The organism is Staphylococcus equorum (genome assembly GCF_029531845.1).
Classification (GTDB): Bacteria; Bacillota; Bacilli; order Staphylococcales; family Staphylococcaceae; genus Staphylococcus; species Staphylococcus equorum_C.
The window spans coordinates 230686-461371 of record NZ_JAMBPV010000001.1; the positions used below are offsets into that span (position 1 = coordinate 230686).

At 33.6% G+C, this 230686-nt stretch carries 195 protein-coding genes, 2 tRNA genes, 2 pseudogenes, 2 riboswitches and 2 other annotated features (2 of these 203 running past the window's edge); of the genes and pseudogenes, 110 read left to right on the forward strand and 89 right to left on the reverse strand.

Annotation, left to right across the window (positions count from 1 at the left end):
* The 11 genes from M4L39_RS01055 to M4L39_RS01105 all read right to left on the reverse strand — a co-directional run.
* Nucleotides 1-764: the start of an MrcB family domain-containing protein gene (locus tag M4L39_RS01055; protein ID WP_277580332.1), read on the reverse strand. 1273 nt of this gene lie to the left of the window's left edge; the window shows 764 of its 2037 coding nt (coding positions 1-764); the start codon lies at nt 762-764; the stop codon falls past the left edge of the window.
* A 406-nt stretch (nt 765-1170) separates the two neighbouring features.
* Entirely contained in the window at nt 1171-1650 is a 480-nt protein-coding gene (rlmH, locus tag M4L39_RS01060; protein WP_021339332.1) for a 23S rRNA (pseudouridine(1915)-N(3))-methyltransferase RlmH, read from the reverse strand.
* Between the two features lie 600 nt (nt 1651-2250).
* Entirely contained in the window at nt 2251-3051 is an 801-nt protein-coding gene (locus tag M4L39_RS01065) for an MBL fold metallo-hydrolase (RefSeq protein ID WP_277580333.1), read from the reverse strand.
* A gap of 520 nt (nt 3052-3571) precedes the next feature.
* On the reverse strand, nt 3572-4351 hold the full coding sequence (locus M4L39_RS01070) for a two-component system regulatory protein YycI (RefSeq protein ID WP_277580334.1): 780 nt from the start codon (nt 4349-4351) through the stop codon (nt 3572-3574).
* Complete coding sequence (locus M4L39_RS01075; RefSeq protein ID WP_277580335.1) at nt 4352-5692, reverse strand: YycH family regulatory protein; 1341 nt, start codon at nt 5690-5692, stop codon at nt 4352-4354.
* On the reverse strand, nt 5682-7514 hold the full coding sequence (gene walK, locus M4L39_RS01080; RefSeq protein WP_277580336.1) for a cell wall metabolism sensor histidine kinase WalK: 1833 nt from the start codon (nt 7512-7514) through the stop codon (nt 5682-5684). Before walK ends, M4L39_RS01075 begins: the two co-directional genes overlap by 11 nt.
* Nucleotides 7515-7527: 13 nt before the next feature.
* A complete protein-coding gene (gene yycF, locus M4L39_RS01085) occupies nt 7528-8229 on the reverse strand; it encodes a response regulator YycF (protein WP_002506236.1) in 702 nt (233 codons plus the stop codon).
* Nucleotides 8230-8651: 422 nt separating this feature from the next.
* Complete coding sequence (locus tag M4L39_RS01090; protein ID WP_277580337.1) at nt 8652-10058, reverse strand: DHA2 family efflux MFS transporter permease subunit; 1407 nt, start codon at nt 10056-10058, stop codon at nt 8652-8654.
* Between the two features lie 364 nt (nt 10059-10422).
* A complete protein-coding gene (locus M4L39_RS01095) occupies nt 10423-10884 on the reverse strand; it encodes a MarR family winged helix-turn-helix transcriptional regulator (RefSeq protein WP_277580338.1) in 462 nt (153 codons plus the stop codon).
* Between the two features lie 473 nt (nt 10885-11357).
* Nucleotides 11358-11430: transfer RNA gene (locus M4L39_RS01100), tRNA-Asp, on the reverse strand.
* Nucleotides 11431-11437: 7 nt separating this feature from the next.
* A tRNA-Glu gene (locus M4L39_RS01105) sits at nt 11438-11512 on the reverse strand.
* A 286-nt stretch (nt 11513-11798) separates the two neighbouring features.
* On the opposite strand from M4L39_RS01105, the gene M4L39_RS01110 reads away from it, so the two are divergent.
* Complete coding sequence (locus M4L39_RS01110; protein ID WP_277580339.1) at nt 11799-13013, forward strand: macrolide family glycosyltransferase; 1215 nt, start codon at nt 11799-11801, stop codon at nt 13011-13013.
* Nucleotides 13014-13120: 107 nt separating this feature from the next.
* Here the strand turns inward: M4L39_RS01110 and M4L39_RS01115 are convergent, their stop codons facing one another.
* The 10 genes from M4L39_RS01115 to hutH form a co-directional block, all read right to left on the reverse strand.
* Complete coding sequence (locus M4L39_RS01115; RefSeq protein ID WP_277580340.1) at nt 13121-14404, reverse strand: adenylosuccinate synthase; 1284 nt, start codon at nt 14402-14404, stop codon at nt 13121-13123.
* Between the two features lie 289 nt (nt 14405-14693).
* Complete coding sequence (dnaB, locus tag M4L39_RS01120) at nt 14694-16097, reverse strand: replicative DNA helicase (RefSeq protein WP_277580341.1); 1404 nt, start codon at nt 16095-16097, stop codon at nt 14694-14696.
* Nucleotides 16098-16127: 30 nt separating this feature from the next.
* Nucleotides 16128-16574 carry a 50S ribosomal protein L9 gene (gene rplI / locus M4L39_RS01125; RefSeq protein WP_002506229.1) on the reverse strand — a complete coding sequence of 149 codons (447 nt, stop codon included), beginning with the start codon at nt 16572-16574 and terminating at the stop codon, nt 16128-16130.
* Nucleotides 16571-18538, reverse strand: coding sequence for a DHH family phosphoesterase (locus tag M4L39_RS01130; RefSeq protein WP_277580342.1), 1968 nt, complete (start codon nt 18536-18538; stop codon nt 16571-16573). The genes rplI and M4L39_RS01130 overlap by 4 nt, the downstream gene beginning before the upstream one ends.
* 14 nt (nt 18539-18552) lie before the next feature.
* A complete protein-coding gene (locus M4L39_RS01135; RefSeq protein ID WP_277580343.1) occupies nt 18553-19479 on the reverse strand; it encodes a DUF2232 domain-containing protein in 927 nt (308 codons plus the stop codon).
* 309 nt (nt 19480-19788) lie between these two features.
* Nucleotides 19789-20757, reverse strand: coding sequence for a homoserine O-acetyltransferase MetX (gene metX / locus M4L39_RS01140; protein ID WP_277580344.1), 969 nt, complete (start codon nt 20755-20757; stop codon nt 19789-19791).
* Between the two features lie 60 nt (nt 20758-20817).
* Nucleotides 20818-20918, reverse strand: a riboswitch (SAM riboswitch).
* 127 nt (nt 20919-21045) lie between these two features.
* On the reverse strand, nt 21046-21375 hold the full coding sequence (locus M4L39_RS01145; RefSeq protein WP_277580345.1) for an AzlD domain-containing protein: 330 nt from the start codon (nt 21373-21375) through the stop codon (nt 21046-21048).
* Nucleotides 21372-22067 carry an AzlC family ABC transporter permease gene (locus tag M4L39_RS01150; protein ID WP_277580346.1) on the reverse strand — a complete coding sequence of 232 codons (696 nt, stop codon included), beginning with the start codon at nt 22065-22067 and terminating at the stop codon, nt 21372-21374. Before M4L39_RS01150 ends, M4L39_RS01145 begins: the two co-directional genes overlap by 4 nt.
* 327 nt (nt 22068-22394) lie before the next feature.
* Nucleotides 22395-23678 carry a serine--tRNA ligase gene (serS, locus tag M4L39_RS01155; RefSeq protein WP_277580347.1) on the reverse strand — a complete coding sequence of 428 codons (1284 nt, stop codon included), beginning with the start codon at nt 23676-23678 and terminating at the stop codon, nt 22395-22397.
* A gap of 67 nt (nt 23679-23745) precedes the next feature.
* Nucleotides 23746-23940 (reverse strand) — a binding site (T-box leader).
* 63 nt (nt 23941-24003) lie between these two features.
* Nucleotides 24004-25512 carry a histidine ammonia-lyase gene (gene hutH, locus M4L39_RS01160; RefSeq protein ID WP_277580348.1) on the reverse strand — a complete coding sequence of 503 codons (1509 nt, stop codon included), beginning with the start codon at nt 25510-25512 and terminating at the stop codon, nt 24004-24006.
* A 404-nt stretch (nt 25513-25916) separates the two neighbouring features.
* On the opposite strand from hutH, the gene M4L39_RS01165 reads away from it, so the two are divergent.
* Entirely contained in the window at nt 25917-26729 is an 813-nt protein-coding gene (locus M4L39_RS01165) for an NAD(P)H-hydrate dehydratase (RefSeq protein WP_277580349.1), read from the forward strand.
* A gap of 64 nt (nt 26730-26793) precedes the next feature.
* On the opposite strand, the gene gyrA is transcribed toward M4L39_RS01165, so the two are convergent.
* The 6 genes from gyrA to dnaA form a co-directional block, all read right to left on the reverse strand.
* The gene (gene gyrA / locus M4L39_RS01170) at nt 26794-29499 is read right to left on the reverse strand and encodes a DNA gyrase subunit A (protein ID WP_277580350.1); all 2706 of its coding nucleotides are present in this window, start codon (nt 29497-29499) and stop codon (nt 26794-26796) included.
* A gap of 35 nt (nt 29500-29534) precedes the next feature.
* Complete coding sequence (gene gyrB / locus M4L39_RS01175; RefSeq protein ID WP_277580553.1) at nt 29535-31466, reverse strand: DNA topoisomerase (ATP-hydrolyzing) subunit B; 1932 nt, start codon at nt 31464-31466, stop codon at nt 29535-29537.
* Between the two features lie 12 nt (nt 31467-31478).
* The gene (gene recF / locus M4L39_RS01180) at nt 31479-32594 is read right to left on the reverse strand and encodes a DNA replication/repair protein RecF (protein ID WP_277580351.1); all 1116 of its coding nucleotides are present in this window, start codon (nt 32592-32594) and stop codon (nt 31479-31481) included.
* Nucleotides 32591-32824, reverse strand: a complete 234-nt coding sequence (yaaA, locus tag M4L39_RS01185; RefSeq protein WP_277580352.1) for a S4 domain-containing protein YaaA — start codon at nt 32822-32824, stop codon at nt 32591-32593. Before yaaA ends, recF begins: the two co-directional genes overlap by 4 nt.
* 521 nt (nt 32825-33345) lie before the next feature.
* The gene (gene dnaN, locus M4L39_RS01190) at nt 33346-34476 is read right to left on the reverse strand and encodes a DNA polymerase III subunit beta (protein WP_277580353.1); all 1131 of its coding nucleotides are present in this window, start codon (nt 34474-34476) and stop codon (nt 33346-33348) included.
* A gap of 247 nt (nt 34477-34723) precedes the next feature.
* On the reverse strand, nt 34724-36091 hold the full coding sequence (gene dnaA / locus M4L39_RS01195) for a chromosomal replication initiator protein DnaA (protein WP_277580354.1): 1368 nt from the start codon (nt 36089-36091) through the stop codon (nt 34724-34726).
* Nucleotides 36092-36826: 735 nt separating this feature from the next.
* On the opposite strand from dnaA, the gene rpmH reads away from it, so the two are divergent.
* The 8 genes from rpmH (at nt 36827) to M4L39_RS01235 (ending at nt 44955) form a co-directional block, all read left to right on the forward strand.
* Nucleotides 36827-36964, forward strand: a complete 138-nt coding sequence (gene rpmH, locus M4L39_RS01200; RefSeq protein ID WP_000240855.1) for a 50S ribosomal protein L34 — start codon at nt 36827-36829, stop codon at nt 36962-36964.
* Nucleotides 36965-37124: 160 nt separating this feature from the next.
* On the forward strand, nt 37125-37469 hold the full coding sequence (rnpA, locus tag M4L39_RS01205) for a ribonuclease P protein component (RefSeq protein WP_277580355.1): 345 nt from the start codon (nt 37125-37127) through the stop codon (nt 37467-37469).
* A gap of 162 nt (nt 37470-37631) precedes the next feature.
* The gene (gene mnmE / locus M4L39_RS01210; protein WP_277580554.1) at nt 37632-39011 is read left to right on the forward strand and encodes a tRNA uridine-5-carboxymethylaminomethyl(34) synthesis GTPase MnmE; all 1380 of its coding nucleotides are present in this window, start codon (nt 37632-37634) and stop codon (nt 39009-39011) included.
* A gap of 16 nt (nt 39012-39027) precedes the next feature.
* Nucleotides 39028-40905: a tRNA uridine-5-carboxymethylaminomethyl(34) synthesis enzyme MnmG gene (gene mnmG / locus M4L39_RS01215; protein ID WP_277580356.1), complete on the forward strand. Its 1878-nt coding sequence runs from the start codon at nt 39028-39030 to the stop codon at nt 40903-40905.
* Between the two features lies 1 nt (nt 40906).
* Nucleotides 40907-41626 (forward strand): 16S rRNA (guanine(527)-N(7))-methyltransferase RsmG, encoded by a 720-nt coding sequence (rsmG, locus tag M4L39_RS01220; RefSeq protein WP_277580357.1) that lies wholly within the window; start codon nt 40907-40909, stop codon nt 41624-41626.
* A gap of 41 nt (nt 41627-41667) precedes the next feature.
* Nucleotides 41668-42507 carry a ParB/RepB/Spo0J family partition protein gene (locus M4L39_RS01225; RefSeq protein ID WP_277580358.1) on the forward strand — a complete coding sequence of 280 codons (840 nt, stop codon included), beginning with the start codon at nt 41668-41670 and terminating at the stop codon, nt 42505-42507.
* Between the two features lie 202 nt (nt 42508-42709).
* The gene (locus tag M4L39_RS01230) at nt 42710-44164 is read left to right on the forward strand and encodes a carbon starvation CstA family protein (protein WP_277580359.1); all 1455 of its coding nucleotides are present in this window, start codon (nt 42710-42712) and stop codon (nt 44162-44164) included.
* 230 nt (nt 44165-44394) lie between these two features.
* Nucleotides 44395-44955 (forward strand): helix-turn-helix transcriptional regulator, encoded by a 561-nt coding sequence (locus tag M4L39_RS01235; protein WP_277580360.1) that lies wholly within the window; start codon nt 44395-44397, stop codon nt 44953-44955.
* Nucleotides 44956-45045: 90 nt separating this feature from the next.
* On the opposite strand, the gene M4L39_RS01240 is transcribed toward M4L39_RS01235, so the two are convergent.
* The 4 genes from M4L39_RS01240 to M4L39_RS01255 form a co-directional block, all read right to left on the reverse strand.
* A complete protein-coding gene (locus M4L39_RS01240; RefSeq protein WP_277580361.1) occupies nt 45046-45825 on the reverse strand; it encodes a cytochrome c oxidase assembly protein in 780 nt (259 codons plus the stop codon).
* A 6-nt stretch (nt 45826-45831) separates the two neighbouring features.
* Entirely contained in the window at nt 45832-46302 is a 471-nt protein-coding gene (locus M4L39_RS01245) for a DUF2243 domain-containing protein (protein WP_277580362.1), read from the reverse strand.
* A gap of 265 nt (nt 46303-46567) precedes the next feature.
* Nucleotides 46568-47461 carry a 2-hydroxy-3-oxopropionate reductase gene (locus tag M4L39_RS01250; RefSeq protein WP_346816758.1) on the reverse strand — a complete coding sequence of 298 codons (894 nt, stop codon included), beginning with the start codon at nt 47459-47461 and terminating at the stop codon, nt 46568-46570.
* A 102-nt stretch (nt 47462-47563) separates the two neighbouring features.
* Nucleotides 47564-48385: a sugar phosphate isomerase/epimerase family protein gene (locus M4L39_RS01255; protein WP_277580363.1), complete on the reverse strand. Its 822-nt coding sequence runs from the start codon at nt 48383-48385 to the stop codon at nt 47564-47566.
* Between the two features lie 346 nt (nt 48386-48731).
* Here M4L39_RS01255 and M4L39_RS01260 point away from each other — a divergent pair, with 346 nt between their 5' ends.
* The 3 genes from M4L39_RS01260 to M4L39_RS01270 all read left to right on the forward strand — a co-directional run bounded on the left by M4L39_RS01260 (nt 48732) and on the right by M4L39_RS01270 (nt 53982).
* Complete coding sequence (locus M4L39_RS01260) at nt 48732-50093, forward strand: gluconate:H+ symporter (protein ID WP_277580364.1); 1362 nt, start codon at nt 48732-48734, stop codon at nt 50091-50093.
* Nucleotides 50094-50587: 494 nt separating this feature from the next.
* Nucleotides 50588-52033 carry an MFS transporter gene (locus M4L39_RS01265; protein ID WP_277580365.1) on the forward strand — a complete coding sequence of 482 codons (1446 nt, stop codon included), beginning with the start codon at nt 50588-50590 and terminating at the stop codon, nt 52031-52033.
* A gap of 14 nt (nt 52034-52047) precedes the next feature.
* Nucleotides 52048-53982, forward strand: coding sequence for a right-handed parallel beta-helix repeat-containing protein (locus tag M4L39_RS01270; protein ID WP_277580366.1), 1935 nt, complete (start codon nt 52048-52050; stop codon nt 53980-53982).
* A gap of 204 nt (nt 53983-54186) precedes the next feature.
* Here M4L39_RS01270 and M4L39_RS01275 read toward each other — a convergent pair whose 3' ends face one another.
* Entirely contained in the window at nt 54187-56505 is a 2319-nt protein-coding gene (locus M4L39_RS01275) for a CDP-glycerol glycerophosphotransferase family protein (protein WP_277580367.1), read from the reverse strand.
* Nucleotides 56506-56818: 313 nt separating this feature from the next.
* Between M4L39_RS01275 and M4L39_RS01280 the strand changes: the two genes are divergently transcribed.
* From M4L39_RS01280 to M4L39_RS01305, 6 genes are all read left to right on the forward strand, one after another.
* Nucleotides 56819-57895, forward strand: coding sequence for an acyltransferase (locus M4L39_RS01280; RefSeq protein ID WP_277580368.1), 1077 nt, complete (start codon nt 56819-56821; stop codon nt 57893-57895).
* Between the two features lie 771 nt (nt 57896-58666).
* Nucleotides 58667-59947: a condensation domain-containing protein gene (locus tag M4L39_RS01285; RefSeq protein WP_277580369.1), complete on the forward strand. Its 1281-nt coding sequence runs from the start codon at nt 58667-58669 to the stop codon at nt 59945-59947.
* Nucleotides 59948-60540: 593 nt separating this feature from the next.
* Nucleotides 60541-62457, forward strand: a complete 1917-nt coding sequence (locus M4L39_RS01290; protein ID WP_277580370.1) for a hypothetical protein — start codon at nt 60541-60543, stop codon at nt 62455-62457.
* Between the two features lie 104 nt (nt 62458-62561).
* Nucleotides 62562-63080, forward strand: a complete 519-nt coding sequence (locus M4L39_RS01295) for a hypothetical protein (protein WP_277580371.1) — start codon at nt 62562-62564, stop codon at nt 63078-63080.
* Between the two features lie 503 nt (nt 63081-63583).
* The gene (locus tag M4L39_RS01300; protein WP_277580372.1) at nt 63584-64402 is read left to right on the forward strand and encodes an oxidoreductase; all 819 of its coding nucleotides are present in this window, start codon (nt 63584-63586) and stop codon (nt 64400-64402) included.
* 339 nt (nt 64403-64741) lie between these two features.
* Nucleotides 64742-65038, forward strand: coding sequence for a hypothetical protein (locus M4L39_RS01305; RefSeq protein ID WP_277580373.1), 297 nt, complete (start codon nt 64742-64744; stop codon nt 65036-65038).
* Between the two features lie 275 nt (nt 65039-65313).
* On the opposite strand, the gene M4L39_RS01310 is transcribed toward M4L39_RS01305, so the two are convergent.
* Nucleotides 65314-66147, reverse strand: a complete 834-nt coding sequence (locus M4L39_RS01310) for an aldo/keto reductase (RefSeq protein WP_277580374.1) — start codon at nt 66145-66147, stop codon at nt 65314-65316.
* A gap of 266 nt (nt 66148-66413) precedes the next feature.
* Complete coding sequence (locus tag M4L39_RS01315; protein WP_277580375.1) at nt 66414-66512, reverse strand: type I toxin-antitoxin system Fst family toxin; 99 nt, start codon at nt 66510-66512, stop codon at nt 66414-66416.
* A 257-nt stretch (nt 66513-66769) separates the two neighbouring features.
* Between M4L39_RS01315 and M4L39_RS01320 the strand changes: the two genes are divergently transcribed.
* Complete coding sequence (locus M4L39_RS01320; protein ID WP_277580376.1) at nt 66770-68191, forward strand: APC family permease; 1422 nt, start codon at nt 66770-66772, stop codon at nt 68189-68191.
* A 232-nt stretch (nt 68192-68423) separates the two neighbouring features.
* Here the strand turns inward: M4L39_RS01320 and M4L39_RS01325 are convergent, their stop codons facing one another.
* Together M4L39_RS01325 and qac are read right to left on the reverse strand one after the other, a co-directional pair.
* On the reverse strand, nt 68424-69347 hold the full coding sequence (locus M4L39_RS01325) for an SMP-30/gluconolactonase/LRE family protein (protein ID WP_277580377.1): 924 nt from the start codon (nt 69345-69347) through the stop codon (nt 68424-68426).
* Nucleotides 69348-69761: 414 nt separating this feature from the next.
* Nucleotides 69762-70085, reverse strand: a complete 324-nt coding sequence (gene qac, locus M4L39_RS01330; protein ID WP_277580378.1) for a QacCGHJ group quaternary ammonium compound efflux SMR transporter — start codon at nt 70083-70085, stop codon at nt 69762-69764.
* A gap of 205 nt (nt 70086-70290) precedes the next feature.
* On the opposite strand from qac, the gene M4L39_RS01335 reads away from it, so the two are divergent.
* The 6 genes from M4L39_RS01335 to M4L39_RS01360 all read left to right on the forward strand — a co-directional run bounded on the left by M4L39_RS01335 (nt 70291) and on the right by M4L39_RS01360 (nt 77943).
* Complete coding sequence (locus tag M4L39_RS01335) at nt 70291-70950, forward strand: SDR family oxidoreductase (protein WP_277580379.1); 660 nt, start codon at nt 70291-70293, stop codon at nt 70948-70950.
* A gap of 798 nt (nt 70951-71748) precedes the next feature.
* Nucleotides 71749-73344 (forward strand): xylulokinase, encoded by a 1596-nt coding sequence (locus M4L39_RS01340; RefSeq protein WP_277580556.1) that lies wholly within the window; start codon nt 71749-71751, stop codon nt 73342-73344.
* Nucleotides 73345-73399: 55 nt separating this feature from the next.
* Entirely contained in the window at nt 73400-74647 is a 1248-nt protein-coding gene (locus tag M4L39_RS01345; protein ID WP_277580380.1) for an MFS transporter, read from the forward strand.
* Between the two features lie 20 nt (nt 74648-74667).
* Nucleotides 74668-75450: an SDR family NAD(P)-dependent oxidoreductase gene (locus M4L39_RS01350; RefSeq protein WP_277580381.1), complete on the forward strand. Its 783-nt coding sequence runs from the start codon at nt 74668-74670 to the stop codon at nt 75448-75450.
* A 207-nt stretch (nt 75451-75657) separates the two neighbouring features.
* Nucleotides 75658-76458, forward strand: a complete 801-nt coding sequence (locus tag M4L39_RS01355) for a Cof-type HAD-IIB family hydrolase (RefSeq protein WP_277580382.1) — start codon at nt 75658-75660, stop codon at nt 76456-76458.
* Nucleotides 76459-76569: 111 nt separating this feature from the next.
* Nucleotides 76570-77943 (forward strand): MFS transporter, encoded by a 1374-nt coding sequence (locus M4L39_RS01360; protein WP_277580383.1) that lies wholly within the window; start codon nt 76570-76572, stop codon nt 77941-77943.
* Between the two features lie 192 nt (nt 77944-78135).
* Here the strand turns inward: M4L39_RS01360 and M4L39_RS01365 are convergent, their stop codons facing one another.
* The 4 genes from M4L39_RS01365 to M4L39_RS01380 all read right to left on the reverse strand — a co-directional run bounded on the left by M4L39_RS01365 (nt 78136) and on the right by M4L39_RS01380 (nt 81417).
* Nucleotides 78136-78753, reverse strand: coding sequence for a flavodoxin family protein (locus tag M4L39_RS01365; protein WP_277580384.1), 618 nt, complete (start codon nt 78751-78753; stop codon nt 78136-78138).
* Between the two features lie 73 nt (nt 78754-78826).
* Entirely contained in the window at nt 78827-79534 is a 708-nt protein-coding gene (locus M4L39_RS01370; RefSeq protein WP_277580385.1) for a peroxiredoxin, read from the reverse strand.
* Complete coding sequence (locus M4L39_RS01375; protein WP_277580386.1) at nt 79524-79916, reverse strand: hypothetical protein; 393 nt, start codon at nt 79914-79916, stop codon at nt 79524-79526. Before M4L39_RS01375 ends, M4L39_RS01370 begins: the two co-directional genes overlap by 11 nt.
* A 352-nt stretch (nt 79917-80268) precedes the next feature.
* Nucleotides 80269-81417: an alcohol dehydrogenase catalytic domain-containing protein gene (locus M4L39_RS01380; RefSeq protein WP_277580557.1), complete on the reverse strand. Its 1149-nt coding sequence runs from the start codon at nt 81415-81417 to the stop codon at nt 80269-80271.
* 311 nt (nt 81418-81728) lie between these two features.
* Between M4L39_RS01380 and M4L39_RS01385 the strand changes: the two genes are divergently transcribed.
* The 4 genes from M4L39_RS01385 to M4L39_RS01400 all read left to right on the forward strand — a co-directional run bounded on the left by M4L39_RS01385 (nt 81729) and on the right by M4L39_RS01400 (nt 89864).
* Nucleotides 81729-81851, forward strand: coding sequence for a hypothetical protein (locus M4L39_RS01385; RefSeq protein WP_277580387.1), 123 nt, complete (start codon nt 81729-81731; stop codon nt 81849-81851).
* A gap of 240 nt (nt 81852-82091) precedes the next feature.
* A complete protein-coding gene (locus tag M4L39_RS01390; protein WP_277580388.1) occupies nt 82092-88379 on the forward strand; it encodes a non-ribosomal peptide synthetase in 6288 nt (2095 codons plus the stop codon).
* A 31-nt stretch (nt 88380-88410) separates the two neighbouring features.
* Complete coding sequence (locus tag M4L39_RS01395; protein WP_277580389.1) at nt 88411-89634, forward strand: condensation domain-containing protein; 1224 nt, start codon at nt 88411-88413, stop codon at nt 89632-89634.
* A 122-nt stretch (nt 89635-89756) separates the two neighbouring features.
* A complete protein-coding gene (locus M4L39_RS01400) occupies nt 89757-89864 on the forward strand; it encodes an alanine:cation symporter family protein (protein WP_431197614.1) in 108 nt (35 codons plus the stop codon).
* 338 nt (nt 89865-90202) lie between these two features.
* On the opposite strand, the pseudogene M4L39_RS01405 reads toward M4L39_RS01400, so the two are convergent.
* The 3 genes and pseudogenes from M4L39_RS01405 to M4L39_RS01415 all read right to left on the reverse strand — a co-directional run.
* Nucleotides 90203-90341, reverse strand: a pseudogene (locus M4L39_RS01405) (recombinase family protein); the annotation flags it as partial.
* Between the two features lie 155 nt (nt 90342-90496).
* Nucleotides 90497-91042 carry a DUF1541 domain-containing protein gene (locus M4L39_RS01410; RefSeq protein WP_277580390.1) on the reverse strand — a complete coding sequence of 182 codons (546 nt, stop codon included), beginning with the start codon at nt 91040-91042 and terminating at the stop codon, nt 90497-90499.
* Between the two features lie 18 nt (nt 91043-91060).
* The gene (locus M4L39_RS01415) at nt 91061-93088 is read right to left on the reverse strand and encodes a heavy metal translocating P-type ATPase (RefSeq protein ID WP_431197605.1); all 2028 of its coding nucleotides are present in this window, start codon (nt 93086-93088) and stop codon (nt 91061-91063) included.
* Nucleotides 93089-93340: 252 nt separating this feature from the next.
* On the opposite strand from M4L39_RS01415, the gene M4L39_RS01420 reads away from it, so the two are divergent.
* Entirely contained in the window at nt 93341-93592 is a 252-nt protein-coding gene (locus M4L39_RS01420; protein WP_277580559.1) for a DMT family transporter, read from the forward strand.
* Nucleotides 93592-93903: a DMT family transporter gene (locus M4L39_RS01425; RefSeq protein WP_277580391.1), complete on the forward strand. Its 312-nt coding sequence runs from the start codon at nt 93592-93594 to the stop codon at nt 93901-93903. The genes M4L39_RS01420 and M4L39_RS01425 overlap by 1 nt, the downstream gene beginning before the upstream one ends.
* A 408-nt stretch (nt 93904-94311) precedes the next feature.
* Here the strand turns inward: M4L39_RS01425 and M4L39_RS01430 are convergent, their stop codons facing one another.
* Entirely contained in the window at nt 94312-94539 is a 228-nt protein-coding gene (locus M4L39_RS01430) for a hypothetical protein (protein ID WP_277580392.1), read from the reverse strand.
* A gap of 30 nt (nt 94540-94569) precedes the next feature.
* Nucleotides 94570-94945 (reverse strand): annotated as a pseudogene (locus tag M4L39_RS01435) (recombinase family protein); the annotation flags it as partial.
* A 115-nt stretch (nt 94946-95060) separates the two neighbouring features.
* Here M4L39_RS01435 and M4L39_RS01440 point away from each other — a divergent pair.
* Complete coding sequence (locus M4L39_RS01440; RefSeq protein ID WP_277580560.1) at nt 95061-95480, forward strand: LysE family transporter; 420 nt, start codon at nt 95061-95063, stop codon at nt 95478-95480.
* Between the two features lie 106 nt (nt 95481-95586).
* Here the strand turns inward: M4L39_RS01440 and M4L39_RS01445 are convergent, their stop codons facing one another.
* The 6 genes from M4L39_RS01445 to M4L39_RS01470 all read right to left on the reverse strand — a co-directional run bounded on the left by M4L39_RS01445 (nt 95587) and on the right by M4L39_RS01470 (nt 99656).
* Nucleotides 95587-96387, reverse strand: a complete 801-nt coding sequence (locus M4L39_RS01445; RefSeq protein WP_277580393.1) for an ABC transporter permease — start codon at nt 96385-96387, stop codon at nt 95587-95589.
* Nucleotides 96388-96749: 362 nt separating this feature from the next.
* On the reverse strand, nt 96750-97217 hold the full coding sequence (locus M4L39_RS01450) for a DMT family transporter (RefSeq protein WP_277580394.1): 468 nt from the start codon (nt 97215-97217) through the stop codon (nt 96750-96752).
* A gap of 12 nt (nt 97218-97229) precedes the next feature.
* Complete coding sequence (locus M4L39_RS01455; protein ID WP_277580395.1) at nt 97230-97661, reverse strand: DMT family transporter; 432 nt, start codon at nt 97659-97661, stop codon at nt 97230-97232.
* Between the two features lie 59 nt (nt 97662-97720).
* On the reverse strand, nt 97721-98032 hold the full coding sequence (locus M4L39_RS01460) for an ArsR/SmtB family transcription factor (RefSeq protein ID WP_277580396.1): 312 nt from the start codon (nt 98030-98032) through the stop codon (nt 97721-97723).
* A 193-nt stretch (nt 98033-98225) separates the two neighbouring features.
* Nucleotides 98226-98846 (reverse strand): hypothetical protein, encoded by a 621-nt coding sequence (locus tag M4L39_RS01465; protein WP_277580397.1) that lies wholly within the window; start codon nt 98844-98846, stop codon nt 98226-98228.
* 372 nt (nt 98847-99218) lie between these two features.
* Nucleotides 99219-99656, reverse strand: a complete 438-nt coding sequence (locus M4L39_RS01470; RefSeq protein WP_277580398.1) for a MerR family transcriptional regulator — start codon at nt 99654-99656, stop codon at nt 99219-99221.
* Nucleotides 99657-99792: 136 nt separating this feature from the next.
* Here M4L39_RS01470 and M4L39_RS01475 point away from each other — a divergent pair, with 136 nt between their 5' ends.
* The 15 genes from M4L39_RS01475 (at nt 99793) to M4L39_RS01545 (ending at nt 117574) form a co-directional block, all read left to right on the forward strand.
* On the forward strand, nt 99793-100770 hold the full coding sequence (locus M4L39_RS01475; RefSeq protein ID WP_277580399.1) for an alpha/beta hydrolase: 978 nt from the start codon (nt 99793-99795) through the stop codon (nt 100768-100770).
* 81 nt (nt 100771-100851) lie between these two features.
* On the forward strand, nt 100852-101412 hold the full coding sequence (locus M4L39_RS01480) for a DapH/DapD/GlmU-related protein (protein ID WP_277580400.1): 561 nt from the start codon (nt 100852-100854) through the stop codon (nt 101410-101412).
* A 109-nt stretch (nt 101413-101521) separates the two neighbouring features.
* Nucleotides 101522-102253 (forward strand): RibD family protein, encoded by a 732-nt coding sequence (locus M4L39_RS01485; protein WP_277580401.1) that lies wholly within the window; start codon nt 101522-101524, stop codon nt 102251-102253.
* A gap of 174 nt (nt 102254-102427) precedes the next feature.
* Nucleotides 102428-102658: a hypothetical protein gene (locus tag M4L39_RS01490; RefSeq protein WP_277580402.1), complete on the forward strand. Its 231-nt coding sequence runs from the start codon at nt 102428-102430 to the stop codon at nt 102656-102658.
* Between the two features lie 134 nt (nt 102659-102792).
* Nucleotides 102793-103659, forward strand: a complete 867-nt coding sequence (locus M4L39_RS01495) for a LysR family transcriptional regulator (protein WP_277580403.1) — start codon at nt 102793-102795, stop codon at nt 103657-103659.
* A 126-nt stretch (nt 103660-103785) separates the two neighbouring features.
* Nucleotides 103786-105279: an FAD-dependent tricarballylate dehydrogenase TcuA gene (gene tcuA, locus M4L39_RS01500; protein ID WP_277580404.1), complete on the forward strand. Its 1494-nt coding sequence runs from the start codon at nt 103786-103788 to the stop codon at nt 105277-105279.
* Nucleotides 105280-105637: 358 nt separating this feature from the next.
* Entirely contained in the window at nt 105638-106618 is a 981-nt protein-coding gene (locus tag M4L39_RS01505) for a tripartite tricarboxylate transporter substrate binding protein (protein WP_277580405.1), read from the forward strand.
* Between the two features lie 13 nt (nt 106619-106631).
* Nucleotides 106632-107075 carry a tripartite tricarboxylate transporter TctB family protein gene (locus M4L39_RS01510; protein WP_277580406.1) on the forward strand — a complete coding sequence of 148 codons (444 nt, stop codon included), beginning with the start codon at nt 106632-106634 and terminating at the stop codon, nt 107073-107075.
* A gap of 14 nt (nt 107076-107089) precedes the next feature.
* Nucleotides 107090-108589 (forward strand): tripartite tricarboxylate transporter permease, encoded by a 1500-nt coding sequence (locus M4L39_RS01515; RefSeq protein WP_277580407.1) that lies wholly within the window; start codon nt 107090-107092, stop codon nt 108587-108589.
* A 260-nt stretch (nt 108590-108849) separates the two neighbouring features.
* Nucleotides 108850-109281: a universal stress protein gene (locus M4L39_RS01520; protein WP_277580408.1), complete on the forward strand. Its 432-nt coding sequence runs from the start codon at nt 108850-108852 to the stop codon at nt 109279-109281.
* Between the two features lie 343 nt (nt 109282-109624).
* Entirely contained in the window at nt 109625-111199 is a 1575-nt protein-coding gene (locus M4L39_RS01525; protein WP_277580409.1) for a malonate decarboxylase subunit alpha, read from the forward strand.
* 18 nt (nt 111200-111217) lie between these two features.
* Nucleotides 111218-112744, forward strand: coding sequence for a class I adenylate-forming enzyme family protein (locus M4L39_RS01530; RefSeq protein ID WP_277580410.1), 1527 nt, complete (start codon nt 111218-111220; stop codon nt 112742-112744).
* 93 nt (nt 112745-112837) lie between these two features.
* Nucleotides 112838-114046: an acyl-CoA dehydrogenase family protein gene (locus M4L39_RS01535; RefSeq protein ID WP_431197604.1), complete on the forward strand. Its 1209-nt coding sequence runs from the start codon at nt 112838-112840 to the stop codon at nt 114044-114046.
* A gap of 52 nt (nt 114047-114098) precedes the next feature.
* On the forward strand, nt 114099-116357 hold the full coding sequence (locus M4L39_RS01540) for a 3-hydroxyacyl-CoA dehydrogenase/enoyl-CoA hydratase family protein (RefSeq protein ID WP_277580411.1): 2259 nt from the start codon (nt 114099-114101) through the stop codon (nt 116355-116357).
* A 32-nt stretch (nt 116358-116389) separates the two neighbouring features.
* The gene (locus M4L39_RS01545) at nt 116390-117574 is read left to right on the forward strand and encodes a thiolase family protein (protein WP_277580412.1); all 1185 of its coding nucleotides are present in this window, start codon (nt 116390-116392) and stop codon (nt 117572-117574) included.
* Nucleotides 117575-117639: 65 nt separating this feature from the next.
* Here M4L39_RS01545 and M4L39_RS01550 read toward each other — a convergent pair whose 3' ends face one another.
* From M4L39_RS01550 to M4L39_RS01580, 8 genes are all read right to left on the reverse strand, one after another.
* Nucleotides 117640-118710, reverse strand: a complete 1071-nt coding sequence (locus tag M4L39_RS01550) for a hypothetical protein (protein ID WP_277580413.1) — start codon at nt 118708-118710, stop codon at nt 117640-117642.
* 160 nt (nt 118711-118870) lie between these two features.
* The gene (locus tag M4L39_RS01555) at nt 118871-120562 is read right to left on the reverse strand and encodes a diflavin oxidoreductase (protein ID WP_277580414.1); all 1692 of its coding nucleotides are present in this window, start codon (nt 120560-120562) and stop codon (nt 118871-118873) included.
* Between the two features lie 101 nt (nt 120563-120663).
* Nucleotides 120664-120759, reverse strand: a complete 96-nt coding sequence (locus tag M4L39_RS14560) for a hypothetical protein (protein WP_346816742.1) — start codon at nt 120757-120759, stop codon at nt 120664-120666.
* Between the two features lie 467 nt (nt 120760-121226).
* Nucleotides 121227-121967: a cyclase family protein gene (locus tag M4L39_RS01560; protein WP_277580415.1), complete on the reverse strand. Its 741-nt coding sequence runs from the start codon at nt 121965-121967 to the stop codon at nt 121227-121229.
* 24 nt (nt 121968-121991) lie between these two features.
* Nucleotides 121992-124238, reverse strand: a complete 2247-nt coding sequence (gene metE / locus M4L39_RS01565; protein WP_277580562.1) for a 5-methyltetrahydropteroyltriglutamate--homocysteine S-methyltransferase — start codon at nt 124236-124238, stop codon at nt 121992-121994.
* Nucleotides 124232-126073, reverse strand: coding sequence for a bifunctional homocysteine S-methyltransferase/methylenetetrahydrofolate reductase (locus tag M4L39_RS01570; RefSeq protein ID WP_277580416.1), 1842 nt, complete (start codon nt 126071-126073; stop codon nt 124232-124234). Before M4L39_RS01570 ends, metE begins: the two co-directional genes overlap by 7 nt.
* The gene (metC, locus tag M4L39_RS01575; RefSeq protein WP_277580417.1) at nt 126027-127202 is read right to left on the reverse strand and encodes a cystathionine beta-lyase MetC; all 1176 of its coding nucleotides are present in this window, start codon (nt 127200-127202) and stop codon (nt 126027-126029) included. Before metC ends, M4L39_RS01570 begins: the two co-directional genes overlap by 47 nt.
* The gene (locus M4L39_RS01580) at nt 127199-128302 is read right to left on the reverse strand and encodes a PLP-dependent transferase (protein WP_277580418.1); all 1104 of its coding nucleotides are present in this window, start codon (nt 128300-128302) and stop codon (nt 127199-127201) included. The genes metC and M4L39_RS01580 overlap by 4 nt, the downstream gene beginning before the upstream one ends.
* A 62-nt stretch (nt 128303-128364) precedes the next feature.
* Nucleotides 128365-128741, reverse strand: a binding site (T-box leader).
* A gap of 186 nt (nt 128742-128927) precedes the next feature.
* Between M4L39_RS01580 and M4L39_RS01585 the strand changes: the two genes are divergently transcribed.
* Nucleotides 128928-129767, forward strand: a complete 840-nt coding sequence (locus tag M4L39_RS01585; RefSeq protein ID WP_277580563.1) for a ParB/RepB/Spo0J family partition protein — start codon at nt 128928-128930, stop codon at nt 129765-129767.
* A 137-nt stretch (nt 129768-129904) separates the two neighbouring features.
* Here M4L39_RS01585 and M4L39_RS01590 read toward each other — a convergent pair whose 3' ends face one another.
* Nucleotides 129905-131509: an amidohydrolase gene (locus M4L39_RS01590; RefSeq protein ID WP_277580419.1), complete on the reverse strand. Its 1605-nt coding sequence runs from the start codon at nt 131507-131509 to the stop codon at nt 129905-129907.
* Between the two features lie 290 nt (nt 131510-131799).
* Here M4L39_RS01590 and M4L39_RS01595 point away from each other — a divergent pair, with 290 nt between their 5' ends.
* The 12 genes from M4L39_RS01595 (at nt 131800) to add (ending at nt 144222) form a co-directional block, all read left to right on the forward strand.
* Entirely contained in the window at nt 131800-132945 is a 1146-nt protein-coding gene (locus tag M4L39_RS01595) for a globin domain-containing protein (RefSeq protein WP_277580420.1), read from the forward strand.
* A 420-nt stretch (nt 132946-133365) separates the two neighbouring features.
* A complete protein-coding gene (locus M4L39_RS01600) occupies nt 133366-134094 on the forward strand; it encodes a phosphoadenylyl-sulfate reductase (RefSeq protein ID WP_277580421.1) in 729 nt (242 codons plus the stop codon).
* Between the two features lie 194 nt (nt 134095-134288).
* Nucleotides 134289-136112, forward strand: coding sequence for an assimilatory sulfite reductase (NADPH) flavoprotein subunit (locus M4L39_RS01605; protein WP_277580564.1), 1824 nt, complete (start codon nt 134289-134291; stop codon nt 136110-136112).
* Nucleotides 136113-136132: 20 nt separating this feature from the next.
* Complete coding sequence (locus tag M4L39_RS01610; RefSeq protein WP_277580422.1) at nt 136133-137842, forward strand: NADPH-dependent assimilatory sulfite reductase hemoprotein subunit; 1710 nt, start codon at nt 136133-136135, stop codon at nt 137840-137842.
* A 23-nt stretch (nt 137843-137865) separates the two neighbouring features.
* A complete protein-coding gene (gene cobA / locus M4L39_RS01615) occupies nt 137866-138639 on the forward strand; it encodes a uroporphyrinogen-III C-methyltransferase (RefSeq protein WP_277580423.1) in 774 nt (257 codons plus the stop codon).
* A gap of 13 nt (nt 138640-138652) precedes the next feature.
* Nucleotides 138653-139393 (forward strand): sirohydrochlorin chelatase, encoded by a 741-nt coding sequence (locus M4L39_RS01620; RefSeq protein WP_277580424.1) that lies wholly within the window; start codon nt 138653-138655, stop codon nt 139391-139393.
* Between the two features lie 36 nt (nt 139394-139429).
* Nucleotides 139430-140041, forward strand: a complete 612-nt coding sequence (locus M4L39_RS01625) for an NAD(P)-binding protein (protein ID WP_277580425.1) — start codon at nt 139430-139432, stop codon at nt 140039-140041.
* Between the two features lie 25 nt (nt 140042-140066).
* The gene (locus M4L39_RS01630; RefSeq protein ID WP_277580426.1) at nt 140067-140972 is read left to right on the forward strand and encodes a sulfite exporter TauE/SafE family protein; all 906 of its coding nucleotides are present in this window, start codon (nt 140067-140069) and stop codon (nt 140970-140972) included.
* Between the two features lie 22 nt (nt 140973-140994).
* Complete coding sequence (gene sat / locus M4L39_RS01635; protein WP_277580427.1) at nt 140995-142173, forward strand: sulfate adenylyltransferase; 1179 nt, start codon at nt 140995-140997, stop codon at nt 142171-142173.
* A gap of 18 nt (nt 142174-142191) precedes the next feature.
* Nucleotides 142192-142791 (forward strand): adenylyl-sulfate kinase, encoded by a 600-nt coding sequence (gene cysC, locus M4L39_RS01640; RefSeq protein ID WP_277580428.1) that lies wholly within the window; start codon nt 142192-142194, stop codon nt 142789-142791.
* A gap of 70 nt (nt 142792-142861) precedes the next feature.
* Entirely contained in the window at nt 142862-143062 is a 201-nt protein-coding gene (locus tag M4L39_RS01645) for a hypothetical protein (RefSeq protein WP_277580429.1), read from the forward strand.
* Nucleotides 143063-143244: 182 nt separating this feature from the next.
* Nucleotides 143245-144222, forward strand: coding sequence for an adenosine deaminase (gene add, locus M4L39_RS01650; protein ID WP_277580430.1), 978 nt, complete (start codon nt 143245-143247; stop codon nt 144220-144222).
* 54 nt (nt 144223-144276) lie between these two features.
* Here add and M4L39_RS01655 read toward each other — a convergent pair whose 3' ends face one another.
* Complete coding sequence (locus M4L39_RS01655) at nt 144277-144879, reverse strand: class I SAM-dependent DNA methyltransferase (protein ID WP_277580431.1); 603 nt, start codon at nt 144877-144879, stop codon at nt 144277-144279.
* A gap of 255 nt (nt 144880-145134) precedes the next feature.
* Between M4L39_RS01655 and M4L39_RS01660 the strand changes: the two genes are divergently transcribed.
* Together M4L39_RS01660 and M4L39_RS01665 are read left to right on the forward strand one after the other, a co-directional pair.
* Entirely contained in the window at nt 145135-146316 is a 1182-nt protein-coding gene (locus tag M4L39_RS01660) for an FtsW/RodA/SpoVE family cell cycle protein (RefSeq protein WP_277580432.1), read from the forward strand.
* A gap of 192 nt (nt 146317-146508) precedes the next feature.
* Nucleotides 146509-146892: a phosphatase PAP2 family protein gene (locus M4L39_RS01665; protein WP_277580565.1), complete on the forward strand. Its 384-nt coding sequence runs from the start codon at nt 146509-146511 to the stop codon at nt 146890-146892.
* A 419-nt stretch (nt 146893-147311) separates the two neighbouring features.
* Here M4L39_RS01665 and M4L39_RS01670 read toward each other — a convergent pair whose 3' ends face one another.
* Complete coding sequence (locus M4L39_RS01670; protein ID WP_277580433.1) at nt 147312-148097, reverse strand: VLRF1 family aeRF1-type release factor; 786 nt, start codon at nt 148095-148097, stop codon at nt 147312-147314.
* Between the two features lie 247 nt (nt 148098-148344).
* On the opposite strand from M4L39_RS01670, the gene M4L39_RS01675 reads away from it, so the two are divergent.
* The 7 genes from M4L39_RS01675 to M4L39_RS01705 all read left to right on the forward strand — a co-directional run bounded on the left by M4L39_RS01675 (nt 148345) and on the right by M4L39_RS01705 (nt 154826).
* Nucleotides 148345-148743, forward strand: a complete 399-nt coding sequence (locus tag M4L39_RS01675; RefSeq protein WP_277580434.1) for a hypothetical protein — start codon at nt 148345-148347, stop codon at nt 148741-148743.
* Between the two features lie 39 nt (nt 148744-148782).
* Nucleotides 148783-149115, forward strand: a complete 333-nt coding sequence (locus M4L39_RS01680) for a general stress protein (RefSeq protein WP_277580435.1) — start codon at nt 148783-148785, stop codon at nt 149113-149115.
* Nucleotides 149116-149136: 21 nt separating this feature from the next.
* Nucleotides 149137-150033: an ABC transporter ATP-binding protein gene (locus M4L39_RS01685; RefSeq protein ID WP_277580436.1), complete on the forward strand. Its 897-nt coding sequence runs from the start codon at nt 149137-149139 to the stop codon at nt 150031-150033.
* 1 nt (nt 150034) lies between these two features.
* Nucleotides 150035-151624: an ABC transporter permease gene (locus M4L39_RS01690; protein ID WP_277580437.1), complete on the forward strand. Its 1590-nt coding sequence runs from the start codon at nt 150035-150037 to the stop codon at nt 151622-151624.
* Between the two features lie 412 nt (nt 151625-152036).
* Nucleotides 152037-152984, forward strand: a complete 948-nt coding sequence (gene hemH, locus M4L39_RS01695; RefSeq protein WP_277580438.1) for a ferrochelatase — start codon at nt 152037-152039, stop codon at nt 152982-152984.
* A 13-nt stretch (nt 152985-152997) separates the two neighbouring features.
* A complete protein-coding gene (locus tag M4L39_RS01700; protein WP_277580439.1) occupies nt 152998-154479 on the forward strand; it encodes a catalase in 1482 nt (493 codons plus the stop codon).
* Between the two features lie 20 nt (nt 154480-154499).
* Nucleotides 154500-154826 (forward strand): PH domain-containing protein, encoded by a 327-nt coding sequence (locus M4L39_RS01705; RefSeq protein ID WP_277580440.1) that lies wholly within the window; start codon nt 154500-154502, stop codon nt 154824-154826.
* Between the two features lie 114 nt (nt 154827-154940).
* On the opposite strand, the gene M4L39_RS01710 is transcribed toward M4L39_RS01705, so the two are convergent.
* Nucleotides 154941-155675, reverse strand: coding sequence for an SDR family NAD(P)-dependent oxidoreductase (locus M4L39_RS01710; RefSeq protein WP_277580441.1), 735 nt, complete (start codon nt 155673-155675; stop codon nt 154941-154943).
* Nucleotides 155676-155824: 149 nt separating this feature from the next.
* On the opposite strand from M4L39_RS01710, the gene M4L39_RS01715 reads away from it, so the two are divergent.
* Nucleotides 155825-156259: a MarR family winged helix-turn-helix transcriptional regulator gene (locus M4L39_RS01715; RefSeq protein WP_277580442.1), complete on the forward strand. Its 435-nt coding sequence runs from the start codon at nt 155825-155827 to the stop codon at nt 156257-156259.
* 67 nt (nt 156260-156326) lie between these two features.
* Nucleotides 156327-157082, forward strand: coding sequence for an SDR family NAD(P)-dependent oxidoreductase (locus M4L39_RS01720; protein WP_277580443.1), 756 nt, complete (start codon nt 156327-156329; stop codon nt 157080-157082).
* 124 nt (nt 157083-157206) lie between these two features.
* On the opposite strand, the gene M4L39_RS01725 is transcribed toward M4L39_RS01720, so the two are convergent.
* Nucleotides 157207-157632, reverse strand: coding sequence for a MaoC family dehydratase (locus M4L39_RS01725; RefSeq protein ID WP_277580444.1), 426 nt, complete (start codon nt 157630-157632; stop codon nt 157207-157209).
* 283 nt (nt 157633-157915) lie between these two features.
* Between M4L39_RS01725 and M4L39_RS01730 the strand changes: the two genes are divergently transcribed.
* Nucleotides 157916-158677 carry an SDR family oxidoreductase gene (locus M4L39_RS01730; RefSeq protein ID WP_277580445.1) on the forward strand — a complete coding sequence of 254 codons (762 nt, stop codon included), beginning with the start codon at nt 157916-157918 and terminating at the stop codon, nt 158675-158677.
* Nucleotides 158678-158879: 202 nt separating this feature from the next.
* On the opposite strand, the gene M4L39_RS01735 is transcribed toward M4L39_RS01730, so the two are convergent.
* Both M4L39_RS01735 and M4L39_RS01740 read right to left on the reverse strand, forming a co-directional pair.
* Nucleotides 158880-159482 (reverse strand): hypothetical protein, encoded by a 603-nt coding sequence (locus tag M4L39_RS01735; protein ID WP_277580446.1) that lies wholly within the window; start codon nt 159480-159482, stop codon nt 158880-158882.
* The gene (locus tag M4L39_RS01740; protein ID WP_277580447.1) at nt 159475-160107 is read right to left on the reverse strand and encodes a hypothetical protein; all 633 of its coding nucleotides are present in this window, start codon (nt 160105-160107) and stop codon (nt 159475-159477) included. Before M4L39_RS01740 ends, M4L39_RS01735 begins: the two co-directional genes overlap by 8 nt.
* 177 nt (nt 160108-160284) lie before the next feature.
* Between M4L39_RS01740 and M4L39_RS01745 the strand changes: the two genes are divergently transcribed.
* The 5 genes from M4L39_RS01745 to M4L39_RS01765 are packed head-to-tail and all read left to right on the forward strand — an operon-like array spanning nt 160285 to nt 164462.
* Entirely contained in the window at nt 160285-160908 is a 624-nt protein-coding gene (locus M4L39_RS01745; RefSeq protein ID WP_277580448.1) for a hypothetical protein, read from the forward strand.
* Nucleotides 160905-161510 (forward strand): hypothetical protein, encoded by a 606-nt coding sequence (locus M4L39_RS01750; protein WP_277580449.1) that lies wholly within the window; start codon nt 160905-160907, stop codon nt 161508-161510. The genes M4L39_RS01745 and M4L39_RS01750 overlap by 4 nt, the downstream gene beginning before the upstream one ends.
* Nucleotides 161510-162643: an ABC transporter substrate-binding protein gene (locus tag M4L39_RS01755; protein ID WP_277580450.1), complete on the forward strand. Its 1134-nt coding sequence runs from the start codon at nt 161510-161512 to the stop codon at nt 162641-162643. The genes M4L39_RS01750 and M4L39_RS01755 overlap by 1 nt, the downstream gene beginning before the upstream one ends.
* A gap of 11 nt (nt 162644-162654) precedes the next feature.
* Nucleotides 162655-163653 (forward strand): FecCD family ABC transporter permease, encoded by a 999-nt coding sequence (locus M4L39_RS01760; RefSeq protein ID WP_002511943.1) that lies wholly within the window; start codon nt 162655-162657, stop codon nt 163651-163653.
* On the forward strand, nt 163653-164462 hold the full coding sequence (locus M4L39_RS01765) for an ABC transporter ATP-binding protein (RefSeq protein WP_277580451.1): 810 nt from the start codon (nt 163653-163655) through the stop codon (nt 164460-164462). Before M4L39_RS01760 ends, M4L39_RS01765 begins: the two co-directional genes overlap by 1 nt.
* 75 nt (nt 164463-164537) lie before the next feature.
* Here M4L39_RS01765 and M4L39_RS01770 read toward each other — a convergent pair whose 3' ends face one another.
* Complete coding sequence (locus M4L39_RS01770; RefSeq protein WP_277580452.1) at nt 164538-164918, reverse strand: winged helix-turn-helix transcriptional regulator; 381 nt, start codon at nt 164916-164918, stop codon at nt 164538-164540.
* A 121-nt stretch (nt 164919-165039) separates the two neighbouring features.
* Between M4L39_RS01770 and M4L39_RS01775 the strand changes: the two genes are divergently transcribed.
* On the forward strand, nt 165040-166221 hold the full coding sequence (locus M4L39_RS01775; RefSeq protein WP_277580453.1) for an MFS transporter: 1182 nt from the start codon (nt 165040-165042) through the stop codon (nt 166219-166221).
* A gap of 180 nt (nt 166222-166401) precedes the next feature.
* The gene (locus M4L39_RS01780) at nt 166402-167598 is read left to right on the forward strand and encodes an amidohydrolase (RefSeq protein WP_277580454.1); all 1197 of its coding nucleotides are present in this window, start codon (nt 166402-166404) and stop codon (nt 167596-167598) included.
* 350 nt (nt 167599-167948) lie between these two features.
* On the opposite strand, the gene M4L39_RS01785 is transcribed toward M4L39_RS01780, so the two are convergent.
* A complete protein-coding gene (locus M4L39_RS01785; protein WP_277580455.1) occupies nt 167949-169370 on the reverse strand; it encodes an MDR family MFS transporter in 1422 nt (473 codons plus the stop codon).
* A gap of 595 nt (nt 169371-169965) precedes the next feature.
* Here M4L39_RS01785 and mbcS point away from each other — a divergent pair.
* The 8 genes from mbcS to ychF all read left to right on the forward strand — a co-directional run bounded on the left by mbcS (nt 169966) and on the right by ychF (nt 182845).
* Nucleotides 169966-171543 (forward strand): acyl-CoA synthetase MbcS, encoded by a 1578-nt coding sequence (mbcS, locus tag M4L39_RS01790; RefSeq protein ID WP_277580456.1) that lies wholly within the window; start codon nt 169966-169968, stop codon nt 171541-171543.
* A gap of 421 nt (nt 171544-171964) precedes the next feature.
* Nucleotides 171965-174634, forward strand: coding sequence for a bifunctional glycosyltransferase/CDP-glycerol:glycerophosphate glycerophosphotransferase (locus M4L39_RS01795; protein ID WP_277580457.1), 2670 nt, complete (start codon nt 171965-171967; stop codon nt 174632-174634).
* 724 nt (nt 174635-175358) lie between these two features.
* A complete protein-coding gene (locus M4L39_RS01800; protein WP_277580458.1) occupies nt 175359-176888 on the forward strand; it encodes an NADH dehydrogenase subunit 5 in 1530 nt (509 codons plus the stop codon).
* A 1-nt stretch (nt 176889) separates the two neighbouring features.
* Nucleotides 176890-179517, forward strand: coding sequence for a DUF2309 domain-containing protein (locus tag M4L39_RS01805; protein WP_277580459.1), 2628 nt, complete (start codon nt 176890-176892; stop codon nt 179515-179517).
* Between the two features lie 202 nt (nt 179518-179719).
* A complete protein-coding gene (locus M4L39_RS01810) occupies nt 179720-180088 on the forward strand; it encodes a DUF2294 domain-containing protein (RefSeq protein WP_277580460.1) in 369 nt (122 codons plus the stop codon).
* 538 nt (nt 180089-180626) lie between these two features.
* The gene (locus M4L39_RS01815) at nt 180627-181511 is read left to right on the forward strand and encodes a mechanosensitive ion channel family protein (protein WP_277580461.1); all 885 of its coding nucleotides are present in this window, start codon (nt 180627-180629) and stop codon (nt 181509-181511) included.
* Between the two features lie 21 nt (nt 181512-181532).
* Nucleotides 181533-181748: a DUF951 domain-containing protein gene (locus M4L39_RS01820; RefSeq protein WP_046836920.1), complete on the forward strand. Its 216-nt coding sequence runs from the start codon at nt 181533-181535 to the stop codon at nt 181746-181748.
* Nucleotides 181748-182845 carry a redox-regulated ATPase YchF gene (gene ychF, locus M4L39_RS01825; protein ID WP_277580462.1) on the forward strand — a complete coding sequence of 366 codons (1098 nt, stop codon included), beginning with the start codon at nt 181748-181750 and terminating at the stop codon, nt 182843-182845. The genes M4L39_RS01820 and ychF overlap by 1 nt, the downstream gene beginning before the upstream one ends.
* A gap of 260 nt (nt 182846-183105) precedes the next feature.
* Here the strand turns inward: ychF and M4L39_RS01830 are convergent, their stop codons facing one another.
* Nucleotides 183106-183912, reverse strand: a complete 807-nt coding sequence (locus M4L39_RS01830; RefSeq protein WP_277580463.1) for a GH25 family lysozyme — start codon at nt 183910-183912, stop codon at nt 183106-183108.
* Between the two features lie 398 nt (nt 183913-184310).
* Between M4L39_RS01830 and rpsF the strand changes: the two genes are divergently transcribed.
* From rpsF to M4L39_RS01900, 14 genes are all read left to right on the forward strand, one after another.
* A complete protein-coding gene (rpsF, locus tag M4L39_RS01835) occupies nt 184311-184616 on the forward strand; it encodes a 30S ribosomal protein S6 (protein ID WP_002511967.1) in 306 nt (101 codons plus the stop codon).
* Between the two features lie 19 nt (nt 184617-184635).
* Nucleotides 184636-185172 carry a single-stranded DNA-binding protein gene (ssb, locus tag M4L39_RS01840; RefSeq protein WP_277580464.1) on the forward strand — a complete coding sequence of 179 codons (537 nt, stop codon included), beginning with the start codon at nt 184636-184638 and terminating at the stop codon, nt 185170-185172.
* Nucleotides 185173-185823: 651 nt separating this feature from the next.
* Nucleotides 185824-196389, forward strand: a complete 10566-nt coding sequence (locus M4L39_RS01845; RefSeq protein ID WP_277580465.1) for a non-ribosomal peptide synthetase — start codon at nt 185824-185826, stop codon at nt 196387-196389.
* Between the two features lie 76 nt (nt 196390-196465).
* Nucleotides 196466-197098, forward strand: a complete 633-nt coding sequence (locus tag M4L39_RS01850) for a 4'-phosphopantetheinyl transferase family protein (protein WP_277580466.1) — start codon at nt 196466-196468, stop codon at nt 197096-197098.
* Between the two features lie 11 nt (nt 197099-197109).
* Nucleotides 197110-197805 carry a thioesterase II family protein gene (locus tag M4L39_RS01855; protein WP_277580467.1) on the forward strand — a complete coding sequence of 232 codons (696 nt, stop codon included), beginning with the start codon at nt 197110-197112 and terminating at the stop codon, nt 197803-197805.
* Between the two features lie 243 nt (nt 197806-198048).
* The gene (rpsR, locus tag M4L39_RS01860; protein ID WP_002506086.1) at nt 198049-198291 is read left to right on the forward strand and encodes a 30S ribosomal protein S18; all 243 of its coding nucleotides are present in this window, start codon (nt 198049-198051) and stop codon (nt 198289-198291) included.
* A gap of 320 nt (nt 198292-198611) precedes the next feature.
* Nucleotides 198612-198800 (forward strand): hypothetical protein, encoded by a 189-nt coding sequence (locus tag M4L39_RS01865; protein WP_277580468.1) that lies wholly within the window; start codon nt 198612-198614, stop codon nt 198798-198800.
* 218 nt (nt 198801-199018) lie between these two features.
* Nucleotides 199019-200320, forward strand: a complete 1302-nt coding sequence (locus M4L39_RS01870) for a LysM peptidoglycan-binding domain-containing protein (RefSeq protein ID WP_277580469.1) — start codon at nt 199019-199021, stop codon at nt 200318-200320.
* A gap of 788 nt (nt 200321-201108) precedes the next feature.
* Nucleotides 201109-201348: a hypothetical protein gene (locus M4L39_RS01875; RefSeq protein ID WP_277580470.1), complete on the forward strand. Its 240-nt coding sequence runs from the start codon at nt 201109-201111 to the stop codon at nt 201346-201348.
* A gap of 198 nt (nt 201349-201546) precedes the next feature.
* Nucleotides 201547-201861: a PTS sugar transporter subunit IIB gene (locus tag M4L39_RS01880; RefSeq protein ID WP_065337227.1), complete on the forward strand. Its 315-nt coding sequence runs from the start codon at nt 201547-201549 to the stop codon at nt 201859-201861.
* A gap of 9 nt (nt 201862-201870) precedes the next feature.
* Entirely contained in the window at nt 201871-203166 is a 1296-nt protein-coding gene (gene celB, locus M4L39_RS01885) for a PTS cellobiose transporter subunit IIC (protein WP_277580471.1), read from the forward strand.
* 6 nt (nt 203167-203172) lie between these two features.
* Nucleotides 203173-203487: a PTS lactose/cellobiose transporter subunit IIA gene (locus M4L39_RS01890; RefSeq protein WP_277580472.1), complete on the forward strand. Its 315-nt coding sequence runs from the start codon at nt 203173-203175 to the stop codon at nt 203485-203487.
* Between the two features lie 12 nt (nt 203488-203499).
* Nucleotides 203500-204879 carry a glycoside hydrolase family 1 protein gene (locus tag M4L39_RS01895; protein ID WP_277580473.1) on the forward strand — a complete coding sequence of 460 codons (1380 nt, stop codon included), beginning with the start codon at nt 203500-203502 and terminating at the stop codon, nt 204877-204879.
* A gap of 42 nt (nt 204880-204921) precedes the next feature.
* Nucleotides 204922-206811 (forward strand): BglG family transcription antiterminator, encoded by a 1890-nt coding sequence (locus tag M4L39_RS01900; RefSeq protein ID WP_277580474.1) that lies wholly within the window; start codon nt 204922-204924, stop codon nt 206809-206811.
* 71 nt (nt 206812-206882) lie between these two features.
* Here the strand turns inward: M4L39_RS01900 and M4L39_RS01905 are convergent, their stop codons facing one another.
* The 4 genes from M4L39_RS01905 to M4L39_RS01915 all read right to left on the reverse strand — a co-directional run bounded on the left by M4L39_RS01905 (nt 206883) and on the right by M4L39_RS01915 (nt 209454).
* Nucleotides 206883-207497, reverse strand: a complete 615-nt coding sequence (locus M4L39_RS01905) for a M15 family metallopeptidase (RefSeq protein ID WP_277580475.1) — start codon at nt 207495-207497, stop codon at nt 206883-206885.
* Between the two features lie 12 nt (nt 207498-207509).
* Nucleotides 207510-207929, reverse strand: a complete 420-nt coding sequence (locus M4L39_RS14575) for a tryptophan-rich sensory protein (protein ID WP_431197613.1) — start codon at nt 207927-207929, stop codon at nt 207510-207512.
* A 224-nt stretch (nt 207930-208153) separates the two neighbouring features.
* Nucleotides 208154-208900: a poly-gamma-glutamate hydrolase family protein gene (locus tag M4L39_RS01910; RefSeq protein WP_277580476.1), complete on the reverse strand. Its 747-nt coding sequence runs from the start codon at nt 208898-208900 to the stop codon at nt 208154-208156.
* Between the two features lie 179 nt (nt 208901-209079).
* Nucleotides 209080-209454, reverse strand: a complete 375-nt coding sequence (locus tag M4L39_RS01915; RefSeq protein ID WP_277580477.1) for a VOC family protein — start codon at nt 209452-209454, stop codon at nt 209080-209082.
* Nucleotides 209455-209647: 193 nt separating this feature from the next.
* Here M4L39_RS01915 and hypR point away from each other — a divergent pair, with 193 nt between their 5' ends.
* Together hypR and merA are read left to right on the forward strand one after the other, a co-directional pair.
* Complete coding sequence (gene hypR, locus M4L39_RS01920) at nt 209648-210082, forward strand: redox-sensitive transcriptional regulator HypR (protein WP_277580478.1); 435 nt, start codon at nt 209648-209650, stop codon at nt 210080-210082.
* Nucleotides 210069-211391 (forward strand): hypothiocyanous acid reductase MerA, encoded by a 1323-nt coding sequence (merA, locus tag M4L39_RS01925; RefSeq protein WP_277580479.1) that lies wholly within the window; start codon nt 210069-210071, stop codon nt 211389-211391. Before hypR ends, merA begins: the two co-directional genes overlap by 14 nt.
* Before the next feature lie 70 nt (nt 211392-211461).
* On the opposite strand, the gene M4L39_RS01930 is transcribed toward merA, so the two are convergent.
* Both M4L39_RS01930 and M4L39_RS01935 read right to left on the reverse strand, forming a co-directional pair.
* On the reverse strand, nt 211462-211638 hold the full coding sequence (locus M4L39_RS01930) for a hypothetical protein (protein WP_277580480.1): 177 nt from the start codon (nt 211636-211638) through the stop codon (nt 211462-211464).
* A 205-nt stretch (nt 211639-211843) separates the two neighbouring features.
* Entirely contained in the window at nt 211844-212068 is a 225-nt protein-coding gene (locus tag M4L39_RS01935; protein ID WP_277580481.1) for a hypothetical protein, read from the reverse strand.
* A 302-nt stretch (nt 212069-212370) separates the two neighbouring features.
* Nucleotides 212371-212468: riboswitch (guanidine-I (ykkC/yxkD leader) on the forward strand.
* A 52-nt stretch (nt 212469-212520) separates the two neighbouring features.
* On the opposite strand from M4L39_RS01935, the gene M4L39_RS01940 reads away from it, so the two are divergent.
* The 3 genes from M4L39_RS01940 (at nt 212521) to M4L39_RS01950 (ending at nt 213906) form a co-directional block, all read left to right on the forward strand.
* Nucleotides 212521-212847 carry a DMT family transporter gene (locus M4L39_RS01940; protein WP_277580482.1) on the forward strand — a complete coding sequence of 109 codons (327 nt, stop codon included), beginning with the start codon at nt 212521-212523 and terminating at the stop codon, nt 212845-212847.
* Nucleotides 212847-213161 (forward strand): DMT family transporter, encoded by a 315-nt coding sequence (locus M4L39_RS01945; RefSeq protein ID WP_277580483.1) that lies wholly within the window; start codon nt 212847-212849, stop codon nt 213159-213161. Before M4L39_RS01940 ends, M4L39_RS01945 begins: the two co-directional genes overlap by 1 nt.
* A gap of 118 nt (nt 213162-213279) precedes the next feature.
* The gene (locus M4L39_RS01950; RefSeq protein WP_277580484.1) at nt 213280-213906 is read left to right on the forward strand and encodes a LysE family translocator; all 627 of its coding nucleotides are present in this window, start codon (nt 213280-213282) and stop codon (nt 213904-213906) included.
* A gap of 131 nt (nt 213907-214037) precedes the next feature.
* Here the strand turns inward: M4L39_RS01950 and M4L39_RS01955 are convergent, their stop codons facing one another.
* Complete coding sequence (locus M4L39_RS01955) at nt 214038-214403, reverse strand: DUF4870 domain-containing protein (RefSeq protein ID WP_277580485.1); 366 nt, start codon at nt 214401-214403, stop codon at nt 214038-214040.
* 141 nt (nt 214404-214544) lie between these two features.
* On the opposite strand from M4L39_RS01955, the gene M4L39_RS01960 reads away from it, so the two are divergent.
* Nucleotides 214545-215123 carry a histidine phosphatase family protein gene (locus M4L39_RS01960; protein WP_277580486.1) on the forward strand — a complete coding sequence of 193 codons (579 nt, stop codon included), beginning with the start codon at nt 214545-214547 and terminating at the stop codon, nt 215121-215123.
* A gap of 41 nt (nt 215124-215164) precedes the next feature.
* Here M4L39_RS01960 and M4L39_RS01965 read toward each other — a convergent pair whose 3' ends face one another.
* From M4L39_RS01965 to M4L39_RS02010, 10 genes are all read right to left on the reverse strand, one after another.
* Nucleotides 215165-215380 (reverse strand): hypothetical protein, encoded by a 216-nt coding sequence (locus tag M4L39_RS01965; protein ID WP_277580487.1) that lies wholly within the window; start codon nt 215378-215380, stop codon nt 215165-215167.
* 340 nt (nt 215381-215720) lie between these two features.
* Nucleotides 215721-216347 carry an NDxxF motif lipoprotein gene (locus M4L39_RS01970; RefSeq protein ID WP_277580488.1) on the reverse strand — a complete coding sequence of 209 codons (627 nt, stop codon included), beginning with the start codon at nt 216345-216347 and terminating at the stop codon, nt 215721-215723.
* Nucleotides 216348-216702: 355 nt separating this feature from the next.
* Nucleotides 216703-218226 (reverse strand): alkyl hydroperoxide reductase subunit F, encoded by a 1524-nt coding sequence (gene ahpF / locus M4L39_RS01975; RefSeq protein ID WP_277580489.1) that lies wholly within the window; start codon nt 218224-218226, stop codon nt 216703-216705.
* Between the two features lie 16 nt (nt 218227-218242).
* The gene (gene ahpC, locus M4L39_RS01980; RefSeq protein WP_277580490.1) at nt 218243-218812 is read right to left on the reverse strand and encodes an alkyl hydroperoxide reductase subunit C; all 570 of its coding nucleotides are present in this window, start codon (nt 218810-218812) and stop codon (nt 218243-218245) included.
* 381 nt (nt 218813-219193) lie between these two features.
* Entirely contained in the window at nt 219194-219901 is a 708-nt protein-coding gene (locus M4L39_RS01985) for an ABC transporter permease (RefSeq protein ID WP_277580491.1), read from the reverse strand.
* Nucleotide 219902: 1 nt separating this feature from the next.
* Nucleotides 219903-220751 (reverse strand): ABC transporter ATP-binding protein, encoded by an 849-nt coding sequence (locus M4L39_RS01990; RefSeq protein ID WP_277580492.1) that lies wholly within the window; start codon nt 220749-220751, stop codon nt 219903-219905.
* Nucleotides 220752-220846: 95 nt separating this feature from the next.
* Nucleotides 220847-221779 carry a LytTR family transcriptional regulator DNA-binding domain-containing protein gene (locus M4L39_RS01995; protein WP_277580493.1) on the reverse strand — a complete coding sequence of 311 codons (933 nt, stop codon included), beginning with the start codon at nt 221777-221779 and terminating at the stop codon, nt 220847-220849.
* A gap of 153 nt (nt 221780-221932) precedes the next feature.
* On the reverse strand, nt 221933-222286 hold the full coding sequence (locus M4L39_RS02000; protein WP_277580494.1) for a helix-turn-helix domain-containing protein: 354 nt from the start codon (nt 222284-222286) through the stop codon (nt 221933-221935).
* Between the two features lie 533 nt (nt 222287-222819).
* Nucleotides 222820-224811, reverse strand: a complete 1992-nt coding sequence (locus M4L39_RS02005) for a catalase (RefSeq protein ID WP_277580495.1) — start codon at nt 224809-224811, stop codon at nt 222820-222822.
* A 361-nt stretch (nt 224812-225172) separates the two neighbouring features.
* Entirely contained in the window at nt 225173-225952 is a 780-nt protein-coding gene (locus tag M4L39_RS02010) for a 2-keto-4-pentenoate hydratase (RefSeq protein ID WP_277580496.1), read from the reverse strand.
* A gap of 166 nt (nt 225953-226118) precedes the next feature.
* Between M4L39_RS02010 and nfsA the strand changes: the two genes are divergently transcribed.
* Entirely contained in the window at nt 226119-226874 is a 756-nt protein-coding gene (gene nfsA, locus M4L39_RS02015; RefSeq protein WP_277580497.1) for an oxygen-insensitive NADPH nitroreductase, read from the forward strand.
* 75 nt (nt 226875-226949) lie between these two features.
* On the forward strand, nt 226950-227525 hold the full coding sequence (locus M4L39_RS02020) for a hypothetical protein (RefSeq protein ID WP_277580498.1): 576 nt from the start codon (nt 226950-226952) through the stop codon (nt 227523-227525).
* Between the two features lie 113 nt (nt 227526-227638).
* Here the strand turns inward: M4L39_RS02020 and M4L39_RS02025 are convergent, their stop codons facing one another.
* The 3 genes from M4L39_RS02025 to M4L39_RS02035 all read right to left on the reverse strand — a co-directional run.
* On the reverse strand, nt 227639-229018 hold the full coding sequence (locus M4L39_RS02025) for an L-cystine transporter (protein WP_277580499.1): 1380 nt from the start codon (nt 229016-229018) through the stop codon (nt 227639-227641).
* Nucleotides 229019-229294: 276 nt separating this feature from the next.
* Nucleotides 229295-230326 (reverse strand): hypothetical protein, encoded by a 1032-nt coding sequence (locus tag M4L39_RS02030; protein ID WP_277580500.1) that lies wholly within the window; start codon nt 230324-230326, stop codon nt 229295-229297.
* Nucleotides 230327-230451: 125 nt separating this feature from the next.
* Nucleotides 230452-230686 carry the 3' end of a hypothetical protein gene (locus tag M4L39_RS02035; RefSeq protein ID WP_277580501.1) on the reverse strand. The gene runs 428 nt beyond the window's last position, so 235 of the gene's 663 nt are visible here — the last part of the coding sequence; the start codon falls outside the window, past its right edge; its stop codon occupies nt 230452-230454.

A 230686-nucleotide genomic window follows, 5' to 3' on the forward strand; every position in this document is an offset into this window, starting at 1 on the left:
GAGTTAAAATCTTTAATTTTAGTAACTTTTACTTCATCAAGACCTTCAGACTTTATTTCAGTACTTTTATTTTCTTTATCTGTAATATTGATCTGACTCTGTTCTACAAAATTCAGAAATAAATTTTTGAATAGTTGATATTTCTTTTCTTCAGAATTTAATATAAATTGATAAAATTGATCAATATTGCTCCCATTCTCTTTATATTTAACAACTAACTGTTCATAGTCATTTAACAATTTAATAATATCGTTTTCTATAGTTGCTGAGTCAGGCATATTATTAATACTATATTCAAATCCACTGATTGTAGTACCTTCATAACTACTTCCTAATTGCGTATTAGACTCTAGATCAATATCAATAGGGTTACTCACTGGAGTTTCTAGTGTTCTATAAAGTGCTTTTGATATTTTTATTATATCCTGTTCTTTCAACTTTTTTTCTTTAAAATATGTAGCTCCTTGGTTTAATGTCAGGAATACTTTTTCTCCATCGGCTCTAAATAAGAAAGCAACATAAAATCCCTTAGTAGTAGCTTTTGTGACTTCTTTATTCATAATAGCAACCCAAGGTACAGAGGCAAATTGCCCATTCCCAATACTACCTTTAATTTCATATCCTTTTAAATCTTCTATATTTTTTAGCTCTTTAACCATTTTGTTTTTCACTAGATCTCCGACAGGTGCCCCTTCAAATTCACCGGATTCTTTTTCTTTAACGTATGTATTACCTATCTCTTTAATTAATTTTGATAGTGTCATTAATAATTACCCCGATTCATAAGTAAAAAGCTTGTGTGTTATGTACTAACTTCTATAGCTGTGCCCTACCTTTTATTACTAAATATAATTGAATTTCATTTTTATTATTATACCATCAAATTTTCTATAAATGTTTTAACTATGACTTCTGAATAATTGATGTATTATATAATAATACGTCAAAAGTACAAGTGTCTAATTAACTATTTCTTTTAGTTTAATAGAGTCCTCCAGATTTCATTATATATTCCTTTAACTCCAAATATAGTCTCTATTTTAAATTATACACAGCCTATTTTTCGTTTTATTTATGCTAAGCTTTACAAAAACATAACTGCAATTTCTGTAAACCTCATACAGCATGATACGTTCAAAATACCTTTATGAAGCGGCTGAAAAAACCGCATCATTTATGATACGCTTCTCCCCTCATTATCTTAAACGCGCGGTAGACTTGCTCGATTAAGATGACGCGCATCATTTGGTGTGGAAAGGTCATTTTACTGAATGACAGGGCATAGTTGCTACGGTCTAAAACCTCTTTGTGTAGACCGTTTGATCCGCCAATAATAAATGTAAAGTCGCTTTGACCGCGTGTCATGCGGCTTTCTATTTCTTTTGCTAAGCCTTCTGACGTCAGCATGTTTCCTTTAATCTCTAAAGTAATCACTGTGGATTGTGGTTTTACTTTTGCTAGTAAGCGCTGACCTTCTTTCTCTTTAACTTGCTCTATCTCTTTGTCACTCATATTTTCGGGTGCTTTTTCATCAGGTACTTCAATGATTTCTATTTTAGAATATGCTCCTAACCTTTTTTCATATTCTGCTATAGCTTGTTTCCAGTATTTCTCTTTTAGTTTACCTACTGTGAGTATCGTAATCTTCATAGTTTTCCTCCAAAAAATTGTGTAGTAGTTGGTATTTATTATACTTATCCACAGGTTATACACTTATGCACACTATTCCCTCTTATTATAACAGGAATGCATACGATTTTTTAATAATGTTTACGGTTTCTACACAAAAATAAGTGAACAACCTGTCCGTTTGTGGATAACTCTGTGTACAATGTGGGTATTTCCCTGTGAATTGTGCACACATCTGGATAACTATGTATAATTCCGTGGATAAGTTCGAGGTCGTCTTACATACTTATTCACAGGATTTACATTATCTTCATACTATCTTTGCTGAATCCTTACTACATACCCATTCCACCGATTGTTATAATTATCCGTCAATTGCATATAGTAATTTTCAGTTAAGACCTAGGGTTGTATGCCCATATATTCCTTCTTTTATTGAGTAAATTTTCCTATAAAAACCCCTCCTATTAAATGTATTTTAATTCATATATACTAGCAAAATATAAAAAACCGATACCTCCTAATGAGATATCGGTTACTTCGCTTTAATGTTGACCATGGATTACATTAGCTAAAGCTAATGCATTAAGATAATCTAAACTTCAAAGAAGTTAAGATTATCTATAGTGTATATATCGGTGTTGCTTTGGCTTTATCAGTATCACACAACAATACTTCTTTGTTTGTGTCGATGTCGTGTTCATTGAGGACTTGTCCGACGCTCATGCGTGCCAAGTCTTTCATGTTATTGTCTTGTGATAAATGAGACAGGTAAATGCGTTTCGTGCTACCTGTGATGACGTCTGTCATTGCTAGACCTGCATCTTCGTTTGAAACGTGTCCCATATCACTAAGTATACGTTGTTTCGTCTTCCAAGGATAACCACACATGCGTAACATATCCACATCGTGATTACTTTCAAAGATAAAAGCGTCGCTACCTTGAATCATACCTTTCATACGGTCGGAAACGTAACCTGTATCTGTTAAAATCGTGAATTTCTTATAATTATTATGGAAAATGTAGAATTGTGGATCTATCGCATCATGTGAAACATTGAACGATTCGATATCAAATCCAGCAATTGATTTTGTTTCATATGGATTAAAAATGAATTTCTGATCCATTGGAATCTTACTATCTTTCTTTTCAATGGCTGTCCATGTCTTTTCATTCGCATAAATCGGCAAGCCATATTTACGCGCTAACACACCTAGTCCTTTAATATGGTCTGTATGTTCATGTGTAACTAAAATCCCATTTAAATCTTTAATTTGTTTGTCTATTTGACTAAATAGTTCTTCCATTTTCTTACCTGTCAAACCCGCGTCGACAAGAATACTACCTTTATCACTTTCCACATAAGTGGCGTTCCCTGTACTGCCACTCGCCAATGCGCTCATACGTATCAAGCGATTCACCCTTTCTAATCTATTGCTTATATTGCGATGGGGCAGTCTCCGGTTTATGTGCCATCAATATGCCCTCTGTCTAATTATTTATTATAATAAATTGATTTATCTAAGTTTTTGAGAATATGAAACCAGCTCTTTATCAAAAATTAGCTTAAGCTATCTTCAAAATTCTAAGTATATGATACGCTTTCGAACCATTTCATACTTCTTTAATAACTCTCATTAACAGTATTTAATTTTAACATACTTTTCGGTTTCAGCATGTCCAAATTGTTTATTTAGATAGTAATCTATCTTTTAATTTCCATTAATCACGTTCTAAAAAGTTATTTAATAATTATACGTAACTTGTAAAAATTTGGACAAGACGCCTGACGAAACAACATGAGTCGAAGACTACAGGCTGAGACCGTGTCCTAGGCAAGCGAGTCTAAAGTTTTTTATTCAAACATCATAAAAACGCACACCTTAGTAAAAAGGTGTGCGCGATAGTTTATTCTCAACTTATCCACAGTTATCCACAAGATTATTCTTCAATAATTTTCGGACTGTCTGCTACGGCTTCTACATAATATGTCTTAATCTTGTCGCCATGTTTTACTTTGATTTCCCAATTGGCTTCAAGCACTTGAACGTTCGGCTCTTTGACAACAGTATAGTAGCCTAGTCGTGCATTGGTTACTTCGTCATTGCGTTTGAGATAACGATTATAGTAAAGGTCCTCGATGGCACTTCGCGCTGTGTTCACTTGCTTTTTATCGTTATTCGTACCTTCTGAAGGCTCGATAGACTTCATAGCAGTTTGTTCATAACTTGAAGATTTGCCATCTTCAACATTAAATTCTAATTTCGCTCTACTATTATTCATAATTGGATAATCATTATACGTCTGTTCAAAGGTAACTTTTTCATCATCAATATGACTCATTTCATAATCTTCACCTTTATACACGCTGCCTTTGACATACGATTTAAGGTCGGTGAATTGGTCATTGCTGATATTAATCGGGTCGCTAATATCACCTTTGGCAACTGCGCCTGAAGACTCGCTTGTGATGCTTGGACGTGTCTTCGCATAAGATGAAAAATCATTCGATCTTGCTGTCAGTAATTGCATTTTCAAACCATTCACGCTTGGGAGATTTTCTGGAATTTTAATTTCTTCTTGCTTAAAATTCACTCCACTTTCGTCTTCACTGTCATTAATTTGTGATTTATTAACTTTATCCACGTAAATAATAATCAGACTAATGTTGACTAGAATAAATACTATAATAAATAATGTTTTTGCGCGTTTCCAGTTCATTTATTCTAGCCCCCCATCTTTGTATGCAAGCCAATCACCTTTATACTCTACATACCATTGTGGTTTGAATTCACTATTACGTTGAATTTCGATGTCGCTACCATCATCTTTGTGTTCCATGTTGTAACCAATCGTCATATTTGTTACTTCTTCAAAGTCGATTTCAGGATTATTTGCCAGTTCTGAACGCACCGTTTCAGCTCCTGGTAAATCTATTTCATCTTCACCGCTATCTATTGTGACATTAGATTTTAACAATGCACGTGCATAACTGAAGACGCCTTTATCGCTCCATGAGACTTTAATATTATTCAACTCGTCATCATTGAAGGTTGGACGGCCGTTTAAGAACATTTGGTATGTCAGTTCGCCGCCTTTATTATCTGTGCTGAAGAGTCTGTAATCATCTGTGAAGCCACCATGTCTGTTGATGTAATCATAAGTACTTGGAATACTGTCTTGCATGTTTGTTGAACGATCCTCATCTTCTGAGAGATTCGTGTAACGATATTTTTCATTATCTTCACTGTAGTTGGCGACACCGGTGTTGTTATTGTATGTCGCTGTACCGCTTTTCGTGCTACGTACGACTACGGAGTCATTGAAGAGTATAGAATTCATCGTATCGACACTGATGCGGTTGTAAATCGTGTGGTATGATTTCAAACCTTTAGGTGCCTTTGGTGCAAAGATATGCGTTGCTTTATCGATGGTGTCTTTATTCGTAATAATCTCTGTATATGGTTTCATACTTTTTTGTTGTTCTTTCATTTTTTTAGCAAATGAACTCATCTTCGCCGTCGTCGTCATACGAACGACATTATGACGATCTTTACTAATTGCATAGAGTTTTACTTTGCCATCTTCATTGTCATCAATTAATAGACGATCAAATTTAAAGTTATTTGGTACTTTGGCATCGATGTTCAATGCTTGACCTAAATAGGTTGCTAGTGGCATATCATAACTGAAATCCAATACTAAAAATTCATCGCTTAAGTCTGGAATAATCAAATTATGATTACTATGCATTTGTTCGGCATGCAGTACGCGCTGGTTTTTCAAGGGACTGATAGTCTCTTCGACGTTGCTACGTGTCGCTTCCATACCTTCTGTATCTTCACCATTAGAGTGAATGATTTGATACGGGGCCACGACTTTACTCATCCCTTGATCGAGCGGTTTACCTATCGTATTTGCTTTAGCATCTTTATTGCTACTATCTTGTTGATCTACATTCGCTAAGTCTGGCGAGAAGTTCCACGTCATGTATGTCAGCACAGCACTCATTAATACTAAAAGGTATAGGATGATGGATTTGATTAACTCTTTACTCCGCATCCCAATCACCATCTTCTAGTACTTCACATGGCAGTGTAATGAAGATTGATGTTCCTTGTCCTTCTACACTGTTTGCCCAAATGCGACCATTATGTGCTTCAACAATTTCTTTGGAAATGGCTAAGCCTAAGCCTGTACCACCCATTTTACGTGTACGTGCTTTATCCACACGGTAGAAACGGTCAAAGATTTTATCTACTTTATTAATTGGAATACCAATACCATTATCTTTCACTCGTATCGTCATACGATTGTATAACGCGTTCTGTTTCACGTGAAACTCTACACGTTTATCGCCACGAGAATACTTCATCGCATTGGTAATAACATTATCAAATACTTGTGTCATCTTGTCTGGATCGATTTCTGTAAAAATCGTATTATTTGGAATTTCACGGACGAATGTCGTTTCCTTATCGGACATTTCGTGACGGTTAATAATTTTATTGATAAACATATTAAAGTCTATGATTTCTTTCGTAATTTGATCGGATTCGTTATCCATTTTAGATAATTGTAATAGATCGTTTACGAGACGAATCATACGTTCTGTTTCTTCACGTGTTACGGATAAGAATTGTGGTGCGAGTTCTTTATCTTCCCAAGCACCGCTTTCTAAAGCTTCGATATAACTGTTCATAGATGTCAGTGGTGTACGTAATTCATGTGAGACATTTGCTACGAACTCACGACGTTCGCGTTCTACTTGTTGTTGCTCTGTAACGTCATGTAGTACGGCAATGTAACCTGTCACAAATCCTGTTTCTTGTACGATTGTACTAAAGTTAACGCGCGCAATAATGCCTTCGTTTTCATTAATATCTAATAAGAAGCTATCATTATTCTCTTGAATTTCATCTAAAGAGAAATCTTCTTCTAGTTTAAGGACATTTAACATGTAGTCTCCGATAATGTCTTCTTTTAATGAGCCCATCATCGTCAACGCCATGTCGTTTACAATACGCACTCGACCACGGCGATCCGTTGCAATAATACCGTCACTCATATGGGTGATAACTGAGTCTAAGCGACGCTTCTCACTTTCGGTATTCGCTTGCGCTTCTTGTACACGTTTCGAGAGATTATTAAAGGCAAGTGCCAGCTCCCCAATCTCATCGTTACCGTATATTTTTACGCGTTGGGTATAGTTACCTTTAGACATCTCTGCAGCTTGGTTCCGCATGTCTGTAATTGGCTTCGTAATCGTACGCGCAATAAAGAAACCAAGGATAACAGTAATTAATAAGGAAATCCCTGTACCAACGATAAAGATTTGGTTAATACTGCTAAGTTGTTTAAATACATCGTTAATATCCGCTTCGATATAGACATTACCTATCGTTCCGTCGTTTGATGTTTTAACTGGTAAGTTATACACCCACACACGTTGTTTCCCGTTACCGTAATCTTTTAATACGGTATGGCTATTAATTTCGCCTAAAGATAAGGCTTTTTGGATAGAGTTATCATTCGCTTTTTGATTTATTAGACTACGCGTAGACTGCTTTGAAGTCGCCATAATAATCTGATCTTTATCAATAAAGCGTATTTCTTCTATTTCTTGTCTATTGGCATACTCATTTAATAAGTTTTGAACTTCTTTTTGAGCATTAACGGAATTGTCTTCGTCATAGACTTTTTCTATATTAATTTCGATTTGTTTCGCGTATTGCGAAATATTATTTTTAAATGTTTGTGTTAGTTCTTTTTCTAGACTATTGGTAAAATATAAACCGATAATTTGCATACCGATTACAATGAGCAACACATAGACAATAACAAGTTTCGTGTGTAAAGACTGAAAATATTTAAGCCATTTCATTTATAAGCGTCCCCTAGTCATGTTGTTGGAGGAAATATCCAACGCCACGACGAGTCACAATATATTCTGGATGAGATGGATCGTCTTCGATTTTTTCACGTAAGCGTCGAATTGTTACGTCTACTGTACGCACGTCACCAAAATAGTCATAACCCCAAACAGTTTGCAATAAATGTTCACGTGTCATTACTTGACCCATATGTTTAGATAAGTAATGGAATAATTCGAATTCTCGGTGTGTTAAGTCAATTTCTCCGCCACGTTTTTTGATAGAGTATGCATCAGGATAAATAACAATGTCTTTAATAGAAATTTCATTTGATGCATTATCCACTTCTTGTGCTGGTTGTGAATAATGACGACGTAAGTTTGCTTTCACACGTGCGATTAATTCGCGTGTACTAAACGGTTTCGTTACATAATCATCTGCACCGAGTTCAAGGCCTAACACTTTATCAATTTCTGAGTCTTTTGCAGTAAGCATGATAATCGGCATTTCAAATTTCTTACGTACTTCACGACATACTTCCATGCCGTCACGTCCTGGTAACATAATATCTAATAACACGATGTCGGGTTCTTCTTCATATATTAAATCAACTGCATCGTCACCGTCGTATGCACAAAATACTTCGTAACCTTCTTTTTTTAAGTTAAATTCTAAAATATCAGCAATTGGTTTTTCATCATCGACTACAACAACTTTTCTAGCCATATTTATAAACCTCATTTCTAAATTGTAGTACGTTCTTTTTTTAAAATTCTACGTATTTCTCTCTAGTATAATTTACCATTTATGTCATATTAATTCTATTTTCTAAATAGAAAATTATATTTGTATATTGTAAAATTATAACATTGTTCGTATTAAATGGGTACTTATCGATAAATCATAGATGCATCAAGTGTAAACAATATAAGTGTATCAATCGAATTTCTTGCCTATAGCCTATATGTAGTTTGCATTTACCTTCATTTTAATCAACATGTAATACGCATGCATCTTCCATACAAAAATCAAAAAAGTGATACATATAGGAAGTAACGGCTCATGTATTCATGTTACAGCGGAGAATGATTCCTTCGCTCTAATTTCTACATGTAGCGTCGCTTATTTATATGTATCACTTATCATTTTTAGATTGTTTTCGTTTTTTTAACAAATAGAGACAGTATAAATCCAATTATTGTTAAACCTACTATAAAGAAGAAGGTATATTGGATGCCGTGCGCAAGAACAACTTCTTGTGCAGCATTCGGGTTAGTTGAGCCGAATGACTTCATTGCCGTGGTATAAATTGTAATGGCAATCGCTGTACCGGCAGAACCGCCTACTTGAATTAACGTTGTAATCGTAGCTGAACCATCTGCATAAAGATGATGTGGGAGCTGATTTAAAGCATTTGTTTGTGCTGGCATCATGACCATGGATATACCAAAGAATAATACCATGAATGCGAGAATGATTGCCCATACAGGTGTAGAAGCTGAAATCATGAACGCAAATGAGATTGCTGAGATAAACATCAGCACGAATCCTATAATGCCAAAGTATCTCGCACCAAAGCGATCAAATAGCGATCCTATAACTGGCGACAATACTAAGTTCACTGCGTTACCCGGTAATAAGATTAAACCGGCAACAACAGAACTAAATAATAGCGCGCCTTTTAAATATAGTGGTAATAAAATACCTGTAGCCAATATACATAAAATCGTTATGAAGACCATTGCCGCGCCTAATATAAACATTGGGTACTTAAATACGTTTAAGTTAAGCATCGGTGAATCGATTTTAAACTGACGAACGATAAAGATTGCTAATCCAATGACACCAATCGCTAATGGCGCCCATACGATTGCATCTGTAAACGCCGCTTCTGCCATTGAACTTAACGCGAAGATAAGTCCTGCAAAACCAACCGTCGATAAGAAAATCGATAGAATATCAATTCTAGGTTTCGTAATTTCACCAACATTTTCAACGTGTGAAAATGCCATCAATAATACGACAATATATAAAATTGCGCTAATCCAGAAGATGAAGTGCCAACTTGATGCTGAAATAATAACACCTGATAACGTCGGCCCGAGTGCTGGTCCTGCTGTGATAACAAGTCCCATAATGCCCATCACTGCGCCACGTTTTTCAATTGGGAAGATTAACATCAGTACTGTCACCATAATCGGTAACAAAATACCTGTACCTAATGCTTGAATAATACGTCCTAACAATAACAAACCAAAGTTAGGTGCAAGTGCGCCTACGATGACGCCTAATAAAGATAATAATATACCTGTAATAACTAGAGACTTTGTATTAAACCATTTGATTAAATACAAAGACGCAGGAACTAAACAAGCCATGACGAGTAAATAACCTGTCGTTAACCATTGTACGGTTGCTGCTGAAACTTGAAAATCAGCCATGATATCTGTTAAAGCCATATTTAATGCTGTTTCACTAAATAGACCCATAAATCCGCCAATCATTAATACGAGTGCATACATTTTTGGATTTTTCACTAATACTTGTGTTGCCATTTGATATACTCCTTTTTATGGTAAACGAAGTATAAGTATATTTTAGAGATATAAAATGAGTGTTGTCTTGAAGTAAACATTCAAGAGTAAACCAATCTTTCTTTGTCGCTCATTTTTATTAAATTCATCTCCACGCTTTACTACTTATTCCTATATTTCCATTTCATTATAGTCTATATAAATTGAACATCGGTTTAGTATCACCCAGGAAATAAATTAATCATGATGATAACAAACAACGTCCGCTCAATATGAACTTACTTACTGTACCAAATATTTTTAATTATTGTCAACCTAGTTGACAAATTTATTTTTAAAAAATTAAGCATCAAACAATTGCTTCTGTTGTCTGACACCTAAGTATCTATTTAGTATTTATTTCAATATCTTCTAAATGCCAATCTTGTTGTAGTACTTGTTTAAGTTGCTCTATTTGTCTGCTACCAATCACTGTTTCCATATGTTTGATGACTTGTGATTTATAATCCTTATAGTGTTCATAACACTGAGCTCCTAATTCAGTTAAGACAACGCGTTTTTCTTTTTTATTATTGGGCACAGCTTCAACTTGAACGACACCTTTGTGTTCTAATTGTTTAATTGCTTTATGAATAGCTTGGCGCGTAAGATGGATTTTTCTTGTGAGTTCGGCAAAACTTGGTTTTTCATAGTTTATTTTATTAATAAGATACCATTCTGAACTACTGAATTGAACGCCCTGTATGCGCTCTGATGTTATAGTATTTACCTGTTGTCTTAATTCACCATGCCGCTCACTAATTAAATCTATAAGATCTAATCCTTCTATGCTTTTAACATTTGCCATACTTACACTCCTCATATTGATTTCATATGATGCTATATCAATAAATCTTAATCCTCAGTCCGACACCAAATTGCTTTTTATGTTGAAAATTGAAATTAGTCTACCATATGCTCATTTATCATAAGCAATTTTTTTATTAAATTCAAATTAAGCTCATTTTATAGCTTCTATATGTAATAACACTAGTATAATCAAATGATAATTAAAAAAGCTGAGACATATATACATGTCTCAACCTCAATCATTATACTGGCAGTGGCTGACTGTATTGAAAATGCACTTATACCAAGCTATTAAAGAACTACTACTTCATTTATGAAGCCAAGTAGTTCTTATGCAAGAGCTTCAGCGCTTGTATTCCATTTTACAGTCAGCTTTGCCGGGCCAGGTTCATACGACGAAATCTTGTTAAAAACATTAGATTTCTGTCCCACTCCCAAAAAAAATGCCCATCCTATTGGATGGGCATTATACGGTCTCGACGGGAATCGAACCCGCGATCTCCTGCGTGACAGGCAGGCGTGTTAACCGCTACACTACGAGACCTAAAAAATGGTGACTCCTACGGGACTCGAACCCGTGTTACCGCCGTGAAAGGGCGGTGTCTTAACCGCTTGACCAAGGAGCCTGTCTTAAGCACAAGTTAAATTATACCAAGTCTCTAGAAGGAAGACAAGCTCTTTTTTTAATTTTATTAGTATAATTTTCTATATTAATTGTATAAAGTTAGTAATTTAAGATTTATTTTGAAAAAACTGCTATGAAGCCATTAATGAAAATGGAAAAAACTTTAAATTCATTCAATAGCGTACAAATATTTTTAATTTTAAACCAAACTATTAAAATTAAAATCTTTTTTGTTTTCAAAACTTTTTGCTACACTTGTGTAATAAAATATATTAGGAGGCTTATCCTTGGCAAACGTATTATTTATCAACTCAGGATCACCCGGACATTTTAATCCAACTATTGCAGTATGTAAAGAACTCGTTGAGCGCGGTGAAAACGTCGTTTATTATATATGCGATAAATATAAAGATAAATTAGCTGGCACAGGTGTAGAAGTACGTACGTTACCTACTGATGCTATACTCGACCGTTTTAGATCTTATGGTCAACATCATTTATATAATGTAATGAACGGTTTATTGAAAACTGCGGATATCATTGTGCCTCAAATTTTAGAAGAAACACAAGATGAGCATTATGATTATATGATTCACGATTCTATGTTTAGTTGTGGCCATATCATTGCGCAAAAATTAAATATCCCTTCAATATCTTCTATTGCATCATTTGCGCATAGCAAACAAAGTTTTGATGCATTTACAGAAAAATTAACAACAATGGTTGATGCCAATGAAATTAAACAAGCCGATCAAACATTTAATGAATTGAAACAACATATTGAATCTACATATAATGTTGAGGTACCTTCTCGCTTTGAAGTGATGAATAATCCTGGAGATTTCAACTTATGTTATGTAATGAAAGGTTTCCAAATGAATTATAACCTGTTTGATGCACAGCGTTGTGTCTTTACTGGTCCTTCAGTCATTCAACCGCAACCCTCTGGCTTTATGGATGACATCGATCAAACACGACCAATCATTTACATTTCTTTAGGAACTGTTTTTAATCAAAATATCGCTTTTTTCAATAAATGTTTTAAAGCGTTAGCAGACGTGAATGCATCGGTCGTAGTTTCTATCGGTGAAACAAATCGCATCAAAGATTTCGATGAGATACCGGACAATTTTATAATTAAAAGCTATGTACCACAAACTGAATTATTACAGCACACAGCGTTATTCTTAACACATGCGGGTATGAATAGTACTAATGAGGCTATGATGATGAACGTGCCTATGCTAGCCTTCCCACAGAGCGCAGACCAACCTGTGGTAGCCAAACAGATTGCAAACTTAAATGTAGGTCATCACATTGATGCTGATGCCTTTACACCTGTACAATTAAGCTGTGCTGTATCAGAAATGTTAGAAAATCAAATGTATTATCAACGACATATCGAAAAAGTAAAAAACGTACAACCTCTCGACAAAGCGGGCTATGCATATGCAGTAGACCAAATACTCGCTTTTCGCAATGAAGTTTGCCAATTAAATTAAATAGCAGTTATATATAAATAAAAATACCTTGTAGACGCACCCTAAACGGGAACTCTACAAGGTATTTTTTCATAATTAGGCTAGAAGCCTAACTTGTTATTATTTTCCTACCATAAAGATTTTAATAAGTTTGTTTGGTTACGGTCTGGGCCTACTGAGAAGATTGAAATCTTCACATCACATAGCTCAGAAATACGTTCTAAATATCTACGTGCATTTGAAGGTAATTCTTCTAATGAACGACAACCTGTAATGTCTTCAGTCCAACCTGGTAGTGTTTCAAAGATTGGTTTACAACGATTTAAGTCTTTCAAGTTTGCTGGATATTCAGTGATTTCTACGCCATCTAACTCATAAGCTGTACAAATTTTCACTTCTTTAAGACCAGTTAATACATCAATAGAGTTGATTGATAAGTCTGTGATACCACTTGCACGACGAGAATGACGTAATACAACTGAGTCAAACCAACCGATACGACGTGGACGACCAGTTGTTGTACCGTATTCACGGCCAACTTCACGGATGTGGTGACCATCTTCATCGAATAGTTCTGTTGGGAATGGGCCATCACCTACACGAGATGTATATGCTTTACATACACCGATTACTTTAGATACGAATGTTGGACCAACACCCCCACCTACAGTAACGTTACCTGCTACTGGGTTACTTGAAGTTACATATGGGTATGTACCGTGATCAAGGTCTAACATAACGCCTTGAGCGCCTTCAAATAATACTTTTTCTTCTGCTACAAACGCATCATCTAATACTTTAGCTGTGTCCACTACGAAAGGTGCGATACGTTGCCCTGCTGCGTAATATGTTTCAAAGATTTCATCAAAAGTTGGACATGCTTTGCCGAACATACCTTTGAAGTAATCATTTTTATATTCAATGTTATTTTTTAATAATTGTTCAAATGTTTCTTTGTCTAATAAATCTGCCACACGGATACCGATACGTTGCGCTTTATCTACATAAGCTGGGCCGATACCTTTTTTCGTTGTGCCAATTTTATTATCTCCACGGCGTTCTTCTTCATATTCATCTTGTTTTAAGTGATAAGGTAAAATAACTTGTGCACGATTAGAAATACGTAAATTATCTGTTGAAATACCTCGTTCATTTAAAGCATCTAATTCTTTTAATAGTGCAACTGGATCTACGACTACACCATTACCAATCACTGATAATTTTTCTTTATAAAAAATACCAGATGGTACTAAGTGCAATTTATAAGTTTCTCCACCAAATATAATTGTGTGGCCCGCATTATTACCGCCTGAAAAACGTGCAATAACATCTGCTTGTTCTGCTAGAAAATCCGTAATTTTACCTTTACCTTCGTCTCCCCATTGTGTCCCAACGACTACTATTGATGACATATGAGCACCTCCAAGTTTTTCTCAATTAACCAATGAGTATTCTACCAATACCACAACGATATTGCAAACAAAAATCGAACATTGATTTTTCGTCATTTTTCTAACCCCCATCAATATTCAAACGTTGCAATAAGTCCGATAAACATAGTAATACCAAGTTTTTCATTATAATTTGCGTTAAAAAAAGATACATACTTACATTAAGAATTACGAATAAAATCCAAACAAAAACCGTACAATAAAACATATATTTGTATTATTGTACGGAAAAATTAATTTTATCTTTTTTCTAACCCATCATATCTGCATGGGCATAATCTATATCTGTAAACTTATTATATTGCTTCATAAAGTGGAGCTTCACCGTTCCAGTAGGACCGTTACGTTGTTTGGCAATAATAATTTCAATATCACCATTATCATCATTCGTTTGTGGTTCATAATTCGTGTCATCATCGTCGTCTTCATCTTCGCCTTGATTGTAATAATCATCACGATATAGGAAGGCAACGATATCGGCATCTTGCTCAATCGAACCAGATTCACGTATATCACTCATCATTGGTCGTTTATCTTGACGTTGCTCAACGCCACGTGATAGCTGACTTAGTGCGATAACAGGGCACTCAAGTTCTCTGGCAATTGCTTTTAATGTACGAGAAATCTCAGAAACTTCTTGTTGTCTGTTATCTGAAAAACGTGAACCACTACCTGAAATTAATTGTAAATAGTCAATCACTATCATGTCTAGACCATGCTCTTGTTTCAAACGTCGACATTTTGAACGAATATCTGTAATACGGATACCTGGCGTATCATCGATAAATATCTTTGTACGCGATAACTTACCTACTGCAATTGTAAAACGATTCCAGTCTTCTTCAGTCATTGCACCTGTTCTTAAACGGTTAGAATCGACGTTGCCCGAACTACAAATCATACGTGTCGCTAATTGGTCCGCACCCATCTCAAGCGAGAAGATGCCAACTGAATAATTACGCTCATTTGTAGCTACTTTCTGCGCAATATTAAGCGCGAAGGCAGTCTTACCTACAGAAGGACGGGCAGCTAAAATAATCAAATCATTACGGTTAAACCCTGCTGTCATCTGGTCTAAATCACGGTACCCCGAAGGAATACCTGGTGTCTGACCACTGTTTTGATCTAATAATTCTGCTGTCTCATATACTTCTCCAAGTACGTCTCTAATGTCTTTAAATCCGTCACTTTCACGTGTGGAAGATAATTCTAATATACGACGTTCAGCGTCGTTCAGTATCGTATCTAGTTCCAGTTCATCATTGTAACCATCATTCGCAATACTATCAGCTGTTTGTATTAATTTACGCTTGGTTGCGTGTTTAAATACGATTTCTGTGTAGTACTGAATATTACGTGTGGTTGGCACATTACTAGATAATTCAGCTAGGTATTGTGGACCACCCGCTTCATTCAATCGTCCTTCTTGTGACAATTGATCCATGATTGTTACCACGTCAATATCTTTGTTGTCTTCGTTGAGGTTCATCATGGCTCTAAAGATGTGTTGATGCGCGCCTCTATAAAAGGACTCAGGAAGTAATACTTCCTGAGTTGTGTTGATCAATTCTGGATCTATGATAATGGCACCTAAGACAGACTGCTCAGCCTCATTACTGTGTGGCATTTGATTTTGTTCATACATTCCATCCATTACGATTACACCTCATATCTCAATCCGTTATTATTGTTCAACTGTGTGTACACGAATTGTACCTTCGACTTCTTTGTCTAATTTAACTGGTACGTTTGTGTAACCCAATGCATGGATACCATTTGGTAAGTCCATTTTACGTTTATCAATCTTGATGTCGTGTTGTTTTTGTAACGCTTGTGTGATTTGTTTCGTACTTACTGAACCAAATAATTTGCCACCTTCACCTGTTTTAGCAGATACTTCGACTTCAATATTACTTAATTGTTCTTTTAATTGTTTAGCGTCTTCAATTTGTTGTTGACGCTCAGCTTCAGCTGCTTTATTTTTTTGTTCTAATTGTTTTAAGTTACCTGGTGTTGCTTCCACCGCATAATTTTTCTTTATTAAGAAGTTATTTGCATAACCTACTGGTACGTCTTTAACTTCGCCTTTTTTACCTTTACCTTTTACATCTTGTGTGAATATTACTTTCATGAATTTTCACTCCTACTCATTTGTTCTGTTATAGCTTGTTGTAATTTTTCGATTGCTTCATCGACAGTTACATCTTTCATTTGCGTAGCTGCATTTGTTAAATGACCGCCACCGCCAAGTGCTTCCATTGTTAATTGAACATTTACTGCACCAAGTGAGCGGGCAGACATACCAATGAGATTATCTTCTCGTCTCGCTATTACATATGAAGCCTCTACACCATCTAAACTTAACAGTTCATCGGCAGCTTGTGCAACTGTAACAGGATGATAGATTTTGTCATTGGAACCATGGGCAATTGCTACCCCATTTTCTTGCAGTTTCACTGTTTGAATCAACTCAGTACGATTGATATACGTATCGAGATCATCTTTCAAGAAATGCTGTGTCAATATCGTATCGGCACCATGTGCACGTAAATAACTTGCGGCATCAAATGTTCTAGAACCTGTGCGCAATGTGAAATTACGTGTATCTACGATGATACCGGCAAACATAACTGTTGATTCTAAGCGTGTCAGACGTTGTTCTGTCGGTTGATACTCTAGTAATTCTGTGACAAGTTCAGCTGTCGAACTTGCATAAGGTTCCATATATATAAGTAATGGACTAGAGATAAAGCTTTCACCACGTCTGTGATGATCAATCACGACTTTACGGTTTGCTTTATTTAAAATATTTTCATCAATTACCATTTCAGGTTTATGCGTATCTACGATGACTAAGGTTGTCTTAGATGTCATAATATCCCACGCTTCATCAGAAGTAATGAAACGATCTTTTAGTTCTGGTTTTTCATTCACCGCATCCATGACACGACGTAACGTTGGATCGATATCTGATTCATTTAATACAATGTAGGCATCCAAATTATTCATCATTGCAAAACGAGATACACCAATTGCTGCACCGATTGCATCTAAATCAGGACGTGTATGTCCCATAATAATTACTTTGTCGCCTTCCATCAAGATATCTTTTAAGGCATGTGAAATCACTCGTGCTCTCACACGCGTACGTTTTTCCATTGGGTCAGTCTTACCACCATAGAAACGTACATTACCATTCATACTCTTAATCGCTACTTGGTCGCCACCACGACCGAGTGCTAAATCAAGGCCTGACTGAGAAAGTTCACCCAGATCAACGAGATTTTCAGAACCTTCACCGACACCAACACTTAATGTAAGTTGAGCACGGTAACCGACACTCTTTTCACGAAGTTGACTTAAAATACTAAAATTAGATTCTTCGATATCTTTTAAAATACGCTGATTTAAGTATGCCACAAATTGATCAGAACTATAACGTTTGAAATAAATGTTATATTCTGTCGCCCATCTACTGATGACGCGCGTAACCATAGAGTTAATTTCCGACCTTTGTGTATCATTCATATTTTGAGTAATCTCATCGTAATTGTCTAAGAATAGTGTTGCAATAATCGGTTTAGATTCTTCGTATAATTCTTGCGTTTGGATTTCTTCTGTAATATCGAAGAAGTATAAAACATGTTCTTTTTCAGAATATCGAACGCGATAGTGATATTCATTTTCTTTAATTTCAATTTCTTGTGTTTTTTCTAATTGTTTTAAGATATTAGGATATACTTCGTTAACTGGGTCGGAAATCACATTACGATCTAATCGTTCCGACATAAAATGGTTCATCCACTCTATGTTTTCATTTTCGTCTAAGATAATCATCCCGATAGGTAAATTCTTAATTGCGATGTTGCTACCTTCAGAGATATGACCACTCAGATCATCTACATAGTTATCTAGTTTTTGCAAAGCTTGTCTTACCAAAAATACTGTCCCTATAATTATAACCACTAAGACAATCGCAGCGATGCCTGCCATAATTTGGTTAAAAACAAACCATATTACAACAAGCGCAATTGCTGTGAGCGCCATTATGATAAATGGCAAGAGCAAGGCTTTTTTAGTGGATTGACGATTCATTTTTCCACCTCAAATCATTTTTTAATGATACGTTTTAAGTTAATACATAAATCTATAACACCCAGGAGACTTACAATATGTGTAAGTGGCATTAGAATTGTCCCTATTACCATTAAAATCACAGTAATTGTGAGCGGCATTGATTTTGCCTTTCCGAAAAAGTGAATCACACTTAATCCCTGAATATACATACATAATGATAACACAATTTCGAAGTTTAATACGATACTTTGGAACGTACTCGGTTCGACGGCAAACATAACACACAGCAGGACAATCATATACATCCATAGCAATGTGCGCTTCATTTGCCACGCATATAATGGTTTGAATATTGGTGTAGCAATTTTGCATTTACGTAAAATTGGAAAAGTAACTAGTAAATTGATTAATATAAGTATAAATACTGCAATGATTACATAACTTGGTAATTGAACTGATAATTGACGGAATGTTTCTTCAAACATTTGTTTATAATCTGAACCGACACCTGCATTAGAAATATAATAATGTATTTGATCTTTCGCAGGTTTCATCAATGTTGTTGACGTTGGTATTTTATCAAATGTTTGTAATGCCATAAATGCAATTAACGAGATCATACTCACGTATGTAGTTGTAATATAAAGTATACGTTCTTTAGATGTACGTTCTTTTAATAATTGGCCAACAACGAAACTCACTAAGAGCACGAGGACCATGATACTTAATACGAATATATTACCTAATAAAGTTGTTAATACAACCGTTACGACTGCTGTTAAACCAAATGATTCTACAGACTTATGCCATAAAATAATGCCTGGAATTGTCGCAAACAAACTTAACACAAGTCCAAGCGGTGGTAATATATGTAAAGCTAAAGCTACTACGATTAGTGTGATTATACTAAGTATAGTTGCCTTAGGATATATTTTTGAAAACAAATTCGCCACTCCCATACTATTTTTGACTATAACTTTTATTTTAACCTCTTTAAAACTTTTATACAATTATTGCCAACTCATTTCTATAGAAGTTAAAAATACGCTACACATTCAGCCAACCGAAGATAAACTAACATTCATCATTTAAGTTGATACTAGCTACAGAAACATCCCCTATTACTTCACAAAATAATAGATATTTCCACGCATTTCCCCATAAAAAATAGGACATACAATAGCGGTCAGTCTACCTTGTATATCCTAAATAGTTATCTTGACTCTGTTCTGTCGTCCTAAATTTAATATTCTATAATACAGTTACTCTCATTTACGCTTGATCTTATAAACTTTTAAGAAATGATATAAATTAGGTGCCCAATCATTAAAATTAACTAAAAATCCATCATGTCCTACATTGTCAGGTACAAAGAAATGTTTATGGTATTTGAAACGTTGGCCAACTGCATAAACAAGATCATCTGGGTAAAGTAAGTCATCCGCAAAGCCCATCGTCATCATTTTAGTATCCAGTCTGCTGAACACTTCGTCCACGTCATCACGCCCTCTATCCACATCGTGGCTGTCTAAGACATCAAGCAGTGTTAAATAACATGAATAACTAAAATGCTTCATAAACTTATCACCTTGGTGTTTTTGATATGCAACAACTTGATCTGGCGAGAAGCGATGTTCATAACTTTTAGACGAACGGTATGTTAAGAAACCGAGCTGTCTTGCGATACTCATACCTTGTTCATGATCTAAATGAATTGCTTGTCTCGCAATTTCATTAAATGCACGACTATATGAAGATGTTCTCTGTGTCGCAGCAAGTATAACTGCTTTATCAACATCAAATTTACGGTTATATAATAACTCTACTGCCTGCATGCCCCCTAAAGAGCCACCTATTAGTATATTGATACGCTCGAAGCCTAAACGCTCAATACCTAATTCAATTGCACGCACAATATCACGCAAAGTCACTTGTTGTGGAAAATCCTCATCCGTAAGTGCAGAACTGGAACCAAATGGGCTACCAATTACATTGAAAGTTAAAAACTGATAATCGTTAATCGGCATATAACCACCATCAATAATACCTCTCCACCATCCAGGTTGTTCGCTTGTGCCATACGTTAAGTGATTCCCTGTCAAAGCATGACATACCACAACAAGTGGTTGACCTGTTAATCCAACATGTTCGTAACGTAATTTTAAGTTTGAGATTGTTTCTCCTGACTCTGTTGTAAATGGTCCTAATTCTAATGTATCAACCGTATAATTCGTCATGACTTACCTCCTACTTAGTAAAAAAACTCCTCACTATTCAATAAGTAAGAAGTTGAAAATTACTTATCATTCGACTATATCGTTGGTTTTAGCACCGTACTTTATTGAGCCGGTTGCTGAAGCATCAATGGGCCAAATCCCTTAGCTTCTCGAAATAAGATTTAATTTTAATTGTATTGCACTACATTACTACTATTGATGTTCCAACAATCAATCCGTTCCAAAAAAGTCGGAATTTTCTAATTATTGTCATTCTAACGGATAAAACGATTTACATCAATGAAATAATTAAAACACCCATCTTAATGCCGCCATAATGATAATGCCGCCTATGATTGTAATTGTTAAACTACGTGTCATAACTGCAATCACTACTGTTGGGACCATCGTAATTAGAAATGGCACATTGATATTATAACCCATCATTCCATCTTGCTGTTCAATCAAACCATCAATAACTAAAGCAGTAAATAGCGTGATTGGTATAAACGACAACCATTTTACGACTCTTTCAGATAGATGGATTTTAGATATAAGTAAAAACGGTATAATCCGTGTAAACCATGTCACAATACCACAAAGCAATATAATAATGAGCATATGCGTAGTTGTTGTCATCGTTCCATCACCACCCCGAGTCCAGCCGCTATAGTAGAAGCAAGAATAATTGCCACGTAAGATGGCATAAAGAGACTTAATAGAAGCATCATGACAATTACAGTTATAATTAATACAAAATAAGTCTTGATACGAGACCGTTTAACTGATTCAAACTGTGATACGGCTAAAAAGATAAACATCGCAGCAATAGCGAAATCTAACCCTAACGTTTCTGGGTTGTTTATGTATTTTCCAAAAATAGCGCCCATGACACAAGCAAACGTCCAAAACAAATAAGCTGTGATATTTAAACCATGTAACCAGCGATCGTTAATTTTTTCTCCTTTAAGATGTGGCGTAATTGCTACACCAAATGTCTCATCTGTAATAAGCGTTGAAAGCCCTATTCGATTTAATAAGCCGTACGATTGATAACTCGGTGCAAGTGTCATACTCAATAGAAACATTCTAGAGTTTACGATAAATGCCGTTAACACAACCGCAGAAATCGGTGTACCAGCGGTGACTAATGCACAAATAATGAATTGTGCAGCGCCAGCATATACGAGTAAACAGAGTAAGATAATTTCAAGCAAACTAAACCCTGAGGCTACAGCAACAATTCCAAAAGACAACCCTACCCCAGCGTATCCTAATAATGTAGGAACACATTCTTTCACACCTTGTTTAAAAGTTACATGTGCTTCCATCACCTCACTCCTTCCATTTTTAATTTTAAAAAACAATAGCTTAAGTTTAATATAAATCAGGAGTTTCATTCAATAACTTTAGTGGTCAGTTTGTGTGACGTCATACAACCCTCTGTTTAAAATAGTTGTTTTAACAGTATTTTAAACATGTCATTATTTTATGGAATATTTTAGACTGACCTTATATTTTCTACATAAAAAGCGTCAAGACTACTTACATATTTTTATAAATTCACTTATTTTACACCTCCCCTACCCCACCTCGAGATAACTAAAAGCGCGTAGCAAATGTCTTTGCTACGCGCTTTTAATCATACTTGTTTAAATTTATTTTACAGGACGAATCTCTGTTTTACCGCCCATATATGGAACTAAAGCATCTGGTATTGTAATAGAACCGTCTGCGTTTTGATAGTTTTCAACGATTGCTGCAAATGTACGTCCAACTGCTAACCCGCTACCATTTAGTGTATGCACTAATTCTGGTTTAGCATTTTTATCACGTTTGAAACGGATATTCGCACGACGAGCTTGGAAGTCAGTCACATTTGAACAAGAACTAATTTCCTTATAATCATTATAGCTTGGTAACCAAACTTCTAAGTCATATGTTTTACTAGCTCCAAATCCAATGTCACCTGTACATAGATTCACGCGACGATAAGGTAACACAAGTTCTTCTAAAATCGCTTCTGCATGGTTTGTCATTTCTTCAAGTGCATCCCAAGAATCTTCTGGTTTTTCAAAACGAACCATTTCAACTTTGTTGAATTGGTGTAGACGAATTAGACCTCTTGTATCACGTCCGGCTGAACCCGCTTCACTACGATAACATGCTGATTGTGCGGTGAATTTAGCAGGTAAGACATCTGGAGCGATGATTTCATTACGGTAATAGTTTGTTAATGGTACTTCAGCTGTTGGAATTGTGTATAAACCTTCTTTTTCAACTTTAAATAAATCGTCTTCAAATTTAGGTAATTGACCCGTACCATACATTGAATCTGCATTTACTAATTGTGGTACCATCATTTCTGTATAACCATGTTGTGTTGTATGTTTCGTTACCATATAGTTCATTAAAGCTCTTTCTAATTGTGCACCTTCACCAGTTAAGAAAACAAATCTCGCACCTGATACTTTAGCACCACGTTCAAAGTTAGCCATTTTTAAATCTTCTACAAGATCCCAATGTGCTTTTTCTTCAAAATCAAAGTTTCTTGGGGTCCCCCAGCGTTTAAGTTCTACGTTTTCTTCATCTGATGCGCCAACAGGAACATCATCCTGAATTATATTAGGAATGCGAGACAATTTATCATTAAGATCTCGGTCTAGTTGATTTAAATCGTCATCTAAGACTTTAATTTCATCTCCAAGTTTACGCATTTCAGCAATAACGTCATCTGCATTTTCTTTATTACGTTTCTTCTGAGCAATCTCACCACTTACTTTGTTACGTTGCGCTTTCATTTCTTCAGCTTGGCTAATTAATTGGCGACGTTTTTCATCTAATGCTAAAATATCGTCCACTACTTGAGCATCCATACCACGCTTTGTTACTTTTTCTCTAAGAAAATCAGGTTCATTACGGAATAATTTAATGTCTAACATGTCGAATTCATCCTTTCATATTTTAAAAATGTTTGGATAATAACACAAAAAAGACCACATCCCCTTTACAAGGGACGTGGTCTACGTGTTGCCACCCTATTTAACAGCCAAATTAGACTGCACTCTCCATAAATAACGGCCAAAGCCGATTGTTCTTCTAATAGTAGGTAGATTCACACTAACGTTGATTACTTGTTCACACCAACCACAAGTTCTCTGAAATCAAACACTTAATACTACTTAGCCTACGAACAATAACTTATTAACTTGTTTTAAATATAGCAAATAACCTTATGTTTTTCAAGAGTGACAATGCTAACGTCTATTATATCTCATTCATATACGCAATATCATGTAAATATTGCGATACCGCTTCGATATCTTTATGAAATTGTCTATCTTCTGTGATCGAAGGTATTATTTGACGTAACGTTTGGTATTTTTCATACGTTTTTGGTGATAGCTTATCAATATCTTTATATTCTACAGCTTGTAATGCAATAATCGTCTCTATTGCTAAGACACGTCGTGCATTCTCTATCATCATATAACCGTGACGAGAAGCAATCGTTCCCATAGATACATGATCTTCTTGGTTGGCTGACGACGGTATAGAATCTACACTAGCCGGATGTGCAAGTGTCTTATTTTCTGAAACTAAACTTGCTGCCGCATACTGCATAATCATTGCGCCGCTTTGTAAACCTGGTTGTGGACTTAAAAAGGCAGGCAAGCCATTATTCAATTGTGGATTCACAAGTCTTTCTAGACGACGTTCTGAAACATTAGCCAATTCACTCACGCCTAATTTTAAGAAATCTAAAGCAAAAGCAATCGGTTGTCCATGGAAATTACCGCCTGATATCACAAGCGTTTCATCATCTTCATCAAATATAAGTGGATTATCATTTGCTGCATTCATTTCAAATTCTAGTTTTTCTTTAACATAATTGAACACTTGGAAACTTGCGCCATGAATTTGTGGAATACAGCGTAAAGTATAAGCATCTTGAACGCGTATTTCACCTTGTGTCGTTGTTAACTCAGAACCTTCTAACCAATCTAGCATACGTGCAGCTACATCAATTTGTTCTTGGAAGTTACGTGCTTTATGTACCTTTTCATTATAAGCATCTGTAATACCATTGAGTGCCTGATGTGTAAGTGAAGCAATCCATTCTGATTGATAACCTAGACTTTCTGCTTCTATATAGTTAATTACACCCTGGGCAGTCATCGCCTGTGTACCATTGATCAGTGCTAATCCCTCTTTTGCTTGTAATTCCAATGGCTTACGATTCAAGTTATTTAAGACGTACCGACTGTCTACCTCTTCCCCTTGGTAAAAGACGTTGCCCTCACCTATCAAGGCCAATGCTAAATGAGATAACGGTGCTAAATCTCCAGAAGCACCAAGTGAACCTTGCTGTGGAACTACTGGCACAATTCTATTATTAATGAAGTATACGAGCTGTTCTACCAAATCTACTGTAGTACCAGAATGTCCTTTAAGTAGGGTGTTTAATCTTAATACCATCATCACTAATGACACTTCTTCTGAAAATGGATCCCCCATACCACATGCATGAGAACGAATAAGATTAACTTGTAATTGATTATATTCCCCTTCATCAATACGCACATCACTGAATAAACCAAAACCTGTTGTAATACCATAGACTGTCTCTTTATTTGCTATAATATTCTCTACTGTTTGACGGCTCTGCTTCACCCGTTCAAAAGCTTCTTCAGTCACTTCCACTGTATCTTTCTGATACAAAAATTTCCTGATATCTTCAATTTTAAGCATTTCCCCATTTAATTGTAATGTCATTTCTCCATCTCCTTGCTTATGAGTTTAATTCAATTAATTAGAGTATACGCTTACATTTTCGGTAGAACAATAGCTTTTAACACATCCGTAACATGGTATCAAATCACTGATTTAATAGGGTAAAGGAGCTAAATGCTCCTTTTTAGAAAACTTAATAATTTCTTAACAGCTTTACCTATTGACTTAAATGCCATGCGGGTTTATTATTTTCTATTGTATTAAAAAACAGCTTAAAAATTCCCAAAACAAAAACCCTTCAATAGACAGCAATATTTTGCATATATAATTGAAGATTTTAAAGTGGCTTTATGATTACTTTCGTAATTTTAAATGCTCACTTTTACGCATATTATTCAAAAATGAAGCGCGTTAAATGATCATGAATTTTAAAAGGAGGTTTCAATATGGAAACTTTATCATCGGTAAGCATTCCTAAACGTGAAGATGATACACATAAAGGTGATTATGGCAGAATCCTTTTAATTGGAGGTAATGCAAACTTAGGTGGCGCAATCATGCTTGCAGCACGTGCATGTGTTTATAGTGGCAGTGGGCTAATAACAGTAGCTACACACCCAACGAACCATGCTGCATTACATTCTCGTTGTCCGGAAGCAATGGTCATTGATATTAATGATACAAAAATGTTAACAAAAATGATTGAAAACACAGATTGTATCTTAATCGGCCCTGGATTAGGTTGTGATTTTAAAGGTAATAACGCAATCACATTCTTACTACAAAATATTCAACCGCATCAAACGCTAATCGTAGATGGCGATGCTATAACGATTTTCAGTAAATTGAAACCTGAAATACCTGCTTGTCATGTCATTTTTACACCGCATCAAAAAGAATGGGAACGTTTAAGTGGTATTCCTATTGAGGAACAAACATATGAACGTAATCGTGAAGCGGTAGATCGTATTGGCGCAACTATTGTCCTAAAAATGCATGGTACGGAAATTTATTTCAAAGACAAAGAGTATAAATTACCAATCGGTACGCCTGCTATGGCAACCGGAGGCATGGGTGATACACTGGCTGGAATGATTACGAGTTTCGTCGGGCAATTTGATGACACTCAGGAAGCTGTCACAAGTGCAACATACGCACATAGCTTCATTGGTGAACAGTTAGCAGAGAAAATGTATGTCGTGCCACCATCAAGACTTATAAGCGAAATTCCACATGTAATGAAATCATTAGAAAGCTAATTTATAACTAAAAAAGACCTACCTTAATGAGGTAGGTCTTTTTATATATCTCTTTAATCAAAGATTATTCTTCTTCATTGTCGTCGCTATCCGCATTGTCGATATCTTCGTTAACACGATTCATAAAGTCTTCTCTTACTTCTTTACGGTCATCTTCTTCAGAGTTGTCATCTTCAACTTCTGTATGGATACCATTGCCTGGTGTGTTATCTTCTACAACTGCTTCATTATTGGATGACGTGTCTTGTGTTTCAGAATCCGTTGTTTGAGCATTTGTTAAACCTAATTCATTTGTTTCAGATTCTTCAGTTGCTTCAACTTCTTCTTCCTCTTCTTCGTCTACTATAGCTACAGTAGATACAAAATGATTATCATCTAATTTGATTAATCTCACACCTTGGGCTGCACGTCCATTTTGTGAAATATCATCTACATCGATACGAATAATAACACCAGAATTTGTTACAACCATCAAGTCTTCTTCTCCTGTGACTGATGTTATACAAACAATGTTACCATTACGCTCAGTAATCGTAGCAGTCTTAATACCTTTACCGCCACGGTTTGATAATCTGTAATCCCCTACAGGTGTACGTTTACCGTAACCATTTTCAGTAACTACTAGGATTTCATCATCTTGTTCCGCTTTAGTAACATCTAAGCCGACAACTTTATCGCCTTCTCTAAGCGTTATACCTTTCACACCTGCTGCCGTACGACCAAGTGGACGTAATGCAGTTTCATGGAAACGAATTAATGATGCATGTGCAGTACCAATAAGAATGTCAGTTTCACCATCTGTGAGACGTACTGCAATCAGTTCATCATCCTCTTTAAAGTTGATAGCAATCTTACCGTTTCTATTTATATGTGAGAAGTTGCTTAACGCAGAACGCTTAACTCTACCTTTTAGCGTGGCAAATACAAGGTAATTTTCTTCACTTTCTAAATCTTTAACGGCAATCATTGTACTGATTGATTCATCACTATCTAGCTCTATGGCATTGACTACTGGAATACCTTTAGACTGACGTGAGAGTTCTGGAACTTCGTAACCTTTAAGTTTGTAGACACGGCCTTTATTCGTAAAGAATAAAACGTGATCATGTGTGCTCAACGTTACAAGTTGACTAACGAAGTCTTCTTCAAGTGTGTTCATACCTTGTACACCACGACCACCACGATGTTGTGATCTATATGTTGAAACAGGTAAGCGTTTAATATAGTTATTATGACTTAATGTAATAACAATTTGTTCTTCAGGAATTAAGTCTTCATCTTCAATGTTATCTAAGCCGCCAAGCTGAATTTCAGTCTTACGTTCATCTCCAAAACGGTCACGCACATCAATCAGTTCATCACGCACGATTTGTAAAAGTTTTTCTTCATCAGCAAGAATTGCTTTTAACTCTTCAATATAAGCAATTAAATCATTGTATTCTGATTCAATCTTATCGCGTTCTAAACCAGTTAAACGTCTTAAACGCATATCTAAAATCGCTTGAGCTTGACGTTCAGTTAACTTAAATTGCTCTTGTAAGCTTGTCATCGCAATTTTGTCGTTATCTGATTCACGTATCACTCTAATGATTTCATCAATATGATCTAGTGCAATTCTTAAACCTTCTAAAATATGTGCACGGTCTAATGCTTTTTTCAAGTTGTATTCAGTACGTCTTCTTACAACTATTTTTTGGTGATCTAAGTATTCAACCAATGCTTCTTTAAGTGTGATAAGTCTTGGTCTACCATTTACCAATGCAATCATGTTTACACCAAATGATGTTTGTAATGGTGTTTGTTTATACAAGTTATTTAAAACAACACTTGCGTTTGCGTCTTTACGAACATCAATTACGACACGTACACCTGTACGTAAACTTGTTTCATCACGTAAATCTGTAATACCTTCTATTTTTTTATCGCGAGCTAATTCAGCGATTTTTTCAATCATACGCGATTTATTGACTTGATAAGGTACTTCAGTCACTACGATACGTTGACGTCCGCCACCGCGCTCTTCTATTTCAGCACGAGAACGCATTATAACTGAACCACGTCCAGTTTCAAATGCACGACGGATGCCACTTTTACCTAGAATTAAAGCACCTGTAGGGAAATCAGGCCCTTGCACATCTTCCATTAATTCAGAAATAGTGATGTCAGGGTTATAACTTAAACTTAATACGCCGTTAATAACTTCTGTTAAGTTATGCGGTGGAATATTAGTAGCCATACCAACAGCGATACCCGAAGCACCGTTAACTAATAAGTTCGGGAACCTTGATGGTAAGACTGACGGCTCTCTTTCATTACCATCATAGTTATCTATGAAATCAATTGTATTTTTGTTAAGGTCTCTCAACATTTCAAGCGTGATCTTAGACATACGTGCTTCTGTATAACGCATCGCAGCAGCGCCATCGCCATCCATTGAACCAAAGTTACCTTGACCATCAATTAAAGGATATCGATAGCTGAAGTCCTGTGCCATTCTTACCATTGCTTCATAAATCGATGAGTCACCATGCGGGTGATATTTACCCATTACGTCCCCAACAATACGTGCAGACTTTTTATATGATTTGTCAGGTGTCATACCTTGTTCATGTAATCCGTATAATATACGTCGATGTACTGGTTTTAATCCATCTCTAACGTCTGGCAAAGCACGTGAGACAATAACGCTCATCGCATAATCTAAGAACGATTCGCGCATTTCATTGGTTATATTTCGTTCATTAATTCTTGATTCAGGTAGTTCAGCCATCAAGATATCCTCCTTCAAAAATTCAGTTCATTGTATTAGAAATCTAAGTTCGCATAGACTGCGTTATCTTCAATAAACTGTCTACGATTCTCAACAACATCGCCCATCAACATTTCAAACACTTGGTCAGCTTCTATAGCATCATCTAGTGATACTTGCAGTAACGTTCTGTGTTCAGGATTCATTGTAGTTTCCCACAATTGATCCGCATTCATTTCACCGAGACCTTTGTAACGTGAAATCGACCATTTTGGACTTGGGTCTAGCTCTTCTTTAAGTTTATCTAATTCACGTTCGTTAAACACATAATATTTCTGTTTACCTTGCGTCAATTTGAAAAGTGGCGGTTGCGCAATATATACGTATCCCGCTTCTAATAACGGTCTCATAAAGCGATAGAAGAATGTTAATAACAATGTTCTAATGTGCGCGCCATCGACATCGGCATCTGTCATAAGGACAATCTTGTGATAACGTGCTTTACTCAAATCAAATTCTCCGCCAATTCCTGTACCAAATGCAGTAATCATTGAACGAATTTCATTGTTGTTTAGTATTCTATCTAATCGTGCTTTCTCAACGTTTAAAATCTTACCACGTAACGGTAAAATCGCTTGTGTCTCTGAATCACGGCCTGATTTTGTAGACCCTCCGGCAGAGTCACCCTCGACGATAAATATTTCACTTCGAGATGGATCTTTACTAGAACAGTCTGCAAGTTTACCAGGCAGACTTGAGATTTCTAAAGCAGATTTACGGCGTGTAACTTCACGTGCTTTTTTAGCTGCAAGACGTGCATGAGATGCCATAATACTTTTCTCAACGACAATACGTCCGACTTGTGGATTTTCGTATAAGAATCTTTCAAATAGTTCAGCGAATAATTTATCAACAACTTGACGCACTTCTGTGTTACCAAGTTTCGTCTTAGTTTGTCCCTCAAATTGCGGGTCGCTGTGTTTGATAGAAACGACCGCTGTTAAACCCTCACGTGTATCCTCACCTGAAAGTCGTTCTTTATCTTCTTTGATTATTTTACTGTTTATACCATAGCTGTTTAGCACACGAGAAAGTGCACGTTTGAACCCTTCTTCATGTGTACCACCTTCGTATGTGTGGATATTATTCGCATATGTTAATAAGTTCGTTGCATAACCTTTGTTATACTGTAATGCAATTTCAACTTCAATATCATCTTTTGATTCATGCACATAAATAGGTTCATCATGAAGTGGTTCTTTCGTTTCATTCAACATTTCTACGTAAGATTTAATGCCGCCTTCATAGCGATAAGAATCTTCTCTAACTTCCTCTTCACGTTCATCTCTTAACGTAATTGAAATACCTTTATTCAAGAAAGCAAGCTCTCTTGTACGTTGTTGTAATGTTTCATAGTGATATTCTGTAGTTTCAGTGAATATTTCAGAATCCGCTTTAAAACGAATTACCGTACCAGTGGCAGTATCAGTTTCTCCAATAACTTTCAAATCGAATTGCGGTACCCCTTTTTTATAGGCCTGATGGTAAATTTCGTTATCTTTGTAAACGTACACTTCAAGATCTTCAGACAACGCGTTAACTACGGATGAACCTACACCATGTAAGCCACCAGATACTTTATATCCGCCGCCGCCGAATTTACCGCCAGCATGAAGCACTGTCAAAATAACTTCTACAGCAGGACGTCCCATTTTTTCTTGAATCCCTACTGGAATTCCTCGTCCGTTATCAGTAACTTTTATCCAATTATCTTTTTCTATAACAATTTCAACTTCGTCGGCATATCCAGCAAGTGCCTCATCGATACTATTATCGACGATTTCCCATACAAGATGATGCAAACCTCTTGCTGAAGTTGACCCTATATACATACCTGGTCGTTTACGAACCGCTTCTAGACCTTCTAATACTTGAATCTGACCAGCACCATAATCTTCCGTGTTGTTCACATCTGACAATGCTTCCACCTTCACTTTCTATTACTTTATAATTTCGCCTTGGTTAACGCGATAAAGTTTAGCGTTCTTCATAATTTCATGCTCTATACCGTCGACTGATGTTGTAGTGACAAAAGTCTGCACTTTATGTTGAATTGTGCTTAATAAATGAGACTGACGTGAATCATCTAATTCACTTAATACATCATCTAGCAATAAGATAGGGTACTCTCCTACTTCGATATTCATTAACTCGATTTCTGCGAGTTTTATCGATAAAGCTGTAGTCCGTTGTTGGCCTTGAGAGCCATACGTCTGAGCATCCATACCATTTACATTGAAACCTAAATCATCTCTGTGAGGACCGTATAAACAAACGCCTCTATCTTTCTCACGTTCCATATTGTCATTGAGTAAAGTTAAGACTTCTTCTAAGCGTTCTGTCTCACTTTTCTCTTCATCGTCGAGTCTTATACTAGGCAAATATTTTAATGACAACGTCTCACGTTCGTCCGTTATCCCAGAATGGATAGGCTTAGCTAGTGATTCAAGTTCTTTAATAAAATGTTCACGTCTGAGCGTAATTTTGAGTGCATATTCTGCAAATTGTTGATTTAAGACATCTAGCATTGTGCTGTCTGTCTTTTGACCATATTGCAGCTGCTTCAAATAATTATTCTTTTGTTTTAAAATCCGCTGGTACTGGGACAAATCATTTAAGTATACTGCAGAAATTTGCCCAAGCTCCATATCTATAAATCTGCGTCTAATTTGTGGTGACCCTTTGACAATATTTAAATCTTCAGGCGCAAACAATACGACGTTCAAGTGACCAATGTATTGAGTCAGTCTACTTTGTTCCAAGTGATTAATTTTAACTTGCTTACCCTTTTTGGTTATAAACATCGTTAAAGGCATTTCACCGTATCTATAACTAAGTTCACCTTCTATTTTAGCATAGTCCATACCGAAACGTATAAGTTCCTTATCGTTGGACGTTCTATGACTTTTAGCCAACGCTAATGTATAAATGGATTCAAGAAGGTTTGTCTTCCCTTGTGCATTCTCACCAATCAATATATTGACCTCTGGATGACAATTAAGGGTAACTGAATCATAGTTACGATAATTTTCTATCTGGAGTGTCTTTAATCTCATTCTTCACCTTGTTGTAAAATAACAAATGAACCGACTTCTGGTATGACAATGCTATCTTGATGGTTTAACTTTTTACCACGACGTGTTTCACGTTCATCATTTATCAAGACATCAAAATCTTGTAAGAACCATTTTGCTTGTCCACCAGATTCGATAATACCTTCTGTCTTTAGAAATTGCCCTAAAGTAATGTCTCCATCAACGATTACCTCTTCAACCAAATCAATCACTCCGTTTCTTTTAAGCTCACTAATATATTATACCTTTTTTCACGAAAAATTTCATGCAAAATACAGTGTGGAAGCGCATTCTTCCAACTAATTTTTACTTATTTTTAATAATTATCTACAAAGCCCTTTATAGCGATTGTTTTACACGTAATATTATATCAAATTTTAAGTGATTTTATTCCATCTTTTTGATTCTCTGTTAGTAAATTTCAAATTTGATACGAAATCAGATACGCATTTTTGATGTGTAAGATTTTAAATGGCATTTAAAGCGTGTTTTAGACGTGTTTTAAAATTCCATGAAAATACCCTAACAATTAACAATAAATGCTTATATTTAATCGCTCAGTGCCTTTAAAAATGAAATATAACGCTTAAAATAGTTCTGAAATTTGCGCTTGTCTTAAAAATGCTCCTGCTTTATTTATATACACGCATATAGACTAACGATTACTTTTGAATTAAAAAATAAAAGAAAAACCCCAGACAAAATAGATTGTCTAGGGATAAATTATTAAATTCTAATATGTTCTGATTGGTAAAATTAATTGTGTTACCGAATCATCGTCTTTTGGTTTTAAAATAAATGGTTTCATTGTGCCAAAGAATTCTATTTCTACTTCGTCATTATCGATTGCTTTCAATGCATCCATCATATATTTTGAGTTGAATGAAATCTTCAAGTTGCCACCATCAACGTTACTAGCTTTAACGTCTTCATTTACGGTACCAATTTCAGGAGATGTTGAAGATAACTCTACTAATTCATTACCAGTACTTAATTTAATAACGTTATTACCACCTTCACGTGCTAATAGTGATGCACGATCGATTGCATGATAGAATTCACCGTTATTAATGCCCAATTTAATTTCGTAATTCTCTGGGAATAAACGAGATGTATCAGGATAATGCCCTTCTAATAAGCGTGAAATAAAGTTCACATTACCAACTTTGAATAGCACTTGATTTGATGCAAAGAAGATATCAATCTCTTCTTCACTATCTGTCATTATTTTATTTAACTCAGATAATGCCTTACCTGGAATGATGACATTTTTATTTTCAGACTCGTCTTCTAATGCCACTTTTCTTACGGCCAAGCGGTGCGAATCAGTAGCTGTGCATATTAATTCATTATCTTGTATAAGCCAGTTGACACCAGTCAGTACCGGGCGTGTTTCTGAGGTGGACACTGCAAAATTCGTTTGTGCTATCACGTTTTTAAGTACTTTTACAGATAATTGAATCGCATCATCACGAGAAACTTGTGGTAGTAATGGATATTGATCTGGATCTAAACCACTTAAGTTAAATTCAGAATGACCTGAAGTAATTAACGTTTGAAATTGTTCATTTGTAGAAAGTTTTACTTCTTTACCAGGTAACTTTTTAATAATATCTACGAAGAAACGACCAGGGAGTACAACTGATCCAGTTTCTGCAACTTCTATAATGTCTTCACCATCAACTTGTTTAGGTATAGTGATTTCGATAGATATTTCTGAGTCAGAACCAGTAAGTATCACTTCGTTGTTTTTAACTTCAATTTTTATACCAGTTAATATAGGTAATGTAGTTCTTGGTGAGATGGCTTTTAATGTGTCATTTAATTGAGCAATAAAATAATCTCTTCTTATTGTGAATTCCATCTAATTTTCAAACTCCTTCCAGTCGTTTATATATAAATTATATAGGTTTTAAAACAGTAGTAATAGTAGTAGGGCTTGTGGATTAGGGGATAACCCAAGCTAATTCAGATATGACATCATTTAACGACTGTGGATAACTTGTGCACAGTGTGTATGACTTTTACACATTATCCACAATCACCAAAATTCAGCGCTAATAAGTTATTCCTCAATTTTCCCACAATTAATCTGTTATAGTACAGTTTTTTTATTGATTTCTAATTTCTTTTTCTAAATTTTCCAGTTCTTGTTTAAAAGTTGGATCACTACTTACTTCTTTTGCTATTTTTTCATGCGCATGGATAACAGTCGTATGATCACGGCCACCAAACTCTTCACCAATTTTAGGTAATGAGAAATCAGTTAGCTCACGTGATAAGTACATTGCAATTTGGCGCGGATAGGCAATCGATTTTGTACGTTTTTTAGCACTAAAATCTTCAATTCTCACGCTGTAATATTGTCCAACTATCTTTTGAATATCCTGAATCGTAATTTTTTTCGATTTTGGTGCTTGAATAATATCTTTTAACGCTGCAGCAGTTAATTCAGTCGTAATTGGTTGGCCTTGAAGTTTAGAAAATGCTAATACACGAGTGAGTGCACCTTCAAGTTCACGAATATTGGACTGGATTTGATTAGCAATATAAGTTAATGCTTCAGTTGGAATATTTAAATTTTCTTCTCCAATTTTTTTCTGCAAAATAGCCATTCTTGTCTCGTAATCAGGAGGTGTAATATCAACGATTAACCCCCATTCAAAGCGAGAACGTAAACGATCTTCTAATTTAGCAATTTCTTTCGGTGGTCTATCACTCGAAATAACAATTTGTTTGTTTGCTTGATGTAACTCATTAAAAGTATGGAAGAATTCTTCTTGTGTTTGCTCTTTATTTTGGATGAATTGAATATCATCTATTAATAAAACATCAATATTACGGTATTTTTCTCTAAAACGCTCAGTTTTATTATCACGAATAGATTTAATAAATTCATTAGTGAATTTCTCACTAGACGTGTAAATAACTTTAGCATCAGGGTTGTTTTCTAATACATAATGACCAATTGCATGCATTAGATGCGTTTTTCCTAAACCAACGCCACCATAAATAAAGAGCGGGTTATAGGCTTGAGCAGGTGCTTCGGCAACAGCGAGACTTGCTGCATGAGGAAATCTATTGCCAGGCCCGATCACGAAAGTATCAAAAGTATTGTGTGTGTTGAATTGTTCGCCGCCGATGACAGCTTCATCTACACCCGGTGTATACTTTTTCTTTTGTGGAAGCTCTTGGCTAGCCTGTTGATTTTCACCTGATTTTAAACTTTCTAACTGATCTTCAGAATAGAAAACTGGCATAATTTCATGACCGATTGCCTCATATAATGCAGTTTGAATAATTTCAACATAATGCGTTTTTAACCAATTGGCAACAAATGGATCATCGATAACAACAATGGCTTCATCATTTTGCAATGAGTAAAGCTTAGTATCTTTAAGGAAAGTTTGATAGCTAGGATAACTTACTTTCTCTTGAGCCAAGGTTAGGACTTTTTCCCAAATTTCTTTTTCTGACATATGAATAAACTCCAACTTTCATAAATTTTAAAAGTTATACACAAAAACAACAGGCATAAATAAAACTAATCACAGCGTGTTGATAATTATCCACAAGTTACACACAATCAGTGGATAACTATTTATTGGCTATGATTTATACACAGCTGTTTAGTATATAATTCAATAAATTAAACCCTGTATCTATCAATATTTACATGACTTATCCACACAATTATACTTTTTAACAATGACCAATGTCAAATGGCTGTGAATATGTTGTTAAAACGTAGATGAACTTGTTAATAACATATGTATTATCCACAAAAACAGAAAACGCAACTGTGCATAAGTGGATAACTTTGAGGAATAAACAGTATAGCAAAAATATAAGCATTTGTGAGCTTGGGAAATAATTTATAAAAATTGTATGGAAAATGTATAACGAAAAATGAAGAATAATACGGATTATTTTTTAGATAGCAATGTTTCTACTATAATAGGGGAAGATAGGAAATTTATAATTCAATACTTCCTTATATGCAATTAAATTTGGAAGTAATTTTTATTTGCCTATAAATTGGAAAGACTCAAATTGATGCTTGCTTTATAAAATATATTTTGTTATATTGTAGAAGTTGCTTGAATTATGACTAGAAATTAATAACAGTTAAATCAAGACTTAAGAGCAGAAGCGTATATTAATTTATCTATTATAATAGTTAGATAACCGAATAAAGATGGAGGTGTTTTTGCATGGTAAAACGTACTTATCAACCAAATAAACGTAAACATAGTAAAGTTCATGGTTTCAGAAAACGCATGAGCACAAAAAATGGTCGTAAAGTTTTGGCGCGTCGTCGTCGTAAAGGCCGTAAAGTACTATCAGCATAAGATCACTGACTCATCAGTGGTCTTTTTTTTGGTTTTAATGAAGGAAAATGGCAGGAAATTACGTTAATTTTCGTTAGCAATTTAAGAAAATTAATGATATAGATTAAACATATATTTAAAACATAATACATCTAATGAAGAGATAAGTGAGTGATGGTTGGTGGAAAAAGCGTATCGAATTAAAAAAAATGGTGATTTTCAATTTATTTATAAAAAAGGGAAATCAGTCGCTAACAGACAATTTGTAGTATACACAAAACCCAACAAAAATTTAGAGCATTTTCGCTTAGGTATAAGCGTTTCTAAAAAAATAGGTAATGCCGTGGTCAGAAACCGTATTAAAAGAGCTATTCGTGAAAACTTCAAAGTACATAAAGAAGATATGCTACCATTAGACATTGTGGTAATAGCGAGGAAGCCAGCTAAAGATATGGATACGCTACAAATTCAAGCAAGCCTTGAACATGTGCTGAAAATAGCAAAGGCTTTTAATAAGCGCATCTAAGTAGGGGAGGGGAAGTAAATATTTAGACTACCGTTAGTCTAACCTCACACAACCCTAAGACTAACCGTGTATTTTTTCAATCAAGATGTTCGCTTTTTGATAGGAAACTCTTTACAATATTATAATGATAAAATTTAGACAATAAAGGAGGCGAGATGGATGATGGATTTAGATACAATAACGAGTATATCCACGCCGATGGGCGAAGGTGCGATAGGTATCGTACGTTTATCTGGTGCTGATGCAGTCAATGTTGCTGACAAGTTATTTAAAGGAAAACAAGAACTTGCAGATGTAACATCTCATACAATTAACTATGGTCATATTATTGACCCGGAATCAGAAGAAGTTATAGAGGAAGTAATGGTTTCTGTGCTACGTGCACCGAAGACTTTTACGCGTGAAGATATTGTTGAAATCAACTGTCACGGTGGTATTTTAACAATTAATAGAGTGCTTGAATTAACGATGAGTAATGGAGCACGTATGGCTGAACCAGGGGAATTTACTAAACGTGCATTCTTAAATGGACGTATTGATTTATCCCAAGCGGAAGCAGTGATGGATTTTATTCGTTCTAAAACCGATCGTGCATCAAAAGTTGCAATGAATCAAATAGAAGGCCGTTTGAGTGATATGATTAAGCGACAGCGACAATCCATTCTCGAAATCCTTGCACAAGTCGAAGTTAATATAGATTACCCAGAATATGATGATGTAGAAGACGCTACTACAGAATTTTTACTAGGCAAATCAAATGAAATTAAAGCAGAGATTAATAAATTATTAGAAACTGGTACGCAAGGTAAGATTATGAGGGAAGGCTTATCTACAGTCATCGTTGGTAGGCCTAATGTTGGTAAATCTTCAATGCTGAATAATCTAATCCAAGATAATAAAGCAATCGTTACAGAAGTGCCAGGAACAACACGAGATACATTAGAAGAATACGTTAACGTTCGAGGCGTACCATTAAGGTTAGTAGACACAGCAGGTATTCGTGAAACCGAGGATATTGTAGAACGTATAGGTGTTGAACGTTCTCGAAAAGCATTAGGTGAGGCAGACTTAATCTTATTTGTATTAAATTATAACGAAGCGCTCTCTGAAGAAGATCGTAAACTTTATGAAGTAATCAAAAATGAAGATGCAATTGTTATTGTAAATAAAATGGATTTAGACAAACAATTAGATATAGATGAAGTTAAAGAAATGGTAGGAGATATGCCCTTAATTCAAACTTCTATGTTGAAGCAAGAAGGAATAGATCAATTAGAAATACAAATTAGAGATTTATTCTTTGGTGGCGATGTTCAAAATCAAGATATGACGTATGTATCTAATTCAAGGCATATTTCGTTGTTAAAAGAGGCTAGAAATACAATTCAAGACGCAATAGATGCTGCAGAAGCAGATATACCAATGGATATGATTCAAATTGACTTGACGAGAACTTGGGAAATATTAGGTGAAATCATCGGAGAATCTGCAAGTGACGAATTGATAGATCAATTATTTAGTCAGTTCTGTTTAGGGAAATAATAAGGAGGAAAATAGTATGGCTCAAAAATATGATGTAATAGTAATAGGAGCCGGGCATGCTGGTATTGAAGCGGGACTTGCTTCAGCTCGAAGTGGTGCAAAAACGCTTATGTTAACAATTAACTTAGATAATATCGCTTTTATGCCATGTAATCCATCAGTTGGTGGACCGGCAAAAGGAATCGTAGTGCGTGAAATAGATGCCTTAGGTGGACAAATGGCTAAAACGATTGATAAGACCCACATTCAAATGCGTATGTTGAATACGGGTAAAGGCCCCGCAGTGAGAGCATTACGTGCACAAGCAGATAAAGTATTGTATCAACAAGAAATGAAAAAAGTAATTGAAGATGAAGACAACCTTGATATTATGCAAGGCATGGTAGATGACTTAATGATTGAAGATGATGTAATTAAAGGCGTACATACTAACATTGGAACAGAATACTGGGCAGAGGCAGTTATTATTACAACAGGTACATTTTTACGCGGTGAAATCATCTTAGGAAACATGAAATATTCAAGTGGCCCTAACCATCAATTACCATCTATTTCATTAGCTGATAATTTAAGAAATCTTGGCTTTGAAGTTGTTAGATTTAAGACGGGTACACCACCTCGTGTAAATGCGAAAACAATTGATTATTCTAAAACTGAAATTCAACCAGGTGATGATGTAGGTAGAGCGTTTAGTTTTGAAACTACTGAATATATCTTAGATCAATTACCGTGTTGGTTAACATATACAAATGCTGATACACACCAAGTGATTGATGATAATTTACATCTATCAGCAATGTATTCAGGAATGATTAAAGGAACTGGTCCAAGATATTGTCCATCAATTGAAGATAAATTTGTGCGTTTCAACGATAAACCACGTCACCAATTATTCTTAGAACCAGAAGGACGTAATACGAATGAAGTTTACGTTCAAGGATTATCTACAAGTCTTCCAGAACATGTACAAAGACAAATGGTAGAGACAATCCCCGGTCTAGAAAAAGCTGACATGATGCGTGCAGGATATGCAATTGAATACGATGCGCTCGTACCTACACAATTATGGCCAACGCTTGAAACTAAAAAAATCAAAAACTTATATACTGCTGGTCAAATCAACGGTACATCAGGTTATGAAGAAGCAGCTGGACAAGGTATTATGGCTGGTATTAATGCAGCAGCTAGAGTACAAGGTAAAGATGAAGTTGTCTTAAGCCGTTCTGATGCATATATCGGTGTATTAATTGATGATCTTGTTACGAAAGGTACAAATGAACCTTACCGTTTATTAACATCTCGTGCAGAGTACCGTCTATTAATAAGACATGATAACGCTGATTTACGTCTAACGGATTTAGGTCATGAATTAGGAATGATTTCTGAAGAGCGTTATGCACGTTTTAATGCAAAACGCGACATGATAAAATCAGAACAAGACCGTTTAGGTAGCATCCGAGTGAAACCACATGATCGCGTTCAAGAAATTATCGAAGCACAAGGTGGTTCTCGCTTGAAAGATGGTATTTTAGCATTAGAACTATTACGCCGTCCTGAAATGACTTATGATTTAATTCTTGAAATTCTAGATGAACCACATGTACTTCCATCAGATGTTGAAGAACAAGTAGAAATTCAAACAAAATATGAAGGCTACATCAACAAGTCATTACAACAAGTTGAAAAAGTAAAACGTATGGAAGAGAAAAAAATTCCGGAAGACTTAGATTATAGTAAAGTAGATAGTTTAGCGACGGAAGCGCGTGAAAAATTAGCAGAAGTTAAGCCATTAAACATTGCGCAAGCTTCTCGTATTTCTGGGGTGAATCCAGCTGATATCTCAATTTTACTTGTTTTTCTTGAACAAGGAAAAATCCAAAGGGTGAAAAATTAAGATGAGTGTAGAATGGTTAACTAAGCAACTCAGTACACAAGGAATAGAACTTTCAGAACAACAACAACGACAATTTCAAACGTATTACCAAATGCTTGTTGAATGGAATGAAAAAATAAATTTAACAAGTATCACTGAAGAACATGAAGTGTATTTGAAACATTTTTATGATTCAATTGCGCCAAGTTTTTATACGGATTTGACTAAAGAATTAACAATTTGTGATATAGGTGCTGGCGCTGGTTTCCCAAGCATTCCTTTAAAAATTATTTTTCCGAATTTAAAAGTTACAATTGTAGATTCGTTAAATAAACGTATAAACTTTTTAAATCAATTAGCTGAGGCTCTAAATCTTGAAAATGTAAATTTCGTGCACGATCGTGCTGAAACATTTGGCAAAGGAGTCTACAGGGAGTCTTATGATATCGTAACTGCACGTGCTGTTGCTAGACTTTCAGTATTAAGTGAATTGTGTCTACCTTTAGTTAAAAAGGGTGGTCAATTCATCGCTTTAAAATCGTCTAAAGGTGAAGAAGAATTAGAAGAAGCACGTTTCGGTTTAGGTATTTTTGGTGGTAAAGTTCGAGAAACGATTTCATATGAATTGCCAGAAGAAGCAGGCGAGAGACAAATGATTATTATAGACAAGAGAAGTCAGACACCTAAGAAGTATCCTAGGAAACCAGGAACACCGAATAAGTCTCCATTGCTTAACAAGTAAATGCAAATCAATACAATTAATTTAGAGGGAGCGCATGGAAAATGAAGAAACCTTTTTCTAAATTATTTGGTTTAAAGAACAAAGATGACATTGTTGGTTATATTGAAGAAGATCATAATAATAGCGTTGAATCTATTCATATCGAACGTATTGTGCCAAACCGTTATCAACCAAGACAAGTATTTGAGCCAAATAAGATAAAAGAACTCGCAGAATCAATAGAAGAACATGGTTTGTTACAGCCTATCGTCGTACGTCCAATAGAAGAAGATATGTTTGAAATTATTGCTGGTGAACGTAGATTTAGAGCGTTTCAATCACTTGGTAAAACACACGCAGAAGTCATTATTAGATATTTAGATGATGAAGAGACTGCTGTGGTTGCACTTATTGAAAATATTCAACGTGAAAACCTATCCGTCGTTGAAGAAGCGGAAGCATATAAAAAGTTATTGGAAATCGGTGATACCACGCAGAGTGAATTAGCTAAAAGTGTTGGTAAAAGCCAAAGTTTCATAGCTAATAAATTGCGTTTATTAAAATTAACACCTAAAGTCATCGAACGTTTACGTGAAGGTAAGATTACTGAACGTCACGCTCGCGCAATGTTAAGTTTGTCAGAAGAAGATCAAGAAATATTGGTTGAAACTGTTATTAGCCAAAAGCTAAACGTAAAACAAACAGAAGCTCGAGTGAAACAAAAAGTTGGCCCTGAAAAGGTGACGGCTCAAACGTTTGGATTTGAAAAAGACTTAACTGACGCACGTGATGCTGTCGGTAAAAGTCTTGAAAGCATTGAAAAAAGCGGCATTAAATACGAACATCAAGCTAAAGATCACGACGACTATTATGAAATAAAGATTAAATTATACAAACGTTAATATAACCAAAATAAAAAATCTTGGAAATAGATCCTCGATTAAATAATTGACTGTTAGAATCCTAATTGGAAATCTAACAGTCTTTTTTATGTTTGAATTTTATTAAGTTAATATAAAAATTCCATTGTAATATTGTGATAAATCGAAAACTGTGATTAAATTAAGAAAACGCTTACACATTATCTAAAGGGGGGATGATAATATGATTACGTTTATCGTGTCTATTATTTTATTAGTTGTAGGTTATTTCACTTATGGTAAATATATCGATAAGATGTTTGGAACGAAAGTGGAACGTCCGACACCAGCATTTCATCAAAGGGACGATGTTGATTACTTACCAATGAAGACATCATCTAATTCACTGATTCAATTATTAAATATTGCAGGTGTTGGTCCTATTTTCGGACCAATTATGGGGGCACTTTATGGACCTGTAGCATTTATTTGGATTGTCGTAGGGTGTATTTTTGCAGGGGCGGTTCATGATTATTTAACTGGGATGATTTCAATTAGAAATAAAGGGGCCCATTTGCCTGAACTTGCTGGTAAGTTTTTAGGAAAAGTGATGAAACACTTTGTTAATATTTTTTCTATTTTATTATTACTTTTAACAGGGACAGTATTTGTTACAAGTCCGGCATTATTATTACATAATTTATTAGACGGACGTATTGCATTAGGAATCATTATTTTTGTTATCTTTGTTTATTATGTTCTTTCTACTATTTTACCTATTGATAAGATTATTGGCCGTATTTATCCAATATTTGGTGCATTATTATTAATCAGTGCAGTTGGTATAGGTTTCCGTCTTATTCAAACAGGCGCACCAATTCCAGAGATTAATTTAAAAAATATGCATCCTGATGGGGCATCTATTTTCCCATTATTATTCTTCACGATTACTTGTGGAGCTTTATCTGGTTTCCATGCGACACAAACGCCAATTATTTCTAGAACAACGAAAAAAGAAAATAATGGTCGTTTTATCTTTTACGGGATGATGATTGCTGAAGGGATTATCGCTATGATTTGGGCAGCGGCTGGCATGAGTCTATTTAATGGTTACAATGGCCTTAGCGATGTATTAGCGCGTGGCGAAGCAGCATTAGTAGTAAGTGAAGCTTCTCATCTATTATTAGGTTCTGTCTTCGGGACAATCGCAGTGTTAGGTGTAATTATCTTACCAATTACAAGCGGCGACACATCTTTCCGTAGTGCAAGAATGATTATTGCGGATTACTTAAATTATGGACAGCGCAGTATTGTAAAAAGAATTATCATAGCAGCACCATTATTTGTAATTAGTTTCGGTTTGACCCAAGTCGACTTCACAGTACTTTGGCGTTATTTCTCTTGGGCTAACCAAACTACCGCGACTATCGCTTTGTGGGTCGGGGCTATGTACTTACTCATGGCTAAGAAGAATTTTTGGGTTGCAGCAATACCTGCCGTGTTCATGACATGGAATATATTTACTTATATTCTCAGTCAGCCAATTGGTTTAGGATTAGATCTTACTTTAAGCTATGTGTTAGCATTTGGCCTGACGATACTATGGGTTCTGTACTTTGGTTATCAATATAAGAAAATCACTGCAGGTGAGGGGTTTGAATTAGATCATCAAATTCAATATCAGCAACAAACGACTTAATTGTTATATTAGCAGTAGCTAACTGATGTTTAATTGGGGGCGGGACAGAAATCAAATTCAATTTTTGATTTCTATCTTGCCCTTTTTTGTGCTGTCTAAAGGTAGTCTAACAAACGTTGATATTATAAGGCGTAAAAGCATTTTGACAATTGAAAAGATGCATATGTCAAAGAACTTTGGTAGTCTTATAATGATTTCCATATTAATCTCTAGTCAAAGGAGCACGACAAATGAATTTAGGTTCTCAAATTAAGTATTTTAGACAACGTGATCACCTATCTCAAGAGAATTTAGCAGAAAAATTATATGTTTCACGACAAACAATTTCTAATTGGGAGAATGATAAAAGTTATCCAGATGTTCATAATTTACTTATGCTCAGTTCATTGTTCGATGTTTCTTTAGATGATTTAGTCAAAGGAGACGTGGAGATTATGGAACAGAAATTAAAGCAAACAAACTTTAACTTTTGGTCGCATTTAATGGTGTGGCCAATGTTACTAGCAGCGATTTTATTTGGTCCAGCAATTTATTATTGGGGAACAGTTGGCATAGTCATTGAGGTTGTACTATTTGTTATTGCGATGTATGCTTCAATTAGAGTGGATTTAATTAAGAAGTCTAATAATATTCAAACTTACAATCGAATTGTAGCTTTTATGAATGGTGAAGACCCTAATGAGGTTAATACTACAAAACTAAGAAATGCCCTGACATTTATATATAGTTTCGTTTTATTCGTAGGCGTTTTTCTTATCGTTACGTTATTGAGTATGTATTTTTTAAAATAGAAAATGGAGTTAAAAGTATCTTTCAAAGTTTGAGAGATGCTTTTTTATGGAATCCATTTTATATTTCAGTCACTTTTTTAATATAATCCATCAGTTTGTGTGTTTAATAATTCGTGGAGCAGTAGCTTTATACCATTGATAACAAAGTATGATAATTAGGGCTAAATCAACAATGTCTCCACCATAATACATCCACATGCTGCCTATTTCAGCTTCTATTCTTGGGACGCCGCTTGGAGGCGTTGCATAAATATATTTGGATAGTACTTTGTGTCCGGCTAAAGCTAAAATCAATACAACCGAGCGATAGAGATGGCTATAGCGATGCGGAGTAATATCGGTATAAATAATCGATATAGTAAATAGATAACCTGCTAAAAATACATGTAAGTGTATTAAAATATAGAAAAATAACGATTGGTGCATGAGAAGATATAAATCCGTAGTGTAGAGTACATAAAGTCCGCCAATATTTAGGATAGAAGCGGTAACAGGATTACTAATAAATTGTATTGGACGACTTTTTAGAACACCGGTAATGTTTCTGGCATTTTTTACATTCAATGATCTCAATAATAAAGTCATCGGTGTAGCGAGTACAAGAAGAAGCGGAGCTAACATGCCTAATAACAGATGTCCGAACATATGACCAACAAAATTAGTATGGGCAAACGCTGCTAAAGGCCCTACCAAAGAGATGGCTACACAAAAAAGGCCTAATCCCCAAAAGAAATAGCGATATATAGGCCATGGTTTATACTTTCGGCTGGTTATTATTGCGGCCAAAACATAGAGAAGGGATGCTGTCATAAGCAATATAATCACAGTAGGTTCAAATGCTGTACCTCCAATTTGGATGTGATGATGCATATAGATTTAGGTTCCTCCTTCTATAACGTGTTTATTTTTTTGTGTTTGCATAAAGAGTATTGTCCCAATAATAAGAATGATAACTGCAGTTAAGTTCCAAACGATGTCATATGGAAGAATATAAACATCGTACCGGATTTGATGTAGGCCAAGTAGCTTGTGCTGTACAAGACCATCATATAGTTGGAAAAAACCAACGCCTAGTAACATGCCACTGATCCAACGTTTCATCCAAAATGCATTTCTTCTACGAAGGTCAGCTACTAAAAACATTGCGGCAATTGTAGCAAACCAACTAAACGCATGAAACAGCCCATCTGAGAATAAACCAGCGGCAACGGTAGATTTGTCGTAAAAGTGATGCCACGCTAGAAGTTGGTGGAAGACGACTTCATCAAAAAAGGCTACTAAACCTAATCCGAAAAGAAACCCTGAACCTAAGTTACGTTTAGAGTGTAAGATACGTTTGTTTTTCAAGATTGGCCAGTCCTTTCTATGTAATATAGAATCATTTGTAATTATTTCCCCTCTTTAAGAAATAGATAAACTTGTAAGTGTTTGGAGTTCAGAGTATTTAGAGAAATAGGACTGAATAAGTTTTTTAGTATTCATAAACTTAAAAAAGCTCTCTTTTTAAAATTAAAGAGAACTTTTTTTATAAAATGAAATGGTTATTCTTTCTTATTACAACTATCTTTAGATTTTTTCATATCAAATTTATGACAGGAACTGTATCGTTTCTTTAAACATTATTTACAGGGATCTTATGATTCGCCATTTTTTCAAAAAAATTAATAATAAATGAATGATCTTTTTTTCCATTCCCATTAGCAATCTCTGAACTGAATATTTCTTTAACTAAGTTTGTGACAGGTAGAGGAACGCCTATAGCATTAGCGGATTGTTGTATATTCCCTAAATCTTTGAAGTTTGTTTCTATTTTTCCTCCAGGTTCGTAATTTCCACTAATTATAGAAGGCATTTTAGCATCCATTATTGCGCTACCAGCTAGTCCGCCATTAAGTGCTTCAAAAAGTTTATTTAGGTCGATGCCTGATTTACTCGCGTAAACGCAAGCTTCTGAAAGAGCTGCAAGATTGGCGCTTACTATTATTTGATTGGCCAATTTAGCTGCAGAGCCATTGCCATTTTCTCCAAAGTGAACGATGTTTTCTCCCATTGCTTGGAATAAAGAGAGTGTCTTTTTAAAATCACTTTCTTCTCCTCCAACCATGATTGAAAGTTTTCCTTCTAGTGCCATAGGTTCTCCACCGCTTACTGGTGCATCTAAGAACGCAATTCCAAATTCTTTTAATTTTTTGGCACATATTTTGGAATCTTCTGTAGATACAGAACTCATATCAATAATAATAGTGCCTTGTGTACTATGCTCAGCTAGACCTTCTTCGCCAAATAATACTTGTGTCACGTGTTGTGATTTAGGTAACATCGTAATAATGATTTCACTATTATTGGAAATTTCCTTAAGTGAGTCACATGCATGACCGCCAAGCGCGTTTAATTCATTAACTGCACTGGTATTAATATCAAAAAGGTAAGTTTCAAAACCCTTTTGAATTAAATGGAGTGCCATGGGTTTCCCCATTATGCCTAACCCAATAAAACCTACTTTCATATGAATCGCTCCTAATCTTATTAAGTTTAGTAAAATACGTGATTAAAAATTTTTAATCATTTATTCATCATTTCAAAATACTAAAATCTTATTCTGTAACTATTAGTTACTTATAATTGGCTGTAGATTTAGTTTCGCATAGTTTCCAAGATTTTTAACGACTTGGCTGGTATCCATGTGAGCTTCACCAATCTCATCTTCTAAAATAATCCAACCTTCATAGTCATTATTTTTTAAAATATTTGTGCATTTTGTTAAATCTATATTTCCTTCACCCATGTTCTTCCATATCAAATCCTTTGAAACATCTTTAAAGTGAACATGTTTTATCAAAGGTAATGCTTCTTTTATTATTTCAGGTGCATTCATGCCACCCATTGCAATGTGGCCAGCATCAGGTGTATATCCCATATATTTAGGATTTAAACCGTTAAAAAGAACTTCATAATCTTCTTTATACTTCCAGTAGGATGTTTCATAAGAAATCGGATGCATTGAAGTTGTTATACCGTGTTCTTCGTATGCGCGTTTTCCAAGTTCATTTGCACCTTTAATTATTTCTTTTTGTCTTTGTAGTAAATTATTACGATTTTTACCACTTCTTGATGGCACATTCATAATAGCACCAGGGAAATGTTTAAGGTATTCAAAAAAATGATTTTCAAGAGACTTTTCCTTGTCAGAAGCAAACCCACCCTCAAAAGCATGAGGTATTGTTAGTGCTGCCAATTTTAATTTTCTACGGTCTAGTTCTTTTTTTAATTTTTCTGGTTCATTTCTATATTTTCCTAGTAAAGATATTTGTACATCGATACCCACAAGTCCGGCGTCCTCGACATCATTCATAACCTGATCCATTTTATCTGCTTCTACATCATAATCTAGCACCCAAGTTGAACCTTGGCATCCGAAATTAATTGACATAATTTTTCCTCCTAATAAGTAAAATAGTTAAATTTAAATTAATGACAGAACATATTTATATTAAGTAATTATAAATTAATGAAGTCATTTTAGGTTTTTAAAAATTAAAATGAAAACGCTATCAATATATTTCAACCCTAACACCAAATTTTCGTTTGTCAATAAATAATTGAAAACAAACGAAAAATAAAAAAATAAAAAGAAATGATTTGAAAATAAAAACAAACTATAATAAGATGGCACTTATATTTGTAAGCGATTTCATTTATCGAAAAATTTTACTATCAAGGTAATTAAATTTTTAAAAATAATATTAGAACAATTACTTAGGAAGAGGGCGATTAAAATGTTTGGAGAAATATGGCCACTAATTGGTGTAGTTATAGGAGTAAGTATTTTACTTATATTAATCATTGGATTAAAATTAAACACTTTTATCGCATTAATAATTACATCTATGATAACGGGGATTATTTTAGGTATTCCAATAGATAGCATTGTAGAAACAGTAGAGAAAGGCATGGGAGATACTCTTGGAAGTATTGCTATTATATTTGGTTTAGGGTCTATTTTAGGTAAATTATTGTCAGATGGTGGTGGTGCGACAAGAATTGCTGATGAATTGATAAATGCATTTGGTGAAAAATACGTGACATGGGCAATGTTGATTGCATCATTTATCATAGGTATTTCATTGTTTTTAGAGGTAGCTTTTGTATTGCTAATACCACTTGTTTTCACATTAGCAAAAAGAATGAATATTTCTAATCTTACGGTCGGATTACCGATGACGATTTCAATAGCTATAACACATGGGTTTTTGCCACCTCACCCAGGACCAGTAGCTGTATCACAGGCACTTCATGCAAATGTAGGCCATGTACTAATGTACGGAATGATTATAGGCATTCCGCTAACAATTATTGTTGGATCATTTTATACAAAATTAGCATATAAAATTGCGCCAACTGCATTTTCAAAAATGGGAAAAAGAGCTAGTATTGGAGAAATTAGAACCTTTGAAGAAAATAATATGCCCAGTTTTGGGTTAAGTTTATTAACTGCATTAAGCCCTGTAATCTTAATGTTGTTTGCAACAGCAGTGCAATTGATAACTGGTCATGAAGATGGTAAGGCTAATGGACTCGAAGGTTTCATTTATTTTATTGGTTCCTCAACCACGGCTATGCTTATAGCAGTTATTTTTGCGATTTATACTATGGGGATTAAAAGAAAGCAGTCTATGAATCAGATTATGACAACTGTTTCAAATGCGATTACGCCTATAGCTATGTTGCTTCTTATCATCGGTGGTGGAGGAGTGTTCAAACAAGTGCTTATTGAAGGGGGCGTAGGAGACACAATATCTAAACTATTCCAAGGAACTGAAATGTCTCCTATTATTTTAGCATGGTTAGCAACAGCTATCTTACGTTTAGCGCTAGGATCTTCAACCGTTTCTGCACTATCATCAGTAGGTATTGTATTACCATTGATAGAATCTAGTGACGTAAATATTTCACTTATTGTTCTAGCTATTGGTGCTGGAAGTGTCTTTTGTTCACACGTCAATGATGCAGGATTTTGGATGTTTAAAGAGTATTTTGATTTAAGTATGAAAGAAACGTTTTTAACATGGTCATTGCTAGAATCATTGCTATCTGTATTAGGCCTAGGATTCATATTAATTGTGAATGCTATTATTTAATTTAAATTTATACTTACGCATACCTTTATAAAGTTTTATACATTATAAAATATCAAAGTAAAGATATAAATGAGCAGTCTATCATAAAAAGATTAACACAATTTAATAAATTTAGTTATAAGTTATGTTGGTGACGAAATTCTACAGAAGTAAGACACAAAGCCTTGTCAGCATTTTTTAAAAAAATAAAAAAGAGCAAATAGTGATAATCTCAAGCGAACATAATATTTAATATTACACATAAAATATAATTAATAAAAAAAAGAAATATATCCAGAAAAGAGAAAGCGTTTACAAAAAAGTTGCGAGGTGGTATATTTACATTAATTTGGTTAGTTAAATTAACAAACCAACCAAAATAAGGGGGAATCGCTAAAAGTTAACGTGTAAAAATAACTATACATATTACTGGTTTGGACATTCTAATTTATGAATAGTTGTTTTGTTAATCATCTATGAGCAGGCATACATTAAAAATTAATGGGGTGGGGATTATGTCCGATAGTTATGATTCTAAACAAAGTGATAAGAATGAACGATTAGGTATGTCAGAGAAAATTACTTTTGGTATTGGGGATTTTGGAGCAAATTATAGTTGGACCTTTATTGCATCTTTTATAACAATTTATATGACTGATGTAGTGGGTATTGCTGGTGCTGTTATTGGTACTATCATTCTAATTTGTCGATTTGCAGATGGGTTTTCGGATTTATTTATGGGAAGTATTATTGACAATACAAATACAAAAATGGGTAAGGCAAAGCCATGGGTATTTTGGACTGCTCCTATATTAGGTATTTTAACCTTTTTATTATTTAACGTGCCACAATCACTTGGAGATACTGGAAAAATAACTTATATATTCGTAGTATACTCCTTGATATCAGTCGTTTTTTACACTGCTAATAACGTTGCGTATTCTTCACTTGTGTCGTTCATGACAAAGAATGAAACTGATCGTATTTCATTAGGTAGTATTCGCTTTATTTTCTCTAATCTTAGTGTATTATGTATCACAACATTCACGACGTTTTTAGTTTCTGGATTTGGAGGTAATCAGCAAGGTTGGACATATACAGCAATAATTTATGCTGCATTATGTGCTATACCATTAATGATTACAGGTTATTTTGTAAAAGAAAGAAACGTTGCAACTAAGCAATATAAAGAAACAAGTAAAAATACAAATGACAAGGCTAACAAGGAAACAAATAAACGTATACCGTTTACCTTAATTCTTAAAGTGTTAATCACAGAAAAATACTTTATTATTGCGATTATTCTTTATTTACTTTGGTACTTACGTCAAACAGATAATAGTATGAGAATTTATTACGCTACTTATATATTTAATGATCCAAACATTATGGCAATTTTAAGTATTGCTACTTTGGTTCCTACAATTTTGGGCTTACTATTTGCAGCTAAATTTGCTGAGAAAGTTGGGATTAAGCAGAGTATCATTATTGGTATAATCATCTCAATCATTTCATATGTTGTAATGGCTGTATTTTCAGAGAATTTAACTATGCTAGTTATAGGACTAGCTATTCATGGTGTTGGATTAGTTCCATTTACCGCTGCATTAAGCGGTATCGTTGCAGATATTGGCGATATTATATATTGGAAAACAGGTGTTCCAGTACAAGGATCCGTGTTTAGTTTAGCTAGTGCTGGGATGAAGATTGGATCAGGACTACAATCAGCTATTGTGGGGTGGTCATTGTCTATCGGTGGATATGTTGCAGGGACAGCAATGCAGTCAGAAAAAACAATTTTTGCGATAAAAGCGATGCAAATATACTTCCCATTAGCTATGGTCACATTAATTTTAATTTTTACATTCTTTTTAAATTATGAAAAATTCATAGGAAAAGTTAAGAAACAAATAAGAAATAATGAAGTGGGCGAACTGAGAAATAAACAAATATATAAATAAGCGGAGGTTATATTATGACAAAAAAATTATATGTAGCTAAAACAGGATCAGATTTTTCAAGTGGGAATAAAGAAGAGCCATTGTTAACAATTAATAAAGCAGCATCGCTCGCATTACCAGGTGATACTGTAATTGTTCATGAAGGCACATATAGAGAAGAAATAAACGACATAAATTCAGGATTAAGCGAGTCTCGCAGAATTACATTTGAAAGTGCAAAAAATGAAAAAGTTACTATAAAAGGCTCTGAAGAAATAAACGATTGGCATCTTGTAGAAGGAAATATATGGAAAGTAGAAGTTCCTAATCAATTATTCAAAACATTTAATCCATTTTCAGTGAAATTATTTGGTGATTGGCTTGAGGTTGATAATGATCAGACTTTAGGGCAAGTATATTTAAATGGTTATGCACTATTTGAAGTAAGTACTTTTGATAGATTGAAAAATCCACAAAGAGTCGAAAAAGTATTTGATCATTGGACTGAAAAAGAAGTTGATTTTGATTACGCTGGTTTATCAACATTTTTATGGTATGCGGAAGTAAATGAAGATAGTACTACAATTTACGCTAATGTTCAAAACTATAATCCAAATGAAGAATTAATAGAAATCAACGTCAGAGAACATGTATTTTCGCCAAGTCAAACACATACTAATTATATAACGATTCGTAATTTTGAATTAGCGCACGCTGCAACACAATGGTCTCCACCTACAGCTAAACAAACTGGTTTGATTGATACGAATTGGAGTAAAAAATGGATCGTAGAAAATAATTATATACATGATTCAATGTGTAGTGGTGTTTCAATTGGTAAAGAGATATCTACCGGACAAAACTTTAGTTCAATTAGAAAAGATAAACCTGGCTATCAATACCAAATAGAAACAGTTTTTAGTGCTGTTAACGCTGATTGGAATAAAGAAACGATAGGATCACACATTATTAGAAATAATAAAATTAGCGATTGTGGACAAAATGCTATTGTGGGACATTTAGGGTGCGCTTTTAGTGAAATATATAATAACCACATCTTTAATATTGGTAATAGAAGAGCTTTTTTCGGATATGAAATTGCTGGTATTAAACTACATGCGGCTTTAGATACACAAGTTTATAATAATTACGTTCATAACTGCTCTTTAGGTATGTGGTTTGATTGGCAAACTCAAGGAACAAGAATTAGTAAAAATATATTCAATGAAAATACAAGGGATCTTTTTGTAGAAGTGACAAGCGGACCTTATCTCGTCGATAATAATATATTAACCGCTGATTACGCTTTAGATAATCATGCACAAGGTGGTGCTTACGTTAATAATATTATTAACGGTGAAATGGTTCATAGATTGATGCTAGATAGATCAACGCCTTACCATGTGCCACATAGTACATTAATTGCTGGGTTTGCTCCAGTTTATGGAGGAGACGATAGATTCTACAATAATATATTTATAGGGAAAAATGCTGTAAATAATATTGGAACGGAATTATATAATGATTATACAACATCTTTAGAAGAATATAAGTATATGGTCTCTCAAGAAGAAGGAGATCACCAAGCTTATCATAAAATAAAACAACCTGTTTTTATTAACAATAATGCTTATTTCAATAAAGCCAAACACTTTGAAAAAGAAGAAAATAATTTAATAGATGAGAACTTTAATCCTGCGTTATCTTTAGAAGAAGAATCAGAAGGTCTATATCTTAACATTTCATTACCAACATCATTTTTTGAAATTAAAGGAGAAACCCAATCAAGTGACACTTTACCTAAAGTAAGACTAGTAGACGCAGACTTTGAAAGTCCGAATGAAATGCCAATCAGTATTAATACTGATTTAGTAGAAAATATGAGAACGGCTACTACACTATTAGGACCAATTGAAAGTTTACAAGCTGGTGAAAACAAAGTGTTAATTTGGAAACGTGCTGAAATTTAAGAATATCTAAAGGACTAAGTCATTATTATACAGATAAAACGCACAAGATAATTAAAGTACTCTATCTTTAATAAATGTGATACTACCACAATTTGAAGCACCCCTAAAAGTTAGACTTAAAAATCTAAATTTTAGGGGTGCTTTTTCATTTATCTGAAACATTGTTAGCTCAGAGGCTGACTATTTTAATTTTGGTTTTTGAGTTTATGAAAAGACTTCTTTTAATATTTTTTTACTTGTATCATGCCTATCTTCTGTCATAAGCCTGTTAATCAATTTAGAATATTGGATATTTTTAATGTTCTTCAATTGATTTGCTAATTGCCTTTCATCAGACGGTACTTCAGGGAAATTACCTAATTCAAATATATCAAAATAAAAACCAATATCATTTTGATAATTTTTATCATCTTCTTGAAGCAAAAATATAGGTTTGCTTAAGTGAGCGTAATCAAATATTGTCGATGAATAATCTGTGATCATTGCGTCAGCTATAATATAAAGTTCTTGAATATCTATAAATTCATTATAAAAACAGTGTATTCTAGAACTTAAATTATTATATTTATTTCTCAACTTACTCTCGTTGGGATGAAGTTTGACGATGATTTCATAATCTTTCGGTAAATAATCGAGTAAAAGTCGTAAATCCATATTTGTTAAAGATTCTCTTTCACCGTTTCTCCATGTTGGACAATATAAAATGATTGTTTTATATTCAAAATCTTTAATCATATATTTATTTAAAATTCTTGTTTTTTCAAAATCATTATTATGTTCAAGAAGATATTCATTTCTAGGAGCGCCTAAAGTTAAAATATTTAAATGGTTATTTTTCTCTAATTTAAAAGCTGACTTTAATAGTAATTTGTTGATATCTGAGGAAGTAAATAAATAATCCCATTTATTCATACGAGGTAAAAATTGTTTTAATTGTAATTCTTTATCTTGATTGTTTTCTAAATCGTTAACCATTTTTTTGAGTGGAAAGCCATGCCAAGTTTGTATAAATACTTGTTTATCATGCTTATATACTTTGTCCCATGAATTGCCATTCATAAAGACATACTTACATCTACGGAATAATTTAACGTATTGATCTGTTCCAAACCTCACTGGTATAAAACCGTGATTTCTAATTTCAATATCTACCAATGAATTGATGGAGCTCACAAAAATCTTTTTCTCTTTATAAAGTTCTTTGATTTTCAATGCAATATATTTAGGATCTCCGCTAAAATCATTACCATGGAAGGATTCTATAAAAACCTTAGTTTCCTCAGGCTCAATTTTATCTAACACCTTTACTTGTAGCTTGTTTTTTCTATAATTATAAAAAGATTTCATTTTCTTGAAGAAATAATTATTAGTTAATAAATACTTAAGCATTTTATTCTTTTTCAATTTTTCATATAAATCTCTTTTACTATTTAATTTATTAAGTTTAGTGTCTGATTGAACTATATTATATTTTATCTCTTTATTCTTACTTAAAAAAGCTTGTGGATTCTCATGTTCAGCGATTTTACTAATGTATTCATCTATATAAGAATCATTTTTAAATTCATCTGTTAGATATGTTACATCTTTAATTCTATCTTCACTGGTATATTTATGATTTAATAATGTTAATAATTTTTTACTGTCTTCAACAATATCTTTTTGTAAAAACTCAATACAATGATATTTACTATATATTTCTTTTAATACATGGTCTCTACCAGGATAGATGAGCGCTCTATTTCCTAACATGATAGTTTCTAAAATAGAATAGCCTAAAGTCTCATAATGCGATGTAGAAATATAAATGTAATTGAGCGGTTCCTTTTCATTAATAAAAACATTATGGTCTAAATTATAATATCTCACTAAGTTTTTATATAAATTTTCTGAAGGACCATATCCAATAATGTATAAATGTATATCTTCATAATTTCTGTTATTAACAATATAATTCATTAGTTTTATAATATAAGATATATCTTTTACACCATCTTCAAACCTAGATTTAATTAAGAAATTTCTTTTTGTATTAATAGGTTTGTCGCATATATCTACATGTTCTGCATTTACGTATTGATTAAAGACAGATTTAAATTTATATTTCTTTTGGAATTTTTCTTTAATTGATGGTGTACTAACTCTAATTGAATCTATAGCGTCTAAACATAAATCAATATCATCATTTATATATTCCAATGGTCCATGTATTTCGCCAACAATTTTTATGTTATTCTTTTCTTCTTTAACTGATCGTGCGTATTTAAATAAATCCTCTCTAGTTATAATTAATATGTCTCCATTGGCTAAAGCTTTTGGGTTATTTAATTGAAAAACTCTAAATTTCGCATAATCAATGTCTTCATGTATTATTAATTTCGTAATTTGATTAATTTCAAAATTATAATAGTTAAAATAGTTTACAGTGTGACCTTTATTTAAAAACGCTTTTATTAAATTAATATTACTTCTAGAAGTGCCCCCTTTTGAAAAAATATTAAACCCCACTATATTAATATTCACGTTATCCCTCCATATTTCAGCATCCCCAAAATTAAATAAAAAGCATTGATAATACCTATATTTAATATCTATATATTATGTGCGTGTAAATTATATGTAAATTTTGTGTAATTACACTTTAAGCATATCATAACAACATTTATTGAAATATGATATATAAAGTGTTTTTGAAATTTATAGTTTTGATTAAATCCTATTATTATTTTATACAGAAGCAATGTGCTTTAATGAATGATTGTGATATTATGGAATAATTGTTTTTTTATTTAATTTCTTTAAAAATTTTTATTAAAATCATAGGAGATATTAGTTTATGAAATATTATGAAGAAATCCCTGTTATAAGAGCTGTAGCCACGATGTTAGTTCTTTGTATACATTTAACTGCTCAATTGTATAATTCAAATGGCATCATAATTGATCCCATTTTGTCATATTTTAACCAAATATCGAGATTAGGAACACCTATTTTCGCAGTAATCAGTGCATTTTTGCTTACAAGTTCAACTTTGAATAGAAAATTTAGTTTATTATATTTTACCAAATCAAGATTCACTAAAATCTTGATACCTTATATACTATGGACAACTTTATATATAGTATTGAGGCATCTTTTTACTAATACATATTACCCTCCAGGAACGCCTATAATAAAATACTATATACTTGGTACAGCTGAAATACATTTGTATTTCATTTTAGTAGTAATTCAATTTTATTTACTATTTCCATTTGTACACAAATTCAAAAAGGGGCTACCATTAATAATTGCATATATCGTTGCCACCATAATAAATATAATTTGGTTGAGTTATGGTAAAGGTGAAATTACATTCCAAAATGATTGGCTAAACTCTTTTGTTAATAGTAAAGCATTTATATTGAACTGGATTTCCTTCTTTTTCCTTGGTATTTGCTATGCGAAACATTATAAAGAAATTAATAGTTCAATATTAAAATATAAAATTTATTTCAAAATAATAGGAATGATATTATTTGTTGATTTAATAATCAGTATTGATATTACAAATTTATATGGTTCAAGTAGTATAGCTAACATAATTTATATACCATTCTTTCTTGCGCTATTAATTATATTGTATAACCATATTAAAAATTATAAGTATTTAACAAAAACTTTAACAGTTATAGGAAATTATTCTATGGGAATATATTTGATTCATGTTTTATTAATTATGATATATAGACAGTACCCTTATGCAGATATTGTTAACAATCCATCTACATTTGTTATTTCTTATATCTTTATATTGTGTCTTTCTGTGATATCTATTCATTTAATAAGTAAATTGCCTTTTTCGAGCTATATTGTACCGATTCCGGCTAAAAAAACAATTATTAATAAGCGTATTCGAAATGAGAAGACGTAGTGAAGATTTAAAAAAGGAATTATTAATTAGTAAATAAATGTATAAAAGCTAGTGAATAGCAAGATGAAGAGGTTATTTTTGAAGCTTCAATATGGGCATTAAGATGTTTAAGAAGGAAACAATTTTCGGGACCACAAATCCAAACACCTACAAACAAAAAATAGATGTAAAAGTATGCTTTGGATGTCTTAAGACTATTTTAGGTTTTATACGCATGTCACTTCGAGCTACTAAAAACTTTACTATATATGTAAGTGGATTTTCTTAAAAGTATGTACGTGTTAGAATATAAAAGTTGGTGTGTTACTTTTGTGTTTTTTATTGATAAGGAAGGAAGCGACATATATTAAAAATTCTATTTATAGCATTTGTAGCGCCCACTTATAGTAGGTATGAAACTCATGTTTTCATATTAGCCGAAAAAGCGTGATAAATAATCAAGCGACGATGGATTCAGCTTACCGAAAATAACCTGGTAACTGCAATTAAATAGTTACCGAGATCTATGTTTAGCAGGTGAGCACTCTAATTTGTAAATACGTTGAAACACCATATATATCTTGTGTTTTAAGAAAGTAGTAAAAATTGTTGAAACTCATAGAATAAATAATTCAAAACGACTTAAGAAAATTATCATATTTTAAATTATGTTGAGCAAATTTAAAATTGGTAGTATAATGTAAAATTCCAATTTATAACAAGCAATTAACGAAGATTTAGTAAAAACATGTTACAGCATTTCAAAATGTAACAATTTTCGGAGGATAAATAATGGAAACAGTTAGATTATCAGATGCACAAACTGAAGTTATTAAAAAAGAGGAATTTTACGAAAATACTAGTATTAATAATATAGCTGGTATCATCACTATTAAAGAAGATTTGAAATTAGAAACAATAGAAAATGCTATGAACAATATAATAAATCAAAATGATAGTTATAAAATAAGGATTACGAAAGTAAATTCTGAATATAGACAGTATGTTGATGAATATAAAAGAAAGCAGTTTGATTATATCGACTTTACTAATGATAAAGAAGGTTATGATCAATGGATTAAGCAACAAGTCAAAAAGAATATATTTGCAACGGACAGTGAATTATTCGAATTTACGATATTAAAACTACCTGACGCAAATATAGGTATATTCTCCTTACACCATCATATTATTTCAGATGGATGGAGCACAACATTAGGTGGAAATGCTTTATGTGAATATCTAATTTATGGGATTCAAGAAGAAACTTCTGAATTTTCATATTTAGATTCTGTTAACGATGAATTAAATTATAAAAACTCACATAGGTTTGAAAAAGATAAACAGTTCTGGTATGAAAAATTAAAGGGTATTGAAAATAATGAGTTGTTCAAAAATAAACTTGTAACTAATGGTCAAGGAAGCAGACAAAGTTATGTTTTATCAGAAAACTGTACACAAAAAATCAAAGAATTTTGTGAAAGTAACAAAATGAGTATTAGTAATTTATTTTCTGCTGCTATGCTTATTTTAAAACATAAAAAAACTGCATCAAATAAGAATTCAGTCGGTTTATTAGTACATAATAGAAATGAACCGTTTGAAAAGAACATCATAGGGGTATACGCAAGGATCTTACCGGTTATAGTAGATATTGATAAGAATGCCTCAATTAACCATTTTCTAACAACAGTAAAAACAGAAACTTTCAATTTACTTAAACATCGAAAATATTCTTATAAAGAAATAGTGGAAAATAACGGAAACAAAAAAGGGTTATTAGACTGTACAGTTTCATTTCAAAAAACACAATATAACTCTGATTTTGTAGAAAAAGGTTATTCAGATGAATGGTTTAGTTCTGATACTCATAATGTTCCGTTAGGACTAAATATAAGTAATAGAAATGGGAACAGCATGATAGATATAGATTATAATTATCAAACAGATATTATGAATGAAGCTGAAGTTATGAATTTGCATAAAGATATCATGGGAATTTTAAATGTCGTAATAGAAACTCCAAATAAAGCGATTAAAGATATAGCAATTTATACAGATAGAAGTCAGTAAAGCATTGAATGCTAGATCGTAGAATTTAAAACATAGACAATTATAAAATTTGAAAAAGAGTGTTCAGAAAATAATCATTTTCTGAACACTCTTTTTAATTATTTAACTAATAAAGTAATTGAACGCAGTTTGTTTTATATTTTCTTTGCTAATATATCTTTACGCAGAGGTTGGATCACTCTTTTTTACAACCTAAAAAGCAAGTTCATTTTAATTTTCGAATAAAAATTAATTGTAAATATTTATGTTTACAATTAATAATCATAATCAATGTTTTCTTTATAAAACTTCATATTATAAATTTAATTAATATGTTATCATAGAAATCTGACAATTAATAATTATTAATTTATGTAAATGTTACAATATGTATATAAGTTCGACTTTATAATATGTTTTTGTTGTGATATTTAAAATCTTATTTTACATAAACTTACCAACTGATCTACTTATTATCGAACATATTTTTATATACGTAACGATTCAATCAATTATTATATTGCTTCCTGAACAACCGATTAAGCATAAAATGAAACATTTAAGTATTATTTACAACATTTTAAACAATAACTCGAATGGAAGGATGACATGTAATGAGAAATAACGTTTTAGATATTAGTTCTTTAGAAATAGACCATGTACTTGCAGGAGAAACCGAAATATATATTGTGCCAATCGTTGCCCCAGTATTGAGAAAAGGATATTCCAAAGGAAATGCTGTTGAATCTTTCAAACAAATCTTAGGTTCCTCTAAAATTGTGCAATCTTTTGATGTGACGATAGATCACAATGATGAAAATGAGCCTTTTAAAATATTTGAAGATCGAGAATACTGTGTTACAGACCTAACTTCCTTACATAATATAAAAGAAAATAAACGCCTTGACTGTAATTTTGGTTTAAGGATTTATATACCACATGAAAATGAATTTAAAGTAAATGTTATAAATAATGATATCTTAAAAGAGCTAAACATGCCTGATTTTGATATTTCTGATATAAGTAAAGGCTTAAAATTTGAAACGTTACAACCATTGAAAGACGCGATTATAAAACAAATTCAAAATAAAAATAAGCGTGGTGCTAAGCAAAAATTGTCTAATGAAAAAAAGAAAAAACAAATTATGTCTATTAACAAAAACGAAGATTTTTCAGACGTTCAATTTTTAAAAGATAATCTATATAGCACGCTCGATTCACTTATAGATAAAGTTTATTTAGATGATGAAAATTTAGAATTTAGAAGTATTGTCGACGATAAAGGTTATAATGAAAAAGTATTGCCAACTTACCAAAAGCTTGAACAATTAACTGAAGATGACTTTAATAAAACAAAAAACGACAAATTAGTAGTCTTACAAAAAAAGAGAGAAGATATTATAAACAGTATATTCAATCAACTTGTTACTGATTTGTGGAGCAAAAGTATTGAAGCGGATAAAACGCGTAATTATAAATCAAATGATTCTCAATATCATAAATCTTACACACAAATAGAAAGTAAATTCCAAGAAGATTTAGGAGTTATTCCAAATAAAGTTGAAGAACAAACCAAAAAATTAGAAAAAGAATTTGAAATAGGTAAAAATGAACGTAGCGAAAAAGCACGCCGAGACATGGAAGAAAAAATAGAAAGAGAAGAAAGACCTATTTTAACAAACCGCATTCGTGAATATGAAAAGACATTATCAAATAAAGCAAAAAATTCCTATAATAATCAAATCAAAGTATTAGATGCTAGTGTTAAAAACAACTATGATTTGCATGTTTCTAAAATTGTAGATGACATTGTTCAACATCATCAAGAGACGATTGATACTAAAAAGTCGGAACTGCAAAACATTATGGAAAAAGATGTAGAAGCATTAGTTCAAAAAAGAAGTGAAGATGTCGATAAACTTAGAGGCGAGATTAGTAAGTTAGAACAAGACCTAATTCATAACGAATCAACATTTAACGAACGTTTAGATTTAGCAGTGAATCAAAAAGTAACTGATTATGAATTAAAAGACTCACAAATGACAGATGAAATTAATTGGTTAAGAGTAGAATTAGAAAAATCGAAAAGAGAAAGTACTGATAAAGACGAATCAATCCGTTCTAAAGAAATGGAACTTCAAAATAATAGAAGTCATTTAGACCGCTTAAATCAGCAATTAGAACAGAGTAACCAAACAAGTTTAAGTATTTCAGCACGTGCTATGGAAATTAAACAACAAGCCTTAAGTTTTTCAAATAATGATTTAAATCAATCGAATTTTAATAAAGTTGTTGAACCGCAAAACATTGATATAGGCAACTTATTAGACGATGGTGTTGAAAAAGCAAAGCGCTATGAACGTAGAAAAAAACCAACATTCTTCACTTGGTTAGGTGGTCTCTTTTTATGTGCCTTGTTAGGTTCTGGTACTTTATTTGGTAGTCACGTAGCCAATGCACAAGACAGCACTGCAGACACGCAAACTAAAGTTCAAAATTCACACAAAACAGAATTGCCACAAAAGAAATAATAATGTTTAGAAGCACCTATTGTTAACAAAATAGCAGCCCCCAATAGATAAATGAGCTAGCTTAATAACGCGGATCAATATTAAACAATATGGGAGTGGAAACAATGAACCAACAAAAATTAGAAGAATTGAATCGACTTGCAAAGGGTACAGAAAAAGAAAAAAAAATTGCACTTACCTTTGGTTATCAACCAATCATTGAAGAATTAAAAAAAGATGATAATAAAGAAATTTCAGATTTTGCGCAAACGATGGATGCAAACGAAGATTTGAAATTATATAAAAACAATGTTCAATACAAGCGCTCTAAAGAACAATTTCAAAAAGATTTAAAACAAGCAACGCAATATATGTATGCTACGTTAATATTAATCGGTATCGCTGTAGTATCTATATTTATCGCTGTGATTATCTTTTTTGTTAATCCAGTTACGACTGTGACACCATTTATTACAATTACAGTGTTAGCGATGTTAGGTTCACTAGTTACAGTTATACTTTCTAAGCGAACTGGAGTTTCCTATAATAATAGTAAGCAATCACTAGCAAAATCGGTATATTTACTCAATATTTCACGATCTAATTCACAATCGTTACAAGCACAAATCAATAATAATGAATAAGTAAATCTAAAAAGTTAGAACACGATATATAGTGTGATTTTAACTCCATGAATAGAATTTCTAGTGAGCAATTAGCTAGAGGGATTTGATTAAGCATTCTTAAAAAATTATTAATATTTAACTTAAAGTTGAAACTAGAACATAAGTCCTAGTTTTAATAAATGACTGTTAATTTTTAACTAAAAAATTAGCAGTCATTTTTTTATATTCAAAGTAATTTTAGACGCATTTGTCTATATTATATAGTGGTCAACGAGAATCTCTGATATACTCAAAACTTGTATTTCTTTTCATGTTTACACCCATTTAAATGGAGATATATCATAAATCAGTATAATGGGTGGAACTAAAATATTAAATTCTATATCGAGCTATTTAATATTATGCTATTTTTATTCAGAACGTTAACACATTAGAATAATTATTTCTAAACATTAATTTGTGGTATAGTAGCCCATATTGATTTGTATTAATTAAAACAATTAACTTAAAGGATGATAAAAATGAAAGTAGCTGTAGTTACAGGAGCAAGTAGTGGTATTGGATACGAAACAGCTAAAGCTTTAGCTAAAAAAGACTACTGTGTTTATGCCGCCTCAAGAAATTTAGAAAATATGAAATCTTTATTAGCTTATAATGTGAAAATAATACATCTAGATGTGACAGACCAAACTTTAATTCATAATTTGGTTGATCACGTCCTTAACACAGAAGGGCATATAGATATTTTAGTTAATAATGCTGGATATGGATCATATGGTGCTGTTGAAGATGTATCAATTGAAGAGGCAAGAAAACAATTTGAAGTAAATTTATTTGGTTTATCTGAGCTAACAAAGGCAATTATACCTTCAATGCGTCATCAAAATTCAGGAAAGATTATAAATATATCATCTATCGGTGGGCGTACGCCTAACAATTTTGGATCTTGGTATCATGCTTCAAAATACGCTTTAGAAGGGTATAGCGAAAGTTTGCGCTTAGAACTGTCTGATTTTGGGATAGACGTTATAGTCATTCAACCTGGTGGTATAAAAACGAACTGGGCTCCAATTGCAGCTAATCATTTAGAAACATCTTCAAAAGGTGGCCCATATGAATCGAAAGCTTCAAATATGGCACAATTGATGTATAAACAACATCAATCCGGCATGTTTTCTCATCCTTCTGTTGCTGCGAAACGTATTGTTAAAATTATAGAAAGCAATCATACAAAACCACGTTATACGGTTGGATTGATTGCCAAACCTATGCTTTTTTTACATGCTATATTACCGGTTAGAGCATTCGGTTGGCTACTTAAAAGAAAGATTTCTAAATAAAATTGAATGACCCATTAAATTTTGGGTCATTCAGTTAACTGTTGTTGCAATCGGCCTGTAACTTATTAAAATAAAACACAAAAATATATATTTATCTTAAACTTAGGGTATAGATAAATAAGCAAATATATTGTATTTTTACACACGGGATATTACACTTAAATAAACATCGAAATGAAGCGTTGCAGTTTTTTAGATATTTTGATTCGCAAATGTAGTTTTTAATACATAAAAATAAAGACACCAAGACGATTTGTTTTCAATCCAACAATAGCAATATGTAAATAGTTTATAAGCATTAAGGATTTGTAAAATGCGCATAATGTAGGAGGGATTCAAATGGTTATTCGTGAAAATAAACGTATCAAAGTCAAAAGATTGAATGAAACACGTTCTAGTGGTATTTCTGTGATGATTGAGGAAGGCGGATTGGGAGCCGATCAATACTATCAAATAGAAAAGCACAACACAGAAACTTCAGAAGAGCATTTACACCAATTTGAAAATGAAGTTCGTGACAAGAGTGACATTGAACTTATAGATTTGTTAGTTGTAAATGCAAAAGAGAATACAAATACAGATTACAATGAAGCGTTGGGAGTAATTCAAGAAGAGATACTGAACCGCATGAAATAGCGGTTAATTTCATTACAATTGAATAATAAAATGAGCATATGAAGGCTATTGATAGAGGGTGATTATAACTTTATCAGTAGCCTTTTTAGTGAGAGAGGGGTCTGAAGCACGTCTAGAATATTAGAAATATCAATGACAACACAAAAATAGGAGCGGAACAGAAACCCAAAATTGAAATTTGATTTCGTATTCTCGCCCCTATAAGTAAGGTTGACTAGATATTAGACTACTACTGTGCAATCGTTAATTTGTACTCATAGTATGCTGTATTTATGTTAACCATTTAATTCTAATGGATTAGGTCCAATTCTCTTATTTTCGTTTAATGCATCAATACGTTCCATTTGATCAGCTGTTAATGAGAAATCAAAGATATTAATATTTTCTTCTATTCTATGAGGTGTAATTGATTTAGGAATCGTCACGACACCATGTTCAATATTCCATCTAATAACAACTTGTGCTGGAGATTTTCCAATTTCTTCTGCAATCGCATTGATTGTTTCATCTGTTAAAATCTCCGCGTTCATTAATGGAGACCATGACTCCATGTATATAGATTCAGTATCTAAGTATGTTCTCAATTCTTGTTGTGTAAAGTAGGGATGAAATTCGACTTGATTGATGACAGGTTTAATAGAAGTTTGTGATTTCAACACTTCTAAATGGTCAATATTGAAGTTACTTACACCAATATTTTTAACTTTGCCTGATTCATATAAAGCCTCCATACCTTTCCAAGTTTCAATCATGACAGACTCATCTGTGCCCGGCCAATGAATGAGATAAAGATCTAAGTAGTCTAGACCTAAGTTATTTATAGAAGTTTGATATCCTTTTTCTACATTCTCTTTGCCAAAGCTATCAAACCAAAGTTTTGATGTGATAAATAAGTCTTCTCTTTGGATATCTGCTGCAACGATACCTTCTTGGATACCACGGCCCACCATTTCTTCGTTTCCGTAAACTAATGCGGCATCAATACTGCGATAGCCGTTAATAATTGCATGCTTCACTGCATCTTTTGCAGTGTCATCATTTTCTACTCTAAAAACGCCTAAACCAAGTTGAGGCATAGCATTGCCATTATGAAAATCAATATATTGCATAGTTGTTCTCCCTTTTCTGTTTTTGATTTAAAATTATTTTCAAATAATGTTTATATTAATTATATTACCGCTGATTGATTAGAAATGTAAGTACGCACTTTAAAGTAACCTAGGTATCTATTTTATGAATAATCATATTTTTAATTGATTTTTAAGATCGCTGTGATTATAATATAGGTATAAAAAATGCTACCATTTAGTTCACCAAAGCCCTCACTATTGGTTAGAATAGTGAGGGCTTTTTATGGTGTGGCTTACGTCATCGCCTATTGTTTTTCGCCACGCTTACGAAGCCATTGCGTAAACATGGCAATGATGCAACCACTGATGATTGTGGCTAAGACATTTATAAAAAATACTCCCATTCAGCTCACCTCCTCTCAACGTCTAAATTGACGCCTGAGAGATAGGCGACATCCATATTATATACTAGGAATTCTACGCTTTTATCATATGTTTGAGCTTGTCACTTTATCTTCAAATATTTCCTCAATTATACAAATTACAACGAATATCATTCTCAATTTATTTAATTTCTTCTTAAAATAACATATACATTGTATTTGAAAATCATTATACTTAAGAACATGTTTATTTTTAAATCAACAAGGAGTTAGGCAAAATGAGTATCATTAAAAGAGTATTTCGGAAAGAAGATTTATCCCGTTATCAAAATAAAGATTCAAATTTAGAACGTACACTTCGTGTGAGAGACTTTTTAGCATTAGGTGTCGGAACGATTGTATCGACTGCTATTTTCACACTACCAGGTGTTGTTGCTGCAGATCATACAGGACCAGCTGTAACACTTTCATTTTTAGTATCAGCTATAGTAGCGGCCCTCGTAGCTTTCGTATATGCAGAGATGGCTTCAGTGATGCCCTTCGCAGGTTCGGCTTATACTTGGATTAGTATATTATTTGGCGAGTTTTTTGGTTGGATAGTAGGGTGGGCGCTCATTGCAGAGTATATTATTGCAGTTTCTTTTGTAGCGTCAGGTTTTTCAGCCAATTTAAGAGGGCTTTTAGACCCCTTCCATATATCATTGCCAAACGCATTATCCAATTCACTTGGAACTAACGGTGGCATAATGGATATTATTGCAGCAATTGTAATTATTATCACAGCACTGTTGTTAGCGAGAGGTGCATCAGAAACAGCACGCGTACAAAATATCCTCGTTGTGTTAAAAATATTAGCGATTTTATTATTTCTTATTGTAGGTTTATCTGTTATTAATATTGGAAACTACATACCGTTTATTCCTGAATATAAGGAAACAGCGGCAGGCGCCTTTGGTGGTTGGCAAGGTATTTACGCAGGCAGCTCGGTTATTTTCATTGCTTATATCGGTTTTGATTCTATTGCAGCCAATTCTGGAGAAGCAATTAACCCACAGAAAACAATGCCTCGTGGTATCTTAGGATCACTACTCATCGCAGTTGGATTATTTGTTGCTGTAGCACTCGTATTAGTGGGTATGTTTGATTACTCAGCATACAAAGATAATGCAGAGCCAGTAGGTTGGGCATTACGTATGAGTGGACATGGCACAGTTGCTGTTATCGTGCAGGCTGTCTCAGTCATAGGTATGTTTACGGCACTTATTGGTATGATGCTTGCCGGTTCACGCTTACTTTATTCATTTGGCCGTGATGGCATCCTTCCGTCTTGGTTAGGAAAGTTAAATAAGAAGAATCAACCTAATCGTTCTTTAGTTATATTAACGATTGTGGCAGTAATTATCGGATCTGTATTTCCATTTGGATTTTTAGCGGAATTGATTTCAGCAGGTGCGCTCGTCGCATTTATGTTTGTGACAATTGGAATTTATGCATTACGTAAAAGAGAAGGTAAAGATTTACCAGAACCAGCATTTAAATTACCATTTTATCCTGTTATGCCGATATTTATATTTATCTGTGTATTTGCAGTGTTTTGGGGATTAAGCGGACAAGCCAAATTCTATACATTGATTTGGTTTATTATTGGTATTGTATATTATTTATTTTATGCCATTAAAATGAATGGTCAACAGAAATAAATAGCTAATTATTGGTAAATGTGTAAATACATATTTTACCTCTAGGCTCTATAAAACACATTACAAACCCCCTTCACTAGTAAGTAGAGTGAAGGGGGTTTATCAGTTTATCTAATGAAGTAATTTGTGTTCTAAGTGTAGTTGTTTTTTCAAGTGAACAACAGCGGAAAAACTCAGCTTGAATATGGCAACATACCCTAAATTTTGTTTGTGAAATAAACTCTAAAAAATTTTAAGTTGTTCTGAATATATTCGTTTTGTATCCACCAACTTCTAAATCGACTGAGAACATGTATCCTGCTATCGGTTCTTGACTTCTTTCATACTCATTTAATGGTGCTAATGCCGTAGTCATAAATAAAGTTTTTAAATTTTCTCCTCCAAATGCACAAGATGTAACGGTAGAAGTTGGTAAAGTAATACTGTTTGTCCATTTTTTCTGGAAAGGATCGATTTTTGCTACTTGGCCTCCTTTGAATAAAGCGACATACAACATGCCTTCCTGGTCTATAGTCATGCCGTCGGGTAAGCCATCTGATTCTTTAAAAGTATAAACAGTCTCTTCATTTGAAATTTGACCGGTTTTTGAATCATAATTAAATTGACTAACTGCTTGGTTAGCAGAATCAATATAGTACATAATGTTTCGAACAGGGTCCCAATCTAGCCCATTAGAAAGTGTTACTTTCTCTTTTGCTGTTTCAATATAAGAAAAATCCCTTTCTACGCGATAAAGCTTTGCGATTTGGCCATGAAATTCAGTTTGAGTGCTATCTTGGCTTTCTTTAAACAATCTAAAGTCATCGTTGACTGTACCTGCCCAAAGCCTACCTTGAGGGTCACACTTAGCATCATTTAAAAGTATTTTGTTATTTAAATCCACTGGTTTGAAAACCTCTTTTAATGATTCTTTTTCTAAATCATACAGATAAAACCCATCTTTCATAATCACTATAAGTTCATTCTGTGAATATTTTGCAAGTGACATTGGAGATTTTTGAAGTTGGTAAAAAGTATATTGATTAGATTGAGGATAATATGCACGAATTTTATTTTCTACATTGTCTATCCAAAATAAGCATTGATTTTCGTCGTCCCATAAAGGGCCTTCTGCAAAAGTTGATTGTACGCTTTCTTGTAGTAATTTAGCTTGCATGATGCTCCTCCTAATTTTTTCTATAAAAGTGTCTTATAGGAAAATCACCTTATAGTAAACAGATTGTTGATATATGAAAACACCTAAAAAGGTTTCTAATCTTATATTATCAATATTTAATCTTGAATTACCAATATTACTAGGTAACACATAGCAAAGTTGTTTATAATTTTTCTAATAGAATTTCGTCGTCACACCCCGGCACGGCTGACTAAAAAATGGAATACAAGAGCTTCAGCTCTTGCATAAGAACTACTTGTCTTCATAAATGAACTAGTAGTTCTTTAAAAGCTTGATATCAGCGCATTTTCAATTCAGTCAGCCACTGCCAATATAACTACATAACAATGACGAATAAAAAGCAATTAATAGGTTATTAAACCCACCCCAAATTGGGTTGGGTTTCTATTTCACTTAATGTGATGAGCCAAAAACGTTAAGTGAAATAACACCGATTAAAATTAAGGCTATAGATAAAATGCTCATCAAATTAACGCTTTCTTTGAAGATAATGACTGATACCAATGTTGTTAAAACAAGGCCTAAACCAGCCCAGCTAGCGTAAGTAATATTTAAAGGTAAATGTTGCAATGTTTTACTAAGAAAGTAAAAACAAACACCAAATGAAATAATGGTTCCTAACGTGGGATAAAGTTTTGAAAATCCGTCTGATGTTTTTAAAAATGAACTTCCTACAACTTCTGTAGCGATAGAAAGTATTAAATATAAATATGGCATATATGTTTCTCCTTTTTGTGTTATTTAATCAAGCATATACGCTATTCTTTAGTATTTTAAGTCTTGTATTTTGTTAATGATTTGCGAGGTATGTAAGTATTTAGTCATAAATTCTATATAAGTCATCAAAACGTAATATTAAAAATACTTATAGGTATCAGTTATACTATGTTTATATAAATAAAAATATAAGGGGGAAGTATGAATGAAAGTAGGTATTATTGGTGCACATGGGAATATCGGATTACGTTTAGGGACAATCCTTACTGATCTCGGTGTTGAAACTGTAGGATTTATCCGTAAAGAAGAACAGGCAAGTAAGCTTGAATCGATGGGTGTGAAACCTGAATTTGCAGATATTATTGACACGCCTGTTGATGAATATAGCAAATTATTACAAGGCATAGATGCGCTAGTATTCTCTGCGGGCGCAGGAGGTGCTGGTGAAGAAATCACTAAAAAAATTGACGGTGAAGGCGTCGAGAAGATGATTAAAGCTGCTAAAAATGCTGGAGTAAAACGTTTTATACTTGTATCTGCATTTCCAGATGCGTTGAGAGACGAAAATATGCCAGCTAGTTTTGAATTCTATATGAAGATGAAACGCAAAGCAGATGTAGATCTTGTGAATTCTGGACTCAATTGGACAATTATTCGTCCAGGTACTTTAACAGATGAACCTGGGAAAGGACATGTGACAATTGGATCAGCAATAGAATATGGAGATGTATCTCGAGACAATGTAGCAGCCGTCATTGTAGAGTTATTAAACAATGATGAAACGTCTCAATTAATATTGGAACTTACGGATGGTAATGTTCCAATAAAAGAAGCTGTAGAAAATCAAAGACGTCCACTCGAATGATTTTCAAAAACACGCTAATACAAGGTAAATTAAATTTATACTTCAATTCAAGTAAGTATTAAGTCTAAGTAGTAAATAATTTTATATATAAACATGAATTAAATACGAAAGCTTTTGAATAGCCTTAATAGAGCAACATGTTATTACATGTTGCTTTTTGTGTAAGTAAAAATACGTATTAGGTAACATATATAACTTTTTAATTAATAAATACATTTGTTATAAGCATAGTTAGACCAAAGTAAATATAAAGCGGTCTAACTTTATTTTTTTCTAATATAGGGCATTGAAAATATTGTAGTTATCTTATTCTTTGAAACTTCTGACTTGTCACGATTTATGTATAAATATCATGAACTTATGATAGCCGCATAAATTAGTGCAATTATTTCTATCATATTTTTAATCTCTCAGATATATTTGATAGTTTAGTTATTGACATTCTTTTGTAACTTAAAGCCAAAACAAATATTTTAAAAAATAAATTATAATTAAGTTAACATGATTCATCTAATATAAATACTGCCATGTAATTCTCACTAAAAACTTGCTCTGTGAAAGTGTCCACTATATATTATTTCAAATAACAATCTCTTTAGGCCTCCATTTAAGTCGATATATTTTTTTGAAAGTTGTTTTTTTAATACAAAATTAACGCTATATAGTATTTATGTATAAAAATATAGTTCTCTTAAATATTTAATTTTTTCATAAGATTAAAACTTTGACTTTTCAGAATTTTTGGAGTAATCTACGTTTTTGGCACCGTTTACATACTATATAGAAAGAGGTAAGCAAATGGATATTGAAGTGTTGAAGGATTATGTTAACAATGGTCAACTTTCAGTAGGCATTGAATTTGGTTCGACAAGAATTAAGACTGTAGCAATTGACCCCGATTGCAATACAGTTGCTACAGGTTCTTATGAATGGCAAAATCAATATGAAAATGGCTACTGGACCTATTCAATGAATGATGTTTGGATAGGCATTCAAAAAAGTTATAACGAAATGGCTCAAAAAATTAAAAATCAATGTGATAAACATATCACTAAATTGTCATCTTTAGGCATTAGTGGGATGATGCATGGTTATTTAGTTTTTGATGAAAATGATGACTTATTAGTACCTTTTAGAACATGGAGAAATAACAATGCGAACGAAGCTGCTAAATTATTACGAAATGATTTTAATGTAAACATCCCTGAACGTTGGAGTATTGCCCAACTTTATCAATCAGCTTTAAACAAGGAAGCTCATATAGCCAAAGTAAATTATATGACAACGCTAGCAGGTTATGTTCATTGGTATTTAACAGATAAAAAAGTATTAGGTATCGGCGATGCATCTGGTATGTTTCCAATTAATACTGATAAAAAAGAGTTGCGCGAAGATTTAATGGAACGATTTAACACACTATTTCAAGGATTAGGCTATCAACAAGATATCAAAGATATTTTGCCAGAAGTAATTGTAGCAGGTGAGTCAGCAGGATATTTAACAGAAACAGGTGCTAAATTGATTGACCCTAATGGCCAACTGAAATCAGGTTGCCCAATGTGTGCTCCTGAGTCAGACGCAGCTACGGGTATGGTTGCTACGAACAGTGTCGCTCCTAAAACAGGTAATGTTTCAGCAGGAACAAGTATCTTCTCCATGATTGTATTAGAGCAACCAATCAAAAATGTATACCCCGAAGTAGATATAGTAACAACTCCCGATGGTTATGATGTTGCTATGATTCATGCGAATAATTGTACTTCTGATATCAATGCATGGATTGGACTTTTTGAAGATGTATTTAGAATAATGAATGTGAAATACGATAAAAATGAGTTATTTACAAAGTTATTTGAAAGCGCTTTTAATGGAGATGAAGATCTAGGAAAACTATTATCATACGGATACATCTCAGGTGAATTTATCACAGATGTAAAACAAGGCTATCCAATGTTTTTACGTCATGTTGATAGTGAATTTAATATAGAAAACTTTATGAAAACACATATTTTTAGTGCATTTAGTACTTTGAAGATAGGTATTGATTTATTAAAAGAAAAAGAAAATATTCAAATAGACAGCATGTTAGGTCATGGAGGTATTTTTAAAACAGAAAAAGTAGCGCAATCGTTTTTAGCAGCTGCATTAGAAAGTTCTGTTAGTGTGATGAAGACAGCAAGCGAAGGCGGTGCATGGGGGATAGCTGTTTTAGCACGATATTTGGTAGAAGAACAGCAGAATAATTTAACCGATTATTTAAGTATCCACGCTTTTAAACTTACTGAGCAATTTACTATAGAACCTAACGAGAATGATATAAAGAGCTTTAAAAAATACATTCAACGTTTCAAATCATCTCTTCAACTGGAACAGCAAGTAGATGAACACGCTTAATTTAAGTGTTAGTTACAGTGAATAAAGCATATTTTAATACGTAGGAGAGATTAGTGTGGAATCATTAAATGCAGATAAGCCGAAGCAATTTTTAGGTTTACCCAGAACTTTGATTTGGGGTTATGTTGCAATAGCCATCTTTATGACAGGTGATGGAATAGAACAGGCCTTTTTATCTAAGTACATTGTTAATATTGGATTTGAAGCCCATCAAGCTTCGACCATTTTAACGATTTACGGCTTAGTAGTAGCAATCGCATCATGGCTTTCTGGTATTTTAGCAGAAATTTTCAGTCCTAGAAAAATTATGATATTGGCCTTCATTATTTGGATTGTCTTTCATGTTGGTTTCTTGACTTTAGGTATAGAACAACATAGTTATACAATGATGCTCATCATGTATGGTATCCGTGGCTTCGCATATCCAATGTTTATTTACAGTTTCGTTGTGTGGATTACATATTCAGCACCACGACATCGTTTGGCTTCTGCGATGGGATGGTTTTGGGCCATGTACTCTGTTGGTATAGGTTTCCTAGGAACATATATACCTAGCTTTTCAATTCCCTGGATTGGCTTTATGGGAACATTGTGGTCATCGATAATCTTTATTTTAATCGGTGGATTGATGGCGATGTTCTTAGTTAAAGATAAAAAAGGTAAAGACAAGGAAGCTGATAAATTAACACCAAAAGAAATGTTAATTGAATTTGCTAGAGGTATTACCATTTTGAAAAATCCTCAAATAGCAATTGCAAGTGTTGTTAGAACGATTAATCAATTAGCCCTCTTTGGCTTAGTCGTTATTATGCCGATTGTATTTACAGACACTGTAGGATTTACAACATCAGAATGGTTACGTATATGGGGCCTCATGTACATTGTAACTATTTTCACTAATCTATTTTGGGGTGTTGTTGGTGATAAAATCGGTTGGGTTAGACAAGTCCGGTGGTTTGGATGTATAGGTATGGTTATTTCAACATTAGCCTTTTATTACTTACCTATTTGGACAGGACCTAATATTTGGATTGCTGGCAGTGTGGCTGTTGTGTTCGGTTTTGCTGTTGCAGCTTTTGTACCGATGTCTGCGATCTTCCCTATTTTAGAACCTAATCACAAAGGTGCTGCGGTCTCCATTCATAATTTGTCCGCAGGCTTAAGTAACTTCATTGGCCCTGCTATTGCAACAATAACAGTTCCTATAGCAGGACCTGAATTAACCATTTGGACATATGCAATTATTTATTTTATAGGATTTATTTTAACGTTCTTTATGAAAGTTAACCAACCTAATCATTAATTAAAGAAAGGTGATATATTATGACAAACATTTTAGAACAATTTAAATTAGATGAAAAAGTAGCAATCGTAACAGGAGGCGCTATGGGGCTAGGTAAATCAATGGCTACAGCATTAGCGCAAGCAGGTTCACATATAGTTATTGCAGATATTAATATAGCAGTAGCTGAAGAAACAGCTGAAGAAATTAAGAAAAATGAAAATGTTGAAGCAATAGGAGTAAAAGTTGATGTCACAGACCCTGATGCAGTTAATAAAATGGTCGAGGATGTTTTAGAGCAATTTGGTAAAGTTGATATTTTAGTTAATAATGCGGGGATGACAATTAACGCAAAAGCAGAAGATATGTCATTTGAGGATTGGAATAAGGTCATTAATTTAAACTTAAATGGAATCTTTTTAGTAGCACAAGCTGTTGGCCGTGTCATGATTAAACAAGGATATGGTTCAATCATTAATACATCTTCAATGTCAGGTTTAATTGCTAATAAACCTCAAGAGCAAAGTTCTTATAATGCTTCAAAAGCTGGAGTTATCATGTTAACGAAAAGTTTAGCAATGGAATGGTCAAAATATAATATAAAAGTTAATACTATTGCACCTGGCTACATGAAAACAGAACTAACAAAACCATTCTTTGATCAAGGCGGAGAAATGATTGAAGATTGGATGGGCTTCACACCAATGGGGCGTCCTGGTATGCCAGACGAACTTGGTGGTATCGTTGTTTATTTAGCTTCAGATGCATCTTCATTTGCGCAAGGTAGTGTATTTACTATTGACGGTGGTTATACGGCACTTTAATTCAACTCTTACGGGACAAGTAATAGTGGAAGACTACAGGCTGAAGCGGAGCCATTGGAAAGCGTTAACAAATTAATTTAGACAGTAAAAGGTAGCTCATAGAGTTGCCTTTTTATTTGGATTGACGTCTCAAGTAAATATAAATATTATCGTTTTCATTTATAAACCGATACAATTACCTTAATTATGGTTAAAGGGGAATTTACAATGGATATTAAACTGATTGTTGCGGACATGGATGGAACATTTTTAAATAAGGATAGCCAATTTAATAGTGAATCGTTCCAATTATTAAAAGAAAATTGCGAGAAACACAACATTCGGTTTGTGTTTTGTACGGGTAAACAGTGTGAGCGTGTCGAGAGTATTATTGGGGATTTAGCACAAGATACGTTTATCGTAGGAGATAGCGCAACAAGAATTAAATTTAACGGTGATTTTATTTATAATGCCACAATTGAGAATAAGAAAGCTAAAGAAATTATTCAAGTGATTAAAGATATAGATCCAACGCAAACAGTACTTGCATGCACCGCATCAGGTGCGTATGTCTTAAAAGATACACAAGAATCAGAGAAGAGATTGGTACATGGCTCGTTCCAAAATGTAATTTATATTAATAATTATGATGAAATTGAAGAAGATATTTTGAAAATTTCTGTACACGATGCTACGGGTAAGTGTAAAGAGACTGCAAATCAAATTAAGCATTATGAGTCGGAGGTTTACATCATCGCATCTGATGAAGAATGGATAGATATTGCAGATTTAGGGGTTAACAAAGGAACGACCATTAACCGAATTCAAAGTTTACTGCAAATCAGCCCAGCAGAAACAATTGCATTTGGTGATGGATTAAATGATATTGATTTATTTAAAGCAGCGAAATATAAAGTGGCCATGGATAATGCTTACCCAGAGTTGAAAGCAGAGGCCAATTTAATAGCCATAAATAATAATGCTGATGGCGTAGTACAAACATTGAATTTATTATTAAATTTTAAATAATAAAAATATATAATAGTTTTTAACATTAAGTAGTTGCTTATGTGATATTATCTATCTAGTGCATATGTTTTTTAAATATATGAAGTATATAAGATGGAGGCATAGAACATCATGAGTACGAAGCAACAATCGGGCAACAAATTAATCTTAGCTATTGTATTAAGTGTATTAACGTATTGGCTGTTTGCTCAATCGTTTATAAATATATCTACCCCAGTGCAACAAACATATCAAACAACGCCTGGTATTATTAACTTATCAGTGAGTATCACATCTTTCGCAACTGGTATCTTTATGGTGGGCGCAGGTGATGTGTCAGACAAAATCGGCCGACTCAAAATGACCTATTTAGGTATCATTTTAAGTATTATCGCCTCATTATTAATTATTATTTCTGATATTACGGCACTGCTTATTATAGGAAGAATCATTCAAGGTATATCAGCAGCCATACTCTTACCTGCAACAGTAGGTGTGTTAAAAGATCAATTTGAAGGTAAGGATTTACGTAAAGCGATTAGTTACTTAATGATTGGTACTGTTGGAGGCGTAGGTATTGCTTCATTGGTTGGTGGATTTATCGCTACATATATCAATTGGCAGTCTAATTTCATCTTGTCTATTATCATCGCTATCATAGCATTTGTGCTATTACTTGGTACGAAAGAAGAAGCAAAGGAAGTTATCGATAAGCGACCATTCGATTATATAGGTATGTTGATCTTTGCCGTTTTAATAGGGAGCATCACCTTATTTGCAACGCAAGGCTTTGAACAAGGCTGGACGAGTCCTTTTTCAATTATTTGTGCTAGTGTATTTATTATTTCTGTAATTGCATTTTACTTTTTTGAACGTCGAAAACGTACCCCATTCATTGATTTCGCATTATTCCGTAACCGCGGGCTCGTTGGGTCCTCTGTGGTTAACTTCGTGCTTAATACAGGTATAGGTACGACTACGGTATTTAATATATATGCTCAGACGGAATTGGGCTTAACGCCGTTTCAATCTGGTTTAGTTACAGTGCCGTATGTCATCATGGCAGTGTTAATGATTCGCTTAGGTGAAAAAATATCACTGCGTCATGGCGGTAAACCAATGTTACTTGTAGGGCCATTATTTCCTGCAATAGGCATTATTTTCATTAGTTTAACGGTATTACCATCTGACTGGTATATCGCAGCTGTGACATTTGGTTTTGTTATTTGTGCTATCGGTAATGGTTTATGTGCGACGCCTGGTTTAACTGTAGCTATTTTAACGATTCCAGATGAAAAGATCGGTCTAGCTTCAGGCCTGTATAAAATGACTTCTACACTAGGCGGGGCGTTTGGCATTGCAATGAATACTACAATATTTGCGGCGGTACAAGTGACACATAGTGCAAGTGTCGCAGCGACTTGGTCTTTGATGGCCGGTATGACTTTAATGATCATTGGTGTGATTTTAGCGCAGATTATTATACCGAAAAATATAAAAGCTTAAACAGTACGCGAAAAAGGGAGTGGGACAGAAATCTAATTTTTTCAATAAAATTTCGTCGTCCCACCCCGGCACAGCTGACTAGAACTGAAAAAAGCTTGATATAAGCGCATTTTCAATTCAGTCAGCCACTGCCAATATAAAAATTGAGGCTGAGACATGTGATATGTCCCAGCCTCTTTTTGATATTATATTTTACAATTGGTTACCTTCATTGGGAATAGGATGATTCTTGAAAATTTTAGCTAAATGTATTGTATTATAGGCGAGCATTTCGACATGTTTTTTAGTAAATTCATTAACGTGCTCAATGTCTAAATAAGAAGGGCCTGGACCTGCTTCGCCAACCCAATAAGCGTCAACATTTGGAGGTATTGTTAAGCCAATATGAGATAGGGCATATAGGATTGAGGCCGCGGCATTTTTTGCGCCGTCTTCATTACCAGTAATAATGGCACCGCCCACTTTATTATAAAAAATGGATTGACCGTCTTCATTGGTTAAACTTGTACTTCCATAAAGGCGTTCAATGGCAAGTGTTGCGATACTACTTTTCTCACCTAACCATAAAGGTGTACCAATAATTAAAATATCTGCATTTTTAATTTTTTCTAAAATGAGGGGCCATTCGTCGCCGTCACCCATATCATCAGAGATGCCATAGGAAATATTATAATCACTTAATCGAATCATCTCACTATCTACATTTTCTTTACGATAGATGTCAGTGACTTCCTTCGCTAACCCTTCTGTATTGGATATTTCATCGCCATGTTTTAGCGATGCATTTAAAATAATTGCTTTCAATGTCATAACTTAACCTCCATTTTTATCTTTTCACTTTGAATAATAGAGAGAAGTAATAACTCATTTTATTGTATTAGGGCTAGTTGTTATATAAAAATGGGTTATAAAATTTTTTAGAGCTTTGTTCAGAATCTTTTTCGCAATAATACCAATTTTTACAGTCATAATTAGAATCTTTCATTTGTTTTTTAGCATCTTCTAACGTTTCTGGTGGGGTAGCTAATAAATTATCTCCCTTTTTCCAATTAGCAGGTGTGTTATCTCCTGTTTCATCAGAAATCTTAATCGCTCTAGTAACACGTAAGAGTTCATCGATATTACGGCCGGTAGTCATTGGATAGTAAATCATAGCGCGGACCACAGCATCGTCATCGATAATGAATACTGCTCTTGAGCTTTCTGTATTACCCGATTCAGGTGCCAACATACCATAGGTTTCTGATATCACCTTGTTGGAATCTGAAATTAGTGGGAACTCAATTTGTACATCAAAAGACTCTTCGATGCTGTTTAACCATGCCACATGTGAGGCAAGACTATCTACACTTAAACCAACCAGTTTCACACCTAAATCTTGAAATTCCGAATACTGGTTTTGTAACGCTACAAACTCCGAAGTGCAAACTGGCGTAAAATCAGCTGGATGTGCAAATAAAATCATCCAGTCATTTTTGTAATCATCTAAAGTTATTTCCCCTTGTGTGGATTGCCCTTTAAAAAACGGGGCTTTTTCGCCAATACGTGGCAGACGTTTTGTGTCGGAATGTAAATCTGAATTAAGTGGCATGTACATCACCTACAGTTGAAGAATGGTTGAAAAACTTCACTTGCATTTTATTTATATTTAAATTAAATAAGGGGTTAGTTTGATCACCAACGATTTTGAATTCTGTCTTAAGATAAGAATTATTTTTCGCAAATGAATATTTCACTATATATTTATCGCCATCTTTAAAATACTCGTATTTGTAAAAAGTAGTTACTAAACGTGTGAGTTTTTTTAAGTATCTATCTTTTATATAACGATTTACACCAAGACGTCCGGTTTTTATATATAGGTTTTTTCTTAAAAGAGATAAATCTTTAGAGCATAATAAACTACAAAATAACTCTGGGTCTTTTTTAATAATACTTTTTATAAAATCTTCTATACATTGTTCAATTTTCATAATTATCACACCTAAACTTTGAATTTTATATCGTAGCTTTGGAATTGAAAATTTAAAACTGCAATGGAAATTGTTAAAAAGGTTAAAAAAGTCGTTTATACAAAAGGAATATATTGAGTCGTTTATTTATAGACACGAATTTTTAAAATAATATCGTAGATTGAGGAAATGTGCTTATTTTTATAACATTATAAAATGTTCAGTATAGTGTATATATTCCACTATTTTAATATATTAAACTTTTCGCAATAAATACGTATTATATTAATTGTTTTGTGTAGCAATTAAAAATGCTCCCCAATTCTTTGTGAATTGGGGAGACATTATTTATTAGATGAAATCTTTGTTTTGTTTAAGGTTTTAAAATCACTTTAATATTATTATCTTTTTTCTGATCGAAAATTTCATAAGCTTCTGCCGCTTTATCTAATGGCATAGTATGTGTAAGAATGTCAGTTGGATCAAATGTACCTTCGCGAATCATCTCGTATAATTTAGGCATAAGATGAATCACTGGCGCTTGACCTGTCTTAACTTGGACATTACGGTTGAAAATCAAATTGAGTGGGAAATCATCAGCTGGCGTGGCATAGATACCTGTTAATTGAATCGTACCGAATTTACTTACAGCTTCTGCGGCAGTATCAATGGGACTGATTGTGCCACGTTGTGCAGAATCCGGACTCAAGTCACGTTCAGATGCTTTGACTTGTCCATCCATACCTACACAATCAATTACGATATCCGCACCGCCATGTGTAGTATCACGCAGTAACTTACCGATTTCTTTTTCTTTATCAAAATTATAGATTTCGACTTGGTTATATTCTTTGGCATGTTGCAGTCTGTGCTCAATATTATCTACAGCGATGATACGTTTCGCACCTTTAAGTTTTGCGAATTTTTGTGCCATAAGGCCAATTGGACCACAACCTAAGATGACAACTGTATCACCTGATTTAACACCAGAATGTTCTACACTCCAATATGCAGTAGGTGCGACATCAGATAAAAATAAAACATCTTCATCTTTCATATCATTATCTGGAACGATAAACGAAGAAAATTCTGCATAAGGGACTCTTAAATATTCAGCTTGGCCGCCCCAATGGTTACCATGCATACTGCCGAAACCAAACAAACCACCATTATCCATTTGCCAATTCGCTTGCTCTTGATTTGAATTATCACACTGTGATTCCATTTCGTGATTGCAATAGTAACAATCACCACAGCCTATATTAAAAGGAATCACTACACGATCACCTTTTTTGAGTTTTTTAACGTCTTTACCAACTTCTTCAACAATGCCCATTGGCTCGTGGCCAATGACAAACCCTGGGTCCATCATTAAATCACCTTGATGATATAAATGTAAATCAGAACCACAGATGCCCGATGCTGTTATTTTAATAATAGCGTCTGTTGAATCTTCAATCTTTGGGTCATTGACTTGCTTAACTTCCATTTGTTTTTGACCTTGAAAAGTAACAGCTTTCATAAATAACGCCTCACAATTTTCATAGAATTTCTCGTGATCAAGTGGCATAAATATAATCTGTTTCTTTCAATATATTCCCGTCGCCTATATGACTAAACTTTATGGAAGTATAAAGAAGGAGAATGTTATAGTTTGTTTGTTGAGTATTGAAATAAATATGAGTGATTTGGTATGTCAGGCACAAGTAGACAAGCAACATTTGGAGGTATCATGTGTAAATGACTTAAGACTGTAGAGTAAGAAAATCAGAGAAAGCGATAAAACAATCATTTTTGTAATTACTGAAAGAAGTACATTTTGAAGATACCAACGTGCAACACATTATTGTTTTAGTAGATATTAATCGAGCTACATTTTATGCGTGTTATGTAGATAAATATGATTTATTAGAAAGTATGGAAAATGAAAAAATAGATGCGCTTCAAACATTATAGGAATGCGGTAGAAGCACCAAAAGCACTGAAGAAATTATATATAAGAGAACAGTTGGGGTAGCGAGCACCTATGAATTAGGGCGATCGGGTTATCTATGGACTTTCTATTCATTATTTGTATTATAACATCATAGTGTAGAGGGGTGAAAGATGATAGGCTATCTAAGACTTTTGTTTAAGTTATATTATGTATAATTACATGTTAATATTACGTAGATTGAAAATATGGAGGTTAAGTTAATGGCAGAGTATATATTATCTGAAGCGCAACGTGAAATTATTCAATTAGAAGAATATTATGAAAATACTAGCATTAATAATATAGCAGGAATTGTTAATATTAAAGATAATGTGAAAATATCAGAAATTGACAAATCGCTAAACAATTTAATAAAAACACATGAGAGTTATAGAATTAAAATTAAAAAAGTGAACTCCGAATATAAACAATATATTGATGAATATAAAAGTAAAGAATTTGATTATATTGATTTTAATAATAATCAAAAGGGTTTTGATGAATGGGTTAATACACAGGTGAAAGCAAATATATTTGCTTTGAATAGCGACTTATTTAAATTTGTGATTTTAACACTCCCTAAAGGAGATGTTGGAATATTATTATTACAACATCATGTTATTTCAGACGGATGGAGTATGACTATAGCTGGAAATACATTATGCGAATCTTTAATTTACGGGAACGAAAATAAAAATGAAAATTTTGAGTATACGTATTTAGATTGTGTTAAGGATGAAATGAATTATAAAAATTCATCAAGGTTCGAAAAAGATAAACAATTCTGGTTTGAAAAGACAGAAAATTTAGAAGATAATGAGTTATTTGAAAAAAAGCGGGTGAATAATGCCCAAGGAGATAGGCTGAATTATAGATTATCAGACACATACACACATAAAATAATGGAGTTTTGTGAAAGTAACAAATTAAGTATTAGTAATTTGTTTTCTGCTGCTATGTTGATTTTAAAATATAAAAAAACTTTAGCAAATAAAAACTCAATTGGAATAGCATTACACAATAGAAACAAGCAGTTTGAAAAGAAAATGACAGGGGTTTATTCAAGAGTCTTACCTATAATAGTTGAAATTGATAAGAAATCATCTATCAATGAATTTTTAGGGACAATGAAAAAGGAAACTTTCAAAGTATTGAAACATAGAAAATTCCCGAATAGTTATATAGTAGAAAATAGTGGTAATGCAAAAGGATTGCTAGACTTCGTGGTTTCGTTTCAGAACACTCAGCACAACCCTGATTTTATAAAAAAAGGTTATTCGGAGGAATGGTTAGATTCCGGCACAACCAATGCTCCATTGGGTCTAAATATAAGCAATAGGCATGGAGAAGATAAGTTAGAAATAGATTACGATTACCAGGTAGACGTTGTTAGTAAAAAAGAAGTTGTGACATTACACACAAACATTATAGAAATTTTAAATGTAATATTAGAGAATCCAAGACAAAAAATTAGTGAAATAGAGATCATTACAGAAGAAGAAAAGTCACTCATTTTACATGATTTTAACAATACACAAGTAGCACTAAATAATAATCAGACATTTGTTGAATATTTTGAGCAACAAGTAGAAAAAACACCAGAGAAAAAGGCAATTACTTACGAAGGTAAAAGTCTGACTTATCAAGCGTTGAACGCTAAAGCGAATCAAGTCGCGCATCAATTGCGACATGAAGGCGTAAAACCGAATCGTCTTGTAGGTATAATGACAAATCGACATTTAGAAATGATAATTGGTATTTACGGTATTCTAAAAGCAGGCGGTGCTTATGTACCAATCGATCCAAACTATCCAACTGAACGTATTAATTATATTTTGAATGACAGCAATCCCCATACGTTATTAACAGATCGAATTTTAGACACCTCCATTGAATTTAATCAAACAGTTATAAATTTAATGGAAAATATAAGCACATCAATACAACCAACCGAGGATCTATCACGCGTCACAGATGTATCTAATTTATTATGTGTTATTTACACATCTGGTACAACAGGTAAACCCAAAGGCGTTATGGTACCTTATAAAGGTGTGATGAATAATCTTAATAGAAGAATTAAGCGATTTGATATTAGTAGTGACGATAACATTTTATTCAAAATGCCATTTACCTTTGATCCGTCAATATGGGAAATATTTGGATGGGCCATGGTTGGTGCACAAGCAACGCTTTTACCTTCCGGTGAAGAAGGGGATCCAGAAACAATTACTTCATTAATTCAAACATCTAAGGTAACGATAGCTGTATTTGTACCCTCTATGTTTAATCCATTTATCAATTACATTAAGTCGACAAAACAAGCACACTTGCTTTCTAGCTTAAGCTACGTCTTAGTTGGTGGTGAAGCAGTGAAACCAGAATTAGTGAATCAATTTAATGAGGCGATTGGTAAAAAAAATAATACACAATTAATTAATGTATACGGCCCTACTGAAACTACGATTGATGTGACAAATTTTGATTGTGAAAATAATGTTATCTATGAAGCTATTCCAATTGGTCAACCTATTGCGAATACGCAAGCGTATATTATGAACGAAGATAATAATCTCATGGGCATTGGTACGCCAGGAGAGCTTTGTATCGGGGGTGCAGGTGTAACTGACGGTTACTTAAATCGCCCCCAATTAACGAAAGAAAAGTTCATTGATAACCCATTTGGTGAAGGGAAATTATATCGTACAGGTGATTTGGTGAAATGGCAGGAAGACGGAAATATTACATGTTTAGGGCGTATCGATGACCAAGTGAAAATACGTGGTTATCGAATTGAACTTGGTGAAATTGAAAGTACTTTACGTCAAAATGAGGACATCATAGATGTGGCGGTCATTGCCAACCCAATGGGCGGGGAAGAACTAGCGATTTGTGCTTACTTAGTTTCAGACAAACAAATACCGTTTGATGATATTAAAACAAAGTTAAGTGCAAAATTACCGAATTATATGGTTCCATCATACTTGGCACAAATCGAAAAATTACCAGTAACATCTAACGGTAAATTAAATATAAAACAATTACCTGAAATTAAAATTGAAAGTAAATCGTATGTTGCGCCTAGAAATAATACAGAAGTGATGCTTACTAAGATATTTGAAAATGTCTTGAATATTGAACGTGTAAGTATTGATGATAACTTCTTTGAAATGGGTGGTCATTCACTTAAAGCAATTAGCGTTATAAATGAAATTGAAAGTGAAATCGGTGTTCGTTTACCCTTAAAAATTATGTTTGACTATGAAAAAGTGATACAACTCGCAAAAGTGATAGACGATTATGATAGTGATGCGCATACACAAAGTATTCCACAAGCTGAAACAAAACCGTATTATTTGGCATCTTCACCACAAAAACGGTTATATATTTTAAATGAAATGATAGATAATCAAACGGCGTATAACATGCCAGGAATGTTTGAAATCCAGGGTTCAGTGGACGTTAAACGTGTTGAAAACACATTTCAAAAACTAGTAGAGCGCCATGAGGCGTTAAGAACGCACTTTGAAACAATTAATGGTACACCAGTTCAAGTACTCGAAGATGATATAACTATTAGTGTAGACTATGAAGACACATTGAATGTTGATTATGACACGCTTTCAAAAGATTTTGTGAAACCGTTTAATTTAGCAAAAGCACCTTTATTAAGAGTAAAGCTAGTGAAAATTGCTGCACAGCGTTATATGTTGTTGTTTGATATTCATCATATTATTTCAGATGGTTTCTCTATTACCTTGTTTATGAAAGAATTTTCAAAATTGTATCAAGATCATCCATTAGAAAAACTAAAAGTGCAGTACAAAGACTATAGTGAATGGATGCATTCTCATGACTTAAGTAATCAACGTGCGTTTTGGTTATCTCAATTTGAAGATAAAGTACCGGTTTTAGATTTACCCTGTGATTATACAAGATCAGATCAGCAAAGTTTTGAAGGTCGAACAATTACTGTAAATATGCCTAAGGAAACAAAAATTGCGATTAGCCAGCTATCACAAGCAACAGGTAGTACAGATTATATGATTTTACTAACATCTTTTATGACTTTACTTCATAAGTATAGTCGTCAAGAAGACATTGTCATTGGTAGCCCAATTTCTGGCCGAATACATAAAGACACTCAAGGTGTATTCGGTATGTTCGTTAATACCCTTGCGATGCGTGGTTATCCAGAAGGTCATAAGTCATTTCATCAATTATTAGCGGAAATTAAAGACTTATCATTAAAAGCTTTTGATAACCAAGAATACCCGCTAGAAGCATTGGTAGAGGAAGTTGTAGACAAACGTGATTTAACACGTAATCCATTATTTGATGTGATGTTCACCTTACAAAACAATGATTACTCAACGTTTACAGTCAATGATTGGTCAGTTAACCAAAAAGAACTATCAACTTCGAGTGCCAAAGTTGATTTGAATATGAGTGTAGTTGAGGACAATGGCTATAAAATTTCATTAGAGTTTTCAGATAAATTATTTAATCAAGCGACCGTAAAACGTATGTTAGAACATTATTTAGAAATTTTATCTAATAGTGTTCAAAATCCTGAACAAAAAATTAGCGATATAGAAATGATTACAAAGGAAGAAAGAAAAACGCTACTTCATGACTTCAATGACACACAAGTAGATTTAAATAATTCACAAACATTTGTGTCACGCTTTGAAACCCAAGTAGCGAAAACGCCTAATAAAATGGCGGTCACTTACGAAGGTGAAAGTTTGACTTATCAAACATTGAACGCTAAAGCAAATCAAGTCGCACATAAATTACGACACGAAGGCGTCAAACCGAATAGTCTCATAAGTATAATGACTAATCGTCATTTGGAAATGATTATTGGAATTTACGGTATATTGAAAGCAGGCGGAGCCTACGTACCCATTGATCCTAATTATCCAAGTGACCGTATCAATTATATTTTGAATGATAGTAAGCCCATAGTCCTGTTAACGGATCAACCTATCGACCATTCTATTGTATATAACGGTGTGATCATTGATGTGACGGATCAAGCGATGTTTGAAGAGTTACCAACCGACAATTTACTCAATGTTACAGATGTATCAGACCTGATGTATGTTATCTATACATCGGGGACGACGGGTAAACCCAAAGGGGTGATGGTTTCAAACGAAGGTGTAATGAACCGCCTTAACTGGATGATTAATCAATATAATATTGGTGAAAAAGATGTAATTCTTTTCAAGACTCCTTTTACCTTTGATGTTTCTGTATGGGAAATTTTCGGCTTTTCGCTGGTTGGTGCGCAATTAACCCTATTACCTTCAGGGGAGGAAGGTAACCCAGAAAAAATAAACTCCTTGCTTCAGATATCCGGAATAACAATCGTTCACTTTGTACCCTCTATGTTTAATGCATTTATTACTTATATTGAGTCAACGAAACAAGCGCATTTACTTTCTAGTTTGAGATATATTTTAGCTAGTGGCGAAGCATTGAAAACAGAATGGGTGAATCAATTTAATGAATCAATAGGTAACGAAAACAGAATACAATTAATTAATTTATATGGTCCGACTGAAACTACTGTTGAAGTGACGCATTTCGATTGTGAGAATAATGTTATCTATGAAGAAATACCAATTGGTCAACCAATTGCAAATATACAAGCCTATATTATGAATTCAGACAAGAATCTCATGGGCATTGGTGTACCAGGTGAATTGTGTATTGGCGGTGTTGGTGTGACAAGAGGATATTTAAATCGTCCTGATTTAACATCAGAAAAATTCGTCGACAATCCATTTGGTGAAGGTAAATTATATCGTACAGGTGACTTAGCGAAGTGGAGTGCTACAGGTGATGTAGAATATCTCGGTCGTTTAGATGAACAAGTGAAAATCCGTGGTTATCGCATTGAATTGGGTGAGATTGAAAGCTTATTACGTCAAATCGATTTTATTTCTGATGTTGCAGTAGTTGCTAAACCAATGGCAGGAGAAGAATTAGCGATTTGTGCTTACTTAGTTTCAGACGAGCAAATCGATTTTTATGATATCAAAACGCAGTTAAGTGAAAAATTACCAAATTATATGGTCCCGTCGTATATGACACAAATAGATGGACTTCCTTTATCTTCAAGTGGCAAATTAGATAAAAAACAATTACCTGACATTAAAGTTAAAAGTAAAGCTTACGCTGCGCCGACGAATAATACAGAAGTGATGCTTACTCATATATTTGAAAATGTCTTGGAAATTGAGCGTGTAAGCATTGACGATAACTTCTTTGAAATAGGTGGTCATTCACTTAAAGCGATTGGTGTTATAAATGAAATTGAAAGTGAAATCGGTGTTCGTTTACCCTTAAAAATCATTTTTGAAAGACCAACAGTTTTACAATTGGCTGAAGTTATAAAAAATAGTACCAACGATAAGAATATTCAAGATATTCCAAAAGCTGAAGATAAGCCATTTTACTATATATCTCCAATACAACAGCATATATATATTAAATAAAATGGTAGATAGCCAGACGACAGCATATAATATGCCTGGAATATTTGAAATTAAAGGTAATGTAGATATTGAACGCGTACAATATGCGTTTCAATCTTTAATTAATCGACATGAGACGTTAAGAACGCGCTTTGAAACGATTGATGGAGAAACTATTCAAGTAATCGAAGATAATACACAGATTAGGGTAGACTATGAAGAAAAATCAAAAATTGATTATGACGTACTGTCAGAAGATTTTGTAAAACCGTTCAATTTAACACAAGCACCATTATTAAGAGTTAAAGTAGTGAAATGTGATGAACAACGTTATATTTTATTATTTGATATCCATCATATTATTTCAGATGGTGTATCTATCAATAATATTATTAAAGAATTTTTAAAATTGTACCAAGGTCATACTTTAGAAAAAATGAAGCTACAGTACAAAGATTACAGTGAGTGGATTAAAAACCGCGATTTAAGTAAACAACGCACGTTCTGGTTATCACAATTTGAAGATAAATTACCTGTTTTAGATTTACCTTTAGATTACTTAAGACCAAAGCAACAGACTTTTGAGAGTAAAACAATCGCTGTAAACATGCCAAATGAAACGAAAATTGCAATTAATAGACTTGCACAAACAACCGGCAGTACTGACTATACAATTTTATTAACATCATTAATGATTTTACTTCATAAATATACTCATCAAGAAGATATAGTAATTGGTAGTCCTGTTTCGGGACGTACACATAAAAATACTGAAGAAGTGATAGGTGCATTTTTTAATAGGCTCGCGATGCGTGGTTATCCAGAGGGTAATAAATCATTCAATCAATTATTATCGGAAATTAAAAGATTATCATTAAAAGCTTTGGATAACCAAGATTATCCTATTGAGAAATTGAAAGATGAAGTGATGGAAAAACATGGTTTAACACGTAACACATTGCATGATGTAGCGTTTGCATTTCAAAATTTTAATAATCAATCATTTAAAATAGATGGTTGGGAAATTGAAGAAAAAGAAGTTTCTGACACAAATGTTAAATTTGATTTACACATGATAATTGAAGGCGATGAAGCTTATAAAGTGTCATTAAAATATGCGAATGAATTATTTGATCCAATAACAATTCAACGTATGTTGAATAAATTTATAGATATATTGGATAGTGTTACAAAAGACCCTGAACAAAAAATAAGCGAAATTGAAATATCGAACAAAGAAGAAAAACGTGATCGTGATAATGAAACGCAAGTTTAATATACATCATTTTATTAAATAAAAAGAATGTGCAGAAAATGACAGATATTCTTGTTAAATGCATTGTAATATCATAGAGTGTGGAAATGCAAAATCAATATCTTATGTAAGTAGAAACTGTTATTACACTTGGATGCTATGGTGCAATATTCTGGATGTGGTTGGCTGAATTATTAGGTACAGCTACAAAATATGTAGTAGTATTATTAGCAATGAAATTCTGTTTATGACATTATATATATAACTACTACTTTTATTGAAATAGTAACGAATTTGAAAACAATTTGGATAATAGCAAAAAGTGAAAATAGGACTTAGATTTAATGAGAATATACGCATATAAGTAAAACTTGGTAATTTTCAAATAATATATACATTATTTTTAATGTGAGGAGGTGATTATATGACAGCTACACCTTTGCTTTTGAAAGTGCTTGAACTGATTGAAAAGTCTTTTCTATAAACATAAGTTATTGTTTTGATTAAAGTTGAATATTCCTATTTTCATTAGAAAATGAACGCTATTTTATTTAGTAGTAAATGAGCCCTTACAGTATATAACTGAAAGGGCTCGTGCTGCTTCTAATCTTTTTTAGTTGGTCACTTAATAAGTTAGCTTCAAGTTCAGCAAATACACTCATCATAGTAAAGAACATCTTGCCCATTGCATCTTTTGTTGTATGTCCAAGACGATCTAGTTTATAGACTTAAATAACCAAGAAAATCTTCTTAATAAATTAAATAGATTTTATATTGTTGGTTAAATTAATGGTTTAGATATAAAAATGGACTGTTGTTTTCAACAGTCCATTTTTAAAAGTATATTTTTAAAGGATTAATTTATAGGTGTTAATAATACGTTTTAACGGGATTTAAGTTCATCACTTGTCATCCATTTATGATTTTTTACCATCTTGTCATTTTCAGTTGATTTATAATCAACTACATAAACAGTTGTCTTATTTACATTGTCTATTTTTGCTTCTGCGCCCTTCATACCAGGCATGTGGTCAGCTTCTAATTTAACTGTATCACCTTTCTTAAATCCATTTTCAGGGGCATCGGCAACTTCTTCGTTAACGACCCATTTATGGTTTTTCACTTTTTCATCGCCATTTGTAGGTGTATAGCTTACGACATAAGCGTAAGTTTCATAAGCACCTTTCACAGTACCTTGGGCGTTTTTCATACCAGGCATGTGTCCTGCTGCAATAGTAACTTCATCACCTTTTTTAAATGTACTTTCTTCTGTGCGCTTCATATCCTCTGGAACTTTACTTTCACTTTTATGTTCCATATGTTCCTCGTGTTTTTGATCTTTAGAATCTTTTTCTTCTTCACTGCCATTTGAGCAAGCTGATAATACGAGCCCTGATGCTAATATAATAAAGCTTAATTTTTTAATCATAATTTAAACCCCTATCATTTATTTTAATTTTAAAGTAAAAGCGTTAATTGCTACGATAACTGTACTTAAAGACATGAGTATTGCACCTATAGCTGGTGATAATATTAAACCAATAAAAGCTAATATACCTGCTGCAAGAGGGACAGCAATCACATTATATCCTGCACCCCACCATAAATTTTGAACCATTTTTCTCATCGTATTTTTAGAAAGAGTTAAGAAATTAATAATATCGGATGGATTACTTTTAACGAGTATGACATCACCTGATTCAACAGCTACATCTGTTCCTGCTCCAATTGCCATACCAATATCTGCTCTAATAAGACTAGGTGCATCATTGATACCATCGCCGACCATCATTACTTTACTACCATTGTTTTGGTAATCTTGAATAATATTTTCTTTATCTTCAGGCATTAATTGTGCATGTACATCACGAATACCTAATTCTTTAGCAACTGTTTGCGCCACTTCTTTATTATCGCCTGTAAGCATGACTGGCGTAATATCTCTTGATAATAAGTCTGAAACCATTTGTTTTGAACTTGCTTTGATTTTATCGCCTTGTGCAATAATACCAATTACTTGTTGATCATGAATTAAATAACTAACAGAGTTACCTTGTTGAGCTAGAAGTGTAAATTGTTCTTTTTTATAATCGAAATTGTTTTTATCCAGGTAAGAAGCATTCGTTATTTTAAGTGTTTTATTATCAACTTTCCCTGCTAATCCTACACCTGGAATATTATTAACTTCTTGAGGGCTAGAATATGAAATGTTTTTCTCTTTAATAAAATCAATAATACCATTAGCAAGTGGATGATTAGAGCTACTTTCTAATGAAGCAAACAAACTCAATACTTCTTCATTGTTTAACTCGTCTGTAAAACTTTCATAGTGATTAACCGAAAAATTGCCTTCAGTTAGCGTTCCAGTTTTATCCATCATGATGTAATCAATATGTTGAGCGATTTCTACAGATTCTCGGTTTTTTATGATTAAGCCATTATGAGCGCCTATAGAAGTAGAACGTGCTGTAACTAATGGAATTGCTAATCCCAATGCGTGTGGACAAGCAATGACTAATACAGTTACGAGTCGTTCAAGTGCGAAATCAACGTCTTTTTGAATTAGCATCCATACAATGAAGGAAATCAAACCAATACTTACTGCAAAATAAAATAAATACCCCGCAACTTTATCTGATAGTAATTCAGCTTTTGATTTATCATTTTGAGCTTGGTTAACAAGTTCCATAACTTGAGATAAGTAACCATTTTCACCAGTAGCTGTCACTTTAACTTGTATTGTTCCTGAACCATTGATAGAGCCGCCAATAACATCGTCATTATGCATTTTAGAAACTTTTTTTGATTCACCAGTAACTAATGATTCATCAATTGATGTCTGACCCTGAATAATTATGCCATCTGTAGGTATACTTTCACCAGCTTTAACTTCAACGATATCATCGATATTGATGTCTCCAATTTTAACTTCATGACGTTGATCATCGTCCGTAATTTTAATTGCAGTATTAGGTAACAGTTCTGCCATTTTTTTCAATGCATTCCCGGCATTACCTACTGCATTCATTTCAATCCAGTGACCTAATAACATAATTAAGATTAATGTTGCTAATTCCCAGAAAAAATCCATTGTATGAGTCGATGAACTACTAAAGTTATTCATATAAAAAGCGTATAAACTATAGATATAAGCTACTGAAATACCTAGAGCAACTAGTGTCATCATTCCAGGTTTTTTAGTTGAAATTTCATCTCTAGCTCCTGATAAAAATGGCTTGCCTCCATAAAAGAATAAAATAGTAGCAAGGATTAATACAATCCAATCTGAACCTGTAAATGAAAATTGAAACGGTAATTTAACGCCCATCATCGGCGATAGAATAATAATAGGTATCGCAAAAATCAAAGAAATAAAAAATTTACTTTTAAAATTACCATGATGGTGATGTGCATGGTCACCATGATTCTCATGTTCTTGATGATTATGATTTTGGCTTGTTTCTTTATTATTCACAATATCCCCCCTGAGTTTACTTTCTAGTAATAGGATAGTATGAGTGTAACATATACGGGGTAGGGGTATGAATCTTTTTGCTTTTTCTTGTATTTTTCAGAGTAAAAATAGTGAAGGAACTAATATCGTATTATGTAATAATAACTTTCAAAACACTACTTAGAAATTATAATTAGTGTTTTGAACTTATATAAAAATTGTTATTTTAATACTCGGTAAACTGTAGAATGAGTCACTCCTGTTTGATTAGCAATCTCTTCGCTTGTATGTTTCTGTTTATTGACGATTGCTGGTAAAAAATTACCATTTGGCACACTATATGCAGTTTTTGCCGGAATAGGCACAGCGGCCACAGTCTTAGCGGAAATGATTGTATTCGGAGAACCTACTATCCCGATGAAGATATTACTTATATCTACACTACTAGGTGGTGTTATCGGATTAAAATTAATAAGTAGCAAGGAAGAATTATCAGAATCTAATGAACAGGGAGAGTTTGTATAGTGTCTTGGTTAGCGTTAATAGTCGCAGGGTGTTTAGAAGTAGTGGGTGTATATAATGTAAAAAGATTAGGAGAAAAACAAAAGTCAGCTCTTTATTATATGATTTTATTTTTTGGATTAAGCTTTCTGTTGTTATCTTATGCAATGAAAGAAATTCCAATGGGTATGGCTTATGCGATTTGGACAGGTATTGGCACTGTAGGTTCTGCTGTAATGGGGATGTATTGGTTTGGTGAACCAAAAGAATGGAAAAGGATGCTATGCATTGCGATTATTTTAATGTCCGCCATTGGTTTAAAATTAGCTGTTTAAAAGTATTGTCTTTTCCGGTCAAAATGAGGGTTAGAGCGAAAGTTAGTTCAAATAGACAATTTTAGTCACGAGGATAAAATTATTATTAAAATAAAGGGTATTTAATAGCTTCATTATCAGAAGTTTTCAATATTCGTTTCTCTGTAATTTTGGGCAGTATAGCTATGTTTTTAGCTACTACTTACCTTCTGTTTTATATAAAGAAAAACAGAGTGTGCAGAAAACAACCATTCCAACCTTTGATTGATTAGGAAGAATGGTTGTTTTTTATTCACTTAAAGGTTACGAGGCTTTCAAATGCAAAAAAGGTAACATGTAATAGCATGTTACCTTTTTTGCATGTCAACGTATGTGATTGCTTAATTTGGTTTTTAATTCTAAATTTTAATAGGGAAAAGTAATTCAAAATCATCGAGAAAGTTTATGTTTTAATAATTTATTAATTAATATATTATTTTCATTATTAATATTATTTAACTTCAGTATTATAGAGTCGATTTCTGAATTGCTTAATTCTGAATCATAAGTAATTTCGATTGGTTTTAAATTATTGTTATTTTCTTTAACCCCCTCAATCATAAGGTTATTCATAACTTCTTCTAGCTTACCAGGTTGCAATAAAATATTATTCCCCATTATATTCCCACCTTTTTAAAATATATAGTTTTATATTACCCCCTTTTTAATCACTCTATACACTGTAGATCGACTTACGCCAGTCTTTTAGCAATTTCTTCACCTGTGAGCTTCTGTTCATCATACAAGAACTTGATTTCACGTTTTTTGTGATCTGGTAATGAAGGTCTTCCGCCTTTTCGACCTCTGTCTCTTGCTACTTCTAATCCTTTTTTCGTACGTTCACTTAATAAGTTAGCTTCAAGTTCCGCAAAACACTCATCATGGTAAAGAATATCTTGTATATTGCGTCTTTTGTTGATACATTTATATCAATAATATTTAAATCAATGCTATTTTCATCCAACCATTGAGATAACTCAATTAATCGTTTCGTTGTACGTCCAAGATGATCTAGTTTATAGACTTAAATAACCAAGAAAAACCTCTTAATGTTAAGAGGTTTTGTATCAAAAACGAACGTTTTAAAAGCTTAATTTAAGAGATATGTGAACTAATAAATTAAAATGATTAGTTACTAACTGCTACCCGGATTTCTTTGCTTACTATATATTGGGGTTGATAGTATCAAAGAATCGAATCAATCTTTGTCTATAAATAGTGAAGTGAAAGTTAAAAAATCATTATTTAAAGCCTATAGTAGAGGATTAGTAATGGCTATTTCTCCATCAAATATTGTTTTTTGGATAGGCGTATTTGGAACTGCCTTAACAACAGCTCTAAATAATGTTAGCGGCTATCAATTTTTACTTGTTGCTTCAGGAATTTTAGTAGGAATCCTAATTCATGATATTCTTTTAATGGGGGCAGTCAGTTATACCAGAAAATTTGTTAATCAAAGTTTTATAAAATGGACATCTATTATAGCTGGTATCTTATTAATAGGATTTAGTTTTTATTTTGGTTACTTATTTCTCCACGACCTTAAAAAGCTCTTATAGCTAATTTTTATTGTTTCAAAACCAAACATTGTCTTAATGACGATTGTTTACGGAGCTCGACTTACCTCATATTTTTGAGTTAGTACATTAGTTTTAAAACGTTTTATTACATATAATCTGCAAATCTATCTCTAAAACGCATATGTAAAATTGACCCCACACTAAAGATTAGAATACAAAGAAACACATTATACAATGCTAATTCCCAATGCGTAATAAAATACCATTCGTGATGCAATATGGCTGCCCTATATCCTCCAGCTAAAAAGTATATAGGATTAAATTGCATGACTGCTCCAACTATTTGATTATTTGGTAAATAAAGTATAGAAGAGACGAAAAATATCATTCTCATTAAAGCTTGTAGAATTAAATGTATGTCTCTAATTAACATACTTAATGTTGAAGCTAATAACGCTATAGCGTTGGTTAAAACTAACGCATAAAATAAGTATATAAATAATTGTAAAGTATATATTGAGGGCTTATACCCTCCAATGAAACAAACACCCATAATAATTAATAGTAGAAAAATATGACCATAGAACTTACTAAAAACTACATAACTAGGGATAATAGAAAGTGGGAAATTCATTTTAGCTACTTGATTAAATTTTGAAGTAATGGACTTACTACCTTCTAGAACACCTTCATTTACGAAAAACCACATACTAATCCCAACAATAAGCCAATATATAAATGGGACACCTTCCATTAACTTATTGCTTCTTAGAGCTAAACCAAAAATAAACCAAAAAACCGCAATTTGCATAGTAGGGTTAATTAATTCCCATGCCATTCCTAAATAATTATTTTTATTAGAAATTCTTAATTGAAATTCGGCTAATCTTCTTATTAAATATAAATTTTGCAATTGTTCTTTTAACACAAACCATATTGAATTCATTTAAGCCTATCTCACTTTCTAGATGTAATGTTGATCTTGCAAATAAATTAAATGTAATTCCAAAAAAATCTTATTTTGTATTATAAATCTTATTATTAATTTTAAATTCATTATGCATATATTTTTAATATTACTAAACTTTACAATAACTTAATAAAAGACACAACTATTTAAATATCCTACTCTTGAAATTAAATAATATACTAAGTATATGTATTAAAAAAGACTTCTATATATAATATAATCGGTAATTATCAAAAACAATAAAGGCGCTTCTTTTAAGAAAGAGGCGCCTTTATTGTTTCAAAATTTGTATTAACAAACATATTTGTAATTGCGATTTTGAACAAACTGTAAATAATTTAAGTTAACTTTTCATGTAAGCTATTTTTTATATCAGCCTTATAAATCAATCTTAATGCAATAACCATTAAAATTAATGCGATAATTCTTTTTGCATCAAAGTGAATGACCATGCCTTCAAATAAACCAAAATGATCGATGATCATACCCATTGTTAACTGTCCAATAACAGCAGAAATATTTGTTGCTATAACACCTATTTTGGGAATTGCTACAATTGTTAAAAATAGATAACCAACACCAAACCAAACAGCACTCAATTGCCATTTAGGCGCACTAAAGAACTCTAAGAAGTTTCCTTCCCCAAAAAATAAAGTAATAATGAATAAAATCATACCACCTGTTATAAATGTTAAAAAGGCACTTTCTAACGTTCCTGCTTTTTTACTAAAAGCCCCGTTTACTGATGATTGTGTGCTTAAAGTGATACCAGCTATTAAAGCTATGACGACTAAAGCTACTTGCATTTTATACTCCTCCTAATAAATAAGTGTTAATGCAACTATCATTAGTATAATTGCCACTACTTTTTCAATTCTTAATGGTCGTTTTTCACTGCCTAGTATGCCGTAATGTTCTATTAATGCACTCATAATCATTTGGCCAACGACAACGCTTCCCATTGCTAGTCCAACACCTATCATAGGAATGATGAAGACTAAAACAGTTAAGTAAATAACGCCTAATATGCCGCCAGTTAATTGCCATTTAGGTGCTTTAATTACGTAAGATAGTTTGCCTTTGCCTAAAAACAATAATGCAATGCCTAATATGATTGTTCCTATGGCAAAATTGTATAAACTACTTTCCAATTCTCCAATAGAATCACCTAAAACTGCATACATGGCACCTTCGATACTCAAAAATATACCTGCTACTATAGCAAGGATATAAAATATAAATTTATTCATGATTTACCTATTTTCCTCATTTCGCGAATTATCGAATTATAATCAATAAAAAAAGATCTCTAAAGATCTTCTTTTATTAGATTGGCTAATTCATTAATACTTTCTTCGTTTCTTCTATAATAAGTCCATTGACCATGTCTTTCGGATTCTAATAGTCCTACTTGCTGCATCATTTTTAAATAATGTGAGACAGTAGAGGGGGACATATTGGCTTTTTCTTGTATATCTCCTACACATACGCCTCCTTTTTCTTTTAAATATTCACCTGTATAAATATGTCCAAAATGTTCACTTGGATGTTTTAGCCAAACTAAAATATCAACACGACTATAGTTACTTAATACTTTAAAAGTTTCCACTAAATTTTTCATAACACATATACTATTCGAGAATATTCGAAATGTCAATCCCAAATTACTTTTTAATATTAGTCTTCCTAAAGTAAATAACAAGTTAAGTATAGTTGTTAAAAAAAGACTTCCATTTTTAAGAAAGTCTTTTTAATGCTTCAAAATTAATTTTTGTCTTAATAATAAACCCTTACCGATACTTGTTATTAACTATCTAAATAGCTTTTAACTTTTCATTAAAGCTTTTTATTTTTTCAGCTCTTAGATTTGTATAATATTCAATATCTTCTTCTCTAGTCTCTAAAGGAAATATATTATAAATATCTTGATAAAATTCAATACTTGATTTATTACGTTGGCCTTCTAAAGATATTCTTGTACTATCAGGCTTAGTAGTTGATAATTCATAATTAGGTATCACACTATGGTACACGTTTACTATTTTGCCATCTTTTATCAAATCTGATGTATTTATAAATTTAACTTCTATATGATGTTGATGTGATAATTCACTAGTTAACATTGCTAGCATCACATCACAAAACATGATGGTCATAACGCCTTTATTTTCAAATGTAGATGTTACTTCTAGTTTTTCAATACAAAATTTTTCAGTTTCTCCAAAATCCTTGAATCTGGATTTGAATTCTTCATTTTCTTCACCATCACATCTACTAACAACACTCGTTGAAATATAATCAAATGATGTATCTTTTAAATAATAATAAGAACTTCCATAATCTATTAATCTATTGTATGTGAAGGCATTTGTTTCTTCATATTTATTTTTACAAATTATATTAAATGGATTGATAGTACTATCCTTTACAATCATATATTACGCTCCTTCTAAAATTTTTGTTTATATAATAGATAGTCATCACAGCATCCATTATTAAACGATTATTTAAAAACATAGAAAAACACCCCACATAAAAATGTGAAGTGCTAAAACTGGTATGTTTGTGACTTAAAATAATATTTCAACAAAATAAAACGCTCTCCTTATTAATATAATTTTGATATTTTATATTCAATATCCGACTATATCAAAGTTCAACATTTAAAGAAATATAATTGATTCATTCGAATTTAATTATAAGTAGATTAAAAATTTTTTACTGAAAAAGTAAATTAAAAAAGACTCCCTTTCAAAAGGAAGTCTCTCTATCATTTCAAAATAAAATATAGTTTTAAGAATGAATTTTTAATTATGTGCTTTTACATAATGTTCTTCAACATCGCTTGGTAGTATTTCAGGAATACTTTCAGCAAAATTTTCATCCCCATTTTTCAATGCTTCTTTATAATACCAACGTTTAAACTCAATCATGTTTAATGTGTTTTCTAATTCTTTAATTTCATTTTCAATATGAACTTTTTGTTCTTCAAATAAATTTAATCTTTTATTATAAGTTGACGGTCCTTGCTCACACCACATCATAAATTGCTTAATATCTTTGATAGAGGTACCAGATTTTTTAAGACACTCTATAACTCTTATTGCTTCAAGAGCTTGATCATCAAATTGACGAACGCCTGATTCACCTCTCATTAAATTGGGTAGTAATCCTTCTTTGTCGTAGTATCTCAAAGTAGATACTGGCAATTGAAATTTCTCAGATACTTGTCCTATTGAATACATTTTAACGCCTCACGATTTTTAAAATTTTATTTTTTATACTTGACCTAAAGTTAGGTTTAGGTGATAACGTACTAAATATAACATCAATAATATTAACTAGCAAAGCGATTTTAAAATATTCAAAGGAGTGTTAATTATGCAAATGGAAAACTTAAACTTAACTGAAGTATGGGATAAAACATTTTCTAAAAGTGAACAAGTAACACATAGTAAGATTACTTTTATTAATCGCTACGGTATTACGCTTGCTGCCGACCTTTACAAACCGTCTAACAGCGACAGTAATAAATTGCCAGCACTTGCTGTGAGTGGTCCCTTCGGAGCAGTTAAAGAACAATCGTCAGGTTTATATGCACAAACAATGGCAGAAAGAGGGTTTATTACGATAGCGTTTGATCCTTCATATACGGGTGAAAGTGGTGGTTTTCCACGTAATGTCGCTTCGCCTGATATCAATACTGAAGATTTTCAAGCTGCTGTAGATTACCTTGAAGCACGACATGATGTGAATGAAGAAAAAATTGGTGTCATTGGTATCTGTGGTTGGGGTGGTATGGCGATTAATGCTGCTGCAGTCGATACGAGAATTAAAGCAACAGTAACTGCTACAATGTACGATATGAGTCGTATAAATGCGAAGGGCTATTTCGATGGTGAAGATAGTGAAGAGCAACGTTTTGAGAAAAGACAGTCATTAAATGCACAAAGAGCAAAAGATTTTAAAAATGGTGATTATAAATTAGATGGTGGTTTACCAGATACTAGACCGGAAGAAGGACCACAATTTGTGAAGGACTATTTTGACTATTACAAAACAAATCGCGGATATCATAGTAGATCAGTAAATTCAAACGAGGGCTGGACAGTTACCACACCATTATCTTTTATGAATATACCATTACTTCAATACAGTAACGAGATACGTAATGCCGTATTATTAATTCATGGTGAAGAAGCACACTCTACTTATTTTAGTGAAGAAGCATATAAAAATTTAGTAGGTGACAACAAAGAATTAATGATAATTCCTAATGCTGTTCACACTGATTTATATGACCAAACCAATATCATACCATTTGATAAAATAGAAAACTTTTTAACAAGCAATTTATAAAAATTATTCGCTTATATTACAGGGTATAGTTATAATCAGAAACTATAAAATTTAAGGTGTCATCACAAAAGGAGCTTGATTATGTTTGAAAATATCTTGAGCGAAAATATTTGGGGACATATTGTCAGTGAAAAAGAACCTGTATTTGAAGAAATTAACAAAATAGTAGATTCTAACTCAAAAATTATATCCAAATTAAATAATGAATATCAAGATCATGATTCAATAATACAGTTATTATCAGAAATAACTGGACAAAAAATAGATAATTCTGTCGCCATCAATTTACCATTCTACTCAGATTTTGGAAAACATCTAGATATTGGGAAATCTGTATTTATTAATTGTAACGTTATGTTTACAGATTTAGGTGGCATTACTTTAGAAGACCATGTGCAAATTGGACCAAGAGCCAATTTGCTCAGTGTTAATCATCCGATTGATCCCGAGCAACGTAGAGGAGTAATTGTTAAACCAATTACTATTAAGAAAAATGCATGGATTGGTGCAGCGGCTACTATATTACCGGGTGTCACTGTTGGTGAAAATGCAATTGTTGGTGCGAATGCTGTAGTGACAAAAGATGTACCGAAAAACGCTGTTGTGACGGGGAGTCCAGCTAAAGTCGTTAAAACTATTTAACTAAATTTAAGTTATATGTAATCATTTATGATAGAAGGTGTTCCGTTCACCTTAATTAGATTAATATTTGTGTCGGTTAAACGGAATGCGACACGGAATGGAGTATTATATGAAAAAACCTTATGTTATTATTCACACTCATACGTCACTTGAAGGGAAAATTCATGCTATTAATTTACCAGAATTTGAAGCTGCAAGTCAGCAGTATCAAGAAATAGCATTGGATCCAGAGAAACAGGTAATGAATATTCAATGCTATTTAAATGGGCGTATCACTGTCGAGGATAACTTTACGCACTACCGTAAACCCGAATTGAATGAGCAGGCAGATACAGTGCCTGAAGGTGATTTTATTGCCGTTACTGATGCACCCAACTACTTTGTTGCAATTGATCGTTCTGGCAAACTAGCTTGGACGGATAATGTCGTTGAGTATGGTAATGTAAAATCTCACGTTATCTCAATTTTAACGGAACAAGTCAGTAATGCTTACAAAGATTTTTTAAGACGTATGAATGTTTCTTATATTATTGCTGGTGAGAAAGACATAGATCAAGAACTCGTCTTGCACAAGTTATCAACCCTCTACAATGTAGAACGATTGATGATAGGCGGCGGTGGTATACTGAATTGGTCTTATCTTCAAAATGGTCTTGTAGATGAAGTAAGCATTATTATGTCGCCTATTGCTGACGGCTCAACGGATGAACAAAGCCTTTTTGCAGCCAAAGAACATCTTTCAAAAGTTTCCCCAGTAGCATTTGAACTTATGGAAGTTAAGACTTTAGAAGAAAGTGTTGTGTGGTTACAGTATAAAGTTAAACCAAGCTATAAGTCCTAAAAACTAATATAAGCTATTGTTACTGAAACGCGTGCTTCAATAAAATTGTATAAATCTCAAGAAACATAAATATTTATAGTTGCTATTACACCAATAATAAACTCCCTCCAAAGTAAACACATAAAATGTGAAAAGCTTTGAAGGGAGCATTTTTATGTTTAGAAAAAGTATCCTTTGATAAGTAATACTACATGTGCTAATTTACCACTAAAACTATATAATAAGACTTTATGGCCATTACCAATTTTCTTATTATCTATTCCTTTAACTAAAGACAACGAGATTGATGATAAAGGTGTATCCGCAGAATGTTCAAGACTACTTAAAGCTCGCTTTATCGAAAAAACCACTTCAGTATTCAACCAACCTATAATTGTTACCAAAGCCTCAACGACGCATATGTAAGTGAATAGAAAATGATAGTTCTAAAGATTAATATAATGAGCTTAACGACATTTCATGATAGATTCTAATATAGATACATAATGAAATACGATAAAAATCATTTATGATTAACTCGATCAAAGGGGAAAACAACTATGGATTTTAGAGATTTAGAGATAATAAAAACATTGGATGATGAAAGAAATGTTACAAGAGCTGCGACAAAATTATATGTATCTCAACCTTCGCTAAGTTACAAAATTAATACACTTGAACAAGAACTTGGAGTGCCATTAATAATACGTACTAAGAAAGGTATTAGATTCACTTCTCAAGGGAGCCATCTCGTTCATTATGCTAGAAAAACATTAAATGGATTTAATAAAATGAAAGATTATCTTCACAGTATAGATAATGAGGATGAGGGAGTCATCAGGCTCGGTGTCTCGCAAAATTTAGCTAGATATGATCTGCCTGAACTACTTAGTAGTTTTACGAATGATTTTCAAAAAGTTCAATTTAAAATTGTTACTTCTTGGAGTCAGTCTATCTATAAATTAATAGAATCTGATGAAGTTTCTCTTGCAATCGTAAGAGGCGATGTATCTTGGAAGGGTTATAAAACCCTGTTAAATAAAGAACCAATATGTATAATCAGCAAAGATGAGATTGATTTAGAAAAATTACCTTCCAAGTCTAGGATAGCTTTTAAGACTGATACAAGATTACAAAATACTATTGATAACTGGTGGAAAGAATCCTACAATGAGCCTCCGAATGAAGCGATGTTAATTGATAACTTAGAGTCTTGTTTAAAGTTAGTAGAAAAAGGCATGGGTTATGCAATTGCACCAAATATTGGCGTCAGGGAATATAAAAACTTAAATATTGTACCTATTAAAAATAAGGAGAATGAAATAATTTATAGAGATACTTGGTTATTATATAGGGAAGAAGAGGATTATCCCTTAATGCAAAAATTTATTAGACATATTAAAGCGTATTATAAGGATAATAATTAAGAAAAAGAGAATGTCATAAAAAAATTTTATGATGATGAATAAAATATATGTATTTTCCTTCTTATATTTTATTAAGTAATCTAAAGAGAGATACTTTTAGATTACTTTTTTTATGGAGGGATATTTTTGAAGAAATATGACGTAATTGTAGTTGGAACAGGAAATGCTGCACTAAGTTCAGCAATATCAGCAAAAGAGAATGGTAGTGAAGTGCTTGTATTAGAAAAAGCTCCCGAAGAAAAAAGAGGGGGGAACTCAATATTTACTGATGGCGCAATCAGGTTTGCTTACAATGATTTGCAAGGAATAAAAGAAGTTGTCACAGCACTATCCGAAAGCGATTTATCAGAAATACAAATGCCTGATTATAATACTGAAGATTTTTATGAAGACATTTTAAAAGTAACTAATGGTGAGAGTAATCCAGAATTAGCAAAATTTTTAGCAAACGAGTCATTTGAAACTATTTTATGGATGAAAAAACAAGGAGTAGAATTTCAATTAAATGAAAATCAGTACTTTGAAATTAATGGAAACAAAAATTTTTGGGGTGGCTTACCCATAAAAACAGTGGATAAAGGGATAGGATTAATGAACGCTTTATTTAAAAGATCCCAAGAACTAGGTATCGATATTATATATAGTGCTGAAGTTAATAAAATCGAAATGAATCATAATAAAGTATCAGCAGTAACTTACCTGGATAATAATAAGCAAAGGGTAACTGTAAATACTGAGGCTATTATATTAGCATGTGGTAGTTTTGAAGCGAGTAAAGATAAAAGGGTTAAAAACTTAGGTGAAGAATGGGAAAAAGCAATCGTTAGAGGTACTGAATATAACACAGGTGACGGAATAGAAATAGCGACAGAAATTGGAGCTAATAAAGCAGGTCACTATGATGGTTGTCATGCTCATACTACAGATTATAACGCTCCTAAGGTGGGTGATTTTTCAAAACCTGGTGATATCTATAAAAAATCATCTTATCCGCTGGGCTTAATCATTAATAAAAATGGAAAAAGATTTGTAGATGAAGGTGCTGATTTTAGAAATTATACTTATGCAAAATATGGAAAAGAGACTTTGAGACAACCTGATCAAAAAGCTTTTCAAATTTTTGATTCTCAAGTCAGCTCTATGTTGAGAAAAGAATATAATTTAAAAGAAGCGACTAAGATTGTAGCGAACACATTAGAAGAACTAGCTACAAAAATGGATATCAATCCTAATGATTTTGTTGAAATGATTGATGAATATAACTCTAGTGTTCAGGATGGAGACTATAACCCAAGTGTGAAAGATGGTAAATCTACAAAAGGTATTAGTCCAGAAAAGACGAATTGGGCTTTAAAATTTGATCAGGCCCCTTATTATGCGTTTCCTATTACATGTGGTATTACTTTTGCATTTGGCGGTATCTCTACAAATACTAAAGCTGAAGTTTTAGATGAACAAAACAATGCAATAGCTGGATTATTTGTAGCAGGAGAAATGGTAGGGGGATTGTTTTATCATAATTATCCTGGAGGATCTGGTTTAATGTCTGGTTCAGCTTTTGGTAAAAGAGCTGGAAAATCAGCTGCGGAGTATGTACAAATGAACAAAGTAGATAATTGAGCATAGTTTTTATATATTGTATAAAAACACAAGTGCTGTTACGCTTTGTAATAGCCGAATTGGCTAGGTGTTGCAAATAAATATCCATTAGCGACAAGCGTGCATAATGAATTCTATAGGAACCAGTTGCCCTTGATTGCTCTGGATGTTTCAACGCAATATGAAATAATGTGGATGCAAGAATGTCATTAAATAATCTGATTATAGTAGCATACATAGCTGACATTTGACCGTTATAAAAAATCAGAATTTTCAGTCAAAAAATTGCTGGATTTAATGAGTGATTATGCTCCGTTTAACATTTTTAATTAGAGTATAATGCGAATTTTTGTAAACGCTTTCAAAAAGGGGGATTCCGATGAAAAGATGGGTTATTTTAATCATTATTTTTTCAATTGTATTAGCAAGTTGTGGCAATGACAATAAATCAAGTGCATCAAACAAGCAATTTCCTGATGAAACGGTTGAAATTGTTGCACCAGCTTCTCCAGGAGGCGGCTGGGATACTACAGCGCGTGCGATACAAAAAATCATGATCGATGAAGACTTGACCAAACAAAACGTCAATGTGATTAATAAACCTGGAGGCGGTGGAGAAATAGGGTGGCAATATTTAAAATCACGTTCACCCAATACGATTTCTATCAACTCAAGTTTATTATTATCTAACAATGAATTAGGATTAAGTGATTTAGGTGCCGATGACTTTACACCTATTGCAATTTTAGCAACTGAGTGGATTAGTTTAACTGCATCTAATCAATCGAACTTAGATTCTGGTAAGGGAGTAATGGAAAAATTAAAAGATGATCCAGAATCCTTAACTATAGGTGTTGCACCAGGTTTAGGCAACAATGATCACTTAGCTTTTGTACAGGCAGCTAAGGCGTATGGCGTTGATGTAGATAAAATAGATTTCCTTGTATATAAAAGTGGAGGAGATCTACAAACCGCTTTATTAGGTGGACATGTAGATGTTGCCTCTACTTCTGTCTCTGAAGTAAAAGAACAACACCAGACTGGAAAGTTAAAAATGTTGGCAGTGACTTCTGATAAACCAGTTGAAGGTATTGAAGAGGTGCCTACATGGAAAGAACAAGGCATTGATGTCGTCTTTCCACATTGGCGTGGTGTGATGGGGCCGAAAGATATGACGCCAGAACAAATTGCCTATTGGGATGAAACTATGAAAGATGTAGTGAAATCGGATAGATGGCAAAAAATAAGAAAGAATAATGATTGGGAAAACTACTACAAAGACAGTCAAGAAAGCGAGAAATTTTTAAAAGATCAACGTAAAAAATATAAAGAATTAGTCAAAGATTCAGGAATGAAATAAAGGGGGAGTATGAATGTCGCGACTTGTCTTTCCAGTATTATTAATATTATTTGGTGTTATTTATTTAGTGTTGACTTTAAATATACCTAAATCAAATATTGGCAATCCAAATAGTCCAATGTATTTTCCAATGTTAGTTGGTTTATTGCTTCTGATAATGAGCATTGTTTATTTCTTTCAAGAATTTAAAAAACGTCACGAAACATTTACGGCATTTTCTCAATTATTAGAGAGAAAAACGTTTATACGTATTGTATTAACCATTGTGCTTACAATAATATATGCTTTAATATTCGAACGTCTCGGTTTTTTAATTTCAACAATTATATTTTTAGGTGCCATTATGTTCTTAATTAACGGATATAAAAGATGGTTACAAAATATTTTAGTTACGGTGATTTTTTCTGGCATTGCATGGTACACATTCGCACAATTATTGAATGTCAGTTTACCTTAAGGAGGGTGATTTAAATGGGGATTGATGCAGGTAGTTTTTTAGAAGGATTATCAACTGCGTTTCATCCGATGAACCTTTTATGGGTACTTATCGGTGGTTTTCTAGGTACAGTGGTAGGTATGTTACCTGGATTAGGACCTGCGACTGCGGTTGCAGTACTCATACCTGTGACATTTGGTATGGAACCAGTAAGCGCATTGATTTTAATGGTTTCAATTTATTATGGTGCCATGTACGGTGGCTCGAGAAGTTCGATTTTATTAAATACGCCAGGTGATGGCTCAGCCATTGCAGCTACATTTGATGGTTACCCAATGACCAAAAAAGGAGAGGCGGGTAAAGCGCTAACGATCTCAGCTATCGCTTCATTAATCGGAGGTATTACTGCAGTGTTTGGTTTTATCATTTTAGCCAAGCCGCTGTCTGATTTCGCTTTAAAATTTGGTCCACAAGAATATTTTTTACTATTCTTATTTACACTTTCAGCTATTGTAACTTTATCATCTGGGCAGATGGTTAAAGGGTTTATTGCCACGAGTATAGGTTTAATTATTAGTACGGTAGGTGTTGATTTACAAACAAGTATTTATCGTTTCACTTTTGATATTCCTCATTTAAGTGAAGGTATCAACTTCTTAGTCGTTATCATTGGGGTATATGCTGTAGCAGAAGTATTATATAATTATTTATATTTACACGCATTGAAACCACCTAAAGCTGATGTAGGGTCAATGAAATTATCAAAAGAAGATTGGAAAAAAACAAGAGGTGCTATGTTTCGACAAAGTCCCATTGGATTCCTAATTGGTGTTTTACCAGGAGCAGGCGGCTCTATTGCGGCAATGCTAAGCTATTCAACCGAAAAACAAATATCTAAAAATGGTAAGAATTTTGGGAAAGGTCAAATAGAGGGCGTAGCTGCACCAGAATCTTCTAATAACGCTGCTTCAGTAGGCGCTTTAATACCGTTATTAACGATGGGTGTACCAGGGTCAGGGACAACGGCTGTAATTTTAGGTGCGGTCGTTATGTTAGGCTTACAACCAGGACCATTATTATTTGCAAATGAGCCTGAAATAATATGGACACTCGTAAATAGTATGTTTATCGGTAACATATTCTTGGTTATTTTAAATATTGCTTTAATAGGCTTGCTACTAAAGATATTACGCACACCACCCAAAGTTTTATATCCACTTATTTTGGTGCTAGCGTTTATAGGTACATATACATTAGGTTATAGTATAACTGACTTCTATATTTTAATTATTTTCGGTATTATTGGATTAGTTATGAAATTATTAGACTTTCCGCTTGCACCTTTGATTTTAGCAGCGATTATAGGTTCAGATATGGAACAAAATTTCCGTAAAAGCTTAATAGTTAGTAATAACAATGTAGGAGATATATTTTGGGGATCCCCAATTAGTCTCGTGTTAACATTGATGACTATTTTAGCGTTGTTTTATCCGCTGATTATAAAAGGATTTAAAAGAATGAGACTGAAAAAATAACATAAAGAAACTGTTCGTTTTACCAGACAGGGAACCATTAAATTAGAAACTCAACAAAAACTAGGCTGCTAATCTCCTGAATGTTATAGGAGATTAGCAGCCTAGTTTTTTTTATTTTCATTCTTTTGGCCTCGGCTATTTTTGAATTTTTCTCTCTAATCTAATTGGGATTGTTTGTTATTGCTAATTTAGAATATATATTTGGGGGTATTATATAAGTAATAGTCGTCTAAATACTTACCACTAGGAGGTTAGTGTATATGTTTGAAAATATATTATTACCTTATGATTTCGAAAATGATTTTAGTGCTATTCCTGACCATTTAGCAAAAATGGTTGATACAGATTCAATTGTTACAGTTTATCATGTTGTTGAAGAAGCTAATTTTGCAACTAATTTAGAAAATTATATTGAACATAAGAGTGATATTATTAGAGAAAAAGAAAGTAATCTTGCTCCGTTTTTACACGAATTAGATGAAAAACAGATTCAATATAAAGTAGAGATAGATTTTGGACCTGTTAAAGATACAATCTTAGAAAAAATCACTTCTGGAGATAGTAATAAAGGTGACTTCGATTTAGTAATTATGAGTAACCATAGAGTGAGCTTGAATATTAAGCATGTTTTAGGAGATGTTACACATAAGATTGCTAAAAGGAGTTCTGTCCCAGTATTGATTGTGAAATAAGGATAAAAAGTAGGACAAGCCTATTAAAATAAACATCATACCTGAATGTTTTTAATATATACTGACCTAAAAACCACTATAATTTTATAAAGATATATGCCCCCTTCAAAGTACATGCTGAAAAAGTAGGGGTTTTGAAGGGTTTTTTAAAATTCTCTAATCTAAGCGCACCTTTAGCAAATTTATTTATTAATTTGCTATGTAAAATAATAAATTTTTGCATAATTTTCAAGAATGATGGTATATTACATGTAAGGGCTTACATTTATTTCAAAGGAGAGGTTTCTCAAGGGGAAAATGATAGATAAAATAGCCGGATTAAATAAGGATAGGAGTCGCAAGTATGAAAATTATTCCGTTTTCAGATTTGAAAGACATCATTAATGAAGGTGATGTGATAGCCCTAGCAGCATTATCAACGGCTAACTTACCAGCTGAGATTCTCAAAACGTTAGTCGATCAACATGATGAGTACCAAACACCTAAAGCCTTCACTTTTATGTTAGCAAATGATATTAGTGATTATCGTGGTGACAGTTATGATTTAGATTCTTTTGTATCAAGGGGTATGATCAAACGATTAATCACAAGTATTATTACTGGCTCACCTAAGACAATCAATGCAATGCGTAATAATGATATTGAAGCCTATTACGTGCCTCAAGGTGTTATTACAACGCATTATCGTAGTAAAACATATGCTTCACCAGGAACAATTACTAAGATTGGGCTTAATACAAATGTCGATCCTAGATATTCTGGTGGCAAAGTCAATACACGTACGACAGAGGATTTAGTATCTTTAATTGAAATCAAGGGAGAAACATATTTAAATTATGATTTTCCAGAAATTGATGTCGCATTGTTACGAGGTACATACGCCGATACAGAAGGTAATATTTATATGACCCATGAAGCACATCTTGGAGAGGGTTACAGCGTTGCAGCGGCTACACATAAGCATAAAGGGAAAGTTATTGTGCAAGTGAAAGCAGTAATCCAAAGTGGGCGTTTCAATCCGAGTGACGTATTTATTCCGGGTAAACTTGTAGATTATGTTGTAGTTAATAGTAATCCGAAATATCACAGACAGGTTGTCCAAACACAATATGACCCAGCACTTTCAGGACATTACCAGATTACTGAGATGCGAGAGCCATATATAGCATTAGGTACCCGTAAAGTGATTTTGAGACGTGCAGCTCAATATTTACTTGAAGGAGACGTAATCAGTATTGGTTTTGGCATTAATAATGAATTGTCGAATGTTTTAGAAGAGGAGCAGGCCAATCATTTAGTTCAAACGAATATAGATACAGGTGTTTTTGGTGGCTTGATTAGTAGTGGTAATTACTTTGGTATGAACTACAATCTAAGTGCACGCTTGAGACACGAGTTAACATGGGATTTTATCTATAACGATGGCATAGATGTTGCATTCCTAAGCTTTGCTGAAGTTGACCAATATGGCAACGTTAATGTGTCTAAGTTTGGAGACAAAATGAATGGTTGTGGCGGTTTTATCGATATTAGCCAATCAGTTAAAAGGATTGTTTTTTCAGCTTCAATGGTTGTTGGGGGTCAACTAAATTTTGCGAATGGTGAAGTTCAAGTGGAAACACAAGGGAAAGCACCTAAATTTGTAAAACAAGTTGGCAACATAGATTTTAATGTTGAAAATGCACAAAAATTAGCGCAGGAAGTTTATTTTGTTACCGAACGCGCAGTATTTGAACTGACGGACAAAGGTATTAAATTAATTGAAATTACACCTGGTTTAGATTTAGAACGAGATATTTTAGCAAATATGGAGTTTCAACCAATCATTTCTGACGAGATTAACATAACACAGAGTGATATTTATCAAAAAACATGGGGAGGTCTGTCTCAGGTAATTAAGTCGGAAGATCGTATTTAAATTAAGGGGGAGAAAAATATGAATTACGACTGGATTAAAACGAGAGCAGTATTTGATGAGGCAAAGCCAGCAATTATCGATCCGTTTAAAGGTACTGAATGGACATATCAAGATTTAAATAAACGTGCAGAAAATTTAGCAAATCATTTACAAGATCAAGGCATAGAACGCGGGGATGTCGTTGGCATTTTCTCGCCAAATGATGTAGCCATTCTAGATTTATTATTCGCTACATTTAAACTTGGTGCAGTATATTTACCGATGAATTGGCGCTTAAAAACACAGGAAATTGAAAGTGTGGTTTCAGATTCTGATGTAAAATTGATTTTTTATTCACAAAAGCATTTATCAAGTTTAGAAGGTATTGCAGATGAGCTGTTGTACATGGATGTCGATTCAAAACAATATGATGATATGGTCGATCCAAATAATCACCGTCCATTCAAAACGGTGCATGTAGAAAAAGATGATTTAGCAGCGTTAATGTACACAAGTGGTACAACAGGACTACCTAAAGGCGTTATGTTTACGTATGAAACTTTCGTCAGTAATCCAATAAACACGGCGCTCACTTATAAAATAAATTCTACGTACAAGACAATCGTTTCGACACCAATGTTTCATGTATTAGGTTTTAATGATTTGACGTTACCATTGTTAATGGCGGGTGGCACGCTGATTATACAACGTTACTTCAATGGTGAAGCATTGAATGATCTCATGGCTCATTACAAACCCAATTATTTAATACAGATACCTACGATGTACTATGCGATGTTAGTTGCTGAAAATTTTGACCTTAAAAACTTCGATAACATTGAATTCTTACTTCAAGGTGGCTCAGCGCCATTACCTGCTGTGCAAAAGAAATTTAACAGCATGGGTTTATCTATCGTTAATGGTTACGGTTTAACGGAAGCACCACTCACAATGGTTAACACGCCAGAAAATGGCGCTGGAAAGCCTGGTAGTATTGGACAACCCGTCATGTTCGTGGACTATCGTATTTTAAATGATCAATTTGAAGATGTACAAACTGGAGAAATTGGTGAATTAGCTGTAAAAGGTAATAATGTCACACCAGGTTATTGGAAGAAACCTGAAGAAACAGCGAAAAACTTCAATGATGGATATTTTTTAACAGGAGATTTAGCAAAAATAGATGAAGATGGCGATATTTATATCGTTGATCGACGTAAAGAAATGATTATCACTGGCGGTGAAAATGTGCTGCCTTCAGAAGTAGAAGCGGTCTTAGCAACACACCCATTAGTAGCACAAGGTGTGGTAGTGAGCTATGAAAGTCCAAAATATGGAGAATCTGTCTCAGCAGCAGTGGTACTGACAGAAGATGATCCAGACTTTGAACAAAAATTAGACGCACACATGAGAGAACACATAGCTGGATATAAGATTCCGAGAATGTATTTAAAATTAACAAATATCCCGCTGAACTCAACTTCAAAACCAGATAAGTTAGAGTTACAGAAGAAGATGAATACCAAAGCTGACAAAGCGCGTCAACAAGATGATGAATTAGCTTAAATAACTTATGCTTTTATAAATATTTTAAAATAATAACTATAAAATTTTTTGACAAACTTTGTAAGCGCCAACATTAAAGTGGAGGTTTTAATTATGCCAACAAAAGAAGAAGTAATCAAAGCATTATATCCAGAAGACATTTTAAGTATTGCGAAAGATTTAACTGAAGGAGAAGTTAAATTATTAAAACAACTTAATGATATGTTAGAAGAAAAATATAGAGATTCAGTTAATGAGCACTGGTTAAATGCCACTGAACCAGAAGACTATTTTGAAGAATTGGGCAAACTAAACTACTTTCAAAACCCGTTACTATTTGAAGGTCGTGAAGGGGAAAAAACGCCTAGCCAATTATTCCAATTCTTTATGTCATACACAATCGCTAAATTTGATGTATCTTTAGCAACTTTACTAGGTGTACATCAAGGTTTAGGTCATAATTCGTTTTGGTTTGGCGGCAGTAAAGAACAACAAGCTTATTATTTACCAAAATTACAATCACATGAATTACGTACATGCTTTGCATTAACAGAGCCGGAACATGGCTCTGACGTAGCAGGTGGATTAGAAACTACTGCAAAACGTGAAGGTGATGAATGGATTATTAATGGTGAGAAAAAATGGATCGGCGGTGCAAATGTCGCCGACGTTATGCCAGTATACGCAGTAGATGTAGATACTGGTAAACCTAAAGGCTTTATTGTCGAGCCTAGTCAAGAAGGCGTAGAAATTGAACTTATTGAAAATAAAATTGCACTTCGTATCGTTCCTAATGCCAAAATTCGTTTGAAAAATGTGGTCGTCAAAGAAGAACAAAGGCTGCAAAATATTAATAGCTTTAAAGATATTGCGAAAGTATTATATTCTACTCGTGCAGGCGTGGCGTACATGGCCACAGGCGCTATGGCAGGCGCATTAAAAGCTACGACAGACTATGTAACGCAACGTAAACAGTTTGGAAAAGAAATTAGTAAGTTCCAATTAATTCAAGAGAAATTAGCCATGATGCAAGGCAATCTAGCTCAAGCAATGGCGACATGTGCACAACTTGCACGTATGCAAGCAAAAGGTGAATATGATGAAGTCGCAACTTCAACAGCTAAGATGATGAACGCCTTGAGATTAAGAGAAACAGTAGCAATGGGTCGTGGTGTGCATGGTGGAAACGGTATTTTAGCAGGAGAGTACGATATTGCAAGATTCTTTGCAGATGCCGAAGCAATCTACACATATGAAGGCACACATGAAATCAATGCACTCGTAATTGGAAGAGCGCTCACGGGAGACTCAGCATTTATTTAATATAGAGCATGAATGATTGAAGATATAGAAAAAACAATTTGGAGGTTTTAGTATGACGATAAGAAAAGCAACTGTGTTAGGTGCAGGCACGATGGGTAGTCAAATCGCTGCGCTCCTTGTCAACGCAGGTTTAAAAGTAAAATTATTAGACATTGTGATTGATGAGAATGAACCTAATAAAATTTCCAAAAAAGCTTATGAAATCATAACCAACCCAAAGCGTCCGCAACTATTTGATTTAGCCTTTGCCTCAAATTTATCTTATGGCAACTTTAATGAAGATTTGGTTGAGCAAGATGACGCTGACATTTATATTGAAGCAGTAAAAGAAGAAGTGGATATTAAGCATCAAGTTTGGGATAAAGTGAAAAAAGTAGCAAAGGATGACGCTATATTTGCGACGAACACATCAGGTATTCCAATAGAGTCGATTGCAGATGTATTTGAAGAAAAAGAGAAATCACGATTTTTCGGAATGCATTTCTTTAATCCACCACGCATTATGAAGTTAGTCGAAGTTATCCCAAATGAAAAAACGTCTGAAGCGGTAGTGGAACGCGTGCAAGCATTTGCGGAAGATGTATTAGGTAAAGGTGTCATTGTTGCAAATGATGTCCCAGGGTTTGTGGCTAACCGTGTCGGTACGCAAACGATGAATGACATTATGTACAGAGCAGAGAACCAAGACTTTTCTATTACAGAAGTGGACGCTTTAACTGGCCGTAGTATTGGACGACCAAAAATGGGAACGTATGGTTTATCAGATTTAGTTGGTCTTGATATTGCTATGACTGTAATTAAAGGCATGCAAAGCGTGCCAGATGAACAACCATTTTTCCATGATGTAAAACTTTCGGAAAAATTAGCGGCAAAAGGCGCGTTAGGTAATAAAACGAAACAAGGATTTTATAAAAAAGTAGATAAAAAACGTTTTGTCTTTGATTCAGAACAAAATGACTATGTGCCACCGCAACCACCACAATTAGAGATTTTAGGTAAATTTAGTAAAGACTTGGCTTCGAACTTAGACGTTATTTTTAATGCACAAGATGATGCGGGCGTATTTTTATGGGAAACATTGAGAAATAATTTCTATTATTCCGCAATTAACGTGCCTAAAGCGGCAACAGATTTTAAAGATATTGATCGCGCCTTAGTATGGGGTTTTAACTGGAAACAAGGCCCATTCCAATTGTGGGACTTAATGGGATTCGAACGCGTGAAGTCACGCATGAAAGAAGAATTAGGCCTACTTCCAGATTGGATAGAGCAACGCAATGAACCATTTTACAGTGAAGGCGAATCTATTGAACGTGTTACACCAGTAGCAGAGTATATTGACCAAGAAATTTGGGAAAGAGCAGATTCAAACTTATCAGTAGCGAATAAAGACCAATTGCTATTAAAATTACAAAGTAAAAATAATGTAATTACTGGCGGATTCCTTGATGATTTATTAGAATCTATTAACAAATTGGAAGATGAAGACTATAGTAGCATGGTCATTTATGCAGGTGGAAACAACTTTAGTGTCGGCGCGAATTTGTATCAAATGAAAAAAGCACATGAAGAAAACCAAGTGGTCTCTGAAGTAGGTGCCATGGTCGAAAAACTACATTATATTTTCACTAGACTGAAACACGCGCTGAAACCAGTTGTTACTGCAGTTCAAGGCAGAGCGTTAGGTGGTGGTTGTGAACTTGTGCTTTATTCACCGATTGTGGTAGCTGCAAGTGAATCTTATATTGGTCTTGTCGAGACAGGCGTAGGCTTACTGCCAGCTGGTGGTGGACTCGCAGAATTAACAGATAGAGTATTGCGTACAAATCATAAAAATAATGATAAACAAGATTCAATTACTAAAATATTAATGCAAGTTGGTTTCGCAAAAGTTTCAACAAATGCATATGAAGCAGTGAAATATGGTTATCTGAGAGAGACAGATACTGTGATATTGAATACTGAAAGACGTGTTGAAGTTGCATTAAATAGAGCGCGTTACGAATCAGAAACAAATTATGTACCTACACCAAAATCACAATACATTGCTTTAGGCAAAGACTTTAAGGCATTAGCTGAGGGTCAGTTAGATGCACAACGTATGGGTAACTTTATCAGTGACTACGATTATGAAATTACGTTAAAAGTGGCAGAAGTATTAGCAGGCGGTGACATTCCTCGTAACACATACGTGAATCAAAGATATTTACAAACACTTGAAAAAGAAAGATTTTTAGAGCTCTTACAAAATAAAAAAACGTATGACAGAATTTCACACATGTTAGAAAAAGGAAAACCACTACGCAATTAATAATTGAGAGTAAAAAGAAAGGGTGAACTTAAATGCGAGATGCATATATTGTAGCTTATGGACGTTCAGCAGCTGGTAAGGCAAAGAATGGGGCAATGGCTCACGAAAGACCAGATGAAGTGGCAGCGAAAGTATTAAAAGGTGTATTAGAAAGAGTTGGAGGTTCATTTAATCCTAGCATGGTAGAAGACGTTATCGTCGGCAATTCATTTCCAGAAGGCTTGCAAGGACAGAATATTGCAAGAACGATTGCATTACTTGCAGGCATGCCAAATGAAGTGCCAGGACAAACGGTCAATCGTTACTGTTCATCAGGTCTTCAAACAATTGCGCATGCGGCAAATCAGATTAACGCGAATCAAGCGGACATCCTTGTAGCTGGCGGTATTGAATTAATGAGTGCAGTACCGATGGGGGGTAATGAACCAACCAACAACCCAATTTTACAAGATGAAGATTCAGGTGTTTCTTATCCAATGGGGCTTACTGCAGAGATGGTAGCAGAAACTTACAATGTATCTAGAGAAGACCAAGATGCGTATGCAGTACAGAGTCATCAACGTGCCACAAGAGCACAACAAGAAGGTAAATTTGATGACGAAATTATACCGATTGAAGTGAATAAAGTCACTTATGATCAAAATGGTCCAGTTGTGTCGAAAGAAGTATTTAAAGACGATGAATTAATCAGACCAGATACAAATAAAGAAACTTTAGCTAAATTACCTACAGTGTTTAAGGCTGACGGTACAGTGACCGCAGGCTCCTCGGCCCCCTTAACAGATGGTTCAGGGTTTGTTGTAGTCATGTCTGGTGAAAAAGTAAAAGAATTAGGCGTAAAACCAATCGCACGCTTCATTGGTTTTAAAGCGGTGGGTGTAGACCCTAAATTAATGGGTATTGGTCCTGCTTATGCGATTCCAGAAGCATTGAAATTAGCAAACTTGGACGTCAAAGACATTGATTTAGTTGAGTTAAATGAAGCATTTGCATCTCAAACATTAGCCTCCATTAGAGAAACAGGTTTAGATATTGAGAAAACCAATGTTAATGGTGGTGCAATTTCGCTAGGACATCCGCTTGGAGCAACAGGCGCGATGTTAGTAGGCAGATTGCTTTCTGAAATGAAGAAACAGCCAGATACAAAATATGGCATGGTCACGATGTGTATCGGCGTCGGTATGGGTGCTGCTGGCATCTTTGAATATGTAAGATAAAAGTTAAAAATGTAATAAAAAACCCCTTAAGCGTAAGAAAATGCTTAAGGGGTTTTGATATGAATTTAATTCAAATTGATAAATTGATGTGCATGTTGATCTGTAAGTGGTTCGGGCCATTCGATTGCTAATGACGCCCAGTTTTTCCCACCATTTTCAGAATAGAAAACACCTTTATTATTAGCAATATAAAATATACCATCCTTTTCGGTAACGGCTGAAATTAAGGCGCCTTCTGGCGCAGGTAAACCTTCATCAGCTTCTGTCCAAGCACTTTCATGTTCTTTATCAACATAGTAAATCGTTGAAAACGTGTCATCATCATAATTATGTGCGTTAATGGGCGAATTCGATGTAGCAATGACAATATTATGGGAATTGTTAGAATTAACCGCTAATCCATAGCCGTATCTATACTTTATACCATCAATGAATGTAGTCCATGTTTGACCATAATCATCACTTTCAATAAATGTATCTCTACCACCTTCTAAAAAAGCATCTCCTAAAACGCCGTACAATTGATTTGGGTAATCAGGATGGCTCTTAAGCACATGAATATCTATAGGTAGAACATTATCAGTGCGAGGGCTCTCCCAATGCTGACCGTAATCGCTAGATTGAATAAATCCACCGGCTTCGATAGTCAGATTGATTGTTCCAGGAGATTTAACATTTGTATCAAACCATTTTACATGATGTGTATATGGTCTAGGTGGGAAAAACCATTGATCTTTATCCTGTATATGATCAAAATCTGTAAGGAGTTCAAATGTTTGCCCCTCGTTATAGGAGATGAAAAGCGCACTTGGTTCCGTGCCAACAATTACTGTGCCAGAAGATTTACCAGTATCAACCACTGTCAATGCTGTAATAGATGTCATATGGATATCATCTTTCTTAAATGGGCTATTGTAAGTGAACCTTGTGCCTATAGGAGCCCATGTATCACCTTTATCGGTACTTTTCCATAAGCCACGATCAAACGTGCCACAATATAATATATTACTGTTCAAAGGGTCTTGAGCTATCGTAATCGGGTTAGTACCTTCTAATTTAAATGTTGTATGAAGGCCCTGTGCATCATTTTTAATAAGTAATAATGCATTGTCATAAGTGATTGCGAATTGAGTCATATTTATCACGCTACCTTTGGGTAAGTTTATGATTTATAGTATCGTATCAGACCTGGTTAACAAAAAAGTTGAGTTACAAATACCTTAGATAATTATGCTATTAGAAAGACAACGGAAAATGAATTAATGTTGTTTTGTTCATAGCTATAGTAAACACATACTAATAAACATCACGTTGGTAGCGCTGATTTTTAATTAAGTCTCTTAAATAGTCTTCTGCAGCTTCTTGGCTGTAATTACCATGTTTAATCAGTACATTCACTAATGCTTGATGGACACCTGAAGCCATCTCATCTTTATTTCCACATAGATAAATCGTAGCGCCTTCTGTCATCCATTTATAAAATTCAGCACTATTATCTTCAATACGATGTTGGACATAAATTTTAGTTTCAGTATCTCTTGAAAAAGCTAAATCTAATTTACTGAGTACGCCGTCACTAAGCCAGCCCTCTAAATCACTCTGATAAAGGAAGTCTGTATCATAATTTTGGTTGCCAAAAATAAGCCATTGTGCGCCTTTAAGATCTAGGTGTGCACGTTCTTGCAGATAGGCTCTGTAAGGTGCAATACCTGTGCCCGCGCCAATCATGATGACAGGCGTTGTTTCTTCATAAGGGAATTTGAAGTTTGGATTCTTTTTAAGATAAACAGGTATATAATCACCAGGTTGTGTACGTTCAGCAAGTTGAACGGAACAGACACCTAAACGTTCGCGACGATGCGCTTCATATTTCACGACACGTACGGTGATGTGTACACTATTGGGGTTAACGTTATTACTACTTGCGATTGAATATTCTCTTGGCGGTAACTTTCTTAATAATTGCGGTAGCATTTTGGGTTGAAGTGCTACGGGTGAAAAATCTTTAATTAAATCGATGACATCTCGACCATAAATATAATCTTGAATCCAATCGCTTTTTTGAACATTACCGTTCAACATTGGATTGCTGAATAATTCAGCGGCACTTTTCATTAACGCAGGTGTTATTTTTGAAATTTCAAAGTAATGTGTCAACGCATCTCTTAATGTTAATTGTTGTTCATCTTTATCAACATGGATCAGCGTTTCAGCATCCCAGCCTAAAGTATCGATAAAGTGTTCAACTAGGGCAGGGTCATTTTCAGGGATCACTATTAAACTATCTCCAGGTTCATATGATTCGTCATAACCGTCAAGTGATAATTCAAGATGTCTCACTTCACGTGACGCCTCTGCTTCAGTTAACACATTATTTTTTATCACTTCAGCTTGAAATGGGTCTGTTTTGGAATAAGACCCATGTGGTTCTTCTATTGTAACCGCATCATCTATCACATCATTTGAATCGATGTTCGGGGAAATGTGCGTCAATAGCTCTAACATATCTGCAATCCATTGTTCTGAAGTTTCTTCAAAATCAAAATCACAATCTACTCTCTCAGCTAATCTATGACCACCAAGTTTACCAAAGATTTCATCAAAATCTTTACCTGCCTGACAAAAATCCGGATAATTTTGATCTCCAAGTGCGAGCACTGAGAAGTTTAACCCGTCTAATTGTGGTGCTTGATCACTGTGCATAAATTCATGGAAATCTATCGCACTAATTGGAGGTTCACCCACGCCTTGTGTAGAGCATATGATAAAAAGGTAACCTACATTTGTAAGTTCATCTTGCGGGAATTCATCCATCTCCCATAAATGAACGTTTAAATGATGTTCCTTTAATTTCGCTTCAAATTGATCGGCGACTTCTTCAGCATTCCCTGTTTCCGTGCCAAATAAAATATTCACTTCTAATGGTTCAGCTGATGTTCTATTATCTTGTTCTTTATTGAAAGGGGTATTGGTTTCATTTAGTTGCAAATCATTCACCTCGTCTTCTTTTATTGTATGAGGTTTGTGTAAACATCATGTACTTGAATCATAACATCATTGGTTTACTTTATTAATTAATTGAAATAGGATTAGTGTTTTTGATTCTCTGAAATGATTTTGTTTATTTCATTAACGTCTCTTTGTGCCCATCTACTTTCAATAAACCAAATAATAAAATAAATCATTGTATATACGATAATGACCGAGATATGGAGTGTAAACCATCCTAAAATATATAATATCTCGTTGTTTTATAAAGTGAATTTCATCATTATGTTTGCCTGTAAATGTTTTTCGGTTGGATTATTGTTTGATGTATTACACGATATCTGGTAAGTTTTCTGTGTTTTCGTTAGATTGTATGATAACTTCATCTTCGGATAATTCATTGTTGTATTTAACTCTCACCTTCATATGCAACGCTCCTGTTAAGTTAAGTAAAACAAAGATTAACATTAAAAGTACTTACATAAATACCCCCAAATCATTTTGGGTAAGAAATGATTTGGGGGTATAATTTATATATTTTAAAAGGAGATGTTGAGATATTAGAAGGGCTCAATTTCTTAATATCTTTTATATTATAATAGCTAGGTTTTTTTGAGTTTGGAGATATTCGTGTATATCTCATTAAATTTTAAAGGTTTGACCATTACGGTGTAATAGCGAATGCGCGTACAGGAAATCCTGGTGCGTCTTTAGGTTTAGGACTAATCGTGTAAATAATAGCGCCTCGCGTGGGTAGTTGATCTAAGTTCGTCAACAATTCAACTTGGAATGTATCTTCTCCTAGGACGTAACGTTCACCAACGATATCGCCATTCTTGACTACATCTATCGAAGCATCTGTATCAAATGTTTCGTGACCAATGGCTTTCACTTGTCGTTCTTCGAGCAAGTGTTTTAAAGCATCTAGGCCCCAACCGGGTAAATGAAGGTTACCATTGCTGTCTCTATTCTCGAATTGTTCGGTGTCTGGCCAACGTTGAGACCAATCACTGCGTAAGGCGACAAACGTACCAGGTTCTATCTTGCCATGACTTGCTTCCCATTGTTCTACATGTGCGCGAGTTAAGATAAAATCTGCATTATCTGTTACTTCTTGTGAAAAATCTAAAACAACAAGTGGTAGGGCAAGTTCTTTTAAATCTAATTCATGTAAATAACGTGTGTTTTCTACAAAATGAATAGGCGCATCAATATGTGTGCCATACTGGCTTACAATATTCCAATTTTGAACATAAAAGCCATCGTCTGCTACGTTAAATAGTGTAGAAACTTTAGCGCGTTCAAATTCACTAAAACATGGAATGGTTTCATCAAATGTGTGGGTCAAATCGACCCACTTTGATGATTTCAAATGTTCTAATTGATTCCATAAGGGATAACTCATGTGTATCACCACCATTTTTAATCGTTATACTGTTGCTGTGTTTGTTGGTTTACGTAACTTATCAACAGCATTTACTAAGACACTTAATGCTTCTTTTACTTCATCTTCTTTACGTGTCTTCAAGCCACAATCTGGATTGACCCAGAATAGCGAACGGTCAATTTCTTGTAAAGCACGATTGATCGCTTCTGTAACTTCTGATTCAGTCGGGATACGTGGACTATGAATATCATATACCCCTAAACCAATACCTAAATCGTAAGTAATATCTTCGAAGTCTTTAATTAAGTCACCGTGGCTACGAGATGTTTCAATAGAAATCACGTCTGCATCTAAATCGTAGATTGCATGTATGATTTGTCCGAATTGCGAATAGCACATATGCGTATGAATTTGCGTTTCATCAGCCACGGAAGATGTTGCAAGTTTAAACGAATGCACAGATTTATTTAAGTAATCTTCGTGATATTTTGAGCGAAGCGGTAAACCTTCTCTTAAAGCAGGTTCGTCTACTTGAATAATTTGGATGCCTTCATTTTCAAGTGCTAACACTTCTTCATTAATAGCGAGTGCAATTTGATCTTGTACTTCTTCGCGTGGTAAGTCTACACGTTCAAATGACCAGTTTAGAATTGTTACAGGTCCAGTGAGCATACCTTTTACAGGCTTGTCTGTTAAACTTTGTGCATAAAGCGTCTCTTTCACTGTAAGTGGTTTAGCCCATTTCACGTCGCCATAAATGATAGGTGGTTTCACCGCACGTGAACCGTATGATTGTACCCAGCCGAATTTAGTAACTAAGAAACCTTGTAGCTTTTCACCAAAGAATTCGACCATGTCATTACGTTCAAATTCACCATGGACTAAGATGTCTAAACCAATATCTTCTTGAATTTTAATCCAACGTGCAATCTCATTTTTTAAGAATGATTGGTAATCTTCATCTGAGATGCGGTTGTTTTTCCAATCAGCACGGTATTTACGTACTTCTTGAGATTGTGGGAATGAACCAATAGTTGTCGTTGGCAAATCTGGTAAATTAAGACGTTTATCTTGTGCTTGTTTACGCACTTTAAAAGCAGATTGTCTTGAAGTACGTACGCTATCAAAATCGTACTCTAGGTTTTTAAATGATTGATTTTGGAAACGTTCATAACGTGCTTTCAATTCATTATATTTTTCAGCATCATTGTCATTAAATAAGCGTCTCAAAGCATCTAACTCGTCTAATTTTTCAGTAGCGAAACTTAAACCTTCTGCTATTGATTCTTCAAGTGTTTCGTCGTCTAATGATACAGGAACGTGCAATAATGACGCTGATGGTTGAATAACAAGCTCATTTGTATAATCTTGTAACGTGTCGATGAGTTCTTTTTTAGCTGCGATGTCGGCAGCCCAAACGTTACGGCCATCGATAATGCCTGCATAAAGTGTTTTGTTTTTATCAAAATCACCAGCTTTAATTTGTTCAAGGTTAAAGTTATGATCATGAACGAAATCTAGGCCAAGACCCTTAACAGGTAGGCTGTTTAAAAATTGTAGGTTAACGCGTTCGAAATACGTTTGAATCACGATATGATTTTCTAAACCAGCATCAGCAAAATACTCATATGCTGCTCGTGTAATACTTTCATAATCTGCGCTGTCATCTGTCACTAATGCAGGTTCGTCGATTTGAATATATTCCGCCCCAGCATCTTTTAATGATTGTAGAACTTCTTTATATAAAGGTAACAGTGTGTTCACTTTTTCTTCAAAAGATTGGTCGCCGCCTTTAGATAATTTAACAAATGTAATTGGACCTACAATGACAGGATGTGCGTTTACATTTAAAGATTTTGCGTAGTTAAAGCGTTCTAATAAGACATTGTGATTAAGTTTCGGTTCAGCATGATCCCATTCTGGAACGATATAGTGATAGTTTGTGTTGAACCATTTGATTAAGGCACTTGCAACATGTTCTTTATTACCTCTAGCAATATCGAATAATAAATCATCATCTATATTTCTACCTTGGAAACGTTCAGGAATAATATTAAAGAGTAAAGATGTATCAAGGATATGGTCATAAAGTGAAAAATCACCGACAGGAATACTTGATAGATTGTAATTTTTTTGCAGTAATAAATTTTCTTTATGCAAATCTGTTAATTGCTGATGTAATGTATCCAAATCTAATTTTTTAGACCAGTAACCTTCGATTGCTTTCTTCCACTCTCTTTTTCTACCTAATCTTGGAAAACCTAAGTTTGATGTTTTAATAGTCATAATATTGCCTCCTGTTTAGTTGAAGTAATTGATTTTGAATAAGCTGCAAGTTCTAATGTGTAATCTGCTTTTTGGAATGGTGTAATTAAATACAAGCCATTAAAGTATTCATGTACTGTGTCGATAAGTTCTTTGGATAATTTAAGGCTAAGTTCCTTTGTTTTTTCTTTATCATCTTTAACGGCTTCAAATTGTTCTAAAACATCTTCCGATAATTTAATACCAGGTACTTCGTTGTGTAAAAATATTGCGTTATTATAACTTGTTACTGGCATAATACCGATAAAGAAGGGGACATCTAAATGTTTCGTTGCTTCATAGACTTCTTTTATTTTTTCAGTGCTATAAACCGGTTGTGTAATAAAGTAGTGCATACCGCTTTCTAATTTTTTTTCTAAGCGTTTTACTGCACCGTCTAACTTTCTTACATTTGGATCAAAGGCACCTGCGATGTTAAAGTTTGTCTTCGTCTTCAGCGCATCACCATCTGTGTTGATACCTTGATTGAAACGTAACGCAATTTCGGTTAAACCTTTGGAATTTACATCATATACGTTCGTCGCGCCGGGTAAGTTACCGATTTTAGAGGGATCACCTGTAATGGTTAATATTTCATTGATGTCTAGTAGTGATAACCCTAGTAAATGAGATTGTAATCCGATAAGATTACGGTCGCGACAAGTGATGTGTACTAATGGTTCGATGTCGTATTGTTGTTTAATAATACTTGCTGCAGCGACATTGCTAATTCTTACGGTTGCTAAAGAATTGTCTGCTAATGTGACCGCATCGATATTGGCGTCATCAAGTTTTTTGATATTTCTGAAAAATGTGTCTGTGTCTAAGTGTTTCGGTGTATCTAATTCAACTATAATCGTCGGACGTTGTTTTACTTTTGATGTTAGATTCTGAGATTGTTTTGATTTAGATGAAGTACTCGTATATTTTGTGATCGGTATTACATTTTTTTGTGCTACAGGTTTCAAATCAGCTATGGATGATTTAATGAATTGAATATGCTCTGGCGTTGTACCACAACAACCGCCAATGACACGAACGCCTTCGTTGATAAGTTTTTGTGCTACATTGCCAAAATACTCGGCGTTATCGCTGTATTTGAATTGGCTATTTTCTATATCAAGCAAACTTGCGTTAGGGTAGCATGATAAGTATGCGCCTTCGGGTAATTCAATATGTGAGAATGACTGTTGCATATGATGGGGGCCATGATGACAATTTAATCCCACAATATCTGCACCACTTGCCGCAACTTGTTGTAATGCAGTATTAATTTCTGTACCATCTCTTAAATAATTTGTATTTAAAGCAGTGAGTTGCGCAATAATCGGTATATCGTGTTTACGTTTCGTCGCTTTTATAATATTTGTAAGTTCTTCTAAGTCGTAATAAGTTTCAAAGAGCAGCCCATCTACGCCAGATTCTACTAATGTATCCACTTGAATTTCTGTATGATATTGAATGGCAGATAAACCTAAGTCTTCTTGTTTAACACCTCTAAAGCCACCTACAGTACCTAATATGAATGTGTCATCTTTTGCAACTTCTTTTGCGATATTTACTGCAGATTGATGAATTTCTTTCACTTTATGTTCTAAGCCAAAGTCTTTTAACTTTTCAAAATTTGCGCCATACGTATTGGTTTGTATAATATCTGCGCCAGCTTCAATATAAGAACGATGAATGTGTGCTACTTTCTCTGGGTGTGTCAGGTTGTAAGCCTCTGGACAAGTGTCTAGGCCTTCTGAGTAAAGAATGGTGCCGATAGCGCCGTCAGCTACTAATATGTTGTTCTTCAGTTTGTCGATGAGTTGACTCATTGAAAGCCTCCTTAATTGCGTAATTTAAATCTAAAATTAATTCATCTGCAGATTCTAAACCAACACTTAATCTAAATAATCCAAATGTAATGTTACGTTCTTCGCGTACTTCTTTAGGAACTGCTGCATGTGACATTGTAGCTGGGTGTGAAAGGATTGTTTCTACGCCACCTAAACTCACAGATACGAGTGGTAATGATAATGCGTCTACAAATGCTTGTGCTTTTGTTTCGTCTTTTAATCTAAAGCCCAGTACTGCACCACCATGACGTGCTTGGGATAAATGTAATGCATCATTTCCTGGGTAATATACTTCAGCAATTTCATCGCGCTGAGCTAAGAATTCATAAAGTTGCTGAGCATTTTCTACGGATTGATTAAATCTCACAGGTAATGTTTTTAAATGTTTGGCTAAAGTCCAGCTATCGTGGGCGGATAATGCTGTTCCTGTGCCATTTTGTAATAAATACAGCGCATCTGCTACGCTTTTATTGTTAGTAATTGCTACGCCGGCAATAATATCGCTATGACCGCTTAAGAACTTCGTTGCACTATGAACAACGATATCTGCACCAAGCGCTAATGGCGATTGACCAAGTGGTGTCATAAATGTGTTGTCCACTGCGAGCAAGAGTTGATGCTGCTTGGCGATGTTAGCTGCACCTTTAATATCTGTAATTTTGAATAATGGATTAGATGGTGTTTCCACGTAAATCAATTTCGTATTGTCTTGTATTGCGTCTTCTATTTCATTTAGGTTTGTCGTATCTACTGTTGAAAATTGAATGTTAAAGCGCGTTAATATCTGTTCGGTTAGCCTGAAAGTGCCACCATATACATCGTCAGGTAGGATAACGTGATCTCCAGCATTTAAAGTAAGTAATACTGCTGAAATTGCGGCGATACCTGAAGCATAAGCAAATGCGTGACTGCCACCTTCAAGCTTGGCTAGTTTTTCTTCTAATAATGCTCTGTTAGGATTACCACTTCGTGCGTAGTCGTATTTTGCATTGCCACCTAACACTTTTTGATGAAACGTAGAAGAATCATATAAAGGAGGGTTCGCCGAATCATAATCTGTACCTCTATGTGCATCGAATATTACTTCTGTCTCTTTTGATAAACTCATGAAATCACTCCTTGGTTAGATTTTTGTAATGCTTGTACGATATCTTTCTCAATATCTTCATAATTTTCAATTCCGATAGATAGTCTAAGTAAATGTGCGTCAATGCCACGTTTGTCTTTTTCCTCATCTGGCATATCGACATGGGTTTGTGTATATGGAAAAGTTATAAATGTTTCAGTACCGCCGAGGCTTTCGGCGAACAAACAAACTTCTAAATGTTCTAAGAATTTATCAGCTTTATAGGCTTTGTTTAAACGTAAACTCAACATGCCAGTACGTCCGCTATAAAGAACTTTATCAACTGCGTCTAAGTTACTACATCGTTCTGCGAGTAATTTGGCATTATATTCTGAACGATCCATTCTGATGTGTAGTGTTTTTAAGCCACGTTGTAGTAAATAACTATCGAAAGGTGATAGTGTAGCACCAATCATATTGTGTAACTGGGCTAAATGTTCTGCTAGCGTATCGTCATTCACTGTGACAACACCAGCAAGTACATCGTTATGGCCGCCTATATATTTTGTAGCAGAATGTAAGACAATGTCTGCACCATCTTCGAGTGGTGTTGAAAGATAAGGTGTTAAAAATGTATTATCAATAATTGTTAATAAATTGAATTTGTTACTTAAAATATAGTAAGGATCGATATCAACTTCTATCATTTGTGGATTAGATATAGGTTCTATAAATAGTGCTCTTGTATTTTCAGTAATACTTTGTTCCACTTCTTCATAATTAAGGAAGTCTACATATTTGAAATGAATACCGTACTGTTGCTCGTAAAAATCAAAGAGTCTAAATGTGCCACCATATAAATCGAAAGATACCAATATTTCGTCACCAGTCTTGAATAAGTTACAAATAAGTTGAATTGCTGACATACCACTTGAAGTTGCAAATGAAGCGGTGCCACGTTCTAGCTTGGCAAAGGCTTCTTCGAATGCTGAACGAGTTGGATTTTTCGTTCTTGTATAGTCGTAACCAGTCGATTCTCCTAGGTGAGGGTGTTGGTATGCTGTTGATAAATAGATTGGGTTTGCAACTGCGCCTGTATGATCTTGTGACAAAGCAATTTGTGCTAGTTCAGTATTTTTCATAATAGATAACCTCCTTTTAAAAATAAAAAAAGCTTCCGTCCTTTAAACCCGAATAATCGGATGTAAAGGACGAAAGCTTAGCTCGCGGTACCACCTTTGTTTGTTACTCTATCACTAAAGTAACCTTATCCAGTACGCCAAATTGTTGAATAGGCAACATAGACTGAATAGTGCCATCGTATCTTCGTTGGAATTAAAAAACTCATCTTATATGAATAAAATGAGTATTAACGAAATATACGACGTGTGGATTTAATCCAGTACGCCATTTAACAAAATGTTAATACTGTATCGCTATAACGGGCGATCCCGTTGACACCTCATATTGGTATCAACACTCAAAGGCCATTTTCAAACTTTCTTTCCGTGTCTTCTTTCAGCGAACAAAGACTCTCTGTGTCAGCAGTGTAAGTTTTACTTTCCCTATTACTGTGTTTCGTATGTGCAATTCGTATTTGATATACCTAAGATTACACACCAAAATACTTTTTGTCAACAACTTATCTGAAAATTTAGATTAAACTAATTAATTTTTATGTATATTTACTGTAATGAGAGTGATGATATACTGTGAATATATTAAATACGTAAAGATATATTGAATGATGAAAGTAGGTGTACAAAAATCGAAAATTCAAAAGATCATAGATTGCAATTAGAAGAAGATGCTCAAATTCAACAAGTTAGTGTAACGACTATTAAAGCAAACCCTTATCAACCGCGTAAAACGTTTGATGAAGAACGTTTAAATGACTTAGCAAAATCGATTAAACTTCACGGTATTTTACAACCCATCGTATTAAGAAAGACAATTGCTGGTTATCACATTGTAGTAGGTGAAAGACGTTACCGAGCAGCAAAAATAGCAGGGTTAACAGAAGTGCCTGCTATTGTTAAAGCGTTAACTGATGAAGATATGATGGAGCTCGCCATTATTGAGAACTTACAACGAGAGGATCTCAATGTTATTGAAGAAGCAGAAAGCTATCGTCAACTAATGGATGATTTAAAGCTAACTCAACAAGAAGTTGCACAACGTTTAAGTAAATCTAGACCGTATATTGCGAACATGCTGCGTTTGCTACAATTACCAAAAGACGTTTCGAATATGATAAGAGAAGGTACACTATCAGGAGCTCATGGACGTACTTTATTAATTGTAAAAGATGCACAAAAAATGCGTCAAATTGCCAAGCAAGTCTCCCGGGAGTCTTGGAGTGTTCGTTATTTAGAGCAGTACGTAAATGAAAATTATAATGAAAAAAGTACAAAGACCAAAACACAGAAAGCAGCTTCGAAACCTAAGTTTATTCAACAACAAGAAAGACAATTGAAAGAACAATACGGTTCAAGTGTTTCTATCTCTACGCATCATAAAAAAGGACACATCACTTTTGAGTTTAAATCAGAAGCGGAATTTAAAAGGTTAATCCATCAATTAAATAAAAAATATAATAATGAATAAGAGCGCTGAACAAAAATTGTCTCAAGGAAAAACACCTATAAAAACAAACCAAATGCTTATATAGCATTTGGTTTATCTACGTTCTGAGTCGGAATTTTAGATTTCGTCTTTTTAATTTATTAATGTCCAAAAACTGATTATTTTTTATAGACTAATTTACCGTCACAAATCGTTGCTTCAATTAAGTTGTTATCAAGTGTTACATCTTCCTCGAGGGGATTGCGGTTCAGTATGACAAAGTCTGCAACATGACCAACTTTAATTGTGCCTTCGTAGTCTTCTGTATGATTTAAACGTGCTGCATCTGCAGTCATCTTTTTATATGCGGAGCTACGAGATAAACGTTGGTGCGCACCAAGTATCTCACCGTTTTTAGTTTTTCTATCAACAGCAATCTGAATAGATTCTAAAGGAGAAATTGGTGTCACTGGCGCATCAGTATGCAAAGTAAACACCATGTTTTCATCTTCTGCCCATTTCACCGGGTCTAAATTTTGCGCTTTATCGACACCTAAAAAGACGTCACGGTGTAAGTCACCAAAATAATAAACATGGTTTATAAAGAATGATCCTCCAATATGATGCTCTGCCATTTCTTTAATATCTGAACGCGTTACTGTTTGTAAATGTTCGACTCTATTGCGCAAAGCGTTTGTTTTATAATCTACTGTATCTTTATATGCTTCTATTACAGATTGAGCTGCATCATCACCATTTGCATGCGTAATAATATTAAAACCTAATTGCTGAAAATGTTTGAATTTTTCTATCATCACTTCTTGTGACATTAAAGGTTTAGGTGGTGTTGCGCCATCTAAGTAAGTACCTCTAATAGAAGCAGTTTGCAATTGTATTGAACCGTCATTAAAGAATTTAACGCCACCTAGATGACTCATACGGTTACTTTGTTGTTGAAAAGTACGATCGAGTGTTTCAGCATGGATGTCTTTAAATTCAGGATGTTTTTCCAGTAACTCATGTGTAATCACCCAGCGTGTACGGATACGTTGAGGTGTGTTTAAGAACGTTAATATACCTTCATAATCTGTGTAGCCATTACCACCGATGAGTAAATCAGAAGTATTCGTGATACCATTTTTTACATAATCATCAATTGCTAAATTCATACTATAAGCGAAACTATCTGCTGTAGATTTAGGCATTGCTTCTCTTAATTTAACAATCGCTGGCAATTCAATCAGTACACCGTTGACATAGCCCTCAGAATCTCGTTCGTAATAGCCGCCTTCTGGATTATTGTCTGTTAGGTTAATCCCCATAACTTCAAGTGCCTTAGTATTTACAGTAGCCATATGACCAGAGTAATGCATAATCGCAATCGCAGTATCTTGTGAAACTTGGTCTAAATCAAAGCGATTAGGATGACGTTGTTCGGCTAAAGCTTTTTCATTATAACCATAACCTATCAACCACCCGTTGTTAGTTAAGTTATGCTTATTGTCATTAAATTTATTAACTAAATCTGTGATGTTTAGAATGTCAGAAGCAGCACAATCCACCATTAATTTTGTTGATCCATAGCCTGTCGGATGACTGTGCGTATCTATAAATCCAGGGGTAATCCATTGTTGTTCCAAGTCTAGTGCACTATCATCTTCAACGATAGCTTCTTGTGGCATAATGTCGGTGATGACACCGTGATTTAATATTAGCGTGCCTAAAAATGGTTCGTTCTCTTCCATGTCCAAAATCATTGCATTTACTATTTTTGAGATTTTCAAAGTAAAGCCTCCTACGTATCTTTTGTACCCATTACATATACTAATCTTGAAAAAAAGTAATATCAATTGATAACATATTTTTAAATTAAATTTATTAGTTTAAAATATAACTTTTCAAGTATGATAAATTTTAAATTCATGTTATGTACAGTTATTTATTTTGGAAATAGCAAATAGTTACAAATTTATGAATGTTGAATGTGAATTTTCTGTGAAATAAGTTTCAGTTAATTGTAAGTAATTAAAGTTCGTATAATAATGTATATGTATAATAAATTAGGAGGGCCTATATGTTAACTCAAGAAGAGATACAAACAATTAAAGAAACAGTGCCATTACTAAAAGATAAAGGACAAACGATTACATCAATTTTTTATAAGAGACTCTTTGAACAACACCCAGAATTAAAAAATGTATTTAATCAAACAAACCAAAAAAGAGGCTTACAATCTTCAGCACTTGCAATGGCTGTATTAGCAGCAGCTGAGAATATCCAAGATTTATCACCAATCGTTCCAGCGATTATGCCTGTTGTCTACAAACATTGTGCATTACAAGTCAAACCCGAACATTACCCAATTGTTGGTGAAAATTTAATATGGGCTATTGAAGAAGTGACTGGTCTTGAAGACGAAGATCCAATTATTCAAACATGGATTAAAGCTTATGGAGAAATTGCTGATGCGTTTATCGGTTTAGAAAAAGAAGTTTACAGTAACATGGCTTGGGATGGCTTCAAACCATTTGAGGTTATTGAAATCACTGAAGAAACTGAGATTATTAAAGCCTTTACAATTAAATCAGAGGATATTGATTTAAGCCAATTTGTTCCAGGACAATATATTACTGTAGATATTACGAGTGAAAAACTACCTTACCAAGCTAAGAGACACTACTCTATCGTTGATGGTGGGAAAGACTTCTTAACATTTGGAGTTAGAAAAGATGTTACTGAAGAGCATGAAGGTGAAGTATCAACAATACTACATGATGAAGTGTCAGTTGGGGATACATTAAGCTTATCTGCACCAGTAGGTGGTTTTGCTTTAGCGAATAAAGAAAACAAACAATTATTCTTAGGCTCAGGTGTGGGTGTTACACCGCTTGTTTCTATGTATAAAGAAGCAGTTGACGCAGGTTTAGAATCAACATTCATACAATCAACATCTAATGCGCAAAACGTTGCTTTTGAAAACAAATTAAACGATATTTCTAATCAGTCTTCACTTGCTCGTTTTGACACACATTTCCGTGATCAAGACGGCTTTATCGAAGTAGCACAACTACAGCAATATGTTGATAATGAGACAGAAATTTACGTTTGTGGTGGTGGTTCATTCTTAAAAGCAATGATTTCTGAATTACAAACAATCGGTATACCAATGGATAATGTTCATTTCGAAACATTTATTCCAAGACTTAGCTTTTCAGCATAATTATTAGATTAAAGTGAATTTATTTATGAAGTAGCGCCAATGACATTTAATTGTTATTGGCGCTTTTGTTATTTGGTTTAAAAATTAATTATAGTCTTATAATAATTAAAATATAAAAAATATTTTTAAAAATAAGAAATGTTGATATAACGTGCGCTACAACGTTGTTAATGAAAATTACATTATGATAATTATTATTTAAAAATAATTATCAAAAACATTTTAAAGACGCTATGTAAAGCGCTTACATATAGTGAAATTATACTGTCTTCAATGAGAATTATTGTTTAAAAGCACACTTGACATAAAAAATTACAATGGGTAAAGTATGTATCATAATTATTTTCGAATAATTCTAAAGACTGAAAATTATATGAATTTTAAACATAGAACATTAAAGAAAAGGGGATGAACCCGTTAATGTCAGAAGAAAAAATAACATATGAGCACTTTAAATCGGGCGCTTTTAATTCAATAGATATTTCAGATGAAACAAAAGGCGCACGACAGGTTATCGAATGGGCGTATGAAACATATGGTGATTCAATTGTTTATGCTTGTAGTTTTGGTGCGGAAGGCATGATTTTAATTGATTTAATCTATAGTGTTAAAAAAAATGCTGAAATCGTATTTTTAGATACGGATCTCCATTTCCAACAAACATATGATTTAATTGATAGAGTGAAATCTCGTTATCCAGAACTGAATATCAAGCTTAAAAAGCCAGAATTAACGCTAGATGAACAGGCAGAGCAATTCAGTTCAGCACTTTGGAAGAATGATCCTAATCAGTGTTGTTATATACGTAAAATTAAACCACTGGAAGAAGTGTTATCAGGTGCTACAGCTTGGGTTTCAGGATTGCGTAGAGAACAATCACCAAGTCGTCAATTTACAAATTATGTGAACAAAGACGAAAGATTCAAATCAGTGAAAGTGTGTCCACTTATTCATTGGACGTGGGATGATGTATGGCACTATATTAAAAAACATGATTTACATTATAACGAACTACATGATTTTAATTTTCCGAGTATTGGATGTATACCGTGTACATCAGCTGTTTCAACTTCTGGAGATTCAAGAGAAGGTAGATGGAGTAATTCTAACAAAACAGAATGTGGTCTTCATACGAGTGAAAAATCATAATTCAGATCAAGATTCTTTTTTTTACTCCTAATTCTTAGTATACACATCGGATATCTAAAGAATGGAATAACTATTTATTCCATGAATATATTATACATAATATATAGAGCGTTTTTTAAGGTGTTCGATAGGGTTGAAAAGGTTAATTGACCATTTTACAAAAGGTATAAAAACTAAAATGAGGTGAACTTGTGGTGAATTTATCTGTATCAAATAGTCCATTTAATGAGAATCAAGCAGACCAACTCAATCAGATCGTTAGCATTTTAACTACAGAGCAAAAAGTTTGGTTGAGTGGTTATCTATCAGCATATCAAAACACTTTAGTCAGTGATGCTGAAGCTCCACAGCAAATAGCAGAATATGTATTAAATAGTGAGTCAGAAGCCAGTGTTGATAGAACTATTACAGTTCTTTATGGCTCAGAAACTGGCAATGCACAAAGTTTGGCAGAAATTTTTTCAGATCGATTAGTAGAACATAAATATACTGTGAAATTAAATGCAATGGACGAGTTTAAACCCAAAGAATTGAAAAAAGCAGAAGATTTATTTGTGATTTCAGCAACACATGGTGAGGGCAATCCGCCAGATAATGCACTTACGTTTCATGAGTTTTTACATGGTAGAAAAGCTCCAAAATTAGAAGGCTTACGGTATTCTGTACTCGCACTTGGTGATGAATCCTATGAATTCTTTTGCCAAACAGGTAAAGATTTTGATGCTAGATTGTCAGAATTAGGCGGCGAGCGTTTAACAGAAAGACAAGATTGTGATTTGGATTTTGATGATCAAGCAGAAGCATGGATGAATGAAAACATTGAAAGACTTAACCAATCATCAAGTCAAAAGGAAACAGTGATACTGACAGAAACAGTACAGGCTACAAAAGAAAAGCACTACTCTAAGTCGAATCCGTATGAAGCAGAAGTCTTAGAAAACATTAACTTAAACGGCCGAGGTTCTAACAAAGAAGTGAGACATATTGAATTTTCACTAGATGACTATGGTGAAACATATGAGCCAGGCGATTGTTTAGTCGTAGTACCACAAAACAACCCTAATCTCGTGACATTGCTTATTGAAACTTTAGGTTGGGATGCTCAAGATGAGATTACTATTAATTCGAATGGTGACACGCTTACGCTCGAGTACGCATTACGAAACCATTTTGAAATTACTAAATTAACAAAGAACTTAGTGTTAAAAGCAGCAGCACTATTTGAAAATACTCAGCTAACCGAGCAAGTGGAAGATACGGCATGGATACAAAGTTACATAGAAGGCAGAGACATAATCGATTTATTAAAAGATTTTCCGCCAAGTCAATTTGATCCTCAGTCATTACATCAATTGTTAAGAAAGTTACCACCGCGAGAATATTCTATCGCAAGTAGTTACCAAGCAAATCCAGATGAAGTGCATATTACAGTCGGGGCCGTAAGATATGAGGCGCACGAACGTGAACGTGACGGTGTTTGTTCCGTACAATTAGCCGAACGCTTACAACCCGGAGACAGTATACCGATTTATTTGAAGAAGAATCCTAATTTTAAATTTCCATTTAGCGAAGAAACACCCATCATAATGATCGGTCCAGGGACGGGAGTTGCACCATTTAGATCATATCTTCAAGAACGAGAGGAACTTGGGTTAACTGGAAATACATGGTTGTTTTTCGGAGAACAGTACTTTACTACAGATTTTTTATATCAAACGGAGTGGCAAACTTGGTTAAAAGACGATGTATTAAGCAAGTTAGATGTGGCATTTTCTCGTGATACAGAAGAAAAAGTTTATGTGCAACATCGTATTGCTGAACAAAGCGCAACATTTTACGAATGGATAATGAATGGCGCTGCATTATATATATGTGGTGATGAAAAACAAATGGCTAAAGATGTGCATGAAACGATTCGCTACGTATTAGAACAAGAAGGTGGCATGTCTGAAACGGATGCCGAAGCTTATCTTACGCAAATGAAAAAAGAAAAACGTTATCAAAGAGATGTTTATTAAAAGAGAGGCAGGGGTTATATATGGCTGAAACGAATGTAAGTTTTTCTGACAAACTCGATGAATTAGAACGTATCAAAGAGAACAGTAATTATCTTCGTGGCACGATTGTTGAAGGTTTAGCAGATAGAATTACTGGTTCAATTACTGAAGATGATACAAAACTTTTAAAGTTTCATGGCAGTTATATGCAAGATGACCGAGATATTAGAGATGAACGTCGTAAGCAAAAATTAGAACCAGCATACAGTTTCATGATTAGAGTACGTGCGCCAGGTGGTGCGTCAACTGCTGAGCAATGGATTGCGATGGATGATATTGCGAATACTTATGCCAATGGAACAATCAAACTTACGACAAGACAAGCATTTCAATTTCATGGCATTTTAAAGAAAAATTTAAAAAAATCTATGCAAAGTATAAATCAGGCATTACTAGATTCTTTAGCAGCTTGTGGTGACGTGAATCGTAACGTGATGTGTAATCCGAACCCGTATCAATCTCATGTACATAGTGAAATAAATCAAATAGCGAATGACATCAGTCGACATTTATCGCCTAAGACTCAGGCTTATCATGAAATTTGGTTAGATGGTGAGAAAGTATTAGATACGAGTGATGCGGAACCTGAGCCAATATACGGTAAAACGTATCTTCCACGTAAATTCAAGATTGGTATCGCAGTACCACCTTCAAATGATATCGATGTTTACTCACAAGATGTTGGTTTAATTGCCATTATAGAACAAGACGAACTCGTCGGTTTCAATGTAACGATTGGTGGTGGTATGGGAATGAAGCATGGCAACACTGCTACCTATCCTCAAGTAGGTCGTCTGATTGGCTATTTCCCTAAAGCAGAGGTCGTGGACGTTTGTGAAACAATATTAACGATTCAACGGGACTATGGTAATCGTGAAGACCGTACGAATGCACGTTTTAAATATACAGTAGATCGTAAAGGCGTAGAGTGGGTTAAAAATGAATTGAACGAACGTCTTGGGTGGCAATTAGAAAGTGAGCGACCATACCATTTTGACCATAATGGAGATCGTTATGGTTGGACAGAAGGCAGCGGTAAATGGCACTTCACGCTATTTATACAAAACGGACGTGTCAAAGATACGGATGACTATAAATTAAAGACTGCGTTAAGAGAAATTGCCCAAATTCATAAAGGTGATTTTAGACTAACCCCTAACCAAAATTTAGTTATTGCGCATGTCTCTGACAGTGAAAAGCCCAAAATAGAAAAAATCATCTCAGAATATAGTCTAACAGATGGCGAACATTATACAGGATTAAGACGAAATTCTATGGCGTGTGTTGCTTTCCCAACCTGTGGTTTAGCGATGGCTGAGTCCGAACGTTATTTACCATCACTTATTGGAAAAATCGAAGAATTATTAGATGAAGCAGGTTTAAACGAAGAAGAAATTACGATTCGAATGACGGGTTGCCCTAACGGTTGTGCCAGACCTGCATTAGCAGAAATTGCATTTATAGGTAAGGGACCAGGAAAATACAATATGTACTTGGGTGGCGGCTTTACAGGAGATCGATTAAATAAAATTTTCAAAGAAAATATAGCAGAAGCTGAGATTTTAGAAAGCTTAAGACCGATATTAATCCAATATGCTAAAGAAAGAACCGAGGGTGAACATTTTGGTGACTTCGTCATACGTGCAGGCATCGTAGCTGAAGTTAAAGATGGTCAAGCATTCCATAGTTAATAATTTGAGAAGGTGGTGGCAAGATGGGCAAAGTATTTTTAGTAGGAGCGGGTCCAGGAGACCCTGATTTAATCACAGTAAAGGGATTAAAAGCAATTCAACAAGCGGACATTATATTATATGACCGACTAGTAAACAAAAAATTATTAAGTCATGCATCGTCTACAGCAAAGTTTATGTATTGTGGCAAAGACCCTAATCGTCATTCTTTACCACAAGAAGATACGAATAAGTTATTAGTGAATTTTGCGAAAAAAGGTCAAACCATTACAAGGTTAAAAGGTGGAGATCCTTTTATTTTTGGAAGAGGTGGAGAAGAAGCAGAAATTTTAGCGGCGCATCAAATTCCGTTTGAAATTGTGCCAGGGATTACATCAGGTATTGCAGCACCTGCATATGCTGGCATCCCTGTTACGCATCGAGATTATAGTTCATCTGTTGCCTTTGTCACAGGTGTGATTAATAAGAATATAGATAAAGATTCCTATTGGAAACATCTTGCACTCGGACCGGAAACGCTGTGCATTTATATGGGCGTCAAAAAATTGCCGGAAATTAGTGAACTATTGATTAAACATGGACGTCCTAATGATACGCCAGTTGCATTGGTTCAACTTGGTACATCTGAGAATCAAAAGACAGTGGTTGGTAACTTGATGAACATTGTTGAAGTTGCAAAAGATATTGAAAACCCAGCAATGGTTATCGTAGGTGAAGTGGTCAAATTAAGAGAACGTATCAGTTGGTTTGAAGCAGTACAATCACAAGCGCCACTTGCAAATTTAACATATCAATAGAGGAGGTCTTAGTATGCGAGGTGTCTTATATGTCAGCCATGGCAGTAGGGTAGATGAAGCTGTTACAGAAGCCGCGGACTTTATTGAATTAGTTAAAAAGCAAATCGATGTGTCTTTACAAGAAACATGTTTTTTAGAATTAACAGAGCCCAATTTGTCACAAGGTTTTCAACGGTTAGTCAATAAAGGAGCAACTGAAATTTCTGTGATACCAGTACTTTTATTAAGTGCAGGTCATTATTTCAAAGATATACCGAAAGAAATTCAACAAAATCAGGAAAAATATCCACATGTCAAAGTTTCTTATGGAAAACCATTAGGGGTTCAACAACGGTTATCTGGAATATTACAACAAAGAATTGAAGAAACACATATGACACCAAGTATAGATGCGAAAGTATTGATTGTAGGTAGAGGAAGTTATAATCCACAAACACAAAAAGACCTTTCAACAATCAAAACACAGTTACAAGATACAAATAACGAGTTAGATATCGAAGTATGTTATTTGGCTGCGTGTGGACCTTCATTTGAAGAAGCACTTCAAGATGCAGTCAACAAAGGGCATTCACAAATATTTGTTGTTCCATATTTATGGTTTACAGGTATTTTAGAACGTCATATTGCAACAACTATAGACGGCTATAGTGTAGAGAATGACATTGTACTGTGTGCCCGTCTTGGCAACCATAATCAATTACAAACAGCACTGAAAGAACGTGTAGAAGAAACATTTGAAACTGTAAATCAGTAACAGTCTTAATTATTCAAGATAGTAAGGAGTGACATGATGTCATTGATTCCACTCATGATTGATATTACAAATAAGAAAGTCTTTGTAATTGGCGGCGGTAAAGTTGCTGAACGAAGAGTGACTACTTTAGTGAATTATGCCAAGGATATTCATATTATCAGTCCGACTATTAGCGAAAATTTGAAAGATATGTTTCAACGTTCGGTAATAAAATGGAGTGAAAAATCATTTGAGGTTAACGATATACAGCAAGCAGATTTAATTGTTGTGGCGACCAATGACGCATCTACAAACCAATATGTACTACAACATAAACCGAGTCACGCAATGATAAATATGACTGGAGCGGCGACCGCAGGTGATGTGGTATTTCCGAGCATATTACAACGAGGCAAGCTGACACTAAGTATTTCTACAAACGGGGCAAGTCCAGCCCTTACAGCGGAAATACTCGCTGAATTTCAACAACGCTTTACTAGTCATTATGAAGCGTATGTGGATTTTCTATATGAATGTAGACAACGCGTTAAACAGAGTGCGTTATCTTCATTAGAAAAGCAAAGGTTTTTAAAATCGATTTTAGCAGATAGTTATTTGGAAAAGGATAACCAAAAAGATGTGATGAAATGGCTCGATTCACTGAACTAAATACAATTCGGAAGGAGTATGACACATGTATAAGTTATTTATCTTTGCACTTGCAGGATTTCTCGCACAATTGATAGATGGTTCTCTAGGTATGGGATTCGGTGCATCTTCTTCCTCAATATTATTAACTTTTGGTATAGCGCCAGCAATCGCCTCTGCAACAATTCATTTTGCTGAAGTTGCAACAACTGCTGCTTCTGGCACAGCACACTGGAAGTTTGAAAATGTACACAAGCCAACAATGATCAAATTAGCAATTCCAGGTGCAATTGCAGCATTTATTGGAGCGGCGTTTTTAAGTCATATACATAGTAATTTAATTAAGCCATTTATTGCTTTGTTTTTATTAACTATGGGTTTTTACATTTTATACCAATTTTTATTTAAAAAAGACAACCATATACAGAAAGATTCAAGTAAAATAAGTCGTTTTGCTATGATTCCACAAGGCGCATTTGCAGGTTTCCTCGATTCAGTTGGTGGTGGTGGCTGGGGTCCGGTCAATACGCCATTGTTATTAGCTCAAAAAAAGTTAGAGCCAAGATATGCAATTGGTACTGTGTCTGCAAGTGAATTTTTTGTGGCGCTTTCAGCATCAATTAGCTTTATTATCTTTCTAGGTTGGAGTCAGATTAATTTAGGTTTAGTGGTTTCATTGAGTATTGGTGGCTTAATTGCAGCACCTTTCGCAGCTTGGCTTGTTAAAATTTTACCGATGAATATCTTAGCAGTTTGTGTAAGTGGTTTAATTATCTTTACCAATAGTAGTTCTTTAATCAGCGTTTTTGACCCAGCACCAGTAGTATCCATAACAATTAAAGTATCACTTATTGTCATTTGGATTATTTTAATTACGTATGCATTATATCAAAATAAAAAAATATCATTTTCAATTTCGAAAAATAAAGCAAACACGAATGAACTAGATTAAAACATAAAGGGAGTGTATAAGCATGACATTAACAACAGAAACGGTTACAAATACAATTGAAGCACATGGTGGGAAACTCATTAGTAGAGAAGCGGATGAATTACTAAAAAAGGAATTATTAGCTGAGTCGCAATCGCTATCTGCGATTACGCTAAATCCATGGAGTTTGTCAGATTTAGAGCTTATTGGTATTGGTGGATTCAGCCCCTTAACAGGATTTATGAATGAAGCAGATTATAAAAATGTAGTAGAAGACTTACATTTAAGTAATGGCTTAGTGTGGAGTATTCCAATCACTTTACCTGTAACTGAAGATAAAGCGAAGCAACTAGACATAGGAACGCGTGTCGCATTATATGGTGAAGACGACCATTTATATGGCGTACTTGAATTAGAGGAAAAATATAAATACGACAAAGAGAAAGAAGCGCAATATGTATATGGTACTACGGACGTTGACCACCCGGGGGTAAAGAAAGTATATGAAAAAGGTGATGTTTATCTTGCTGGGCCAATCTATTTATTGGATCGACCAAAGCATGATGAATTTGTAGATTATCATTTAGATCCCTCTGAAACAAGACAATTATTCAATGACTTGAAGTGGAAGACAGTAGTAGGATTCCAAACAAGAAATCCGGTACATAGAGCACACGAGTACATACAAAAGGCAGCTTTAGAATCTGTTGATGGGCTACTATTGAATCCATTAGTTGGAGAGACAAAATCTGACGATATTCCTGCAGCTGTACGCATGAAGAGTTATGAAGTCATTCTTGATAATTATTACCCGGAAAATAAAGCACGCTTAGTCATTTACCCAGCGGCAATGCGCTATGCAGGTCCACGAGAAGCGATATTACATGCGACAGTCCGAAAAAATTATGGCTGCACCCATTTTATTGTTGGACGTGATCATGCTGGTGTAGGTGACTACTATGGTACTTATGAAGCCCAAGAACTTATTTCTAAATATGAAGCAGAATTAGGAATACAAATTTTGAAATTCGAACACGCCTTTTACTGCAAAACTTGTGAAAACATGGCAACAGCGAAAACATGTCCTCATGATGCTTCATCACATTTACACCTGAGCGGTACAAAAGTCCGTGAAAAGCTTAAAAATGGAGAATCATTACCTAAAGAATTTTCAAGACCAGAAGTAGCAGAAGTATTGATTAAAGGCCTACAAGAACAATAATTTAAAGGAGCGAAGTGAATGAACACATCTCAGCATATTACATGGCATGAATCAGAAGTTAAAAAAGAAGAAAGACAAAGCCGTAACGACCACAAAAGTGTTTTGATTTGGTTTACTGGATTATCAGGATCTGGCAAATCGACTGTTTCTGTTGCATTAGAAAAAGCATTATTTCAACGCCAGATACATACTTATCGATTAGATGGAGATAATGTTAGACATGGGCTTAACAATAATCTTGGATTTAGTCCAGAAGACCGTACAGAAAACATTAGACGAATTGGCGAAGTAGGAAAGTTAATGGTAGATGCAGGATTAATCACTGTTTCTGCATTTATTTCACCTTATCAAGCGGATCGTGAAACGGTACGTAGTTTATTACAAAAGGATGAATTTATAGAAGTGCATACATTATGCAGCCTCGAGGAATGTGAAGCGAGAGATCCTAAGGGACTGTATCAGAAAGCTAGAAGTGGTGAAATTGCTGGATTCACAGGTATTAGTGCGCCTTATGAAACGCCAGAAACACCAGAAATAGTTATAGATACAGAAAAAGATAGTATCGAGCAATCTGTAAATAAAATTGTTAACTATTTGGAGCTGCATAAATATATTTAACAGATGAACCAAATAGTGTGGTGCGTTGGTTAAAGCATTTAAAAAGATAAAACACGAAAGGGGAATATGGATGGAAGTCTTAAATATAATTGCTTATAGTTTGCTTATTATATTTATCTTAGTAGTGTTTTGTGGTGTTTTCCTAGTAAATAAAGGACAGGATAGAAGTTATTTTATGCTAGAGTTAAAAATGCTTGTAATGATATTATTCACATGCTTTATCGGCTTAGGCATAACATTAACTATTTTGGGTTATTTCGGAAAACTATAATAAAATAAATGACGTAAGTGTATTTATAATTGATCAGTATCTGTATTTAATGTAGATAGTTTTATGGTCATGTTAAATTAATCATGTTATAGTATATGAATTAATTTCTAATAAAATCTTTCTTTGTGTCTACAACAAAATGTAATCATAGCGACATATCGGAAGTAAGGAAGGTTTCAGACATGAATAAATCCATACAAGATATATCTAAAATAGAACTTCATTGTCATCTCGATGGTTCTACAAGTATAGAGTTAATCAAGCAACTTGCTTCTGAACAAAATATAGTTTTAAAAGAATCGCATTTACTTATAAGTGAAAATTGTGAAAGTCTAGACGAATATTTGCAGTGTTTTGATGAAATATTGAAAGTGTTGCAGACAAAAGATAGTCTCAAAAGAGCTGTCGTAGATGTGGCGCAACAGGCGAGCAATGATAATGTAAAGTATATAGAAATTCGCTTTGCCCCGTTATTGCACACTGAACAAGACTTGTCGTTAGCAGATGTATTGGAAGCAGTTGAAGCGGGTGTCCAACTTGCAACAGAAACATTGGATATCAAAATTAATTTATTGATTTGTGCAATGAGACAACATGAAGTGACCGTTAATGAAGCGCTTTTTGATTATCTTAAACAGAGCGATAGTGATGTGGTACGTGGGATTGATTTTGCGGGGCCGGAAGCAGCATTTCCACCAGAAGATATTCGTACTACAATTCAATACGGTTTAGATAAAGGGTTTAATCTCACTTTACACGCTGGTGAATGTGGTTGTATGCATAATGTTATTGAGTCTATTAGATTAGGCGCAAAACGTGTTGGTCATGGTGTGGCCATTAACGAAAATGAAGTTGCGTTACAAGAAATTAAGCGTAACGATGTGATGTTAGAAATGTGTCCGAAAAGTAATATTCAAACGAAAGCGATAAAGGATTTAACAGAATTAAACATACCTTATTTGCTAGAACAGGATATACCTTTTATTATTAACACGGACAATCGCACGGTTACACAAACTTCATTAAATGAAGAATATGCGTTACTGATGAAACATCAATTGATTTCTGTCGAACAAATTGAATTTATCAATTTAAGAGCGATTCAATATGCCTTTTTGTCTGATATTGAAAAAGAAAATTTAAAAGCAGTGATGGTATAATATAAAAAAAGAGAACTTCCAAAAAACTGGAAGTTCTCTTTTTTGTATATCAGATTATGAACGGCCAGTTGCAATAAATAAACTCGCATCTTTATTCATAAATATATTTTTACCTTCATAAAATGTGTGTGATTGAATATGCGTTAAGCCTAATTCGGTAAAAAGTTGTTGGATATCTGATTGTTCAAAGCCATTATAAACTTTTGGATGATATATACTTTCATTTTTATCAAAATCAACAAGAACTAACAGACCACCAGAATTTAATTTCGCACGTAACGCTGTTAATAATGCTGTGTAATCACCGCTGTGTAGTAATACTAATGAAAGAAAAATTACATCATAGGTAGTATTGATATGTGTGTCTTCTGAAAGAATGTCACCTACGTGCGCGTGAATATGTGTTTTGCCTAGTTCAGAAATTTTGCTTTCAAACACCTCAATCATTTGAGGTGCAGCATCCATCATTGTGACTTCATCAAAATGGTGATCTATATTTAACGTAACTAGACCAGTGCCACCGCCATAATCTAATAGTGACTGATATGAAGTGTTTTGGAATACCTTGTTCACTTCTGCAGCAATTGTTTCGGCAAGATGTATTCTACTAGGGCCATCGTACTTTTGGGCAATTTGGTCAAAACGGTCTTTATTCAAGTTAAAACTCCTTTGTTGAGTGAAATTATTATAAAAAAATCATTTGTTCCTATAACGGTTATTATAGACATGTTAAGTCGTTAATAGAGTTTATCACAAGATGAAAAGTAGTACAATGCATATTATTTAAGGCAGTGTATTGAATAATATAATCATACATATAACAGGAATAAAATTAGGTAAGCCTAAAGTATGATTGAGGCTATGTTAAAAATCTGTTTTACTGGAGTTTATCAGTCATAATGAGGTGAAGTCATGAAGCGATTTTTAACACTAGCGCGTAGGCGTTTAGAAGGTTTGGATTTTAGTATGATTCTCTGTTTTATCATACTCGGTATTATAGGTGTAATGATGGTTTACAGTGCTAGTATGGTATCTGCATCTAAAGGCGCATTAACAGGCGGCGTGCCTCTCGAAAGTAATTATTTTATGAAAAGACAATTGCTTTTTTTGATTTTAGGTATAACTATTATTTTATTTATCGGTAGTTTTGTTAACATTAATAATTTTAAAGAGAACAATGTACAGAAAATAATGGTTTTAGGTACTTTGTTGCTATTGCTAATTACATTGTTAATTGGCAAAGAAATTAACGGTTCCAAAAATTGGATTAATTTAGGTTTATTTAGTATTCAATCTTCAGAATTTTTAAAGCTAACTTCAATTTTTTATCTGTCTTATGTGATTAACCAACGTGTATCAAGTCGAAGAGATTACCGATTGAAACATCTCATCCCACCACTGGGCGTGATTGGGATAAGTTTATTGCTTGTCTTAATGCAAGGGGACTTGGGTGGCACTTTATTAACAGTAGCGATTATTGCTTGTATACTGATTTATTCAGATTTAAAAAATAAGGTGAAAATTCAAATCATGGCAATCGCAGTGATTCCAATTGTATTTTATAGTATCTATACTTTAATTTTTGATGCTAAAAACCTTTACAGATTAAGACGCATTCAAGTAATGCTCGATCCATTTAAATATGAAAAAGATGATGGGTATCAACTGACAAGTGCTTTAACAGCAATTGGAAATGGCGGATTTACTGGAAAAGGTCTAGGTAATGGTATTGCTAAACTAGGTTACTTACCAGAACCGCATACTGATTTCATTTTCACTGTTATTTCAGAAGAATTGGGTTTACTGGGTGTATTATTTATATTACTGATTTATGGCTTTATTTTAGTTAAAGGACTCATTTATGCAAATAAAACCACAAATCAATTTTATAAATTAATTTGCGTCGGTGTCGTGAGTTATTTATTTATGCAAGTATTCATTAATTTAGCAGGGGTCTCTGGCATCATTCCTTTAACGGGGGTAACATTGCCGCTATTGAGTTATGGTGGATCGTCTATATTGAGTATTAGCATCGCCTATGGAACGTTATTGGCAGTAGCTAGAAGAATTAATAAGGAAAGGAAATTAAACTAGGTGAGCGACTATTTAAAAATGATTTTAATAAGTTTGTGCTTATTGATACTCAGGATATGTATACATATAGATTTAACTGATCCGTTAGATAATTTTATTTATCAATGGTTACATGGAACGATTAACTCTAATGGTGTCGTTGTGTATCTTGAAATAATTTCTAATATATTTAAGCCATTGCATTGTTTAGTCATGATATTGGTGCTCTTAATACTCGTATTTATTTCTAATCAATTTAAGTTTTGGTGGTATGGATTTTGGTGTTTCAGTGTATTGTTTATAGGTACATTTTTCAAGTATATGATTCAACGACCACGACCTGATATCAGTATAGATGGCTATAGTTTTCCAAGCATGCATGTGTTAAGTGTCTGTTTACTGGTGAGTCTCATACTATTGTTGAAAAATAATAAATGGCTGACTAGCATATGTATATTATTAGTCATATCAATCATGATTTCTAGAATATATCTGCAAGCCCATTTTTTCACAGATACAATAGGTAGCTTACTCGTTATAGGGACTATGCTTCAAGCTTTGAAATTGGGTAACGCAACTTCAACTAATAAACAATAGGTGATATTACTATCTCTGTATAAAAACACCTCTTTATCAGGTTGTCGACTAAGACTTCTACTTTGTTAGGAGTTCTTTTTGTGCATGCTTCCCGTGGACACAGCCTCAGCCTGTACTCTTCGTCTAGTGCTTTATTAACGAGTCAGGAGTCGGTCCAAATCACTGCCGTTTTTTATTTAATAAGTATAAAAACAAACCTAAATTGTTATTGATATGCCCCCAAATTTGGACTTTAAAAAGCTGAATTTGAGGGGCATTTTCATAACAATGAACGAATCAAAAGAAAATTAAAAGGCTTATCTCCTACAAAAATTAGGAAACAAGCCTTTGAGATTATATACGGAACCAAAGAACAAGTTTTGAGCTCTAGTACATATTTAGATATTTTTTAATATATTGTCACTAGCATGACCTGAAATTTATTCTTCCATTACTTTATTTATAATTTCTGTCGCATTTAAATTTAATATATTACTTGGTGTGACTTGGTCAATGTTACGATTAAACATCGTTTTTAATTTTTCTACTTCTTCTTTTTCACCAGCTAAATAGAGCTGGTGCCAGCCTTTTTTCTTAGCGTTTTTCTCAATAGTAACTACTAAACTTTTGAACCAACGTTCTTGATTAGCTTTCACACGTTCTTTATATTCATCTCTTTGCGCGCCGCCTTGAGTTAAATCATCACCTTGTGGTCCAGAATGTTCTCGCCAATCATTAGTATCTAAATCTAAAGTGTAATAATCTTCGTCTACAATCGTACCAATTTCAGTTTCAATAACACGTGCTTTGTCCTGTTGTAAAACTAAAATACCAGTGTAAGGATGGCTTTGTTGTAATGATTTTAGCTGATCTAATTTGGGTTTTGTATCCCATTTAAATTCTGTTTCTATAGAAATGTTGACGTACTTTTCGAATTTTAATGTCTCATCGGCAGTCATAAATAAAATGAGTCCTCTTTTTAGGTTAGGTTCAGCGCCCTGTATTTCAGTTTCTACTTTTTTGATAATGTCTTTTGCTTGGTTTTTTTCTTCGTGATTGTCACTGTTTTTTGTTTTGTCTGATAAGTCTTTCAAGGCATTTTTTAATTCAATTTTCCACTTTGTTCCTTGTTCAGGGCTAGTATTTAAATAAATTGAGAATACTTTCTGATTTCGTGATTTACCATCGAATTGTTCCAAGTTATTAAGTTCTTCTTGTAAAAGCATTATATATCACCCTTCATAATTCTACATACTATATATTTTGCCTTTTTTATAGAAGTTAAACTTTATATATTGTCAGGTTGTATTAAAAAATAAATATAAATTATTAATAGTAATATTTTACAACAATAAAAGTTAATTTTAAGATTTCAAAAGTGTTTAAAAGCGTTTACAAAGGGAAAATTAACTATAATATTGGAAAATGATAATTTGAATTGAATATTCACACGAATAAAAGGGGGGAGTATATATGGCTACGCTACTATTTCTTGTAACGATACTTTTCATATTAGTCATTTACTTACTTGTTAAGCTAAAATATACGAAGGATTTTAAAGCTTCAAAAGGTAAGCGTCACAGAGAAAGACGAATTGAAGAGTTTGTACAAAGTGCCTATAAGTTAGACAACTTAGAAGCGATACATCAAGGGCGTGCACATCTCGAACTCATTTATAAACGTAAAACGGTAGACGTAAGAAAAGATCAAGTTATTTTTGTTGAAGATGAAGCGCAAGAAAAGGTTGAAACGCAATTTGAAATGACAGATGACATGGTCAGAGATGAATTGTTCGATTTAATGTTAGAGGATACTTATTTTTATATAACTGAAAATCGATATAACAGACTAATGATTAAAGCAAAAAATTAGTATATCAATAAGTGGAAGTATTGGAAAGGGATGATTCTTATGGCACCTGTTGTGAAACCTTATACAAATGACTCGGCATTAGTAGCGGATGTGAAGGCTTTAAAAGATCGAGGTATTGGAAGCCAAGATATATACGTCTTATCAGATGATAAAAATCGGACTGAAGAGGTTACTGAAAATATAAAAGTTACAGCAGTGGATTATAATAAAGTTGATATCGATGAAGATTTTGATTCGAAAGCTGAAGAATTAAGAGAAAAGCTTAGCATATTAGGTGTGCCTTCTAGTGAGGCAGACACTTGTGAGGCGGATATGAAAGAAGATAAAATAATTTTAATCGTTACTGATTTTAGAGTCAAAGGCCTATTATAAACTGTGTAAAGGGTGGTGCGTATGACCCTACTTAAAATTAATAATTTAACAAAACGCTTTGGTAAATTCTACGCCTTAGATGGAGTGGATTTAGAACTCAATGAGGGTGAAGTTTATGGCTTTATTGGGCCAAATGGGGCTGGAAAATCGACGACAATTAAAGCGATATTAGGTATGTTGAAACCAACACAAGGTACCATTGAAATTTTTGACAAGTATGCGCGGAAAGATGCAGTAGCTGTGCATGAAGATCTCGCTTTTGTGCCTGGTGATGTCAATTTTTGGCCAAATTTAACCGGTGGAGAAATTATTGATTTCTTTCTTAGTCTTCATCCCAAAGCAAATCACGATAGAAAAAATGAATTAATTAAACGCTTTGAATTAGATACTACTAAAAAATGTAGTGCCTATTCGACAGGGAACCGTCAGAAAGTAGCGTTAATTACTGCGTTTAGCATTGATGCAAAATTATATATTTTAGATGAACCTACTTCTGGTCTTGATCCTTTAATGGAAGAGGTTTTTCAAGCATGCATAAGAGACATTAAAAGTAATAACAAAAGTGTGCTACTCTCGAGTCATATTTTAAGTGAAGTAGAAAAGCTGTGCGATCGAGTGGGTATTATCCGTAAAGGTAAAATGATAACTTCTGGGACTTTAGACGAGATGCGCCATCTTACACGTATGCAATTTACTGTAGAAAGTGGACAGCAATTAGCAGTGTTAACACAAGTGACGGGTGTGCATAACGTTAGACAAGAAGATAACACATATTATTTTGAAGTCGATTCAGATAAAATTTCTGCTGTAATTGAGTATCTAAGTCGATTTGAAATTAAAAAGTTAGAATCTATGCCGCCAACACTAGAAGCAATATTTAAACGATATTATGAAGCAACAGATGAAGTAGGTGAATGATATGAAACAATCATTTTACCAGACCTCAAAGTTATTTTATTTTTATGTAAAAAGAAATAGTAAAAAAATGGTTTTATGGGTAGTTTTATTAACTGCTTTAACGTTAATGATCCCCCCTGCTTTTGAGTCGATGTACCCGAGTCAATCTAAGATGAGCCCTATTATAGAAATGTCGAAAAATCCTGCGATGCAAGCGATGCTTGGACCAGCTGATTTTGATTATGTAAACATTGGCGTGCTTTTTACGCATGAAATGATTTTATTTACAGCAGTAATGGTAGCAATCATGAATATTTTAATTGTCTCTCGAGACACACGTGGTGATGAAGAAGATGGTAGAACAATCATTTTAACTGCTTTGCCGATTGGTAAACAAGCACCATTGATGGGCCATTTACTTCAGACTTTATTACTTAATGTCAGTCTAATGATATTATTCACTTTAGGTCTTGTGTTGTTAAATGTTGATGGCATAGATATAGCAGGTGCATTCCTATATAGCTCGGCTTTAGGTGTATTTGGTCTTATGTTTGCTACGTTGACCATGTTAGTTGCCCAATTTGTATCATCAAGTAGTGAAACGACTGGTGTGAGTATCGCTTTATTGTTAATTATGTATTTGGTTAGGGCGTTTGGAGATGTAGCAAATGAGACGCTATCTATGTTTTCACCAATGGGCTGGTTGTCTAGAACCTATGCTTTTTCACAAGATTATTGGTGGCCAGTGTGGTGTATTTTAGGTCTTACAGTTGTCATTGCTATATTTGCCTTTGTGTTAAATGGGTTACGTGATATCGAGGCTAAATTATTACCACAGAAAAAAGGGAAGCAATATGCGAAATGGTACATGAAGTCGCCACTAGGTTTACAAATGCGATTGCAAAAAATGAGTTTTATATATTTTGCTATTGGATTATTTGTACTTGGATTGTCTTATGGCTCTATTTTTGGAAATTTAGACGACTTTTTTAAAGATAACCCTTTATTACTGTCTATGTTAGAAAATCCAAAAGGAGATTACGTTAAACAATTTTTACCGCAACTGATGTTAGTGATGGCGATAATCAGTACGGTGCCTACGCTATTAGCTTTATTTAAAATAAAGAAAGCGATAGATAAAGGATATGCGATGCTTGTATTAGCGAATCCGCTTTCGCGTATCAAATACTTATTGAGTTTTCTAATTATCAGTGTGGTGAATGCGGTAGTGATGATTTTTGTCGCAGGGTTTGGTTTGTATGTTGGCCAATACTATTCAATGGATACACCACTCGACTTTGGGATGGTTATTCAATCGGCTATTATCTATATACCAGCTATACTTAGTTTTGTTGGTATAGGAACTGTCGTAATTGGTTGGGGTATAAAGTTAACGACTTTAGTCTATGCTTATCTAGCTTATACTTTTTTAGTGAATTATTTAGGTACTTTATTGAATGTGAAAGATTGGATGAAAGATATCACGCCATTTGAACATATTCCGAGTCTGCCTATAGATGATTTTACAAGTGGACCAATTGTAATGCTTACGCTTATTTTCATTATACTGTGTGTCATAGGTGCAGTTGGATTTAACAGAAAAGATATATAATTACTCAAATAAAAATGATGTTGTATAAAGTATGGATTGAAAGAGTTGCCAAATTTTGGTAGCTCTTTTTCGTTATATCAAATACTATTTCATATTCACTTGCCTAGGATAAAACCACAGTCGATAGCCGTCGACTCGTATTGGATTGTTTGGTGCGAGACAAGTGTCTTCTATATTCTCGATGAGATATGGATTATTGCTAGAAATAAAAGTTCTATTTTTTAATTCAATGGAAACGAAAAATAAAGAAAACGCATAATTAATTATCACTTATAAGGATGTATTATCAATTCAAATAATTTGTTAAATATTTAAATGTAGACTTTGATGATTTTTACGTTATAATAGATTATAATAATTACAAACAGATAATTATTGTAAAGAAGAGTGAATTAGTGGAGGTGCACTTAACATGAAACGTGTAGCATTATTATGTATGTCTTATGGTACGCCATATAAGGAAGAAGATATTTTACCTTACTATACACATATCAGACATGGACACGAACCAAGCCATGAAGCATACATAGATTTGAAAGATAGATATGAATATATTGGTGGCGTATCACCTTTAGCAACAACAACAGAAAAACAAGCTGAAACATTATGTCATACACTTAACTCAATGACGAGTGACATAAGCTATGAATTATATATAGGGTTGAAACATATACATCCATTTATTGAAGATGCGATAGATGACATTAGTGCGGAAGGTATAGATGAAATCGTCAGCGTAGTTTTAACGCCGCATTATTCTTCATTTTCAGTAGAAATGTATAACCAGCGTGCATCTCAATATGCAAATGAGAAAAATATTAAAGTAACTACATTGGATCAATTTTATAAAGAAGAGAAATTCATTCAATATTGGGTTGATTCAGTAAATGCACAATTGAATTTAATACCTCAGGAAGCGCATCAAAAAACAGCAATCATCGTTTCGGCTCATAGTCTTCCAGAAAAAATATTGGAACATAATGATCCTTATCCGAGTCAGCTTGAAGAAACAGCCCAGTTAATCCAATCACGAATTGGACATAATCATGTTTTTAACGGTTGGCAATCTGAAGGTAACACTGGAGAACCTTGGATTGGGCCAGATGTGCAAGATTTGACTCAAACATTACATGAACAATATGATTATCAAAACTTTATATACGTTCCGTTAGGTTTTACATGTGAACACTTAGAAGTCTTATATGATAATGATTATGAATGTAAAAAAGTTTGCGATGATGTAGGTTGCAATTATTATAGAGCTGAAATGCCTGGCTCAAATCAATTATTTATTGAAGGTATTGCAAATGCAGTCATCAATAACTATAAAAGTAAGAATCACTTAACTGCGGTAAAATAAAGGAGATAATATAATGAGTAAAAAATTAACAGGCTTGTTTGGTGCACCAGTAGGAGATAGAGAAAATAGTATGACAGCAGGTCCTAGAGGTCCGCTTTTAATGCAAGATATATATTTTATAGAACAAATGGCACACTTCGATAGAGAAGTTATTCCGGAACGTCGTATGCATGCAAAAGGTTCTGGCGCATTTGGTACATTTAAAGTAACAAATGATATTACACAGTACACTTGTGCAAGTATCTTTTCTGAAGTTGGCAAAGAAACAGAAATGTTCGCTCGTTTTTCAACAGTAGCAGGTGAACGTGGTGGAGCAGATGCAGAACGTGATATTCGTGGATTTGCATTGAAATTTTATACAGACGAAGGTAACTGGGATTTAGTTGGTAACAATACACCAGTCTTCTTCTTTAGAGATCCTAAATTATTCGCAAGTTTAAATCATGTTGTTAAACGTAACCCGAAAACGAATATGAAAGATCCCCAAGCAAATTGGGATTTCTGGACTTTACTACCAGAAGCGTTGCACCAAGTAACTATTTTGATGACTAATCGTGGCATTCCTAAAGGTTTCAGAAATATGCATGGCTTTGGTTCTCACACATATTCTATGTACAATGATAAAGGTGAGCGTGTTTGGGTGAAATTCCACCACAGAACACAACAAGGTATAGAAAATTATTCACCTGAAGAAGCTGCACAAGTTATAGCGCATGACAGAGAATCTTCTCAAAGAGATTTATTTGGAAATATTGAAGAAGGCAATTTCCCTAAATGGAAAATGTACATCCAAGTAATGACAGAAGAACAAGCACGCAATCACAAAGATAACCCATTTGATTTAACAAAAGTTTGGTATAAAGACGAATACCCATTAATCGAAGTAGGAGAGTTTGAATTAAATAGAAACCCTGAAAACTATTTCCAAGATGTTGAACAAGCTGCATTTGCGCCAACAAACATCGTTCCAGGGTTAGATTTCTCTCCAGATAAAATGTTACAAGGGCGTCTGTTCTCGTATGGAGACACTCAAAGATATCGTTTAGGTGTGAATCATTGGCAAATTCCTGTTAACCAACCAAAAGGTGTAGGTATAGAAAATATCTGTCCATTTAGTAGAGACGGACAAATGCGTATTCTTGATGATAATCAAGGTTCACAAACACACTACTATCCAAATAGTAATGGTGCCCTTGAAGACCAACCACAATACAAAAAACCAGGCTTAGATATTCAAGGTCAAGCATATGAATATGATTTCCGTGAAGATGATGATAATTACTTTGAACAACCAGGTGAATTATTCCGTCGCTTGTCACCAGATGAACAGCAAATATTATTTAATAATACGGCTAATGAAATGAGTCCAGTTACTGATCCGCTTAAACACCGTCATATTAGACATTGTTATAAAGCAGATCCAGCTTACGGTCAAGGTGTAGCAGATGCTATGGGTATTGATATTAACACTGTAGACTTAGAAGTTGCAGACTAATTGAAAAGGTAGGTAATCGAATGATATTAGATAATATTAATCCAGAAGATTTATTTCCAACTGAGAAACAAGGGCCTTCCGTTTTAGGAAATATGGAATACCCTGTTCAAGGAGAAATAAAAGTATACGAAGCGGCTTATGTCGCAACAAATGAACGTCTTATATTAAATGTTGATATGGATGGCCAGTTTTACTATAGAAACATTAGATATGACGAAATTGAAAATATTGAATTAGATGATAATGTATTAACGATGCGCTTTAGCATTGGCACATTTTCTTTAACAGATTTAAATAAAGAAGATGCTGAAAACTTTGTCGCTTACGTAGAGCCTAAAAAACTTTAATTATTAATTTGATTTCAGTAGGCTATATCAATTATTATAAAACCCCTTCGCAACCATTTAAGTGGTATTGCGCAGGGGTTTTACTGTTTAAAATATTTGGTTTTCTTAAGTTGCTTATAACGCAGTAAGTCCACCATCGATTACGAATTCGGAACCTGTAGAGTAACTCGCATCATCTGAAGCTAAAAAGATGACCATATTAGATACTTCTTCAGTCAAAGCAACACGACGCATTGGAATGGTCTTCGCGAATTGTTCGACTGCTTCTTTAACACCTTCTTGTTCAATCATGGGTGTCTGGATTACACCGGGATGTACTGAATTCACACGTATATTATATGGTGAAAGATCTCTTGAAGCAGCTTTAGTCATACCGCGAACTGCAAATTTTGTATCTGTGTAGCCAATTGCACCACCAACAAGTCCATTCATAGAAGATATGTTAATAATGGAACCGTGCTGTTGCGCTTTCATAGTTGAAGCGACTGATTTCATACCTAAAAATACAGACACTTGATTGATATTTACAATTTTCATATAACTTTCTAAACTGAGTTCTTCTAAAGGCGTGTTATAAGTAATACCAGCATTATTTACTAAGACATCTATTTTGCCCCATTTTTTGATTACTGTATCTACAACATTTTGCCAATCTGCTTCATTAGAAACATCATGTTTAATAAAAAGTGCATTTTCTCCAAGTTCTTGTGCAACCTCTTGACCGAGGGTTTCATTGATATCAGTAATCACAACTTTTGCACCTTCATGCAATACCTTTTCAGCGTGCATTTTTCCCATACCCTGTGCTGCACCAGTAATAATTACAACTTTATTATCTAATCTGCTCATAATTTAACGTCCTCCCAGTATCAATGCTTTATTATTATATAATTTACCAGTAAATACATTAAAAGTTAACTATTTAGCATTAAGTATTTTACCGCTAAACTAATTTTGTATATACTACTCTTATATCAACGTATTTAGGGAGGCATATCATGGAAAAGAATAATTTTTTCGAACTCATTCATACTGCTGAGTTATTTAATGATGCGACAATGACACTTTTTATGAAACAATTTAATATGAATGTTAATATTTCACAAATTATTGCCTTATCTAAACTTAAAGAGCATGGTGCACAAAAGCCATCAGCTCTCGCACAATCGCTTGGCTATACTTCAGGTGCAATAACCGGTTTGACAAACAAACTCGTTAAAGAAGGTTATGTAGTAAGGGCACATCAAGAAGAAGATAGACGTTCCATTTTAATTACTATTACTGAAAAAGGGTTGAATTTGTTAGAAGAAGCACAAAAACAGGGTCAAAAAATGAGAAATGAAATTTATTCAGTGTTAAATGACGATGAAGTAACACAACTACTTAATATTCAGAAGAAACTTTATAGCCATGTAAAACAATTGAATAAATAAGACTTTATACGTATAAAAAAGAATGAGCAAAAATATTCTAATATTAAAAAATGAAAGGGTGATTTTAATGGCTAGACTAGATGATAAAGTAGCAATTGTGACAGGCGGCGCAGGAGGTATTGGTTCTGGAATCGTGAAGGCGTATGTTAAAGAAAATGCTAAAGTAGTTATCGCTGATATTGCTGAAGAAAAAGGGGGATTATTGAGCGAAAAATTAAAGAGCCAAGGCTACGAAACATTATTTATTAAGACAGACTTAACAGATAAAGATTCATTGCAAGCTTGCGTAGATGCTACAATAGAAAACTATGGGAAAATTGACATATTAGTTAATAATGCACATGCATCTCGCATGAATGCTTTTTTAGATATTACAGAAGAAGATTTGAACTTATCACTTAATACAGGATTCTATGCGACATTTTATTTATGCCAAATGGTTATACCTTACCTGAAAGAAACGAAAGGTAATATTATCAACTTTGGTTCAGGTGCTGCTGTAAAAGGTGATAAGAACCAAGGTGCATATGTCGTAGCAAAAGAGGCGATTCGTGGTATTACACGTGTGATAGCTAATGAATTTGGAGAATTTGGTATTAATGCTAATATCATATCGCCAATCGCTTATTCTGAAGGCGTTGATCAATGGCGCAAAGATAATCCTGAATATTATGATAAGGTGGTTCAAGGCATTCCGTTGCAAAAATTTGGAGATGTTGAAAAAGACATTGGCCCAGTAGCAGTATTTTTAGGAAGTGAAGGCGCGCAATATATCACAGGGCAAACGGTTATGGTAGATGGCGGTAGTGTTAAATTATACTAAAAGCATAACGAAGTACTTGTATATAAATTGAGCTGAAATAAAATAATTTATTAAAGAGAGCGAGACAGAAATCAAATTTCAAATGTTGATTTCTGTCTCGCTCTCGTTTCATATTTTGAAAGTTTTAACGTTTGATAAGTGCTGTGAGTTCGCCTTCAAATACTTTAACTTCTTCATGATTAAAGGTTGTCATTAATACCGTCAGCAAGCCTTGGTCTCTTTTACCAGCCTTTATATCAATAACTTTTATCACAGTATGTAATTCGTCGTCTGGAAATACTGGTTTAATAAATTTAATGTTATTCATATGTGTACCTGCAATGACATCTTCTCCGTATTTGCCTGTTTCAATCCATAATTTGAAAGAAATGGCTAGTGTCTGGATGCCAGAAGCGATGACACCATTAAATCTTCCTTGTTGCGCTTTTTCTTTATCTAGGTGCATATATTGTGGGTCAAATTCACTAGCAAAATTCGTAATTGCTTCTTCACTTATTTTATATGGTTCAGTTGTAAATTCTTCGCCAATGTGAAATTCATCTAGTTTCATGATTGTATTCTCCTTTAGTATGTTAAATTGCTAATATTTCTATTGTACTGAGAAATATTGAAAATTAAAATTTATTGAAATGAAATCCAGCTATTTTACCAACTAATATATCATTGTACCAATTATAACTAAAGATTCGAACTATCATTTCACTAGTTATATGCGTTGTAAGACAATTGAAAGCGATAGATTTATTATGGGGCTAAAAGAATCTTGGAGTGGTATATTTACACTAGTGGGTATGATTAATAAGCCATTAAAATAGAAATAAGGGGAGAATATTATGAAACTAAAAGATAAAGTAGCGATTGTTACAGGTGCAGCATCTGGAATGGGTAAAGCGGTTGCGGAATTATATGCTAAAGAAGGTGCGAAAGTTATAGTAGCGGATCTTAATTTAGAAAAAGCGGAAACAGTTTCAAAAGAAATTAACGAAAATAACGGTATTGCTCAAGCTATTGAGGTAAACGTAGTTGAGCAAGAAGATATCAATAATATGATTGATACTGCTATAGAAGCTTACGGTACTTTAGATATTTTAGTCAATAATGCTGGTGTTATGGATGGTTTTGAGCCAGTGGGAGATATTTTGGATGAGCGCTGGGATTTAATATTCGACATAAATACTAAAGGTGCAATGAGAGCCATGCGCAAGGCGATGCCAATATTTTTAGAAAAAGAAGAAGGCATTATTATCAATACGACTTCTACAGGTGGGTTAAATGGTGCGCATGCGGGCGCCATTTATAGTGCTTCTAAACATGCACTCGTAGGTCTTACAAAAAATACTGGTTTTATGTATGCGGAAAAAGGCATACGTTGTAATGGAATCGCACCCGGGGCAATTGAAACAAATATATCTGCTTCAATCAAAGATATTAATCACTTTGGAGCTGAACGTACAAAAATAGCACAAAGTGCGATACCTAAAACAGGCCAAGCAGAAGAAATTGCTAAAGTAGCATTATTTTTAGCTTCTAATGACTCGAGTTTTATCAACGGAACGATCATCACAGCAGATGGTGGATGGACTGCAGCATTCTAAAATAAAATTGGCATCGTATTATCCTCTTGTGGATATAAAGAATTGCCATTATTTCTTGGGAAATATAAGAACTGTAATTATAGATTATTTGTATATAGTTAACCCTCTTAACAACATGTTAAGAGGGTTTTTAAAACTGTTTTTGAAGTATGAATAATTGATGGTTATTGATAAGATAGCTATTTCTCTTTTTTATAAAAGCTTATTCATAAGCTAAGTACGGAAAAAAACCTTCAAGAAATTTTTCTGTAGCTGGCATGAAATATGAGCCAAAATGATAATCAGGATCTAGCGTTGTAATAATCCAATGCCCATGTTGTTTAGAATTTTGTTCATACAGCACGGCGCCACCATTTTTTGAGCCAATTAATATTTCAGCATCTTCTGGTGGCCAAAACACACCATGTTGATGCCACGTGCAATCATTTAGCGTAAGGTAACGTGCGAATAATGAATGATTCGGTGCGGATAAAAGTAAACCACTATCGGCATGATCTTCTAACCACCACCAAAAATTAGTGGGTCTAAATTCCCAATTTTGATTTGGCAACCAGTCATGTGGTTGTGGTCCGAATGCGACAACAGTACCTCCAGATTGTGCAAAAGCATGAATTTTGTCGACACTTTTTAATAATAAGGGCTGGTTTAACTGTGAAGGCACGATTAATATATCAAGCGTGCTAATGTCTGTTTCTAAAAAATCTGGATGGTAAATTAATTGCTCTATAAATTGATGAAACTTAGGTTCGTGGAATGTACGATAATGTGACTCATTTCCAGAGTATATAACACCTATTTTATTCATTAATTTTGCCTCCTTGTAATGACGCTATTTCTTGTTTTAGCCAAGTTGTAAATTGACTAGAAATATAATCGGTTGTTTTATTCTGCGCTGTGTATCCTAAAAGTGAACGGCCCGCGTGCATAAAGAGGGTGCCTTCTGTTGACACTCTATCTACATAGGTCACAACATGTCCGTTGCAAAATGTTAGATGTGTTTCGTGTTCAGGTTGCGTTTGGTAATAGCCTCTCGCAAAGAAACCAGCTACACCTTTATTAAATGTCATGTCGTCATTTTTGACGTTGGCATATATAGGAGAGTCACTGTTTGGATCTAGCGAATAATCACTGAAATGATGAATGTGTTCAGGCATAAACAAAGCAGTTTTAGGCAAAAAAGGTTTAAATAAGTGTCCAAAAAAGACAATAATTTTTTTAGAGTTCAAATAATCATTTATCAAACATTTATGACGATATAAATATTCTTGATCTACAAAATTAGAAATGATAATTGCATCAAATTTAAAAATGTCTAATTTGTGAAATTCATATTGAGGTATATACTCTACAGTTATTTCTTTGTCTATATCATTTTCTTTGTTAATACCAAATGCATGCTCAGGGTCGATGTGACCAATTAAATAAGTCATTAAAAACATCCTTTTATAATTAATTTGTTTTCGAAATAACATTTTATGGTAATAATTAATTTTTAAATTTAAATTCAATTTCAAGGTTTTAATTGAAATTGATAATCATTATCGGTAAAATAGTTTATATATTATAAAATACGCATAAATATAAAATTTAGCAAGGGAAGTAGAAAAATGAATGCAATCGCATATTTAGCAATAGACATCCAATTTTCGAGACTTACAGAATTAGATCATCAAAGAGGACTCGTTTTTTTAAATGTATACGATTTACCAAACACTAATTTAAATACATTTGATGGCGTAATTATTTCAAACCATATTGATGAACCTTATCTTTTGGCACATGACGACATATTAACTGATTACATCAACCAAGGCGGAGTGATTTTCACATTAGTGGAGAAATCTTTACCTTGGTTGAATTGTGTGTCGAGTTGGGAAAGGTCCCCCATCCCATTAAAAGACCGAGCTTTAGAAGTGAAAGCAACGGATAATGGACTTTTTGAGAACATTAAAGTGAAAGATTTGGAATATAGACGAGGCGTGCGGGGTTTCTTTTCAAGAGGTTATTTTGAAACCGTTCCTGAGCAAGCCAAAGTGTTAATAACGGATCAAGAGCAAAAACCAATTGTTTATGTAGACCGAACACATAAAGGAACGATATATGCGGGTGCTGGCACTGATATGTATCGTATCTATACATACGAAGACAACACTTCAAATCAAATGGGTCTACAGATGTTAAAAGCCATACGCACAGAAGCATCAAGAATTAGGGAGGATTATCAACATTGAATATTGCTTTAATCGTTAATGGGACACCATATCAGAATAGGTTTTTAGAAGAGCAAGAATTTAAATATTTATATAATGACGTCATACATATTAGAACATTAAATACATATGATTTAAGTTGCTATGACACGGTTTTACTATCGTGTCGGTTAGATATTCAGTTATTAAAAAAACATAGACAGTTATTTTTAAATTTTTTAAAACAAGGTAAGCGTCTAGTGATTTTTGGAGAAGTATTAGATCAGTGGTTTCCTCACATACATTGGGAAGATTCTGAAGTGAATTTCAGTTGGTGGGTTCGACCCAACGGCGACCTCCCGTTAAACCCTGATTATCAAACACATAGTTTATATGAACACTTGAAAGTGGATGATATGAAGTGGCATTATCACGGCACGTTCGATCCACCAAATGGCGCGAAATCACTATTAAATACACCAGATGGAAGATCTATTTTTTATATTGATGATGTTAATTTCAATGGCGAGTTAATCGTAACTTCGTTAGATCCAATGTTTCATATTGGACTTGGATTTATTAATCAAGCTAAGCCGTTTTTACATGGTTTAGGACAATGGCTAAGAACAGGAGATAATCAATAATGAAGCAAAAATATAGTGCCATAGCTGGAATTGTATTATCAGCTACATTACTTACAGCATGTAATTCAAATACGACAGTTACGAATTCAGAGGATAAGGAATTAACGAAAGAAGAAAAAATAGTTAAAGACCAAACGAACCGAGAAGTGAAAATTAAAAAAGATCCAGACAGTATTGTAGTAGGAGGCATCTTACCGTACTTTTCTACTTGGTTTGTAGGAACGAATTCTACGAAAGAAATTAAAGGCATACATCCTAATGCGTATAACGCTGCAGAAAATTCTATACTTTCTAAAATATCGCCTGATATTAAAAAAGCATCTACAGAGTTTGTGAAAAATGGAGATGTGAATATAGAAGAATTATCTAAAATCAATCCAGATGTTTATTTTGAAAATGCTACTGAAAAGAAAACCTTAGATAAAGTTGCAGAGAGTGGCATACCAACCATGGGACTAGAAACAATCAAGGTAGAAGACGCTGATCCTTTAGCTACGTTTAACAGCTGGTTAAAAGTCACTTCAGATGTTAAAGGTGGTAAGACGAGCGATAGAACTGAGAAATTCATGAAAGAGGGAGAAAAGTCTCAAAAAATGATTGATGATGGCCTAAAAGACACGAAAAAATCAGAGAAACCCAAAGTTCTATTCTTACATCAACACACAGATAACTCTATTGTTGTTGGTGGCGGTAATTTCTTTAGTGAAAAATGGACAGAAGCAACTGGTGGTATTGATGTTGTTGGTGATGATGGCGTCGATGGTCAAAAAGAAGTTAATATGGAGCAAATTTATAAATGGAATCCAGACAAAATCTATATTACGAACTTCACTGAGACTCAACCTAATGATTTATTGAAAAACAAAGTGTCTGGTCAAGATTGGAGTCAGGTAAAAGCAGTTAAAGACAAAGCGGTCTATAAGGTGCCTTTAGGTATCTATCGTTGGTTCCCACCAAACGGAGATGCACCGTTAATGCTTAAATGGATGGCGCAACATAATCACCCAGATAAATTCAACTATGACATGAAAGATGAAATCAAATCATATTACCAAGATTTTTACGACTATAAATTATCAGACGAAGATGTTGAGTCTATTTTACATCCTTCATCTGATGCTGCGAAGTATTAAGGAGTTAACTAATGAAGAAATCAAAAATATTATTATTAATTGTTTTACCACTTGTGGTAGCAATTATTTCACTCGGTGTAGGAAGAGTTTTTATAGATCCTATAACAATTATTAAAATTTTAACATCACAAATTATTCCTATAGAAGAAACCTGGGCGCCAGTACAAGAAACAGTTGTGATGAATGTTCGTTTTCCAAGAATATTATTAGCCTTATTAATAGGGGGCGGATTGTCTATTTCTGGTGCGAGTTTCCAAGGCATGTTTGGCAACCCTTTAGTTTCGCCAGATATACTTGGTGTTTCGGCAGGAGCTGGATTTGGAGCTTCCCTAGGTATATTGTTTTTTGGTAACACATTTGGCGCACAAATATTGGCTTTAGCATTTGGATTATTGGCGATACTGTTTACATTCTTTGTAGCAGGAAATCAAAAAAATTCTCCAATCTTTATGTTTGTACTCGCAGGTGTCATTACATCAGCACTATTTAACGCACTTATTTCATTAATGAAGTTCGTAGCTGATCCAGAAGAGAAATTACCTGCAATTACGTATTGGTTAATGGGAAGTCTAGGAACTGCAACTTATAAAGATTTATATGTTGCAGCGCCGATTATCATCATAGGTGTGCTCATACTATATACACTAAGGTGGCGACTCAATTTACTCACGTTACCAGAAGATGAAGCTAAATCTATGGGGATTCCTGTTGTAGCTTTAAAATGGGCAATCATTGCAGGTGCGACTATAATCACAGCAGCTACGGTAGCTGTAGCAGGTATAGTAGGATGGGTTGGTTTAATCATTCCGCATATTGCACGTATGTTTGTAGGTAACAATAATCAATATGTGTTGCCTGTGTCACTCGCTATTGGTAGTACGTATCTGTTAATTATTGATAATTTGGCTAGAAGTTTAACAGCTACTGAAATTCCATTATCTATCTTAACTGCAATTATTGGCGCACCATTTTTTGCATACTTATTACGCCGTATGGGAGGTTCGTGGTAATGCATTTAGAAGTAAAAGAAGGCAACTTTCATTATAAAAACAAACCTTATTTATATAAAGAAAATGTGAGTTTTAAATTGGCTCCTGGCGAGGTCTTATCGATTTTAGGCCCTAATGGCGCAGGAAAAACAACATTGTTAAAATGTATTATTGGACTGTTAGATTGGACGGATGGCGAAACGTTTATCGATGATGTCTCGTTAAATGGCCTGAAGAAAAAAGAACTATGGAAGAAGATTGGTTATGTGCCACAAGCTCAAAAAATGACTTTTGGTTACACGCTTTTAGAACTTGTGATTATGGGAAGAGCACCATTTATAAGTACTTTAGCACAACCTTCAAAAAAGGATGAAGCGGCTGCAATTGGAGCACTAGAAACAGTAGGAATTAGCCATTTGGCCAATCAGTCATGTAATGAAGTTAGTGGCGGAGAATTACAATTAGCACTCATCGCAAGAACACTTGTATCAGGTCCTGAATTATTAATACTGGATGAGCCAGAATCTCATTTAGATATTCAAAAACAAATTACGATTTTACAAACCATACGTAAGCTGTCTAAAGAACAGGGGATATCGTGCATTATTAATACACATTATCCAAACCATGCGTTTTATCTATCAGATAATGTGATTATTACTGGAAAAGAAAAAGGCATCGTCTTTGGTGAAACAACTGAAGTAATGACTGAACAAAGAATGAAACAATTCTTCGATGTTGATTTAAAGAGACTATATTATGAAGATGAAGAAGTACAACTTGAAACGATGGTTCCTAAAGATTTAGGAATCCAAAAAAACAAGATTTAAGAACAGAAATCATCATAACAATTCAGTATACAAAAAAGCCCCATTCTATAACTTTAGAATGGGGCTTTTTTGTTATTAACTCGGTTTGGGTATATCGACAAAATCTTGTTGTGCTAATGATACTGTTTCCCCTTGTTGGTGCATTTTTTCAATATGGAACTCTCCCCAATAACAAAGTGAAGAAAGTAATTCTCCTAGTGTTTGACCATAAGTTGATAATTCGTATTCAACTTTAGGCGGGATTTGATCATATACGATACGGTTGATGATGCCGTCATGCTCTAGTTCACGTAATTGCTGTGTTAACATTTTTTGAGTAATCGTTGGAATGGCACGTTTTAATGCAGATGTACGCATCAACCCGTTATTTTGTAAATGACACAAGATGACAGGTTTCCATTTTCCGCCGATGACATCAATAGTTGCTTCGACGCCAATATTATAAGATTTGCTCATTTAATTACCTCCTTATAGGTACTCAAAGGTGCCTATAGTACTTTAAAGTGCGTACTTCCGCTTTTGATACGTGTAGTTTATATTAACACATACACAAAACAAGAAGGAGTCAAAAAACATTATGAGAAAAAACAAATTTGCTATATTAGCGTTAGCAATGTCTGCCTTTGCAATTGGAATGACTGAATTTATTAGCGTAGGTCTATTGCCGCTCATTAAAGATGCGTTTGATACTACGATATCATTAGCAGGATTAACTGTATCTTTGTATGCTGTGGGGGTAACAATAGGAGCACCTGTACTAACACCACTGACAAATAAAATGAAACGGAAGCATTTACTATTAATGATTATGCTTATTTTCATTGTTGCGAATACACTTGCTGCCTTTGCTACCACGTTTAGTATGTTGCTAGCAATGCGTGTACTATCGGCATTAATGCACGGAGTGTTTATGTCTATCGCCACAGCAATCGCAAGTGATTTGGTAACACCTGATAAGCGTGCAAGCGCGATTGCAATGATGTTTACAGGTTTAACCGTTGCTACGATTACAGGTGTACCATTAGGAACATGGATTGGTCAGCACTTTGGTTGGGAAGCCTCGTTTATTACGATTGCTGTGATTGGATTACTCAGTTTAATCATTAATATATTTGCAGTGCCGAGTAATTTGAAAGAATATGATCAGGCATCGGTAAAGGAACAATTAAAAGTATTTAAAAACAAATCATTAATGATGGTTTATTTCATTACTGCACTCGGTTACGGTGGCACTTTTGTAGTTTACACGTACCTGACTAGTATACTTACAGATATTTTGAATTATAGTGATGAAGCGGTGGTGATACTGCTTGTGATATATGGCGTAATGGTTGCTATTGGCAATACACTTGGAGGTAAATTAACAAATAATAAGCCAACAAAAGTACTTATATGGATATTTTTAATTCAAGCGCTTGTTTTATTGCTCTTAGGTCTAACTATGACACATTATTTCTTGGGTACGATAGCTATACTTATTATGGGTCTTTTCGCGTTTATGAATGTTCCAGGCCTACAATTGATTGTGGTACTTTTTGCAGAACGTAAAAATAAGGCGACGACTAACTTTGCTTCTAGTTTAAACATTGCTGCTTTCAACATCGGCATCACATTAGGAGCGGTAATCGGAGGATACGTACTCAATCATTTTTCTCTTGCAGTGACACCATATTTTGGCTTTGCCATGGTGATGATCGCTAGTATCATGATGTATATCGTTTATAAAAATGAGACAGAAGTACAAGTAGGCATACTATAAAAATTTGTAGATGCCACTTTTAAAAAATAGCGTGATGAGATAAATGAAAATGACTTAATTATATATTTAAAAATGTAAAATTCCATAAAACAGTAATTAATTTTTGTATTAACAGCTTTTAAGATTTAAACTTTTAAAATGATTAAAATTTTTAAAACAAATCGAAAGAAGTGAATATTTATGAATACAAAAGAAGTATTATTTGAAAAGCTGGAAGCCAAGGAATCTGAGATGATTCAACATCGTCGTTACTTACATCAACATCCGGAGTTGTCATTTCAAGAGGATGCTACAGCACAATATATTAAAGATTTTTACAAAAATAAAGATGTGACAGTTACTCAACCTGTTCTAGGAAGTAATGCAATTATCGTAGAAATCAAAGGACAACAACCTGGCAATATAATAGGATTACGAGCTGATTTTGATGCGTTACCAATACAAGAAGAGGTAGATGTACCCTTTAAATCAATAAATGAAGGTGTTATGCACGCATGTGGTCATGATGCACATACAGCGTATTTGTTAGGATTAGCAGACGCACTAATTGAAATGAAAAACGAACTTCCAGGTACAGTTAAAATTATTCATCAACATGCTGAAGAAATGCCTCCCGGCGGCGCACAACAAGTGATGCAATCAGGTGCGTTAAATGATTTAGATGAGATATATGGTATCCATGTAGCACCTGTCGCTGGTACAGAGGTGATTGGATACAATAAAGGTAATGCTTTCGCTGGTAGTTCTACATTTACTTTAACGATAAATGGTTTAGGTGGCCATGCTGCTAGTCCTCATAAAACACATGATGCTCTGATTGCAGGAACTAATTTTGTAAACACACTCCAAACAATAGTGTCTAGACGTATCGATCCTTCAGAAATGGGTGTGATTACTGTTGGTGCGTTTGATGCACCTGGTGGAGCGAATATTATACAAGACAAAGTAACAATCAAAGGAACAGCACGTTATCTTAATGATGACTTAGAACAATTTATGTATGAAGAGATTGAGAAAGTCGCAAAAAGTGTAGCAGTAGGTTTTGATATTACGTATGATTTAGATTACCAATTTGGTTATCCTGTGCTTTACAATCATCCCGCACAAACAGAACAAGTAGTAGATATTCTCACAGCAAGTAAAGGTGACTATTTTGAACATCTTGTAGAAATACCAGCAGTTTCAGGATCTGAAGATTTTGCGTATTATTTAAAAGAAATACCAGGTGCCTTTTTCATCGTTGGCTGTAAACCAGAGCACAGTGAAACGCCATATATGAATCACCACCCTAAATTTGAAGTGAATGAAGATGCATTATTAGTTGCAGCAAAAGCAGTAGGTGAAATTGCAATTAACAGACTTTCTGCCACAGATTAATCTTTGAAAAGTGATAATGTAACTATTTTATCTATATTACTCACAATCATTGGTACATGGATAAGTGCTGGAACAGTAAATTTAGAAATTTTTCAAACTTTCTTATATACGTAGCCTCGTAACTTTTTTATTGCATTTTGGATTGAACTACTCGTAGCACAATCGATAGCGAGATTTGCAATGAAAACACTATATGCTAAAAAAGCGAATAGTTAACAAAGCATCTTTATCAATCGAAGTTAATCTATTAGAACATAAAAAACACTTTCGAAAGCATTCATATTTAAATGAATGTAACGAAAGTGTTTTTTTATTATCTATTATAATGAAGTTTTTAATCAATTATCTAATTAAATTGTTCTGCGTGATGGTTTGCTATCATCTTTAAGTTTAGCTGATAATAATAGTGCGATGACTGATATACCAGTAGCAACCATGAATGTTACGTTCACACCATGAATCATACCTTCTAGACCTTCACTAGGAATAGCTGAAACAGACATTAACGTAATGAATAACGCTGTACCGATTGCACCGGCCATTTGTCTGAACGTATTGTTCATGGCAGTACCGTGAGCAATAAGACTATTCGGTAATTGGTTAATCGCTAGCGTCGTCATAGGCATCATAACCATTGCTAGTGATACCATACGCACTGCGTTGGCTGTGGCAAGGTAAGTAAAGGTTGTATCCGCTGTGAGCATTGTAAATGGTATCGTTGAAGCGACTAAGACGAGTAAGCCGATACGAGCGAGCCATTTGCCACCAAATTTATCAAATAAATAACCTGTAATTGGGTTCATAATACCCATAACGACGGCACCTGGTAATAATACTAAACCAGATTCTAATGCAGAGAAATGAATCATATTTTGCATGTATAACGGTAAGATAATATTTGATGCGATTAATACACCAAATACGAACATACTTAATGCTGTACCTAAAGTGTAAATACTGTAACTAAACACTCTAAATTCAAGCATAGGTTCTTTGAGTTTCAACTGGCGACGAATAAATGTAACCAATGTAATGATACCAACGATAAGTGGTAAGATGAATTGTATACTGCCCCATCCTGCTTCTCCAACAGAACTGAAACTATATAAGAGTCCGCCAAAACCTAGTGTAGATAGAATGACTGATGCGATATCTAGTTTTGGATTTGAGGTTTCTGTCACGTTTTTCAATAGGAAGATTGAAGCAACGATAATAACAACTGCGATTGGGAATACGACGTAGAAGACACTTCTCCATGAGAGATGCTCTACTAAAATGCCTGATAGAGTAGGTCCAATCGCTGGCGCGAATGCAATGACTAATCCGAATAAGCCCATTGCTGTACCACGTTTTTCTACAGGGAAAAGTAAGAATAAGATTGTTTGCATAAGTGGCATCATAATACCTGCACCTGCTGCTTGTAAGACACGTCCGATTAATAACATTGAGAAATCTAGTCCGACAGCACAGATTAAAGTACCTATGGCAAAAATGCTCATGGCGGTTAAGAATAACTGCCTTGATGTATAACGTTGAATTAAAAATGCTGTAACAGGTATCATAATACCGTTTACTAACATAAATATTGATTGTAACCACTGTACCGTACTTTCAGATACTTGTAGGTCTTTCATAATAGGGGGTAAAGCTGTACCAAGTAATGTTTGGTTTAAAATTGTAATAAAGGCCCCTGATAGTAATACGATAAATAAGGGGATTCTTTTTTCTACATGGAATGCTCCTGTTTCAGTCAATAGACTCACTTCTTTCATAAAAATTGCACATCTAAACAGTGTAACACTAAGCCCATTTCAAATCTAGTGGGTGAACTTAAAAAGTGGAAAAATACATTTGATAATTGATGAACAGGCACGATTTCTCGAGCTGTTCATCAATTATTTTTGAAAATAGTGCGTATAATTTTCGCAATGATTCACATATTTATAATGTTATGAATGAAATACTACACGTCTATTATAGCGAATGTCAAAATAAACTCTAGTTATATGAAGAAAAATGTAAATGGATATGAAAAACTTAGAGTTAACATGAATTATTCAGCTCAATTCTAGGGCTCGAGAAAGTGCTTGGTAGAGGTGTTTTTTTAGGATTAACAACTATGAAGAAAAATGGTGTTGGGAATATATTTTAATTATTCTGAATTTAAAATATATCTATCTATGGAACACTTTTGATATAATAAATAAGTGAATAAATCATTTAAGTTATAATCATATCTATTTACATGTAATAAGTTTAAAATTATCATTAAATTATTGGAAAGTATTTGGATAAGCAATCAGTGATCTATACATTTAAAGTACAATTTTACAGATTGTAGATGTTCGAATTAAAGGAGAGTAAATAATGAATAAACAAGATTTAATCGCTCCAGAAACTTATAATATTGTGAGCGAAATCGAAAAATTTACAGCAGATCAATCTAAAAAAGCTGTAATTTTTGAAAATGAATCAGGAGATAATAGAGAAATTACATATAGCAACCTTATCAAAAATGCGAATAAAGTTGGTAATATGTTTTTAAAATATGGTTTGCAAAAAGGCGACAAAGTTCTCATCATGATGCCACGTTGCATTGAAACATATGAGGTGTATCTTGCTGCCTTAAAATTAGGTATCATTATTATTCCTAGTTCAGAAATGTTACGTACGAAAGATTTACAATATAGAATCACGCATGGTGAAGTAAAAGGAATTGTAGTTATTTCAGATGAGCTCGATGAGTTTAAAGCAGTCAAAGAATATGACTCGTTAACTAAGTTTATCGTTGGCGGTCAAGAAGATGGTTGGATGTCAGTTGAAGACGAAAAAGAAAATTCAACTGATCAATTAGAAATCACTGAAACTTCTAGTGAAGATATTGCTTTGTTATCTTATACGTCTGGAACAACAGGTAACCCTAAAGCTGTTGTCCATTCACATGGTTGGGGCTATGCACATATGCAGATGGCGCCGAAACATTGGTTAAGCATTAAAGAAGACGATATTGTTTGGGCAACTGCTGCACCAGGTTGGCAAAAATGGGTGTGGAGCCCATTTTTATCAATTATGGGGTCAGGTGCAACTGCATTCGTATATAATGGAAGGTTTAATGCTGAAAAGTATTTACAGTTACTACAAGATAATAAAATTAATGCGCTTTGTTGTACACCGACTGAGTATCGCTTAATGGCAAAACTTTCTAATTTAACGAATTATAACTTAGAACATTTGCATAGCGCAGTTTCTGCAGGAGAACCATTAAATAGAGAAGTTGTTGAAAAATTTCAAGAAAACTTTGATCTTACAGTAAGAGATGGTTATGGACAAACAGAAAGTACGCTGTTGATTGGATTTTTAAAAGATACAGAGAGCCGTCCTGGTTCAATGGGTAAAGCAATCCCTGGTAGTCATGTAACTGTCATTAATGACGATGGCGAACTTTCTGAAGTAGGTGAAGTAGGTAATATCGCAGTGCCGTTAGACTTACCTGCATTGTTCAAAGGTTATTATAAAGACCCAGAACGTACAGCAGAACCACAAAATGGTGACTACTTTATGACGGGTGATTTAGCTAAGATAGACGAAGATGGTTATTTCTGGTTTGAAGGTCGTAAAGATGACATCATTATTAGTTCTGGCTATACAATAGGGCCGTTCGAAGTTGAAGATTCACTTACGAAACATCCTTATGTAAAAGAATGCGCTGTTGTTGCGAGTCCACATGAAATTAGGGGGAATATCGTTAAAGCATTTATTATTTTACAAGATGACGTAACTGGTAATGAAGACACAATCAAAGAATTACAAAACTACGTCAAACACGACGTTGCACCGTATAAATATCCAAGAGCTATCGAGTTTGTCGAAGACTTACCTAAGACCAACTCAGGTAAAATTAGACGTATTGAATTAAGAGATGCAGAGAAAAAGAAACAATCATAATTGATTAAACTTTAAAATTCATAACACACAAAAAACCTGGCAATATCATTGAGCAATTTTGATGATATTGCCAGGTTTATTATTTTATAAAATGATTATGTTTAGCATAGTTATTTATATAGTATTTATTGGGTGCTATTATTTACTTCCTTAGCTTCTATTCTAGATATGTTGGGATTCGGATAGCTTATTTAAAGCAATAAAAAGATTGGAAATGTCTTTATAAGAAATATGAAAAGATATTTAAAGATGCTATAATAATTATTAAAGAGTTTTTATTAAAAGATATATATAATTCACCGATTACAATAAACTTTTAGTTACCTATAAAAATATGAAAAGAAATTATTATGTAAATCTAATATATTTATGATAAAAACTAAAGGAAATATATAATTAGTGAAAGGGAGATGTAAAATTAGTGAATCATTCTAAGAAATATGAATATGATATAAGTATTCTTATACCTATATTTAATGCGGAACATTTTATAGAAGATACAATTAACTCTGTCTTAAACCAAAACACACACAATGTTGAATTTGAAATAATATTATTAGATGACGGTTCAACAGATGGAAGCAGTAATTTTTTGGAGGAAGTAGCCTCTAAGTATGATTTTATCTCTTACTATAGTCATCAAAATAGTGGGGTTTCATATACTAGAAATAGAGGGATTAGCTTAGCAAAAGGGAAATATATATTATTTTTAGACGCAGATGATTTCATAGGAGAGGACACTTTGAAATCAGTCTTTTTTGGTTTTGAAAAGTATGAAAAAGAGGCAGACATTTTAGTTTACCCACTTCACCAAAAAAATGGGGATAAAATAAATGCTCATGTAAGAAACAAAGCCTTCACAAAAAAAGGAGATGTAAATGTCTATGACATTAGTGAATATCCCTTTTTAAACCAATGTACAATGAATGTGGTTATTAAAAACGATGATTATACGCAATTTAACGAGCAATTAGTTTACGGTGAAGATGCTTTATTTAACACGAATTACATACTGAAAAACCGAAAAGTTATACATATAAAGGAAGGCGGTTATTTTTACAATATAGGCCATAATTCTGCGGTTGATAAAAATAAAAATCCTGTTGATATACAAGATGATTTATTAATTTTATTTGAAAATTTAATTGAAACAGCTCTAAATATCTCTAATGAAGTTCCTGTTTATGTACAAGGGATTATTTTATACGAACTAAATTGGCGATTCAAACAGTCCACGCTGTTCCCAAATCATTTAGATTCTGAAGCATACCAAAAATGGTTTGAAAGAATGAAAAAAATATTCGGATATATATCAGTCGATACCATATTGGCCAAGCCATTGATGGACTATTATCACAAGTTATATTTTATTAAAACGTTCAAAGGAAACATTAAATATAATCAAAACTTAACCTCTTTAAATTTTGTCGCTGAAAACCAACAAATTGCGATGTTAAACAAAGCGTTACTTGTCTTTAATAAGATTAAAATTATTGGGCAAGAGCTTAAGCTTAGCGGCTATATTAAAGCGCCTTTATTAGATATGGTTAATACAGTTTCTTTAGTGTTGAAAGATAAACACAACCATGAAAAAATCATTCCTATCTATAATTCATCAGCTAACTATTATAAAACACGTATGTCTGTTGCTCAGTTTTATGATTTTAGTTTTTCTATTCCTGTAGATGAAGTGAATAATTATGAGTTTGTTGTTAATATTGATGGTAAAAAATTACTGACGAATCATTGGTTTACTAGAAATGTAATTTTTAAAACTACACTAAATTCAAAAGATATTGTTACTAAAGATAAAATTATATCTTACACTGATAATCCGTTCAAAATCCATATTAAGAAAAAGTCTGCACAAATTGAACGTCGTATATTAAAAAAACATAATTTAAAAATGAAATTAAAAAACCAAAATGGTTTAAAGAGATTTCAACAATTCAAAAAGTTTTTTGAACCTTATTTGAAACGCAAAAGAATATGGCTATACAATGATCGAATAGGGGTTCTTGATAATGGTTATCGTCAATTTATGCATGACGTCAATAAAAATGATGGGATAGAACGTTACTACGTTGTTAGAGAAGATGACTTGAAAAAAGAGGGCTTTCCAAAAGAGAATGTTGTCGTTTATGGAAGTTTGAAACATAAAATGCTATTTTATTATGCAGAACTCATACTCACTTCATTTAAAGAACACACAGAATTTTCACCATTATCATTCCGAGCTTATGATCTGTTCTTTGCAGAATTTAAATTTCAAATTGTGTATCTGCAACATGGTGTACTAAATGCTCATACTCCTTGGTTATATGGTAAACATGTAACCAGTTTTGACAAATTCGTTATCTCAAGTGAATATGAAAAAAACAACTTACTTCATAATTATGGCTATAATGAAGATGATTTATTAGTTACAGGAATGCCTAGATTAGATGACATAACTGTATCAAAAAAATGCAATAAAATCCTTATAGCTCCATCTTGGAGAAAAGCACTAACTAAAGAAGAAAATCGACAAATTAAAGTAATCGATAAAGATACACTTGAGCAGTCTAACTTTTTCACAGGAATTCATAAATTAATAAACTCTGATGAACTTAATAATATATTACAACAAAATAACTACGAACTTGATATTAAAATGCATCCAATTTTTGCAAATGAGTCTTCATTATTTCAAACTGAAAAATCAAACATAAATGTATTAGATTCAACAGATGAATTTAATATTAGCGAATATAAATTATTTGTCACTGATTTCTCTTCGTATATGTTTGACTTTATCAAAAGTAGAACTCGTATTGAATTTTACTTCCCAGACTACAAATATTTCTTAAGTGGGAATCACATCTATAATAAGTTAGATTTTGATGTATCAAAATTTGGCAATTTAAATACTGAAAGCTATCAATTAATAAACTTTATAAAAGAAGAAATAAAAAATGATTTTCAATTAACACAAAAGCAAGAAGAAATATATGAGGATTTTTATGTTAGTTTTGATACTACTTCCCATAAAGATGTTTTATATAAAGAATTAATAAAAGTAGTAGAAAATAATAGTAAGAGTGTTAATTAAATGAAACATACGGAAAAAATATTTTTTATCATAATGACTATCACTTTAATTAAGGTGTTATTTCCAAGAGATAATCAAAACGACACCTACCAATTAAAAGAGGAAAATACACAATGGGAATCAACTATAGATTTTTATTAACAATACGTAAAGGTCTAATTTTTCAACATGCTTATAGCAACCGTTATTAAGCTGAAATATGATTTTGAAACGATTAAAGGACTCCTTGTTCAAAAAGGAGTCTCCGACTTTGTTGGCATTTTTTTGTGCTTTTGTATTAGGGCATAGGGTTTGAATAAAATTTGTGTTTCTTGACAATCACGAATAATAAGTATATGTTTATAATATTAAATAAAAATAAATATAGTCGTTGAATACTGCTTTTTCACGAGGTTAAAGCTTTAGCAAGCTGTTAATAATAATATTGGCAAATTGAAAAAGTGTACGAATAGTGTTAAAAAGTTAAAATCATCCGTCATATAAGATTAAATGTAACATTTTAGATTATAAAAAATAATAAGCGTTCATATATAAGGTAGCAAAACAAATCACTTTGTTAAAAAGTGCGTTGTAATGAAGCCGACAATTGTAATAAATCATGCATGATTTATTGTATATTGTCGGCTTTTTTTAATGAAAAAATTACCTAACATAGCAAGTTATAAATCAAAGTAATTCAATCTGCTAACACTAAAATTAATGTCAAAACAAAGGAGAACCCACTATGCTCACATCGCTTAATGTATCAATACTGTTAATTATATTTTTTATCACGGTCATCATTTCTGTATTGAGTGGAATAATATTTTTATATTCACGTATACCATTGGCGTATGTGCGTATACATATATTCTTAGTAGCATTACCACCGCTTGTAGCGTTTATCGGGCTGATAGGCGCGCCGAAAAATATAGAGGTAGGATTTTGGTATTCAGATTTTCTAGCATGGTTAATGGCCTTTTTCGTCTTAATCATTGGCTTAATCATTCAGCGTTATTGTGTGCAGTATCTAATGGGTGATCGAAGTTATAGAAAGTACTTCACTTTATTTACCATTACCACTAGTTTTGCTGCAATGGCTTGGTTAACTGGTGACTTGCGTATTATGGTTATCAGTTGGGGTGTAACTTTACTTGGTTTAACGATATTAATTAGCCTAACGAGCGCATGGAAAGTGACGAGAGCGGCTGCAAAAGTAACTGGCAAATTATTTTTGTTAAGCTGGGTAGCATTATTGTTGGCAGTAGTATGGATTGCATCCCTAACTGGTGAATGGCAATATACAGCAATTTTCACAGACGCGAATTTAGCTCAAATCAATGCGTGGGAAAGTTTTGGTATTAATATGCTCATTATATTAGCGGTTATGGTTCCAGCTGCACAATTTCCGTTTCAAAGATGGTTAATAGAATCAGTCGCAGCACCAACACCAGTGTCGGCAATTATGCATGCAGGTATCGTGAATGCGGGTGGTATTATATTGGCAAGATTCTCACCGATATTTAATGGTGATATTGCAACGTTCGTCTTGTTATTGTTTGCGAGTATTTCTGTACTGATTGGTGCAGGTATAAGTTTAGTGCATGTAGATTATAAACGTCTTTTAGTTGGATCAACAATTGGGCAAATGGGCTTTATGTTAATCCAGTGTGCAATAGGTGCATATATTCCTGCGATTATCCATTTGATTTTACACGGTTTATTTAAAGCGACGCTCTTCTTACGTTCTGGTTCAGCAGTACGTCACTTTAATGTACCAAGTCGTGCTAGTGAGAGAATGTCATACTTATGGATTGTATCAGGACGTGTATTAGCTTTAGCGATTGGTTTAGGTTTTTGGCTTACATCTCCTGGAGAAGGCTACCGTTTAGTGAGTGGGCTCATCTTAGCTTGGTCATTATCTGTATCATGGACACAACTTGTTGCATTTGGAGAAGGGAAATTCGGACGTATCATGGGATTATTGATACTCATCGTCGTTGGCTCGGTATACTTTATCGTTCATCACTTCTTCGCTAGTGCCTTACATACGATGACTTTTAATAGCGTTCAACCACCTATGCTTATCGTTGTAATTGTAGCTCTAATGCTCTTAATTGGTAGTTTAATGAGTACATGGGTTGCACGTAATCGTTCATCGGTTGCATTTTCAATATTATATATGTGGCTTGTACGTATCGGCGATGCAAAAGCTGAAACCGTAGAACGTCATCCAAACTATCTTAAAACATACTTAACAAAAGGAGGACACTAAAATGGGAGAATCAAACAGAGCGACAGATTATGCTTCGCATAGCAATGTTTATGATATTCGGACACTAATTGAGGCTGCAAGTAAGGTTATTGTCCCGTTATCACCCATTTCAGTGTTTGCGGCAAGAAGTCCGTGGTCTGGGTTAGAGGATAAAACGTTTGATGAAGTTGCACATTGGCTCAAACAAGTGCGAGAAGTAGATATTTATCCTGCGATAGCGAGTATATTAGAAGCTAAGAAACAAGGCGAAATAGACGAACGAATAATAGAGGAACGATTTCAACAGTGGTTGGAGCAAGCGGCACTCGCAATTCCAAGAGAAAATGCGATGAAATTTGGACTTAATGCCTTAAAACTACACCCTTTAAAATCAAATCAGCATATACAAGGGCAAGTCGATGTATTGGCGCAACAGTTAGAGGATTTAGATTTATTAAGCGATGCCAAAGACTCGATGGCGTTATTGTCTACGTATGTAATGGATGAAAATAATAACAAATTAATCGATACTGTGGATTATCATGTTATTAAATGGTGTAAGTTATTTGTCGATGATGCACAATCAGGGTGGACAATGCCTAATCGTGAAAAAGGATTGTTTTATTCATGGCAACGTTTAATCCAATATGATCCAGCGTTAACGAAGCACCAACGTGCTCGATTGAAAACTTTACCGGATGACGCTGAGTCATTACTTAGAACAGCATTGTTAAAACTAGGCATTGTTGAGGCGGATATGCAAAGCTATTTAGAGAATCATTTATTATCATTACCAGGTTGGGCAGGCATGATGTTATGGCAGCATGAAAATAATAGTAAAATGGAGTCGTTATTATTAGATTACCTTGCGATTCGCTTAGGCATGGAGTGGGTAATCATGGAGCCATATTTATCTGACATGCCTACAAATGACACATTAGAGAATCAATCTATTTCGTTAGCGGATAGTATTTTGTCATGGTTACAATGGGGTGGCTTTACGGCACAACAATGGGGAAAATTAACAACACAAGAACAACAACACCATGTGCTGTTTGCGGCTCAATTTAATGATCAATTACGACGTAAATTGTTGTTAGAGGCTTGGGAAGCCACATATAATCAGCAATTAAGAAAGATTATTGCACCTGAAAAACAGGAGCAGTTAGAGAATGACACAGCGCTCGCACAAATGGCATTTTGTATAGATGTGCGCTCTGAGCCATTTCGTAAACAAATTGAATCAGCAGGTCCTTTTGAAACGATAGGTATTGCAGGTTTCTTTGGTTTGCCAATTGCGAAAAACGAGCTTGGAAATCAACATAGTCATCCATCTTTACCTGTAATGAATAAGCCACAGCATAAAATCAAAGAATATACACAGGAAAAAGAACCTACTATATTCAGACAACGTAAGCATGTACTTGAATCGGTCACTTATACGTTTAAGAAAATGAAACAAAATGTGTTGCCAAGTTTACTTTTACCGGAACTCAGCGGTCCATGGTTAACACTACAAACATTTACTCGCAGTTTCATACCAAATCGTGTAGGAAATGTGATTCACAAGTTCTATGCAGGCTGGTTACAAAAACCAGAAGATACAGCACTTACACTTAATCACCATCATCGTAGAGAAGATGGGTTGCCGGTAGGATTTACAGAAGATGAGAAGATAAACTATACACGCCAAGCCTTACGATTAATGAACTTGACGACAGATTTTTCACCTTTAGTAGTTATGTGTGGTCATGGTAGTCAAAGTGCGAACAACCCATACGCTGCCTCGTTAGATTGTGGTGCATGTGGTGGTGCAGCAAGTGGTTTTAATGGCAAAGTATTGGCGCAACTATGCAACTTGCCAGAAGTGAGACAAGGGCTAGCACGCAATGGTATTCAAATTCCAGAGACTACAGTGTTTGCAGCTGCAGAACATCAGACTTCTGTGGACGTGTTAGAATGGGTTTATTTACCAGAATTACCAGAAGCTGCGCAAAAAGCTTATGATGCTATTGAAGCAGCAATGCCGAACGTCAGTTATTATGCTAATGAACAACGTTTAGCACAATTGCCAAATAATAACGTAACGAAGAAAAATCCTGTTAATGAAGCACATCGCTTATCAAATGATTGGAGCGAGATAAGACCAGAGTGGGGATTAGCTAAAAATGCTTCCTTTATTATTGGAGAACGTGAGCTAACAAAGCACAGTGACTTACAAGGTAGAGCGTTCTTGCATAATTATGATTGGAAAAACGACCAAGATGGTAGTATATTAGCAAATATTATTGGTGGACCTGCAGTTGTAGCGCAATGGATTAACTTACAATACTATGCTTCTACAGTTGCGCCACATTATTATGGTAGCGGTAGTAAAACAACACAAACTGTGACAGCCGGCATTGGTGTTATGCAAGGAAACGCGAGTGACTTGTTAACAGGTTTACCTTGGCAATCCGTGATGTCATCAGATGATAAAATGTATCATTCACCTATACGTTTACTTGTAGTAATCCAAGCACCCGAAAACTTTGTGAAAGAACGCTTGGAAGCGGATAAAGCATTCCAACAAAAAGTACAAAACGGTTGGGTGAGATTAGCAACGATTGATGAAGATGGCCAATGGCATGACTGGTCCACGGATTATTAAGTTGTATTTGAATGTCATGTAATCGAAGGTCTATAAAAATATTGATATATTATCGTGCTTAATTTATTAAATAAAATATAAATGATTTCCCGGGTGATATTGTAGAACTATGGAGAAAAGTATGCAAAAATGATAATGTTATCTTTATTCAAATAATTATCTAACTTAACCTCATTTTGGTTCTACAGGAGATGCATACTAAATGAAAACAACCAAAGGCACTTACGAGTCTGAAATCAGCAAAGCAATTACACAATGGGAAAAAGACTTCCTTGGCCGTGGCTCTCTTTCTGTAAAGACAGATATATTGCGCGATATGATTATTGTGAGTTTACAAGGTGTATTGACACAAGCAGAGTATAAAGTTTGTGAAACTAACGAAGGATTAGTAACAATTAAAAGAACACGCTCAAAACTTGTGGAATCTGGTATTGAAGCACTTGATGACATTGTATTATCCATTACTGGCGAAGAAGTCAAAGGTTTTCATACAGATTTAAGTTCTCGCACAGGAGAACGTGTGATGATTTTTAAACTTTATAATAATCTTGAAAAACAATTTAACGACTAATATTTATCAGTTTCAACCTAATGCGTACAATAACCAAATGAAAACGAGTGATGGTTTTATAAATCGTATTTGTAGTATTATTACTGACTGGTGTTAGAGAATCATAATTTTTAATTATGGTTCTTTTTCTTTTGTAATGTTTAATAGTTATAAGGAACATCAAAATTTTGAATTCTAAACTAAGATGATGAATTATTATAAAATATTAGCTTATGTAACAATGTTTTTTGTAACAGTGAAAAGTCGAAATTCAGACTGTCGATTGCGCTAAGACACTAAAATATTTTTGGTTTTTCAGATAAAAGATGCGGAAATGCTTTGAATATGTGCAAAATTTTAATAAACTATTATAAGGTTGCAGATATTTAAGTTAGCTATATAAGTAATAAGCCTTTTTATGACGTGGCATAAAGCAATTAAGGCATAATTCTAATATGAATGAAGTTGTTATGATCATGGAGCGGAAGGTGGATTTGTTTTAAAGAAAATTTAGTTATAATAGAATGATAATGTGTGTCGTACTAAGGAGGAAGTATAGTTGAATCAAATCAAAAGCATCCTTTATTCATTAATTGAACCATTAACAAAGCCAGAAACTTATCAAACATTGATATCGAATATCATTATGATATTTGTTTATATCGTTGTGGCTTGGATTGTCTTACGTTTCATAAATAAAGGAATAGCGCAATTCTTTAAAATACAAAATAAAGGTAAAAAAGCGAATAAAAAACGTTCGAAAACTTTAATAGCATTAGTTCAAAATGTAGTAGCATATGTGGTATGGTTTATAGTATTGACTACAATTTTAAGTAAGTTTGGTATAAGCGTTGGAGGCATTATTGCCAGTGCTGGTGTTGTTGGTTTAGCAGTTGGTTTCGGAGCACAAACAATTGTTAAAGATATTATCACAGGTTTCTTCATTATTTTTGAAAATCAATTTGATGTAGGAGATTATGTTAAAATCAATAGTAGTGGTACTACAGTAGCAGAAGGTACAGTACAGTCAATTGGTTTACGTTCGATGCGAATTAATACGATTACGGGTGAGTTAACCACATTACCTAATGGTAGTGTGGGTGAAATTACAAACTATTCAGTAACGAATGGTGAGTCAATGGTAGAAATACCAGTTTCCGTCGAAGAGGATATTGATAAAGTAGAAGAGATATTAGTGGAACATTTTGAAACAATGCGTTCTAAATATTATTTATTTATATCAAATCCAGAAGTAGTTGGTATTAACTCCATTACAAGAGATGAAATTACGCTGTGGATTTCTGCTGAAACAATACCAGGAGAAGGATTTTCAGGTGCACGTATTTTAAGAAAAGAGATTTTGAAGGTATTTAAACGACATGAGATTAAAATACCGAAACCTATGATGGTGCAATATGACGCGAATCAACAAAATAATGCTTAAGATGTTCGGAGGTGTGACAGAATGACATCAAATTACGGTTTAAATGATATTGTAGAGATGAAAAAACAGCATGCATGTGGCACGAATCGTTTTAAAATCATTCGTGTAGGTGCAGACATCCGAATAAAATGTGAAAACTGTCAAAGAAGTATTATGATTCCAAGACAAACTTTTAATAAAAAACTAAAAAAAATATTAGTGTCCCACCAAGATACTGAAAATAAGGAGAATGAATAATGGCTTTAACAGCAGGTATAGTTGGTTTGCCCAACGTAGGTAAGTCTACACTTTTCAATGCAATCACAAAAGCAGGTGCACTGGCAGCGAATTATCCTTTCGCGACAATCGATCCTAACGTAGGAATCGTAGAGGTTCCAGACAGCAGATTAGACAAATTAACAGAAATGGTAGAACCGAAGAAAACAATTCCAACAACATTTGAATTTACAGATATTGCTGGGATTGTTAAAGGGGCTTCTAAAGGTGAAGGACTTGGTAATAAATTCTTGTCACATATTCGTGAAGTAGATGCAATTTGCCAAGTAGTACGTGCATTTGACGATGATAATGTGACTCACGTTTCAGGACGTGTAGACCCAGTTGATGATATCGAAGTAATCAATATGGAATTAGTATTGGCAGATTTAGAATCTGTTGAAAAACGTTTGCCAAAAGCAGAAAAAATGGCGAAACAAAAAGATAAAGATGCGGTGAACGAAGCACGTATTTTAGCAAGAATTAAGGAAGCCTTAGAAGAAGGGGACCCTGTTCGTAGTCTTGAATTTAATGATGAAGATCAAAAATTTGTAAATCAAGCACAGTTATTAACTTCTAAAGAAATGTTATATATTGCTAATGTCGGCGAAGATGAAATTGGCGATGAAGATAATGAAAAAGTTAAATTAATTCGTGAGTATGCGAGTAAAGAAGATTCAGAAGTTATCGTAATTAGCGCTAAAATTGAAGAAGAAATCGCAACACTTGAAGATGAAGATAGAGAAATGTTCTTAGAAGACCTAGGCATTGAAGAACCTGGTTTAGATCGTTTAATTCGTACAACATACGACTTACTTGGTTTAGCAACTTACTTTACTGCAGGCGTCCAAGAAGTACGTGCATGGACATTCATCTCTGGAATGACAGCGCCACAGTGTGCGGGTATTATTCATACTGACTTTGAGCGCGGTTTTATCCGTGCTGAAGTAACAAGCTACGATGATTATGTTGAATTCAATGGCGAAAGTGGTGCCAAAGATGCTGGGAAACAGCGTTTAGAAGGTAAAGATTATATTATGAAAGATGGCGACGTAGTTCACTTTAGATTTAATGTGTAAACAAACATAGCTAATGCTTTCACATGAGCTTCCCTAAATTTTTAGGGAAGCGTTTTTTATAAATAAATAGGGTTTATCAGTCATATTTGTGTATTTCAGATATTTAACCGAGGGTATAATAAATTAAGGTGATAAGAAGCGCGTTTTTAATGTAAAAATTTCTAATTTTAAAAAACAAAAGATGGGCCCGGGACAAAAGAAGGATATTCTTATGTCCTGGGCCCATAATATAATTTATTAGAAGGAAACTATTATAAATATTAAGATGTGAACCAATCTGTACTTACATTTGGTCCGGTGTAATTCGCATCTACATTTTGGTTTAATTCAGGTGATGCATAACTATCAGTATATTGCCATAATACGTGTTCACGAGTAGGTTGGTCAGGGTTGTAATTGGCAACCCAGGTACCATCATATTCACTGACAGATTCTGAAGCGTGTTCTGCCATGAAATTTTCATAAGAATAGAATAGGACTTTTTTATCACCAGCTAAACTTTTCATTTCATCATACCATGCAGATGTACTTTCTTCTGAAGAGCCTGAAGTGACTGTATCTTGCTCAAAGTCATTGATGTAAAAGCTTGCTTTAGGTGCGCGATTATATAAAGTTTGAGCTTCGTAACGTGCATCTTCAGGATTTTCATACATACTATAAGAATATACACCAAAGTCTAAGCCTTGCTCGTCTAATAAAGCTGAATTATGCTCTAATGAAGCATCAACTTTTTCAGAACCGTATTGTGCACGAATAATGATGAAATCATAATTAGCTTTAAGGTCTTTAACTTCTTGTTCAGTTAAGTCACCTTGCCATTCTGAAATGTCTAAAATACGTTCGCCTGATTGGGTTGTGCCTGCTTCGGATTGTGTCTCGTTCGAATTATTTTCAGAACTTCGTTCAAATGATTTTTCAGGGTGTTTTTCAATGTATTGTTGGTAACCATACCCCATAGTTCCTTTTTGGTTTGATGTATCTCCAGCGGCGTGTGTTACGTTCATTGCTAACGTTGATGCAAATAATACACTTACAGTGACTAAACCTTTTTTGATTACTGAAACCATAGTTTGCTCCTTTTATATGTAATTGATATTTCTAAAAAATATATGCTAAACAAATACATGATTATAATAAAATGAACTCAACTGGTATGCTATTAGAATTAAATTGATTTAGCAACCATATATTTAGTGGCATATTTTTTCTATTAAAATTAAATATTAATAAAATAAATACTTGTTATAATAAAGTATTCTGTGAAGGGTTTTTAACTAGTATTTTATAGACGTTAGACCGTGTTTCATATGAAACATTCTTGTATTTTTTATAGCATATTAAAGCAATGGTCATTGTAAAATGTAAAGGGCTGTGCTATAATTCTTGATTGTGAGTAATGAAAATTATTCCTTGCTTGTCACAAATGATGATGAGCCGCATAGACCACAAGGAGGTGCAATTATAAATGAGAACATATGAAGTTATGTACATCGTTCGTCCGAACATTGAAGAAGATGCTAAAAAAGCTGTCGTTGAACGTTTCAACGGTATTTTATCTTCTAACGGATCAGAGGCTTTAGAAGTTAAAGATTGGGGTAAACGTCGTTTAGCTTATGAAATTAATGATTTCAGTGAAGGTTATTACAACTTAGTACGTATCCAAGCTGAAGACAATGAAGCTACTGATGAATTCCAACGTTTAGCTAAAATCAACGATGATATCATCCGTTATATCGTAATTCGTGCAGACGAAGATAAGACTAAAAAATAATAATTGGGGGTTCGTTTAAATGATAAATAGAGTTGTTTTAGTCGGTCGTTTAACGAAAGATCCAGAATATAGAACAACACCCTCAGGCGTGAGTGTTGCGACTTTTACTCTAGCAGTAAACCGTACGTTTACAAATGCGCAAGGGGAACGCGAAGCAGATTTCATTAATTGTGTCGTTTTTAGAAAACAAGCAGATAATGTTAATAACTACTTATTCAAAGGTAGTTTAGCTGGCGTTGACGGTCGCATTCAATCACGTAGCTACGAAAACCAAGAAGGACGTCGTATTTTTGTAACTGAAGTGGTTTGTGATAGCGTTCAATTCCTTGAACCTAAAAATCAAAATCAACGTCATGCCCAAGAAGGAAATAACAATTTCCAAAACTTTGGCGGACAACAATCAGGTCAAAATACTTCTTCTTATCAAAATAATAACAATAACAATAATAACAACAACAATAGCAATAATAATTCATCGAATAATAAACAATCAGATAACCCGTTTGCAAACGCAAATGGACCTATTGATATTAGTGATGATGATTTACCGTTCTAATCTACAAACATTGTGTGAATGTCAATGTAGATCGTCGAAATTATATTATATATGTGTGAAATTGTATTATATGTGTGTGAATGTGTGAAATAAGCTCTTAATCTAAATAGGGCTTATAGAAATATAGAAAAAGAGATTAAGCAACCTCAGGTTGTTTAATCTCTTTTTCTATAATACATAAAACCTCAAAGCCAACAAAATTCTATTACTCAAATTATAATGATTAATATAAACGAAATGTTACGTTTAATAAGTTTGGTTTTATCATATATTGCTTCAATAGGTTCTTCAAAAATGAATGATTCTAGAAATCCTAGTGTTATTAAATATAAAATAATTCATTGTTACGCAATCTCCTCTTAATTTATTAAAAAAGTGATCTCAACTGTAAAAATTAACGTACCTTTTTTATATCAAAAAATCAGAATATTCTTTTTTATAGTAATTGAGCGAAATTGAATTGCCTTCAATTCGACAATTAATTTTACTTTAAAATTATTAATATTTGGTTAATAATGTTTCGAAAAAATAAATAAGGGAATTTATAAAATTATCTATAGAAATATAACCAAACTCATATGATTGAAAAAAACATTGGATAATATTATTATAAGTATGTACTGTATATTGATAGGAGGTTTGCAATTATAAATGGAAACAAAATTATTGTCTTATGCACAAAACGAAATATTACAAATTGAACAATATTATGAAAACACTAGTATAAATAATATAGCTGGTGTTATGCATATGAGAAATGGCTTAGAGTACGAAGAAATAAATGAAGCTTTTAATAAGCTAGTGAGAGATCACGAAAGTCTTAGATTGAGAATAACTAAAAAAGATGGGGTGTACCAACAGTATTTAGCAAACTTTCAATATAAATATTACGATTATTTAGACTTTTATCAAGATGAGGTCTCTTATAAGAAATGGGTTAATGAAAAGGCTAGAACGAATATTTTTGCCTTAAATGATGATTTATACAAAGCTACAATTGTAAGGCTTCCAGAAGGACATAACGGTATAGTTTTGTTACAAAACCACCTTATAAGTGATGGTTGGAGTATGACCATTGTTGTGAATTATCTAATTAAGATATTAGCAGGAAAACCTGTTGATGAATCTGATAGCAACTCTTATCTAGAAAATATTGCTTCCGAATCAAAATATGAAAATTCAAATAGATTTGATAAAGATAAACAATTTTGGTTAGAAAAACTGAAGAACTTTGAAGACAATGCGCTTTTTGAAAAGACAACGTTAGGCAGCGCTGTGGGCAAAAGAAAAAGTATCAGTTTATCTAATATAGATACCAAAAATATCAAAGCATTTTGTGAAGAGAATCAGTTAAGCATAAGTAATCTATTTTCTGCTATTATGCTTATTATTAAGTATAAAAAAACACTTTCTAATATAAATTCAGTCGGATTACTCATACATAACAGAAACAGTAAAAAAGAGAAAGCGTCAACAGGGGTTTATTCAAGGGTTCTACCGATGATAGTGGAAATAGATAAAAATCTATCAATTAAGTCATATTTGGATAAAATAAAAATTGAAACATTTAATTTATTAAAACATAGAAAATACCCTTATGATTATATTGTTGAAGATAGTGGAAATAAAAGAGGCTTGCTAGATTGTTTTATATCTTTCCAAAATACTCAGTATAATGCAGAATTTATAGAAGATGGATTTTCAGACGAGTGGTTAGATTCAGGTACTAATAATGCACCATTAAGTGTAAACGTTAGTAATAGAAGTAGTAAAAACGGCTTGGATATTGACTACGATTATCAAATTGATGCATTAGATGAGAAGGGTGTATATCAATTACACGATACTATTTTAAATGTTTTGAATAGTATGATAAACAATCTAGAACAAAGTATCAGTGATATTGAAATTGTGACAGGTGAAGAAAAAGAAAAAATACTTCATGAATTTAATGATACGCATTTACCATTAAATAATGAGCAAACATTTGTGGAACGTTTTGAAGAACAAGTGGAAAAAACGCCTAATCAAACAGCAATTACTTACGAAGGCCAAAGCTTAACTTATCAGTCGTTAAATGATCGTGCAAATCAATTGGCATATCAATTACGAAATGAAGGTGTAAAACCCGACACGCTTGTTGGGATAATGAGCCGACGTCGTTTAGAGATGCTAATCGCTATATATGGCGTCTTAAAAGCAGGAGGCGCATACGTGCCAATGGACCCTGAACATCCAAGTGAACGAATTAATTATATTTTAAGCGATAGTCAACCTCGTGTGTTGTTAACTGATGAAGATATGGATCCTGCTATTGACTATGAGCGTACTGTTATTAATATTACTAACAATTCACTGCTATCAACCATGCCTACAAGTAATTTGCCACGTGTTACAGACGTTTCTAATTTGATGTATGTAATTTACACTTCAGGAACAACTGGTAAGCCAAAAGGTGTTATGGTTCCCTACAAAGGTGTACTTAACAGACTGAATTGGATGATTGATGAATTTAATATCGATCATCAAGATACAATTTTATTTAAAACGCCATTTACATTTGATGTATCAATATGGGAAATATTTGGCTGGGCGATGATAGGTGGACAAGCAGTCTTACTACCTTCTGGTGAAGAAAGCAACCCAGAAAAAATTACATCACTAATTCAACATCATAGAATTTCAATGGTACACTTTGTACCATCTATGTTAAGCGTATTTATAGACTTTATTAGAACCACATCAAGTGCAAGTGCTATTGATTCACTTAATTACGTATTAGCCAGTGGTGAAGCCTTGAAACCTGAGCAAGTAAATCGCTTTAATCAACTAATCGGCAAAGAAAATAGTTCATTGCTAGTAGATTTGTACGGACCAACAGAAACGTCAATCGAAGTGATTTATTACCCTTGCCATGATCATAAATCATATGAGGAAATACCAATTGGTCGACCAATTGCAAATACTCAAGCTTATATTTTGAATGAAGAGAACAACCTTATGGGCATCGATGTACCAGGAGAATTATGTATCGGTGGCGTAAGTGTGACAAGAGGTTATTTAAACCGCCCAGAATTAACACAAGAAAAATTCATTGATAACCCATTTGGAGAAGGCAAGCTGTATCGCACAGGTGACTTAGCAAAATGGGGCGCTGATGGACTTATTGAATATCTAGGCCGTATGGATGAACAAGTGAAAATACGTGGTTACCGTATTGAGCTTGGTGAAATCGAAAGTTTATTAGATCAAATTGAAAATATATCAGACGTAGCAGTAGTTACAAAATCAATGGCTGGTAATGAAGACTTGATAATTTGTGCTTACTTAGTTTCAGATAAAACAATTGATTTTGAAGCAGTCAGAGAAATACTCAGTAAAAAATTACCGGAATATATGATTCCAAGTTATATAACACAAATTGATATGTTACCAGTAACTTCAAATGGTAAATTGAATAAAAAAGAATTACCAGAAATACAAGTTGAACATAGAGATTATGTGGCTCCAAGAAATGATATAGAAGAAAAAATTGCTGAAATATTTAGCAAAGTTTTAAATGTTGAAGACATCAGTATTTTTGATAACTTCTTTGAAATAGGAGGTCATTCGCTAAAAGCTATTAGTGTTATTAATGAAATAGAGAGTAAAATGGCGACCCGTTTACCATTAAAATCTGTTTTTGAAAACCCAACAGTAGCACAACTTACTAAAATTATAGAAAACCAAGCGAATGATTCAAGCAACCATGAAATTCCAGCTGCTGAAGACAAAGCGTATTATTTAGCCTCTTCACCACAAAAACGTTTATATGTACTAAATGAAATGGTAGACGGACAAACAGCTTATAACATGCCAAGTATGTTAGAAATACGAGGAGATGTGGACGTTGAACGTGTGCAAAGTGCATTCCAAGAATTAGTAAACCGTCATGAAGTATTAAGAACACACTTTGATACAGTAAAAGGAGAACCTGTTCAGATTATTGAGGAACAATTAAACATTACTGTAGATTATGAGCTGTCGCATACTGAAGATTATGAATCATTACTAAATAAATTCATTAGACCGTTCAATTTAGCTCATGCACCTTTGTTAAGAGTGAAAATTGTTAAATGTGCTGAACAACGTTACGTACTTTTATTTGATATGCATCACATTATTTCAGATGGACTATCTATTAATTTAATCATTAAAGAATTTACAGCACTTTATAAAGATCGCATTTTAGAGGATTTAAAAATACAATATAAAGATTATAGCGAGTGGATGAATTCACGTGATTTAAATGTACAAAGAGAATTCTGGCTGTCTCAATTTAAAGACGAAGCGCCAGTTTTAGATTTGCCTTATGATTATTCAAGACCAAATCAACAAAGTTTTGTTGGTAGAACAGTAAGCATGAAGATGCCAGATGATACTAGAAATGCAATTAATCAATTAGCGCAGGCAACAGGTAGTACAGATTATATGGTTTTATTATCATCATTTATGGTGTTATTAAACAAATATAGTCGCCAAGAAGACGTTGTCGTGGGCAGTCCGATTTCGGGACGTACGCATAAAGATACTGAGAATTTGCTAGGTATGTTTGTTAATACATTAGCAATGCGTGCGCATCCAGAAAGAAATAAAACGTTTAATCAGTTATTATCTGAAGTGAAAGATACATCATTAAAAGCATACGACAATCAGGAATATCCGCTAGAAGAACTAGTAGATGAAGTAGTTGAAAAACGTGATTTAACACGCAACCCATTATTCGATGTATTATTCACTTTACAAAATAATGAAAAAGGAAGTCTTCAAATCGATGATTGGTCAATTGAACAAAAAGAACCTTCCTATATAAATACTAAATTTGATTTAAGTATGACTATTGAAGATGATAATGGTTACAAAATTTCTTTAGAATATGGTGAAGAATTATTTAGTCAAGATACAATTGAACGCATGTTAACGCACTTTATCGAGATACTTTCTAATGTTGGTAATAATCCTGAACAAAAAATTAGTGAAATAGAAATGGTAACTCAAGACGAAAAAGATGTTATTTTCAATAAATTTAACGATACGAAAGTGCCGTTCAATAATAATCAAACATTCGTCGAACGTTTTGAAAATCAAGTAGCTAAAACACCTGACCAAATAGCAATTACTTATGAAGGTGAGAGCCTGACTTATGAAGCATTGAATGATAAAGCGAACCAATTAGCAAATTACCTACGCATAGAGGGGATACAGGCTAATTCACTTGTCGGATTGATGACAAATCGCCATTTAGAAATGATAATAGGCATTTATGGTATTTTAAAAGCGGGCGGCGCTTACGTACCAATCGATCCAAATTATCCAAGTGACCGTATCAACTATATTTTAAAAGATAGTGCACCAACTGTTTTGCTAACTGATCAAATGCTAGATACAACAATTGAATTTAATCAAACTGTGTTAAATTTAACAGATGACTCAATGGTTTCAACACAACCAACAGATAATTTATTACACGTTACCGACGTATCTGACTTAATGTATGTAATCTATACATCGGGTACAACTGGTAAACCAAAAGGTGTTATGGTGCCCTATAAAGGTGTGATGAATCGATTGAATTGGATGATTGATCATTATCATATTAGCTCTGAAGATACAATTCTATTCAAAACGCCATTTACATTTGATGTTTCTGTATGGGAAATCTTTGGCTGGGCAATCATTGGTGGACAGACAGTCTTACTACCTTCTGGAGAAGAGAGTAACCCAGAGAAAATTACAGAATTAATCCAACAACATGAAATATCAATGGTACACTTTGTGCCATCTATGTTAGGTGTATTTGTCGACTTTATTAAAACAGCGAATAAAGCGAGTGATATTGCATCCGTTAATTATGTATTGGCAAGTGGGGAAGCTTTAAAAGCAGAACAAGTAAACCAATTTAACACATTAATAGGTGAGCAAAATAATACTTTGCTAATTGATTTATATGGACCAACAGAAGCTTCAATCGAAGTTATTTATTATCCTTGTCCTGCCGGTCAAACCTATGAAGAAATACCAATTGGTCAACCAATTGCAAATATACAAGCCTATATTATGAATTCAGATAAGAATCTCATGGGCATTGGTGTACCAGGTGAACTGTGTATTGGCGGTGTTGGTGTGACAAGAGGATATTTAAATCGTCCTGATTTAACATCAGAAAAATTCATCGACAATCCATTTGGTGAAGGTAAATTATATCGTACAGGTGACTTAGCGAAGTGGAGTGCTACAGGTGATGTAGAATATCTCGGTCGTTTAGATGAACAAGTGAAAATCCGTGGTTATCGTATTGAATTGGGTGAGATTGAAAGCTTATTACGTCAAATCGATTTTATTTCTGATGTTGCAGTAGTTGCTAAACCAATGGCAGGAGAAGAATTAGCGATTTGTGCTTACTTAGTTTCAGACGAGCAAATCGATTTTTATGATATCAAAACGCAGTTAAGTAAAAAATTACCAGGTTACATGGTTCCGTCGTACATGAGTCAAATCGATATATTACCTGTAACATCAAATGGTAAATTAGATAAAAAGAAATTACCTGAAATTAAAGTTGAAAGCAAGACTCACGTTGAACCTACAAATGATGTAGAAAGAATGCTTGCTAGTATTTTTGAAAACGTTTTAAATATTGAACGCGTAAGTATACATGATAACTTCTTTGAAATAGGAGGACATTCACTTAAAGCAATCAATATTATAAACAAAATCGAAGGTGAAATAGGTGTACGATTGCCCTTGAAAGTTATCTTTGAAAGCCCGACAGTAGGACAACTTTCAAAAGTTATAGAGGAGCAAGAAAATGGCGTAAGTGAACGAAATATCCCTCAAGCTGAGGTCAAACCATATTATTTAGCTTCTTCACCACAAAAACGATTATATGTTTTAAATGAAATGGGAGAAGGACAAACTGCTTATAATATGCCAAGTATGTTGGAAATAAATGGTGACGTAGATGTCGACCGTGTTCAAAATGTATTCCAAATTTTAGTAGAACGCCACGAAGCGTTAAGAACACATTTTGAAACAGTGGATGGCGAACCAGTCCAAGTTATAGATGAATCGGCAAATATATCAGTAGATTATGAAGAATTTTATACAGATGATTACGAGAGTTTGTTAAATGATTTTGTGAAGCCTTTTAATTTAAGTCAGTCGCCATTATTAAAAGTGAAAATTGTTAGATTTTCTGAACAACGACATGTCTTATTATTTGATATGCATCATATTATTTCAGATGGCTTCTCTATTAACCTGATCATTAAAGAATTCACGGCTCTATACCATGAAAAAGCTTTGAATGACTTAAAAGTACAGTACAAAGATTATAGTGAATGGATGCACACACGTGATTTAAGTGATCAACGAACATTTTGGCTGTCTCAATTTGAAGATGAGGCTCCTGTTTTAGACTTGCCTTATGATTATTCAAGACCGAAACAACAAGGTTTCACAGGTGAAACAGTTACAGCTGAAATGCCAGAAGAAACAAGAAACGCATTACATCAATTAGCACAAACGACAGGCAGTACGGACTATATGATTCTATTATCTTCATTCATGATTTTACTTCATAAATATAGTAGACAAGAAGATGTTGTGGTAGGTAGCCCTATCTCAGGTCGTACCCATGAAGATACTGAAAATATATTAGGTATGTTTGTTAATACGTTGCCAATGCGTGCTTATCCTGAAGCCAATAAATCATTTGAACAATTATTAGTTGAAGTGAGAAATACAGCATTAAAAGCGTATGACAATCAAGAGTATCCATTGGAAGAACTAGTTGAAGAAGTAGTGGAAAGACGTGATTTAACACGTAACCCATTATTTGATGTACTCTTTACCTTACAAAATAATGAACAGCAAAATCTTCAAATTGAGGATTGGGAAATTGAAGCAAAAGAAGCAACGAATACAAATGCTAAATTTGATTTAAACATGACAATTGAAGATGATGGTGCATACCAAGTATCAATAGAGTATGGTGCTGAGTTGTTCAAACAACAAACTGTTGAGCGCATGTTAAAACACTATATGCAAATATTAACTGAGATTATTCATAATCCAGGACAAAATATTAGTGAGATTGAAATGATTACAGGAGAAGAGAGAACACAAATTCTTGGAGAATTTAATAATACTCACGTACAACTGGATAATAAGCAAACATTTATTGAACGATTTGAACAGCAAGTAGCTAAAACGCCGGATCAAACAGCAATCACTTATGAAGGTGAAAGTTTAACTTACCAAGCACTAAATTCACGTGTGAATCAATTAGCACATAAATTACGTGCAGAAGGTGTGAAAGCTGATACACTTGTCGGTTTGATGGCTGATCGTGGTTTAGAAATGATGATAGGCATTTACGGTATTTTGAAAGCAGGTGGTGCATATGTACCAATTGACCCAAATAATCCTAGTGACCGTATCAATTATATTTTAGAAGACAGTCAGCTAACTTTATTACTTACGGACCGCACGTTAAATAGAACAATTAATTATGATAACAAAGTGATTGATTTGGCTAATAAATCTACCCTTACAGATTTATCAACAGATAACTTAAAACATATTACAGGTCTTTCTAATTTAATGTATATTATTTATACATCGGGTACTACTGGCAATCCTAAAGGTGTTATCGTATCTTACGAAGGTGTAATGAATCGACTTAATTGGATGATTGATAAATATGATTTTAATAATGAAGAAACAATTTTATTTAAAACGCCATTTACGTTCGACGTTTCAGTTTGGGAAATTTTTGGATTTGCGATGGTTGGTGCGCAAGCAGTTTTACTACCATCCGGAGAAGAAGGTAATCCAGATAAAATTACATCACTGATTCAAAAACATGAAATCACGATGGTGCACTTTGTGCCTTCTATGTTAGGTGTGTTTGTCGATTATATTAAATCAGCTGATAAAATGAGTGATATTGCGTCAGTTAATTATGTACTCGCAAGTGGTGAAGCACTAAAAGCAGAACAAGTGAACCGTTTTAATACATTAATCGGTGGACGAAACGATACATTATTAATTGATTTATATGGGCCTACAGAAGCTTCAATTGAGGTGATATATAATCCATTACCTGCAAGTGAGGTATATGATGTGATCCCAATTGGGAACCCGATAGCGAATGTCCAAATTTATATTTTGAATAATAATAATAATCTTATGGGTATTGGTGTTCCAGGCGAACTTTGTATTGGTGGTATCGCTGTGACAAAAGGCTATTTAAACCGTTCGGAATTAACACAGCAACAATTTATTGATAATCCATTTGGTGAAGGTAAATTATATCGTTCAGGTGATTTAGCAAAATGGAGAACAGATGGTCAAATTGAATATCTAGGTCGTATTGATGAACAGGTGAAAATTCGTGGTTATCGTATCGAACTTGGTGAAATTTCCAGTCATCTACTTCGAATTGATCATGTTTCAGATGCGGGTGTAATAGTTAAACCAATGGCTGGTGAAGCTTTAGCGATTTGTGCATATTTAGTGTCAGATGAAACACTTTCATTTTCTGAGATTAAAACAGAATTAGCTCGAAAAGTACCAGATTATATGATTCCAGCTTATATGACACAAATTGATCAGCTACCTATAACTTCTAATGGTAAATTAAATAAACGTGCATTGCCTGAAATTGAAATTGAAAGACAAGCATTTGTTGAACCTAGAAATGATATAGAAGCAAATATTGTTAAAGCAATTGAAGATGTATTAAATACTGATAAAGTAAGTGTTTATGATAATTTCTTTGAAATTGGTGGTGACTCTATAAAAGCAATTAAACTTACGTCGCTATTATCGAAATCATATAATATTTCTATTAAAGATATTTTCGAACTACAAACGACTGATCGGATAAGTGAGTCACTTGTCGGTAAAGATAATACAAATATTTTAACAAAATTAGCATCACTCAAAGATATTAACACGGAACATACACATCAATTTAGTAGCGAATTTATTCAAAAAATAAATGGATATAAACAAGACAGCGCTAAAAAATATGATATTATTGGCTCAAATGCAGCGAAACAAGGTAAAAAAGCATTACTTACAGGTGCTACAGGATTCTTTGGTGTCTACTTATTGAATAATTTATTAGAAGAGACAGACTTTGACATATATGTAATGGTTAGAAGTAATAAAGATATTGACGGGGAAACAAAATTACATCGCAATTGGGTTTATTACTTTGAGTCTCAAATAAATCCTGAATATGCTAACAGAATTCATATCATTGAAGGAAACATTGAATCTGAGCAACTAGGTATGGATGCTAAAACTTACGATGAGTTATCTCAAAATATTGATATAGTTGTTAATGCTGCAGCGAATGTAAGTCACTTTGCGACGAAAGATGCTTCTTATGGTGTGAACGTACGTGGTATAGAGCAGTTAATACAATTTGCTAAGGACAATCAATTTAAAGAGATTCATCATATGTCTACAATTTCTATTGCATCAGGTCAAGTGAAAGACAAATCACAGCTAACATTTTCAGAATATGATATAGATATTGGCCAAAAACTTAATAACGTTTATCTAGACAGTAAAATAGAAGCTGAAAAATTATTAATTTCTAGTAGAGAACAAGGCATTGAAACTAATATATATAGATTAGGTAACTTGCAATGTGATTCTCTTACAGGAATATTCCAAAAAAATGAAGAAAATAATGCTTTCTACAGTATTATTAAATCATTCAAGAACCTACAAATATTCCCGGATTTAGAAAATGATGATTTAGAATTCACTTCTGTGGATCAAGCAGCCGAAGCATGTAGTAAATTGATTAAAAATAATCAATTAAATAATGAAATTCATCATATATATAATAATAATCACCTTCCACTCAAACAATTAATGAGTGTATATAACCAAAACAATTATAATATTAAAGATGTACAGTGGAATGAGTTTGTGGATTATTTAATGGAATGTATTCAAGATGATGTAATGAGTGATGAAATCAATGACTTCTTACTTCACACTGGTATATTAGATAATAATATTTTCAATAAATCTCACTTTGAAGTATTAGATTTTAAAACTAACTTTATACTCGAAAAATTAAACTTCAAATGGCAACCTATAGAAAACGTGACATTATCTAAAATGATTAGTCATCCAAAAAATAATTTTTAATACAACATTGAAGCAGTATAATAATTATTTACTGCTTCAATTGTTTTAATTTAACAAACGATGTGGAAGTGTAACTGTGAAAATTACTGTGTATGTATTAGATACGTGCTCTTTCATTTATCAAAACGACAAAAGAAATACTAGATATTCTGAATTGTTTAAGTATTATTGCATACGTGAACATACGGGGCATCATTTTGATGATATACAATTCAGCAAAGAAGAATATGGCAAGCCTGTGTTGCACATGCCAAGTGGTATTCATCTTAATGTTTCACATACTGATGGGTTTTCGGTGTGTGTTGTCAGTGATAAAAATGTTGGCATTGATATAGAAAAAATTGAAGCTATTGATTTAGATATTGCTAAAAAATATTTTGCTTTAACAGAATCCCAATATATTATGAATGCACAAAATTCGGATGTTCAGTTCAATCGTTTTTTTGAAGTGTGGACAATGAAAGAATGCTATTTGAAGTTACTTGGTATTGGTATGTATAAAGAACTAGATTCTTTTTCAATTACGCCAGGGCGAGAAAGTTATAATATCGTTGAAACAGAAAAAGATATGAGTCAAAGCTTTTCATTTTTTCATAATCTCGTTTTTGAAAAATACGCACTATCAGTTATTTTGGAAGCAACTAACCAAAATTTAGTTGTAGAGCTATTAGATATTACAAAAAGATTTAATACAGAATTTATACTTTAAGGGGTGAGTATATGACTGACACAACGTTGTTTTGTATCCCGTTTGCAGGGGGAAATAAAACATTATATTATCCAATGAAAAATAATTTACCAAGTCACATTCAATTTAAACCATTAGAATTGCCTGGCCGTGGCGAAAGATTTATTGAACCTGCTTTAGATAGTATTGATGATATGGTTGATGATTTAATAAACCAAATTATTAAAGAAAAGCCTGAAGAATTTATATTATTAGGTTATAGTTTAGGTACAATTTTAGCTTATGAACTTTATTACAAACTTGATCAGTTAGGCTATCGACCTAAACACATGATTCTTTGCGCTAGTGCAGCTATAGGCTGTTTAGATAGAAATAACGGTATAGAATACATGGATGATATAGAATTTAAACAGTTTATTAAAGACAAAGGTGGTACACCAGACGAGATTTTAAACCATGAAGAGCTCTGGGAACTTGTTAAACCAGCCTTAAAAAACGACTTTTTAGCTATAGACTACTATTGTAATAAACCAAAAGAGAGACAGGTAGAAATAAATTTATCTGTTTTTGTAGGCAAACAAGATTCAATTTGCGACAATAATTTATATAAATGGTCAGAACTAACAAAAGGTGATGTAGATTATCGCTTTTTTGAAGGAGATCATTTCTTTATTAATAATCATTATGAAGATTTAAGCGAAGAAGTTAAATTAGTTCTAAATGATTAAAAAATTTAGAGGGAATTGAATTTATTTCAAGTAAATGATGTTTATTTATCTGAACGTGTTGACAAATGGTGGATAATTTTATAACATTAGTAGTACACATACACACACAAAGATTTAGCACAATGTTTCACACGCATTTTAAATCTTTTAATAATAGAAAATAATAGCACATTAGTCATTATAAATAATGGATAAATATTCAAATTTGACGGTAAAAAAACAACTTAAAAGGAGGCAGTTTTCATGGCAGGTGGACCAAGAAGAGGCGGACGTCGTCGTAAAAAAGTTTGTTATTTCACAGCAAACGGTATTACACACATCGACTATAAAGACACAGACTTATTAAAACGTTTTATCTCAGAACGCGGTAAAATTTTACCACGTCGTGTAACAGGTACTTCAGCTAAATATCAACGTATGTTGACATTAGCTATTAAACGTTCTCGTCATATGGCATTATTACCATATGTTAAAGAAGAACAATAATAGATATTGTATCTGAAAACCCCGTAAGCTTATGCTTACGGGGTTATTTTTTGTGGTTTTAATTAACCAGAATTATTTTGTATCCTTAATATGGGAGAGTTTTATTATTACGTGAGCTAGGTGAAGGATAGATTTTTGTTTCTAATCATCGAAAAAGGGGTAATTGAATAAAAAGAATATAAATTAATCTTTGATTTTTGTAACTGTGAAATATAAATCGTAACATATCGAATCGGGAAGTTTTTGTACACGAAAAGCCTAAATAATAGAAAGTGATTTAAAGCAACAAACTTAATTATTTCAAGTTTGGAGTGATGATAATGGAAGTATTAGCGTTGGTATTTCATTTATTGTGTTTAGTGATTGTGTTAATTACAGGATTTTTCGCATTAAAAGAATTTAGAAAACCCATGAATGAACGTAACCAAAAACGAATTGATTCACTTTTAGTACTGGTACTTATAGTTGCATTGGTTGCTATTTTATCTAGTGTAATCATGGATATTTGAATTTGAGGCTGAGACATACTTATGTCCCAGCCTTTTTATGCTCAAAATTCAAAATAATGATTATGCTTATATAAAAATATTTAAAATAATGGCATAAAACAAAACTATGTTTTGTAAATAATCTGATAATATTATAAGATGAGACAATAAGGTGTTGTGCAAGGAATGGATGTTTATATAATATCGTGTTTTAAAAATTTGAAATAGGGGATGTTGTTATGAAGTACAGGATTAGTTTGTCATTAGTATTAGCAACGAGTTTATTGTTAAGTAGTACAGTTGCAACTGCACAAGAGGGTAATTCTAATAATCGCGCAGAAGAAACTAAAAATGAAAATACAAGTAAGGCAATAGATTTTGAAAAAGCACAAAAAATGAGTCCACAGGCGTTGAAAAATCAGTTAACACCAGAAGATTTAAAACTACATGATAAAGTTGCAGAACATAATTCAGTAGAAACGAGCACATTTGCAAATAGAGCGTATCAAGACGTTAATACATACATAGACAATAACAACATACAGCCTGCAGAAATAGTGCAAGATTCTCGTATGAATAATTTACCTAAATATAATTATAAATCAGGGGAATTTATCGGTGTCGTTATTCATGAAACTGCAAACCCTAATAGTACAATCGATGGTGAAGTAAATTACATGTATAATAACTACAATAATGCCTTTGTTCACGCATATGCAGGTAGTGATAAAATTATACAAACCGCACCAAGTGATTATTTAGCGTGGGGTGCTGGAGCGAATGCAAACCCCTATTTTTATCAAATAGAATTAACAAGATCTAACACATTTGATGGTTTTGCTAAATCTGTGAACAACCAAGCTTATTTAACTGCTAAAATGTTAAAACAAAACGGACTACAACCTTCACTTGCAGATAACAATCAAGGAACTGGCACAATTATCAGTCATAACGCAGTTAGTCAATACTGGGGCGGCACAAACCATACAGACCCTGTAGGTTATTTTAACCAATGGGGTTATAACATGAACCAGTTTTATAGTTTAGTTCAGAAACACTATAAAGAATTAGGTGGCGAAGATGACGATGCCATTACAGGTTCTACTTATAAAGTAGCTAAAGGGGATACCTTGTATAGTATATCTAAGAGAAGTGGCGTAACAATTGATAATATTAAAAAATGGAATGACTTAAATGACAATACATTATCCATCGGTCAAACATTGAAATTGACAGACCCTGATAGTAACGACGACAGTATATCAGGTGATACACATAAAGTAGTCGAAGGTGACACTTTATATAATATTTCTAAAAGAAGCAAAGTGAGTATTGAAGATCTCAAAAAATGGAACAATCTTGAGACAAATAATATCAGTAAAGGGCAAACACTCTACTTAGTTAAAACATATACTGTTAAAAAAGAGGATACCTTGTATAGTATCGCTAAGGCGCAAGACACAACAGTAAGTAAAATCAAATCTGATAACAATCTAGATTCAAACAGTATTAAAACGGGACAAATTTTAAAAATAAAATAGACTTGTAATATTCAGTTAGTTTTAATTTTTTAAAAAGCTGTTAGGTATCTTTGCGATATCTAACAGCTTTTTCATATTTTCAGTATATAATAATTAACTTAATAAAAATATGCATTCAAATAAAATGCTCTATAGAAATAAATCCTATAGAGCATTTTATTTTTTAATATAGCACATCATATTTTTGTAATGACCTTTTGGAATATCGAAATCAGACATGAACTTATTTTAGGTCTACGCCTTCTTTTATACCATCTTGATGCCCTTACATGAAAGCATCTATGTGCATAAAATCATTAGTTATAATTACAGCTAATAGTATAATGAATAAGTCAAAAAAACAAGCTCTTACTGTCAAATGTTTCTTTTTCTTACAATAATAAAGTCCTATAAGTAAAATAACTATGATGGCAACTATTAATTCTATAGTAAAAAACTTCTGAAAATTTAAAAAAATAATTAATTAATATAATAAAGTAATTAAAATTTTTATGGTATATTAAAATTAAATAGAACTGTAATAGTTTTTTAATTTAGGCGCAATGAATAAAGCTAAAGTAAGGAGAAGTATATTTATTTATTTTAAACTTTTTGATTTACATCATTTGTATCATAATATTAATAATATCGATTTTTCTAATTCGTGGCGAAATGGGGAAATGCAAACAAGATAGAAATTTAAAAAAATTAAATTTTGCTAGTTTATTAGCTCTATTTATACCCTTGTTACTCTTAGTTTTAGAATCTGTCGAATATTTTTTAAATAATTAAAATTAAGGAGTGATCATATGATAGCTGAAAACATCAAATATCCTTTTATTAAATTATTGTTTGATGTAGTTGGTGTTTTAGTTTTTATTGCCTTGCTATTTGTATTTGGGACTAATTTTTATATAGAAAGTGATTCTAACGGAAATTTTAATACGGGAATCACAATAAGTGGGAGCAATGCGCTCGTTTTTAGTATCCTACTTTGGGTGACAATTATTTGTGCTTTAACATCCTTTGTATTGAAAAAAATAAAATAATGGAAATATAGACCTTTAACCGTCTTACTATCTTTGATAGTGGGGCGGTTTCTATACTTTAACCTGCTATAAATACTCAGATAATATAATCTTACTTAGTTATTAAACTTGTTTTCCTATAGTAAAGGAAAAATCATCCATTAATTTGTAAGCGCATACATAGTATAGTTTAATAAACAAACAGAAGGGATGATTTATATGAAAAATATTTTATTATCATGTTCCGCAGGGATGTCTACAAGTTTATTAGTTACTAAGATGAAAGAGGCAGCAGAAAGTGCTGATATTGAGGTTAATATTGAAGCTGTATCAAGTGATAATGCTTTTTCAAAATTAGATAACTATGACGTGTTATTAATTGGTCCACAAATGAGATTCATGAAACGAAAATTTGAAAAATACGCTAAAGAAAATGATATCGAAATTCCTATTGATATTATTGATACTGTTGCATATGGGCGTATTGATGGTGATGGAGTATTAAAGCAATCACTAAATTTAATAGGAAAGTAGTGAAATTATATGGAAAATAAATTTATGGAAAAACTGGAAGATATATTATTGCCAATTGCAGATAACTTGAATAACAATAAGTATCTTTCAAGTTTAAGAGATGGATTTATGGTTGCTTTACCTTTAATTATTTTTGGTTCAATTTTTATTGTAATAGCCAATTTTCCATTTTTAGACAAAATATTATCCGAAGCACAATTTTCGGCTTGGCAAGCTATGGTTGGGCCAGCTTCAGAGTCCACGCTCTCGATAATGGGACTATATGTAATTATAGGAATTGGTTATAAGCTGACAGAGAAAAATGGATTTGAAGGTATTTATGGGGCAGTAACAGCATTAAGTAGTGTTTTGATTTTAACGCCTCAAGTATTTGAAAAAACGGAAGGTGTCATACCGGTTGAGATTTTAGGGGCAAAGGGTATGTTCTTAGGTATTTTTGTGTCTATTATTTCGTGTGAAATATATAGTTACTTATGTCGGAAAGAGATAACAATTAAAATGCCTAATGGTGTACCGACTCAAGTAGCAAAATCATTTAGTGCCTTAATCCCTATTTCAGTAACACTTTCGGTGATATTAATCGTTAGAATATTAATTTCCTTTACACCTTTCGATACATTACAAAATTTTATTTATACTATCTTGCAACAACCACTAACAGAATTAGGTAGTGGATTGACGGCTACAATTATTGCAGTGCTTTTAATACAAATATTTTGGTTTTTTGGATTACATGGCCAAATTATAGTAAATACAGTGTTTGATCCAATTTGGTATTCTTTGAATAACGAAAATTTAGAGGCATTTAAAGCAAACCAAGAGCTGCCTAATATCATTACAAAACAGTTTATAGATACATTTTTAGTGGGTATGGGCGGTACTGGTGGCACGATGGTGGTCATTATATTAATATTTATTGTCTCCAGAAGTCAACAAAACAAAGAAATTGGAAAGTTAGGTGCCCCAGCTTCGATTTTTAATGTGAACGAACCGATATTATTTGGGTTACCAGTAATTATGAATCCAATCATACTTGTACCGTGGATGATTGCTCCAGTAGTAGTAACTATAATAACTTATTTTTCTATGGAGTTAGGATTGGTACCTAAACCTTCTGGGGTAATTGTTCCTTGGACAACTCCTATTTTTATAAGTGGATATTTAGCTACAGGAAATGCTTGGCAAGGTGCAGTGTTACAGCTATTTAATTTAATTGTTACGTTCTTAATATGGTTACCATTTTTTAAAGTATTGGACAATGGCTATTTTAGAAAAGAACGTGAAAAATCAAAGAGTGAGGAGTAATATATCATGGATAATACAGAAATAGCATTCCAAATTATCTTGCTTGCTGGAAATGGAAGATCAAGTGCAATGGAAGCAATTCAATATGTGAAAGAAAATGATTTTGAGACAGCTAAGGAAAAAATGAAAGAAGCAGAACAAGAAATAAATAAGGCGCACAATTTTCAAACAAGTTTATTGCAAGAAGAAGCACGAGGCAAAGATTATCAATTAAATTTAATACTTATACATTCACAAGATCATTTAATGAATGCACTAACGATAAAAGATATGGCAAATGAAATTATCGATATTTATCTAGAAATTAAAGAAAAAAGATAGGAGAGAACTTTTATGAAAATTACTTTTCCAAAAGACTTTTGGTGGGGCAGTGCGGCAAGTGCGACACAAACTGAAGGAACGAAATCTATGACTGAACAATCCATATGGGATTATTGGTATGAACAAGAACCAAATCGATTTTATGATAATGTAGGACCAGATATCACATCGAATTTTTATAACACATATAAAGAAGATATTAAACTTATGAAAGAAACAGGGCATAATTCGTTCCGTTTATCCATTTCTTGGACAAGGATGATAAATCAAGAAACAGGAAACACAAATGAAAATGCAGTTGAATTTTATAATAATGTCATTAATGAATTAATAGCTAATGACATTGAGCCTTTTGTTAATTTATATCATTTTGATATGCCCATGAAACAACAAAATAAAGGCGGTTTTGAATCAAGAGAAGTCGTCGAAAATTATGTTGATTATGCACAAAAATGCTTTGATTTATATGGTGATAGAGTGAAAAAATGGTTTACGTTTAACGAGCCAATTGTGCCAGTTGAAGGAGGGTATTTATATAATTTCCATTATCCTGATATAAATGATGCTAAAAGAGGTTTTCAATATGCTTTTAATACGATATTAGCAAATGCTAAAACGATTAAGTTATTTAAAGAGAAAAACTATAATGGAGAAATAGGAATAGTCTTGAACTTAACGCCATCTTATCCAAGAAGTGAAAATGAGGAAGACAAAAAAGCTGCATCAATAGCAGATTTATTCTTTAATAAGAGTTTTCTAGATCCTGCTACAAAAGGTGTTTTTCCAGAACAATTAGTAGAAATGATCAAAGAACACGATTTATTGCCTTTTTATAAAGGTGAAGATTTGGAAATCATAAAACGTAATACAGTAGACTTATTAGGTGTAAATTATTACTTGCCTCGACGTGTTAAAGTTAAAGAGAGTTTACCTAATCCTAATTCGCCGTTCACCCCAGAATTTTATTTTGATAATTATGAAATGCCAGGCAGAAAAATGAATCCTTATAGAGGTTGGGAAATTTACCCTAAAGGCATCTATGATATCATGAAAAACTTACAAAATAACTATGGTAATATTACTTCATTTATTTCTGAAAATGGAATGGGTGTCGAGAATGAAGCAAGGTTTATAGAAAATAACCAAATTCAAGATGATTATAGAATCAATTTTCTGAAAGATCATTTGTATTGGCTAAATAAAGCAATTAAAGAAGGTGCAAATTGTAAAGGTTACCATATGTGGACATTTATGGATAATTGGTCTTGGATGAATGCTTATAAAAATAGATATGGATTTGCTTCTGTGGACATTAAGACGCAAGCACGTACAATTAAAAAGAGTGGGTACTGGTTTAAAAAATTATCAGAAGAAAATATGTTTGAATTATAATATATATTCAATACTAAAGTGTAAGGTAATTGGAGTGAGGGAATGAACAAAAGAACTTTAAAGATTATACGGCTTATGTATAATTATTCAAGCACCTATATTTCTGGAGAGTTTATAGGTAAAAGTTTGAGTGTTTCTCCTAGAACTGTTAGAAATGATTTGAAAGAATTAAATGAATCAGAAAAAGAATTCGGGTTTCATATTTTTTCTAAAAAATCAGTGGGATATAAATTGATAATTAAAAACAAAGAGAAATTCAATTTATTTCTAAATGACCAATATTTAAAAGATGAGCTTCTGAATTTTAATAATCAAGATAGTAGGGTCAGATATATATTTAGTAAATTACTTGTATTGGATAACTATGTAAAGATTGATGATTTAAGTGAGCGAATGTTTGTAAGTGATACTACTATAAAGAAAGACTTGAAAATGATACGGGGGCAGCTAGAAAAACATGATTTAAATCTTATAACAAGCCCATATCACGGGTTGAAAATAGATGGACATGAATTTCAGAAAAGATATGCAATTGCCGAATTTTTATTAGATCCGTTATCTATGGATGAGTTTTTTGATAGTGAAGAAATAAATTTACTTAAAAATAAAATTATCGGAATAATCAATCGATTTAAAATTACAATACCTGATGTAAAATTAGAAAATTTAGTTGTTCACATTTATATAGCGCTGTTTAGGGTTGAACATAAACTAATTATTAAAGATGAAGGAAATATATTTAATGACTATACGAAAACGAGTGATGATGTTAATCAATTTTTTAAACAATTAGTAGAAATGATAGAATGTAATTTTAAAATCCAATTACCTACTAAAGAAAAACAATATATTTGGGCACATATATTAACATCAGGCCTAATTTCTGAAAATGCTAATATTCATGAAAATAGGGAACTAAATACGTTGATTAAGCATATTTTAAGAAGAATAAAACAAGTCTTTCACTTAGATTTAACGGACGAAGAAGAATTGAGAAATAATCTAAGTTTACATTTATCTACTTCTATTACTAGATATAAATATAAAATGAATATCCGAAACCCACTTTTAGCAGAAATTAAAAAAAACTATCCATTTTCATTTGATATCGCTTTAGTTGGAAGTAAAGTGATTGAAGAAGTGTATAAAATAAGGATTTCTGAAAGTGAAATAGGCTACCTAGCTTTACATTTTGAACTTGCTTTGAAGAAACCTAACAATTTGGATAATAAGATTAATACAACAATTGTTTGTGCCTCTGGTTTAGCTAGTTCACAGCTAATAAAATATAAATTAATTGAAAACTTTAGTAACGAAATAAAGACAACCAATTCATTACAATTGTATGAATTAAGTGAGAATAAATTGCAAGGAACAGATTTAATAATATCAACCATTCCTTTGGAAAAAGACTTCTCTGCGCCTGTCATTTATGTGAATACAATTTTAAGTGATGTAGATATTTTAAACCTGAAAAAATTTATAGATAACTACCATGTAGATCAAAAAGAAAAATTGATTGAACTTTTTGCTATTAAAAGTAATATTGAAAGCAAAGATGAGTTATTGTCAGAAATTGAGCATGATTTAAAAGAATTACATTATATAAAGTCAGACTTTTTTGATAAGGTTAATGAACGAGAAGAAGTAGCTACAACGGCTTATGGTAACCTTATCGCTGTTCCTCACCCCGTCACGCCTTCTGCTAAAAAGTCTTTTATTTATATAGTTAAATTAGATAAACCCATTCAATGGGGGAACAAAGATGTTCAACTTGTTTTTTGTTTAGGTTTAAAATCACAAACAACAGTTGATATGGAACCTATTTTCAAAAGAATAAGTCATATTATCAATGATTTTAGTTTAGTAGTAGAATTACTAAATCAGCCAGACGAAAAAAATTTAAAGGACACGTACTTTGATATTTATTAATTATGAATTTTAAATAATATAAAAGGTCTGGGCTTTGAGCTCCAGACCTTCTTTAATATCATTACAAATAGTTATACTAAATTAAAATATTCTTCAACAGTAAGGTTTTGATTTGTTATTTTTACTGCGTCTTCTTTTCCTAGATATCTTAAATGCCATGGCTCGTACATAAACCCTGTGATATGTTCTTTGCCTTTAGGATAACGTATGATAAACCCATAATTGTGGGCATTATCTTGGAGCCATTTGCTTTCTTTCGTATATTGAAACTGTTCTTTTATAGATTCATCTAGTCCTGGAGAAGCGACGTCAAAGGCTAACCCTGTCTGATGTTCAGAATAACCCGGCTCAGCGCTATAAGTTTTAGCTTTCTTTAACCCATCACGATTAACGTAGATGTAGAATAAACGTGACTGTTTGAAATAAGATCTAAAACCACTAATAATAATTAATTGAAAACCCTGCTTGTCAGCATCATTAATCATCTGATTTAAAGCTGTGTTAGCTTCTTTTTTGGGAAAAGGCATATAAAGTGGACTAACTTTATATGCTCTATTTACAATAATGTGATTATTTATGTAATATGCACCATTCTTTTTAATAATGGTATTAGGAGCGTCTTTTTTCTTATTCGTTAATAAATATAAAGTCACGAGTATAACTACAGCTGGTATTAATTTTTTCATATAATCACCTTTTTAATTAGACTTTTTATTTAATAAACAAAAACTACTGTTTGTATATATTTCATAGATACTCCATATCAAATGGAGCTCTAAGCAGAAACGGAAAACTTTTTTACTTTTGACAATCGATTTAATACTAAACGCAATAAATATAAATTGAACTATTTTTAATAAGAGCGCGCTCAAAAGGGACTGATATTTAAAAAGCGTTATATACCAGAGACTTTGTGTTATTAATTGCCCAGTGTAAGCTAAAAAGAACTTTTGATTTTTATGTAAGTGCAAAAACGACAAAGGGAGCGCTGAGATAGTATTTATAATGAGCCATATTATAGGTAGAAATAAACTGTCCATCATTTTTTTAGGTTTTAAAAGTTTTTCATATTTTTCCTCATTGTTTCTTATAGAAAGATCAGAAACCTGAAAAATCACAAGCGAGGGATAAAAAAGCTTTAATAATAGTATGAATATTTTCAAATAATCAGTCCTTTTGTTATTTAAAATATAAAGGGTTTCATTTTAGGATAAGTCAAAAACTTACTAATTCATAATATAAACACTTTCTTATTTAGAATGTTTAGCGTTCTTTTTTTGTCTAGAAAAATAAAAATCCAGAAACCTACTCTAATCAAGTAAGCTTTCTGGATTTTTAATTACTAGTCTTTTGTTGTTTGCTCTTTCACGCCTTTTGTGACAGCTTCAGCAAAGTCGTAGATGGACTGTTTATAGTCATTTGTATTTTCTCTTGTGGAGCGACCAAGGTCATCGTCATCAAAAAATGCCTTGCGATATTCTGTTGAAATCTCAAGTTGAACACCTGAGCCCGTATCATTTTTATTAATAATATTTTGGCTGGAATCTCCATTTACATAATTCGGGCTATTTTCAACATTAAAATCTTCTTTTTCTAATTCTTTACGAATAGAGTTGGCCATATCTTTATCTTTACCACCAATATAGACCACTTTTTTATCTTCTTGAATGCCGTGAATGGACACCGTTTCATCAGATTTGCTGGTCATGTCTTTTAATTTGGGATCATCAAAGCGTGTCGAAGTAATATGCAATTTAGCATTATTTGATTTTAATAAACCTTCAAAACTATATAGATTAAAGTTACCTTTTTTAGAAATAATTTTTGCCAATTCAGAAGTGCCGGGCTCAATGCCGCCACCATGAATGGCAGTAACTAATATATCTTTATTATTTGTTGTTTTTGTATTGAGTTGCCAATCGCGATTTTCCTTATTATCGGCTTTCAGTTCTTCAAAATTCTTATAATAATCTTGATTTTGAGGCTCGTCGTTTTTCCACACATATAAAAAATATAAAGAAAGTAAAATAGCGGCAACGATAGCTAACATAATCAAATAGTATAAATACAAGTGGAAGATTCTTTTCATAATTGTCTCCTGTAATACATATTTAGTGGCTATAAAAGTATAACAAATTTAATAGGTTATACAGGTTATGTGTTGATTACAATTGCATTACTTACTACTTAATAGTCATTTACAATTGAGGTAGGGGCATGTGTTTATGCCGTAGACCATATGTCATAATGAGTTACAATGCTGTGGAATTATATTTCTTTAACCGCGAAATAATTATTTTCTGCATCTGCAAAATTAAAGACTCTGCCCATAGGTAAATCCATAATATCTCCGACTGTATTTTGTTTCGATTTCAATCGATTATATAAGTTATCGAATTGTGTTGTTGCGAAAATCAATGAAGGTGTTGCTGTACTGACACCCATCTCCATTTCCTCAACTTTAGTCTTGTCTTGCAATACAATGGCAGTTTGAGCAGTGTCTTCTGGAAGTAGTTTGACGACGCGCATACCCATTTCCTCGCCATCATCTGCTACTACAAAGTCTAAATTTTCTGTCCAAAATTCAATCGCTTTATCGTGATCATATACGTATATCATAACTTCATCTAATTTTTTAATCATTGCGCCATCTCCTTCATTGTTTATCTTACCTTGCACATAAGTATATTAAATATATTCAGTAATGCAAAATAATAGCATTGTTGGATATCTACCATTTTAATAGGGAATATAGCTATTATAAGCAAATAACTTTCGAGAAATTTCAATACATGATTTAATGTAATTGTAAAAGTTACAATTAAAGGTGATGTGAATGAATTTAGAGTTTAATATAGCAGTTCATCTTCTAACATTTCTAGTTAAGCATTCAGACGCGCGTTATAGTAGTGGGTCGTTATCAGAGCGGATATGCATTAACCCAGTGCAATTACGCAGGGTGACAAGAAAGTTAAATAATCAACACTACCTAGATGCTAGTAGAGGGAAGTATGGTGGTTATCAAGCAAATGAAGCGACCGCCGATGTTAATCTGGCAGACTTATTTGAATTATTTAATGAGGAAAGATCAGATGGACGTATATTTACAGGTGATGAAGGTAGCGATTGTGAGATTTCCAGGGAAATAGGAACCACGATGTCTAAGTTTCAGCAAAAAGAAAATGATATATTAATTAATTATTATAAAAGTGTAACGATTACTGATGTATTAGACGATGTATTGAAGGAGGATATTCATGAGACAATTTGATTTAGTGATTATAGGGTTTGGTAAAGGTGGCAAAACATTAGCGAAATTTGCTTCGGCACAAGGTAAAAAAGTAGCGGTCATTGAGAAGTCTAAAGCGATGTATGGTGGTACTTGTATCAATGTGGGTTGTATTCCTTCAAAAACGCTTGTTCACGAAGGTCTAACTCATAATGATTTCAACAAAGCATTTTCTAGAAAAAAAGATGTGGTAGATGCGTTAAATAGTAAAAATTATCATAATCTTGCAGATGATAATAATATTGAAGTATTGGATTATACTGCGAAATTCAAATCTAACAATGAAGTGAACTTATTAAATGACAATGGTGATGTAGTGGAAACATTGCATGCGGAAGACGTTGTTATTAATACTGGTGCAATGTCAGTAATTCCGCCAATAACAGGTGTTGAAAGTTCTCAACATTTATATGATTCTGCTGGGATTATGAGTTTGGATTTTCAACCTAAACAATTAGTTATCATTGGTGCTGGCTATATTGCTTTAGAATTTGCATCTATGTTTGCTAATTTCGGCACACAAGTGACTATACTTGAACGTGGTAATGATATTATGACTAAGGAAGATAAAGATATAGTTACAGAAGTTAAAAAAGATTTAGCTACTAAAGGCGTAAATATCATATACAATGTGAATACAGAACGTTTTGAAGATGCTGAATCTGGAACTATTGTGCATACATCTAATGGAGATTATGAAGCGGATGCAGTCCTTTTAGCAACTGGTCGTAAGCCAAATGTGGATTTAGATTTAGACAACACGAATGTAACGCTTGGTAAACATGGAGAAATTAAAGTGAATGAATACCTCCAAACGGATGCACCACACGTTTATGCAATGGGTGATGTTAAAGGAGGTATGCAATTCACATATATCTCTTTAGATGACTTTAGGATTGTTAAAGACCAACTCTTTGGAACGGGTGCACGTTCTACTGAAAATAGAGGCGCTGTACCTTATACAGTATTTATTGATCCGCCAATGGCACGTGTAGGTTTGACTGGTGAAGAAGCTAAAAATGAAGGCTATAATGTGATAGAAAATGCACTTCCAGTTAACGCTATTCCTAGACATAAAGTGAATAATGACCCAAGAGGCTTGTTTAAAGTAGTAGTGAATAAAGATACGGAAACAATACTTGGAGCAACATTATATGGGTTAGAATCAGAAGAAATTATTAATGTATTAAAATTAGCAATAGATCAGAAATTAAACTATAAGGTATTGAAAGATAATATTTATACACATCCAACGATGGTTGAATCATTTAATGATTTATTCGATATATAATAGTATAGAAATTATAAAAGGTGAAAGACTCCATATAGGGAATCTTTCACCTTTTTACATACAATAAATATTAGGTCATTGCCATAATAATAACACCTATAAGGCCAAAAAGGCCGAAAACTAATGACATCACACCGAAACTAATCAAACTTTGTTTTTTACTCGTGTCACCTTTTTTTGAAAGGCGTTTATTTAAACCTAGCAGTACAACACCAAGGATAATAAGTAATATTGAACCATAGAACATTTTGCGTCCCCCCTAAATTATATTTATCACGTTTGAATATCTTTATTATGTATTTACCCGGTAAATGATGTGAACTAACTCAATATACCATGCACAGTTCAATTATAGGTAGTGTTTTTCCTGAAGATTAAATAAGCAAAAATAAAAGATGAGTATACTGTTTCAAAGTTAACAGTGATACTCATCTTTTGGAGTGTAATCAATATTATAGATTATTGTGACTCACATCCGCGTGTGTATAATTTTTTAGTAATGAACAACCTAATGGATGGTGACCATTGTCTACATATTCATTAATTTCTTCAAGTACATCTAAGATTTCATATTCCGGCGTATTTACATCAAACGTATATTTGAACACTTGCTTCTTATCGGATAATACTGTTGCGATGAGTTCATCATTGTGCATTTTGTAATTTAATAATTGCATAGTAATCCCTCACTTTTTTAATATTTTAATCCAATAGTTGGATTGGTTTAATTGAGAATTTATTTCATTGATTAACTAATTAGATTGTAATTGTTCTAATCTGATATCTAGTATACATTAAATTTTATAAAATGTAGAGGGTAATGACTCGAAAAAATAAAACTTTTTAAAATAAAAATGTAAATAAACACCAAATCGTTTGTTGTAAGCGTTTTTAAATAATAATAATTTTAAAGTAGTTTGAAAAATAAAAGGGGAAGTTTGAAGTCTATAGGATAAATTGATATGATACAGAGAATTAAATAAAAGCTTTCTAGGGTTCCGCAACGCTTAATATTGGTCTGGTCCGAGAGGAAGCCACATGTTAAATGTGACACGGAAGGATAAAAGCCTGGGAGATAGTAGTGATGACTATCTCTCGGGCTTTTTTTATTTTAATAGGAGGAATATGAATGAATTGGATAAAAATTATTATCGCATCAATATTTGAAGTTGGTTGGGTCGTAGGATTAACACATGCCACGACAGCTTTTGAATGGACGTTAACAATTATAGCTATATTTTTGAGCTTTTATTTGCTTATAGATGCATCAAAGCTGTTACCGGTGGGCACATCATATGCAGTATTTGTTGGTCTGGGGACGACGGGGGTTACCGTATTTGACTTTGCTTTCTTTGGTCAGGAAGTTAATTATGGAAAAATCATTTTAATTTTGACACTACTTTTAGGTGTGATTTGTTTGAAATTAGTAACACCAGATAAAGGGGGAGAAGCATAATGGCTTGGATATTATTAATCATTGCAGGTATGTTTGAAATGTTAGGTATTACTTTTCTAAATGCGTATGTGCATACACGAAAAAAATCAGCTGTCATAGGATTGATAGGTTTCTTTAGTTTGAGTTTCTTAGCTTTATCTATGGCAATGACTCAATTGCCTATGAGTACAGCGTATGCGGTCTGGACAGGTATTGGTGCAGTGGGCGGAGCGATATTAGGTATGGTTTTTTATAAAGAGTCTACGGACATCAAAAGAATAATTTGTATTGCAGTCATATTAACTAGTACAGTTGGTTTAAAATTATTGAGTTGATGTCGAAGTGATAAAGAGAAGGGAATTTCTAATCAGTTGACGATAAGAAATATGGGCTAGGTGTATTGCGGTGACATAGTGTAATTGATACGATGTATATAAGATGGAGGTGCATGTAATGGAAGGACTTGCAGCATTTATTACGATTACATTAATGATTATTATTGTTCCTGGTCCAGATTTTTTTGTAGTAATGAAAAATTCGATCACTTCAGGTAAAGGGAATGGTGCAATGGCTGCGTTAGGTATTACGTCTGCCCACGTTGTTTATTCTTTATTAGCAGTATTTGGTATTATATTTATCTTGGCAAATATGTATTATGTCTTTCTAATGATTAAAATTTTAGGTGCGTGTTATCTGATTTATTTAGGAATTAAAAGTATCATCTGTGCACGTCAAAGCATGAATTTTTCAACATCCCAAATGCAAGCACAACAGATTAGTTATTTAAGTTCTTATAGACAGGGTTTTATTAGCACAATATTAAACCCTAAAGCATTACTTTATTACATAAGTATATTACCGCAGTTTATAACTGCTGGTGAGGGTGTGTCATCGCAAATTGCAATATTATCTGCAATAGTAACAACGGTTATTCTCATCTGGTTTATTTTTTGCGTATACATATTCCAATATATCAAATTACTTTTTGGAAATAGAAAAATAAAAGCGTTGTTTGATTATGCGGTAGGTGCCATCCTCATTAGTTTATCTATCAGTTTATTATTTAGTAAAAGTAGCTAATTTAACTTAAAAGCTTAGCATCAATACATTTTCAATTCAGTCAACTACTGCCAAAATAACAAAAGAAGCTGAGACATATTATTATGCCTCAGCTTCTTTTCTAAATATAGTTTCTAGAAAACCTCAATGCTCTATGGACGGAAATAAGCATCTTCAGAAATCAATACCTTGATACCACGATAAATATTTTTGATTGTGTACCAAATCGTTACAACTAATAGAAGGATTGCCACTACAATTGCTATTATTGCAATTGTAGTATTCTGTTGATCGATAATTGTAGTTCCGAATGCTGCGCTTAAAACTAATAGAATTGGTCCAATATACGTTATAATATGATAAACTAATGATTTTGCCGCATGAGTTGAAGCGGGTTTATCAGCAAAAATCCATAGGATAATAGGTAATATAATTGGTGCAAAGAATATACTGAAATAACTGACTGCTGCTAATACACGACCACTTTGTGTGTCATGATGTAACATTTTTTCGCTCATTTGTATCACCTCACTTGGATAATAACAAGAATACTTATTGAAATATAGATATATTGCTTCATCTAACAGTATTGTAAGATATAAGCTTCGTTAAAAAGAATAATAAAATATTGGATGATAAATAGAGAAGAGGTAATAAATATGAAAATTTATTTAGTTCGTCATGGAGAGTCACAGTCGAATTATGATAAAAAACAAGGTAAAAAATATTTTTGTGGTCAATTAGATGTTCCTTTAACAGAAAGTGGTGCGTATTCTGCCCAATTGCTACAAAGCTACTTTGAAAAAAAGAATATCGAGCACGTGTATATATCTGATTTGACTCGCACGAGACAAACATATAATGCAATATTTGATAAGCACATCCCAGCGAGTGTAACACCTTTATTAAGAGAGCGTTCTTTAGGCATCTTTGAAGGTAAAATGGTAGATGTAATTGAACGAAATCCGGAATATCATGCTTATTTTAATGATGAGAATTTACTTGCTTTTCGCCATAGTTTCACACAAAAAGCACCCGAAGGAGAAAGTTATTCGGATGTATTACAGCGTGTTGAACAATTTTTCAAACATGAACTGGATTCGTCTTTAGAGTCTATCGCAATTGTTGCGCATCAAGTCGTAATCAGATGCTTTCTTGTTTACTTACGTTATGAAACGAAAGAAACTGTAATTGATAGAAAAATAGAAAACTGTGTACCTTATGAACTTGAAATATAAGATAAACAAAAAACCTGAACTACGACGTTGTCGGTTCAGGTTTAATATTTTTTAGCTGCTATTAAGCTATCATGAAATCCTTGGAATAATGTATTGATATTGTCTAAAAAACTCCCGACAATAACAGCCAGTATGACGTAAGTTACACTTAACGCAATTGTTTTAAAAGAAACGACGCCATATTTTTCTTTCTTCTCAAAGAGATTAAAAGCTATGAAAATAGCAGCCACGGCACCTATTAATATAGTTAATATCATAATGGTGTGGCCTCCTTAAAATTATTAATGAGCGACTGTGCTTTTAATAACGTATTTCTTAACTTGTATTTATCTTAACAAATTAAGCTTTGAGAAAAACAGGATAATCATATTAAAAAACCTTACAATCATGTAAGGTTTTTTACGAGAATAAGTCAAAGTCTGTCAATGAATGAGTGAAAAATGGCTTAACGCCTTTGCCATCACGGAAAAGTGACATGTCATCGTTTTGTAACCTTGACTAATAATGTGAAACATAAATAACAAGCATGTCGCTAAAACAACAATCTTTTGACACAAATGCTAAAAGCGTAGTGCTTTAGATTTAAGTATTTGTCATCTATTTATCTACTGCATCGCTCTCAATCCCTTTTTCATCTAGGAATTTCTTAATTGATTTTTGCTTTTTATGATTAACGTTTCCAGCAACTTTGGCAGGAACATCAACAACGTTGAGTTTATTATCAGGTTGGTAATCTATTTCTTCAATTTCTTTATCAACATGTTTGATTGTGCTGTTTAGGGATGTAAAATAATCGATAATTTCATCGAGGTTATCTTTATAGCCACTCGGAATGTTGTTATCTTCTACGAAATTTTTGAAGTGAAGATCATTTTTAACTGCATTATTCGATAAATTTGATAAACGTTTTTCTTGTGCATCAGTGATTTTTGTATCTGTGCCAATCTGTTTATCTAACTTATATTGCATGAGATATTTATTATCAATAATAAGTGAGTTAACATCCAAATATTTTTTGATTGCTTTATTCATTTCATCTTCACTAATATCTTCACCCTTTTTATCTGAATGGAAGATATCTTTCTCAGCCAATTTTTTTACATTTTTAGGTGCATTGCGCTCATTCCCTTTATCTTGTTCATCATCTTCTGTATTACCATTTGAGCATGCTGCGAGTAAGACAGTTAGCATCAAAACTAACGATAAAATTACACTTTTCTTCATAAATAATATTGCTCCTTTAATAATAGTCGTTCTATTTTAACAGTCCCATTGTATGTTTACATATGTTCTTAGAAAATTATAACTTAAGCGTATCATGTAGTGCTATCGATTTGTATGATGAATTGAATAATAAACGCACAATCTGTTGAACAAATTAATGGTAAAAGCCGATAATTGCTATATAAATTTAAAAATTCATTAGATTTTCATTTTAAAATGTTAGCTAATGTTAATGGTTAATCACATAGATATAAGAATATAATGGTTATACTCAGATTCAGAAGGAAACGGTATACAAAAAGGAGAACCGCATAGCGGTTCTCCTTTTTTGTATTATTAAATGATAGGGGCGGGATTAATGTCTGATGATATAATCAAAAGCGTTTAATGCTGCATTTGCGCCAGCGCCCATAGAAATAATGATTTGTTTATTACGATCGTCAGTAACATCACCAGCTGCGAAAATACCAGGGATGCTTGTAGCATTCTTACGATCAATTACAATTTCTTTAGCTTGGTTTAATTCAACATAGTTATCAAGCCATTCAGTGTTTGGTAATAAACCAATCTGAACAAAAATGCCTTCGAGTTCTAAAGTATGGTCTTCGCCAAGTGATTTATCCTGATATTTAATACCAGTTACTGCACTGTCACCTAAAACTTCAGTGGTTTGAGCATTTTTAATTATAGTTACATTTGGTAAAGAAGCCAAACGTTCTTGTAATACGTTGTCTGCTTTAAGCGTAGCGTTACGTTCAAGTAACGTTACGTGTTTAACGATACCTGCCAAGTCGATTGCAGCTTCGACTCCAGAGTTACCGCCACCTACAACAGCAACATTTTTATTTTCGAATAAAGGACCATCACAATGTGGGCAGAATGCAACCCCTTTATTGATTAATCCTTCTTCGCCAGGTACTTCTAGCTTACGCCAACGTGCACCTGTTGAAATGATAACAGTTTTACTTGTTAATTGTGCACCATTATCTAAAGTGACAATAATACCGTTATCTGTTTTTTCAATATCGCTAGCACGAATACCAGTCATTACATCGATATTGTATTGTTTAATATGATCTTCGAGAGCTGAAGTAAATTTAGGACCGTCTGTTTCCTTAACAGTGACAAAGTTTTCGATAGTAGCGGTATCGTTGACTTGACCTCCGATGCGGTCTGCTACAATACCTGTACGTAAACCTTTACGCGCAGTATAAATTGCTGCACTACCACTAGCAGGTCCACCTCCGACAATTAATACATCGTATGGATCTTTGTCGTTAAATTCGGCTGGATCTGCTTGGCTGCCTAAGCTTGCTAAAATATCTTGAACTGTCATACGTCCGTTACCAAACTCTTCTCCATCTAAGAAGATTGCAGGAACGGCCATAATGTCTTCAGATTCTTCTCTAAAGATAGATCCGTCTACCATAGAATGCGTGATATTAGGATTTACTAAACTCATTAAGTTTAAAGCTTGAACAACGTCGGGACATTTTTGACAAGTTAAACTAATAAAAGTCTCAAAATGTAAAGGACGGTCTAAAGCTTTGATTTGATCTATAACTGCTTGTTCTTCTTTTGGTGCACGACCGCTTACTTGTAATAAGGCGAGAACAAGAGAGTTGAACTCATGACCCATAGGTAAACCAGCGAATGTAATACCTGTTTCTTCACCAGGTCTATTAACAGAAAAGCTTGGCGTACGTTTAAGGTCAACTTCTTCTATAGTAATGCGAGATGACATCTCAGCTACTTCATCTAATAATGCTTTTAATTCTTTAGACTTTTCATCTGAACCCAAACTTGCGCTTAGTACAACGTCACCTTCCATTAATTGAAGTAATTGTTGTAATTGTGATTTTAGCTGATCATTAAGCATTTAAATCAATGCCTCCTTAGATTTTACCTACTAAGTCAAGACCAGGTTGTAATGTTTCTGAACCTTCTTCCCATTTAGCTGGGCAAACTTCACCTGGGTGTTGACGTACATATTGTGCTGCTTTGATTTTGTGTACTAATGTACTTGCGTCACGGCCGATACCGTCAGCATTAACTTCAGCAGCTTGTACAACACCGTCAGGATCTACGATGAAAGTACCACGTTGAGCTAAGCCTAATTCTTCATCTAATACGTCAAAGCTACGAGTGATTGTTTGAGAAGGGTCACCAATCATAGTGTATTGGATTTTGTTAATTGCTTCTGAATGGTCATGCCAAGCTTTGTGTACGAAATGCGTATCAGTTGAAACTGAGTACACGTTTACGCCCAATTCTTGTAATTTATCATATTGTCCTTGTAAATCTTCTAATTCAGTTGGACATACGAATGAGAAATCTGCTGGGTAGAAGCAAATAACGCTCCATGAACCTTTTAAGTTTTCATCTGAAACCTCGAAAAATTCATCTTGTTTTGGATCATAAGCATTTGCTGTGAATGGTAAAATTTCTTTGTTAATTAAAGACATAAAAAACTTCCTCCTGATTTATTAACTAAATTTGATTAGAATACTAGTTAAGTAGATTATTATATTTTGTTAATTGTAATAATTCTAATCTTTCACTTTCTATTATTACATGCGCGTATATTCTCGTCAACGATGAAGGGTTATATAGCGAAAGTGTAAAATAACGCTCTATGTGTGCTTTTTGGGCTACTATTGATAAGTGGAAATGTGAATGGAAAAGAGAGCGTTTACATAATTACTATAACCTTTCCACATATTAAATAGCCTTTCAATTCTCAACTAAACATATGAAAATGAGAAGAAAGGCTTATTATTTATTAAATTGGTTTAAAAACGTTGCTAATATAGTCTTTGGACTAATTTTTACAATTTTGTGAACGACTAGCGTTTACGAAATTTATACTTATAAGCAATGAACAACGACACCATACCAAGAATAAACCAAATTAACAGATACAGTAGATTCAAGCTCGCCTTATCGATTTCTAATTCTAAAATTAACCCGAAAGGTAATATTTCCAGTACTTTGTCGAAAAAGCCTAACTTTATAACACCTTCTAGAGTGTTAAATATTGGTGTCATACCAAAGAGAATGAACGGTACCATCATTAATGTTGTGGCAGTACCAACGGTGTTAGACAACAAGCCAAAGACTAAACCAAGTACAAGGTAAAAGCATAGCATGACTACAAGACCTAAATAAGTTTGGAAATCAAAATTCACGTTATTGTTAACAATTATTAAGCTTATGATAGTCGTAATGATAGTGATGATAAAAATGATGATGACTTTAGATAACAATATTTCAATATTAGATGCTGGTGATTCTACTAAGCCTTTCAAGGTTCCTTTTTCATTTTCCTCGGAAATCATAGTGATAAGAGGTGAGGTAGCAACGAACACAAATGCCATGTTAATTATGATGAACTGCATTATAGTCGGTGCGCTTTGACCTGAATTTGCAGTCGGAATGATGCTGTAAAATATACTGATTAATATGATGATTAACGGCATGAAAATAATGGAAGGGTTACGTATAGATTCTTTAAAGTCTTTCTCTAAGAGTGCTGATAAGCGTGTGATATTCATACTAAACAAGCTCCTTTCCAGTGATTTTCAAGAAAACATCGTCAAGTGTTGGTAAATCAGATGAAATGTATTTTAAGTCATTTGCTTCGAGCATGTCTGTAATATATTGTGCGGATTCGTTAGTCATGGGTAATGTTTTTTCTCGATTATTATTATGAATGACTTTAATTGTATGATTTGCATGATTAAAACGAAAGTTCTCTGGTGTATCAAGTTCTTTGAGTACACCTGACTCTATAAAAGCCACGCGATCGCATAATGCGTTTGCTTCTTCCATATTATGCGTTGTTAAAAATATCGTTGTTCCACGTTCATTTAATGTTTTAAGACCTTTATGCACGTGTTGGATTGTCATAGGATCTAAAGATGCTGTTGGTTCATCTAAAAATAATAACTCAGGTTGGTGTATGATGGCTTTAGCAAGTAGCACACGTTGCTTCATGCCAGCAGACAAGTTTTTAAATAATGATTTTTTGTCCTGTGTTAAACCAACAAATTCTAAAGCTTCGGCAACTTTTTGTAATGGAAGGTTGTTAAGTTTTGCGAATAATTTTAAGTTATCCCAAATGCTTTGGCGTTCATAAGCTGTACTGTGATCTGTAAGAATACCAATTTTTGACATAAAGTTGCTTGTACCTATTTCAGAACCATAGTGTCCAAGAACATTTAGACTGCCCTCAGACGGATCGTATGTTCCAGTTAACATTTTAATTGTTGTTGTCTTCCCAGAGCCACTAGGACCAAGAAAACCAAAAATCTCTCCTTTTTTTACAGTGAAATTCATATCTTTAATGGCCGTTTTGTTTTTAAATGCCTTTGTTACATGATTCATTTCAATTATATGTTCCATTAAATTACCTCCTTTTGAAGTGACTTCAGCATAGCGTGTTCACGCGCATCTGACGTTCAAAAGAAGGTGAAGTGTAACGTATAAGTGTTGAATTGTTACTCATTAATATTGAAAAATCGTTCTATTTCTTTTGCTTTCTGCCTAGATAAAGGAATGAGCATTTCTTTAGTATTATTGAGTCGTATTGAATAGTTGTTTTTAGACCAAGAAATAATTTCGCTAACTTTTTGTAAGTTTACGATATAAGAACGATGACATCTATAAAAACCATAAGGAACAATAATCGTTTCAATAGCTTGTAAAGTCGTATCATGGGTATATTGTTCATTGCCTACATGTATAACAACTTTGCCATCTTGACCTTCTAAGTAATCAATGTCGATGGGATCTAAAAACAACGTTTTTTCATTGGTTTTAACTGTTAGACGCTTGATTTGTTGACGCTCTAATTGGTTGCTGTCGCTTATATCTTGCTGATGATTTGGTTCATATTGTGACGTTTCTATAGGTTTAAATGTTTTTTCAGTAAGGCGATAACAATTGTTGCTGATAAGTAATGCTTCTTCTGTGTGATTAGTTAGCGTAATAATTGAATTATATTTGCTGAGTTCATTTAGTAAGTTGAGTACGGTGTGTTTTGTTTCAATAGAGAGATTTTGTAAAGGTTCTTTAATAATAAATTTCGTTTCAGGTACAAGGAATAATTTTGCTAAATGTACGAGTTTAAGTTCGGAAGTTGTGAGCTTTTTAATTTTCTTATGATTGAAAGGGAATAACTTACATTCATAAAGTACTGTATCTAAAGATAATTTTGAATCGTACCACTTACACCAAAATTTAATGATTTCTCTTACTGATAGTCGTTCTGGTAGTGGAGCTTTAAGCGTGTAAGTCTTAAAACCGCTCGTATCTTGATTGAGTTCTATAATCGAATTTTGAAACTCATCTTCTGTGACAATAGTAGCTAAATCATTTTGAAGTTCAACTAATCTATTATCTTTTACAAATAATTCTATATGTTTAACCATAAATAATACTCCTATTGTGTATTTATAAAACAGTATAACAAGCTATAATGATAATGTGTGATATTTTCATGGAATAAGACCTATTTTATACAATAAATAGGTCTTATATTTCCTTGGGAATATAAATTTACCAAAGAAGGCTTTAGTACTTAATTACATGAATGATCCTACCATCCACCAAATTATTGCAGCAACAGGGAAGAACAGCCACCAGTAACCTGCTAAGAATTCCCAACCATTCATAGAATGTTTCTCTTTATCATCTGAAACAGGTTGCTGATATGTCTCAATAATTGTATTTTTCAGCTGTTTGTCTCCTTTAATGAGTTCGTCTAATGAAATGTCGAACAGATCACTCATTTTAATTAACATATCAATACTTGGATAGACTTTATTCAATTCCCATTTTGAAATACTTTGACGTGAAATATTAAGTATTTCGGCTAAATCATCTTGAGACCAATTTTTTTGTTCTCTTTGTTCTTTAATCTTTGTCCCGATTTCCATACCAACCACATCCTTTATTTAAGGGTAAAATATTACATGTTCAGTGTCACGAACCTAATGTTATTTTCAGCCGCAACAACAGGTTGCAATCGTGTTACTATCATCTTAATATGTTTTTTAAAAATGAAATATGTAAAATATTGGCTTATATTAAAAGGAATTTATGAACCATCTCTTTAATGTAATAATACCCATTATTTTCTATTATAATAAAAAACTGCCTAAGTTATAACTTAGGCAGTGGCAAAATCTGCGGCTTTGTTGGCAGTTTTTGTGCACGCTTTCCGCGGGCACAGCCTCAGCCTTTAGTCTTCGGCTAGTGCTTTTTCCGCAGGAGTCGGCCCAAATCACTGCCATTTTTTAACACCAAATAATATAATTTAACCATTCTCAGAAGTATTAAATAACGAACAATGGTTATTTAAAAGATAATATATAAAAACAAACCAAATGCTTTTATAGCAATTGGTTTATCTATGTTCTGAAACTTCCTAAGTTATTACTTAGGAAGCTAATAATTAATTATGAAATTTTTATCTATCCCAATATCTTGCTCTATCAAAAGCTTGCACAATTGTATTAGGGTCATCCGAAATGAAAACACCAGCTGCTTCTAGGTTCAATTTGGCATCTGCTAAATTTGTCGCAGCTGCTTGGTTAACGATTAATGGTTTATTGTGTTTATAAGTGAGTTCTGCAAACTCCTCGGCAGGCGGAAGCATGTCGCTACCATCTGAAAGTACAATTAAACTATCAAATAAAGTTGGATGAGCAGTATCAAATGTTTCAGTAATACCATAGTCTTCTGAGATATCTTTAGGATGTTGTCCCACAAATGCATAGTTTAATTTATTTTCAGTGAATGTTTTAGCATAAGATTTTAGCGTATCAGCGCTAATTTCGCCGTTTACTGCGACAGCTACAGAATGTCCAGCTAACGGAATATCGAATTTTTCCATTGTTAGTTTGCTATCTTTTGCGTCTGATTGAACTTCTTCGTTTTCTGCAGGCACTTCCACGCCTACATTTTTAGCTATACGTTCGGCTAATGTACGGTCGACCTTGTTTAATTGGTTAACAGCATTTTGTTTAACCATGACCGATTTACACATACCAATTTCAAATGAAAAGCCATCTACTGTATGATCGAATTCGGGTTGCGTGAGGCTGTTTAAATAAAGCTTGGCTTGGCTATAATAATCTTTGAAACTTTCACTGCGTTTTTGAATTTTACGGCCTTCAACTTTTTCTTGGTAGTGCTCATAACCACCTTCTTCTTTCGGTGTAGTATGAGGGTCATTATGATTCAGCGCATTTTTATGATACGCAACTTGTCCTTTGTTTACATTTGTTTGATGCATGCCGTCTCTTTGGTTGTTGTGTACTTCATTTACAGGGCGGTTAATTGGAATTTGATTGAAGTTTGGACCGCCCAATCTTGTGATTTGTGTATCTGTATAGGAGAATAAACGTCCTTGTAATAATGGATCATTAGAAAAGTCGATGCCTGGCACAATATGTCCTGGATGGAATGCGGCTTGTTCTGTTTCATCAAACACATTCGTAACATTTTGGTTTAACGTCATTTTACCAACTCTTTGTACTGGAACTTCATCTTCAGGCCAAATCTTCGTAGGGTCTAAAATATCAAAATCAAAGTCAAACTCTTGTTCTGGACGAATAATTTGTAGGCCTAATTCCCATTCAGGATAATCGCCTTTTTCGATAGCTTCATAAAGGTCTTTACGATGGAAATCGACGTCTTTACCATGTAGCATTTGTGCTTCATCCCATACGAGAGACTCTAATCCTTGTAATGGTTTCCAATGGAATTTAACAAAGTAAGATTGTCTTTCGCTATTAACCAGGCGGAATGTGTGAATACCAAAACCTTCAATTTGTCTGAAGCTTTTTGGTATGCCGCGATCGCTCAGAGCCCATACTGTTGTGTGTGTTGATTCAGGATTTTGGGCAAAGAAATCATAAAAGGTATCATGTGCGGTACCACCTTGAGGCATTTCATTATGTGGTTCCGGTTTTACTGCGTGAATTAAATCTGGGAACTTGATTGCATCTTGTATGAAAAATACTGGTATATCGTTACCTACTAGGTCAAAAATACCTTCATCTGTATAAAATTTTGTCGCAAAGCCACGGACATCTCTTACTGTATCAGGAGAACCTTTAGAACCTTGGACTGTGGAAAATCTAACAAATACTGGCGTTGTTTTCTCGGGGTGAGTTAAAAAGTCGGCTGAAGTATATTTCGATAAATCTTCATAAACTTGAAATTCGCCATGTGCACCAAAGCCACGGGCATGGACAACACGTTCTGGAATGCGTTCATGATCGAAATGCATGATTTTTTCTCTGAAATGGAAATCTTCTAATAAGCTAGGACCACGTTCACCAACAGTTAGCGTGTTTTCATCTTCACTTACTTTGACACCATTATTAGTCGTCATTGCTTTATCGTCATTGTTTTTTTCTACTTCATTTAATTGATCTTTCTTTTTGTTGCTCATTAAAATACCCCCTATTTTTACGTATATTTAGTGTTTTCCACGTTACGGTAAAGAGAAACATATCTATTGGTTAAATAAATTATTTTAAATGATTTTTAAATTATCTTATGCATTGCGAGAGGATTGTAAGTGATAGATTATCAACAAGTCACTGATTTTGTTGGTAGTTTTTTGTGCACGCTTTCCACGGGCACAGGCTTAGCCTGTAGTCTTCGGTTAGTGATTTTCCCGCAGGGGTCGACTCAAATCACTGAAAAATTTTAAGGAAAAAACTATAAAAAAACAAACCAAATACTTTTATCACTTGGTTTGTCTATGGTTTATAGCACAGAAATAATCTGTGCCGTGAGTGAAAGAGGGGCTAGTCTACAAATGTGACATCTACTTGTCCAACATTGCTATATTCTGCTTTATAAGACCCTATTTCTACAGGGACAGGTGATATGAAAGTACCTGAAGAAATGATTTGACCTTTGTGTAATTTTTTATCATGTGTTGCGAGTTTTTGTGCAAGCCATTTAACGGACTCAACTGGATTACCGAGCACTTCGGTAGAGTCGCCTTCATGTTCTACTGTCCCGTTATACGATAGTTTCATATGGATATTTGCAAAATCTTCATATAATAAGGGTTCAATTGTTTCACCAACGACAATTAATCCTGTCGCAGTATTGTCTGATAATAAATCAGCTAAAGTAAAATTAGGGAACCAATTTTTGTAGCGTGCATCGGGTATTTCAATACCTGGCGCAACATTAACGCTAGATAGGATTTCTTCATTTGTTGGATTAGGAGATAAATCTTCCGTTAGGATAAACATAATTTCCGGTTCAATTAAGGGTGAAAATAAACTTGAAAGGGAGATGGACCCATTACTTTCTACAATTTTAGAAGAAAGTATTGTGCCGTAAGCTGGCTCGTTTGTATTAGCGATACTTTGTGTTGCTGCACTTGTCATACTTACTTTATAGCCGGCTATATTAGATTTATCAACGTCTTGGAGTTTATCGATAAGTAAATCTTGTGTTTGATATGCTTCTCGTTCACTGATAGTGTGTGTTTTACTAATAAAGTCTATGGGTTCGTGCTGTTTAAAGGCTTCAAACAATGCGTCTACAACAATTGTATTGGCTTGTGTCATGAAATATTAGCACTCCTTTTTCAGAATATTGTTACTATTATACTAACCATAAACTTAATTACTTTCAAATCTTTTAAGAAAGGTAGAAAATGGGTAAACATAATATAAGCAATCAAAATATGCTTTTGGTAAGCTATGGATATACTACACAAAGAGGAGCGATAGCATGTCTGATCACGTGTACAACTTATTGAAAAAACACCATTCAGTCAGAAAGTTTAAGAAAGAGCCTATTTCAGAAGAGCATATTAAACAACTTGTTGAGGCAGGGCAAAGTGCTTCAACTTCTAGTTATTTACAGACCTATTCCATTATAGGTATAGAAGATCGTGAGATAAAAGAAGATTTAAAAGAAGTATCTGGACAGCCTTATGTTGTAGAAAATGGCTATTTATTTGTTTTTGTAATGGACTATTATAGACATTCAATAGTAAATGAAGATTCAAAACATCACATGGAGACATCATTTGAATCTGCGGAAGGCCTGCTCGTTGGTACGATAGATGCAACGTTAGTAGCACAAAATATCGCTGCTACAGCAGAAGATATGGGTTATGGAATCGTTTATCTAGGCTCGTTAAGAAATGATGTCGAGCGAGTCAAAGAGGTGTTAGACCTACCTGAACATACTTTCCCACTATTCGGTATGGCACTTGGTATTCCTGAAGATGAAGAAGATGGCAGCCCAAAACCACGTTTGCCATTTGAGCATGTTTTTCATCGTGATAGATATAATAGCGATAAGGACGAGCAAAAAGAAGCGTTACAAACATATGATCAAACCGTAAGTGATTATTATAAATCACGCACGAACGGGGAACGTACTGAAACATGGTCTAATCAAATCGCGAATTTTATGAGTGCAAAACAAAGGTTGGACATGTTAGATCAATTGAACAGATCAGGCTTTATAAGAAAATAATATAATAACAAGATAACTAAAGTGTTTCATTTTCATAAACTCATTACATTGTGAAAGGGGTTGGTTAAGTTGAGCATGTTTAATAGATTTTTTAGAAAAAAAATGCATGAGACTGATGAACGTGACATAAATAATCAATATATTTATTCAGCAGAGAACAAACTAACCCCGGAGGAAGCACAAAAGTATTGGGCGAAAATGGCACAAAAAGTTCTAGTTACAGCAATCAATTCAGTAGATCATACAGCTGAACGCATATTTATTTTAATCACCTTTGATGAGAAAGATTCAACAATCGATTTATTTTTTCAAATGGATGGTCAACTCAGAATGTGGAATGACTTGAATAATGAAACCCATAAGAAGGTTATTTTAGGTAGCATCGTTTCACAAGCGCCAAATTTAGTGAAACAAGTGAATTGTTTATACGATAGCGTAGATAAGGCTAGATTAGCATATGCTCAAATTCAATATGAATTTGAGAGTAAGGCTTGGTATTTACATGATATCACGCAAGAAAGCGTTGAGGCGTATTTGGAAAAAGACCCAGCTTTTTTAAAATGGTTTGATGATGTATCGAAAGAAATTGATGCGATTCCGCTAGACGGTAAAGAAAGAATCACTTGGGGGCCATTCAAACCAGAATACTAAATAAAATAAAAACCTTCCTAAACAATGTGAAACGACACGGTTTGGGAAGGTTTTTATATTTTTGATTTTAATCATAGTTTGAATAATTAATGATGGTACTGGTTAAAGGCTGATTAGCCGGTAATTTCGCCATATTCTTCTGAGTTATATGCGTCTTTATCTAAGTTGTCTGTCAGTTTAGCTGTACCTGTACCTGCAAGTAAAGAGTCATTAACGTTCAATGCAGTACGGCCCATATCTATTAATGGTTCTACAGAAATTAACACACCAGCAAGGGCTACGGGTAAATTCAGTGTAGATAATACGATGATTGAGGCAAACGTTGCGCCGCCACCAACACCAGCTACACCAAATGAACTAATAATGACAACACCGATAACTGCCAATATAAATTGTAAGTTAACTTCAACACCGGCAGCGGGTGCTACCATGATCGCTAACATAGCTGGATAAATACCCGCACAACCATTCTGACCGATGGATAAACCAAATGAGGCAGAGAAGTTAGCGATGCCATCTGGCACACCTAAACGATTTTTTTGAGTTTGTACATTAAGTGGTAATGAGCCTGCACTAGAACGAGATGTAAAGGCAAATAGTAATACTTCACCCGTTTTCTTAACGAAAGTAATAGGGTTTAAGCCTAAGCCGGTAACAATAATTAAGTGAATGATATACATTACGATAAGCGCTGCATAAGATGCGAGCACAAATTTACCTAATGTCCATATTGCACCGAAGTCACTTGTAGCAATAGTTGATGTCATAATTGCTAAAATACCATAAGGTGTTAAGCGTAACACGAACGTTACGATAGCCATTACTAAGTTATATAATGCATCGATACCACGTTTTAAGATATGCCCACTTTCAGGTTGTTTACGCATTACACGTAAGAATGCAAAACCAATAAATGCAGCAAATATAACGACTGCAATAGTAGAAGTTGTACGTTGACCTGTAAAATCTAAGAATGGATTACTTGGTAGTAATTCTAAGATTTGCTGTGGCAATGTATTGGCAGCCATGCCTTTAGCCTGACTTGCGAGTTCATTACCTCTTGAACTTTCAGCATTTCCTAAGTCGATAGATGAAGCATCTAAGCCAAAAACAAGGGCAGATACAATACCAACAATAGCTGCGATAGCCACTGTGCCGATTAAGAATATGAAAATATAAATGCCAATTTTAGCAAATTTTTCTCCAATTTGAATTTTAGTGAAAGCTGAAACGATTGAAATAAAGATTAAAGGCATTACTATCATTTGTAATAATGCGATATAGCCATCTCCGACAATACTAAACCAGTCTGTTGTTTGTTTAGTAATCGTAGAATCCACACCATAAATTAGATGAATGAAAATACCATAAATGATACCTACGCCTAAAGCACTGAAAACACGTTTTGGAAATGATACGTGTCTTTTAGCCATTACATATAATCCGATGAGGAAGGCCACAAAAATGATAATGTTAAGGATTGTTAATAACATAAAGAAGGACCTACACTTTCTTAATTTAATTTTTTAATTCCGATAAGCATACTAAGGATATTAGAAAAACTGATAATATTCAAGTCTATTTCGCAAGAAAATTTGAAAATGAAAATGACTTTATATTCTGACAATAATGAAAGGCAGTGAGACCCTGCTGTGGAGATGTTTTCACGTGGTATAGATAGGGATAGATCAGAAGGTTATATATTGGATAATGATATTAAAAAACCACCCCTTGGTTGTTGGGATGGCTCAAATAAATTACAGTATTTGTTATAGATTGAATAAACGAGCAAAAAATCCTTTGCGTTCATCTTTTGGTTCTTCTTTAGCAAGTGGTGATTCATAAGCGTGTGTTTGCTCTGAAGCTGCTTCTTGCTCACTAGATGATGCTATGTCAGTAGCATGATCATTGTCTGGTGTTTTTTGGACCGAGTCATCTTTAGTTTTATCAACTGAAGTTGTATCTTTTTCTTCAGATGATGCTGTAATTGAAGTACTCGTTGTGTCAGTTTCTTTAGCAGTCTCACTTGTAGTAGCTTTACTATCATCAGTTGCTGGCTTAGCTACAGTAGATGGTTGAGCACCAACTTGTGTAATCTCACTATCTTCTACTTGAACTGGGTTTGAAGTGTTTTCAGTACTTACTTTACTGTCTTTAGCTGGATGTGTAGCAGCTGAAGCTTGTTCAGTAGTATTATCAGTTAACTTATCACCTTTACCAGCAGTGGTACCTGTAGAAGCACTGATATGGTCTGTTTCCACATTAGATTTCACAAGTTCTGATTGTTCTTTTTGTGAATCTTGAATCACACTTTGCGTTGTTTTAATTTCATCTGTTGATGTTTGGATAGCTTTTAATGATTCAGTGTTAGCGTCTAATTTTGATGTGATTTGGTTTTGCATTTCATGTAGTTCATTTTGTTGTTGGTGTACTTGGTTAATCATTTGTCCAAGCATTTGACGTTCGTCACGCATTTTTTGGATTTCAGAACGTAAGTCGTCCACAAGTTTAGAAACATTTTGGTCAGTAGGTAGATTACTGTCATTTTCTTTAACAAGTACTTGTAAGAAGTCTTTTTCTTTTTCCAATTCTTCGAAAGCTAAATCATAACTATTTGTTTGTTTAACTTTTTCGGCGATCTCTTGGAAAAGCTCAATATCCTCTTCTTTGAAATCTGTAGCTTCACGGCCACGGTATTCTGTTTTGCTAAGTTGGTAACCACGCTCTTCTAAATGTTGAACGATTTTACGGACTTGTTTTTCACTTAGCTCTACACGTTGTGCAAATTCTTTAGTTAACATAGTAATAAGTCCTTTCATATAAGTGATTTATGTATACGGACGTTTGTCTTCGGTTAGTGAAACGTCAGTCTTACCTCTATGTTAGTCTAAACTGTTTTAACAGTGATTTCAAGTGGTGCCTGCTATCATTTACGCAAATCCATTTCTGTTAGTAGAGGATAAATAACACTTCTAGATATTCTGTTAGCAAATACATACTTTAATATATAATTTGATTTAATACTTGGTCCATAAATATCTTTGGTTAATTCGATATTAGATTTAATAAACAAATCCATAGGTCGTCCCTCTGAAAAACCTTTCAGACTTGGTGCTAAATAATCGATATCATATTGTCTTTCGAAACCATTTTCGAATAAA

What these genes read in the sequence shown, in the direction of transcription:
- rlmH (WP_021339332.1), bottom strand. Translation starts at nt 1,650, where the DNA reads ATGAAGATTACGATACTCACAGTAGGTAAACTAAAAGAGAAATACTGG.
- M4L39_RS01070 (WP_277580334.1), bottom strand. Translation starts at nt 4,351, where the DNA reads ATGAACTGGAAACGCGCAAAAACATTATTTATTATAGTATTTATTCTA.
- M4L39_RS01075 (WP_277580335.1), bottom strand. Translation starts at nt 5,692, where the DNA reads ATGCGGAGTAAAGAGTTAATCAAATCCATCATCCTATACCTTTTAGTA.
- walK (WP_277580336.1), bottom strand. Translation starts at nt 7,514, where the DNA reads ATGAAATGGCTTAAATATTTTCAGTCTTTACACACGAAACTTGTTATT.
- yycF (WP_002506236.1), bottom strand. Translation starts at nt 8,229, where the DNA reads ATGGCTAGAAAAGTTGTTGTAGTCGATGATGAAAAACCAATTGCTGAT.
- M4L39_RS01090 (WP_277580337.1), bottom strand. Translation starts at nt 10,058, where the DNA reads ATGGCAACACAAGTATTAGTGAAAAATCCAAAAATGTATGCACTCGTA.
- M4L39_RS01095 (WP_277580338.1), bottom strand. Translation starts at nt 10,884, where the DNA reads ATGGCAAATGTTAAAAGCATAGAAGGATTAGATCTTATAGATTTAATT.
- M4L39_RS01115 (WP_277580340.1), bottom strand. Translation starts at nt 14,404, where the DNA reads ATGTCATCAATAGTAGTCGTTGGGACACAATGGGGAGACGAAGGTAAA.
- dnaB (WP_277580341.1), bottom strand. Translation starts at nt 16,097, where the DNA reads ATGGATGGAATGTATGAACAAAATCAAATGCCACACAGTAATGAGGCT.
- rplI (WP_002506229.1), bottom strand. Translation starts at nt 16,574, where the DNA reads ATGAAAGTAATATTCACACAAGATGTAAAAGGTAAAGGTAAAAAAGGC.
- M4L39_RS01130 (WP_277580342.1), bottom strand. Translation starts at nt 18,538, where the DNA reads ATGAATCGTCAATCCACTAAAAAAGCCTTGCTCTTGCCATTTATCATA.
- M4L39_RS01135 (WP_277580343.1), bottom strand. Translation starts at nt 19,479, where the DNA reads ATGGGAGTGGCGAATTTGTTTTCAAAAATATATCCTAAGGCAACTATA.
- metX (WP_277580344.1), bottom strand. Translation starts at nt 20,757, where the DNA reads ATGACGAATTATACGGTTGATACATTAGAATTAGGACCATTTACAACA.
- M4L39_RS01145 (WP_277580345.1), bottom strand. Translation starts at nt 21,375, where the DNA reads ATGACAACAACTACGCATATGCTCATTATTATATTGCTTTGTGGTATT.
- M4L39_RS01150 (WP_277580346.1), bottom strand. Translation starts at nt 22,067, where the DNA reads ATGGAAGCACATGTAACTTTTAAACAAGGTGTGAAAGAATGTGTTCCT.
- serS (WP_277580347.1), bottom strand. Translation starts at nt 23,678, where the DNA reads ATGTTAGACATTAAATTATTCCGTAATGAACCTGATTTTCTTAGAGAA.
- hutH (WP_277580348.1), bottom strand. Translation starts at nt 25,512, where the DNA reads ATGACATTACAATTAAATGGGGAAATGCTTAAAATTGAAGATATCAGG.
- M4L39_RS01165 (WP_277580349.1), top strand. Translation starts at nt 25,917, where the DNA reads ATGGAAACTTTATCATCGGTAAGCATTCCTAAACGTGAAGATGATACA.
- gyrA (WP_277580350.1), bottom strand. Translation starts at nt 29,499, where the DNA reads ATGGCTGAACTACCTGAATCAAGAATTAATGAACGAAATATAACCAAT.
- recF (WP_277580351.1), bottom strand. Translation starts at nt 32,594, where the DNA reads ATGAGATTAAAGACACTCCAGATAGAAAATTATCGTAACTATGATTCA.
- dnaN (WP_277580353.1), bottom strand. Translation starts at nt 34,476, where the DNA reads ATGGAATTCACAATAAGAAGAGATTATTTTATTGCTCAATTAAATGAC.
- dnaA (WP_277580354.1), bottom strand. Translation starts at nt 36,091, where the DNA reads ATGTCAGAAAAAGAAATTTGGGAAAAAGTCCTAACCTTGGCTCAAGAG.
- rpmH (WP_000240855.1), top strand. Translation starts at nt 36,827, where the DNA reads ATGGTAAAACGTACTTATCAACCAAATAAACGTAAACATAGTAAAGTT.
- mnmE (WP_277580554.1), top strand. Translation starts at nt 37,632, where the DNA reads ATGGATTTAGATACAATAACGAGTATATCCACGCCGATGGGCGAAGGT.
- mnmG (WP_277580356.1), top strand. Translation starts at nt 39,028, where the DNA reads ATGGCTCAAAAATATGATGTAATAGTAATAGGAGCCGGGCATGCTGGT.
- rsmG (WP_277580357.1), top strand. Translation starts at nt 40,907, where the DNA reads ATGAGTGTAGAATGGTTAACTAAGCAACTCAGTACACAAGGAATAGAA.
- M4L39_RS01225 (WP_277580358.1), top strand. Translation starts at nt 41,668, where the DNA reads ATGAAGAAACCTTTTTCTAAATTATTTGGTTTAAAGAACAAAGATGAC.
- M4L39_RS01230 (WP_277580359.1), top strand. Translation starts at nt 42,710, where the DNA reads ATGATTACGTTTATCGTGTCTATTATTTTATTAGTTGTAGGTTATTTC.
- M4L39_RS01235 (WP_277580360.1), top strand. Translation starts at nt 44,395, where the DNA reads ATGAATTTAGGTTCTCAAATTAAGTATTTTAGACAACGTGATCACCTA.
- M4L39_RS01240 (WP_277580361.1), bottom strand. Translation starts at nt 45,825, where the DNA reads ATGCATCATCACATCCAAATTGGAGGTACAGCATTTGAACCTACTGTG.
- M4L39_RS01250 (WP_346816758.1), bottom strand. Translation starts at nt 47,461, where the DNA reads ATGAAAGTAGGTTTTATTGGGTTAGGCATAATGGGGAAACCCATGGCA.
- M4L39_RS01255 (WP_277580363.1), bottom strand. Translation starts at nt 48,385, where the DNA reads ATGTCAATTAATTTCGGATGCCAAGGTTCAACTTGGGTGCTAGATTAT.
- M4L39_RS01260 (WP_277580364.1), top strand. Translation starts at nt 48,732, where the DNA reads ATGTTTGGAGAAATATGGCCACTAATTGGTGTAGTTATAGGAGTAAGT.
- M4L39_RS01265 (WP_277580365.1), top strand. Translation starts at nt 50,588, where the DNA reads ATGTCCGATAGTTATGATTCTAAACAAAGTGATAAGAATGAACGATTA.
- M4L39_RS01270 (WP_277580366.1), top strand. Translation starts at nt 52,048, where the DNA reads ATGACAAAAAAATTATATGTAGCTAAAACAGGATCAGATTTTTCAAGT.
- M4L39_RS01280 (WP_277580368.1), top strand. Translation starts at nt 56,819, where the DNA reads ATGAAATATTATGAAGAAATCCCTGTTATAAGAGCTGTAGCCACGATG.
- M4L39_RS01285 (WP_277580369.1), top strand. Translation starts at nt 58,667, where the DNA reads ATGGAAACAGTTAGATTATCAGATGCACAAACTGAAGTTATTAAAAAA.
- M4L39_RS01290 (WP_277580370.1), top strand. Translation starts at nt 60,541, where the DNA reads ATGAGAAATAACGTTTTAGATATTAGTTCTTTAGAAATAGACCATGTA.
- M4L39_RS01295 (WP_277580371.1), top strand. Translation starts at nt 62,562, where the DNA reads ATGAACCAACAAAAATTAGAAGAATTGAATCGACTTGCAAAGGGTACA.
- M4L39_RS01300 (WP_277580372.1), top strand. Translation starts at nt 63,584, where the DNA reads ATGAAAGTAGCTGTAGTTACAGGAGCAAGTAGTGGTATTGGATACGAA.
- M4L39_RS01305 (WP_277580373.1), top strand. Translation starts at nt 64,742, where the DNA reads ATGGTTATTCGTGAAAATAAACGTATCAAAGTCAAAAGATTGAATGAA.
- M4L39_RS01310 (WP_277580374.1), bottom strand. Translation starts at nt 66,147, where the DNA reads ATGCAATATATTGATTTTCATAATGGCAATGCTATGCCTCAACTTGGT.
- M4L39_RS01315 (WP_277580375.1), bottom strand. Translation starts at nt 66,512, where the DNA reads ATGGGAGTATTTTTTATAAATGTCTTAGCCACAATCATCAGTGGTTGC.
- M4L39_RS01320 (WP_277580376.1), top strand. Translation starts at nt 66,770, where the DNA reads ATGAGTATCATTAAAAGAGTATTTCGGAAAGAAGATTTATCCCGTTAT.
- M4L39_RS01325 (WP_277580377.1), bottom strand. Translation starts at nt 69,347, where the DNA reads ATGCAAGCTAAATTACTACAAGAAAGCGTACAATCAACTTTTGCAGAA.
- qac (WP_277580378.1), bottom strand. Translation starts at nt 70,085, where the DNA reads ATGCCATATTTATATTTAATACTTTCTATCGCTACAGAAGTTGTAGGA.
- M4L39_RS01335 (WP_277580379.1), top strand. Translation starts at nt 70,291, where the DNA reads ATGAAAGTAGGTATTATTGGTGCACATGGGAATATCGGATTACGTTTA.
- M4L39_RS01340 (WP_277580556.1), top strand. Translation starts at nt 71,749, where the DNA reads ATGGATATTGAAGTGTTGAAGGATTATGTTAACAATGGTCAACTTTCA.
- M4L39_RS01350 (WP_277580381.1), top strand. Translation starts at nt 74,668, where the DNA reads ATGACAAACATTTTAGAACAATTTAAATTAGATGAAAAAGTAGCAATC.
- M4L39_RS01355 (WP_277580382.1), top strand. Translation starts at nt 75,658, where the DNA reads ATGGATATTAAACTGATTGTTGCGGACATGGATGGAACATTTTTAAAT.
- M4L39_RS01360 (WP_277580383.1), top strand. Translation starts at nt 76,570, where the DNA reads ATGAGTACGAAGCAACAATCGGGCAACAAATTAATCTTAGCTATTGTA.
- M4L39_RS01365 (WP_277580384.1), bottom strand. Translation starts at nt 78,753, where the DNA reads ATGACATTGAAAGCAATTATTTTAAATGCATCGCTAAAACATGGCGAT.
- M4L39_RS01370 (WP_277580385.1), bottom strand. Translation starts at nt 79,534, where the DNA reads ATGCCACTTAATTCAGATTTACATTCCGACACAAAACGTCTGCCACGT.
- M4L39_RS01375 (WP_277580386.1), bottom strand. Translation starts at nt 79,916, where the DNA reads ATGAAAATTGAACAATGTATAGAAGATTTTATAAAAAGTATTATTAAA.
- M4L39_RS01380 (WP_277580557.1), bottom strand. Translation starts at nt 81,417, where the DNA reads ATGAAAGCTGTTACTTTTCAAGGTCAAAAACAAATGGAAGTTAAGCAA.
- M4L39_RS01390 (WP_277580388.1), top strand. Translation starts at nt 82,092, where the DNA reads ATGGCAGAGTATATATTATCTGAAGCGCAACGTGAAATTATTCAATTA.
- M4L39_RS01395 (WP_277580389.1), top strand. Translation starts at nt 88,411, where the DNA reads ATGCCTGGAATATTTGAAATTAAAGGTAATGTAGATATTGAACGCGTA.
- M4L39_RS01410 (WP_277580390.1), bottom strand. Translation starts at nt 91,042, where the DNA reads ATGATTAAAAAATTAAGCTTTATTATATTAGCATCAGGGCTCGTATTA.
- M4L39_RS01430 (WP_277580392.1), bottom strand. Translation starts at nt 94,539, where the DNA reads ATGGGGAATAATATTTTATTGCAACCTGGTAAGCTAGAAGAAGTTATG.
- M4L39_RS01445 (WP_277580393.1), bottom strand. Translation starts at nt 96,387, where the DNA reads ATGAATTCAATATGGTTTGTGTTAAAAGAACAATTGCAAAATTTATAT.
- M4L39_RS01450 (WP_277580394.1), bottom strand. Translation starts at nt 97,217, where the DNA reads ATGCAAGTAGCTTTAGTCGTCATAGCTTTAATAGCTGGTATCACTTTA.
- M4L39_RS01455 (WP_277580395.1), bottom strand. Translation starts at nt 97,661, where the DNA reads ATGAATAAATTTATATTTTATATCCTTGCTATAGTAGCAGGTATATTT.
- M4L39_RS01460 (WP_277580396.1), bottom strand. Translation starts at nt 98,032, where the DNA reads ATGAAAAATTTAGTGGAAACTTTTAAAGTATTAAGTAACTATAGTCGT.
- M4L39_RS01465 (WP_277580397.1), bottom strand. Translation starts at nt 98,846, where the DNA reads ATGATTGTAAAGGATAGTACTATCAATCCATTTAATATAATTTGTAAA.
- M4L39_RS01470 (WP_277580398.1), bottom strand. Translation starts at nt 99,656, where the DNA reads ATGTATTCAATAGGACAAGTATCTGAGAAATTTCAATTGCCAGTATCT.
- M4L39_RS01475 (WP_277580399.1), top strand. Translation starts at nt 99,793, where the DNA reads ATGCAAATGGAAAACTTAAACTTAACTGAAGTATGGGATAAAACATTT.
- M4L39_RS01480 (WP_277580400.1), top strand. Translation starts at nt 100,852, where the DNA reads ATGTTTGAAAATATCTTGAGCGAAAATATTTGGGGACATATTGTCAGT.
- M4L39_RS01485 (WP_277580401.1), top strand. Translation starts at nt 101,522, where the DNA reads ATGAAAAAACCTTATGTTATTATTCACACTCATACGTCACTTGAAGGG.
- M4L39_RS01495 (WP_277580403.1), top strand. Translation starts at nt 102,793, where the DNA reads ATGGATTTTAGAGATTTAGAGATAATAAAAACATTGGATGATGAAAGA.
- M4L39_RS01505 (WP_277580405.1), top strand. Translation starts at nt 105,638, where the DNA reads ATGAAAAGATGGGTTATTTTAATCATTATTTTTTCAATTGTATTAGCA.
- M4L39_RS01510 (WP_277580406.1), top strand. Translation starts at nt 106,632, where the DNA reads ATGTCGCGACTTGTCTTTCCAGTATTATTAATATTATTTGGTGTTATT.
- M4L39_RS01515 (WP_277580407.1), top strand. Translation starts at nt 107,090, where the DNA reads ATGGGGATTGATGCAGGTAGTTTTTTAGAAGGATTATCAACTGCGTTT.
- M4L39_RS01520 (WP_277580408.1), top strand. Translation starts at nt 108,850, where the DNA reads ATGTTTGAAAATATATTATTACCTTATGATTTCGAAAATGATTTTAGT.
- M4L39_RS01525 (WP_277580409.1), top strand. Translation starts at nt 109,625, where the DNA reads ATGAAAATTATTCCGTTTTCAGATTTGAAAGACATCATTAATGAAGGT.
- M4L39_RS01530 (WP_277580410.1), top strand. Translation starts at nt 111,218, where the DNA reads ATGAATTACGACTGGATTAAAACGAGAGCAGTATTTGATGAGGCAAAG.
- M4L39_RS01535 (WP_431197604.1), top strand. Translation starts at nt 112,838, where the DNA reads ATGCCAACAAAAGAAGAAGTAATCAAAGCATTATATCCAGAAGACATT.
- M4L39_RS01540 (WP_277580411.1), top strand. Translation starts at nt 114,099, where the DNA reads ATGACGATAAGAAAAGCAACTGTGTTAGGTGCAGGCACGATGGGTAGT.
- M4L39_RS01545 (WP_277580412.1), top strand. Translation starts at nt 116,390, where the DNA reads ATGCGAGATGCATATATTGTAGCTTATGGACGTTCAGCAGCTGGTAAG.
- M4L39_RS01550 (WP_277580413.1), bottom strand. Translation starts at nt 118,710, where the DNA reads ATGACTCAATTCGCAATCACTTATGACAATGCATTATTACTTATTAAA.
- M4L39_RS14560 (WP_346816742.1), bottom strand. Translation starts at nt 120,759, where the DNA reads ATGATTTATTTTATTATTTGGTTTATTGAAAGTAGATGGGCACAAAGA.
- M4L39_RS01560 (WP_277580415.1), bottom strand. Translation starts at nt 121,967, where the DNA reads ATGAGTTATCCCTTATGGAATCAATTAGAACATTTGAAATCATCAAAG.
- M4L39_RS01570 (WP_277580416.1), bottom strand. Translation starts at nt 126,073, where the DNA reads ATGAGTCAACTCATCGACAAACTGAAGAACAACATATTAGTAGCTGAC.
- metC (WP_277580417.1), bottom strand. Translation starts at nt 127,202, where the DNA reads ATGAGTTTATCAAAAGAGACAGAAGTAATATTCGATGCACATAGAGGT.
- M4L39_RS01580 (WP_277580418.1), bottom strand. Translation starts at nt 128,302, where the DNA reads ATGAAAAATACTGAACTAGCACAAATTGCTTTGTCACAAGATCATACA.
- M4L39_RS01595 (WP_277580420.1), top strand. Translation starts at nt 131,800, where the DNA reads ATGTTAACTCAAGAAGAGATACAAACAATTAAAGAAACAGTGCCATTA.
- M4L39_RS01600 (WP_277580421.1), top strand. Translation starts at nt 133,366, where the DNA reads ATGTCAGAAGAAAAAATAACATATGAGCACTTTAAATCGGGCGCTTTT.
- M4L39_RS01610 (WP_277580422.1), top strand. Translation starts at nt 136,133, where the DNA reads ATGGCTGAAACGAATGTAAGTTTTTCTGACAAACTCGATGAATTAGAA.
- cobA (WP_277580423.1), top strand. Translation starts at nt 137,866, where the DNA reads ATGGGCAAAGTATTTTTAGTAGGAGCGGGTCCAGGAGACCCTGATTTA.
- M4L39_RS01620 (WP_277580424.1), top strand. Translation starts at nt 138,653, where the DNA reads ATGCGAGGTGTCTTATATGTCAGCCATGGCAGTAGGGTAGATGAAGCT.
- M4L39_RS01625 (WP_277580425.1), top strand. Translation starts at nt 139,430, where the DNA reads ATGTCATTGATTCCACTCATGATTGATATTACAAATAAGAAAGTCTTT.
- M4L39_RS01630 (WP_277580426.1), top strand. Translation starts at nt 140,067, where the DNA reads ATGTATAAGTTATTTATCTTTGCACTTGCAGGATTTCTCGCACAATTG.
- sat (WP_277580427.1), top strand. Translation starts at nt 140,995, where the DNA reads ATGACATTAACAACAGAAACGGTTACAAATACAATTGAAGCACATGGT.
- cysC (WP_277580428.1), top strand. Translation starts at nt 142,192, where the DNA reads ATGAACACATCTCAGCATATTACATGGCATGAATCAGAAGTTAAAAAA.
- M4L39_RS01645 (WP_277580429.1), top strand. Translation starts at nt 142,862, where the DNA reads ATGGAAGTCTTAAATATAATTGCTTATAGTTTGCTTATTATATTTATC.
- add (WP_277580430.1), top strand. Translation starts at nt 143,245, where the DNA reads ATGAATAAATCCATACAAGATATATCTAAAATAGAACTTCATTGTCAT.
- M4L39_RS01660 (WP_277580432.1), top strand. Translation starts at nt 145,135, where the DNA reads ATGAAGCGATTTTTAACACTAGCGCGTAGGCGTTTAGAAGGTTTGGAT.
- M4L39_RS01665 (WP_277580565.1), top strand. Translation starts at nt 146,509, where the DNA reads ATGATATTGGTGCTCTTAATACTCGTATTTATTTCTAATCAATTTAAG.
- M4L39_RS01670 (WP_277580433.1), bottom strand. Translation starts at nt 148,097, where the DNA reads ATGCTTTTACAAGAAGAACTTAATAACTTGGAACAATTCGATGGTAAA.
- M4L39_RS01675 (WP_277580434.1), top strand. Translation starts at nt 148,345, where the DNA reads ATGGCTACGCTACTATTTCTTGTAACGATACTTTTCATATTAGTCATT.
- M4L39_RS01680 (WP_277580435.1), top strand. Translation starts at nt 148,783, where the DNA reads ATGGCACCTGTTGTGAAACCTTATACAAATGACTCGGCATTAGTAGCG.
- M4L39_RS01685 (WP_277580436.1), top strand. Translation starts at nt 149,137, where the DNA reads ATGACCCTACTTAAAATTAATAATTTAACAAAACGCTTTGGTAAATTC.
- M4L39_RS01690 (WP_277580437.1), top strand. Translation starts at nt 150,035, where the DNA reads ATGAAACAATCATTTTACCAGACCTCAAAGTTATTTTATTTTTATGTA.
- hemH (WP_277580438.1), top strand. Translation starts at nt 152,037, where the DNA reads ATGAAACGTGTAGCATTATTATGTATGTCTTATGGTACGCCATATAAG.
- M4L39_RS01700 (WP_277580439.1), top strand. Translation starts at nt 152,998, where the DNA reads ATGAGTAAAAAATTAACAGGCTTGTTTGGTGCACCAGTAGGAGATAGA.
- M4L39_RS01705 (WP_277580440.1), top strand. Translation starts at nt 154,500, where the DNA reads ATGATATTAGATAATATTAATCCAGAAGATTTATTTCCAACTGAGAAA.
- M4L39_RS01710 (WP_277580441.1), bottom strand. Translation starts at nt 155,675, where the DNA reads ATGAGCAGATTAGATAATAAAGTTGTAATTATTACTGGTGCAGCACAG.
- M4L39_RS01715 (WP_277580442.1), top strand. Translation starts at nt 155,825, where the DNA reads ATGGAAAAGAATAATTTTTTCGAACTCATTCATACTGCTGAGTTATTT.
- M4L39_RS01720 (WP_277580443.1), top strand. Translation starts at nt 156,327, where the DNA reads ATGGCTAGACTAGATGATAAAGTAGCAATTGTGACAGGCGGCGCAGGA.
- M4L39_RS01725 (WP_277580444.1), bottom strand. Translation starts at nt 157,632, where the DNA reads ATGAAACTAGATGAATTTCACATTGGCGAAGAATTTACAACTGAACCA.
- M4L39_RS01730 (WP_277580445.1), top strand. Translation starts at nt 157,916, where the DNA reads ATGAAACTAAAAGATAAAGTAGCGATTGTTACAGGTGCAGCATCTGGA.
- M4L39_RS01735 (WP_277580446.1), bottom strand. Translation starts at nt 159,482, where the DNA reads ATGAATAAAATAGGTGTTATATACTCTGGAAATGAGTCACATTATCGT.
- M4L39_RS01740 (WP_277580447.1), bottom strand. Translation starts at nt 160,107, where the DNA reads ATGACTTATTTAATTGGTCACATCGACCCTGAGCATGCATTTGGTATT.
- M4L39_RS01745 (WP_277580448.1), top strand. Translation starts at nt 160,285, where the DNA reads ATGAATGCAATCGCATATTTAGCAATAGACATCCAATTTTCGAGACTT.
- M4L39_RS01755 (WP_277580450.1), top strand. Translation starts at nt 161,510, where the DNA reads ATGAAGCAAAAATATAGTGCCATAGCTGGAATTGTATTATCAGCTACA.
- M4L39_RS01760 (WP_002511943.1), top strand. Translation starts at nt 162,655, where the DNA reads ATGAAGAAATCAAAAATATTATTATTAATTGTTTTACCACTTGTGGTA.
- M4L39_RS01765 (WP_277580451.1), top strand. Translation starts at nt 163,653, where the DNA reads ATGCATTTAGAAGTAAAAGAAGGCAACTTTCATTATAAAAACAAACCT.
- M4L39_RS01770 (WP_277580452.1), bottom strand. Translation starts at nt 164,918, where the DNA reads ATGAGCAAATCTTATAATATTGGCGTCGAAGCAACTATTGATGTCATC.
- M4L39_RS01775 (WP_277580453.1), top strand. Translation starts at nt 165,040, where the DNA reads ATGAGAAAAAACAAATTTGCTATATTAGCGTTAGCAATGTCTGCCTTT.
- M4L39_RS01780 (WP_277580454.1), top strand. Translation starts at nt 166,402, where the DNA reads ATGAATACAAAAGAAGTATTATTTGAAAAGCTGGAAGCCAAGGAATCT.
- M4L39_RS01785 (WP_277580455.1), bottom strand. Translation starts at nt 169,370, where the DNA reads ATGAAAGAAGTGAGTCTATTGACTGAAACAGGAGCATTCCATGTAGAA.
- mbcS (WP_277580456.1), top strand. Translation starts at nt 169,966, where the DNA reads ATGAATAAACAAGATTTAATCGCTCCAGAAACTTATAATATTGTGAGC.
- M4L39_RS01800 (WP_277580458.1), top strand. Translation starts at nt 175,359, where the DNA reads ATGCTCACATCGCTTAATGTATCAATACTGTTAATTATATTTTTTATC.
- M4L39_RS01805 (WP_277580459.1), top strand. Translation starts at nt 176,890, where the DNA reads ATGGGAGAATCAAACAGAGCGACAGATTATGCTTCGCATAGCAATGTT.
- M4L39_RS01810 (WP_277580460.1), top strand. Translation starts at nt 179,720, where the DNA reads ATGAAAACAACCAAAGGCACTTACGAGTCTGAAATCAGCAAAGCAATT.
- M4L39_RS01820 (WP_046836920.1), top strand. Translation starts at nt 181,533, where the DNA reads ATGACATCAAATTACGGTTTAAATGATATTGTAGAGATGAAAAAACAG.
- ychF (WP_277580462.1), top strand. Translation starts at nt 181,748, where the DNA reads ATGGCTTTAACAGCAGGTATAGTTGGTTTGCCCAACGTAGGTAAGTCT.
- M4L39_RS01830 (WP_277580463.1), bottom strand. Translation starts at nt 183,912, where the DNA reads ATGGTTTCAGTAATCAAAAAAGGTTTAGTCACTGTAAGTGTATTATTT.
- rpsF (WP_002511967.1), top strand. Translation starts at nt 184,311, where the DNA reads ATGAGAACATATGAAGTTATGTACATCGTTCGTCCGAACATTGAAGAA.
- ssb (WP_277580464.1), top strand. Translation starts at nt 184,636, where the DNA reads ATGATAAATAGAGTTGTTTTAGTCGGTCGTTTAACGAAAGATCCAGAA.
- M4L39_RS01845 (WP_277580465.1), top strand. Translation starts at nt 185,824, where the DNA reads ATGGAAACAAAATTATTGTCTTATGCACAAAACGAAATATTACAAATT.
- M4L39_RS01855 (WP_277580467.1), top strand. Translation starts at nt 197,110, where the DNA reads ATGACTGACACAACGTTGTTTTGTATCCCGTTTGCAGGGGGAAATAAA.
- rpsR (WP_002506086.1), top strand. Translation starts at nt 198,049, where the DNA reads ATGGCAGGTGGACCAAGAAGAGGCGGACGTCGTCGTAAAAAAGTTTGT.
- M4L39_RS01865 (WP_277580468.1), top strand. Translation starts at nt 198,612, where the DNA reads ATGGAAGTATTAGCGTTGGTATTTCATTTATTGTGTTTAGTGATTGTG.
- M4L39_RS01870 (WP_277580469.1), top strand. Translation starts at nt 199,019, where the DNA reads ATGAAGTACAGGATTAGTTTGTCATTAGTATTAGCAACGAGTTTATTG.
- M4L39_RS01875 (WP_277580470.1), top strand. Translation starts at nt 201,109, where the DNA reads ATGATAGCTGAAAACATCAAATATCCTTTTATTAAATTATTGTTTGAT.
- M4L39_RS01880 (WP_065337227.1), top strand. Translation starts at nt 201,547, where the DNA reads ATGAAAAATATTTTATTATCATGTTCCGCAGGGATGTCTACAAGTTTA.
- celB (WP_277580471.1), top strand. Translation starts at nt 201,871, where the DNA reads ATGGAAAATAAATTTATGGAAAAACTGGAAGATATATTATTGCCAATT.
- M4L39_RS01890 (WP_277580472.1), top strand. Translation starts at nt 203,173, where the DNA reads ATGGATAATACAGAAATAGCATTCCAAATTATCTTGCTTGCTGGAAAT.
- M4L39_RS01895 (WP_277580473.1), top strand. Translation starts at nt 203,500, where the DNA reads ATGAAAATTACTTTTCCAAAAGACTTTTGGTGGGGCAGTGCGGCAAGT.
- M4L39_RS01900 (WP_277580474.1), top strand. Translation starts at nt 204,922, where the DNA reads ATGAACAAAAGAACTTTAAAGATTATACGGCTTATGTATAATTATTCA.
- M4L39_RS01905 (WP_277580475.1), bottom strand. Translation starts at nt 207,497, where the DNA reads ATGAAAAAATTAATACCAGCTGTAGTTATACTCGTGACTTTATATTTA.
- M4L39_RS01910 (WP_277580476.1), bottom strand. Translation starts at nt 208,900, where the DNA reads ATGAAAAGAATCTTCCACTTGTATTTATACTATTTGATTATGTTAGCT.
- M4L39_RS01915 (WP_277580477.1), bottom strand. Translation starts at nt 209,454, where the DNA reads ATGATTAAAAAATTAGATGAAGTTATGATATACGTATATGATCACGAT.
- hypR (WP_277580478.1), top strand. Translation starts at nt 209,648, where the DNA reads ATGAATTTAGAGTTTAATATAGCAGTTCATCTTCTAACATTTCTAGTT.
- merA (WP_277580479.1), top strand. Translation starts at nt 210,069, where the DNA reads ATGAGACAATTTGATTTAGTGATTATAGGGTTTGGTAAAGGTGGCAAA.
- M4L39_RS01930 (WP_277580480.1), bottom strand. Translation starts at nt 211,638, where the DNA reads ATGTTCTATGGTTCAATATTACTTATTATCCTTGGTGTTGTACTGCTA.
- M4L39_RS01935 (WP_277580481.1), bottom strand. Translation starts at nt 212,068, where the DNA reads ATGCAATTATTAAATTACAAAATGCACAATGATGAACTCATCGCAACA.
- M4L39_RS01940 (WP_277580482.1), top strand. Translation starts at nt 212,521, where the DNA reads ATGAATTGGATAAAAATTATTATCGCATCAATATTTGAAGTTGGTTGG.
- M4L39_RS01945 (WP_277580483.1), top strand. Translation starts at nt 212,847, where the DNA reads ATGGCTTGGATATTATTAATCATTGCAGGTATGTTTGAAATGTTAGGT.
- M4L39_RS01950 (WP_277580484.1), top strand. Translation starts at nt 213,280, where the DNA reads ATGGAAGGACTTGCAGCATTTATTACGATTACATTAATGATTATTATT.
- M4L39_RS01955 (WP_277580485.1), bottom strand. Translation starts at nt 214,403, where the DNA reads ATGAGCGAAAAAATGTTACATCATGACACACAAAGTGGTCGTGTATTA.
- M4L39_RS01960 (WP_277580486.1), top strand. Translation starts at nt 214,545, where the DNA reads ATGAAAATTTATTTAGTTCGTCATGGAGAGTCACAGTCGAATTATGAT.
- M4L39_RS01965 (WP_277580487.1), bottom strand. Translation starts at nt 215,380, where the DNA reads ATGATATTAACTATATTAATAGGTGCCGTGGCTGCTATTTTCATAGCT.
- M4L39_RS01970 (WP_277580488.1), bottom strand. Translation starts at nt 216,347, where the DNA reads ATGAAGAAAAGTGTAATTTTATCGTTAGTTTTGATGCTAACTGTCTTA.
- ahpF (WP_277580489.1), bottom strand. Translation starts at nt 218,226, where the DNA reads ATGCTTAATGATCAGCTAAAATCACAATTACAACAATTACTTCAATTA.
- ahpC (WP_277580490.1), bottom strand. Translation starts at nt 218,812, where the DNA reads ATGTCTTTAATTAACAAAGAAATTTTACCATTCACAGCAAATGCTTAT.
- M4L39_RS01985 (WP_277580491.1), bottom strand. Translation starts at nt 219,901, where the DNA reads ATGAATATCACACGCTTATCAGCACTCTTAGAGAAAGACTTTAAAGAA.
- M4L39_RS01990 (WP_277580492.1), bottom strand. Translation starts at nt 220,751, where the DNA reads ATGGAACATATAATTGAAATGAATCATGTAACAAAGGCATTTAAAAAC.
- M4L39_RS01995 (WP_277580493.1), bottom strand. Translation starts at nt 221,779, where the DNA reads ATGGTTAAACATATAGAATTATTTGTAAAAGATAATAGATTAGTTGAA.
- M4L39_RS02000 (WP_277580494.1), bottom strand. Translation starts at nt 222,286, where the DNA reads ATGGAAATCGGGACAAAGATTAAAGAACAAAGAGAACAAAAAAATTGG.
- M4L39_RS02005 (WP_277580495.1), bottom strand. Translation starts at nt 224,811, where the DNA reads ATGAGCAACAAAAAGAAAGATCAATTAAATGAAGTAGAAAAAAACAAT.
- M4L39_RS02010 (WP_277580496.1), bottom strand. Translation starts at nt 225,952, where the DNA reads ATGACACAAGCCAATACAATTGTTGTAGACGCATTGTTTGAAGCCTTT.
- nfsA (WP_277580497.1), top strand. Translation starts at nt 226,119, where the DNA reads ATGTCTGATCACGTGTACAACTTATTGAAAAAACACCATTCAGTCAGA.
- M4L39_RS02020 (WP_277580498.1), top strand. Translation starts at nt 226,950, where the DNA reads ATGTTTAATAGATTTTTTAGAAAAAAAATGCATGAGACTGATGAACGT.
- M4L39_RS02025 (WP_277580499.1), bottom strand. Translation starts at nt 229,018, where the DNA reads ATGTTATTAACAATCCTTAACATTATCATTTTTGTGGCCTTCCTCATC.
- M4L39_RS02030 (WP_277580500.1), bottom strand. Translation starts at nt 230,326, where the DNA reads ATGTTAACTAAAGAATTTGCACAACGTGTAGAGCTAAGTGAAAAACAA.